Below are 230686 nucleotides of genomic sequence, written 5' to 3'. Positions count from 1 at the left end.
CAAATACAACAATTTCAACGTCGGCACGCCGGGCGTTATTCTCAACAACTACAATGGTGAGATCGGTACGTCGAAGCTGGGTGCCGCGACACCTGGCAATCCAAACCTTCAAGGCAGGGGTGCTGCCACGGTCATCCTCAATGAGGTGACGTCGCAAAATCGCAGTTCTCTCGTCGGGCCGACCGAAGTGTTCGGCGGCCGCGCCGACGTCATTATCGCCAATCCGAACGGAATCACCTGCGACGGCTGCGGTTTCATCAACACGCCACGCGCCACGCTGACGACGGGTGTGCCTGACATCGGCGCTGATGGACGTCTCAATGGCTTCACGGTCAATAGCGGAGACGTCACGTTTGGTCCGAAGGGCGCGAATTTTGCGACAGGGGACGGGAGAGTCGATCTGTTCGATATCGTATCCCGCACCATCCATATTGACGGTACGATTTATGGCGAGGATTTGCGCCTGACGGCCGGCAAGAGCAAGTTCGATTATGCCACGGGGGATGCAACTCCACTTGATGCGACCTCCGGAACACCTGAATACGCAATCGACGGTTCAGCACTCGGGGCCATGCAGGCCGGCCGTATCAAGATGGTCGTCACGGAAAAGGGCGCTGGCGTTCGCATGCGCGGAGACATGGCCGCCAATGCCGGGGAGCTCTCGCTGTCGGCCGACGGCAAAATCTCGATCGGCAATGCCTCTGGCAATAACGGTGTGAACATTTCCTCTAAGGGAAGTGTTTCAACTGGTCGTCTGACCTCGAAAAAGTCGGTGTCGGTTAAGGCGGGCAAGGACACCAAGGTCGCTTCGATCGGTGCTGAAGAGGATATTCTGATCAATGGTGGGGCCGGCTTCATAGATGTCGCCGGTACTCTCGGGACCAGTGGTGCAGTCAACCTTCTGGCAGATGGGCGTATTGCCTTGGCCGACGCGTCGGCTACCGGACCCGTTTCGCTGTGGTCCGGGGCTGGCTCCATTGCCATCAGCGGCACGGCCCAGTCTGGCACGGCGATGTCGCTAACGGCGGCTTCAGGCGCGATCACAGCGGGCTCGCTGCTTTCGAAAGGCGATTTGGCGCTGCTTTCCGGCCTTCATCTCGGGATTTCCGGGCTCGTGCTTGCAGAAGGGAATTTGCAGGCTTCGGCTGGCAGCGACATCCGCTATGACAGTCTGGAGGCAAACGGAGACGTTTTGCTGTCTTCGACAAATGGTGTCATCAGCTTCGATAAACGCACGGCCGCCGGGGGCGACATCAGGATCAGGCAGCAAAATGCCGACCTTTCCAATAACAGGAGCAGACTTGCCACATCCGGCACGCTCTACATCGATGCCAATAATATTAATCTCACCAACAGCACGCTAACGTCAGGTGGCATTGATCTCACCTCATCTGGAACGACAGATCTGACGGGTGCGCGGCTCAATGCTGTCACCGCGAGCAGCACAGCTCGTTCCGTTCAGGGGTCAGGTGACATCGCGATCCAAGCGGGTAGCCTCACTGCAAATGACGTCACCAATATTCTTGCGGCCCATAATCTGACGCTGTCGCTTTCGCAACTTGCCAACGCCGGTCAGTTGGCTGCTGGCAATGATCTTACCCTCAATATCGCTGGCAACCTCACCAACACCGCCACGGGGCTCATCTATGCCGGTAACGACGCGGCACTTTTCGTGGGCGGCGTGCTTGCCAATGATCAGGGGGCGATTGTCGCAGGTCGTGACCTCACAATTGCTGGAAGTGCTTCTGGCGCGCGCAACGCTGCTACGGTCAACAGTTCAGGTCTAATTTCCGCTAGTCGCAATATCTCGATCCTGACGGCAAATCTGCGTAACGAGAAAAGCGTGGCTCCGACCTATACGAGCCAGCAAATCTCAAACGCACTCGTGTCGGCTTATGACACCTATTATGCACGCGAATGTGGAGATTGTTCATCTCCCGTCTCTTTTGCTGGCAAGCAGTTCGTCATTGGTGCGCCCATTCGCCATGTCTATCGTGATGTGACTGAAGACCGTCTCACATCGGCTGGTAGCCCCGCAGCGACAATCGAGGCGGGCAATACGCTTTTTGTCGATACCGTCGATCTTACCAATGCCTATAGCAACATCGAAGCCGGCTCCGGCATGACACTTGTTGGCTCCGGCACGCTGAACAATCTCGGTTTGCAATTGCAGCGTACCACTTCGCTCAATTGCAACCAACAAGGCGGCTGCCAGTATTTTCCCGATGTCATCTATGAGTGGCAGGAAACGAAGACAACGGGCGATACTGGAGGCCACGAGAGCTCATGGCAGGTCTCTATGCCTGGTCCCAGTCCCTTTGGAACGGGGGATGCGTCAAAGGATATCGGGCCGGGACGGACCGTGGAAAGTGTCGAGGCGATCGGCGGTGTTCCCGCGGAGATCCGCTCTGGCGGAGCGCTGAGCATTACCGGTTTTGGTGCCGTTAACAATACCGCCGCAGCAGGTACGATCGCCGACCATGTCGCTGTGGCAGCGCCTGCGCCTTCGAGCGATCCCACCGGATTGCTCGCTGGCATGACCGCAAGCGGTGCGCTGTTCACACTCGGCTCCGTTGCAACCCCGCAGTCCGGTGGCTTTGGCGGCACCATTCCCGGTCAGACGTTCCTCTATGAAACGCGTGCCGCCTTCCTCGATGTCTCGAAATTCTATGGATCGAGCTATTTCCTTGGCCGCATCGGCTACCAGCCGGACCGGCAGATCCAGTTCCTTGGGGACGCCTATTTCGAGAACCAATATATTGAGCAGCAGCTCAGACTGGCGACGGGTTCCGGCTTTACCGGGCAGGATTCGATCGCTCAGATAAAGCAGCTCCTTGATAACGGCGCTGCCTATCTGGGAGCGCAGCAGCGCCCGCTTGGCGAACCGCTGTCGGCTGAGGAGATCGCCAGCCTCACCGAATCCGTCGTCGTATATGAGTGGCAGACGGTGCACGGTACGACCGTTCTTGCGCCGGTACTACATCTCGCCGCCAATGACAGGGAAAGATTGAATTCTGCGGGCGCGCTGATCGCCGGCAATCAGGTGACAATCGATACTGGCCTGCTTGCAACATCAGGCATGATTGCATCGGCTGGTGATCTGACTGTTTCCGGTTCGTCGATCGCGGCGATCGGCGGCACCTTCACGGCGGGTGGCAATGCCTCGCTGAAGGGGAACGAGAGCATTCTGCTGGCCAATGCGAAGGTGAATGCAGGTGGCAATCTCGGCCTGACGTCGAATGGAGACATCAATATCTCCGTGACTGAAAGGTCGACAACCAGCACATTGCGCGACAAGCGGAGTTCGACGACGGTTGTCAGAACCACCAGCCAGGGTTCCGAGATCACCGCGGGCGGTTCGGTCTCAGCCAATGCAGGCGGCAACCTCAACGTCATCGGCAGCACGATTGCCGCCGATGGAACCGTTGGCTTGAAAGCGACCGGTGATGTGACGATCGCCGAAGCTGTCGACACTACCACGATTGACTACGCCTATAAGAAAAAGGGCGGTCTGTTCGGCGGAAGCAAACAGACGACGAGCCACACGGAAACGCAGACCGTCGTCGGATCATCGGTCAGCGGCGGGAAGGGCGTGGCCATTACTTCGGGTGGAGATACCGTCCTCTCGGCCTCGACGGTGACTGCCGGCGATGAGACCAACAAAGCCGATATTAACGTCAGCGCAGGTGGAGATCTGCTGATCGCGTCGGGCAAGAATACGGCGGAGTTCGAGCAGAGTTCATCAGCCAAGGGTTTCCTCTCCAAGAAAAGCTCCACGCAGTACAACTACGACGAAGCGACAGTCGGCTCCGAGCTTTCCGCGTCTGGCAACATCAAACTGGATGCTGGCGGCAACGCTGTCATCGCCGGCTCGAACATAACGGCAGGCGATGCGATCAGCGTCGCGGGTGACAGCGTCGCCGTGATCGGGGCCGAGGAGCAGCATGCGCTGGAAAGCAGCAGCAAGAAATCCGGTCTGTTTGCGGGGTCTGGCGGTGGCTTCCTTTCGCTCTGGGGCAAGGAGCAGAAAGAAAAGAGCCAGTCGTCTACCCTCAACGTTGGCTCCGCGCTCAGCGCTGGAACCGATGTCACGCTCACGGCACGCGAGAACGACGTGAATGTCATCGGCTCGTCCACCATGGCAGGGCGTGACATTGCGCTGGAGGCTGCCCGTGATGTCAATATCACTCCCGGGGCAGAAAGTGCCTCGTCACAGGAGAAGGAAAAACGCTCGGGCTTCGGTATCAGCGTCTCCTCCGGCGGTGGCGGCTTCTCGGTGGGTCTCGGAGTACAGAAGACCAAAGACAGTAAGGAGCAGCAGACCAACACGAACGCGGTCTCTGTTCTCACTGCCGGTCGTGACCTCCTTGTTTCCGCAGGAAACAACGTCAATCTGCAGGCGGCAACAGCCTCCGTCGGACGTGACGTCGACCTCTTTGCCGGGAATGACATCAATCTCCTCTCGGCCAAAGACCGCACCAATTATCAGGAGATGCACGAGAAAACCTTTGCCGGAGTTACGGTTTCCGTGTCCAGCCAGGTTGGCAAGGCCGCCCAGAGCATCATGAGCTCGGCCGAACGGCTGTCGGACGGCGGTGGGGTCAACGCCATCACAAATACCGCCATTGCCGGCCTTGGTTTCTATCAGGCCTATAAGGATCTGCAGGGCGTCTCGTCAGACCTTTCCGCGGGCAAGGGCCTGTCCTTCAACGTGGGTATCAATGCCGGCGTCAGCCACCAGGAGAATAGCGCTTCTTCTTCATTCTCCACGCCTGTCGTCACCGATATTCGTGCTGGTCGCTCCATCAACATCGAGGCAGAAAACGGTAATATAACAAGCGAGGGAGCACAGATCCTCGCCGGCTACGGGAAGGACGGCCTGCCGGTCATCTCTTCCGATGAGCTGACCGGCGACATCTTCCTGTCCGCAGAGAATGGTGACATCAATCTCAACGCGGCCAAAAGCACATCTGACGCGGCAAGTTCAAACAAGTCCTGGAGTGCAAGCGCCGGCATCAATATGGGCTGCACGACGTCGGGCGGCTGCAATGCCAGTGTCGGTGTCAACGGTTCTTACGGCAAGGGCGGTTCCACCACCTCCGCAACCAGCCATACCAATACACATGTCAACGGCACTGGCGATGTGACCATTGTCACCAATGATCTGGCGCTCAAGGGCGCGACCGTCGCCGGCAACTCGGTCACCGCCGAGGTCAGAAACCTGACGATCGAAAGCCAGGTGAATACGGCCACGGCAAAGGCGGATCAGCTCAATGCGTCTGGCCAGATCGGCTTTGGAAACACTGGCGTCTCCGGCTCCACGCAGAAGGCCAAAGGCGATGCGGCGGTCGTTACCGAGCAATCCGGCATCCGCGCCGGAACGGGTGGCATCGATCTTAACATTGAGCAGCACACTTCCCTTGTCGGTGGAGTAATTACCAGCGAGGCTGGCTCCGGACGCAACAACCTCTCTACTGGCACTCTTGACGCCACCGACATCGATACGCATTCAAGCTGGAAAGCCGAAACCTATGGCGGCTCGATTGGTACTGGCGGCCTCTCCATCGCACCGCCGGTCAAGGCTGGCGAGAGCGAGACCGGCAAGGCCTATTCGGCGATCGGCGGCAACATCCCGATCACCATTACCGATCAGGACAACCAGAAGCAGGACATTGGCACGATCCGGCGCGATACCGCCAATACCAACACCTCACTACCCGGTTTGCCAGATCTCGAACACATTCTGCGTCAGCAATACAAAACGCAGGCCGATCTCCAGGAAGCGCAGAAGACAATGGCTGGTTTGGCCGGCGATATTGCTTCCAGTTTCTACAACAACGCGACGACTCAGGCCGAACGTGATCTTTGGGATGAAGGTGGTGCAGGTCGAGCCCTACTTCACGCCATCGGAGGCGGTATCCTTGGCGGCGTCAATGGATGGGAAGGGGCGCTCAGGGGTGCGCTTGGCGGTACCGCATCGGCGCTCATGGCGCCAGCCATTGCGGACCTAGTCAAGGGCATGCTCAAGGACAGCAGTATGTCCGATCAGGACAAGCAGATACTTGCCACGTTGATCGGCGCAAGTTTGAGCGCCGGGGTCGGCGCGGCAGTGGGCGGCGGAGAAGGCGCGGCATACGGAGCTGCGGAATATCAGTACAATTATCTATATCACAATGAACAACTGGCCCGGGAAAAAGCGAAGGAGCAGCTTGCAAAATGCGAGGCGGCAAACACCTGTACAGACACCCAAATCGCAGCGCTGCAGGAGCAGATTGGATATTGGGATCAGCTTGATACGCACCGCGATACGGTTCTTGCGGATTCCTGTAATGCTAACCGGACAAGTCCGGCCTGCGTTGCCACCATCACCGATGCGCTGAAAGCTGTCGAGTATCTGCGTGACCCTGCCAACCCCATGGACCCTTCATCCATGGTTCCGGGCGGCTATGCCGACATGGAAAGGCGGCTGGTCAATGGAGGCTTCGGTGGCTTGTCGAGTCAGGATCTCGCCGCAGCCGTCTACGCCGAACGTCTTCAGACCATCGAGTTGCTGGCGCAATATCCGGATTCCGTCCAGGCGGCTCTCAAGGGTTTTGTTAATCAGTCAATTGTCAACGCAGCCATCGCTGTTCTCACATTTGGCATTGCTGAAAAGCTTGGAGCTACGGGGCCGAAGGGCAACGCTGGTCAAATCTCTGGTGAGGCTACAAATAACCAAAACGGCACGACATCAGGTACATCCGCTGCAAGCAACGCAAATGCCCAGGCTGCGCTGAAGGCTAAATTGTCAGGCTTGCAGAAAGCACAACAGTCAGCTGTCGTCACAAAAACGCTGCCTGATGGTAGAGTTCGTTACTATACGCAGGAAGTTCAAGCGCGAACTGACGGCCCCACGCGCGGTGCATCGTTTGTCACGGAGTATAATCCCTCCACAGGCTCAACAAGGCAGTGGATGGAAAGCTACGATCATTCAGGGAAAGTCATTCGAGTTCATCCCAAGAGCATTGATGGGAGACCGGTAAACGCACAACATTATCCTCCAACGGGGGCAGAACTGGAAGGATGGAAATGACACTGGCACCTGGCGAATTAGCTGTAATGTTTGAGAGGGAACTGCTTGGTGGTTTCAATCCGACGAGAGTTTCGAGACTAGCAACCCGCATTTATCAGCAACATGGCTTGGAACTTACACCGAAAATGGACGGCATAATCCTCACATTAATGGCAATGGAGGAGGGGCCAGAGTTTGAACTAAGTGAAACCGAATTTTTAAGCCTAATCAAAGAGGTTAAATCATTGTAGTAAAAACCATCGGAGATTTCGTCCCATTTCAACCAACACGGAAACACTTGGGCCGAGGAGCAGGAAGTCGACCTCCGTGCAGTCGGCTCGTGCCAGCGTGATTAATTACGACGGCACGCGAAAACGGTGTGGAATCATTTCTAGAAACCCAATCGGAAAACTGAGCGAATGAAATCGATCGGTAGCGCAGTTGAAGAACGGTGTAAAACGGAGCTTCAGGAAGGGGCTCGTTATCTTCTGGAAGACGGAGGCGATCCCGGAGTGCTGGATTTGCTTCGTCGAGAAATCGGAGCCGTTAAAAGCGCTTATTATTTGAGTGGTTACGAGCTTCAAGACTATCGCACCTGTAATTTGCAGGTGAACGGCATGACTGTTTGCCATATAGAAATTTCTGGAAAACAGATCGACGTCTTTGATAAGATAAGTATTTCTGAATACAAAATGGGTCTGAAAAGCAATGCCAAATTAAATTGCAAGTCTCGCTAAATATGGCTGCATCCCGATGAGTTTTTGTCAGTTAAATTATCTAATAGCATACGGAACAGCATTAAAATTTCCTTGGTAGTCCGCCATATTCAGTTGAAAAATGGTGAAGTAATATGCGAGCTAACTTTTTTCGACTGTAATGGCCCCATAAATATCCGGACACGATCTCCCACTTAACAAGTGTGCGAGGTAATGTGCCCATTATGACCAGTCACAGTCCTAAGATAGAAGTCCTGTCCGGCCCTGAGCGCCGCCGTCGCTGGTCGACGGCAGAGAAGCTCGCCATTATTCAGGAAACATATGAGCCGGACGCAACCGTGAGCATCGTTGCTCGGCGTTACGGTATCCAGCCGAACCAGTTATTCACTTGGCGTAAGCTTGCCACCCAAGGAGCTCTGACGGCAACTGCTGCCGAGGAAGATGTCGTTCCAGCATCCGAATATCGCGCCCTTCAAAACCAGGTCAAAGAACTACAGCGTCTGCTCGGCAAGAAGACGATGGAAGGCGAGATTCTCAAAGAGGCGCTTGATATCGCCACCGGCCCAAAAAAACACCTGTTGCGCTCGCTGTCATTGCCGAAGGGAAGTTCCCGATGACGGCCGTGTGCGAGACTTTTGGTGTTGCCCGGTCAAACATGGCGGAGCGGGTGAGACAGCGTCCTTCCAAAGCCCGTGGTCGGCCGCCGTTTGCGGATGATGATCTCGTCGATGAAATCAAAGCGATCATCTCCGAGATGCCACCCTATGGATACCGCCGGGTTCATGCGCTTCTACGCCGTAAAGCCCGTTGGGAAAGCCGCTCATGGCCGAACGTCAAACGCGTTTATCGGGTGATGAAGGTGCATGGCCTGCTTCTCGAACGCCATACTGGAGCCATTGATAGCCGTCGCCACGATGGTCGTGTCGCTGTCGCTCAATCGAATTTGCGTTGGTGCTCGGACGGTTTCGAAATCGGCTGCGATAACAAAGAAAAGGTCCGCGTTGCCTTTGCGCTCGACTGCTGTGATCGCGAGGCAATTGCCCATGTCGCCACTACTGAAGGCATCAAAAGCGAAGACGTTCAGGACCTTGTCATCACGGCCGTCGAAAACCGCTTCGGCCGCATCAATATCCTTCCTAAGCCCATCGAATGGCTGACTGATAATGGATCGTGCTTCATTGCGTCAGACACGAAATCGCTGCTGCTGGATATCGGGATGGAGCCTCGCACGACGCCGGTCCGCAGCCCACAGTCCAACGGAATGGCTGAAGCCTTCGTAAAGACGTTCAAGCGCGATTACGTCTCGGTCAATTCCATTCCGGACGCCAAAACCGTCATCGCCCAACTGCCATTGTGGTTCGAGCATTACAACACGCTTCACCCGCACAAAGCTTTGGGATATCGCTCACCGCGCGAGTTCTTAAACCGTCAAACAGAAATCTGATCCTGTCCGGTTTTTATGGGGCAACTCCAGGTAACTTTTTTCGACTCGAAGCGAGGCGGTTGTTGGAAATGGAACGTCTGATACTAGCAGAATTTCCACCTAGCATGAGATGCTATTACGAAATGACCGCGCTGGAACCACCGTTCGGCTTTTGAGGCGAAAGTGGCGTTTGCCCCACCAATGTTGTGCGTATTTAGGTAGGATACCGCGAGATGGCAGACAATCTGCGAGATATATCAGTTTGGTGCCAGAAATTCGTTCCGGCGCACGACTTGCCGAAAGGTTGGGAGCTCGCCCGGAGGCGCGACTGGGACAAACAGGAGAGGGCGCAGTCGACGCGTCGGAAGGTTTTGCCTGGGGCGTTTGTACTGGGGCAGTTGCAGCGGGAGGATCCATGTAGTGATCGTGCCCGTGTAACGTTAACCGCTCGGTTCAGATCAGAGCCGGTTGCCCCCAGGATCGAATGTGCATCGTCGAAGACGGCAGGCATTTGCTTGGTGGCTACCAAAAATCGGAGTTTCAAAGAACTTTGCAATGGCCCATACAGGATACCGTCCAGAAACGGAGCAGACATGAAGACCAGCCTTGAACATTTGCCAGAACGAAAGCAACGCGAGCTCGCGCGCGTCGTCGGAATTATTCAGGAAGAGTTTGCTGATCTGGTGGAGCGCTCGAAGTCGGACGCCAAGAAGGATGGACGGATTTTCAAAATCATTCTGTTCGGTTCTTACGCGCGCGGCACCTGGGTGGATGAACCGCATACGTCGAAAGGCTATCGCTCGGATTTCGATATCCTCGTCATCGTCAGCAACAAGGAACTTGCCGATCCCAAATACTGGGACAAGACAACAGACCGGCTGATGTGGGACAAGGAGATCGAGACGCCCGTGAGCCTCATTGTCCATGGTGCTCGGGAGATCAGCAATTTCCTGCAGGAAGGGCAATATTTCTTCAGCGATATCCGACGTGATGGCATTGCTCTCTACGAACTCGACGATAGGGAACTCGCCGAGCCGAAAAGCCTCACGGGGCAACAGGCATATGAGGTTGCCANTATCCTCGTCATCGTCAGCAACAAGGAACTTGCCGATCCCAAATACTGGGACAAGACAACAGACCGGCTGATGTGGGACAAGGAGATCGAGACGCCCGTGGGCCTCATCGTGCACGGCGCTCGCGAAATCAGTAATTTCCTAAATGATGGCCAATACTTCTTCGTTGATCTCGCCCGCGAAGGTGTTGTTCTTTACGAATTCGACGATCGGCCGCTCGCAGAGGCGAAACAACTCAGCCCTGCCGATGCACTCAGGGTGGCAGAAGATCATTTTTTGCGGCACTTCCCGGATGCGCGAGATTTCGCTGATGTGGCAAAATATCTCGTTGCGAAAGGTAACCTGCACCTAGCGGCCTTCAATCTCCATCAGGCAGTGGAGAGCGCCTACAACTGCTACCTGCTGACACTGACAAACTATTCGCCTGCGTCGCACAATCTCAAATTCCTGCGTGGACTTTCCGAAGGTCGTGATCACCGTTTGATTGACATCTGGCCGCGCGATCGTCAGCGATTTACCACATGGTACAACATCCTGAATGAGGCCTACGTCAAGGCACGCTATTCGAAGCGTTTCGAGGTTTCCGAAGAGGCGCTCACCTGGCTTCAGGAGCGGACCGCGGAACTTCACAAGCTGGTTGAGACGCTCTGCCGCGAGCACATCGAAAAGCTCGAACAGGCCGCGAACGCCAGCGACTGAGCTTCACCCGTAGCACAAACTCGTTTGAGCTCAGGTCGCAGCCACCGCAGGGTGATGAACCACAGGGTACAACCTATTCTTTCAATCCTGTTCATCGTCTCGTTTTGGTCGGCATGGGTGGCCGTCATTTCCTCGAGCAAACAGGTTTCGGTCGCGGCTCGCTTGTCTACATCACCCAGGTTTCTTAACGCTGCTGGCGCTTGCCGCGATAAGCGTCCGCAGACGCGCTGTAGACTGGTAACCCAGTGGTGCCGACGCCACTCGTATAGTGAAGATGAACCGAAATGAAGTCCACGGGATGCGGCTTATGGACCTGCCTCGGTTCGAAACAAGACCTTTGGCGTCGATGACATAGGCCGTCATGATCCTTATGCGCCCAGGCGCGCTTTTTCGGGGAGGCGGATCGAAGTCGCTGATAAGATTAGCATTCCCGTAAGCAAGGCCAAATGAAAATTCGAGTCGCGCTAGATATGGTTGCGTCCCGATGAGTTTTGCAGCCAATCTGGCTTCATATTTGGTGGGGCAGATGTTGCGGTGAATGTTGGCTAGATTTGGCCAACTGAGCTTGTTGACCTAGAGGTATTCGATCTTCCCGGATTTGCGACGTATCGTTTTTGACCGCGAGGTTGGAGCAACGGCGTAATGACCTTGACAGAGCACCCTAGGAGTCTAGAGGGGGTCTCATGTTCATTTTGGGAGTGTAGACATGAAATCGCTGGCAGCCGTTTCGGCTTTTGTGGGCAAAACCTTTGCGGTCTGGGTCATCTTGTTTGCCGTGCTCGGCTTTTATTTTCCAGATACGTTCAAGCAGATTGGGCCGTGGATCGTCACGCTTTTGTCGATCATCATGTTCGGCATGGGGCTCACACTTTCGGTCGACGATTTTCGTGAAGTCGTAAAGCGCCCGGTCGATGTCACCATCGGGGTGCTCGGCCAGTTCCTCATCATGCCGCTGCTTGCGGTCCTGCTGACCCGGATCATTCCCATGCCGCCGGAAGTGGCAGCAGGCGTGATCCTAGTTGGCTGCTGCCCGGGAGGGACATCCTCCAATGTCATGACATATTTGTCGAAGGGCGACGTCGCCCTCTCCGTCGCCTGCACGTCAGTGACGACGCTTGCTGCTCCTCTGGTGACGCCCTTCCTCGTTTGGTTGTTTGCCAGCCAGTTCCTGCCGATCGATGGTTGGGCAATGTTCCTGAGCATCGTCAAGGTCGTGCTGGTTCCCTTGGCCCTTGGTGCTGCCTTGCAGAAGCTTTTGCCAGGTGTCGTCAAGGCGGCCGTGCCGGCTTTGCCGCTCGTGAGCGTCATCGGTATCGTTTTGATCGTCTCGGCGGTTGTCGGCGCATCGAAGGGCGCGATCGTGCAGTCCGGCCTGATGATCTTTGCGGTCGTGGTTCTTCATAATGGGCTCGGTTATCTGCTCGGCTATTTCGCGGCAAAGGCGACCGGCCTCTCACTCACCAAGCGCAAGGCAATCGCCATCGAGGTGGGCATGCAGAACTCCGGTCTCGGTGCCGCTCTTGCGACAGCGTATTTCTCGCCTCTCGCAGCTGTGCCCAGCGCCATCTTCAGCGTCTGGCACAATATCTCCGGCGCGTTGCTGGCCAACTGGTTTTCGGGCCGCGTGGACACGACGGCGACGACGAAAGCCGGATAGGATCGCCGGACGAAGATTGGCCGACGGGATATGAAGCAGCCCGAAAGGGGTTCTTCGAAACATGACGCCTTAGATCCGTAACGTCTCGACCAAAATCGTCATCGACGCGGAAGCACTATTCGCGTCGATGGCCGAAGGCGACGATCAAGAGCATGAAAGTGTGAAAGCCCCGACCGCTTTCATATCGATATAGGTTTCGGCGGCAAGGTCGCTTGTTATCGCACCACAAAGACTGCCGGTGGTGACGATCTGTCCGCGCTTCAGCGTTCCATTCCTATTGAGCTTGGAATTGGCGAAAGCGACGAGCGGGGCGAGCGGATCGATATTTGGGTGTTTCACCACCGCATCGAAACGAAGCTCTGTACCTTCGGTCACCGTCAGATGCGGCAGATCCCCGGTATTTTCGGCTAAGGTATTAATGATTGCCGCGTCGATTTCCGGCCCGAGAACAAACCCGCGATTGGCAAGGCGATCCGCCAGAAAGAGCGGGAAGGGGACCTGGTTCTTTTCCACCAACCGGTAGCCGAGCAGCTCGACGCCGAGGTGAACGGCGTCGATATGTGTCAATATATCGGCCCTGCTTAGCGGGGTTGCGGTTGCCGCGGGTATATCGGAGGCGAGGGTGAAACAGATTTCCACCTCGATGCCTTCAACGTCTCTTCCCGTAAAAGACGCGACGTTATCCTCATCGACGCCATAACAATCGACCATCGGCGCAGCGACCGCGTTCCCGTCCGGCCGGATCGCCAGCTTCCAGCCTCCCACTGTTTTACCGGAAACTTCAACGAAAGCTCGTTGAACGGCAATGGCTTCCTCAAGGCCGTCTGGAACGAGGCCATCCGCCTGGATTGTCGCCAGCGCAATTTTGCTGCTGTTCAAGCCTGCTTTCACAAGGCCCTGGGCCAGTTTTTCGATCGCCGTCATTCCAGTCATCATCCCTCATTCTGTCTATTGGCCGAATGCTGTCACGATTTGGCGCTGCTTGCCAAGGCCATCAATGCCAAGTTCGACGACATCTCCGGCTTTCAGGAAGACCGGCGGCCTCATTCCAAGGCCGACGCCCGGTGGTGTGCCGGTCGTGACCACGTCACCTGGCATGAGGCGCATGAAACGGCTGATATAGGAGACGAGAGTGGCGATAGGAAAGATCATCTTCTCGGTCGATCCGGTCTGCATGCGCTGGCCGTTGACATCGAGCCAGAGTCCGAGGTTTTGCACATCGTCGACTTCGTCCGGGGTGACGAGCCATGGGCCGAGCGGGCCGAAGCCAGGGCCACTTTTTCCCTTTGTCCATTGGCCGCCGCGCTCGATCTGGAAGGCGCGCTCCGAAACGTCGTGACAGACGCAATAACCGGCGACGACGGAAAGCGCGTCCTTTTCGCTGACATTGTAGGCGGGCTCGCCGATTACGAAGGCGATTTCCACTTCCCAGTCGGTTTTTTCCGAATCCTTCAGCAGCACGATCGGATCATTCGGCCCGGAAATGCAGGAGGTGTGTTTGTTGAACAGCACCGGCTCCTCCGGGATCGGCGTGTTGGTTTCGAGTGCGTGGTCGCTGTAATTCAGGCCGACTGCCACGAAATTTCCGACTGCGCCGACACAGGCGCCGATCCTGACATCTGGTGACACGATGGGAAGTGATGAGAGGTCGATTTTGCCAAGGTCAGCCAGAGAACGGCGCGAAAGCGTCTGACCGGTGATGTCGGTGATAACGGAAGAGAGATCGCGGATATTTCCATCGGCATCGATTGCTGCCGGCCTTTCATGACCGGATGGGCCACAACGGAGAAGTTTCATGCTGTTTTCCTTATGCTGCCGATTGCTGAAGGGCGTTTTCGCCCAGCGAAAATTCGAGCCGGTAAAGCCCGCTTTCCACCGACCCCGTCAGCTCCTGTTTCGACAGTTTATGTGCCAACGCGTCGCTGGCATTCGTTACGGAAAGGGCGGAGCCGCCTTCGATGAGGATGATCCAGTTGGGCACGCCCACCTGCCGACCCTTTCGCTCTGCTGTCGCAAGGCTGCTTGCGCCATTGTCCGCAATGCACAGGTGCACGCCGCTGACGCCGTTCAGTTTGCCGATCTCGGTCAGCGCTTGTGATAGCGCATATCGCAACGCTGCCTTCCGCCCATCGGCGGCATCAAACCGGAAGGTGGCGATAAAGCCGCCGTCACCACATGCATGGGAGTATTCGGTGTTGCACACGCCGCGCGTCGTGTTGCGAAAGTCGGCGGTCGATTTTTTAGTCCAGGGCGTGGGGCTGTTCAGCCGCTCCAGGTAGGGCTGGCCAACCAGCACCTGTGCGTCCGCCGCTTCGTAGAGCGTGAAATATTCCGGCGTGCCCTGTTCGGCGACATAGCGGCGTCCGCGCAGGAAGCCGGGGATCGCCACGCGTTCCGGAATATGCTCGCGATTATGCCATTCGATGAAGTTTTCGCGGCCTTCCGGCAAGATGTCGTTCCAGATGGCGACGACGGCTTTTCCCAAAAGAGACATAGGTTACCTCAATATGTTGCACGACCGCCGGACAGGTCAAAAACCGCGCCGGTCGAAAAACTGCATTCGGAAGAAGAGAGCCAGGCCACCATACTGGCGACCTCGGCGGGTTCGAGAAATCGGCGCATCGGGATGCGCGAGAGAATATCGTCCAGCCGTTCCTTCGGCGCGTCGATGCTCATCGCCGTCAAGGAAGCGGCGGGTGTGATGGCGTTGACAAGGATGTCCGATGTCGCCAGTTCCTTGCCGAGGCTTTTCGTCAGCGCCACCAACCCCGCCTTGGCGGCGCTGTAGGCGGCGGCCTGATGCATGCCCTCTTTTGCCTGGATCGAAGCGACATTGACGATGCGGCCGGCGCGGCTCCTCTTCGCCGTCTCGATCATCAGCGGTACGAGGGCACGGCAGACAAGAAACGAACCGATGAGATTGACGTCGATGATCCGACGGAATTCCTCCACCGGGATTTTCCAAAGCGGCGCGACATTGCCGACAATGCCGGCATTGTTGACAAGAATATCGAGCCTGCCGAGTTGGCTGCGCAACTCGGCGGTAGCCACGTCGATGCTTTTAGGTTCGGTAATGTCGACACCGGATGACGGAAGGCCGGCAAACTGGTGTTGTTTTACGCAGGCTGGCAGGTCCCAATGGACGACCGTCGCTCCGCAGTCGCGAAGGCGCTGGCTGATGGCGGTGCCAAAGCCGCCCGCAGCGCCGGTAACAACCGCCACCTTGCCCTCTAAATCATAATATGTGGACATGTTTTAAACCATTGTTCCGCGTGCCAGCCCGGCGGCATCCGCCGGACTGGGAGCATCCGTGCTTATTTGGCGATCAGGCCGTTGGTGAAGAAGGCGTTTGCCGGCATATCGGTCTTGATGTCCTGATATTCCTTCATCAGGTCGAGTGTCTGCTGCCAGTCGGCAACAGCCATTTCTCCGAGCGGTGCGAAGGGGGCCGTGGGCGACGGCAGAAGCTTGAGCGAGATTTCAAGCTGCTCTTTGAGGAGTTTCGGATCGCCGGTAGGCTTTTCCTTGACCGCTGCCGCAACCGCCGCATCAGGATCGGCCTTGGCCGCTTCGATGGATTTCAGCGATGCCGCGACGAAACGTTTGACGAGGTCCCCATTGTTGTCGATGAGCTTCGTGTTGGTGACGATGGTCAGGCCCTGCGTGTTCACACCGAGTTCCGCAAAGGAAAACACCTTCTGTTGCAGGCCTTTGGAATTCAGAACCACCACCTGGTTTTCAAGCCCGCCGAGGATGCCTGCTGCGCGATCCTGCATGATGGCGATGATCTTGCCGGGGCCATCCACATTCAGAATGTTGACCTTGGAGGAGTCGACGCCGTTTTTCTTCCAGATGGCTGGCAAGAGGGCGAGAGATGCTTCGCCGGCACTGGCGGCGACCGTCTTTCCTTCCACGTCCTTTATGGAGTTCACGCCGGAATCCGCCCGGAACGTCATCGCATAAGGCGAGGTATTGAGCAGGCCAAGCACGGATTTGACAGGCGCGCCTTTCGAAGCGCCGGCAATCACGCTGCCGCCATCGGCAATGCCGAACATATCGCCGCCGGTTGCGACGGATTGCACGGTGCGTGCCGAACCCTGACCTTCGCCGATTTGCAGATCAATGCCGGCATCCTTGTAGAAGCCTTTTTCCGCGCCGTAATAAAAGATCGTGTGGACGCCACTCAAAAGGAAATTGAGGCGGAGCGTCACCTTGTCTTCGGCTGCGGCCGATTGCACACCCGCCAGGCCGACGGTAAGGGCAAGCACGCCGCCCGCCAGTGTTTTCTTCATTGTATTAAACATTTTATCCTCCCTTTTTAATTAAAGTCCTGGTTCAGGTCGTGCTCTTGCCCACGGTGAAATCATCTCGGCGCTGGGAAACATGCCAGGGGATGGCAAAGCGCTCGATCAATTCCACAATCCCGTAGAGAAGCAGGCCAAGCAGGCTCAGCACGATGATGACGGCGAAGGTCATGCTGGTGTTCATGTTGCCGTTGTAATTTAGAAGCAGATATCCGAGCCCGTTATCGGAGGCGACGAACTCCGCCACCACGGCTGCAGTGGCCGAAAGTGCGGCAGCGACCTTAAATCCCGCAAAAAGGGAGGGCAGGGCGCCCGGCAGTTCCACTTTCCAGAAAATCGTCAGGCGTCCGGCCCGATAGCTTTTGGCGAGATCGTAGACCTCCGGCTCGATGGATTTGAAGGCCACGATGGAGTTGACGACGATCGGGAAAAAGGAAAGCAGGAAGACCAGCAGGATTTTGGACGGCAGGCCGAAGCCGACCCAGATGATGAAAAGCGGTGCGATGGCGATCTTCGGGATGATTTGCAGGATCACCAGCAGCGGGTAAAATATCGCCTCGAAGGCACGCGAATAGACCACCAGAAGCGCAAGAAGCGTTCCCATGACCACCGCCACCAGAAAGCCCAGCACCATCGGTTGTAGCGTATAAAGCGATGCCGTGAACACGATCGGTATATTGTTAAAAAGGTCCGCAAACACTCTGCTCGGGGCCGGCAGAATATATTCCGGCACCTTGAGCGCTCTCACCGCAATCTCCCACACGACCCCTGCGCCCACGAGACTGGCCATCGTGTGGACTTGGCCTTTGACGGCCCCCATGACTTTCGAAAACATGTTTCCTCCCGAAATTGCCCGGCCGTTCACCGCGCAATTTTAATATTGGAACAATGTTCCATATGGACTGATGTTTCGTCAAGTGGTAATTCAGGCCGGACAAGAGGATTGGAATGCAGCGGGAGGAGTGCATGTTGCAGAAGAAAACCGAAAGGAAGACCTATGAGCAGGGCGTCTTGCTGGAGGGTGTCAGTAAATATTTCGGGCACCCGGATGCGCCGGTCGTGGCGCTGGAAAAGCTCGACCTGACGATTGGCGACGGGGAGTTCGTGGCAATTGTCGGCCCTTCCGGCTGCGGCAAATCAACGATGATGCGGCTGATCTCACGGCTTTCGCGCGCCAGCACCGGCCAGATTTCCGTTTTTGGCGATGTTTCAAATAACCCGCCGCCCGGCATGAGCATCGTTTTCCAGAATCACGTGCTTCTGGCTTGGAGAACGATTATCGATAATGTTCTGTTCCCGGCCGAAATGACCGGCAGAAACCGTGAGGAACTGAGACCCCACGCATTGGCGCTTCTTCAATCCGTTGGCCTGAAAGACTTTGCCAATCGATATCCGCACGAACTATCCGGCGGCATGAAACAGCGCGCATCCATTGCGCGTGCGCTTCTGCTTCAGCCCAGGCTTTTGCTGATGGATGAGCCTTTCGGTGCGTTGGATGCGCTGACGCGCGAACAGATGCGTATCGACCTTGAAGCTCTCTGGCTGAAAAATCGTATGACGGTGGTGTTCATCACCCATTCCATCGACGAGGCGGTTCTTCTGGCGGACCGCGTCATAGTCATGACGCCGCGGCCGGGCCGAATTGAAAAAGTGCTGGAGATCGACATGCCGCGTCCGCGTGGACTGGCGGCACGGCGCGAGCCGGAATTTATCGAAAAATCCGAGGAGATCACCGAGATATTCCTATCGCGCGGCATTCTGCAGCGCCATGCCTGAACCGGCGGCGTCTCCTGGTTTTCGTTGAAGCCAAAGACGCCGCAACAGCCTATTTTCGCATCGCCTTGGGGTTCCCTCCCGATAGTGGCCGTGCACGTCGACCGGAGAGTGAGATGGAAAAGACGATCAATGTACCAAGCGGCGGTGTCGAGCGGACGATCGCCATGCTGGAGCTCCTTGCCTTGGCCGAGGAGCCGCTGAAGCTTTCCGATGTCGCACACCAACTCGATATTCCCAAAAGCGCTTGCCACCGTATCCTGACATCGCTCATCGACAACGGCTGGGCGTGGCAGAGCCAGGAAAGCGATTGTTATGCGTTGACCATGCGCATGGCGCTGGTGGGTCAGAAACAGCTGGCGCGCCTGCAGGTATCGGATCTGCGCCAGCCGATCCTCGACGATCTTGCGGAGCGCACCCGTGAACTCGTTCGCCTGACCGCCGTGCAGAACAACACTCTCGTGTGGGTCGGCTCGGCGCGCGGCCGCCGTTCCGGTCTGGTATTCGAGCCCGATATGAGCGCCGGCATCGTTCCCTACGCTACGGCGAACGGCAAGATATGGCTGGCCAGCCTCGAAAGGGAGCGGGCGCTCAGGATTGCGCTCGAGGCCGGACTTGGCCAACCCGGCCAGCAGGCTGCCAACGCCATCAACACGATTGAAGCGCTCAACAAGGAACTGGACGCTGTTTCTCGCCTCGGTTACGGCCGTGCGGTTGGCGAAGCCGAGGAAGGGGTAGGGGCAATCGCAGTTGCCATCCGTCAGGATAAGGGAGTTGTGGGCACCATGAGCGTTGCCGCGCCGCTCACGCGGTTGACCGATGAGCGTGTGGCGGAAATTCTGCCGCTTCTGGTGAGGGCAGCGAGCGATATGGAAATCACCTGGTAATCGGCGTCAACCGGCCGAAAGCACGTGATATCACGGGGATGTTCAATAAGGATCGGGCGGCAATGCCGCCCGATAAATGGTTGACTTAGGCTACGTCCGCATCGAACTGGATGCTGTGCAGGCGCTTATAGAGACCATCCGTTGCGAGCAGCTCGCGACGGCTTCCTTGCTCGACAACCTGACCATTATCCATCACGACAATCTTGTCGGCGCGGTTAATCGTGGAGAGCCGGTGGGCAATGACAATCGAGGTCTTGTTGAACGTCAACCGTTCAAGCGCGTCCCGAACAAGCGCTTCGGATTCCGAATCGAGCGCGCTCGTTGCTTCGTCGAGGATCAATATGTCCGCATCTCTCAGCATGGCGCGGGCGATGGCAACACGCTGACGCTGGCCACCGGACAGGCCGGAGCCGTTTTCGCCAAGCTTGCTGTCATAACCATTAGGCATGTTCATGATGAAATCATGCGCATTGGCCGCCTTGGCCGCAGCAATGATTTCCTCATCGGTAGCGTTGTCGCGACCAACAGAAATGTTGTGCTTCACCGTTCCCGAGAAGAGGAAGGTTTCCTGGCCCACGTAAGAAACATGCTCGCGCAGGCTGGCAAAGGACACATCGCGCAAATCCATTCCGTTGATCTCGACGGAACCGCTTTGCGGATCATAAAGACGCATTATAAGGTTGATGATCGTCGACTTGCCGCTGCCGGAAGGCCCGACCAGCGCAGTCATCTTGCCACCCTCGAAGAGGACGCTGATGTCCTTCAGAACCGGCTGGTTGGCAACATACTCGAAGCTGACGTTCTTAAGTTCTACGTTTCCACTTGCCTTGGGGAGCGGCTGCGCATCTTTTTTCTCGGCAAGTGTCAACGGAGCGTCCAGAACCTCGAACATCATACGCACACCGATCATTCCGCCTTCGATCTGGACGCGCATGCGGGCCAGACGCTTGGCCGGCTCATAGGCGAGAAGCAGGGCAGTAATGAAGGCCATCAGGTCACCCGGCGAACCGCCTTTTTCAAGAACGGTGTAACCGGATACGGCGATGACGACTGCAATGGCGAGGCCAGACAGTGTCTCCATGATCGGGCTGGTTGCCGCTTCAAGTTTCGCAATGCCATTAGCGCGTTGCTCGACATCAGATACCGCCTTGTTCATGCGCTGGCGCATCAGCTTTTCAAGAGAGAATGCCTTGATAACGCGCACGCCGATGCTAGTTTCCTGTACGACGTTGACGATCTCGCCGAGCGAAGCAAGCTCGGCCTCCATGATGTGGCGCACGCGCCGCAAAACCAGGCGAACACTGAAGATCGCCAACGGGCCTATGATCATCGAGATCGCGCTCAGGAGGAAATTCTGGGCGAACATAACGATGATCAAGCCAAGGAGCGAAAGCAGATCGCGGATAAAGGATGTGACAATGGTATCGATGACGCTACGGGCAGCCTGCGCGTTATAGGTAACGCGAACCAGCAATTCAGATGATGGCAGGTTCTGAAAGAACGAAACGCCCTGCTTTAAAAGCCTGTCATAGATTTTGCGCTGCTGTTCAGCTACGATACTGTTACCTGCCTTGCTGAGATAGTAGCTCTGTACGAAGGTGGCGAGACCCTTGACAATGAAGATTGCAGCCACTGCAAACGCAATCTCCAGAACAACGTCAAAACCCTGTTTCAGATAAACACTGTTGACGATATCGCGCATGATCCATGCGCTGAGAGAGGTTGTGCCGGCAACGACAACCATCGCCGCAATTGCTGCACTGTACCAACCAACATGTTTTTTGAAGTTCTCTTTGAAAAGCCGCACCAGCAACTTCTTGTCGTTTGGCGACAAAAACGATCCGATCACAGAAATATCCTTATTTGGTGTCGACGCCCACACAGATTCCAAATTGCACATTCAGCTGCATGTTATTCATGCGGGATGGCTTTCTCAGTTTCCACTCGCTGCCGTGCCAAGCTCGATAATCTCTCTCGCGCCGAGCAAAACTGCGCGAAAGGCTCTGGTAGGTAAAGAGCCCGACTGATTTGAGATCACGCCAATAAGCCTAGCGATCTAAAGTGTCAACATTGAGCGTTGATGCGGCCATGAAAAGGCGTGATCGGAACACAAGGAAGAACGAGCAAATATCGTTACTCAGAGCAATAGATTGGGAGCGACTGCGTCTGGCGAAACCGAAATTTACGTCTACAAGGCTAAGGACGGCATTTTTTCCAGTTGTAATGTGGCTCCGGGCGTTTGACTGGCTGCGCGATTGACAAGCTGGCTCGCTAAAATCTATATCGACGCAAAGTCGCGAAAGCTCTCACCTGAAACGTTCTGGCTTATTGGTGAACGGTGCATTATCCCATTCACTGATTGCAGGAGAATTTTTGGTTGCATCCCCGATGACCGTCGTCGGGCCAGTTAAAAGCAGGCAGGTCAGTGAATGTCCGATGTATTTTTTGATTTATCAGAACTGTATTTGAATTCCGGTGTGAAATTCAAATATTACGGTATAGCGCGAACCGTCATGGAAGTTGCATACGAGCTTACAAAGCTTGATGCGTCCATTCGATACGTCATATACTCACCGTTGCATCGGCGTTTCTTTGAGGTGTTTCCACGCGTAGGCGATGCGTCTCCAACGGGCGTTCTTGATCCGAATATTCCTTCTTCGGCAACGCCTTTGCGCCTTCGTCAAAATTTATATGATAAAAACGTCGTTAAAAACGCGCTTTACCGGATTCTCCACAAGATCGTTCAGCATCGCAACAAGAAGCGCTGGGCTACCGTTCCCGTTGGGGCGGTTAAGGATGTAGACCTCGACGGGCAAATCTTGATTGCGCTTGGGCGTCCGAAGATAATGTCAGACTATCTGATGGCTCTCGCTGAAAATGGCACCAAGCCGATTTTCATCCCGCTTCTTCACGACATGATCCCCTTGCATGATTTCACCCATCGAAATCAGTTTTCGTTCCCGAGAAACTTTATTTATGACAATCAGGTGGCGATCACGGCTGCGTCTATGGTTCTGACCAACTCGGAGTTTACCGCGTCAGAAGTCCGGCATTTTTCGGAAGCCGGGATTTTGCCGGCCGTGTCATCTGTTGTTGCCGTTCCCTTATGTCATGAATTGCGCCCGACTAACGAGCCGGTTGATAAACATGGCCCGGAAAAGCCATATCTCTTATGCGTGGGTATCTACAACGGAAGGAAAAACCTTGAGTGCGTCGTTGAAGCGATGCTCTCCTTGCATCAACGGGGCATTCAGGTGCCTGAACTTGTCTTGGCGGGTGCGCGCCGTAAAAGAGTGGAAAAATTTCTTAAGAAAGAGAAATTTGCGCCGCTATCCGGAAAGTTTAACTTCGTTTTCAATCCTAACCAGGCGGAATTGCACGCGCTGTATGAAAAGGCTTACGCGCTTCTTTTGCCCAGTCGAATGGAAGGCTGGGGCCTGCCGGTAAGTGAAGCATTGTGGTGTGGAACGCCTGCTCTGGCTGCAGATGTTCCTGCACTTCGAGAGGCAGGAGGAGATTTGGCGCGCTATTTCGATCCAGAAAGACCGGAAGAGTTAGCGGGTCAGCTCCAGAAGCTTCTGGAAAATCCTGCGGAATATTCGGAGTGGAAAAAAACCATCGCGCTTTCTCGTCCACAAATGCGGACCTGGAAAGATGTTGCGCAAGGAATTCTTGAGTCAATTAAACCCGTAAAATCTTGATGCATGCAAATAATGTTCAAGAACTGTCTGAGCCGTCTGAATGAAATGCTGGCAGAAGAAAATGTTCTTCAAGGCATATAGTCGATCGTTTTTCGATGTTCCTGATGGTTTTTAGACGTGATGGCTAAGTTGGTTGGCCTTTTGCTTTTGTAAATTTTGATTTACGACAGACAAAAGTTCGATTCATGGAGTTGTAGGGTCGCCGTAAAAATTTTGATAATCATGCCCTTTTAAATGTCTTAAGCGCAATTGGGGCACATTGGGCAGCTAATTCGATTCAGTTGAATCGTCTTGGGGGCGATGGCAGTTCTGCAATTTGCAGAGCAGTTGAATTGGGCATTCCGTTTTGCGTGTGTTGTGGCTCACGTGTAGGACAGCGACAGGATGAATAACTGGTGATGTTGGACTATTTGAGATTTTCTGAAGTTAAGGTTCTCTGCATTGGCGATGTAATGCTGGACTGCTTTATTTCCGGCGATGTCGGCCGCATTTCCCCGGAAGGCCCGGTCCCGGTTATGTGCGCGCGATCAGAGGAATATTTTGCCGGTGGCGCAGCTAACGTTGCGCGCAACATATCTTCTCTTGGAGCAAGTTGTACATTGCTGGGAGCGGTGGGCAAAGACAACAATGGCAGCAAACTGCTTGAGTTGCTGAACAATGTTCATGGCGTTTCGGCGCCCTTCGTGACATTGGATGAGCGCCCGACAACTATCAAGACGCGGTTCCTCGGTCACGGCCAGCAAATGTTGCGCGTTGATTTTGAGGATGCCACTCCGATTTCCCACGAGGAAGAGGATCGTGTCATCTCCACTGCGCTTTCCTTGATCGCATCTCACAGCGTTGTCATTTTGTCGGACTATGCCAAAGGTCTGTTAAGCGAAAGGGTTGTGAAAGCAATTATTGCTGCGTGCCGGACTGAGGGAAAACCGGTCATTATCGATCCAAAAACGTCTGATTTTACCCGCTATGCAGGTTCCGCGATTGTAACACCCAATCAAAAGGAAACGCAGGCCGTAACGGGTGTATGGCCGGATACCGATGAGGAAGCTGAATTGGCTGGCGAGTTGATCCTGTCGCGCTTTGACATCGAGGCGGTCCTCATTACGCGAGCGGAAAAAGGGATGACCCTTGTTGAGCGAGGCCATCCACCTTTCCATATTCGCACGGAAGCTAAAGAAGTGTTCGATGTCGTTGGTGCCGGCGACACGGTAATTGCGACGCTCGCCGTTGGCCTGGGCTCCCAAACTTCACGTGCCGATGCAGCACGGATTGCAAATGCAGCTGCTGGCATCGTGGTTGGGAAAAAAGGCACGGCAACTGTTTCTGCTGCCGAACTCCGAGATGCCTTGTCTCACGACACCTCGTCGGGGGAAGTCAGCCCTTCGGACAAGCTTTTTGACAGGCAAGATGTCCAGGCGCTGGCAGAGGATTGGCGGGGCGATAATCTGAAGGTCGGCTTTACGAACGGTTGCTTCGATATCCTGCACGTTGGCCACATCAGGCTTCTGCAGTTTGCGAGGGATAATTGTGATCGTCTGATCGTTGGCGTTAATGCAGATAGCTCGGTAAAGCGGCTTAAAGGTCCATCGAGACCGATAAATACCGAACTGGATCGCGCCGAACTTCTGGGCGCATTGGCTTTCGTCGACGCGGTGGTGGTGTTTGACGAAGACACGCCGCTTGAACTCATTAAGACGATACGCCCCAATGTGCTGGTTAAGGGGGCGGACTATACAATCGACAACATTGTTGGTGCGGATGTCGTGATGGCGGATGGCGGCAAGGTCGTTACATTCGAAATAGTGCCCGGAAAAAGCACGACGGCGACGATTGCGCGCAGCAAAAAAGAGGCAGTTTGATGTATATTGTAACCGGAGCTGCTGGATTTATCGGGTCCAACATTGTCGCTGATTTGGAGGCGGCGGGTCTGGGGCCGATTACCGTCGTTGACTGGTTTGGCCGTGGCGATAAGTGGCGCAATCTCGCAAAGCGTAACATCGCAGCTTATGTGTCACCCGAAGGACTGCCCGACTATCTTCGCAGCATTAAAGTGGATGTGAAAGCCGTCATACATATGGGCGCGATTTCCGCCACCACGGAAGCTGATGTAGACAGACTGATCGAGCTGAACATCAACTATTCTGTAATGTTGTGGGACTGGTGTGCTGAGCATGGCGTTCCTTTCATTTACGCGTCTTCCGCTGCGACCTATGGTGGCATCGAGGAGGGGTTTGATGACGACGAGGCTGCATCGGCACGCGCCTCTCTTGCACCGCTGAATGCCTATGGCTGGAGCAAAAAGACGACCGATGATATTTTCATCGACCGTGTTGCGCGTGGTGAGAATGCCCCTCCGCAGTGGGCTGGCCTAAAATTTTTCAATGTTTACGGGCCAAATGAATATCATAAGGATGATATGCGCAGTGTCGCCTGCAAACTCTTTGACGTCGTGCAGGCCACCAACGAGGTATCCCTGTTCAAGTCTTATCGACCTGATATCGAACATGGAGAACAGCGTCGGGATTTCGTATATGTGAAAGATTGCACATCGTTCATCTTGTGGCTTTTGAACAATCAGAAATATAGCGGGATCTTTAATTGTGGATCTGGCAAGGCACGATCTTTTGCAGACATCGTTCATGTCATGGGCGATCTTCTCGGCAAGAAGCTGAATATTAATTTCATTGAAATGCCGGAGGCGATCCGCGGTAAATATCAGTACTTTACCGAGGCAAATATGTCGAAAGTCGCGTCAATCGGATATAACGGTCCCCAATCATCGCTCGAAGAAGGGCTTGACGATTACATCAATTCGTATCTAAGCCGCGAAGACAGATATCGCTAGCAGTAGACATAATTGATGCGAAAAGACTGTATGCGCTCAGATGAAGCTGGATTGAACACCCTCAAAATCGCAACCGCTGAATGGCGTCCTTCGAAAACGGATTTGGATAGCTATCACTCATGTCAGCCAAACCAGTCTGGTTAAGGATAATTATTGATGACACAGCCGGGCTTCGAATCCGCTCAGAATGAGTATCTGAAACTCAAAAAATGGCTTTTCGAAGCGGCGCTTCCACTATGGTCCTCGGTTGGGCGAGATGATGTGAGTGGTGGCTTTTTCGAAAAAATCGATAGAAGCGGTGCTGCAGTTGAAGCGGCGAGAAGAACGCGGGTCGTTTGCCGTCAGATCTATAGCTTTTCTGCGGCTAAGAGAATGGGTTGGGCCGGCGATGCTGAAGGGGTGGTTCAGCACGGATGGGACTTTCTTCAACAGCACTGTTTTAATGCGGACGGTTCCCTGATTACTACGGTCGATTTGGCGAGTGGGGTCAGGAATACTTCATTCGATCTATATGACCATGCCTTTGCGTTGTTCGGTCTGAGCTATGCTGCTGACACGCTTGAAAACGAGGACGCCATTGCCGAAGCCGCGCTGCATTGTCTCGAGGCGATGATCGCAGGTTGGAAGCATCCGGCCTCAGGTTTTGAAGAGGCCGCGCCGCCTATCGTGCCTCTGCGTTCCAATCCGCATATGCATCTCTTTGAGGCGTTTCTTGCATGGATGGAAAATCCTTCGGTAAAAAAGCCTGAACGCTGGCTGTCGTGCCTCAATGAAATAGGCGAATTGTGCCTGTCGGCATTTGTCTCGCCTGAAAACGGGGCTCTTCGTGAATATTATAATCACGACTGGTCGGTAATGCAGCATCACACCCTGGCGCCAATCGAGCCGGGGCACCAATTCGAATGGGCATGGTTGCTCACGCGATGGGGTAAGATGGTAGGGCGGAAAGACGCTCTTATCGCTGCGCGCAAACTCGTGGAGATTGGCGAGAAAGGTGTCGATGAGTCCCGTGGTCTGGCTCGCAACGGTCTGAATTTTGATCTGACGCTCAACGACAAAGCATTTCGTCTGTGGCCGCAAACGGAGCGGATCAAAGCTTGGCTTATGATGGCCGAGACGGCGATAACTCTCGAAGATAGAGAAGTGGCATACGCAAAGGTTGCTGAGGCGGCCGGTGCCTTGCAGGGTTTTTTCAAGGGAGTTCTACCCGGCCTTTGGGTGGATCGTTTTCACGAAGATGGTACCCCAGTCGAGGAGCATGCGCCCGCGTCGTCTCTTTATCATATCGTCTGTGCTGTCGAAGAAATGCACAGATTGCTGCAGCCTTATACCGAAAGCGTACCCGCGCTTTTTTTAGATCGAGACGGTGTGATTATCGAAGACACGGGATATCCTGGTAAGATTGAGGACGTCCGACTTATCCCTGGGGCAGCGGAAGTTATAAGTTCTTTCAGAGATCGGGGATATCGGGTATTTGTCGTAACAAACCAGTCTGGCATCGGTCGCGGTTATTACGATGATCTCGACTATATCATCTTGCGGGCTCATATTGGGAAGTTGCTTCATGAACAAGGCGCATCTATTGACGATGAACGCCTCTGTCCTTTCCACGAGAATGCCACGGTCGAAAAATACCGGGGTGATCACTATTGGAGAAAACCGTCTCCAGGAATGATAGAAGATATCATCATGCGATGGAACGTGAATCGGGAGCGCAGCGTTCTCATTGGGGACAAAGTGTCAGACGTTGAGGCTGCTGGCGCAGCTTGGATCGACGGTCGTCTTTTCACTGGATCGAATTTGATGATTTTCGTCGCAGAGCAAGATATTCTGTGAAAATAAGTTCATCAAGTCATCAGCTTATGGGAAATTCAGGGCATGAGTGAAGGCGTTTCCTATGAAGCTTTCGAAGCCTATTTGTCGCAATCGCGTTATCCTAAATATAACGGTCTGAAGACATATGAGGCAGTCATCAGTACAATTGCCTCGGAGTCATCGGAGCCATTGGCCATTGTGTTGGTCGGAGCGTGGTCAGATGACGAAATTAAATGGGTCCAAGCCCAGGGATGGGAGGCGACGACCAATGAAAACTATCAATCGCTGACGGGAGATAGTGACAATCCTAAAATTCCGACTGCTACGCTCGTAATCTGTCGCCTCCCGGATCAACACGTTGGTTCCAAAGCGGCTTATCAGATTGTGTCCGGTATAAAACGCCGCCTTTCACAAGGTGGCGTATTTATTCTTGAGGTGGCTGGAACGGTGTTAGACGGTCCGACCGCATTGGAATCGAAGTCTGCATCGGCAGGGAAAAACACGGCGGAATTCCTTCTCGCAGGTGCTGCAGAATATTTGGGTTTCGCACCTGTCGAGACCCGGTATTTTCCGAAGCGTTCCACTTGGAAAACGGAACCGTCATTTGTGGTCGCGATTATTTCGCAGAAGTCTTTCAGTGATCTGGGGCGCGTGGCATCGACCACCGGCTATGCAATTAGGTCGATTGCCGGATACCGCTTTGACAATTCTGGTTTAGAGACAGGTGTCCAACCCGAAGGTATCTTGTCCGTCGATTCTAAAGAAGTGATGTCTGCAATACGTGATTGGCGCAGCCAGTCGAAGATGAGCGCAGACGTTATTGCTGATCTTTCAAGCGCGGCGCTTGAAGCAGGGAGTGTTTCCCATCGCCTCTCGAAAGCGGAGCGTCGTATACGTAGGTTAACTTGGCAGGGTGCTATATTTTTGCCGGTTACGTATCCAATGTCTATGGTGATCGCCGGAGTAGCCGGGATGTTGGCGCGCTTCAAGGAAAAAAAACGAGCTGGCCGTTTCGACACAAAAAAAAAACTCCCGCCTGACCGGCCTAAGACTGACGTACAGCCGGTTGTAACGACAACGCAACAAGGCGCGGGCCTTGCTGCCAATATTATTAGACCCAAAATACTCATTGTAAAACTGGATCATATTGGCGATTTTATTCTTTCTCTGCCCGCCGTTCGTCTTCTTCGGGAAGCATGGCCAGATGGTCACTACACTATAGTATGTTCATCAACCAATTCCGGTTTAGCGAAAGGCTGTGGTTACTTCGATGAAGTAAGGGAATATAATTTCTTCGCTCAGCTTTCGCAGGATGTTAAGAAAGCCGACATGTCGATGTTTTCCAACATCAGGGACATCGTTGGGGAAGAGTATGATATCGCCATCGATTTGCGGCACGATCAGGATACCCGACCTGTTCTGGCCTTTATCGACGCAAAAATAAAGGCAGGGTATCAGACCCATGGGAAACAATTCGTTCCGCTTGATGTTTCGCTGCCGCCCATCCCCGAGCGATCCGGACTTCACAAAAGCCCCCACAATATCCGCAGGTTGATGCTGCTTTGCAGTCACGTCGTCAATTCGGTGAAACCGTTGGACTTCGACGCGGGGCCGGCTCTTGTTTCATCTGGCCAATTTGAATTTCCTTGGGGTGGACAAAAATACGCTATATTAGCTCCGGGCGGAGGAACACTCGCAAAAAAGTGGTCGGCTGAGAAGTTTTCGGAACTGGCAATGCGTTTGGCGCGATATCACGACCTGAAAATTGTCGTCCTTGGGGGAGGTCAGGAAAAGGAGTATGGCGAGGCGATTTCCAAGGCTCTTCCTCAGGGGAGCGTGTTTGACCTGACCGGCAGCTTATCACTCATAGATATGGCGGCGGTTTCCTCAGGTGCGGCGGTTTTTGTGGGTAGCGATACCGGCGCAACGCAGCTCGCGGCTCTTCTCGGTACACCAACAGTCGCAGTTTTCAGTGGCGTTGCTGATGTGAACCTATGGCAGCCTGTAGGCGTTAAAGTCGAGGTTGTGAGAAGGCCAATTCCTTGTTCGCCGTGCTACATCGCCAAAATAGAAAATTGCGTTCAGGGACACGCTTGTATGAACGATATTCAGGTCGATCATGTCTACAAAGCTGTGGAAAGTTTGATGTCTGCGGAAAACTGAAGCTTTAAGTGATTTTGCCGAAGTTGGGTCTCGTAAGAAAGTAGAGAGTGTGGTGGCAGTTTTCAAAACTATCGAGCAAAAGCTCAGGCGAGCATATAAACGCCGTAAATTGGCGTCGGCAGGGATAGTCCAGAATGATGATGGCGCGATCCTGATAACGGGCGGCTTCGGGGATCTCATCGTCGTCGCCCGTTTCTTACGCGATTTGTCGATGCATTTGGGCGGCGGAAAGTTCTCTATTTTTTACAACTCACCTGCGGTGGCTGAAATAGTATTTAAGAGTGTGCCTGGTTTTAAGGGCGCATATCCATCGCATTTTTTCAAGTATGCCAAAGACATCTGTCTATACGGGCTCAAAATCAACCAATTTATCTACGTCGAAAAGTGGCCGGCCCACCGTGCACTAGCGAATGGTGACAAGAAGATATTTGAGCTTGTTCGAATACTGGAAGCTCACGAGAAAAAGATTGAGCCGCTTGATCTCATGCGTTCTCATCATCCCTATCTTGACGGAACGCTAGGTCGATACGCCGCCATTAAGGGGCGGAGCAGAAATGATTTCCTCCATTATGCAGCAGGTATAGCGTACGGAGGAGATGCGCTATCCTTGAGCAAAGACGAAACGGTTTTAGATCGGCATGGCCTTGTGGCAGGCAAGTATATCACGCTTCACAATGGTTATGATGAAGCTATGCAAAGTCTTCCCGGGCAACGCGCGACCAAAGCCTACCCGGGATGGGCAAATGTTGTCTCGGACTTGAGAGTACGCTTCGGAGATGACGTTAAATTTGTACAAATCGGTACGGCGAAAACGAGTGAGCCTATCGCCGGTGTCCACCTGAATCTGATTGGCAAAACCTCACTAATCGAGGCCCTAGGCCTCCTCGAGCATACGGCTTTTCATATGGACAACGAGGGAGGATTTGTGCACGCAGCCGCTGCGTTCGGGAAAAAAAGTTGTGTCGTCTTCGGGCCTACGTCGGTTGATTATTTTGGTTATCCGTCGAATTTGAATTTTGCACCTCTGCAATGTGGAGATTGCTGGTGGAGTGAAAAGACTTGGATGATGATGTGTCCAAAAGGGGATTCTGTTCCGTCCTGTATGGCTGCTTACGATCCGGGAATTTTAGCGCGAGACATCTACGATTGGTGGCGAATTCAAAATGTTTCGCATGAGTTGTAATGATTAACATCAAGGGTTGTTTTGATGATGGAAGATAAAATTGGGGGAACGTTGGAAGATTCGTCAAGTGTTTTTCACGTTCGGAATTGTATTTCTCTCAAAGCATTCTCTGCTTTGACGCGTATTATTCGATACTCTGGCTACAGTGGTGATTTCCCAGCCACTCAGGAATCGTTTTGGATTCTTCACAGAGATATCCAGGAGGCATTGCGTAATAACAGGCCCGAATGGATTTATAATGATGAGCTTGGTGTTGAAATTAATGGAGTTCGAAAAGCCGTCACCGTGGATATGCGCAATACCCAATTTATCGGCGCTGATTTAGATGTTGCACATTTTCGTAATGGCTATGAACCTGATATCTTGTTTTGTATCGACCAATTTGTTCCCAACGATGGAGTCTACATAGATATCGGTGCAAATTGGGGATATTTCCCGGTGTATTTGTCTGCGCGGCCCGGATTTTCCGGTCATTGTTTAGCTATAGAGCCCGCTCCGCGAGCAAGCCGTGACCTAGAGCAAGTCGTAGCCTCATTAGACCTAGGCGAAATGATCACGGTTCATCCCGTAGCAATGTCCGATCATGCGGGCAAAGTCCGAATATCAGATGAGTTGTGGACCGGGAACAACATTATATTTACGGTCGAAAATGAGGCTTCTTCTGAAGCAGATGAAGTAGAGTGCATTGCGCTTGACGATTTGCTCGAGAGTGACACCTTTTCAAGGGTAAATTTGATAAAAATCGATGTTGAGGGTGCTGAAGATGCTGTCTTGCGAGGCGCCGAGAATACAATAAGGAAATTCAATCCTGTGATCATATTTGAAAACTGGGTTGATCAATCAGAGGAAAAAACACTTGCGCCGTTCCAAGAATTACTCCGGTTGTCCCTTGGATACGAGTTTTTCATCATGGAACTGCGCGAGACGAGCCAATTCACATTTTCATACCGCCTGATAAAGCTCGATCTCGGTCGGAGAAAATCATATGATGATCGGATAAACGTAATAGCTCTGCCGCCAGAAAAATTAGAATTGAAGCTGCCTGCGAACGCCTGATTTTATTGGCCGTACCCCGATCCTGACTATAACCCAGATCGGGGTGCGTTCAGCACAAAAAATAGTTTAGCAGATATTGACCTGCCAATGAAATTTCATCCGGCTGTGATTAGAGCCTCGGCGTTTGGGAGCGGCTCGTGCACCAGTAAACCTTAACAAAAAATGGTCTAGTTTGAAGGGGTGTAGGTCACAATTGGCCGGCCTCTAAGCCATTCTGGAGGATATTCTCAGTGGCAGGACATTTGGAGCGGGGTGCGAAAGCTGGCGAAGCTTAATCAGACCAAGGTTGAAGCTGGGCTCTGGATGCTTGATCAACAAAAATGAGATTACCTGAAGTGGCAAAATGAACGTAGTATCCTGCCCGTTTCATTAGCAGGAATATTTCGTCTTTTTGCTCGTCAGCTCCAGCAAAAACGACTTCTACACACACAACTACAGGCCTGTATCTGTTGAAGTCGATACTTTTCAATATTGTGTAGTCGAGCCCTTCTACGTCGATCGACATAAAGGACGGACATTTCCCATTATAATATTTCTCAAGAATGTCCGGCACCGTTGTGACGGGAATTTTTCGAATATCAGTTATGGAAAATTTCGGATGATCTTGAACAAAACGCTCTGCTACCTCTCGTGAAAAAGAATTACGTCCCGAGCGCTCGTCAATCATATAAAAATCGAGTTCACCGCTCACGTCACTTACCCCAATATTCAGGTTTATGTCGTTGGGTCGTACTCGTGTAAATTCTTCGGAGAGAATTGGATTGGCCTCGATGTTGATGCCTCTTGATCCGAGTTTGTGCAATAAAGCAGTGTTGCTTATATTGATTGGGTGGTGAGCTCCGATGTCGATATAGTCAGGATTTTTTATGCCGAGATGGTGAAATATACTTAGTACTATTAAGTCTTCCCCGTGTTGGCTGAAAGTCAATCCCCCAAATTGTTGGTCCGGATGCCCTCCCCATAATATCTCTTTATGTTCTTGCGACTCCTCCCGTTCACGTTCGATTTTCTGCTCGCGCATGACGGCATCGATTTTTTCTTCAATGTGAATCAGGCGTTCCCTGACGTCTGTTGAGTCGCGCCTTAGCGATTTGATCAATTTCATGATCATAAAGTGTAATTCCCCCTCCGGACATGGATTCAATCATTGATTGCAAACGTAAGCAGTATAAAGAAGGGTTATATAAACCGGTTTTCGGAGTCAGTATGAGGTTTCTCCACAGTGGATGTGCTGCATTTCCATACATAATTATATGCAGGAGACGGTTATCATGACGACGCTTTGCGGTGACCTTTGTCAATGGCGCGTAGATGTGATTCTCTGTCGCAAGCGCGCTCCTGCGTTTCTTGCATGGCTGCGCTGCATTAAAGCCTATTTAATATGCGGCAAAACCGGGTATCTTGTTTTCATCGAAGCGATGCACCTCCTCCCGCAAAGCTTCGGATTGAGATGACCCTATCCTCCTCCCAAGGGTTGTCCTGTGGACAATGGCACTCCTCCTCCCAGCCGTTGTTCGAAATTTCGGAAAGCCTGCCGCACCTCCTCCCGCGGCGGGCTTTTTCGTTTTCGGGACAGGGGCATCACAGGGCAAGCGCGAGCTGCGCTTCCTCTTCACTCTCTTCGGTGCTCAGCGAGGAAAGGGTAATCCCCAGCAGCCTTACCGGACGTTTGAATGGAAAGACGGAGGCAAGCAGGGTCTCTGACATCTCCTGAATCGTTGCGAGGTCAGACACGGCTCCCGACACTGTTTTGCTGCGTGTCGCCTGGCTGAAATCCGAATATTTGATTTTCACGGTCACCGTCTTTCCCGTGATGTCGTGGGCCTCGCAATAACGCCAGACTTTCTGAGCCAAAGGGCCAAGCTCCGCCTTCGCTAAGTCGAGATCGTCGATATCCTCGACGAATGTGTCCTCGGCGCCGACAGATTTGCGGATGCGATCGGGCTTGACCTGCCGTTCATCGATACCGCGGGCGATGTTGTAGAAATAAGGGCCGGACTTCCCGAAATGCTGTTGCAGAAAACCGAGTGATTTCGACTTGAGATCGAGCCCTGTTTCGATGCCGTGCCGTTTCATCCGCTCGGCCGTGGCGGGTCCTACGCCATGAAATTTCTTGACGGCCAGGGCTTCAACAAAGCCAGGCCCATTCTTCGGCGTAATGACGGCCTGGCCATTCGGTTTGTTCAGGTCGCTTGCCATCTTGGCCAGAAACTTGTTGTAGGAGATGCCGGCAGATGCATTGAGGCTGGTGACCGCCTTGATCTTTGCGCGGATCTCCAGCGCAATTTCGGTGGCGATCTCCATGCCTTTCAGGTTTTCGGTGACATCGAGATAGGCTTCGTCGAGCGATAGCGGCTCGATCAGCGGGGTATATTCGGCAAATATCTCCCGTATCTGTTGCGACACCTGCCGGTATACCTCGAAGCGTGGCGGTACGAAGATCAGATCCGGGCATTTCCGTTTGGCAGTGACGGACGGCATGGCGGAATGGACGCCGAAGGTTCTCGCCTCGTAACTTGCCGCAGCCACCACGCCTCGTGCGGCCGATCCGCCGACGGCGACCGGCAGGCCGCGAAGTGCGGGGTTGTCGCGTTGCTCCACCGATGCATAAAAGGCATCCATGTCGATATGGATGATCTTTCGAACAGCCGTGTTATCCATCGTTCCAGCCTGTACGATCTTCCCTATTTCCACATCGCCCGCATCCGCGCGCCTACATCGATGCGGATCTGCTGCGCGCTGCGCTCGGAGGCTGCGGCCGAAACCAGGGGCCAGGTGGCGGTTTCAAAGAACTGCAGCAAAGTTGCCGGTATGAAGCGGGTTCTAGCGGCATAGACATGCCGGTCGCCCTGCGCGTTCTGGCCATGGGTGAAGAACCGTTGCGGGGTTATCAGTGACAGGCTGTCCTTGGCGCGCGTCATGGCGACATAGAGCAGCCGGCGTTCCTCCTCGACTTCATGCGTGGAGCCGACACCCAGATCGGAGGGTATGCAGCCATCGACCACGTTCAGGATAAAGACGGAACGCCATTCCTGGCCTTTTGCCGAATGAATGGTTGAAAGCGTCAGATAATCCTCATCGAGCAGCGGCACGCCTGCCTGATCGCTGGTGGCATCCGGCGGATCGAGCGTCAGTTCGGTGAGGAAGCGTTCGCGGGAAGGATAGCCGCCGGCAATCTGCTCGAGTTGCAGCAAATCGGCCTTCCGCGTCTCGGCATCCTCATGGATGCGTTCGAGGTGGGGCTCGTACCAGAGCCGCGCCTGCTCGATATCTGATGGCCAGCCGCCGTGCGATTTTCGCATGTTCGCCAGCAACTGCACGAAGGATACCCAGTCATCACCGGTTTTGGGTGGCGGCGGAATTTCGGCAAGGGCGAGCAGAGGTTCAGGATCTGCCGCAATCGTATCGAGAATATTGCCGGCTTTCTTTGGCCCGATACCCGGCAGCATCTGAAGTAGCCTGAAACCGGCGACGCGGTCGCGCGGGTTTTGCGCGAAACGCAATACCGCCAGCATGTCCTTTACATGGGCACTGTCGAGAAACTTCAGGCCGCCAAATTTGACGAAGGGAATGTTGCGGCGTGTAAGTTCAACTTCAAGCGGCCCGCTATGACTGGAGGTGCGAAACAGCACGGCCTGTTGCTTCAGCGTCACGCCGGTCTCACGATTGGCCAGCACCTGGTCGATAATGAAGTTCGCCTGCTCGGTTTCGTTTTTTACTGTCACGAGCTTCGGCCGCTCGAGTGACTGTCGTTCGGTCCAGAGGTTTTTCGTGAACCGCTCACGGGCAAGGTCGATGACACCATTGGCGGCAGCCAGTATCGGCTGTGTCGAGCGATAGTTGCGATCAAGGGTGATAATATCGGCAGCCGGGCTGAAAGATGCCGGAAAATCAAGGATATTGCGCACCGTTGCTGCCCGGAACGAATAGATCGACTGGGCATCGTCACCCACCACGGTCAACCCGCGACCGCCCGGCTTCAGTGCCATCAGCACCGCGGCCTGCAGCCGGTTGGTATCCTGATATTCGTCGACCATCACGTGGTCGAAACGATTGCCGATATCGCCTGCAAGGTCGGGATCGCTGACCATCTGGGCCCAGTAGAGCAGAAGATCGTCGTAATCGAGAACGTTCTGGGCCTGCTTGGCCTCGACATAGGCGGCGAATAATTGCTTGAGCTCTTCTTCCCAACTGGACACCCATGGATAGTGCTGGCGCAGGATTTCTTTCAGCGGCGTTTGTGAATTGACGGCGCGCGAATAGATCGCAAGGCAGGTGCCCTTTGTCGGAAAACGGCTCTCGGTCTTGGAAAAACCCAGCTCGTGTCGGGCAAGGTTCATCAGATCAGCGCTGTCTTCGCGGTCGTGGATCGTGAAATCCACGTCCAGTCCAATCTGTTCCGCATAGATTCGCAAGAGGCGCGCGCCGATCCCGTGAAACGTGCCGGACCAGGCCATCGCATCCGTGAGGGCTCCGGCGTTGGCGCCGATGACCTGCTTGCAGATACGCTCGACACGACGCGACATTTCGGAAGCGGCACGCCGTGAAAACGTCATCAGCAGGATGCGGCGAGGATCGGCGCCATTGACGATCAGATGCGCCACCCGGTGCGCCAGCGTATTGGTCTTGCCGGAACCGGCACCGGCGATAATCAGCAACGGTCCCGCCGTGTGTCCGCCTGAAGGCCCAACGCCATGTTCCACGGCCTTGCGTTGCTGCTCGTTCAGTTTGTCCAGATAGGCAACCGCCATGCCTGCATCCTTGATATTTGCCTATCCGCACGACGACGGCATTTTTCAAAAGCACTCTTGTTGCAATGATTAGCAAAAACTCAAACAGCAGGCCAGAACAAATAATGAACGCATGTCTCTGTCCTACACACTGCGGTGGACAAACCTGGCTGATCGATATTCGCAGCCTCAATCGGGTTCCGCATGGCGTGTTGACCGGCATGCTTTTCAAACCACTGAACCAACCCGGCGGCTGATGAGTTCACCAGTCGCGTCTTGGAAGACGTGTTTGTTGGGAGGACAAAAGCATGAAGCATCTGAAACTATGCCTGATCGCTGTTGCGGCACTGGCCACATCGACATTTGCGTTTGCCGAGCAGAAGGCCATGAGGTCTGACGCCACGATCGCGTCGGATATCAATTATCTGCTTTATACGCCCAAAGACTATGCCGGTTCGGACAAAACCTATCCTCTCGTGGTCTGGCTGCATGGCGGCGATCAGGGCGGGAGCGACGTCGAAAAGCTGCGCCGCAGCGGTCTGCCAAAATTGATCGAAGGGGGCCGTGATTCTCCTTTCATGGTGTTTTCGCCACAAAATCCGAGTGAGGAACTGCTTTATCCGATCGAGCGCGTCGAAAGCGTCCTGGCTTCCGTTGTGGCGGATCATCGGGTGGACCGCAGCCGTATCTATCTGATTGGATATAGCCGGGGAGGGTTCGGCGCCTGGTCAATGGCCGAGCAGTTTCCACAAACTTTTGCTGCGGTCGTCCCAATTGCCGGTGGCGGCATCCGCCATTACCTCAACCGCACCAATGAAAAGACAGCCTTCTGGGCCTTTCACGGCTCAAGGGACGAGGTGATCCCTTTGTCCGATACTGTTGTCCTCGTTCAGCGTCTCCAGGAACTGAAACGTAATGTGCGGCTGACGGTTTTTGAAGATACGAACCATGAAGAGGTGGAAGCAAAAGTGCTCGGCGATGAGGCGATGTGGACCTGGCTTCTCCAGCAAAAGCTTGCAGACGCAAAGACGCCTTCGGCACCCTGAACCCCCAGCGGGCACCATTTACCGATGGTATGAAAGCCCATAACCCAGCGCGGCCGTCATAAGGCCGGGCTGGCCACGTTATAAGCCTTCGTCAAAACATCTCTCCGCAAGCGTGTGTTTCCCCTCTTGACACCGAGTAGGGCGGTCGTGCTAATACGCATTAACAGCTAATACGTATTAGCAATCAACGAATGTCGGGGAGGGCATTGCGTGACCAGCCATAAACGCCTTACTCAGAACGATATTGCGAAGCTTGCCGGCGTCAGTCAGGCAACAGTATCGCTTGTTCTGAACGGCGCGCCGACCGCGATTGCACGTATCCCGGCAGAAACACGCGAACGCGTACAGGCGGTCATTCGCAAGACGGGTTATGTCGCGGACCCGATCGCGCGCCGCATGGCCAAGGGGCTTAATCGCATCCTCGGCGTCTTCACCTACGAGCCTGCTTTTCCAAGCGGACAGGCGGACTTCTTTACGCCGTTCCTGTTGGGCATCGAGGAAGAGGCGCAGCAGCAGGCATACGATCTTCTGCTGCTGACCAGTGCCGGCGTCGGCAACAACCGCAAGATTTTTTCCGAGGGCAACAGGCTCCGGATCGCCGATGGCTGCCTGGTCCTGGGCCGTGAATTTGACCGCAAGGAGCTTACCCGGCTGGTCTCGGAAGATTATCCATTCGTGGCGATCGGCCGACGCGACGATGCTGGCGGGCCCGTGCCCTATGTTGGCGGCGACTATGCCGCGGGCACACGGCAGCTTGTTGAAGATGCCATGATGCTCGGGCATTCCAAGCTCGCCTATATCGGCCCTGCGGGTCCGGCGGAATCGATTGCCGACCGCTGGCGAGGTTTCAGTGATGCGCTCGGCACAGCGGCGACGCTTGCATTGCACATAAAGGCGGTAAACCGGCCTGCCGAAAAGATCCTCGACGCGATCATCGAAAGGGGCGCGACGGTGGCATTTTTCATAGAACTGGCGGATGCGGTGCGCGTCGAGACTTTGGCACGGGAGCGCGGAATTGGGGTGCCCGACGTGTTTTCGATGGTCGTGCTTGGCAGCCATATTCGTGCCGGCCGCAGCCCGGTGCGTTTCACATCCTATGAAATTCCACGTGAAGAGATGGGCCGGCAGGCGACTGCAATGCTGGTGAACCGCATCGAGACCGGCAGCCCGGGAAGTCAAATTCTACTCAAGTGCCAACCCGTCAAGGGTGAAACATTGGGGCCGGCTCCAGTGGCCTCCCCAGATAAGTCCCCAGTCAACGAAACGGATGAGACGACGTGAAAGAGATGCAAGCAGACATTCTTGTGGTCGGTGGTGGCCTTGGCGGCGTGGCGGCGGCGCTCGGTGCCGCACGTGCCGGAAAGCGCGTGATCATGACCGAGGAATATGACTGGATCGGCGGTCAGTTGACCAGCCAGGCCGTTCCATCGGACGAACATAGCTGGGTCGAGCAGTTCGGCATCACCCGCTCTTATCGCGCACTACGCAACGGCGTGCGCCGATATTACCGCGACCATTATCCGTTGAGGGAAGGCGCCCGCTCCTGGATTGACCTCAATCCGGGTGGCGGCTGGGTCAGCCGCATCTGCGCCGAGCCGCGCGTCAGCCTTGCGGTGATGGAAAGCATGCTTATGCCCTATATCGGCGCCGACCGGCTGACGGTGCTCAAGCCCTATCGGCCGGTTGCTGCCGATGTGGATGGCGACCGGGTGCGCGCGATCACCGTGCGGCATCGCGACAGCGGAGCCGAGATCGTCATTTCCGCCGACTACATTCTTGATGCCACCGAGCTTGGCGATCTGTTGCCGATGACGGGCACGGAATATGCCAAGGGGTTCGAGGCGCAATCGGACACGGGTGAGCCCAGTGCGCCGGCCAGCGCCCAGCCTGATAATGTGCAGGCCGTGTCGATCTGCTTTGCAATCGATCATGTCGACGGCGATCAGACGATCGACAAGCCTGATAATTACGACTACTGGCGCAAGTACCAGCCGCATTTCTGGGGTGGGCCGATGCTCGGTTTCACCGCGCCGCATCCGCGCACGCTGGAACACACGACCCGCTCCTTCACGCCCAATCCGGACGACGATCCGCTGCTGGTTGATGCCGACCAGCGCAAGGGCGGTGGCGATGAAAACCTCTGGATTTTCCGTCGCATCGCGGCACGCAAGAACTTTGCGCCAGGTTTTTATAAATCCGACATCTGCCTCGTGAACTGGCCGATGATCGACTATATGGACGGCACCATCATCGATGTGTCGGAAGAAGAAAAGGCGCGGCATCTGAAGGCGGCGGCCGAACTTTCCTATTCGGTGTTTTACTGGTTGCAGACCGAAGCGCCGCGCCTTGATGGCGGACAGGGTTTTCGCGGCCTGCGTCTCAGAGGCGATATTACCGGCACCGAACACGGCCTTGCCATGGCGCCCTATATCCGGGAAAGCCGCCGCATCAAGCCCGTCACGCGCATCGTCGAACAGGATCTTTCCTACACGGTTCGCGGTGACAGGGGGGCTGTCCGCTATCGCGACAGCATCGGCATCGGCATGTACCGCATCGATCTGCACCCATCGACCGGTGGCGACAACTATATCGATGTGCCTTCCTGCCCGTTCGAGATTCCGCTTGGCGCACTCATACCCGAGCGCGTGAAGAACCTTATTCCGGCGGGCAAGAACATCGGCACGACGCATATCACCAATGGCTGCTACCGCCTGCATCCAGTCGAATGGAATATCGGCGAAGTGGCCGGAATGCTGGCGGCCTATTGCCTGGAAAAAGGTCTCACACCGCATCAGGTGCAGGAAGACGATGACCATCTTCATGCCTTCCAGACGGCACTGACCCGCGAAGGCATTGAAATACGCTGGCCGGATATCGCGGCCTATTAGGACGGCGGACTGTCGTTCGATCGAACCCATCTTTGGAGGAGGACTGGGAATGAATAGTCATTGGAAAATGCAAACCACGGCCTGCGCGCTGGCCCTTATCGGCTCGTTTGCGCTGGCAGGGGCAGCGGCGGCACAGGATGCGGTCAAGCTGCGCATGACGATCTGGAGTGCCAACGAGGCGCATCTAAAGCTGTTCAACGACATCGCAGCCGGCTTCAAAAAGGACCATCCGAATGTCAGCGTGACCTATGAGTCCCTGCCTTTCGACACCTACACCACTGCGCTCACGACCCAGATTGCGGGCGGCAATGCGCCTGACATGGCCTGGATTTTTGAGACCTCGGCCTATGATTTCGTCAAATCAGGCGCGCTCTACCCGCTTACCGACACGCTGAAGGCCGCGCAGGGTTACAATCTCGACGAAGTCAGCGCCGGGGCCACGGAACGCTGGTCGCAGAACGGAAAGCTCTTCGCCTATCCGTTCTCGACCTCGCCCTTTGCGGTCTTCGTCAACAATGATCTCATCAAGGCCGCAGGTGCAAAGACGCCGGCGGAGATGATCGCTGCCGGCGAATGGACCTGGGAAAACGCCATCGCCACCGCCTCGGCGGTCGCAAAATCCGGCAAGGGCGGGCTTGTCGTCCGCGACTTCAATTACCAGAGCTGGCAATATCTGACCTCCGTGTGGAACGGCTGGGGCGCATCGCCCTGGAGCGCGGATGGCGCAACCTGCACCATGGCGGAAAAGCCGATGGCGGATGCTGTATCGTTCATCCATGATGCCATCTTCAGCAAGAAGGCCATGCCCGGCCCCGGCGAGACGGTCGATTTCTTCGCCGGTAATGCCGCGATGACCATTACCCAGATCAGCCGGGCCTCGCTTTTGCCGAAGGACAAGCCTTTCGGCTGGGACCTCGTGCCGCTGCCAAAGGGACCTGCCGGTGAATACGCGCTGATCGGACAGGCCGGCATCGGCGTCATGCAGTCCGGAAAGAATGCGCAGACGGCGGCCGAATTCGTTGCTTACATGACCAATCCGGAAAATTCGGCAAAGCTCAGCCAGTTCTTCCCCTCGGCGCGCAAGTCGCTTTTGAATGCGGAGGTGTTGAAAAAAACCAATCCGCTACTCAGCCAGGAACAGATCGAAAAGGTCGTCATATCAGGCATCGCCACGGGCAAGGTCATGCCCGGCCACACCGGCTTTGCCCAGATCCAGCAGATCGTGCGCTCAAACCTCGATGCGGTCTGGCGGCCGGAGGCCGATGTCGCGGGAGCGCTTCAAAAAATCTGCGGCCAGATCGCGCCGCTCCTGAAGCGCTGAGGAGAAAGCCATGGCTGTCGTGCAGGAGATTACCCGTCCCCAGCATCGCCCGGTATCGGCGTTCTGGACCATCGCGCGGCGCGACAGTCTTGCTGGCTTTCTGTTCATCGCCCCGCAGCTGATCGGGATCATCATCTTCGTGCTGATCCCGCTGGGGCTGGTGTTCTGGTATTCGCTGCACGAGTGGAACGTGCTCGCCAATACCTTCACCTATACCGGTGCGCAGAACTACCGGATGCTCATCGAAGACGGCAATCTTCTGGAGGTGCTGGGCGCGACCGGGATATTCTCAGCCGGCCTCGTCGTGTTCAACCTGTCGCTGGCGCTGCTGCTTGCCGTGCTGCTCAACCAGAAGCTTGCCGGCATTGCGATATTCAGAACGCTGTTCTTCTCGCCCGTCGTCGTGTCTCTGGTTGCCTGGACGATCGTCTGGGGTTTCCTGCTGCAGAAGAACGGCGGCATCAACGGCATGTTGCTGATGGTCGGCATCGAAGGCCCCAACTGGCTGCGCGAGGAGACGACAGCGATGATTTCGGTCATCGTCGTGCAGGTCTTCAAAAATGTCGGGCTCAACATGATCCTGTTTCTGGCGGCACTTCAGGGCGTGCCGAAGGAACTCTACGAGGCCGCCCGCATCGACGGTGCGCCAGCCTTCAAACAGTTCCGTCGCATCACCCTGCCGCTGATCAGCCCGACGATCCTGTTGACCTCCATCATCACCATTGTCGGCTCGTTACAGGTTTTTGCTCAGATCGCGGTTCTGACCCAGGGCGGGCCGGGTCTGTCGACCACGGTGCTGGTCTACTACCTCTATCAGCAGGCCTTCCAGTTCCATTTCTTCGGTTACGGCTCGACGCTGTCCATCCTGCTGTTTCTGATTGTTGCAGTGCTGACCTTTGCCCAGTGGCAGATGCGCAAGAGGATCGTCTTTTATGAAAGCTGACCTTTCCCCCCGCATGCAGGTGGCGCTTTACGGGCTGTTGTGCGTGCTGTTGATCCCGTTCGTCTTTCCGACCTGGTGGATGGTTACCTCCTCCATCAAGCCCATAAGCGACATCTTCGCCTTCCCACCGCAGCTCATCCCGCAGAGCCACGACTGGACGACCTATGCGAAGGTGTTCGAGTTGCAGCCCTTCGTGCGGCAATATTGGAACTCCGCCTACATTGCCGCTGTCGTGACGATTGGCACGATGATCATCTCCTCAATGGCAGGCTATGCCTTCGCACGGATCCGGTTTCCGGGCGCCAATGTGATCTTCATGATCGTGCTGCTTGGCCTGCTGATCCCGTCCGAAGTGACGATCGTGCCGCTCTTCCAGATGTTCCTGAAGGCAGGCATGGTCAACACCCACTGGCCGCTGATCCTCGTGCCGATTTTCGGGGCGCCAAGTGTGTTTGCCACCTTCGTCATGCGGCAGTTTTTTGTGACGCTGCCAGGAGAGCTGGAGGAGGCCGCACGCGTCGACGGTCTTGGACGCTTCAAGATATTTCGCAAGATTGCCTTGCCCTTGGCAAAGCCGGCGCTTGCTTCGGTCGCGATCTTTACGTTCCTGCATTCCTGGAACCTGTTCCTCGAACCCATCGTCTTTCTCTCCAGCGCCGAGATGTTCACGCTGCCGCAGGCGCTGACGCAATATACCGACGCCTATGGCGGGCCGATGTGGAACATCCAGCTTGCCGCAGCGACGCTGACTGCGCTGCCCGTGCTCATCGTCTTCGTGATTGCCCAGAAGCAGTTTGTCGAAGGCCTCGCCCATACCGGCCTCAAGGGCTGAAGAACCGGAAACCGATTGATGGCTCACGTTACTCTCTCCGACATCCGCAAAAGCTATGGCGCGGTGAAAACCATTCACGGCATCGATCTCGCCATTAAGGACGGCGAGTTTGTTGTGCTTGTCGGGCCTTCCGGCTGCGGCAAGTCGACCCTTTTGCGGATGATAGCCGGTCTCGAAACGATTACCGGCGGTGAGCTCAGGATTGGCGAACGGGTCGTCAACGATCTCGATCCCAAGGACCGCGATATTGCCATGGTGTTCCAGTCCTATGCCCTATATCCGCATATGACGGTGGCCAGCAATATGGGCTTTTCGCTGGAGCATCGGGGCTCGAGCAAGCAGGAAATTGCTGAAAAGGTGAACTGGGCAGCGGATATTCTTGGCCTTGCGCAGCTGCTCGACCGTTATCCCCGCCAGCTCTCCGGCGGCCAGCGCCAGCGCGTCGCGATGGGCCGGGCCATTGTTCGCAATCCGCAGGTGTTCCTGTTCGATGAGCCCCTGTCAAACCTTGATGCGAAGTTGCGCGTCGTCATGCGCGGCGAGATCAAGGCGCTGCATCAGAAGCTGAAAACCACCACGATCTATGTGACGCACGACCAGGTCGAGGCGATGACGATGGCCGACAGGGTCGTGGTTCTCAATGGCGGCAGGGTCGAGCAGATCGGCACGCCGCTCGAACTTTACGACCGCCCGGCAAATCAGTTCGTTGCGGGCTTCATCGGTTCGCCATCGATGAACTTCCTGACCGGCACGATAACTGAAAGAGGTTTTGAAACCGCAGGTATCGTGTTGCCCTTGCCAGTTTCCGCGGCCGGCTTTGCCGGCAAACAGGCCGTTTACGGCATCCGCCCGGAACACTTCCTGCTTGATGCCGGCGGCGTGCCTGCCGAGATAATGCTGGTTGAACCATTAGGATCGGAAACGCAGGTCACCATGAAACTCGGCGATACCAAGGTGCTCGGCGTCTTTCGGGAACGCATAGGGCAGGCAGTCGGCGACAGCATCATGGTCTCGCCGACGCTTAACAGCGTCCATCTGTTTTCGAGTGAAGACGGAGCACGGCTGAACTGATCACGGGGCCATCTGCCTCTTGCGCGGCCCGACGGCCTGATCGACTACTGGACTGCCAGGGAAAACCTCGCAGTCCAGCTGTTCCCATGGCTCACCCCATGACGGCTTTCAAAGGAAGCTGCTCTCGAAGAGTTCGCCTGAATAGGCCGCGTGGGTGATGCCCGCTTCAAGATCGGCCTTGGTCAACTCATCGACAAAAACACCATTCTGCATGACCAGAACGCGGTCGCACATATGGGCTATAACCGACAGGTCGTGGCTGACGAGAACGAAGGTGAGGTTCTGCTCGTCGCGCTGATCGGCCAGCAGGTTCAGGATTTCCGCCTGAATGGAGACGTCGAGAGCGGATGTCGGCTCGTCGAGAAGCAGGATCGGCGGCTCGAGGATAAGCGCGCGGGCGATCGCAACACGCTGACGCTGGCCTCCGGACAGTTCGTGCGGGAAGCGCTCGGCAAAATGCGCGGGCAGGCCAACCTGCTGCAGCGCGGCCGGAACCTTCGACCAGCCGTCACCAAGCCCCATGGAGCGGATCGGTTCGGCAAGAGCCCGGCCGATGCGGTGGCGTGGGTGCAGGGAACCATAGGGGTCCTGGAACACCATCTGCGCCAGCTTCAGCTCGTCGCGGCTACGGACTTTGCCCACAGGCTTGCCTTCGAAAGAGATCGATCCGGTCCAGCCGGATTCCAGGCCGGCAAGCGACCGCAGCAATGTCGACTTGCCGCAACCGCTTTCGCCAACGATGCCGAGTGTCTCGCCTCGGTTGACCCGAAAGCTGACGTCGCGCACGACATGATTGCGGTTTTCCTTCGTGCCGTAGACGACATCAAGCTTGTCTACCGTGATCATCGCATCACCTCCGCATCGATTGCCTGGCGATCCAGCACCTTGAGGCGCCGGACCGGATTGCGGGGATCGGGCATGGCCGCGATCAGGCCCCGTGTATAGGGGTGTTGCGCATCTTCGAGCTTGGAAAGCGTCTCCACGACGCGTCCGCCATACATGACCAGCACACGTTCGCAAAAGGCCGCGACCATGCGGATATCGTGACTGATGAGGATGAGGCCTGAATTGTTTTCGCGCACCATCTCGTCCAGAAGCAGAAGGACATCCTTGCGGACGCTGACATCGAGTGCTGAGGTCGGTTCGTCGGCGATGACCAGCTTGGGTTTGGCAAGCAGCATCATGGCGATCATCACGCGCTGTCCCATGCCGCCTGAAATCTGGTGGGGATAAAGCCCCATCACGCGGTCAGGATCGTTGATGCGCACGCGCAGCAGCATGTCGCGCGCGGCATTTCTGGCGGCCTTGCCCTTGAGGGCCAGATGCAGCTCGGCCGCTTCCGCCACCTGCTTTCCGATCGGCAGGACCGGATTGAGGGAATAACGCGGGTCCTGCATGATGAGCGCCATCTCGCTGCCGCGGATCGCACCCATCTGGCGCTCGGATTTTTCAAGCAGGGGTTCGGAGAGGAAATCCATCCGTTCTGCCGTCACCGTGGCACTCTTGGGCAGAAGGCGCATGGCGGCACGACCGGTCGTGGACTTTCCGGACCCGGATTCGCCGACGATACCGACACGCTCGCGCCCGACGTCGAAGTTGACATTGGAGACGGCGGGGATGGCGTTGCGGCCAAAGCGAACGTTAAGATCGCGGACCGAAAGAATGGGAGAGCTATCAGGAACGGGCATGACGCGGATCCAGTAGGTCGCGCAGCGTATCGCCAGCGATGTTGAAGGCAAGGCTCGTCAAAAGGATCGCGATGCCGGGCATGACGGCGACCCACCAGTAATCGAGCATGAATTTACGGCCGCTGGAAATCATCGCCCCCCATTCAGGAAGTGGCGGCTGAGCGCCAAGACCGAGGAAGCCAAGCGAGGCGGCCGTCAGGATGATACCGGCCATATTCAATGTCAGTCTGACGATGACCGAAGGAATGCACATCGGAGCGATATAAAGAAACAGGATGCGCATCGGCGAGGCCCCGTAGAGGCGTGCGGCCGCAACATAGTCGGTGTTGCGCACGACCAGCGCTTCGGCACGCGCCAGACGCGCGATGGGCGGCCAGGCGGTCAGCGAGATCGCGATGATTGCGGTGCCGAGACCGGCTCCCATTGCAGCAGCAAAGGCAAGTGCCAGAACGAGCGAAGGGAAGGAAAGGACAATATCGGTCGCGCGCATCAGAATGGCGTCGGTTCTGCCGCCGAAGAAACCGGCCATGACACCGATTGCAAGGCCGATAGGGCCGACGATGACCGAGACCGACAAGACGGTCTGGATCGTGATGCGGGTGCCATAGACGAGGCGGCTGAAAATGTCGCGGCCAAATTCGTCGGTTCCCGCCAGATGCGCCCAGCTGGGAGGCTGAAGCGCATTGTCGAGCACCTGGCGCACCGGATCATATGGCGCAATCAGGGGAGCGAAAATGGCAACCACGACCAGAATGGCGAGAATGGCAAAGCCGAACATTCCAAGCGGCTCGTCGCCAAGCTTCCGCAGCGTCCGCGCCGTCGTTGTGGATATCCGAGACAATGCGCTGCGGCTCCGCACCGGAGTGTTCTGAGTTATATCGGTCATCGAGCGACCTCCCGTGTCCGCGGGTCAAGCGTGGTGTAGGCCACGTCTGCGAGGAAGTTGAGCATCATAAAGATGAAGCCGATGACGATCGTGGCTGCGAGGATCGCATTCATGTCACCGATAAGCAGTGCATTCGTCATGTATTGTCCGATGCCGGGCCAGGAAAAGACGATTTCGGTCACAACGGCGCCTTCCAGCAGGTTGCCATAGGAGATGGCGAGAACGGTGATCAGCTGCACCGCGATATTCGGCAGTACATGGCGGGTTACGGTGCGCGCCGGGCTGACGCCTTTCGCACGCGCCGCAATCACATAATCCTGGCTGAGCTGTTCGAGGGTGAAGGCGCGGGTCATGCGGGTAATGTAGGCCATTGCCATATAGGCAAGGATGATCGCCGGCAGCATGATATGCGCGAGCGCATTCCAGAAAATCTCTGTCTCACCTGCGAGAAGAGTGTCGACCAGCATCAGCCCTGTTCTCGGCTCCACGAGGCCTTCGTAAAAGACGTCCACGCGACCGGGCCCGGCGACAAGGTTGAGATTCGCATAAAAAATCACGAGCCCGACGATACCGAACCAGAATACGGGTATCGAATGCCCCACCAGCGCAAAGACACGTGCGAACTTGTCGATAAACGTGTCGCGAAACAGGGCCGCGGCGAGACCGAGCGGGACGCCGATGACGGTGGAGATGATGATTGCCAGCGTTGCAAGCTCAAGCGTCGCCGGGAAGGCTTGCGCCAGGTCCCGCGTTACCGGGTTTCCGGTCAGGATAGCTATACCGAAATCGCCGTGCAGCAGGCCGCGGAGATAGATGAAAAACTGCTGGTAGAGAGGGAGATCAAGCCCAAGCCGAGCCCGCATGGCTTCATAGGCTTTGGGATCTGCAAGCTCACCGACGATTGCCCCGACCGGATCGGTCGGCATCACCCGGCCAATGATGAAGGTGATGCAGAGCAGGATGAAGAGGCTGACGACAAGTTGCAGGAAGCGATGTCCAAGCCCGCGCAATGAAATTTCAGTCATCGCAAATCGCACTTCCACGAGAAAACGCTGTCAGCGATGCCACTTTTTGAACGGCTCGCCGCAGACGAGCAATTCTACCCTGCAAAAACTTTTGATGGTACTTCATCCCAACTCCTCCCTGAGCTAACATGAAAACATATGACGTAACGCCACGTCATCATATGAGTAACGAAGGGATTCGTTTTCTGCAAGAGGGAAGAGTGGCATGATGGGCGATAGGGAAAAGCCGCGGGAGCGGCGGGCACAACAGATCATCGATAATCTCAGTGCAGAAATTCGCAGTGGAAAACTGAAGAACGGCGATCAGCTTCCCACGGAACCGCAGCTTGAGCGCACCTACGGCGTGAGCCGCACAGTGGTTCGCGAGGCGATCGCGGATCTGCGCTCTTCCGGCTATGTCATTCCCATCCACGGCAAGGGCGTGTTCGTCAGCAATGTCAGCGAGTGGGCCGGTGTGAAGCTGACGCAATCCGAAGTTGGCACAATTGCAGAAACGCTGGAAATGCTTGAGTTTCGGCTCGCAACCGAAGGCGAAGCAGCGGCAATTGCCGCCTATCGCCGCACAGCCCAGCAGGAAGCGGCGATTTCCGCAGCCCATCGGAAAATGGGCCGGGCCATCGATGCGGGCGAAAGCACCGTCAGTGCCGATTACGAGTTTCACACGGCAATTGCGATAGCGACCAACAACCGGTTCTATCTCGAGGCACTGCGCCAGTTCGGGTCACGCTCGATACCGCGCGGTCAGTTTCCAACCCTGCCGGAGACGGGCGACGCGGATTATCTGCGCAAAGTGCAGGCCGAGCATGAGGCAATCCTGCGCGCCATCGTAGAGCAGGATCCGGATGCTGCGCGGAAAGCCATGCGCGATCATATGCTTGCGAGCCAGCGTCGATACAGGTTGCTTTCCGAGGCGCAATAGCATCTCGACACTCATCTTATTTCGTGCGATGTCATATGATGACTAGCATGGAGTGAGGAGAGAATCGATGTATGTCGGCACCCAGGTGACAGCGCGCGATGACGAGGATTTCAAGGTTTGGGCGCAGCTTGGCGTCAATAATATCAACGCCGATCCGCCTGGTGCACCCGCAAGCTGGACCTTTGAGGATTTTGAGCGTCACCGTGACAAGGTCGAGAGCTTTGGCCTCGTGCTCGACATGGTGCAATTGCCGTTGCCATCAAGGCCGATCGAACAGGCATCGTTTCCCGATATCCTGCTTGCCGGGCCAGAGCGCGACCGGCAGATCGATGCCGTCTGCAGAATGATTGAGGATATCGCCAGGGCCGGCATCCCGGCGGCGAAATACAACCTCAATCTCATCGGCATCCCGCGCACTGAAATGGAGCGCGGGCGCGGTGGTTCGCTCAATGAAGCCTGGCGATGGGACAAGGCGGACCATGATGCGGCTCCGGGCCTTGCCGGTGTTCTATCCGAGGACGAAAATTGGGAACGCATCGACTATTTCCTCGAACGCGTGGTGCCGGTTGCCGAAAGCAACAAGGTCCGGCTCGCCTGCCATCCGCATGACCCCTACACCCCGCCCGGCTACAAGGGTGTCACCCGGGTGCTCGGCACCGTCGAGGGCCTGAAGAAATTCGTGCAGATGCGGGAAAGCCCCTATCACGGCCTGAATTTCTGCCAGGGATCGATCGGCGAGATGCTCGACAATCCGCGCGAGGAGATCGACGAGATCATCCGCTGGTTTGGCAGCCGCGACAAGATATTCAATGTCCATTTCCGCAACATCAGCGGCGGCAAGCTGTCGTTCATGGAAACGTTTCCCGACGAGGGTGACATGGACATGGTCCGTTCGCTGAAGCTCTACCATGAACTCGGCTATCGCTACATGATCATGCCCGATCATGTGCCGACGATTGCGGGCCGCGATCCCGTCGGTGTCGCCTTTGCGTTTTGCTACGGCTACATCGCCGCGCTCATTGAGGCGCTTAATAACAACCATCTTTGACTGTTTCAGGCCGGTTTGCGCACGTGGCGCTGCCGGCTTGCAATTACCGATCTGTAGGAGGAGCAGGTATGAAAAAATCAATGATCCGTCTCGCATTCACCACCGTTCTGGGCGCCATGTTGGTGCAGGCGTCGCCGGTGGCGGCCAAGACCCCCAACGACCAGCTCGTCGTCGGGACATCGCTTGCCCAGGTGCTGTCGCTAGACCCGCATCAGGCCACCGAAGCGAAAGCCAACGAAATCATGGCCAATCTTTACGATCGGCTGATCTCGGTCGATGGCTCGGGGAAGGTTTCGCCGCAGCTGGCAGAGCGCTGGGAGACAGATGACAAGGGCATCACGTTTCATCTTCGCGCCGCCAACTTTGCCTCGGGCAATCCCGTTACCTCCGCAGATGTGGTATATTCGTTCAGCCGCCTTTTGAAGATGAATCAGGCGGCGGCCGCCAACCTCAAGCGCGTTGGTTACAACGCGGAAAATGTCGACAAGCTGGTGAGCGCCCCGGACGAAAAGACCGTCCGCATCGAACTGTCGGGGCAAACGACATCCGAACTGCTGCTCTATCGTCTGGCGATGGTCATTGCCAGCGTTGTCGACAGCAAGGAGCTCAAGTCCCATGAAGTTGACGGCGACTGGGGCAACGCGTGGCTGAGAACAAATTCCGCCGGTTCAGGCCCCTTCACCCTCAATCGCTGGTCGCCGAACGAAATCATTATTCTTGAGGCCAACAAGGACTATGTGGCTGGCAGCCCGAAAATGCGTCGCGTGATCGTGCGGCATGTACCCGAAAGTCAGGTGGAGCGCCTGATGCTGGAGCGAGGCGACATCGACATTGCCAGCGCGCTGACGGCATCCGACCTTGCGACCTTCAACAACAAGGAAGGTTTTCAGATCCAGCGCGTGCCGACGGGTGGTTTCTACGTCCTGTCCATGAATGCCGGCAAGGAGCCTCTTTCCAACCCCAAGGTTCGCGAAGCGATTGCTTACGGCATCGACTACAAGGGAATGGAAAAGACCATCATGGGCCCCTATGGTAGGGCGCGCACGGTGCCGGTTCCGGAGAATTTCGAATATGCCATTCCAAGCCCCGACTGGAAGCTTGATGTCGAGAAAGCGAAATCTCTCCTGAAGGAAGCCGGTTATGAGAATGGCTTCACGCTTAATCTGAAGACAATTGCCCAAACGCCGCGTATCGATCTTGCTACGGCCATCCAGGCATCGCTCAGCCAGGTCGGTATCAAGGTGAACATTCAGCAGGGTAACGGTTCGGATGTGATTGCCGCTCACCGTGCGCGAGACTTCGATCTGCTCATTCCGCAGACGGGCGCCTATATGCCCAACGTCCTCGGCTCGATGGAGCAGTTCTCCAGTAACCCCGACAACTCGCTTGCTGCCAACAATGCCGGCAATTTCGTCTGGCGCTCTGCCTGGGACATTCCGGAACTGACGGCTCTGACCGCAAAGGCTTCCCTTGAGCCCGATGCCAAGAAACGTGGGGAAATCTACACCCAGATGCAGGAAATGTTCGTCGCGCAGAAGCCAGCCGTTCTGCCTCTCTTCGAGAGATACGAGCCGATCGTTTTGACGTCGCGCGTCAAGGATTATGTCGGTCACCCCAGCCAGACGACGCGACTGGAAAACGTGACGAAGCAGTGACTGCAAACCACTAGACGGAAAACATGTGACGGGCGGTGACTTTACCGCCCGTTTTTTTGTGGGTCCCTCGACTGCTTGCTGGCCAATTAAGACAGGGCCGCCGTGCGAACTATTACGTCCGCATCCTTGAATTCTTAGGGTTTTCGCGATGGCTCTAGCGGGTTAGACCGTGCAGCGATCGACTCTTTCCCAGAGCGGGATTCCCAAACCCCGCTCGCTCACATTCCATTAAATGCGTTGGCACCATGAGCTTCCCACAGATAAAACTTCCCGCAAGGCCGCTCAGTTTGAAGCGCGGTGTCATTTCGGTACCGGCGGCCTATTATTTCTCCATTCCCGTGCTGCTGGTGATTACAGTCGTCCTGCTCGTGGCCGAAGGCCCGGGTGTGTTGCGCGACTATCAGATCAGCCGCGACCCGCTGGAGATCGAAAGCGGCGATATCAACGGCAGTTGCAAGACCCGCAAGGCGATCTTCACGAATTGCGAAGCTGAGCTTTCCTACGAGCATGGCGGTGTGAGCTACAAGAAGGATGTCGAGGTCATGTTCGTCGATTTCCATTCCGGCGACTATGAAACCGGTCTGGTCATTTCGGCGAAGAATCCCGAACTTGCAACGATTTCACTTGGCCTCGATATGCTCTGGAACCGGATCATAACCCTGGGCGTGTTCGTTGCCCTGCTCGGTTTCGGCTGTTTCGCACTGCTGCTTGCACTTATCCGCACCTTGCGGGCTCGTCTGGGTCTGCGGCACCCGGCGCCATTGACTGTTATTCCGGTGGCGCTGACGGCGGTCGCCGAAAAACGCAGCCGTCTCTTCGTGACCTATGCCGATACGGTCAGGGAAGGGAAGACGAAGAGGCAATCCTTTACCTACCTAGAGAGAGGGCGAATCCCGGTCGTCGTTGGCCACACAGGCAAACACGATGTCGCACTGGCGGTCTGGCACGGTGAAACCCCGCTGCCCGTTCTGCTTGACGATCGGCTGGAGCGAATTGACCTATCGGAACAGGAAAGAGCGGAAGCACTTGCCTCGCTCGAACCGGTGCTTGCGAACCGTGGGCAGGAGGGCGTATCCGCCCCCGGCGCGGCGGTGACAAAGGCCCCAAGCCTTGCGCGACGGCTGGCAACGTTCGTTGCAATTGTCGCCTTTATCGTCGTTGCAACCTTGGGGTACTGGCTGTGGTACGTCACCAGCGCGCCTTCGCAATTCAACTCTCCGGGCATGGACCTCAACAACATGATGCCCGCGGCGCTCAACGAGTGGGGCTGCGCGCGTCTGCAGGAGCGTTTTGCTGATGGTCCGGCACCTTTCGGTTGTGCCGGGGACGATTTTAGAAGCTGGAAATAAAGGCTTTCTCTCTTGGCGTTTATCGGGCCGGTCGCAAGAGCTTGATGGGCTGGCGCGTCGGCCCGGCGTCTGCTGGCTCTTTGTCGATGAGATCGATCAATTATCCAAAGTTGCATTAGAGATTTATAAATAAACCAACTCCATAGTGCGATCGTGGGCGGTTCTCGAGGCTGGGAGAGTGCATCATGTTCACGGTTCTGGAATGCGTTGCGGTACAACACGATCATGCGATCGTACTGCTTGCAGCGGTTATTTGCCTGCTTGGCATGCATGCTTTTTTCCATTTGTTGTTGCGTGCGGAAGAAAGCCCGGCTGGCCGCAAGCCTTATTGGGTGCTGGTTGCCGCCTTTGCAGCGGGGCTCAGCGTCTGGGCCACGCATTTCGTTGCCATGCTTGCTTATAAGGGTTCAGTCCCGATCGGCTTTGATTTCCAGTTCACGGCGCTGTCGGCGGTTCTGGCCGTTCTGGGGTTCTGGCTGGCGCTCAGGGCGCGCTCGCAGGAGAGCTACAGTCCCGTTATCGTCGGAACGCTGGTTACCCTTTCTGTTGCCGTCATGCATTTCGTCGGAATGGCGGGCATGGATGTGGCCGCTACGATCAGCTATCGCTGGGGCCCCGTTTTGGGTGGCTTTGCCGTTGCCTGGGTATCTTTTCTGCTGGCCTTTTTCCTGTTCCTTCGTTCCGCCGCATGGAAACGCATCGTCATTCCGGCCGGATGTTCGATCGTGGCAATCTGCGCTTTGCATTTCACCGCCATGTCGGCCACGATCCTGTCGCCGGATCCGTCCGTCGCTGGCCCGGATCCCGACAATCTCGCCAGAGTGATCATGATTGCTGCCGTTTCGGGCGTGACTTTCCTGGTCCTCGCAGCCACTGCCACCGCCGCTCTCGTTGACCGTTACCTTGTCGATCTCAAGGGGCTTGTGGATGCGACGCTGGATGGTCTTGCCGTGGTCCGTGATGGCCGCATTGTTGAGCTGAATACCCGTTTTGCCGGGCTTGTCGGCAGCGATGAGGCATCGCTGATGGGTAAAAATCCAGATGATCTCTTCAAGGCCATGGACGGACAGCCCACCTATCTGCCGCGCCTCGCGCCGGTTGAGGCAATCCGAGAACGCACCGACCGGCCGCAGGTGTTCGAGCTTGCCGTGCGCACCATCGAGTATCGCGGCCATCCTTGCGAAGTGCTGGCCATTCGCGACCTGACGGAAAAGCGGGAGGCGCAAAGGGAGATCGAATATCTGGCCCGCCACGATGTGCTGACCGGCCTTTCGAACCGCACCATGTTCCAGACGCGGCTGCACCAGCAGATCGAACATTGCGACGCGGAGGATGAGTTTGCCTTGCTGGCGCTCGATCTCGACCGGTTCAAGGCGGTCAACGACATTTTCGGCCATGCCGAGGGCGACCGGGTGCTGAAAAAAGTTGCGACCATCCTCGATGAATGCGCAAGGCCGGGAGATATCGTCGCCCGTCTCGGGGGCGACGAATTCGTTATCCTGACTGCCCGGCACACCAAATCGGAGGAGGCACGTCTGCTTGCCGAGACAATCCTTGCCATGTTCGGGTTGAAAATGAATGCGGCCAACGACCCGACCGCTGTCGGCGTCAGCATCGGCATCGCCGTCTTTCCGCGGGACGGGAACAGCAACGAAAGCATCTTGCACGCCGCTGATCTGGCGCTTTACCGCGCCAAGATGGGTGGGCGCGGAATATTGTCCTTTTATGATCCCCTGATGGATCAGGAGGCCCGCGAGCGTCGCCAGCTCGAAACTGATCTGCGACTCGCCATCAACCGCAACGAATTGGTGTTGAACTATCAACCTGTCCTTTCCGTCGAATGTGGTCAGGTCGTCGGTTATGAAGCGCTGGTACGCTGGCAGCATCCGACAAGGGGTGTCGTACCTCCGGATGTCTTCATTCCGATTGCAGAGGAAAGCGGGATCATCATCTCGCTCGGCGAATGGGTGCTGCGCGAGGCCTGCCGCCAGGCGAGCACCTGGGCGCCGCACTTGAAAATCGCTGTCAATGTTTCACCATTGCAGTTTTCGCTCGCAAATCTCGGCCATGTGGTCTGCACGGTTCTCATGCAGTCCGGCCTTTCGCCGAACCGGCTGGAACTCGAGATCACCGAAGCCGCGTTGCTGAAGGACCGCAAGGCGACGCTGATCATCCTCAACCAGTTGAAGGCGCTGGGTGTGGCCATCGTCATGGATGATTTCGGCACCGGTTATTCCTCGCTCAGCAACTTGCAGAGCTTCCCCTTCGACAAGATCAAGATCGACCGCAGCTTCATCGCCGCCATGAGCGAAGATGATAATGCCCGCGCCATCGTGCGCGCGGTGATCGGCCTCGGTCGCAGCCTCGATCTGCCAGTGACGGCAGAGGGTATCGAAACCGACGCGCAATATCGCATGGTTGTCGATGAAGGTTGCGCGCAGGCGCAGGGCTATCTCTTCGGCAGGCCGGATGTGGCTCCTGCCGCGGCGGCAAGTACCGGCAAGCGGAAGAAACATTCCGTCTGAAAGAGGAGTGCGGCGGCGTGATGCCGTCGTAACTCCATTCTCCTACGCCTATGGAACGAGAGCGAACGCAGATCGTTAGGATTGTGTGTGGTGCGTCCGTGTCGCCACCGCCGCAGCCGGCGGCAGACGACAGCCCTGACCTTCCGATGATGAATTCGCTGGTCATGAGACGCACCAAGGATGGAATTCTATCTCTGGGAGAAACCAATGACAGACCGCCTTGAGCCGCAGGACCCGCGCAACCAGTATCCGCGCCCGCCCTTTTCAACGCCGACTCAGGAAATGCCGGGGCTGGTCACGAACATGATGCCTTTCCCTGATCATGGTGAAAAGACCTATCGCGGCAGCGGCAAGCTTGCCGGGCGCAAGGCGCTTATAACCGGCGGTGATTCCGGCATCGGTCGCGCCGTGGCAATTGCCTTTGCGCGAGAAGGTGCAGATATCGCGATATCCTATCTGCCGGAGGAAGAATCGGACGCCGAAGAGGTGGTAGCACTTATCGAAGCGGAAGGCCGCGTGGCGGTCGCCTTACCCGGAGATATTACCGATGAGGCATGGTGCCGCGAACTGGTTGAAAAAGCGGTAGGTGATCTCAACGGCCTCGATATTCTGGTGATCAATGCCGCAAGACAACAATATCGCGAGGGTATCGCCGAGCTGTCGACTGAAGATTTCGACCGGACGATGAAGACCAATCTCTACGCGCTGCACTGGATTGCGCAGGCCGCCGTTCCTTATCTAGAGCCCGGATCGTCGGTGATTACCACCGCATCCATACAGGCCTATGAGCCGTCTCCCATTCTTCTTGATTATGCCACTACGAAAGCCGGCATCGTTGCCTATACGAAAGCGCTCGCCAAACAGCTTATCGAAAAAGGCGTGCGGGCAAATGTCGTCGCGCCTGGTCCTTTCTGGACGGTTTTGCAGCCAAGCGGCGGGCAGCCGGACGAAAAGGTCGGGAATTTCGGTAAGGACAGCGATTTTGGCCGTCCAGGCCAGCCTGTGGAACTGGCACCGGTCTATGTGCTGCTGGCTTCGCAGGATGGCAGCTTCATCAATGGCGAGGTCTATGGTGTGACCGGAGGCCGGGGCGTTGCCTGATCGGCTTTGAGGACTTGACATGAAACGACAGACAGAACGTTCAGACAGAGATGTGAAGCCCTTCGATGTCCGCGACCGGCTGATACTGGCGCTTTATGCGCAGCTGAAGGCCGAGCGGCAAACGCGCGAGGCCATGGAATGGGTCATCCGCAATGGCGGGCTTTCGCCAGAGGTGCTGGAGGCGATGGCATCCGACCCTGTTCCGGTGCTGGCGGATGGGGACGTTCCCGCTATCGAGCGCATCCTTGCTGCGGACCGGGGCAGAGGCCAATCCTCTCAAGACGACCATGGGCGGCCATCATGAACCGGAGAGCGAGCTGGAAGGGTCATCTGACATTCGGCGATTTCACCTGTGAAATCGGTCTCTATTCCGCGCTCACTTCATCGGAAAAGATCTCCTTCAACATCGTCAACCGAAAGACCGGCCATCGCGTCGAAAGGCAATATGTCGATAGCGATACCGGGGACGCTGTCGACCGCGAGGATCAGGTCAAGGGATATGAACTCGACAATGGCGACCATATTGTCATTGAGGGAGATGAGATCGCAACGCTGATGCCGGAAAACGACAAGGTCATCCGCATCAAGCATTTTCTGAGCCACGACGAGATCGACAAGCTCTATTTCGATAAATCCTATTATCTGGCGCCGACGCAGGAGGGTGGCGAAGAGGCTTTGACGCTGCTGGCAAAAGCCATGGACGACGAGAAGGTCTCGGCACTTGGCGAAGCGGTACTCTTTCGCCGAAACCGCGTGCTGTTGATCCGTCCAAGCGGCAAGGCGCTCGTGGCGACGACCTTGAATTTCGGCTACGAGGTTCGCTCGCAAACCACCGTTTTCAAGTCCATTCCAGATATTCAGTTCGATGAAGAGATGCTTGAACTCGCCGGTCACATCATCGGGAAACGGGCAGGCACATTCGATCCGGCGGAATATACCGATCGTTACAATGATGCGCTGGCGGAACTGGTGAAGGCGAAGATCGAGGGCAGGGAAATCAGCAAACAGCCGCCGCGCAAGCAAGATAACATCATCGACTTGAAGGAGGCTTTGCGCCGCAGCGCCGGTGACGGCGACAGCGGAAAATCTACCGCTGGTGCGGGGCGCAAATCCTCCCGGAAAGCGAGCTGATCCATGGGTTTGCAGAGCTATAACGCCAAGCGCAGTTTCGACAAGACGCCGGAGCCGAAGGGCGACAAGGTCGACGCGCAGGGATCGAGTTTCGTCATACAGAAGCACGATGCCCGCCGACTGCATTACGATTTCCGGCTGGAGATGGACGGCGTCCTTAAAAGCTGGGCGGTTACCCGCGGGCCGAGCCTTGACCCGGAGGACAAGCGCCTTGCGGTCCACGTCGAGGACCACCCTCTAAGCTACGGCGACTTCGAAGGCGTAATCCCGAAAGGTCAATATGGCGGCGGCACCGTCATTCTTTGGGATCGTGGTGTCTGGCGCCCGATTGGCGACGCGAAGAAAGGCTACCGCAAAGGCCATCTCGACTTTGAACTGGAGGGCGAAAAGCTTAAAGGCCGCTGGCATCTTGTACGTATGCATGGAAAGCCCGGTGAAAGCCGTGAAAACTGGCTGCTGATCAAGGGCGACGACGAAGAGGCAAGGCATGATGGCGGCGCCGATATTCTGGAGGAGCGGCCGGAATCCGTGAAGACTGGCCGAAGTGTTGAAGAAGTTGCCGCCAAGCCGAAGGACACCTGGAATTCGAAGCCCGTATCGAAAAAGACCGTTAGTTCTTCCTCGGGCAAAAAACAGGCGCATGCCCTGCCGAAAGGTGCCCGCAAACAGGCGCTGCCATCCTTCGTGCCGCCGGCACTTGCGACGCTGAAACCCAAGCCACCGGAAGGCTCCCGCTGGCTGCATGAGATCAAGTTCGACGGCTATCGCCTGCAGGTCCGTATCGACCACGGCAAACTCCAGCTTCTGACCCGTAGCGGACTGGACTGGACCGAAAAGTTCGGCGATGCCGTGGCGGGAGCGCTCAAGTCGCTGCCAGGCGAAACGCTGATGATCGACGGCGAAATCGTGGTGGAACGGGACAGCGGCGCCTCGGATTTCTCAGCCTTGCAGCAGGACTTGAGCGAAGGGCGCAGCGACCGCTTTGTTTTTTATGCGTTCGATCTCCTATATCTGGATGGCACGGATTTGCGCGGGGCGGCGCTGACGGATCGCAAGGCGCTACTGGAAAAGCTGCTGCCCGCCAGCAACCCGCATCTTCGCTACAGCGAACATTTCGAGGAAAGTGGCGGGCTTGTTCTCGATCATGCCTGCCGCCTCAGCCTCGAAGGCGTTATCTCCAAGGTCAAGGACAGCAAATACGTCTCGGGCCGCAAGGGTAACTGGGTGAAATCCAAGTGCTCGATGCGGCAGGAATTCGTTATCGGCGGCTATACGCTTTCCTCCGCGTCGGACCATGCCATCGGCTCACTGGCGCTCGGCGTTTATGAGGAAGGCAAGCTGCGTCATGTCGGCCGCGTCGGCACCGGCTATACCGCTGACATTGCCGAAATGCTGCTTGGCCGCCTGAAACCGCTGGGCATCGATGATAGCCCGTACGGCGAAAAGCTCACGGCACTTGCGCGCCGCGACCTGCATTACGTCAAGCCGGAACTGGTTGCAGAAGTGGAGTTTCGTGCCTGGTCCGGAGATGGCAATCTGCGCCATGCATCATTCCGCGGCTTGCGGGAAGACAAGCCGGTGGGTGAAATCGAACGCGAGGATAAAGCAGTGTCGGAACAAGGGACGCCGCAGTCAAAGATCAAGTTCACCCATCCGGAACGGCTTTATTGGCCGGACGATGGCGTGACCAAGGAAGGGCTTGCCGATTATTACACCCAGGTCTGGCGCTATATGGCCCCCTTTGTCGTTAACCGGCCTCTGGCGCTGCTGCGTTGTCCTGAAGGGATCGATGGTCAGCGCTTCTTCCAGAAACACGCCTGGCGCGGTGTGAACAAGGCGATAGAACAGATCAAGGATCCGAAGGACAAGGGCGGCGAACCGCTTATCAGGATTACGGATTTCGATGGCATGATGGCCTTGGTCCAGTCCGCTGCGCTTGAAATTCACCCATGGGGGGCGACAACCGCGAACTGGGAAAAGCCTGACATGATCACCATGGATATAGACCCCGGCGAGGACGTGTCATGGCAGGAGGTAATCGACGCGGCACTGGAACTGAAGCGGCGTTTCGAAGATGCCGGTCTGGCCGCTTTCGTGAAAACCTCCGGCGGCAAGGGGTTGCATGTCGTGGCACCCTTAAAACCGGAAGCGGGATGGCCGGCCTTGAAGGCCTTTGCAAAGACCATGGCGGATGACATGGCCAAGGCGGAGCCGGAGAAATATCTTGCGGTGGCAACCAAAGCGAAACGCCAGGGCCGCATCTTCCTCGACTATCTGCGTAATGGCAGGGGCAATACGGCTGTTGCGCCCTATTCGACACGTGCACGACCCGGAGCCGCCATTTCAGCGCCAATCGAATGGACGGAACTCTCAGATGAGATAGGTCCGGCACACTTCACGGTCAGCAATATCGGCGCGCGCCTTACTGCCCTGAAGAAGGATCCATGGGACGGCTTTTTCGCTGCCGCGCGACCCCTGCCGAAAAAGGCCCGATGAGCGTCAGCCTTTCTTGTCCGAGGCAAGGCTTTTCTTCAACGCATCCATGATGTTGATGACATTGCCGCCGGTCCGGGTTTTCGTGCCGGTCTTCTTTTCCGGGGAAGATACGGTCTTGCTCTTGGTTTTTAGCAAAGCGCTGATCTTTTTCTGGATCGGATCCTGCACCAGCGCCGGTTTCCATCCCGTCATCTGTTTGCCGATGCGTTTTTCCATCGCGTCCAGCAGCGGCTTTTCGATTTTCATCTTCGGGTCCAGCGCGTCGATGCTTTCGCGCACTTCCTCGCCATAGTGCAGGGTCCACAGAATGATGCCCTTGCCTGACGGTTCCAGCAGAACCGCTCTTTCGCGGCGATAGAGAACAAGCCGCGCAATGCCGACAACGCCGTTTGCCCGCATGGCTTCCCGTATCACGCTGAAGGCTTCCGTGCCGATCTTGTCTTCCGGTCGCAGGAAGTGCGGCCGGTCGTACCATATCCAGTCGATAGAGCCTGTGGGCACGAAGGTCTGGATGTCGATGGTGCGGGTGCTTTCGAGAGCGACCGCATCGATCTCGTCATCCTCCAGCAACACATAATCGTCTTCGGCGCGGGGAAAACCCTTCACCTGGTTCTTTGCGGCCACCGGCTTGTGGGTAACGCTGTCGACATAGCGGCTTTCGACGCGATTGCCGGTTTTGCGGTTGAGAACGTGGAAGCGGTATTTGTTGCTTTCGGTTGTGGCAGGCGTCAGCGAAACTCCGGCCGTCACCAGCGACAGCTTCAGATAGCCCTTCCAGAAAACCTGCCGTGCCATGATCCGCGATCCGCCTTGTCGCCTGTTGTCTCCCGGATCAACAACCACAGGGTGGCTTTTGTTCCGGGAGCTTTGGCAGAGAGGGCGGGACTCTGTCTCAGCCGAACAGCGATGTAAGACCATAGACAGATGCGGATATCAGGGCAGCGGCCGGCATGGTTACGACCCAGGCAATCACGATATTGCCCGCGAGGCCCCAACGCACCGCCGAGACGCGACGCGCGGCACCGACGCCGATGATGGCGCCGGTGATCGTATGGGTGGTGGACACCGGAATGCCGAGCCACGTCGCGCCGAAAAGTGTCAGCGCACCGCCGGTTTCGGCGCAGAACCCCTGCATCGGGTTCAGCCTGGTGATTTTCGACCCCATGGTGTGCACGATGCGCCAGCCGCCGAACAGTGTGCCGAGCGCCATGGCCGACTGGCACGAGATCACCACCCAGAACGGCACGTAGAAGCTCTCTCCAAGATGCCCCTGGCTGAAGAGCAGCACAGCGATGATGCCCATGGTCTTCTGTGCGTCATTGCCGCCGTGGCCGAGCGAATAGAGCGAGGCGGAAATGAATTGCATGATGCGGAAGGTGCGATCCACGGCGAAGGGCGTCTGGCGGACGAACAGCCAGGAGACGGCAAGCACCAGCAGCAGTGCAAGGAAAAAGCCGATGGCCGGCGACATGAAGATCGCGCCCACGGTTTTCAGAAGACCCGACCAGACGATGGAATTGAAACCGACCTTCGCAAAGCCCGCACCGACGAGACCGCCGATCAAGGCATGTGACGAGCTGGAGGGAATGCCGAAAATCCAGGTGACGATGTTCCAGACGATGGCGCCCATCAATGCCGCAAAGATGACCTGCGGGGAAACGATGGCCGGATCGATGATGCCGGTGCCGAGCGTTTCGGCCACATGCAGGCCGAAGAACAGGAAGGCGATGAAATTGAAGAAGGCCGCCCATGCCACCGCATATTGCGGGCGCAATACACGGGTGGAAACGATGGTGGCGATGGAATTTGCGGCGTCGTGGAGACCGTTCAGAAAATCAAAGAACAGCGCGATGGCGATAAGGCCGACAAGCAGTGGCAGTGCAAGCGCGACATCCATCAGACGTTCTCGATAACGATGCCGCTGATCTCGTTCGCCACGTCCTCGAAGCGGTCGACGACCTTTTCGAGTTCGCCGTAGATCTCGCTGCCGATCATATAGGCCATGGCATTGCCGGTCGCACCATGGCGCCGGAAGAGGTCCTTCAGGCCCTGGTCATGAAGCTCGTCGGAGCGCCCTTCGACGCGGGTAACCTCTTCGGCAATCACCGACAGGCGCTGGGCATTGGTGCCGACCTTTTCCAGAAGCGGGATGGCTTCGGCGACGAGGCTTGCCGCACGCACGATCTCGTGGCCCATCTCGCGCATCAGCGGGTCGAATTCGGTCTGCTCGAACAGCCGGATCGTCTTGACGGTCTTGTGCATCATGTCGATGGCGTCATCCATGGACTGGATGAGGTCCTTGATATCGCCACGATCAAAGGGCGTTATGAAGCTGCGGCGCACCGCAAGCAGAACGTCGCGGGTAATATCATCCGCCTGGTCTTCGAGGGCGACGATAAGGTCGCAGTTTTTCTCGACGTCGACGCCGCTGAGAAGGTGGTCCAGAGCTGCGGCGGCTTTGACGACCGTTTCCGAATGTTTGCTAAACATGTCGAAGAAACGGTCCTCGCGCGGCATCAGCTTGCGAAAAATGCTCATCATGCGAATTGGCCCTCAATGGCGCTTTATTAGTTGTGGGGGGTGATTGTCATAAAACTGTCATAAATGCACGCGGGGCATTGATGCAACCCGGAAAATCGGCAGTATCAACGGATATGAAATCCATGAAGAAAAGTCGGAAAGCCCGTCCGGCGCGTTCCCTGACATTGCTTCAGCAACTTGCTGCTGTTCCTGAAAAGCTGTTCACCGGCTCTTTCCGGCAGCAATATGCCGCCTTATGCTTCCGTTATACCGGAAGCGGCGAAGAGATCGAAATCCTCGTCGTCACCTCCCGCACCAGCGCACGCTGGATCATTCCGCGCGGCTGGCCGATGAAACGCAAGAAGCCGCATGAGGCTGCCGCGATCGAGGCGTGGGAGGAAGCGGGCGTTCGTGGCCGCGTGAGGAAGGACGCCGTTGGCCGCTACACCTATCTCAAGATGCTCGACAATGGCGATGTCGTTCCCTGCGTTGTCGATGTCTTCCAGATCGAGATCACCGGGGAGGAAACGAGTTTCAAGGAGCGCGGCGAACGCCTTCTGGAATGGGTTCGCCCGGACGAGGCAGCAAGGCGCGTCCGGGAAATCGAACTGAAATCGCTTCTGGTCGACTTCCGCCCGAGGGGGAAGAGGAAACGCCTGACCGAAGAAAAGTCCTAACGGCAAACGTCACCGGCGAACCTAGGATGGTGAAGATGGACGTTCGGTCGATCCCGTCTCCCCCATCTCGTCCGGTGCCTTCGGTAGCAGGCGGGCGAAACGCCGGGTGATGCTGTCGATGTAAGACAGGATTGTCGGCACGACGATCAGGGTGAGCAGGGTGGAGCTGATGAGGCCGCCGATTACTGCGTGCGCCATCGGCGCGCGCTGTGCCCCGCCACCGCCAACAGCCAGCCCGAGCGGAATCATGCCGAAAATCATCGCAAGCGTCGTCATGATGATCGGGCGGAAGCGGATGATGCCGGCGCTCGCCAGCGCTTCGTTGAGCGAAAGTCCACGCTTCCTTTCGCGGTTGGCGAAATCGACAAGCAGGATGCCGTTCTTTGTAACGAGGCCCATCAGCATGATGAAGCCGATCAGCGAGAACATGTTGATCGTGCTGCCGGCAACCAAGAGCCCGACGAGGACGCCGATGAGAGATAGCGGCAGGGACGCCATGATGGCGAGCGGTTGCAGGAAGCTGCCGAATTGCGAGGCGAGCACGATGTAGATGAAGATGACCGCCATTGCGAGCGCGGTTACCATGTGGCCAACCGTCTCCTCCATGGTTTCGGCGTCGCCGCCGAAGCGGATACGGTAGCCGTCCGGCAGGTCGCGGGCGGCGGTAAGGGTTTTCAAAACGTCTGTCACTTCGCCAAGCGCTCGTCCGGATATGTTGGCCGAAACCAGCACCTCGCGGCGATTGTCGATGCGGCGGATTTCGGCGGGTGCTTCCACGGTGGTGATATCGGCGACCTGATCCAGACGTACCAACAGGGGCGAGCCGTTGGATGCCGTGCGGCTGGTGGCGATCATCAACTCGCTGATCCTCGTCGTGTCGGCACGCCGCTCGCCGGGCAGGCGCACGACGATGTCGTAGCTGTTACCGCCCGCATCCGTCCATTTCGACACGTCCTCACCGGCGATGAGCGGCGAGAGCGCTGCGGCAAGATCGGATCGGGAAATGCCGAGATCGCTTGCCGCCTCGCGTTTCAGGCGTACCGAAAGGATGGAGGTCACGTCGCGGGTGCTTGAGGTCACATCCACGAGGCCGGGGATTTTTTTCATGTCTTCCATCAGACCGTCGGCGATCTTTTCGAGGATTGTCCGGTCGTCGCCAAGAATGCTGAGCTGGACGGGGCTTTCGCCACCGCCGAGGCCGTTTTGCAGGATCGCGACCTCTATGCCCGATATGGCCGACAGGCGTTTGCGGATCGGATCGGCCAGCGTGACCGGAGTTCGGGTGCGCATCTCGAGCGGCACCAGTCCCACCAGAACGGCGGCGCGATGTTTACCGACGGTGCCGCCGGTATTGACGGTGGAATAGAGCATCTCGACTTCCGGGAATTCCTGGAGTGCCTTCTCGACCTGCCGCACCTTCGCCGTGGTGTAATCCAGCGAGGAGCCGACCGGTGCCGTGACGTTGATCTGGAAGCGGCCTTCATCCGTATTCGGGACGAATTCCGCACCGACCAACGGCACCATCAGCAGGCTGCCGACAAAAATGCCTGATGTGACGAGCAGGGTGACGAGCCGGTGGTGCAATGTCCAGCCGATCACGTGCCGATATTGATCGGCGAGCCATTCGAAGCCGTGATCGAAACGGGCGATCAGCCGACCCACCGGCCCGCGCGGGGCGTTGGGTTGCGCATCCGGATCGTACCAGACGCTCGACAGCATCGGATCGAGCGTGAAGGCGACGAAAAGCGAGATCAGCACGGCAGCTGAAACGGTGATGCCGAATTCATAGAAGAACCGACCGACGATGCCGTCCATGAAAGCGACGGGCAGGAAAACCGCCACGATTGTCGCCGTTGTCGCGATAACCGCAAGTCCGATTTCGTTCGTGCCGTCGAGTGCTGCGCGGATATGGGATTTCCCCATGTGAAGGTGACGGGTGATGTTTTCGCGCACGACGATGGCGTCATCCACCAGAATGCCGATGGAAAGCGTCAGCGCCAGGAGGCTCAGTGTATTGAGCGTGAAGCCCATAACATCAATGACCGCCAGCGTGCCGATGATCGCAATCGGCAGCGTCAGTCCGGTGATGACGGTGCTGCGCCAGGAATTGAGGAACAGGAAGACGATGGCTACGGCAAGTGCCGCCCCTTCTATCAACGTCGTCTGCACCTGCGTGACGGATTCCCGGATGGGAATGGATGTGTCCGTAATGACCCGCAATTGCACGTTTTGCGGAACAAGGTCGGCATTGAGGGCGTCCAGGCGCTTTCTCACATCCGCGACAACCTGAACCGTGTTGGCATCCTGAACCTTGACGATGTCGATCGCCAGCGCAGTCTGGCCATTATAGACGGCACGGTTTTCGGCGTCGGCAGCCCCTTCGGAGAGTGCGGCGATGTCGCGAAGATAAATGGCTGCGCCACCGCGCCGGGCGACGACCATGTCCAGCAGCGCCTGCGGTTCGGGGATGCGGCCCTGCACCTGGATCGTGCGTTCGGAAACGGTATCGACAAGGCTTCCAGCCGGGCTGTTGCTATTGCCGGTGCGTAGCGCGCTCACCACCTCGTTGATGCCGATCCCAAGCGCGCGCATGCGGGTGTCGTCGATCACAATGTCGATCTGCCGCTTGCGGGCGCCAACCAGCGTTGCCTGCCCCACGCCGGGAACAGTCGTCAGTTGCCGCAGCACCTTCTGGTCGGCAAGGGCGGTGAGTGCGGATATGTCGAGCGACGTCGAGCTTATCGCCACCGACAGGATAGGCTCGGCGGCGGGATCGAACCGGGATATGACCGGCTTTTTGGCCTCTTGCGGGAAATTCGCGTCGATGGCGGCGATCTTGTCGCGCACCTCCTGTGCCGCGGTCGCGCTCTTAACCTCGAGCTTGAATTTTGCGACGACGACAGAGCGTCCCTCGTAGGAGGTTGACGTGATCTCGTCCAGACCGCCGATGGCGTTCAGCGCATCCTCGACCGGGCGCGTCAATTCTGTCTCCACCGTTTCAGGTGTGGCGCCCGGATAAGCTGTGGACACCACAACGACCGGAACGTCGACATTGGGGTAGAGGTCGAGCCCCAGCCGCTGCAACGAGAAAAGACCCATGACCAGAAGCGCCACCATCATCATGGTGGCGAAAACGGGGTGGGAGACGGATATGCGGGTCAGAAACATCTCAGCCTGCCTTGTCGACCGTAACAGCCATGTCGGGCTGCAATTCGGGAAGCGGTGCGGTCAGGATCGTCTCACCGTCCTGTAGACCGGCGCCGATCTCGATCAGGCTGCCATCGTTCCAGCGCGATCCCACCGCCACCGTCTGGCGGCGAAGATGGCCGTTCAGGACTTTAAGGACATGGTAGCCGGTTTCGTCTTTGCGAAGCGCGATTGCAGGAACGACAAGCGCATCGTTTTTTTCGCGCACGAGGATGGACCCGCTGGCGAACATTCCTCCCCACAGCCGACCGTCGCGGTTGGCAAGCCGCAGATAGACGGCGACAAAGCGCGTCCCGTCTTCGGCAACCGGGCTGATGCGCTCAACGGTGCTTCTGAGAGGCTGGCCGCCGATGCCGTCAATATCGAGTTCGGCGGTCTGGCCAACGGCGACACGTGGGATGTCGCGCGTGGCAACGAGAACCTTCGCCTCAAGCATGCTTGTATCGACCAGCGTCATGAGTTCACCATCGGCACTGACGCGGGAGCCGGCTTCTGCCTGCCGGCGGGTAATGGTACCTTCAAAAGGCGCGCGGATTTCGGCATTGCGAAGGGCAAGGCGGGCGATATCCACCTGCGCCGAAAGGCTCTGCAGCCTTGCCGTTTTCACAACGACATCGCTCTTCGCCTTGTCGAGCTGTTCAGCCGATGCGATGTTTTTTGACGCTAGCTGTTCGGTTCGGGTGAGTGCCTGCATCGCCAGTGTCAGTTCGGCCTCGGCCGCATCCCGGTCGCTCTGCCGCAGCAGGAGAGTCGATTGCAGTTCCTCGGTTTCGAACCGTACCAGCAGGTCGCCCGCCCGCACCGCCTGTCCGTCCCGGACATTCATATCCAGAATTTTTCCGGCCTCGCGGGCGCGGATCACGACACGGCTGACCGGCTGAAGTTCGCCACTGATGCTGAGCCGCTCCGCCATCGCTCGTGTGCCGATCCTTGCGATTTCCGCAGCCGTCAGTTCGAACGGGATACCGGCCGGGCTCATCGAGGTTGACGCCACGATTTCCTTCACGCGCTCGTTCGCATCGACGCTTCCGCGCGCCGGATCAAGAGCCGTGACGACGAGAGCGCAGCCCGCAAGCGCGATCCCCGCCTTGATCGTTCTTTTCACCCACATAACATAATCCTTCCAGGCAAAACTCATCCTGTGACCGCCGATCGAGCGGTCATGTCGCCTGTCTTCCAGGCTGATGGCTTCTGGATAAGTGTTGATAATTGCAGCAGCATTACCCGCCCGCATCTTCTGCGACGCAATACTGCCGCAACCTTTCTGGCAGACAAGGAGGGGGCGAAGGGACGGTGGCAAATGAGACTTCTGTTGATTGAGGACGAAAAGGAAATGGCGGATGCGCTGTCGACGACGCTCGGCAAGCAGGGGATCGTCATCGACCATACGATGCGGCTCGGCGATGCGATGGAGCTGGCGCGCCAGCATGTCTATGATGCCATTCTGCTTGACCGTCGTCTGCCGGACGGGGAGGGGCTTACCTTCATTCCAAAGCTGCGCCGCGCCGGTATCGATACGCCGATCATCTTATTGACGGCGATGAACGAACCGGAGGAGCGGATCGAGGGGCTGAATGGCGGCGCCGACGACTATCTCGGCAAGCCGTTTCTCGTCGGCGAACTGCTGGCGCGGCTGCGCGCGGTTTTGAGAAGGCCGGCAAGCATCGCCCCGTCGCAAATCGCTGCAGGCCGCATCGTGATCGATCCGCTTCATCTCAGCGTCACGATCAACTCGCTTCCCTTTGATCTGCCAAGGCGCGAGCTGATGGTCCTCATCACGCTGGCGAAACGAAAGGGCAAATCCGTGCTGCGCTCGACGCTTGAGGCCGCCGTCTACAATTACGAGGAGGAAATCCAGTCCAATGCGCTCGATGCGCATATATCGCGACTGCGCAAACGCCTGCTCGACGCTTCTGCCGGGGTCAGCGTGCATAATATTCGCGGCATCGGTTATCTGCTCAGGGAAGACACATGAAGGCGCAGGGCAAGTCCAATCCGTCCCTGTGGTGGCAATTGAGCTGGCAGCTCAGCATTGTCGTCTCCTCCATGATCGCTGTCGTCATCGTCGGGCTCTGCGTTTACGGGGTGATGAAGCTCTCGCCCAATATCGGGCTCTGGAACGATTTGTCGGCGACACTTGACGAGTCGCTTTCGCTTGATCCGCAAAAGGGTCTGGTCATTACCGAGGGGCCGGCATTACGCGCCTTGAAGGCGAAGAATGAAACGTTGTGGTTCGTGGTCTCGACACCTGACGGTCACGCGGCGACGTTCGGAACCGTACCGGCTGTTTATGCCGAACTGGCGCGCTACGTTCATCTGATGACGGACGCCGATATTCGCGGCGGCAGCGGCATATCCGAGGTTGCTTCGGCTGAAAGTATCGAGACGACGTCGGGACCCGTCAGGATCATGTTCGGCGGAACCTCTAATGCACGAGCGTCGTTTCTGACGCTTCTTGCCGGCACCTATCCGATTTATGTCCCCCTGCTGGCGGTTCTTTTGCCTGCGGTGTTTTTCTCCGTGCCACACATTGTGCGCCGGGCGCTTGCCGGCCTAAGTTCCGTCGTCAAAAAAGCACCGGAGATCGACCCGCGACGACCGGGTTCGAAGCTTCCCGTCGAAGATGTGCCGCGCGAAGTCGTTCCGTTGATCGTTTCCTTCAACAGCGTTCTCGAGCGGCTCGAAGAGCAGTTCCAGGCGCGGCAACGTTTTCTGATCGATGCCGCGCACGAATTGAGGACGCCGATTGCAATCATGCAGACCCGGATAGAGGGCCTGCCCGGACCGGACCAGCAGCGCCTGATGGGGGATGTAGCGCGGCTCGGTGAAACCGCCGAACAGCTTCTGGCCTTTGAGCGAAACGATCAGGTGAACGACCGGCGCGAGGTGGTGGACCTGGTCGATATCGCCCGCACGGTGGTGGCAGAGCTCGCGCCGCTTGCGCTTTCGGCAGGTTACGACATCTCCTTCGAAACGCAGATCGAAAAATACGACATGCAAGGCAACCCCTTCGCCCTGCCGCGCGCCATCAGCAATATCGTGCGCAACGCCATCGACCATGGTGGAAACAAGGGGCTGATCCATGTCTCGGTTCTCACAAACGGCGAAATCGCGATTTCCGACGAGGGGCAGGGCATACCCGAGGACCAGCAGGAGCGGATATTCGAACCTTTCTATCGGGTCACGCCGAAAAGCACGGGTGCCGGACTTGGCCTCAGCCTCGTCAAGAAGATCGTCGCCAATCATAACGGCCGTATCGTGCTGGAAAGCAACCCCTCTGGAAGCACGTTCCGGGTTCGATTCTGATTGCGCTTTGCGCGCTGTAGACCGGTCGCGGCGATTGTAATGCTGCCGCAACGTTCGCGGTCATAATGTGTGGGCACGGGATCAACCGTGCCAACCGGAGTACTCACAGTGACGCACCCACCGGATCGTTTTCTTCCGGATTGCCGGCGAGAAGACGGCGCGTAGAAAGCGCGTCGCCGGCCCGGAACCTCGCGCAATGCCGTAGCGTCAATGATCGCAGCAGAGCACCAATCCGATTTCATATTCGGTTCATCCTGGGCGCGCACAGTCCCGATCAAATCACTCCACGCCCCAGTCCAAACAGTCATACTCCCCGGAATTTTACGATGTCGCATACTGAAATCGCCGCATTCGCTGCGGAAAAAAACTCGGCGAAACCCGAGCCGGTCATCGCTGCGCAAACGATGACTGGCGATGGGCTGGAACTCCTCCGTTTTCCCCTGGCCTGGAGCGTTGCGACCTTCGCTATGCGCGCCCACTGGAAACGGGGCTTCCTTTTCTGGATGCGTTTTTTGGCTCATCCGCTTGTAACCCTGCGGTGGTGGCGGTTTCTGTCCCGATTCTCAGCGACGCAAAAACTGCCACCGCCGCATGACGAGCTTCTTCAGAAACCCCTGTCGAAATTCCTCGTCGGCAAAATCTCCTATGGAAGACGGTTGGATTTTCTCATGAAGAATTTCGTCATCGCCGGCGGTTGTTTTTCCAGAGAGGTTATGGCTGCGCTCTGGAGTGGAAAAACGATCGAAATCGGCACCATAGGCGGTCGTGCTGACGAATATCGCTGCACGCTTGCTCTTGCGGATTTATGTGGCGGCCGCCACGAAGGCGCTCTCGCGGTTCGGCTGATCAGAACCCGTGACGACGTCACCTTGTGGACGACGAAGTTTATCTTCGTGACGCAGGATGGGGGCGGGTACAGGACGATTGCCGTTGGCGGCATGCAGGGGCCACGCGCTGCAAAGCAGGAGATGGTGGCAGTAACGCGCGACCTTGCGGGTCTTCGCCCGAAGGATGCCGTTTTGATGCTGCTGCAAGGTCTAATAGAGACGGAAGCGGGTTCCTATTTCGCAGTCTCCCACGCCCGACATCCGATCAATTATCGTCGCGCGCGGCGGCAGAAAATGTTGCTTTCCGACATAGACGCATTCTGGCGGGAACGTTCCGCCGAGCCGGACGACGTGTTCGGTTTTCAGGTGCCGGTTTCAAGCCTCGAGGGCGCGGACAAACGCAGCAAGATGAAGCTTGCCTTCTTTGCCATGGCCGGCCGGCTTTGCGAGGGTAAAGCTGGGAGTGCTGCGAAGAGTTGAGGCCGCAGATCCGAGTTGGCCCTCGACACCGTCATGCCGCTGCATCGGCAACACGGCCGAGTTTTTGCAGGCCGCATTCGCGGACGATCTCGGCAATGTGGGTAAACTGCGCCGAGAGCGGATTGCTCTTGCGCCACACCATGCCGATGGTGCGGGATGGTCTTGGCTCTGCCAGCCGAAATACCGAGACGGTGGATTGCCGCGTTTCCATATCGACAGCCATCTGCGGAATGAGCGTGACGCCGATGCCGGCGCCGACCATCTGGACCAGTGTCGAGAGCGAACTGCCCTCCATCAGCACGCGCGGCGGCGCGTTCGTGGTACTACAGAAAGACAGTGCTTGATTGCGGAAACAATGGCCTTCCTCGAGCAGCAGCAGGCGCATCTCACCGAGCTTGCCAGCGCTTGGCACCGGCATCCCGGCATCCTCCATCGGCCGCACCAGAATGAATTCCTCGGAAAACAGCGGAACCTCTTCCAGCGACGCTTCAGACACCGGAAGCGCGACGATTGCCATGTCCAGCCGGGCTTCCAGGAGGTCCTCGATCAGTTTCTGTGTCACCGCCTCGCGCGGACGCGTTTCCAATCCCGGATAATGCCGGGTGAGCGTCTTGATGACCTGCGGTAAAAGATAGGGCGCGACCGTTGGAATGACGCCGATGCGCAGGCGGCCGCTGAGCGGGCCGTGCCTTGCCCTCGCCAAATCCTGCAATTCATCCACCGAACGCAGGATCAGGCGGGTGCGTTCGGCGAATTCATCGCCGAGAGCGGTCAGCCTGATCTGGCGGCTGCCCCGTTCGACGAGCGGCGCGCCAATCAGCTCTTCCAGTTCCCTGATCTGTAGCGAAAGTGCTGGCTGGGAAATGGCGCATGCCTCCGCCGCCCGCCCGAAATGGCCGATCTTCGCCAAGGCGTCGAAATAACGCAGGTGTTTCATCGATAGTCCAATCATAAGCTGAGCATATCGCAGCCTTTAGAATATACAATTGGAAATTATGGAACCCGGCTGTTAGTCATCGTCATGACAGAAAGAGGATGTAGCTGTTCGGTATCACCAGCGTCACTGCGCGGTTTCCGTAAGAATGACCTGCTGTGGGCTGTGGTTCCAACATGCTGCGCATGTCGAATTGACTATGTCGTTTAATTACTAAACCCATCGGAGGGCGAAATGGACGCAACTTCAAAACCGGCTGGCAAGTGTCCCGTCATGCATGGAGGCAATACGGCCTCCGGTAAATCGGTTACCGAATGGTGGCCGAACGCGCTGAACCTCGATATCCTGCATCAGCACGACACCAAGACCAATCCGCTCGGCACCTCCTTCAATTACCGCGAAGCGCTAAAGACGCTCGACGTGGAAGCCCTGAAGGCTGATCTGCGCGCCCTGATGACGGAAAGCCAGGACTGGTGGCCGGCCGACTGGGGCAGCTATGTGGGCATGATGGCCCGCGTGACCTGGCATGCAGCCGGTTCCTACCGCGTGACGGACGGACGCGGCGGTGCCAACACCGGCAACCAGCGCTTTGCACCGCTCAATTCCTGGCCTGATAATGTGAACACCGATAAGGGCCGCCGCCTGCTGTGGCCGATCAAGAAGAAATACGGCAACAAGATTTCCTGGGCCGATCTCATCGCGCTTGCCGGAACGATCGCTTATGATGTCGCGGGTCTGAAGACGTTCGGTTTCGCCTTCGGCCGCGAGGATATCTGGGCTCCCGAAAAAGACACCTATTGGGGTGACGAAAAGGAATGGCTGGCACCGAGCGATGGTCGTTACGGTGACGTGACCAAGCCCGAGACGCTGGAAAATCCGCTTGCCGCCGTGCAGATGGGTCTCATCTACGTCAATCCGGAAGGCGTCAACGGCAAGTCCGATCCGCTTGCGACAGCCGCGCAGATGCGCGAAACCTTTGCCCGCATGGGCATGGATGACGAAGAAACCGTTGCGCTCACCGCAGGCGGCCACACCATCGGCAAGTCGCACGGCAATGGCAGCGCCGCCAACCTCAGCCCCGATCCGGAAGCAGCAGGCCCCGAATTTCAGGGCCTCGGCTGGATCAACACCAAGGGTCGCGGCATCGGCCGTGACACCGTTGTGTCCGGTATTGAAGGTGCCTGGACAAGCGAACCGACCAAGTGGGACAACGGCTTCTTCGACATGCTGTTCAAGCATGAGTGGACATTGACGCACAGCCCGGCTGGCGCGTCCCAGTGGGCGCCGATCACCATTGCCGAAGAGGACAAGCCTGTTGACGTCGAGGATCCCTCGATCCGCACCATCCCGATGATGACCGATGCCGACATGGCCCTGAAGGTCGATCCGATCTACCGCGAGATTTCGCTGAAGTTCAAGGATGACCAGGACCACTTCTCCGAGGTCTTTGCCCGCGCATGGTTCAAGCTGACCCACCGCGACATGGGCCCGAAGTCCCGCTACTTCGGCCCGGATGTTCCCGCAGAAGACCTGATCTGGCAGGATCCCATCCCGGCAGGTTCCACGAGCTACGATGTCGCTGCCGTAAAGGCAAAGATCGCCGCTTCCGGTCTGGCGGTCGCCGATCTGGTCTCGACCGCATGGGACAGCGCCCGTACCTTCCGTGGCTCGGACAAGCGCGGCGGCGCCAATGGTGCGCGCATCCGCCTTGCCCCGCAGAAGGACTGGGAAGGCAACGAGCCCGCCCGTTTGGCCCATGTGCTTTCGGTGCTGGAGCCGATTGCCCGTGAAACCGGCGCCAGCATCGCTGATGTCATTGTTCTCGCCGGCAACCACGGTGTTGAGCAGGCGGCGAAATCAGCCGGCTTCGATGTCGCCGTGCCTTTTGCACCCGGTCGTGGCGATGCCTCAGCCGAGCAGACTGATGCAGACAGCTTTGCCCCGCTCGAGCCGCTGGCGGATGGTTTCCGCAACTGGGTGAAGAAGGACTATGTCGTCAGCCCTGAAGAACTGCTGCTGGACCGCGCTCAGCTTCTGGGCCTCACGGCGCCGGAACTGACAGTTCTCATCGGTGGCCTGCGCGTCATTGGCGCCAATTACGGCGGCGCAGCGCATGGTGTGTTCACGCAGACCCCAGGTGCTCTCACCACCGATTTCTTCACAACGCTGACGGATATGGCCTTTTCCTGGGTTCCGACCGGCGGCAATCTCTATGAGATTCGCGATCGCAAGTCCGGAGCAACCCGATATACGGCGACCCGCGTGGACCTCGTTATCGGCTCCAACTCCATCCTGCGTGCCTATGCGGAAGTTTACGCGCAGGACGACAACAAGGAAAAGTTCGTGCGTGATTTCGTCGCCGCCTGGACGAAGGTCATGAACGCCGACCGTTTTGACCTTGTCTGATAAGGCTGACTAGTCCAAAAAGCCCCTCCCTGAGCGATCAGGGAGGGGCAATTTTCTATCTGCGGTCTGAGGATGGAACCGGTTTTCCGGGTGATGGCTTTTCGCCACTATCCCCCGGCGCCTTGCCGCCCTTTTCATTCTCATGCGCATCCGGCCCAGCGACGATGACGCCGCGGCCCTGCTCTTCGCGCTTCTTGTCGGCGAAATCGCCGGGTTCCTTTTTGTCGTTCATAGTGATCTCCCTTCGTGATTTCATTTGTCTGGAGATCAAACGGCTGGTCGGGGCAGAGGTTCCAAGGCTCACATTGGAGCGGGATCGTCTGCCAGCACAGCAATGTTTTGCATTACAACCATCTTTGCTATTAACATGAATTGATAAGTCATGTTATTGCGGCCTCATATGGTGGAGCGTGCGGCGCCGTTATCGTGACGCGCATGTCTTACATGGCTTCAACCTCGGCTCGACAACTGAACGGTACCCGCATTGAGTTTCTGGCACTCCATGACCTGGCACACGGAAGGGATCAGCGTCACTGCGCCGGTCAAATGGCGCCAGCTGGACGGGCTCGTCAGCGCTTTCTGGGAGGCAGAGAGCCAGATGGGCGCGAAGGGTTATTACCTGGCCGCCGATCCACGTATCATGATATTTTTCAACGATGTCTCGTCGCGCATCAGCATTTCCAACCGCGACGGCGAGTTCACGCAGCATTCCCGCCCCATGACGCGGGCGGTCTATGTTCCGGCCGGTGTTCCGATGTGGACGAGCAGCAATGCTACGCACCGGTTTTCGCACCTCAATCTGCATATCCACAAGGACCGCCTGCTGCGTTTCCTGTCGCCATCGGTCGGCAGTTCGGCGGCGATGACAGCCTTGCGCCGCCCGGTCGAGATACAGGATATCGGTTCGGTCGAAACACTGGCTGGACTGCTTGTCGATGAACTCGCCGAGCCTTCGAAACATGCGGTCTATGCGGAAAGCCTTGTTGGCAGCATCGTTGCCGGTCTTCTCGATATTCCCGGATCTTCGCCGGAACAGGTAAATGGCAGGCTGACGCAGGCGCAGATGAACAAGCTGCTTGCCCGTGTCGAAAGCCGCGGTGACGACCGCATGACGGTTGCAGAAATGGCCGACATCGTCGGGCTTTCGGAAAGCTGGTTCGCAACCGTGTTCCGCCAGACAACAGGCCAGACGCCGCTGCAATGGCAACTGGAGCGGCGGATAAGCCTTGCCCAGAAACTGTTGCTCGAAGGCGATCTCACGGTGGCCGATATCGCCGCCCAGCTAGGCTTTTCCGATCAGGCCCATTTGACCAAAGCCTTCCGCCAGTCCGTGGGCAATACGCCAGCCGCCTGGCGGCGCATGCACAGGCTGCTTTGAATGGTCGCCTTGCCGTGCGCGCGGAGCGGGTTCGGCGCATGCCTTGAGCTTCGTTCCACGTCACCCCAGGGGATGACGTGGAACGTTAGGATGGTTACGTAGTATGTTGAAAAGTAGAGATATACTTACCCTCACCACGTCTTGCGCAGCGTAGCTGAGAACGCTCGGCCGGGGTTGTAGAAGTCTGCGCCGAAACCGCCATAAGAGACGTGCTTCTCGTTGAAGAGGTTGGAAACATTCACCTCCAGCGAGGTGGTTTCCTGGATTTTGTAGCTGAACGCTGCGTCCATGGTCACGCTGCTGCCGGTCGAAACCTTGTTCGCGTCATCAAAATAATACGAGCCGGTGAAGCGTCCGCCGAGCCCGAAGGTCATGTCGCCGCGTTTGTCGTTGCCGGCCAGCGTGTAGTTTACCCAAAGCGAGGCCTGATGTTCAGGCACGAATTGCGGGCGGTTGCCGACATTGCCAGCGATGCCGTTTTCGGTGATTTCCGCGTTGAGATAGGAATAGGCCGCCGTCAGGCTCAGCTCGTCGGTAACCTCCGCCTTGGCCTCGAGGTCGAGACCGCGCACGCGCACCTCGCCGATGGTGGTGGGCAGGCTGGTGATCGGGCTGGTGACGGTAATATTGTTTTTCTTGAGGTCGTAGATCGATGCCGTGAACAGGGCAGGGAAGGCATCCGGGCGATACTTCACGCCAAGCTCGATCTGCTCGCCGCGTTCGGGCTCCACGGTCAGGCCCGAGGCCGGCACCACGGATTCGGCGTAGCTGATATAGGGCGCGATCTCGTTCGTGACCTTGTAAGACAGGCCGATGCGCTTTGTCAGTTCGCTGATGTCGCCGCTTGCCGTCGTGCCGTTCAGCCTGTTGGTCTGGTCGGTGTCGATCCAGTCATTGCGCAGACCGGCGCTGACGGTAAGCCTGTCGAAGAAAGTCAGGTCCTGCTGGAGGTAGAGTGCCCTTGTCTTTTGATCGGTCAGCGAGCTGGCGTAGAGCGGCACTGAGGCTGGTGCACCGGTATAGACCGGGTTCAGCCAGTTGATGCCTGGCGCAGAACCGAAGTAGCTTTTGCTGCCGGACGAGTAGTCGTTATAAAAAACGCCGACAAGGCTGCGGCTTTCGACGCTTTCGAACGTCGCGTCATATTGCAGCCGGGTGTCGATCAGGAAATTCTCGGTTTCGGTCTCGTTGCCGAAATAGGAACGGTTGGCGATGGTCGAGCCATTGGTCGGTGTGGACGAGATATACGCATAACCGAAATCGGTATTTGCCTTGCTGTAGCGCGCGTTCGAACTCAGCGTCAGGCCAGAGCCGAAATCATGGTCGAACATAACGCTCAGCGAATTGCGGTTGGTGCCGCGGTAATTATAGTCCGGTTCACCGAAGAAACGGCTTCTGTCGAAATGCGAGCCGACCGGATGGCCGCCGCCGCCGGGAACGCCGTCCTTGTTGAGATGATCGTAAACGACGGTGAGGCTGGTGGCATCGGTGGGCCGCCATGTCAGGCCGCCCATGAAGAATTTTTCATCATCGCGGGAATAGTCATATTCCGCGTCGGCATTTCTGAGCTTGCCGGTCAGTCGGTATGACAGGGTGTCGTCGCTGGTGATGTTGTCGCCGAAATCGAAGCCGGTTTCTGCGCGGCTATAGGAGCCGCCAGTCACATAGGCCTCACCAAAGCGGCTGCGTTTGGGAACCTTGGTCGAGTAGTTCACCGAACCGCCGGGATCGGATACGCCAAAGGTCGTGGAATTGCCGCCCTTCAGGACTTCCACGCGTTCATAGGCATAGGTCTCTTCGCGCAGCGCGCCGAAGGGACGGCCGAGCGTCAGCCCGTCGCGATAAGTGTAGGCGTCGAAACCGCGAATCTTGAAATAGTCGAAACGGTCGTCCGAGCCGTAGAAATCCGTGGTCACACCTGCCGTGTATTGCAAGGCTTCTTCCACGGTCTGCACGCCACGCTGCTGCATTTCCTTGGCGGTGATGACGGAAACGGCGGCCGGCGTATCGAGAATGTCGGTTGCCATCTTGCTGCCGCTTGTCGTGCGGGTTGCGACGATCGACTTCTGGTCATTGTCACCGCTGTCGATGGTGATGCGCTCGAGAACCGTGCTTCCGCCCGTATTGGCGGCCTCCTGCGCCAGCGAACGAGCGGGCAGTACCGTCACAAGCGCCGTGCAGGCAAGAAGGGTTGCCTGCCCGTAGCGCAGTCGCGCGGTCCTGCCGTTGACGCCATTCATTTCAGTGTTCATTGCTAAATTCCAGAAGTTGATGCCCCAATCGCCGCTTCCACGGCCCGCTCTCGAAGCGCCCAATAACTTGAGAAAGTTTGTCCGGTATTGTAACTTTTTGCGGTTTTGTACAAAACCCCGGAAATTTCACCACTGTTGTGGCGGCATTTCCTCACCGGGGTTGACGGGGGCATGTGAAGCTGAGAGTTCAAGTCCACTTTTGAACCGTTGAGAGCTTCGCCCATGCTTTTCCTGTTTCGCTGCCTCGCGCCGGCATTCGTGTTTTTCCTGTCTATGATCGCGCCGACCATTGCCTCGGCGGAAGAGGCGACGCGCTATCCCGTCGTCATCAAACACGCTTTCGGTACGACCACGATTGCGAGGAAGCCTCAGCGTGTCGCGACCGTCGCCTGGGCAAACCACGAGGTGCCGCTGGCGCTCGGCATCGTGCCCGTCGGTTTTGCCGCTGCCAATTTCGGCGATGATGACGGTGATGGATTGCTGCCGTGGGTAGCGAAGCAGCTTTCTGAAATGGGTGCTGCAAAGCCTGTTCTGTTCGATGAGGGGGATGGTATCGATTTCGAGGCCGTGGCGGCAACGCAGCCTGATGTCATCCTCGCCGCCTATTCCGGCCTCAGCCAGTCCGATCACGATACGCTGAGCCAGATCGCACCGGTCGTTGCCTATCCCGTGTCACCGTGGGCAACCGACTGGCGCGAGATGATCCGGCTGAACAGTGCCGGGCTTGGCATGGCGCCGGAAGGTGAGGCGCTGATCAAACGCATCGAGGGTGAGATCGCGCAGGTGGCTGCCGGCCATCCGCAGCTGAAGGGCAAGTCGGCGATGTTCGTCACCCACCTCGATGCCACCAATCTCAGTGTCGTCAATTTTTATACCGCCAATGACAGCCGGGTGAAATTTTTCACCGATCTTGGGCTGACCTCGCCGAAGAGCGTCGCGGAGGCGACGAAACCGGGGCAATTCGCCGCCGGCGTCAGCGCAGAGCACGTCGATGCCTTTGACGATGTCGATATCGTCGTGACCTATGGCAGCCAGCCATTGCTCAAGGCGATGCGGGCCGACCCGCTGCTTGCCCGCATGCCCGCCGTTGCCCATGACGCCATCGTCATGCTGGGGCGTGATCCGCTCGGCACCGCATCCAATCCCACACCGCTTTCGATTTCCTGGGTTATGAAGGATTACGCCGATCTTCTGGCGAAAGCAGCGGATAAGTCCTCTGGTAAAGCGAAATGACAATGGAAGGGCCTGCCAAAGGTCCGGCCGTGCTGCCGAGCGGCCGCTCCAACCGCATGCGGACCGCATGGCTCAGCGCCGTGCTGGCGCTTCTGGCGCTGCTATGTGCGCTTTCCGTGGCGATTGGCACCCGTGACGTCACGTTAGTTGACATCACGGCAGCGCTTGCCGGTCGCGTGGAGACGGTGGCGGAAGCGGCTGTTGCGGTTCGCCTGCCGCGAACGCTGCTTGCCCTGCTGTCCGGGGCAGCGCTCGGGCTCGCTGGCGCCATCATGCAGGGCGTTACGCGCAATCCGCTTGCCGATCCCGGTATTCTTGGCGTCAATATGGGCGCATCACTTGCCGTCGTTATCGCCATCGTCTGGTTCGGCATTGCCTCGGCGCAGGCCTTTATCATCACGGCGATTGTCGGGGCAGGTGCGGCTTCAGTTTTCGTTTATGTCGTCGGCTCGCTCGGACGAGGTGGGGCAACGCCGCTGAAACTCGCTCTGGCCGGTGCCGCCACCTCTGTCGCCTTCTCCTCACTCGTTATTGCCGTCGTGCTGCCGCGCAGCGATATTGCCGGTGGCATTCGTTCCTGGCAGATCGGCGGTGTCGGTGGTGCGACCTTTGACCGGATTGAGACCGTGCTGCCGTTTCTCGCCGCCGGTTTTGCCATCAGCCTTCTTTCGGCACGCAAGCTGAATTCGCTGGCGCTTGGTGATGAGTTGGCCGCTGGTCTTGGCGAGAATGTCGTGGTCGCGAGAGCCATCGCATCCTTTGGAGCTATCCTCCTCTGCGGTGCGGCGACTGCCATCTGTGGGCCAATCGGTTTCGTTGGGCTGGTCGTTCCGCATCTCTGCCGCCTGCTCGTTGGCGTCGACAATCGCTGGCTTCTGCCATTTTCCGCGCTCGGCGGCGCCTGTCTGCTGCTTGCGGCCGATATTGTCGGGCGCATCGTGGCGCGGCCATCCGAACTCGATGTCGGTATCGTCACCGCCCTTGTCGGCGCACCTTTCTTCATCTGGATCGTCAGACGTCAGCGGGTACGCGAACTGTGAACATGCACACGTCCGTCATGGAAACATTGGTTTCCAATCGTCACGACCGCCAGCGCCGGCGTCGCCTTGTCATTGCAGCCCTTTCAGCTCTTTTGATCGCGGTTTTCGCATTGACGCTGATGCTGGGACAATCCTTCACGCCGCCTGGCGACGTCCTGCGGGTGCTGCTCGGAGAGGACATTGCCGGGGTCACTTTCACGGTCGGGCAGTTGCGCCTGCCACGCGCGCTGCTCTCCGTTCTCGCGGGTCTGAGCTTCGGGCTGGGTGGTGTCACCTTCCAGATCATGCTGCGCAACCCGCTTGCGAGCCCTGACATTATCGGCATCAGTTCCGGCGCAAGCGTGGCAGCGGTGTTTGCCATCGTTGTCCTGCATCTGAGTGGACCGCTCGTTTCGGTGTTCGCCGTCGTCGCCGGGCTTGGCGTCGCATTGCTGGTCTATCTGCTGTCCTTCCGCAACGGCGTTGCCGGAACGCGGCTGATCCTTGTCGGCATCGGCGTTTCGGCCATGCTCGAAAGTTTCATCGCCTATATCCTGTCCGTTGCACCGGCTTGGACGCTGCAGGAGGCGATGCGCTGGCTGACGGGCAGCGTCAACGGCGCAAAACTTGCCCAGACGCTGCCGCTCTTCGTCGCGCTCATCCTCTTTGGCGGCCTGCTGCTCAGTCGCGCGCGCGATCTCGAGGCATTGAGGCTTGGCGATCATACGGCCGCGGCGCTTGGGGTCCAGGTGGGGAGAACGCGCATCACCGTGATTATCGCCGCCGTCGGCATGATCGCCTTTGCCACGGCAGTGTCGGGGCCGATTGCTTTCGTCGCCTTTCTGTCCGGGCCGATTGCCGCGCGTATCGTTGGCAGCAATGGGTCGCTGCTCATTCCGGCCGCGCTGGTTGGGGCAGCCCTGGTGCTGGTGGGCGATTATTGCGGCCAGTTCCTGCTGCCGGGCCGTTACCCGGTCGGCGTCGTCACCGGCGCGCTCGGCGCGCCCTATCTGATCTACCTTATCGTGCGGGTGAACCGCAGCGGAGGCTCGTTATGACCAGCCACTCCCTTTCCGTGAACCGTCTTTCGGCCGGATACGGTGAAAGCCTCATCATCGAAGGGCTGGATCTTGTCGTTCCGCGCGGCCAGATAACCGTCATCGTCGGCGCCAATGCCTGTGGCAAGTCCACGCTTCTTCGCAGCATGTCGAGGCTTATCTCTCCCCGCGCCGGTCAGGTCCTGCTCGACGGAAAGTCGATCCACCGTCTTCCCTCGCGCGAACTTGCAAGACGGATGGGTCTTTTGCCGCAGTCACCGATTGCGCCCGAGGGCATTGTCGTTGCCGATCTGGTCAGCCGCGGCCGGCACCCGCATCACGGCCTTTTCGCGCGTTGGTCGCGCCAGGATGATGAGGCCGTGGCTGCAGCCCTCGTCGCCACCGATACGGTCGAACTTGCCGAGCGGCCGGTGGACGAACTCTCCGGCGGGCAACGGCAACGCGTATGGATCGCCATGGCGCTCGCCCAGGAGACCGAGATATTGCTGCTCGACGAACCCACCACCTTCCTCGACATCAGCCATCAGGTGGAAGTGCTGGATCTTCTGACGGACCTCAACCATGCCCGTCAGACCACCATCGTCATGGTGCTGCACGATCTCAATCTCGCGGCGCGCTACGCTGATCATCTGGTCGCCATGACCGGTGGAAAGCTGCATATCTGCGGCACGCCGGAGGAGGTGCTGACGGAAGAAAACGTGCGGCACGTCTTCGGCATAGAAAGCCGTGTCATCGAAGACCCGACGTCGGGCAAACCAATGATGCTGCCGATCGGGCGGCACAGGACGGCGGCGCAACGGCCGCAATAATCCATCTATTTTTGCGGTGACCGTCTGCGTCCACGGGTGGTGGTTTTAACCGGAACGCTCGCGCCGTACTCGTTCCACCATGCCATCAATGCCTCCATGGTCGGGCCAAGTCCTTTCGCCTTTGCCGTAATTTCATATTCCACGCGTGGCGGAACTTCTGCAAAGACGGTGCGAGAGACCAGTCCATCGGCCTCAAGCTCACGCAATTGGGAGGTCAGCATGTGCTGTGTGATGCCGGGAATGGCTTTGCGCAGCTCGTTGAAACGATAGATCCGCTGGTTGAGAAGCCACATGATTTCGAGCTTCCACTTGCCGGAAAGCAGCGCGAAAGCGCGACGCATTTCCTCGTGCATATTAATGGTATCACCGCCATTAGTCTGGTTTTCCATACTTACCACGCCAAATTCATCCTACTTGCGCATATTCATTCAATAGCACATTTTCCATGTGAACGCCGGATCATGATCCCCAAGCTGTTCCGGAACAACGAAAATATTGAACAAATCAAGCTGCCGAAGACATTCGGCGGCAATGGATATCCCATGTCTTCATTCTATATCTACTGGGTCGCAACAACCCTTCTCGTCCTGCTCTATCTGGCGTCGGCAGTCACCTACGTCGTCAAATCCGACTGGGTGAGGGAGACGATAACCGGCTTCGGTTACCCTGCCTACCTTGTGCCTCTTCTAACGGCGGTGAAGATCGCCGCCGTCATCGCCATCCTTGCGCGGTTCAACGTCGCCATCAGCGATCTGGCGTATGCGGGGGTACTGTTTCACCTGCTGCTGTCCGGCCTTGCACATATCGGCGTCCGCAAACCTGCCGGCGCACTGCCTGCCGCCATCGGCCTCGGGCTGCTCGTCGTTTCCTTCGCCATGCAGAACGCTGCACGCGAAGTCCCATCCCCCTATGCCCTTACACGGCAGCTCTGACGCATTCATCACGAAAGGAAATCAAAATGGGAAAACTGACCGGAAAAGTAGCCATCGTGGCGGGCGCAGGCAGAGGGATTGGCCGTGCGACGGCAGAACTCTTTGCAAGGGAGGGCGCCAAGGTCGTGGTATTGTCCTTGACGCCTGCAAATGTGAACGCGGTCGTCAGTCAGATACAATCCAGTGGTGGCACCGCGCTCGGCATCGTCTGTGATCTTGGCGATGGCCAACAGATCACCCGGGCTGTGGCTGAGGCAGCGAATGCATTTGGCGGCATCGACATTCTCGTGAACGTCGCGTTCGACCCGACTGTCGTGCACTCCCCGATCCTCGAGCTGACAGTCGAGCAATTGCAACGAAACCTCGATATGGGGCCGATCGCCTATCTTCGCACAATGCAGGCTTGTTATCCGTACTTGAAGGCCAGTGGCGAGGGCCGGATCATTAATTTCGCGTCGCTGGCCGGTATTCTCGGCATGTCGCCGTATGGACCTTACAACCTTGCCAAGGAGGCCGTCCGCGCCCTGACGAGATCTGCTGCGCGCGAATGGGGTCCTGACAATATCACCGTGAACAACCTGCTTCCCGTTGCCGACACCTGGGGTGCGGGCGTCGACGCTCCTGCTCCCACGAATGCCCTTGGTCGTTACGGTTCCCCTGAAGAGGATGTCGCTCCGGTGGCTCTCTTCCTCGCAAGCAGCGATTCGAGGTTCATTACAGGCTCGAGCCTGACCCCCGACGGCGGCCAGATTATCGACAGCGCCCGCTAACGCCCCGTTGGAGTGCCGGGCAAACAGGCCGGCACTTCGCTCCATTGTCTCTTCTGCCGCTCCTGATTTGCACCTGCCGGGCAGAACTCAAGGCCATGCGGCATAGGACGGCGGTGCTACGTTCTGTATGCGCACCGCCATTCGCCGGAAACGGCCGGGAGACGTGCCTTCATTGCGGCTGAAGAAGCGGTTGAAATACCCAGGATCCTGAAATCCCAATCGAAACGCAATTTCAGCGACTTGCAGTGAAGAGTTAAGAAGAAGGTCACGCGCTTCGGAAAGCAGTTCGCGGTGAATATAGGCCTGTGGTGAAAGCCCCGTTGCCTTGCGCACCACAAATCCAAGACGTTCACGGTTGACGCCGAGTTGACCCGCATAGTCTTCCACGCCCCATTGGTCGCGTTTGTGCTGACTGACAAGTAGCACAAACCGCTCGGTAAGGCTGCCTGCGGTGGAAGCCGCGCCCGCGACGTCGGCCATGGCATGCTGGCAGATGCGGATAAGGGTGACGGATAACAGGCTGGCGATGATCGTATCCGACGCTGTCGATGACCGGAAATTCTCATCCGCGATGGTGTCGAGATAACCCGCCAGTTCCTGGCTGTCCTTTTCAGCCAACGTCCGGGTCAGAACGCGCTGCAATGTGCTGCGCACCATGATTGCGCTCGTTCCGGTTGGCATGGCATGCGCAAGGCCGATTTCGGTCGTTTTCAGCAGTGATCCGCGGCTTCCGGCATTCAGCCGCAGGCGGCCGACGGGGCCGGAGGCAGGCAGCCAGGCCAGCCCCGGCGCGGTAACCACAAGTGTCTTTTCGCCCTGAATGATCTCCGCTTCACCGGCTGAGACGAGGACAAGATGGGCTGCGCCCTGTTCCAGCTTGAACTCCGACACGCGCAGGGACGAAGTCAGCATGCGCGCCGTCGTTTCGATCCTGTTAGCAGCTATCTGGCCGTGACGCGGCATTCACCCTCCAAAAGTACAATAATGCACTACATTAGTGGATTTTATATGCGCCTGTCGTTGCTAAACTTCCATCAGCGCAGGGAAGCCTTGAGGAGAATGGCAATCCCGCTACTGCGCCGTTGGAGGAAAATCATGAATGGTATGAAGCGCAGAACGCTGTCCTGCCTTGCGCTGGCGCAACAGGGTGTTCGCGGAAGCTTTGCCCTTGTCGATCGCGATTATCTGCTGGAAGCCGGAAGGATCGCAGGGGCGGGGACGGCAGCAGCCCTTTCCTCCCGTCCCACCTTGCAACGGGCGTTTTTCGGCGGTGCCGCCGCCACCATTTTCTGAATTCAGGAGGAAGACCATGCAGACTGTCAATCTTTTCATCGGTGGCGACCATTGCCCAGGCGCAAACGGCAAGCGTTTCGAGCGCAACAATCCGATTACCGGGGACCTGGCAACCAGTGCGGCGGCGGCAACGCCTGAGGATGCCACACGTGCGGCCGATGCCGCAGCCGCAGCCTTTCCCGTCTGGTCGGCAACGCCGCCCGGCGAACGCCGTCGCCTGCTTCTTGCCGCGGCGCAGGCGCTCCGCGATGCCGGGCCGCAGATTACGCTGGCGATGAAAGAGGAGATTGGCGCGACGGATGCCTGGGCCGGTTTCAACGTGATGCTGGCCAGCGACATGCTGGTCGAGGCGGCCAGCCTGACGACCCAGATAAAGGGCGAAATCATTCCCTCCAACCGCCCGGGAACCACGGCGATGGCACTTCGCCAGCCGGCAGGCGTGGTTCTGTCCATCGCGCCATGGAATGCACCGGTCATTCTCGGCGTACGCTCCATCGCCACGCCACTTGCCTGTGGCAACACCGTGGTGATGAAGACCTCGGAGCTTTGCCCGCGCACCCATGCGCTGATCATCGAGGCCGTCGCTTCGGCAGGTCTGCCGAAAGGGGTGCTGAACGCCGTCTCCAATGCGCCGGAAGATGCGGCGAAAATCGTTGAAACACTGATCGCCCATCCCGCTGTCAGAAGGGTGAATTTCACCGGTTCGACCCGCGTCGGTCGTGTCATCGCGGAAACGGCGGGCCGTTACCTGAAGCCAGCGCTTCTGGAGCTTGGCGGCAAGGCACCTTTCATCGTGCTTGATGATGCCGATATCGATGCGGCAGTGGCTGCGGCCGCCTTTGGCGCTTACATGAACCAGGGCCAGATCTGCATGTCGACGGAACGCATCATCGTACTCGACAGCGTTGCCGACACCTTTGTCGAGGCCTTTGCCAAAAAAGCGGCAAGCCTGAAGGCTGGAGACCCTCGCGAGGGAAAAATGCCGCTTGGCTCCTTGGTCAGCGCCGAGGCCGCGTCCCGCATCCGGGCGCTGGTGGATGACGCGGTTTCTAAAGGCGCACGCCTTGTGGCCGGCGGAGGCGGCAATGGCACCATGCTGGATGCGCTTGCCGTCGATGGCGTGACCTCTGCGATGCGGCTCTATTCCGAAGAAAGCTTCGGCCCGGTCGTTTCCATCATTCGCGCCGGCAGCGTCGATGAGGCAGTCAGTATCGCCAACGAAACCGAGTTTGGTCTTTCCGCTGCTGTTTTCGGCAGGGATCAGGCAAAAGCACTCGCGGTAGCCGGACGCATCGAAAGCGGCATTTGCCACATCAACGGACCCACCGTTCACGACGAGGCGCAGATGCCGTTCGGTGGGGTGAAGGCCTCCGGTTACGGCCGTTTCGGCGGCACGGCGGGCATTGCGGAATTCACCGAACTGCGATGGGTCACGCTGCAGGACGGACCGTTGCATTACCCGATTTAAGCCGGAAGCATCACCGGCTGGCTGGTCACGTCAACGCTTCTCGTCGATCAGCCAGCCGGTGAGTTTTCTGACCGCACTGTCGCTGCTTTTCGGCCTCAGCAACCAGTAGCCGCGACCCGGCGCATCCAGACTCGGGCCTGCGGTCACCAGCACGCCTGCCTCGACCAGCGGATCGACCAGTCCCGCCCAGCCGAGGGCAAAACCCTGTTCGCCGATCGTTGCCTGAACCACCATGGTGTAATTGTTGAAGCTGATGTCTCCGCTTTCGTTTTCCGCGCCTCTCAGCACGCCGAAATGCTTGAAATAGGACGCCCAGTCGAACCAGTGCGCCTGTGAGGTATTTTCGAGGTGGATGAGTTTCAGCCGCGAAAAATCAGCCACGGTTTCGGGTGCCGGCTGCTCCGCCAAAAGCGCCGGCGAGCAGACGGGCGTGACCTTCTCCGAAAGCAGCAGCACCGCGCCGTCGCCGGCATCCTGCCGCGTGCCGAAGATGATCATCACGTCGCTGTCGTGTTTGCCCTGTCCGAGCGGATCCTGCGTGGCGACGATCTGGATGTTGATGTCAGGATTGAGCGCGCGAAAACCATGCATGCGTGGGATGAGCCAGAGAGAGGAGAAGGCATAGTCCGTGTGCAGGCGGATTGTCTGCCGCTCCTCCGTTCGGCGAAGTTGCTGGGCCAGAAGGTCGATGGCATCTACATTGCGTGAGACAATCTCGAACAGCTTTAGCCCCTCGGCCGTCAACTCGATGCCGCGATGTTTACGCCGCACCAGTGCAACGCCCAGATCGTCTTCCAGCCGGCGGATCTGATAGCTGACAGCTGGCTGGGTCAGCCGCAGGGACGCCGCCGCTGCCGTCAGGCTGCCGCGCCGGGCGACCTCGGTAAAAATGCGCATCCATCCAAGATCGAGCGGCCGCTCTGTCATAGAAATTCCTTATATCAGTCATCGAAAAATACCCGCTTCACAGGCAAAAACAATGTGGTGTTCAATAAACTGGACTAATAAAAGGGGAGCCGCAATGAAAACCGTTTCTCGCATGCACCGCATCGCCGCCGGACTGTTTTTGTCCGTGGCGGCCTTCTCCACCCCGCTTTATGCCGCCGATGATGCGGCCTGCAAGACCATCCGCCTCAGCGATCCCGGCTGGACCGACATCACCGCCACCAATGGCGTCGCCTCGGTTCTGCTCGATGCTTTGGGGTATGAGGCTGACGTCAAGACGCTGTCGGTGCCGATCGGCTATCAGGCCATGAAAAACGGCGAGATCGACGTTTTTCTCGGCAACTGGATGCCCGCCCAGAAATCCTTCGTTGACGACCTCAATGCCGCCAAGGCGGCCGACGTGATGACGAAAAACCTCGAAGGCGCCAAGTTCACCCTGGCAGTGCCTTCCTATATGGCCGAAAAGGGCGTGAAGGATTTTTCGGATCTTGCCAAACACGCTGACGAATTTGAAAGCAAGATTTACGGCATCGAGCCGGGCGCACCCGCCAACCAGAACATTCAGAAGATTATCGATGCCAATGATTTCGGCCTGAAGGGCTGGCAGCTTGTCGAATCCGGCGAGCAGGCGATGCTGGCGCAGGTGGAACGGGCCGGAAAAGACAAAAAGGCGGTCGTCTTCCTAGCATGGGCGCCGCACCCGATGAACGAGAAGATCGATATCGCCTATCTCTCCGGCGGTGACGCCTATTTCGGCCCGAATTTCGGTGGCGCCGAGGTCTATACGCTTGCCCGTACCGGCTGGCCGCAGAAATGCCCGAATGCGGCGACGCTTTTCAAGAACCTCAAATTCGATATCGGCATGGAAAATGCCCTGATGGGTTCCATTCTTGGTGGCGAGGATTCCAAGGCGGCGGCGGCGACGTGGCTGAAGGCCAATCCGACATCGCTGGATGGCTGGCTGCAGGGCGTTACCACGCTGGATGGCAAGCCGGGTGCGGATGCCGTCAAAGGCAAGCTTGGCCTCTGAAACTGTAGGGTGAAATGCCGCGTCCCAATATCCTGATCCTGATGGCCGACCAGTTCAACGGGACGTTTTTTCCCGATGGCCCGGCCGATTTTCTCCACGCGCCACATCTGAAAGCGTTGGCGGAGCGGTCTGTCCGTTTCGCCAATACCTATACGGCAAGCCCGCTTTGCGCGCCGGCCCGGGCTTCGTTCATGTCCGGTCAATTGCCCAGCCGGACGCGGGTTTACGATAATGCCGCCGAATTCGCGTCGGATATTCCGACCTATGCGCATCACCTGCGGGCAGCTGGTTATTACACCGGCCTTTCCGGAAAGATGCATTTTGTCGGACCGGACCAGCTGCACGGCTTCGAAGAGCGTCTGACGACGGATATTTATCCGGCGGATTTCGGCTGGACGCCTGATTATACCAAGCCGGGCGAGCGGATCGACTGGTGGTATCACAATCTCGGTTCGGTCACCGGCGCGGGCGTTGCCGAAATCACCAATCAGATGGAATATGACGATGAGGTTGCCTATCACGCAACCCGCAAGCTCTACGATCTGTCGCGCCGGCTCGATGACCGCCCATGGTGCCTGACCGTCAGCTTCACCCATCCGCATGACCCGTATGTGGCACGGCGGAAATTCTGGGATCTCTATGAGGATTGCCCGGCGCTCGATCCGCAGATAGGGGCGCTTCCCTTCGAGCAGCAGGATCCGCATTCAAAACGGTTGCTGGAAGCCTGTGATCATCAGGCCTTCGATATTTCACCCGACGAGATACGCCGGGCGCGGCGCGGTTATTTCGCCAATATCTCCTATATCGATGAGAAGGTCGGCGAAATTCTCGACGTATTGAAGGCGACGCGGATGGAGGAGGACACGATCATCCTGTTCCTCTCCGACCATGGCGATATGCTGGGTGAGCGCGGCCTGTGGTTCAAGATGTGCTTTTTCGAGGGCTCGGCCCGTGTGCCCTTGATGATCGCAGCACCCGGCTGGAAACCGGCGCTTATCGACGCGCCGGTTTCGACGCTGGATGTCACACCGACGCTATGCGGTCTGGCAGGCCTCGATATTACCTCACTGAAACGCTGGACGGATGGCGAAGACCTCGCGGCTTTGGCTGCGGGAACAGGCGAGCGCGGGCCGGTGCCGATGGAATATGCCGCCGAAGGTTCGATCGCGCCACTGGTCGCTATCAGGGATGGCCGTTACAAGCTCTCGGTCTGCGAAGCGGATCCGCCGTTGCTCTACGACCTCGAGACGGATCCTGAAGAGCAGATAAACCTTGCCGGCAATCCTGAATTCGCTGATGTGCTGTCATCGCTTTCGGCTGAAATCGGCCGACGCTGGCAGCTGCCCGTTTTCGACGCATCGGTGCGGGAAAGTCAGGCGCGGCGCTGGGTGGTCTACAAGGCGCTGCGAAACGGCGCCTATTTCCCGTGGGATTATCAGCCGTTGCAGAAAGCCTCGGAACGCTACATGCGCAACCACATGGACTTGAACGTGCTGGAGGAAAACCAGCGTTTTCCACGCGGGGAATAACGCTGGCAAGGATTATGCGGCGGCGGTCGTTCTCGGCGCGCCGCCCGTGGCCTGCACGGCAAGGCTACCCGCAGCGACGCCTGCCTCAAGGCATAGCTTCTCGTCCGCCCGCCGAAGCCACGCATCGATGAAACCGGCATTGAAGGCATCACCCGCGCCCGTCGTGTCGACGACGGGTACCTTCTTCGCCGCCGCATGGTGCAGGCCGGTTTGCGAGGACACCCAGGCGCCCTCTGCGCCGCCTTTCAGGGCGACAACGGGAAACGACCCGGACAAGGCCTTGGCCGCCGACTCAGGGTCAGAATGGCCTGTGATCGCCTCAGCTTCTTCGAGGTTGGGCAAGAATACGTCGACGCCATCGCACGCCTTGAGCAGGCCCTTGTCGTAAATCAGCGAGGCATCCCAGCTGGGATCGAGCGAGACGGACAGTCCGCTGTCCCTGGCGCGGGCGACGAGATCGGGGATTTCGTGCAGCGTGGCGAATTCCGCGATGTGCAGATGGCAGGCCCCGTTCCACGAAAAGGCGGCATCAAGGGTCGATGGCCGGGCGATACCGGCGCGCCGTGTCAAAAACGCCCTGTCATGGCCAACCACCGTCGCGACAGTGACCTGCGGGCCCGCATCTGCCGAGTGTTCCAGAAATTGCAGGTCTACCCCGCTTTGCTGCATTTTCTCGCCGATGGCGCGTGAGAAGGTGTCGGTGCCGAGCCTTGCCAGCAGCGTGGCCGTGCGGCCGATATGGGCGAAATGCGCAGCCGCAATGAAAGCCCCGCCACCGGCGGCGATTTCCATGTCGCTGGCAAACAGCTCCCGGCCGAGCACCGGCAATTCGTCAAGCCCGGTGAAAATGAGGTCGCAATAGATCCGGCCGATACTGATGACCGCTGACTTTTCCGTGTCTGTCGTCATCATGCGCGGCCCAGAAGCTTTTCCGTCTTGGCATCGAAAAGATAGAGCGCGCCTGCCTGCGCCTCGCATTGCAAGCGGCTACCCACCTGGGGAATGGCCTTGCCCCTTGCTGTCGCGATGACCGAGGTCGTGGGCGTGTCCATATGAACCAGCGTTTCCGGGCCGAGCGGCTCCACGGCTGTCACCGTTCCCTCCAGCGAGAAGGACCCTTGAGTTGTCTCGCCTTCTCCAACCAGCAGATCATGGGGGCGAATGCCAATCAGCAGATCCCCATCGGCAGACTGTGTAACGCTGTTCGTCGTTCTTTTGCCCCGCAGCAGGTTCATCGACGGGCTGCCGATGAAACGCGCAGTGAAGACGTCCACCGGCGTCTCGTAAAGTTCCGAGGGCGTGCCGACCTGAAGGATATGGCCGTCCTTCATCACGACAATCCGGTCGGCCATGGTCATCGCTTCCACCTGATCGTGAGTGACGTAGACGGTGGTTGTCTTAAGACGTTGGTGCAAGCGCTTGATTTCAATGCGCATCTGCGATCTCAACTGGGCGTCGAGATTGGACAGCGGCTCATCGAAAAGGAAGGCTGAGGGATCGCGCACCATGGCGCGGCCGATGGCGACGCGCTGCCTCTGCCCGCCCGACAAAGCCGCGGGCCGACGGTCTAGCAATGCCTCAAGTCCGAGCACCCGACCGGCCTCTTCGATACGCCGGTTCTTTTCCGCCTTGTCGAGCTTTGAGGTATAGAGCCCGAAGCCGATGTTCTGGCGAACCGTCATATGCGGGTAGATCGCATAGTTCTGGAAGACCATGGCGATGTTGCGCTGTTTCGGTTCTTTCTCGTTGACGACGTTTCCGGCAATTTTCAGCGTTCCGCCTGAAATCTCTTCCAGACCCGCGATCATTCTGAGTGTCGTGGATTTGCCGCAGCCGGAAGGGCCGATGAATACGACGAATTCGCCGTCTTCAATGGCAAGGTCGATGCCTTTGACTGCCTCCACCTTGCCGTAGCGCTTTACGAGTTGATTGAGTTCGATTGTCGCCATTATCGCGCTCCCGTCAGGGCGGTAAATTTCTCTGCAAGCTCAGCAGCTTTTGCCGCTTCGTAGTCGGTGGATCGCTGTGCTTCTGCTTCAAACGCAGCAAGTTTGTCGCGATAGGCCGCAATCGCCTCGCGCATCGGCTCCGGGGCAGGGCCGCCGAAGCGGCTGCGCACGGCGACAAAGTGCTCAGGCGAGACGATCTGCCTGAACTTTTCCTCATCGACACTGGTCTCGCGTCCTGCCAGTTCCTCGAACGCCCTGCGGAACGGCTGGTAACCGTCGTTCGGCAGGTCGCCCTTCAGCGCGACAACGCTTTTGGCGACGGTTGCGGCAATTTCATGGGCCTGGCGGAATGACAGGTCTTCGATGCGGACAAGAGAATCTGCCAGTTCCGTGATGGTGATGCAGGAACGGCGAATATTCTGGTCGACCCTTTCCGGATCGATACTGATCTTGCCGACGAGGCTGGCAAGGAGATCGAGCACCCGGCCGGCAGAGGCGAAGGCTTCGTAACCCATGCCCTGGGTTTCGCCCTCGCTGTCGTTCATGTCGGTGAAGGGCGTGTTGTGCATCACGTCGAGCATGGTCCGTGCCCGCCCGAATGTCTGGCTTGCGAGGTGGCGCAGATGTTCGATCGGGACCGGGTTTCGTTTCTGCGGCATGATCGACGAAATCTGCACCAGCGAATTCGGTACGTAGATCTGCCCGACTTCGAAACTCGTCCAGAACTGGAAGTCCTGAATGAGCCTGCCGAGATGCAGGAACATCAATTCGATGGCGCCATAGGTCGCTGTCGTATAGTCGACGGCGGCGATGCAGGAATAGGAATTGCGCAAGGGTGCCGCAAAGCCGAGAAGTTCGGCGACACGTGCCCGGTCGATGGGAAAGCCGGACGTGGTGATGGCCGCAGCGCCCATGGGTGAGAGATCGACGATGCGCCGGGCCTCAGTGAAGCGGTCAATATCCCGGATCAGCACTTCGATGGCGGCGGAAAGATAGTGGCCGAAGGTGGTGGGCTGGGCCGGTTGTCCGTGCGTATAGGCGACGATCAACGTCTTCTCATTGCGCTCGGCGGCGTCGATCAGGGCGGCCAGCAGAAGCCGCGCCTTGGCAGTGAGCGTGTCGATCTTGTCTTTCAGGCCGATTTTGAAAAGCGTGTGATCGATGTCGTTGCGCGAGCGTGCCGTGTGCAGGCGGCCTGCCACATCGACACCGATGCGGGCTTTCAGCTCCTTTTCGATCAGGAAGAAGAAATCCTCGACCTCGCCGGTATAGACCAGCTCCGACGGATTGATGGTCCTGTCGATGTCATCAAGCGCTCCGGCGATTTTTGCTGCCGTGTCCGCATCGAGAATGCCGGTCTCGCGCAGCATGACCAGATGGGCGCGGTCGATGCGGCGGAAACCGTCGACATGGTGGTTCTTGGCGCCATCGAAAAGCGGACGCAGCACGGTTTCCTTGTAAACTGGGTCGGGAAACTTGCTGGTATCCGACAGGCGCGGGTTCATATCGGCCATGATGTTATCCTTTCAGGCCTGCCAGCATCACACCGCGAACGATGTAGCGTTGCAGGACGATGAAGACGATAAGGGTTGGGATGGTCGCAATGGCAGCGCCGGTCATGATCATTTCCCACTGGATCTGCTGTTCCACCGCAAAGCTCGATAGGCCGACGGGCAGCGTGTACAGCTCCTTGCTGGTAGTCACGATCAGGGGCCAGAAGAATGCTGTCCAGTTGCCGAGGAAGGTGAAGATTGCAAGCGCCGAAAGGGCAGGCGTCACCAGCGGCAGGGCTACCTTCCACCAGATCTGGAATTCGTTCAGCCCGTCGACACGCGCTGCCTCCAGGAAGTCGTTCGGAACCGTCTCAAAGAACTGCTTCATCAGGAAGGTGCCGAAGGCCGTCATCATTCCCGGGAACATGATGCCCCAGTAGCTGTCGAGCCAGCCAAGCTGGCTGGACATCAGATACCAGGGGATAACAAGCATTTCGGTCGGAATCATCAGCGTGGAAAGGATCGCGAGGAAGATGAAGTAGCGACCGCGAAACTCGAATTTGGCCAGCGTATAACCGACCAGACTGTCGAAGAAGCAGTTGGAGACGGTGACGATGACCGCAACGAACATCGAGTTGAAGAACCAGCGGAGAAAACGGCCGTCGGCCAAGACAGTCATGTAATTCGCAAGCGTCGGTGCTGCGGGAATGAGCCTGAGATCGTAGACCTGATCCGCGGTCTTGAACGAGGTCGAAAACATGAAGAGCAGCGGCGAAATCATGATCAGGCCGCCGATGAACAGCAGCGTCCAGGCAAGGATGCGGCCGGGGCGGACGCGGGCGTGGGAGAGTGGCAACGCTTCGCTCATTTCTTTTCCCTCAGAACCCAGAGCTGGACCAGCGACACGACAAGAAGAATGGTGAACAGGACAACCGTCTGCGCGGCGGCATAACCCATCGCATAGGAATTGAACGCAGTCTGGTAGATCATCAGCACCAGCGGTTTGGTTGAGCCGAGCGGTCCGCCCGGATCGTTGGTGGTCATGTTGTAGACCTGATCGAAAATGCGCAGGAACCCGATTGAGGAGAAGACGACCAGGAAAACGGTGGTTGGTTTCAGGAGCGGCAGCGTGATCTTTCGAAGGATCGCCCATTCGCCAAGTCCGTCGATGCGCGCGGCCTCATAAAATGTCGTCGGAATGGAGCGCAGGCCCGCCATAAAGATGATGATCTGGAAACCAAGCCCGGCCCAGATGGACGTCACCATGACCGAATAAAGCGCCTGATCGGTGGAACGGATGAATGGCTGCTGCGGAATTCCGATCATGCCAAGCACGTCGTTGATGATGCCGATCGGCGGCGGCTGATAGAACCAGCGCCAGACCCATGCCATTGCCGTTGCCGTCGTCAGATAGGGCAGGAAATAAAGCGCGCGGATGAAACCGTGCAAGATCCGCACCCGATCCAGATAAAAGGCGATGACGAAAGCCAGAACCAGACTGATGGGCGTGCCGACGATGAGATAGGTGAAGGTGTTCTTGAAAACCTTCCAGAATTGCGGATCCTTGAACAGCTTGACGTAATTGGCAACGCCGATGAACTTTGCCGGGCGCAGCAGGTCCCAGTTGGTGAAGGACAACCAGAAGGCCTGCAACGTCGGGTAAAAACGGATGATGCTGTAAAACAGGATCGGGATAGCCAGAAAGCTCCAGATCCATACAAGCCGTTTCGTGCGCATGGAAAAGCGATCCCCGAAGGAGCCGCCGGGGCGGCCGGATGCCGCCCCCTGTTGATCGATCGCTGTCATGATTGGACCTGCGGTTTTACGGTTTGGCCGCGTCGATGATTTCCTGCTCGGCGCTGGCGGCCTGCTTGATGGACTCCTCGACGGATTGACCCTCGAGCAAAATCCGGTTCGTCATGTCGATGGCGTTCTGCCGCTGGGCCGCCTCATCCATGAACCGTGTCGTATGGGCGTATTCGAGACCCTTCAGGAACGGTGCATAGATCGGGTCTTTCAGGTTCTCCTCGGTCAACGCCGCAGATCGCCGCGCCGGCAACTCGCCAACCGTCTTCAGCCAGATCGCCATGGCTTCCGGTGAGGAGATGTAAGCGAGGAATTTCTTCGACGCTTCCAGTTCTTCACCGGTTGTCTTGGCGCTGATGCCATTGGCGAAATAGCTGGCATAGTTGGAGCGGATATTCTTGTCGTTGGTGGGAAGCTCGGTCACGCCCCACTCAAAGTCCTTGATGGTTCTGAAAGATCCAAGCCTGAACGTGCCGTCGATGGTCATTCCTGCCTTGCCCGCACGGAAGGCAGCCTGGCCTTCGTCCATAAAGCCTACCTGACCGATCTTCTTTTCAAGCTGCAGGCTCGTATAAAACTTCAGCGCCTGGATGCCCGCCTCGCTGTCATAGGTGACTTTTTGGTCGTTGTCGGTGTAGGGCTCGCCGCCATATTGGCGGATAAGAACTTCGCGCCACCATTGGTGGTCCTGACCGCCCATATCGAGCGTGGAGCCTGCAACGGTCAGGTTTCCGGCGGCATCGTGCTTGGCGATCTTTTCCGCCGCGGCAACAAATTCGTCCAGCGTCTTCGGCGGATTGGCGGCGTCAAGACCGGCTTCCGTGAAGAGCTTCTTGTTGTAGAAAAGTGCGAGCGAGCGAACCGCCGTCGGCAGGCCGTAATAATCGTCGCCGCGCTTCATGGCGCCGACGATGGGGAAAAATTCGCTTTCGATCTTGTCATGCGGGAAAGCGTCGGTCGGCAGCGGCTGCAAGATACCGCCGGCTGCAAACTTGTCGAGCCAGCCGTAGAAGAGCTGCATCACGTCAGGGCCTTTACCGGACATGTTGGCGGCAATCACTCGCGTCTGGTAGTCGGCATAAGGGAAGGTCACCTGTTTGACGGTGATATCCGGATTGGCCTTCTGAAACTCGGCGATAAGCTCGTCCATCGCTTTGACGCGTGTGTCGAAGACATATTGCCAATATTCGATTTCAACCGCCTGCGCGGCGTTGAATGCAAATGTGCTGAAACCGGCGACCAAGCCGGCGAACAAAGTTGCCCTGCGCATGTAAGCCTCCATTTTCTCCGCCCGGTCTTCCGGATGCGGAGTGATCGTTCCCTTTATCCGCGCTTTCGCGCGCGCTCATCGATTTGCCGGCAGCGGGATTTTTAGGCGTTCCGCCCCTTGCAATTCTGACCCCCGGTCGCTCTCTACGGTTCTCTGAAGGCGAGCATTTGTCAATAACATAATTTACTTGAATTATTATATTGCGCTTATCCTCACTTCGACGCTATGAATTTTCTAACGGACGGGAAGTTGAAGAGATGACGGTGCACACGGTGGATACCTATCCCGTAGCAATCGGAAAAAATCCTGAGCGCAGCCGCGAACACAACAGGCGAGTCGTCCTCGACATCGTCAGGCGGCACGGCTCGCTCGGTCGCGCCCAGTTAGCCAAGATCACGCATCTCACACCCCAGGCGGTCGCCAATATCGTCGATGAGCTGGTGGGCGAGGGGCTCCTGAAAGAGCTTGGTCGCCGGCGCACCGGCAGGGGCCAGCCGCCGATACAGTTTGCTGTCAACCCGGATGGTGGCGCAACGATCGGGGTGGAGATTGCCGCAGACCATATGGTCACCGTCGGTCTTGATCTGGCCGGCGTGTTGCGCACGCAGCGCGTTACCCCGCTCAAGGACACCACGCCGGACGCCATACTCAAAACCTTTGCGGCGGAGCATGCAGCGGTTGCGAAGAATGTCGGGTGCAGGCTGCTTGGCACCGGCGTCGTCATGCCCGGACCTTTCGAGATTGACGGCATGACCTCTGTCGGTCCGACGACGCTTTCTGGCTGGGTGGGTATCGATGCCCGCCAGATGCTGAGCGATGCCTGCGGCCAACAGGTCGTGGTGGAAAACGATGCGACGGCCGCTGCCGTCGGCGAGCGCCTGTTCGGCGCAGGGCTGGCTATCCCGAATTTCTGCATGATCTATTTCGGCGTCGGCATTGGTCTCGGCATCATCCAGGATGGTTCGCCCTATCGCGGCGCTTTCGGCAACGCCGGCGAAATCGGCCATGTGACGGTCTCGCCCAAGGGAAGGCCTTGCCCGTCTTGCGGGCAAAGAGGTTGTCTGGAGGCCTATGCTTCCGTCTATGTGCTCAAGGAAAAGCTCGTCTGCGCCGGTGTTGCGGACACGGAGCTTGATGATCTTGAAGCCCTGTTCAGCGCGGGCAATCCGGTCGTGATGGAATGGATCGACGAGGCAGCCGTCCATCTGGCGCCCATGGTGGCGATGCTCGAGAACATTCTCGATCCGCAGACGGTCATTCTCGGCGGTGCGCTGCCTGAAAACATCATCAGCGAGATCATTGCGCGGATGGGGCATCTGCCGACTTCGGTTGCAAGCCGGCGGCAAAGAGAGTTGCCGCGCGTCATCCACGGCAAGTCCGGACAGTTGACGGCGGCGCTTGGTGCTGCCGCCTTGCCGCTGTTCGACATTGTCACACCAAAACTTGAGACGTCCCTGGGCGCCGCAGCGCAGGTGCCCGGCTGAATATTGGAGGAGACCGCCCATGCTTAACCCCCGGGAGCGCATCGAACGGCAGATGGCCGATCCATGGCTCGTGCGTCTGCACCGTAAACTGAGCGCACTGAAATCCACTGTCACCGTCATGCACACCGGTGCGCATCCGGACGACGAGCAGAACGGGCTTCTCGCCTATTTCCGGATGGAACTGGGCATGCGGACCATCGTCGCCTGTTCGACGCGCGGTGAAGGCGGGCAGAATGCGCTTGGGCCGGAGCGGCTGGGCGCGCTTGGCGTCATCCGGTCGCGGGAGCTGGAGGAGGCGGCCCGCATCATCGATGCGGACATAAGCTGGCTCGGCCATGGGCCGGCGGATATCATCCACGACTTCGGCTTCTCCAAGGATGGCGACCAGACCTTCGGTCGATGGGGGCAGCAGCGCATCGTCGAGAGGCTGGTGCGCGCCTATCGCAAGGAACGGCCCGATATCGTCATTCCGACATTTCTCGATGTGCCGGGACAACACGGGCATCACCGCGCCATGACGCGCGCGGCGAAAAGCGCAATCGCGCTGGCGGCTGATCCTGCCGCCTATCCCGAGCATTTCTCCGAGGGGCTGAAGCCGTGGAAGGTGGCCAAATATTATCTTCCCGCATGGTCTGGTGGTGGTGACACCTATGATGACGAAGTGCCTCCGCCGGAAACGACGCTGACAGTCAACGCGGTGGGCAAGGAGCGGGCAACCGGCGCGCAATATGACCGCATCGGCGAGTGGTCGCGTTACTATCATGCCTCACAGGGAATGGGGCATTGGCCGAAGCGGGCGCAGGAAGCATGGCCACTGCATCTGGAACTCTCCAACGTCGCAGTCGGTGAGGAAAGCTCGATCCTCGACAGCCTGCCGTCATCGCTGGCTGATCTCTCGGCTTTTCCGGGTCTTACCGCCGATTTGGCAAAGGCGCTGGTTGCAGCCGAACAGGCAATCACTGACGCAATCGATGCCTTTCCCGACACGCAGCGGATCACGGCCTCACTTCTGACGGCGGCAACCCTTTTGCAAGAGGTCGACGAGGCCGCAGCGCAGGACTTCAGGGAGTTGCATGGGCACCGGATCGCGCGCAAACGGGCGCAGGTCGATGCCGCTATCCTGACGGCACTCGATCTTTTCGAGCGGGCCTATGCCGAGCCAGCCGAGATCGTTCCAGGTGGGACGTCATCTCTCTATGTGGAACTCGCGGGAAAGGCGGCTGAATTTGACGTCGAGGTTACCCCGGTCCTTCCGGCTGGCGTATCGTCTTCAGTTCAGTCGCGTGGCCAGACAATGGTCTTCTCGCTTGCCGCCGATCAGGACGCGGCCGTTTCCGGGCTTTACCAGCCCGACTGGAAAGCCTCAGGCGGCAATGGTCATGCCTCGGTGCGCCTGTCCGTAAGGATTGGAGGCAGGGAGGTTTCGGCCGCTTTCGATCTGGAGGAGCCGTTTTTCGTGACGCCGGCGCAGTCGCTGACGATTTCGCCCGATGCGCTTCTGGTTCCACTTGGACAGGGGCAGGATTCCCATGTTTTTCAGGCACACATAAAGGGTGCCGATGCACCGCTGTCTTTCAGGAGTACGGGTGGCTGGAACCTGCGCAAGACCGGCAATGACTGGATTGCCGAGCGCACCGGTGAGGCAGCGGTTGGCCTTGCCCAGATCGAAGCGCTTGTCGGTTCACAACCTGCCTTCCAGATCACGCCCATCGCATATCCGCATATCGGCCGGGCGCGGTTTCTGGCACCCTCCGCTCTGAAAATCCTCTCGCTCGATCTCAAGCTGCCCGAGGGCGCGCGCGTCGGTTATGTCGGCGGCGGTGCCGACCGGGTCGGGTCATGGCTTTCGCGCATGGGTCTTGATGTCACCGAACTCGATGCGCAGGCGCTTGGCGGTGATCTCTCGTCCTTCACGACAATCGTTGTCGGCATCTTCGCCTTCGGCATTCGCAAGGATCTGGCTGCGGCAACCGAAAGGCTTCACCGCTTCGTCGAAGAAGGCGGCCATCTTGTCACGCTCTATCACCGTCCAACCGACGGATGGAATCCCGAGACGACGCCCATCAGGCGGCTTGAGATCGGTAAGCCTTCCCTGCGTTGGCGGGTGACGGACCCAAATGCGGAGGTGACGGTGCTATTGCCCGATCATCCATTGCTTGTCGGGCCCAACACGATCGGTGCTGCCGACTGGACGGGCTGGGACAAGGAGAGAGGGCTCTATTTCGCTGCGCGCTGGGATGATGCTTATGAACCCCTGCTCGCCATGCACGATGTCGATGAACAGCCTCTGAAAGGGGCGCTGGTCTCGGCGGCCATTGGCAAGGGCCGGCATACGCATACAAGCCTCGTGCTGCACCACCAGATGGACAAGCTGGTGCCGGGGGCCTTTCGCCTCATGGCCAACCTTGTGCAACCCGCGTGAATGGCCAGGACCAGAGTGAAAAACAGGAAAACCCGCGCGAAAACGATGCTCGCGCGGGCATCGGCTGGCTGCTCATGGATATGGCCCTCGTTTCGGGTGGAATGACAGCCCTCGTCAAGGCGCAGGGTGTGACCTATCCGGCATTCCAGCTCGTCTTCATAAGAGCGATGATCGGCCTGATCTTCATCCTGCCGCTTATCTGGCGACACCGGGGGGAAATGGCGCGCGTCAAATATCCCTGGCGCAACCTTTTCCGAATCTGCTGCAACGCCATTGCACTCACCAGCAACTTCGTCGCCATCACCCTCTTGCCGCTCGCCACCGTCAATGCTGTCGGCTTCTCACGCCCGCTGGTGACGATGGCCATGGCGGTTGTCTTTCTCGGTGAAAAGGTAAGCCGATATCGCTGGGTCGGCGCTTGCCTCGCATTTGTTGGCGTTCTTGTAGTCATCGGGCCGGGCGGCGCGGAGATTAACGCAGGCGTGCTCGTCGTCCTCGTCTCCGTCGTGTTCGGCGCGCTTGCGGTGATCCAGACCCGGGCGCTGCGGCAGGAAAACACCACTGTCATGATGGTGTTCTACACGGTGGGTCTTGCCGTCATTACCGCCGTTCCGGCGATCTGGACGTGGAAACCGGTCATGCCGCTCGACTGGGTGGCGCTGCTCGCCATCGGACTGCTTGCGCAAATGGGGCAATATTGCTTCCTGCGGGCCTATCGCATCGCTGACGCCAGTGTTCTGGCGCCCGTTGGATATTTGTCGATTTTGTTCGTGATCGCTGTGGGATACTTCCTGTTTGACGAGGTGCCTGAAGCCCGTGTTGTTCTTGGCATTGCCATCATTCTCGTCTCCTTGCAGGCAACCGCCTTTGCGGAATATCTTTTGAGGAAGTTGCGCGGCCGGCGGTGAAAGGTGCCGCTTTTATCTTTGACGCGCCAGAACGCTCAGCCGGATCCAGCCCAGTGTCGCGCGCTTGAAGCGATCGTAAAACGAACGGGCAAAGCGCACATATCGCATGATCCATGCGAACCAGGCGTAGGTGAGGAGCTTCTCCCGACCGGCGTGGTAAATGCGCTCGACAATCAGGAATGTGGCGAGGTGAGCGAGGATCGTCAGCGCAATTCCCGTTTTGACGGTGCCGTGCGCGATGAGGAGCAGGCCGATGATTTTCATCGGTTCGGCGATGGCAAATGGCACCGCCAGCAAAAGAAGAATGGCAAGACGCGGCAATCCGCCAATCCGGCTTTCCAGTTTCCTGATGAATGTCAGTCTGGATATCGCCTTGATGATCGGCCGATAAAGCGGGCGAAAAATGCCGTCGAGGATCAGGGCTAACACGATGATTGCCCGAAGCGGAAAGATGAGGATCTTCCTGATTTTGTTGTTCACCTCATTCGGTCTCCAAAAGGGGCTGTATGGCCAATTCTTAATCGCCTGAAACGTGGCAAAACGAAGTTGTTTTTTACGATCTGCTCTGCTGAACGCTCGCATACATGCCGGTGGTGCGGAATTCGCTTGGATTGATGCCATATAGCCTGCGGAAGACCTTCGAGAAATAGTTCGGGTCTTCGAAGCCGCATAGCACGGATACCTCCTTGATGGGGATGTTTTCGGCTGTGGTGAGAAGCTTGGCTGCCCGCCTCAACCGTCGCTGCAATACAAATTCGGCCGGTGGCAGGCCTTCGCTTGCCGTGAAGATGCGGGAAAAATGCGCACGGCTGAGGCCGGCGACGGCGGCAAGATCGCTGACGGAAAGACGCTCTCCGAGATGCCCGTCTATATAGCTCAGCACCTGCTGCATGGTGCGATATTCACCGCCAAAGGAGGGATGCGAGCCGAACACGTCGTCATAAAGCGTCATCGCCGCTTCATAGGCGACGGCGGAGGCCGCCCCTGGTGTTTCCGCGCCGTTGACGAGGCGCGAGCAACAATGGGCGAGATGATCGACGGTTTCCTGTTGCAGCTTGAGGATAGGCCCGGTGACGGCAAGAATATTGCGGTGAATGCGCAAGGCCTCCTCGCCATTCATGGAGATCCAGAAGAACTCCCATTGCTTTCCCGCTTCCAGCCAGTAGCGATGATTGTGCGGGATGAGCAACAGGAGGGTTTCGCCTGGCTTCACCACGTAATGACGGTTCTCGTAACGAAGGTTTCCCTGTCCGCCAATGCAATATTGCAGCACAGTGAATGGTGTCTGTCCGCGCTTTCGTCCGTCCCAGTCATAATTGCCACTGCTGCGGATTTCATAGCCGCTGCTGGTGGGCATTGTGTGCAGGGTCTGGCGGCCGCGGGGCAGCGAGACGGTCCGCATCCCCGGCCCCTGATCGATCAAATCGCGCAGCACAAAATTACCCATGAAAGCATAATCCTTCTCTGGTTCCGCTCGTCATTATACGCATAATCCCGAACCGAGGAGACAGCCAGCGCGATATTGTTGCGGAGAATTTTTCAGGAGTGCCGGTTTTCCGGGGTTCTTACAGGTATATTCTCGCATCGCCTTATCATGATCGTTTGGCCCGTTTCACCCGTTCGATTTGCAACAGAGGTGGCGTTATGAGTTTCAAAATCGCTATAATCGGCGCCGGAAGCGTCGGATTCACGAAAAAACTGTTCACCGATCTTTTGTGCGTGCCGGAGTTTCGCGACATCGAGGTCGCGCTGACGGATATCAGCCAGCACAATCTGGATATGATCAGGGCGATCCTCGACAAGGTCGTGGAAGCCAACGGTTTTCCGGTGAAAGTGACGGCGCATACCGACCGCCGTCGCGCGCTTGAGGGTGCGAAATACATCATAAGCTGTGTGCGGGTCGGCGGTCTGGAAGCCTATGCGGACGACATCCGTATTCCGCTGAAATACGGGATCGACCAGTGCGTCGGTGACACCATCTGCGCCGGCGGCATTCTCTATGGCCAGCGTAACATTCCGGTCATTCTGGATTTCTGCAAGGATATCCGCGAGGTTGCCGCACCCGGTGCCAAGTTCCTGAATTACGCCAACCCCATGGCCATGAATACATGGGCAGCCATCGAATACGGCAAGGTGGATACGGTTGGTCTTTGCCACGGTGTGCAGCACGGTGCGGAGCAGATCGCTGAAATTCTCGGCGCAAAATCCCCGTCCGAACTTGATTACATCTGCTCGGGCATCAACCACCAGACATGGTTCATCGATCTAAGGCTGAATGGCCGCAAGATCGGCAAAGAAGAGCTGGTCGCCGCTTTCGAGGCGCATCCGGTTTTCTCACAGCAGGAAAAGCTGCGCATCGACGTGCTTAAGCGCTTCGGTGTCTATTCGACGGAGAGCAACGGCCATCTGTCCGAATATCTGCCGTGGTACCGCAAGCGCCCGGATGAAATCGCCCGCTGGATCGATATGTCGGACTGGATTCACGGCGAAACCGGCGGTTATCTGCGCCACTCCACCGAGACGCGGAACTGGTTCGAAACGGAATTCCCGCAGTTCCTGGCGTCAGCCGCCAAGCCCATCGAACCGGAGAAGCGCTCCAACGAACATGCGAGCCACATTCTGGAAGCGCTTGAAACCGGGCGTGTCTATCGCGGCCACTTCAACGTCAAGAACAATGGCGTCATAACCAACCTTCCTTCTGATGCGATCATTGAGTCGCCCGGTTTCGTGGATCGTTTCGGCATCAACATGGTCTCGGGTATCACGCTGCCGGAAGCCTGCGCGGCGACCTGCATGGCGTCTATCAACGTGCAGCGCATGTCGGTACATGCGGCGGTCAGCGGCGATATCGATCTTCTGAAGCTTGCCGTGCTGCATGACCCGCTAGTCGGCGCCGTCGCCACTCCGGAGGAGGTCTGGCAGATGGTGGACGAGATGGTCGTCGCACAGGCGCGCTGGCTGCCGCAATATGCGGATGCCGTGCCTGATGCCAAGGAGCGGCTTGCGAAATCCACCGTCAAGACCCGCGACTGGGCGGGTGCGGCGCGCCGCAATGTGCGCTCAATCGAGGAACTACGGGCCGAGAAATCGGCGCTGAAAAAGGCCGTTTGAAGGAAAAGGCATGGGAACAGGCCGGTGGTGAAAAGGGAGTTCGCCGCCGTGGCTATCGCGACAACAGAGGGTGGGCGGTCGAAGAGCTGCCATTTGGGAGGAATGACGATGCAACTTCAACGCAAGATCGGTATCATCTCGGCATTGGGTCTTGGGGTTTCGATGATCGCACTCAGTGCGAACGCCTTCGAAACCACGACGCCGCCGGAGCCGCCGCAGTTTCCGGCGGAAGGCAAGATCAATTATGTGGCGCGCGACTCGATCCTCGAATTCAAGGCCCTGCCTGATTACAGCGAGCCAGACTGGATCACCGAAAAATTCGAGAAGACCGGCAAGCTGCCGCCCTTGAAGGAACGCTTGCCTGAGGAGCCGCTGGTCTACAAGACCGGCAACATGGTTGATGGCATCGGCGTTTATGGCGATACGATGCGCCATGTGATCGGCGGACGGCCCGAGGGCTGGAACTACATTGCCGGCCAGAGCCAGGGCTGGGGCGGCATCGATATTGCGCTTTCCGAATGCCTGACGCGCACAGCGCCGCTGTTTCAGGTGAATGCCAAGGACACCGAACCGCTGCCCAATCTCGCCAAAGGCTGGGAATGGTCGCAGGATGGCCACAAGCTAACGATGCATCTGGTCAAGGGTGCCAAATGGTCTGACGGTGTGCCGTTCAACGCCGATGACGTCATGTTCTACTGGGAAGACGCGGTTCTCGATCCCAACGTGTCGCCGCTCGGCGGCGGCGCGTCGCCTGAAGCCTTCGGCGAAGGCACCACGCTCAAAAAGATCGATGACTATACGGTGGAGTGGACTTTCAAGACCGCTTTCCCGAAGCAATATCTCTATACCATGGCTTATCCGAGCTTCTGCCCCGGACCGGCGCATATTCTGAAACCACAGCACCCGAAATATTCCAAGAACACGTATAACCAGTTCAAGAACGCCTTTCCGCCGGAATATATGAACATGCCTGTCATGGGTGGTTGGGTGCCGGTGGAATATCGCCCCGACGACATCATCGTGCTCAGGCGCAATCCATACTACTGGAAGGTCGACGAGAAGGCCCAGCAGCTGCCTTATCTCAACGAGCTTCATTACAAGCTCTCCACCTGGGCCGATCGCGATGTGCAGGCTGTGGCGGGATCGGGCGATTTCTCCAATCTCGAGCAGCCGGAGAATTTCGTCGCTTCGCTGAAACGCGCAGCTGACCCGAATGCGCCGGCTCGCCTTGCCTTCGGGCCACGCCTGATCGGCTATAATCTGCAGATGAACTTTTCCGCCAATGGCTGGGGCAATCCGGACGAGCGCGGGCAGGCCATTCGCGAGCTGAACCGCAACGAGGTGTTCCGTCAGGCGGTGACCTCGGCCCTCGATCGCAAGGCAATCGGCGACTCCCTCGTCAAGGGCCCGTTCACGGCGATCTATCCGGGTGGCATTTCCTCGGGCACCGGTTTTTACGATCGCAATTCCACGGTCTATTACCCCTTCAACCTTAAGGAAGCGAAAGCCGCCCTTGCATCAATCGGCCTGAAGGACACCGATGGCGACGGCTTCTTGAACTTCCCGAAGGAGACACTGGGCGGACGAAACGTCGAGATCATTCTTCTGGTCAATAACGGCTACACAACGGACAAGAGCATCGCGGAAGGCCTTGTCGGGCAAATGGCGAAACTTGGCCTTCGCCTCGTCATCAACAGCCTTGATTCCAACCAGCGCGATGCGGCCCATTATGGCGGTCAGTTCGACTGGCTGGTGCGCCGCAACTCCACCGAGCTTTCGTCCGTGGTGCAGAATACCGAGCAGTTGGCACCCGTTGGCCCGCGCACCAGCTGGAACCATCGCGCACCTGAAGGCAAGGAACTGGATCTGATGCCGTTCGAAAAGGAGATGGCCGATATCGTGCGCAAATTCATCTCCTCGCAGGACAATGCCGAGCGGGCGGAACTGATGAAGCAATATCAGAAGGTCTACACGCAGAACCTCTACACGATCGGGCTTACCGAATATCCCGGCGCGCTCATCGTCAACAAGCGGTTCTCGAATCTGCCGCAGGGTACGCCGATCTTCATGTTCAACTGGGCTGAAGACGCCATCATCCGCGAACGCCTTTGGGTCGCGGCCGACAAGCAGGGCAAATACGAGCTTTTCCCCGAGCAGCTTCCCGGCAAGCCGGGTGAGGGCGGCCCGATCAACTAGAACTCCTCCCGGAGAAAACCCGGTACCGGTCGCGCGTGAAGCGCGGCCGGAGACACACGGACTAGCCAAGCGGAGGATACCCGTTCGATGCTGAGATTCCTGACGATACGCATAGGCTCCGCCATTCCGGTGCTGCTTATCCTGAGCGTGGTGACATTCGCCATCATTCAGGCGCCACCCGGCGACTATGCTGACTACATCCGCTCGCAATTGATGAACCAGGGCGGCGCGTCCTTCGAACAGGCGGAAGCGCAGGCGCAGGCCTACCGCATCGAACACGGTCTCGATAAGCCGATCGTCGTGCAATATTTCAACTGGATCGGCGGCATCATCACACGCGGCGATTTCGGCTACAGCTTCTATTACAACAAGCCGGTTGCCGATGTGGTCGGCGAACGCCTGCCGCGCACCATCGCACTCGCCCTTGTCTGCCACATTCTTTCATCGCTTCTCGGCATCGGTTTCGGCATCTGGGCTGCCACCAGACAATATTCCTGGATCGATAATCTGCTTTCGACCGTCGCCTTCCTCGGCATGACCATTCCGCGCTTCCTGATGGCGCTGATCCTCGTCTACCTGATGGTGTTTCATTTCGACGTGTCGGAAATCGGCAGCTTCTTTTCGCCGCAATATGGCGGTGCGCCATGGTCATGGGGGAAGTTCGTCGATCTCGTCAGCCATGTCTGGCCGGTGGTTGCCATCGCCGTTTTCGGTGGACTTGCCTATAATATGCGGGTGATGCGCGGCAATCTGCTGGATACGCTGAACGCCCAATATGTGGAGACGGCGCGCGCAAAGGGTCTTTCGGAAGGTGCGGTCATCATGCGCCACGCCGTGCCGAACGCCGTGCATCCGCTCATTATGTATCAGGGCGTCGTGCTGCCCTACATGCTGAGCGGCGAAATCGAAACTGCGATCATCTTTGCGCTGCCGACCGTCGGTCCCGCCATCGTCGGGTCCATGGCGGTCGGCGATGTCTATGTCACCGCAACCTTCATGATGGTGCTGGCCGCCACGCTCATCATCGGCAACATCATCGCCGACATGCTGCTCGCCATGCTCGACCCGCGTGTGCGCGAATTCGGGAGGGCTTGAGATGGTGGCCGTTGACGAACTCAAGAATGAATCGGCTGCCGCAGCGAAGCCCGAGCGGGGTGTTCAGGGTAACGAGACCTATCTCGCTCTGGTGTGGCGGCGCCTCAGACGCTCTTTCACCGGCATGGTGGGGCTGGTGCTGGTGGTGCTGTTGATCACGATCTCAGTCTTCGCCGATTTCTTCGCGCCGATGAACCCGCTTGAAACCAATGACAGTTTCTCCCCGCCGCAGGTGGTGCGGTTCTCCGACAAGGACGGCAATATCAGCCTGTTCCCTCGGGTCTATGCCACCGCTGAAACGGACGAGCTCGATCCGGTGACCTTCCAGCCTATCGTCGGCCCGGATTACGACAATCCGCTTTATCTCGGCTTTTTCGTGAAAGGCGCGGAATATCGGCTGTTCGGCCTCATCCCGGCAAACCGGCACTTCTTCGGCACCACGGACGGGCAGCCGGTGCATTTTCTCGGAACCGACAAGTTCGGACGCGATGTGCTGTCACGCGCCATTTATGGCTCGCGCATCTCGCTTGCCATCGCGCTCAGTGTCGTCACCATCGTTACCGTCATCGGCACCAGCGTCGGGTTGATCTCAGGATATTTCGGCGGGCCGCTGGATGCCTGGGTGCAGCGTTTCGTGGAAGTGGTTCTGGCCTTTCCACAATTGCCGCTCTATCTCGCCTTGACGTCGCTCATCCCGGTCACTGCCCCGACGACTGTTTTCCTCCTCTTCGTAGTCGGCGTCATGTCGGCGCTCGGCTGGGCGCAGATGTCTCGCGAGGTGCGCGGCAAGACGCTGGCGCTGGCGCGTATCGATTATGTCCGCGCCGCGATCGCTGTCGGCGCCACCGACCGGCGCATTATCTTCCAGCACATCCTGCCGAATGTGATGAGCCATGTGATCGTTGCCGTCACGCTGCATATTCCAAGCGTCGTGCTGCTCGAATCCTTCCTTGGCTTTCTCGGTTTCGCGGTCAAGCCGCCGCTGATCTCCTGGGGGCTGATGCTTCAGGATACGGCCACCTATTCCGTCATTGGTTCCTATCCATGGATCCTTGCGCCGGTCGGCTTTGTGCTGGTCACCGTTTTTGCCTTCAACGCGCTGGGCGATGGCCTTCGCGATGCTGTCGATCCCTATTGAGAGGAGCGTAACATGGTTGCTGCACAGAACACCTACGCCCCTGCCATCCGCTTCGATGCTGATAATCGAAACGACCAGGCCATCATCGATGCACGCAATATTGCCGTGACTTTCAAGGTTGAGCACGGCACGGTGGAGGCAGTGAAGGACATTTCCTTCCAGCTTTACCGTGGGGAGACGATCGCCATCGTTGGCGAATCCGGTTCGGGAAAATCGGTGACCGCCCGCACCATCATGGGGCTTTTGACGAAGCGGGCCTCGGTTTCGAAAACCGCGACCGTGCGCTTCAACGGCGACGACATCCTGAAATTTTCAAGCCGCCAGCGGCGGGCGTTGCGCGGCAACCGTATCTCGATGATCTTTCAGGAGCCGATGAGTTCGCTGAACCCGATCTATACAATCGGCAGTCAGATCGTCGAGGCGATCCGCGTCCACTCGAAGCTGAGCAGGAAGCAGGCCGAGGCGAGGGCGCTCGATCTTTTGCGGCAGGTGCAGATTCCAGAACCCGAGGCGCGGCTGAAGCAATATCCGCACCAGCTTTCCGGCGGTCAACGGCAGCGTGTCATGATCGCCATGGCGCTCTCCAACGATCCGGATGTGCTGATCGCCGACGAACCCACCACTGCACTGGATGTGACAGTTCAGGCGCAGATCCTCAACCTCATACGCGATCTGCAGAAGAAGCGCGGCATGGCCGTGGTGCTCATCACCCATGACCTGACGATCGTGAAGCAGTTTTCCGATTACGTCTACGTCATGCAGCATGGCGAGATGCGTGAGCACAACACCACTGAGCGGCTGTTTGCAGCGCCGAAGCACCCCTATACCCGAAAGCTGCTTGCTTCCGAGCCGCATGGCACCGCCAAACCACTACCGGAAAATTCCGGCGTGCTGCTGACGGCGAATGGCGTGCGGGTGTCGTTCATGATGCGCTACGGTGGCCTGTTCAAGCCGGAATTGAAGGAGCTTGTTGCCGTCGACGATCTTGGTCTAGCCCTCAAGCGCCATGAAACGCTGGGAATTGTCGGCGAATCCGGGTCCGGCAAAACGACCTTTGGCCAATCCCTGTTGCGGCTGAACGAGCCGGTGGCCGGAGAGGTGATTTTCGATGGCGAGAGGGTCGACGGCCGGTCCCGGTCTCAAATGCGGCCTCTGCGCTCTCGCATGCAGGTCGTCTTTCAGGACCCTTTCGCCTCGCTCAATCCACGCATGACCATCGGCCAGATCATCGAGGAAGGGCTGGTTATCAACGGGCTTGGTAAAACAAAGGCCGAAAGGCTGGAGCGGGTGCGCGACGCGCTGGAGGCGGCAGGCATGCCCGGCAACATCCTCTCGCGTTTCCCGCACGAGTTCTCCGGCGGCCAGCGCCAGCGCATCGCCATTGCGCGTGCAGTCGCGCTGGAGCCAGAATTCATCCTGCTCGATGAGCCAACCTCGGCGCTCGACCTTTCCGTTCAGGCGCAGATCATAGACCTGCTTCGCAAGCTGCAGGACGAGCGCGGCTTGAGTTACCTGTTCATCTCGCACGACCTGAAGGTCGTTCGCGCTCTCTGCCATCGCGTCATCGTCATGCAGCGCGGCAGGATCGTGGAGGAAGGCCCCGTCGAGGAGGTGCTGAACCGCCCGAAAACCGAATACACCCAGCGGCTCGTCCGGGCCGCCTTTGAAATCGCATAGTTCAAGATGCCGGAGGCAAATATGGCACGAGATCCCAAGATCACATTTATCGGCGCAGGTTCCACGGTGTTCATGAAGAACATCATCGGCGACGTGCTGCAACGTCCGGCCCTTTCAGGAGCAACGATCGCGCTGATGGACATCAACCGGGAAAGGCTGGAAGAAAGCGCCATCGTCGTCAACAAGCTGATTTCGACGCTCGGGGCAAAGGCGAAAGCCGAGACTTTTACAGACCAGAAAAAGGCGCTCGCCGGTGCCGATTTCGTCGTCGTCGCCTTCCAGATCGGCGGATACGAGCCCTGCACAGTCACCGACTTCGAGGTGCCGCGCAAATATGGCCTGCGCCAGACCATTGCCGATACGCTTGGTGTCGGCGGCATCATGCGAGGCCTGCGCACCGTGCCGCATCTGTGGAAGATTTGCGAGGATATGCTCGCCGTCTGCCCCAATGCGATCATGCTGCAATATGTCAACCCGATGGCGATCAACACCTGGGCGATTGCGGAGAAATATCCGACCATCCGGCAGGTCGGCCTTTGCCATTCGGTGCAGGGCACGGCCATGGAACTCGCCCATGACCTCGATATTCCCTATGAGGAAATCCGCTATCGTTCGGCCGGCATCAACCACATGGCGTTTTTCCTGGAATTCGAGCACCGCCAGCCTGATGGCAGCTACAAGAACCTCTATCCCGATCTCGTGCGCGGCTATCGCGAAGGCCGTGCGCCGAAGCCCGGCTGGAACCCGCGCTGCCCCAACAAGGTGCGGTACGAGATGCTGACGCGTCTCGGCTACTTCGTCACCGAAAGCTCCGAGCATTTTGCCGAATACACACCCTATTTCATCAAGGAGGGGCGCGAGGATCTGATCGAGAAATTCGGTATTCCGCTCGATGAATATCCCAAGCGCTGCATCGAGCAGATCGAGCGTTGGAAGGGGCAGGCGGCTGCCTATCGCTCAGCCGAGAAGATCGAGGTCAAGCAATCCAAGGAATATGCCTCCTCCATCATCAACTCGGTCTGGACCGGCGAACCGTCTGTCATCTACGGCAACCAGCGCAACAATGGCTGCATCACCTCGCTGCCATCAGATTGCGCTGCGGAAGTGCCCTGCCTTGTCGATCATAACGGCGTGCAACCAACCTTCATCGGAGAATTGCCGCCGCAGCTGACCGCGCTGATGCGCACAAACATCAATGTGCAGGAGCTGACGGTGCGGGCGCTGATGAGCGAAAACCGCGAGCATATCTTCCACGCGGCGATGATGGACCCGCATACGGCAGCGGAACTCGATCTCGACCAGATCTGGTCGCTGGTGGATGATCTGCTTGTCGCGCACCGGGACTGGTTGCCGGAATGGACGCAGGTGGAGGTGAAGCGCGCTCGCGCGGTGTAAGCTCGCTTCGCCGAACCGCTGAATGCAAAAGGCCGTGGGTTTCATCCACGGCCTTTTTCTGTTTCACCTATGCCCCCACGACGGCAACGGAGGACGGCTTTTCTCGCCCATTTTCGAATGTGTTAAATTAATTGTGTTCGGTAAGGGTATGTTCGCCTTACGTGAATACCCTTATGAGAGCGGATAAAAGCGGCCATGTTCAGGAGTAGCAAAATGAATATCGCACCAAGTCTGTCACTGGCAGCCATGATTGCCCTGGTCGCGACACCGTCTCTTTCTTCGGAGGACATGGGCTCGGAGACAAGCGAAGCGATATTCGGTTTTGGCGGCGCCCTCACCACGGAAGACATGCTGAAAAGCGCAGCAGTCATTCCGGTCGACTATGAGAAGAACGCCATTCTGGGTGGCGGTTATCAGTTCTATCCCTATCGCATCGGCAATGTGAAGCTGGGCGGTGAAATCGGCGTTGCCGTCAGGTTTGGCAAGGGTTTCACTGGTGAAGTCTGGGCGGGGCCGGTCGCGCGATATGACAAGATCAGGCTCGGGGAACGGTTGTTCGTTTCGCCGAGTTTCACGGCGGGTCTGAGCCTTGTGTCGGATGCGCAGCCGGGGCGGGAGAGGCAAGAAGAAATCAAGGACAACGGCAACGCAAATGTCCTGTTTTACCTCGGCCCGGAAATCAACGTTTCCTTCAGCGAAGAATCCTCGACGGAGTTCTTCTGGCGGCTTCACCACCGTTCCGGCGGCGGCAAGACGCTGGGCAATATGAAGGGCGCGACGAATGCCAATGTGTTTGGCGTTCGCTACAAGTTCTGACGACGTGGTGCCGGTAGCGGCCCCCGATATGACTGATTTTACGCCATACTTCTGTTTTTCCGCGCCCCTCGGAGGATGACCCTTGCATTCAGCGCATGGGTGGCCTGCCTTATTCTGTCTGTTCTTTGGTCCCGACAAGGCGCATATAAGGGACATCAAAGGACGCCGGAACGAAACGTTACTGACGTCGCCAACACCTTGAAAGGGTAATGTCATGAACGTAGCACGCAGCTTTAATAACTGGCGCAAGTATCGTCAGACCGTCAACGAACTGGGCCGCATGAGCAGCCGCGAACTGCACGATCTCGGTATCGACCGTAGCCAGATCAACAGCGTCGCCCGCGCCGCCGTCGGCAAGTAATCAGGCAGCTATTGCCGCTTTTGAATGACTAAACGCCCGCTTCGCGGGCGTTTTTGTTTTTGGCGAACCGTCGACGCTTGTGTCTCCCACGGGGCATGGTGTGCAAAGGCGCAAATCAAGCTGTTGCATCGATGTTTCGCGTTGGAAAAATCGCCATGCGTTTGATGCATGTCTGAGGTGCAAGCTTGTGTCTGTGAAATGCAGAAAAAAATGATATCTTCAAATCATCGAAACGGATGTACCTCCTCCCACATCCTTTCGGTAATGCGGGTGATCCTACTCCTCCTCCCAAGGATTGCCCCGGGGACAGCGGTTTCCTCCTCCCATATCGCTGTTCAATCTTTCAAGAAGCCTGCCGCACCTCCTCCCGCGGCAGGCTTTTTTGTTTTCAGCGCCGGGCGCCGTTTTCAGGCAACCCGCTTTTTATCTCCACAAGAATGGTTCAGTCGAAAGCCATCATGCCGATGGGCGTAATGGCACGCGTGCCCGCGCGCTTGGCAAGTGCGTAGGAAAGGCACTGTTCCACGGCGTCCTGCGGCACAGGTTTTACGATAACGCCTGCGCCGATACCGAGATTGACCACCACTTCCGGATTTGCCGTCATGAAGATCACCACGACGCCGTGATCCTGCGAAAGCCGCCTCCCGATCTCCGGGCCGGTCTGGCCGTCGGCGAGATTGACGTCTACAAAGGCAATATCTGCGCGGCTGCCGAGTGCCACGGCCTGATCCAGCCGGTTGGCGATGCCGATGACGTCAGCTTCCTCTTCCGCCTGCATAATGGAATCTTCGATATCCATGGCGATGAGAAATTCGTCCTCCACGATCAGCACACGCGGTTGTTCCGTGCGGAAACCCGGTTCGTTTTGCAGGATGTATGCGGACATATGACTGCCTCCATTCCATGCGCTTTAGCGCGGTCGGAAGGCAAACACCTGCCGAAGCAACTCGTTCCAAAGTGAGATAAACATGGTGAATACAGTGTAAACGGACCGGCTTTTCGGCTATCACCTCTAGATAGCGAAGCAGTTGATTCGGTTTGGTTTTCATCCGGGGAAGGGGTCGGAGACAGTCGCCGTAGCGCATCTTTCGCCCCTGGAGCACAAGCCTTTAGCCGCAAGCGGGGCAAAGGCTTGCATGCAAATTCAAAGCGTTACAGCGTCCTTCACGCGCCAGGAAGGAAATGCAGGAACGTTGCCGATCATTCGCGTGCCGCGGTTAAAAAACGGCGCGAGACCCTATCAGTTTAGAAAGAGAATAAGACGATGACCCAGTCTCCGCGCGCTCCAATCGCCCGCAATACGCCCAATATCGCTGTTATCGGCGTCGGTGGCGGCGGCGGAAACGCGATCAACAACATGATCGACGAGGGCATCGGCGGCGTTGATTTCATCGCCGCCAACACGGATGCGCAGGCGCTGAAGAAAACCAACGCGCCAAGGCTCGTGCAACTCAGCTCCGAACTTACAGGCGGGCTGGGTGCCGGGGCTGATCCGGAGGTTGGCCGGCAGGCGGCAATCGATTCGCTTGACGAGATCATGGATCACCTCAACGGTTACGACATGTGCTTCATCACCGCCGGTATGGGCGGCGGTACCGGCACCGGTGCTGCGCCCGTCATCGCGGAAGCGTGCCGTGCGAAGAATATCTTGACCGTCGGTGTCGTCACCCTGCCGTTCAGCTTCGAGGGCGCGCGCCGCATGCGTGCTGCCGAATATGGTTTCGCCAATCTGCTTAATACCGCCGATACCGTCATCGTCATTCCAAACCAGAACCTGCTGCGTATTGCGGATGCCGGCACGACCTTTGAAAGTGCCCTGAAGACGGCGGACAAGGTCCTGTCCCTCGGCGTGCGCTGCATTACCGATCTCATCCTGCGCGAAGGCCTGGTCAATCTCGACTTCGCCGATGTGCGTTACGTCATGAAGAATGGCGGACGCGCGCTTATGGGCACGGCGCAGGCCAAGGGTCCAAAACGCGCTTCGGAAGCGGCAGCAGCCGCCATCGCCAACCCGCTGCTCGGCGAACCGTCGCTGAAGGAGGCACGCGGCGCACTTGTGTCGATTTCTGGCGGCAACGACCTGACGCTTTACGAGATCGACGAGGCGATGACGCTTGTACGCGAGGCAGTCAGCGAAGAGACCGATGTGGTGATGGGCGCGTCCTTCGATCCGACGCTGGACGGCGCTTTCAAGATTTCCGTCGTGGCCACCGGCCTGCGTAACTGAGGTCCCTACCTCGAAGCGGCGCTTTGTAAAAAAGCAGCGATGTCACAAATTGAATTATTGAAGCCGTCGCGGGTAATTTTCGTGACGGCTTTTTGTTGTTTTTGAACAATTATTCCGCCATTCGAGGGGCAGGTGCTGCAACGCGGCGTTGATATGGAAAAAATATAATAGTACTCTTTATGTCGACAAGAGGGATTTGGTTATGACGGATATAATTGCTTCTGCCGAGCGTAAGCGTGGCTCCGGCGTGAAGATGGTCTACGATCTGCTGCGCGACGAGATTCTCGATCTGGTTCTGCCGCCGGGTAGTCCAATCGATGAGGTGCAGCTTGCCGAGCGGTTCAAGATGTCGCGCACGCCCATTCGCGAAGCGCTGGTCCGGCTCTCGGGCGAGGGGCTGATCGATACGCTGCCGAACCGTTCGACCATGGTGTCGAACATCGATTTCCTCAATATGCATACCTATTTCGATGCGCTGGTGCTGATGTACCGGGTGACGACCCAGCTTGCTGCCCAATATCACCGTCCGGAAGATCTGGCCGGCATCCGCGCCCATAATGCGGAATTTGCCATTGCGGTTGAAGAGCAGGATGCGCTGGCGATGATTTCCACCAATGCCGCCCTGCACCTTTCCATCGCCGAAGCCGGACGCAACCCCTATTTCACCAGTCTGTTCAAGCGTCTGCTGGATGAGGGACGGCGCATCTTGCGGCTGTATTACCAGTCCTATGATGATCGCCTGCCGAAACGTTTCGTCGACGATCACGATGCGATCATCGCGGCGATCGCCGCGCGCGACACCGTTCTGTCCGAGAAACTGGCCCGCGAGCATGCCGAACAGATCGTGCAGCAGGTGCAGAAACTACTGGTGCGCAATGAGCGGCTGGAAATAAATCTGTAGCTTGTCGATTTCTTGTCGACAAATAAAATACAAGATTGTAATGTCCTTGTTGAAAGGGTGGCGCGGAGGTGCGTCCATTCCCGAAAAACTGTCCCTTAGGAGCTAGTAATGACGGCCAGCATTTTTTCCGGCGTGATTCCCGCCTTGATGACCCCCTGCAAAGATGATCGCACCCCCGATTTCGACGCGCTTGTCCGCAAGGGCAAAGAGCTGATCGCCGATGGCATGTCTGCCGTCGTGTATTGCGGTTCCATGGGCGACTGGCCGCTTCTTTCCGATGAGCAGCGCATGGAAGGTGTGGAACGTCTGGTAAAAGCCGGCATTCCGGTCATCGTCGGCACCGGCGCGGTCAACACGGCATCTGCCGTTGCGCACGCCGCCCATGCCCAGAAGGTTGGCGCAAAGGGCCTGATGGTCATTCCGCGTGTTCTTTCGCGCGGCTCGGTCATCGCTGCCCAGAAGGCGCATTTCAAGGCCATCCTTGCGGCCGCTCCCGAAACGCCCGCTGTCATCTACAACAGCCCCTATTACGGTTTCGCCACCCGCGCCGATCTCTTCTTCGCGCTGCGTGCGGAACACAAGAACCTCGTGGGCTTCAAGGAATTCGGTGGTCCGGCGGATATGCGTTACGCCGCTGAAAACATCACCAGCCGCGATGATGAAGTCACCCTGATGATCGGCGTCGATACTGCCGTTGTCCACGGCTTCGTCAATTGCGGCGCAACCGGCGCGATCACGGGCATCGGCAATGTCCTGCCGAAGGAAGTCATTCATCTCTGCAAGCTGTCGCAGGCCGCCGCCAAGGGCGATGCGGACGCCCGCGCGCGCGCGCTGGAACTGGAGCAGGCGCTCGCCGTCCTCTCCTCCTTCGATGAAGGCCCGGATCTGGTTCTCTACTTCAAGCACATGATGGTGCTGAAGGGCGACAAGGAATATACGCTGCACTTCAACGAGACAGATGCCCTCAGCGACAGCCAGCGCGGTTATGTCGAGGCGCAGTTCAAGCTGTTCAACAGCTGGTACGCCGACTGGAGCAAGCTTCCGGGTGCGGTTCAGGCCTGCAAGGCTGCCTGATTACTTTCTGCATTGAAAAAGGCCCGCATTTGCGGGCCTTTTTTCGTTTTATGAGGTTCGATAGATATCCTTCGTCATGCCTGATTGGCTTCGGCATGACGAAGGACTGATGTCAGGAGACGGCGTCCATCCCCCGTTCCAGCAGCCGGTCGAGTCCGGCGATTTCGGCGGCGGTCAAGGTAATACCTTCGCTTTCCGATTTGGCGCGTGCAGTGAAGCGGCGGCCGGAGGGCAGGCGGGCTCCCTGTCCGATAATGGCGTCGAACAGGATTTCCGCCCGCTGGAAAGGATCGCCCGGACGGCCCTTGGCAAAGGCTTCCGGGGAAAAGGCGACGATCAGCTCGCCATGGAACGGCGCAAGCGTTGTGGTGCCGAGATACTCCAGTACTTCAGGGCTGGTCAGGTCACCGATCATGATACCCGCTAGAAGCTCGATCATGGTGCCGATCGCCGAACCCTTGTGGCCGCCGAACGGAAGCATGGCGCCGGCAAGCGCAGCCTCCGGGTCGGTCGTCGGGTTTCCGTCGGCATCCACGGCCCAGCCTTCGGGCAAAGATTTTCCCGCGCGACGGTGCAGTTCTATCTCGCCGCGCGCCGCAACAGATGTCGCGAAATCAAAGACATAGGGTGAAGTGTTCTTACGGGGCCAGCCGAAGGCGAAGGGGTTGGTGCCGAGCAGCGGCTTGGTTCCGCCAGTGGGGGCGACGGTGGAATAGCTCGGGCACATGACCAGACCCGCTAGACCGTTCGCTGTCAGCCCCTCGACTTCCGGCCAGAGCGCCGAGAAATGCGTGCAATCATTGATGACGAGCGCGGCGATGCCGGTGCGTTTCGCCCGCTCCACCAGAACAGGCAGGCCAAGCTCGAAAGCGGGGTTGGCAAAACCGCCATTGGCGCTGACTTTCACGATCGATGTGCCGTCGTCTGCGGCCACCTCCGGCATCGCATCGGGTTTAACCTTGCCTGCCTTGACGGTGCGCAGGGCGCCTTCGATGCGGTAGATGCCGTGCGATTTGCAGGCGTCGCGCTCACCGGCAACAATAACTCGCGCAAGCGCTCCCGCCTGCACGGCATTGAGCCCCGCCTTGCGGAAAATAGCTTCGACCCGCTGAAAAAGCCCGTCGATGGTTAATGTGGTGTTGTCGCTCATCATAATCCTCCGATATTGGGCTCGCACATTTTGAATACATAAAGTATACAACGGGCATTCTATTGCAACTCGTCTTTTCGGCATTCTGCGTCCGGTGCCCATTCCTGCCACAGGCGCCGGGGTGAGAGTAGGGCAGACTTGCCCAACCAGGGCGTCATTTTCACGTGCTCTTCGTTCCCGAATTGCAAGCTCGCTGCCGTAGCACTGTTCGCTGCTGCAAAAATTCTTTTTGTATACTCATTGTATTTTTATGTTGATTTATCGCCTCCATGGGGAAATAGTGACCTCGCCTTCAATGGCAGAGCAATTCTGGGAGCAAATCAACAATGAAAAAATCGGTCATCGTCGCCGGCCTGCTGGCCGCCACTTTCGCTATTACTCCGGCCAAGGCCGACAAGCTTGACGACATCATTTCGTCCGGTACGCTGCGCTGTGCGGTCGTGCTCGACTTCCCGCCCATGGGCGCGCGTGATGACGCCAACAACCCGATCGGCTTCGATGTCGATTATTGCAACGATCTCGCAAAGGCGCTCGGCGTCACGGCTGAAATCGTCGAGACACCTTTCCCGGAACGTATTCCGGCGCTGATGTCCGGCCGCGTCGATGTTGGCGTTGCCTCCACGTCCGATACGCTTGAGCGCGCCAAGACGGTTGGCATGACCGTGCCTTACTTCGCCTTCGAAATGGCTGTCACCGCCAATGACAAGTCCGGCGTCAAGTCCTTTGAGGACATGAAGGGCAAGACCGTCGGCGCGACTGCCGGTACGTTCGAAGCCATTGCGCTCGAAAAGACCGTCAAGGAATGGGGCGTAGGCGAGTTCCGTCCTTACCAGACGCAGGCCGATGTGTTCCTCGCGCTCAGCCAGGGCCAGATCGACGCCACCGTTTCGACCTCGACCGTTGCACAGGCCAACGTCAAGACCGGCAAATTTGCCGGCATCTCGGTGGTCGGCAAGGCACCCTATGACATCGATTACGTCGCTCTCTTCACCAACCGCGATGAATATGGCTTCATCAACTACCTGAACCTGTTCATCAACCAGCAGGTTCGCACCGGCCGTTACGCCGAACTCTACGGAAAATGGGTTGGCGGCGAAGTTCCTTCGCTCACCGTCAACGGCGTCTATCGCTGATCGGAACTTTTCCCAAACGGCGCGGTCGGATCGATCGCGCCGTTGATCGTTTCTGAAAAGGTGAGACGGTTATGTTCAATTATACATTCCACTGGAATCAGGCGCTGAAGGCTTTGCCGCAGCTGCTGGACGGTGCGGTGGTGACGCTGCAGATCGCGATCCTGTCAATGGTGATCGGTCTTTCCTGCGCCATCGTGCTGACCCTGTTCCGGCTTTCCGGTAACCGGATGTTGGGTGCCATTGCCGCCGTCTGGGTGGAAATCGCCCGCAACACGCCGGCGCTGTTCCAGATTTACATGGCACATTTCGGCCTTGGCAATTTCGGCATTCATCTCAGCCCCTATACGGCGCTTCTGGCCGGCATCGCCTTCAACAATGCGGGCTATCTTGCGGAGAACTTCCGTGGTGCGCTGAAAGCGATACCGGATACGCAAACGCGCTCCGGCCGTTCGCTCGGCATGACGTCGATGCAGACCTTCCGCCTCATCATCATGCCGCAGATGCTGCGCGTCGCCTTCCTGCCTGCCACCAACCAGATGGTCTGGGCAATCCTGATGACCTCGCTCGGTGTCACCGTCGGCATGAATACGGATCTTGCCGGTGTCACGCAGGCCTTGAACGCCCGTTCGTTCCGCACCTTCGAATTCTTCGCGCTTGCCGCGGTCATCTATTACGTGATCGCCAAGATCGTCACGCTTGCCGCCAGATTGCTGGCCGCTCGTCTGTTTCGTTATTGAGAGAGGTGCGCCATGTTTGAAACCGCTCTCACCTGGAGTGATCTTGCCTTCCTTGCCAAGGGCGCGGGGATGACGCTTGCCGTCACCGCCGTTGCCGTGACGGCTGGCACCCTCATGGGTATCATCTTCGGTGTCATCCGCTTCCAGCTCGGGGCCTATTGGTCGCTGCCCCTGACCTTCGTGCTGGATGTTTTCCGCTCCGTGCCGCTCCTCATCCAGCTGGTCCTTGGCAATGCCTTCCAGTCGATCGCCAAGCTCGGCTGGCCGCCATTCACCACCTCATGCGTGGTTCTGTCGCTTTATACGGCGGCCTATTGCACCGAGATCGTGCGTGGCGGCATCGAAGCGGTGCCGTCGAACACGCGCCGTGCCTGCCGTTCACTCGGCATGACCTGGTCGCAGGACATGCGCTACATCGTGCTGCCGCTTGCAACTCGCGTGTCGTTGCCCGCCTGGATCGGCCTGACACTCGGCGTCATGAAGGATTCGGCGCTCGTGCTGTGGCTCGGACTTATCGAGCTTCTGCGTGCCTCGCAGATCCTAGTCACGCGCCTGCAGGAACCGCTGACCATTCTCATGATCTGCGGCGCCATCTATTTCCTTATCAGCTTCCCCATCGCCCGTTTCGGCGGGTATCTCGAAAGACGGTGGTCCCCCAATGATTGAGATCGAAAACGTCCGCAAATCCTTCGGCCCGCTGGAGGTTCTGAAAGGGATCAACCTGACCGTCAACAACGGCGAGGTCGTCACTATCATCGGTGGTTCCGGCTCCGGCAAGTCGACGCTGCTGACCTGCATCAACGGCCTGGAGCCGATCGATAGCGGCAAGATCGTCATCGACGGCACCGAGGTGCATGCCAAATCGACCGACCTCAACAAGCTGCGTCGCAAGGTCGGCATCGTCTTCCAGCAATGGAATGCCTTTCCGCATCTGACGGTGCTCGAAAACGTCATGCTGGCGCCGCGCAAGGTGCTTGGCATTTCGAAAGAGCAGGCCGAGGAAATCGCGGTCAAGCAACTGACCCATGTCGGTCTTGCCGAAAAGCTGAAGGTCTATCCGAACCGCATGTCTGGCGGTCAGCAGCAGCGTATGGCGATTGCCCGCGCTCTTGCCATGTCGCCGGAATATATGCTGTTCGACGAAGTCACCTCAGCGCTCGATCCGATGCTGGTGGGCGAAGTGCTCGATACGCTGAAGATGCTGGCCGACGAGGGCATGACGATGATCTGCGTCACCCATGAAATGGCCTTCGCCCGCGATGTGTCGAACCGTGTCGCCTTTTTCCATCAGGGCGTGATGGCGGAAATCGGCACGCCGGATCAGCTTTTCGGCGCGCCGCAGCACCCCGAGACGCAGAAATTCCTGTCGAGCGTGCGGTAATGTCTGCAAACAATGTCATCGTCATAGGGGCCGGCGTTGTCGGCCTCTCGGCAGCTATTGCCGCGCAGGGACGCGGCCTTTCGGTCACGGTTATCGATCGCGAAGGCCCGGCGGCCGGCGCTTCCGCCGGTAACGCCGGTGCCTTCGCCTTCACCGATATCCTGCCGCTCGCATCCCCCGGCATTCTCTGGAAAGCGCCGAAGTGGCTTCTCGACCCGCTCGGGCCTCTCAGCGTCCCGCCTGCCTATGCGCTGAAGATTGCACCATGGATGTTCCGGTTCTGGCGCGCCTGTGCCGCCTCGAAGGTTGAACATTCCACCACCGCCCAGACGGCGCTGATGGACCTGTCGAAATCTGAACTTGAGCCGTTTCTCAGGAGAACCGACACGATTGCCATGCTGCGCAAGGAGGGCAATCTCCAGGTCTATGAAAGCGAAGCCGAATTCGAAGGCTCGCTTGCCGGCTGGAAGGCGCGCGAGCGTCATGGCATCGAGTTCCGGCACGTCAATGCCGAGCAGATGGCCGAGATACAGCCCGGCATCGCACCGCGTTTCACCTGCGGCACCTTCACGCCCGGCTGGCATTCCATCGCCGACCCGAAGCTTTATACGCTGGCTCTTGCCGAGCATTTCCGCAGCATCGGCGGTCGTATCGAACGTCTCGACATCGCAGCGCTCAGGCCGCTGGAAGACGGTGTGGAAGTGGTGAGCCATGACGGGCGCACCCGCAAGGCCGGCAAGGTGGTGCTGGCGGCTGGCGCATTTTCGCATCGCATTGCCCGTTCGCTTGGGGAAAAAATTCCGCTGGAAACGGAACGGGGGTATAATACCACCCTGCCTTCAGGCGCCTTCGATCTGCGCACGCAGGTGACCTTCGGCGGTCATGGTTTCGTTGTCACGCGGCTTTCGACCGGCATTCGCGTCGGCGGTGCAGTGGAGCTGGGCGGGCTCGAGCTTCCGGCCAATTTCGCCCGCTCCGAGGCGCTTCTCGCCAAGGCGGCAAGTTTTCTGCCAGGCCTGAAAACCGAAGGCGGCAAACAATGGATGGGTTTTCGCCCCTCGCTGCCCGACAGCCTGCCGGCGATTGGTGCGGCGCGCCACACGGCGCGGGTGGTCTATGCTTTCGGTCACGGCCATCTGGGGCTGACGCAATCGTCCGGCACGGCCCGCATCGTCGCCGATCTACTGACGGGGCAAAAACCCGCCATCGATACAAGGGCATTTTCGCCACAACGTTTCTAGAGAATTTTGGCTTTTCTCCGAAACGCAAAAATTCTCTAGTTTTTTTTACGCATTTTCCAGACGTAAAACCGCTACGCACTTTTACTGGAAATGCTTTTGGGGAGATTTTCGATGTCTTCTTCCGGTTCGACAACAGCCGTTCCTCAGGCGCGCAGCATCCTGCCGGGCGCGGCTGAAGGCGTGGTGATCGCCACGACTGAGGCGCTGAGTTTCTGGGGCGGTGTCGATCCCGCCACAGGCAAGGTGATTGACGTGCACCACCCGCTGCACGGCGTCTGTCTCACCGGCGGTGTGCTGTTCATGCCGTCAAGCCGTGGCTCCTGCACCGGTTCTGGCGTTTTGCTCGATCTCATCCTGACGGGCCGCGCACCCTCAGCGCTTGTCTTCTGCGAGGCCGAAGACGTGCTAACGCTAGGCGCACTGATCGCTTCGGAAATGTTTTGCAAGCCCATGCCGGTGCTGCGCCTGGACGCGGAGAATTTCGCGCGGTTCTCCCAAGCCTCTCATGTGCGTATCGATGAAAATACCATTGAGGCTGATGGCGTTTCCCTCGCGATCGCGCCGCCTGCGACGACGCATCTCGATCTCAAGAATGACGACAGGGCAATGGTCGAGGGCCGCGATGGCATTGCCGTGCAGCAGGCCATGCGCATCATTGTCGCCATGGCCGCCCAGCAGGGGGCGTCAGCGCTCGTCGATGTCACGCAGGGTCATATTGACGGCTGCATTTATGCCAGCCCCGCCAATCTCACCTTTGCAGAGAAGATGGCGGAGATGGGCGCAAGCGTGCGCGTGCCGACGACCATGAACGCCATCTCGGTGGACAAGGCGCATTGGCGCGCGCAGGGCGTGCCGGAGGATTTCGGCGATCCCGCCGCAAGGCTGGCAGATGCCTATGTACGCATGGGCTGTCGCCCCACCTTCACCTGTTCGCCATATCTGCTCGACAGCGCGCCGCAGGCCGGCGACATGATCGCCTGGGCCGAATCGAATGCCGTGATTTTCGTAAATACGGTTCTCGGCGCACGCACGGCCAAACATCCGGATTTTCTCGATCTCTGCATTGCCTTGACGGGCAGGGCGCCATTGTCCGGCGTCTATCTTGAGGAAAACCGCCGACCGCAACGCATTGTCGATGTCGCTTTGCCTGAGGATATCAATGACGCCTTCTGGCCGCTCATCGGTTATCTCGCTGGCAAGGCAGCCCCCGATTGCATTCCGCTTCTGCGCGGTCTTGGCGCAGCAAAGCCTTCGCGGGATGATCTGAAGGCGCTCTGCGCCGCTTTCGGCACCACGTCTGCGGCTCCCATGCTGCATATCGAGGGCGTCACCCCGGAAGCGCGACTGGAGCCGGTCGAGACGGCGGAAACCGTCACGGTTTCGCTTGCTGATATGGCCGCAGGCTGGTCGCTTCTGAATGAGGGACCAGAGGATGTGCAACTGGTTGCAATCGGCAGCCCGCATGCCTCGCTGGAGGAATGCCGCGCGCTGGCGTCCGCCTTCAACGGACGCAGGCGTCATGCAAATGTTGCCGTCATCGTCACTGCCGGACAGCAGGTCATCGACGCAGCAGAACGGGACGGCACCCTGCAAAGCCTGCATGACAGTGGCGTCCAGGTACTGCCTGATCTGTGCTGGTGCTCGATTTCCGAACCGGTCTTTCCGACCAGGACGCGCGCGCTGATGACCAATTCGGGCAAGTACGCCCACTACGGCCCTGGACTCAGCGGTCGCGCGGTGCGTTTCGGCAGCCTTGCCGACTGTGTCGAAAGCGCACTGACCGGCCGTGCTATTTCCCGTCTTCCATCCTGGCTTTCCTGAGGAGCACTAAATGCGCAGTATCAAGACAGTTCACGTCATCTCCGCCCATGCGGAAGGCGAGGTAGGTGATGTGATCGTGGGCGGCGTCAGGCCGCCGCCGGGCGAGACGATCTGGGAACAGAGCCGTTTCATCGCCAGCGATGAGACCCTGCGCAATTTCGTGCTCAACGAGCCGCGCGGTGGCGTGTTCCGCCACGTCAATCTTCTGGTGCCGCCAAAACATCCTGACGCGGATGCTGCCTTCATCATCATGGAGCCGGAAGATACCCCGCCCATGTCGGGCTCCAACTCCATCTGCGTTTCCACCGTGCTTCTGGATGGCGGTATCGTGCCAATGCAGGAGCCGGAAACCCATATGCTGCTTGAAGCGCCGGGCGGGCTTGTGAAGGTGCGTGCCGAATGCCGCAATGGCAAGGCCGAACGCATTTTCGTGCAGAACCTGCCAAGCTTTGCCGCGAAGCTCGATGTAGAGCTTGAGGTCGAGGGTCTCGGTACGTTGAAGGTGGATACGGCCTATGGCGGCGACAGTTTCGTCATCGTCGACGCCGAGGCGATGGGCTTCAGCCTGAAGCCGGATGAAGCGCACGAGATTGCCCGTCTCGGCGTGCGCATCACCAATGCCGCCAACAAGGCTCTGGGTTTCGAGCATCCCGAAAACCCCGATTGGCGTCATTTTTCCTTCTGCCTGTTTGCGGGCAAGGTGGAGCGCACCGCTGAGGGCCTGCGGGCGGGTGCCGCCGTCGCCATCCAGCCTGGCAAGGTGGATCGCTCACCGACCGGTACGGCGCTTTCGGCCCGAATGGCGGTGCTGCATGCACGCGGTGAGATGAAAGAAGGCCAGACGCTGACGGCCGTGTCGCTCATCGGCTCCACCTTTACCGGTCGCATTCTGGGAACGACAACGGTGGGCGACCGCCCGGCCATCCTGCCGGAAATTTCCGGCCGCGGCTGGATCACCGGCATTCACCAGCACATGCTCGATCCTTCCGATCCATGGCCGGAAGGATATCGTCTGACGGACACCTGGGGCGCTCGATAAGGACGATACACTGTACTTACCTCATCCCTGTGACCAGCACAGGGATGAGGTAGGGAGCGCCTCACCCGCCCACCCGCTTCGTTGTCTCCCTGACGATCAACTCGAACCCGACATCCACCCGCGCACCTTCGGGAACGGCAGCGCCTTTTTCCGCTTCCAATATGGAAAGCAGCAATTCGCCCGCTTTGCGGCCGATCATCTGGGCGTCTACACGGATCGTTGAAATCGCCGGATAACATTGCCGGCCGATATCGAAATCGCCGAAGCCCAGGATGGAAATCTGTTCGGGCACATGAATGCCGCGACGATGACACTCCATCAGTGCGCCGACGGCGGAAATATCGGAGACCGCGAAAATACCTTCGACATCCGGCGCCTTCGCCAGCAATGAGCCGAGCGTTTTGGCCCCATGGTCGTAGGAGACTGGGGCGCTGCCCTCGCGGATGATGAGGTCGTCGGCAATGCCGGCTTCGCGAAGTGCAGCACCAAAACCGAGCAGACGGCTTTCGCCGCGCCAGTCCTTTACATCGCCATCCGCACGCGATCCCAGTGCGCCAATTCTCTTAAATCCAAGCGATATTAGATATTTGGCGGCGTTTCTTCCCACTTCGTAGTTGGAAAAGCCTACCGCATGGTCGATGGGATGTTCGGGAACGTCCCAGATTTCGACAATCGGGATGCCGGCGCGCATCAAAACTTCGCTCGCCATCTTGGTATGCACCGTTCCGGCAACGACTATGGCGTCGGGCCGGCGCTCCATCATGGTGCGGATGACGCGCTCCTCCTCCTGGAGATCGTACATGGTATAGCCGATCAGCAGTTGATAGTCGGCGGCGCGCAGAGCATTGGCGAGCCCCTGTGCGCTGTCGGCGAAGTTGGAGTTGGTGAGCGTCGGCAGGATGGCGGTGATGAAATTGGTGCGCCGGGAAGACAGCGAACCGGCGATCCGGTCAGGCACATAGCCAAGCTTCTCGATGGCCTTCATCACCTTCTGGCGCGTGTCCTCAGACACCAGCGCCGGATCGGCCAGCACCCGCGAAACGGTCATCTTGGAGACGCCCGCGAGTTTTGAGACGTCGCTCATGGTTGCTTTTTTTGACGTGACTAACGCTGCGGCCAAGGGCGTGCGCTCCACCAAAGCATGTCTCCCTGAATTAGAACCGGTTCAGGACAAGACATACACGAAGATATCAAGGGAAAGCACGCCGCATGATTGCAGATCGGTGCGGCGTGCACCGGATTTATGCGATGCGGCGGTAGACGAGGTGATAGAAACGCCCGTCGCACATGCTCATCATCTCGTCCGTCAGCACCCGGCCTTCCAGTCTAACCGGCGAAACCAGCGCTTCTTCCACAGCCTCAATCGACGGATAGTCGATTTCCTGCACCATAATGATGGCCGCCGCGTCCGGGTCCGTACGCTCGGTGCGCATGACGCGCACCGCCTGCGCGTTCGGCATGCGTTTCCAGACCGGCAGAAGCTTTTCCTCGACGATGCGGAAAAACTCCTCCTCCCGACCGGCGTGGATCTTGCCTTCAAAAATTGCCGAGCGTGTATACATGGTTCCCTCCCGAATGAATGCCCGATGCAACAGTTCTGTAGATCGGACTTGCAATGATACCGATAACATGCATTATTGATCCTGCCAAGAACGCGAAATGTTGTCGACCAGAGGAAAATCGATAACCAGCCAAAATCATTGAATTTCATGGGGAATTCTAACAGTTTTGGATATTCGCGTCTTCTTGGGAGGAGTTTTTTGCAAATCGGGTTGAAATGTTATCGAGAACATTTTTCGGTTTGCGCAAAGGCCGCTGTTCCCGTGCGGACGGCAAATAAAGGGTTGGAGGAGAAACCATGAGCATTTCCAGATTTTTGAAGAACATGACCGTCGCAGTCGGTGTTGCCGCAGCAACGCTAGCCACCACCACCTCGGCCCATGCCGTCTCGCTCAGCGAGATCACCGCGCGCGGCAAGGTCAAGATCGGCGTTCTCACCGGCGCGCCGCCGATGGGTATGGTGGACGAGAAGGGCAATCCTTCCGGATACGACGTTGATGTCGCCAATCTGATCGGCTCTTACCTGTCGCTGCCGGTCGAACTGGTGCCGCTGACGCCGCCGGCCCGTATTCCGGCGCTCCAGACCGGCAAGGTCGATTTCCTTGTCGCGACGCTCGCTCCGACCGGTGAACGCGCCAAGACCGTCATGTTCACGCAGCCCTACAGCGCCTTCAACATGGACATCATCTCCGGCAAGGACCAGAAATTCGAAAATCTCGATAGCCTCAAGGGCAAGCGTGTTTCGGTCAATCGCGGTTCCTCGCAGGAAACCGCGCTGCGCAAGGCCAATGTCGAAGGTCTCGAAATCGTCGTCTACGAAGACGATTCCACCAGCGCCCAGGCTCTGCTTGCCGGTCAGGTGGATGCCGTCGCCCTGCCGTCTACTGTTGGTGAGGCGATCATCAAGCAGCGTCCGGAAGCCGGTCTGCAGGTCGGTTTCACCTTCTTCCAGCAGGGCAATTCCATGGCGACGAAGATTGAGGATTTCGAGCTGCGTCAGTGGCTGAACACCTCCATCTATCTCATGAAGATGTCGGGCGATCTCGACCGCATCTCGGTGAAGTGGACCGGCCGTCCGCTGCCGCAACTGCCAAGCTTCTGATTGAGCCATTCAACGCGCCCGCCGGGAGAAATTCCGGCGGGCCGGGAAATGTCCACGGAGTGACGCATGTCCTATACATTTCAATTCGGCGCACTTGCCCAATATCAGAACGAATTGTTGAGCGGCATATGGCTGACGATCAAGCTATCGGTCCTCTCCATCGTGCTCGGTTGCGCTTTCGGCATTCTTTTAGCCTCGCTGCGTTCCATCAATGGCGGTATCGTCCGCATCATCGTGGACGGCTATGTTGAGGTGATCCGCAACACGCCATTTCTTGTGCAGCTTTTCATCGTCTATTTCGGTCTGCCGGGGCTCGGCTTTCGCGTTGGAGCCGATACGGCAGCTCTGATCGGCATGACGATCAATCTTGCCGCCTATTCCACGGAAATCATCCGCGCCGGCATCGAGGCGGTTCACAAGTCGCAGATCGAGGCGGGCGAGGCTCTGGGCTTCACCAAATATCAGATCTATCGTCACGTCATCATCGTGCCTGCCATCGCCAAGGTCTATCCTTCGCTGTGCAGCCAGTTCGTGCTGATGATGCTGGCATCGAGCATATGTTCGGCCATCTCCACCCATGAGCTTGCGGCCGCCGCTGCCTTCGTGGAATCGCAGACCTATCGCTCCTTCGAGGTCTATATCGTCGTCACGCTCATCTATCTTGCGCTGGCGCTCAGCCTGCGGCTCATCCTTGCCCTTGTCGGCATGTGGCTGTTCGGCCGCCGCGTGGCGCGCAAGACGATGACCGCCTTGCCGGAGGTGCAGTCATGACACTCAGAACTTTCGGCTGGAACGAATTCGGCTTCCTGCTCACCGCCCTGCAATGGACCGTGCTTCTGACGATCATTGCGCTCATCGGCGGCGGCCTCGTCGGTTTCTTCGTGGCGCTTGCCCGCACCTCGGATCTGAAGGCGCTGCGTATCGCTGCCGGCACCTATATCCAGGTCATCCAGGGCATTCCGGTGCTGATGATCCTGTTCCTGTCCTATTACGGCCTAAGCCTTGCCGGACTTGAACTGCCGCCACTGATTGCTGCCGGCGCATCGATGACGATCTATACGTCGGGTTATCTCGCCGAAATCTGGCGCGGCTGCATCCAGGCGGTGCCGAAGCAGCAATGGGAAGCGTCCGAGTCGCTGGCTCTCACCCGCGCCCAGCAATATCGCTACGTCATCCTGCCGCAGGCGATCCGCATTTCCCTGCCGCCGACCGTCGGTTTTGCCGTTCAGGTCGTCAAGAATACGTCCATCGCATCAATCATCGGTTTCGTCGAACTGGCGAGAGCGGGGCAGCTTATCAACAATGCCACGTTCCAGCCGTTCCGCGTTTTCGTCGCGGTGGCCGTGCTTTATTTCATCGTCTGCTACCCGTTGTCCCAGCTGTCTCGTTGGCTGGAAAGGAGGCTTCATGCCGGAAGTAATCGTTGAAAACGTTCACAAGAGCTTTGGCGCTCTGGAAGTCCTTAAAGGCGTGTCGCTGACGGTCGGCCGTGGTGAAGTTTTCGCCCTCATCGGCCGCTCCGGCTCCGGCAAGAGCACGCTGCTGCGCTGCATGAACGGGTTGGAGAAGATCAATTCGGGCCGCATCGAAATTGCCGGCCATGCGCTGGGCGGAGATGCCACAGCGCTGCGCAAGCTGCGCACCGATGTCGGCATCGTGTTCCAGAGCTACAATCTTTTCCCGCATCTGACGGTCGGCGATAACATCATGCTCGCTCCGCGTATCGTCAAGGACGTGGCAAAGTCGGAAACGAAGGACATTGCCCGCGAGGTTCTGCAACTCGTCGGCCTGTCGGAGAAATTCGATTCCTATCCCGACCAGCTTTCCGGCGGCCAGCAGCAGCGCGTGGCGATTGCCCGTTCGCTTGCCATGCGGCCGAAGGTGATGCTGTTCGACGAGGTGACCTCTGCACTCGATCCCGAACTGACGGAGGAAGTGCTGACGGTCATGGAAAACCTCGCCAAGGGTGGCATGACCATGATCCTTGTTACCCATGAAATGGCCTTTGCACGCCGTGTGGCGACCGAAACCATCTTCATGCACAAGGGTAAGATCTGGGAACAGGGCCGCTCGGCAGAACTCTTCGCCAATCCGCAAACACCGGAACTCCGGCAATTCGTCAAGGCCGATGTGAAATAGCGCCTGATCCACAAGGACATATCCATGACTACTGAAATCGTACAACTGTGCCCGCTGATCCCGGCACTGGAACAAGAACTCGCGCAGCGCTTCACTGTTCATCGCCTGTTTGAGGCGGCAGAAAAGGCGGCGTTCCTTTCTGAAAAGGGTGCTGCAATCCGCGGCGTCGTCACCGGTGGCCATATCGGCCTGCCGGCGGATATCGGCGCCGCACTCCCCAATCTCGAGATCGTCGCCATCAACGGCGTCGGTTTCGACAAGGTGGATCTGGCGGAAGCCAAGCGACGCGGTTTCCGCGTTTCCAACACACCGGATGTTCTGACGGCGGATGTCGCTGACCTCGCGCTCGGTCTTGTTCTGGCGCAGGCGCGTAAGCTGCCGCAGGCTGACCAGCATGTGCGCACGGGGCAGTGGCTGAAGGGTGATATGGGTCTTTCCACCCGTGTGGCCGGCCGCCGCTACGGCATTTTTGGCCTTGGCCGCATCGGTCAGGCGATCGCCAAAAGACTGGAAGGCTTTGATGCGCGCATTTCCTACACCGCCAGAAACCGTCGCGATGTTCCCTATGATTATCACGACAGCATCGAAGCGCTGGCCGCCAATTGCGACGTGCTGATCATCGCCGCCGCCGCCACCGCCGAAACGCGTCATATCGTCAATGCGGATGTGCTGAAGGCTCTCGGTCCCCAGGGTGTGCTCGTTAACGTGGCGCGTGGTTCGCTTGTGGATGAAAAGGCACTGGTCGAGGCGCTCTCGAGTGGCACGATCGGTGGCGCAGCGCTTGACGTCTTTGAAGATGAGCCACGTGTGCCGGAGGCGCTTTTCACCTTCGAAAACGTCACGCTCGCGCCGCATATCGGCAGCGGCACGCACCAGACCCGGCGCGCCATGGCCGATCTGGTTCTCGCCAATCTCGACGCGCATTTTGCCGGTAAAGAGCTCCCCACACCTGTCGTGTGATGGATAAGCAATTGACGGTTGCAGTCAAACGCTGCAGCCGTTGCAGCTCATGAGATTGGCTACGAAGTCCTGCAGCTCACGGTTCAGTGCTATGAAGTATTGAATGGGAAAAGCTTGTTTCACGGCGCAGATGCGCCGTGGCTCAATGCCGGCTCAAGGCCGGTATGTTGCAGGAGAGGTTTTGCCTTTGCCGACAATCTGATCGCGCGGTATTTGTCGCGCCATTTCGCTTCAATCCCCCGCCGCCGTTCATATTTATATAATATGTATAATCCTACTATTCTGCTTCCTTATACAGTAACGAGGCGGATAGTTGCGTTCCAAAGGCCCGAAGTCACGCTTGCAGAACCGGCCGCCGCGGACGAAGTCCGATGCGCCGCCATCCGACCGGCATGCGCTGCTTGAAGCGATGATCGATCATGTGCCGGATTTCATCTATGCCAAGGACCTGGAAGGCCGCTTTCTCTTCGCCAACCGTGCCATCGTCACCGAAAACGGCTTTGACACAGTCGAGGAACTGATCGGTCTTACCGATTACGATATTAACGGCGATGCGGCGCAGCGTGCCGGCATTCCAGAGACCGAGGCGCGGGTGATGCGCACGGGAGAGCCGGATCTCGGTTTTGAGGAACGCGCAATGCGCGGCGATATCGACCGCTGGCTGATGATGTCTCGCGTGCCGCTTAAGGACAAGAACGGCGCGATCATCGGTGTGGTCGGTGCATCCAGGGATATTACCCAGAAGAAGGCCTCGGAGCGACTGCTTCAGGCGCAGGCGCATATTCTCGAAATGATTGTTGGGGCGGCGCGTATCGAGGATTTTCTCGAAGAATTCGTGAAAGCCATCGAAAACCTCGCTACGGGTCTTGCGTGCGCTGTTCGCGTATTCGATGCCGCGGCCGGCGAACCCTCGGTCTATGCCTCACCGGCGCTTTCACAGCATGCGGGGGTGTCAGCACTCATCTCCAGCGTCAGCGATCCCGAAAGCCTGACCTATCCCGCCGGTAATGTGGCCTTCAGTTTCGATATTCCCGCCAGCGAAGGCAATGCGCACGGTTTCGTCTGGTGCATGTTGGCGGGCCGCAAACCGGATGCGGGGCTTCTGGAGTTCATCGCCGCCGCCGCGCGCATGGCGGGTCTTGCGATCGATCGCAAACGGGCGGCGGAACATATCGCGTTTCTTGCCGATCACGACATGCTGACACGGCTGCCCAATCGCCGCTTTCTGGATACGAGACTGCCGGAAATACTGGCAGCATCGGCAAAAGCGAAGCGGCATGTCGGCATCGGCTTTCTCGATCTCGATAATTTCAAGCAGATCAACGATACGCTCGGCCACAGCGTTGGCGATGCTTTGTTGTCAAAAACGGCTGAGCGCATCTCGCGCAGTCTCGGTCGAAACGATCTGGTGCTACGGGTGGGCGGGGATGAGTTCGTCATCATTCTGCATAAGCACAAGGACGATTTCGAAAGCCGCCTGCAACATATCCGGGCTGCGGTCTCGCAGCCGCTGCGCCTCGGCAACTACGATATCAAGGTCACATGCAGCATTGGCATGGCATTTTTCCCGGAGCACGGGGAAACCACGGCGGAAATTGTCGCTGCGGCCGATCTTGCTATGTATGAGGCCAAGCATAGCGGGCGAGATGGCATTGCAACCTTTACGCCGCGCATGTCGGATGATCTGAGGAAGAAGTTCACCCGCATCGAGGAATTGCGCAAGGCGGTGGAAAGGGACGAATTCGTTCTACACTATCAGCCGCAGGTGGACCTTCTGACCGGTCGCATCAGCGGCGTGGAGGCGCTGGTGCGCTGGCAGCACCCGGTGGAAGGTCTGCTCGGCCCCGCGGAATTCATCGGCCTTGCGGAAGAAACCGGCCTCATCGTGGAACTTGGGGAAAGCGTTCTGAAGAAAGCCTGCCTTCAGGCGCAGGCATGGTGCAATGCCGGGCTGCCGCCCGTCAAAATGGCGGTCAATATTTCACCCAGGCAATTTCAGGGCGGCCTTGTGGAGCAGATCAGGTCTGCGCTCACGCAATCCGGCCTTGCGCCGTCTCTATTGGAAATCGAGATCACCGAAACCCTCATCATTCAGGATGTGGAAACATCCGTGCGGATCATGCGCGTCATCAAGGAGATGGGTGTCAGCCTGGCACTGGATGATTTCGGCATCGGTTATTCCTGTCTCGGCATGCTCAAGACCTTCCCCCTGTCGTGCATGAAGATAGATCGGTCGTTCCTCACCCATCTGCCGGAAAAAACCAAGGACAGCGCCATCGTCTCCATCATGATCCAGCTTGCGGGGTCTCTGGGCATCGATGTCATTGCCGAGGGCGTCGAGACCGGCGAGCAGGCAGCGTTTCTGCGCGCTGCCGGCTGCCCCTATGGGCAGGGTTATTACTTCAGCCGCCCGGTGCAGGCGGATGCGATCGAGGCAATGTTGGGGAATATGATGACTTTCCCCGCTGGTCTATCGAACGACATGCAATAATTCCCACCTCGGTGGCCTGCCTCTAACCGAATTCGCCGGGCGCGAATAGGCGGAAGGCACGTTGTGCTGTCTTTGCCGCGTAGTGGCGTCGGGAGGGAGTGCGGCTATATCACCCTTCTTGCGACCCCACGCGGCATCAAAAGCCCGCATCCCCTCATCTTCATTCATGAAACTTGATGCCTTTCCCAAGCGATTGCGGGATTGGGCGCAAGTTTGTTCTAGTATTATAATTCAAGAATATTAGAACTAATTTGCGCTATAACTAAGTAATAAATATCGAAATCACCAAATAAACCATTTATGTATTATATATTAATCTGTTAATTTGTTGTAATTTTACTACGTGATTTGAATGTATTCTATAAGTGTATTTGTATTCTTTAGATTTGAATTGCGAGTCTCCCGTAATTTCTGCCATTTGCTGAATCGGCGCAGAGAAGCGGGCGGCAGGGAAAAGACCAGCCCTCGGTTTTGCGCATTCGTTGAAAAATTTTTGACTGGAGATTAAAAATGAACATCAAGAGCCTYCTCATCGGCTCCGCTGCSGCTCTCGCAGCAGTATCCGGCGCACAGGCCGCTGACGCTATCGTCGCTGCCGAACCCGAGCCCATGGAATATGTTCGCGTCTGCGACGCCTTCGGCACCGGCTTCTTCTACATCCCCGGCACCGAAACCTGCCTGAAGTTCCAGGGCTACGTTCGCTTCCAGACCGACTTCGGCCGTGACAAGGCTGGCAAGTCTGATTGGGACGCATTCACGCGCGCCCAGTTCGAAGTTGACACCCGTACCGACACTGAACTCGGCGCTCTGCGTGGCTTCATCGGCCTGCGTGGTGATGCTGATACCGGTTCTGCCGCTGCTTCCACCACTTCAGGTTCCAGCGACAAGGGATCCGCAGTTTTCGTTCATCAGGCCTTTATCGAAATCGCCGGCCTGAAGGTCGGTAAGTTCCTGAGCTGGTGGGATGATGGTCTCTCCGGTGAAACGGACGATGTGGCGACCAACGCTTTGTTCAATTCCGTTCGTTACACCTATGAAGCGGGTTCTTTCTGGGCTGGTGTCTCGGTTGACGAACTCGAAGGTATCGCGGTCGGCACGTTCAACAAGAACAACAACACAAGTAACAATGTCGGCGTCGTTGTTGGCGCTGGCGCGAAGATCGATAGCGTCTCTCTTCAGCTCATCGGTGGTTATGACACTGACCGCGAAAACGGCTCTGTTCGCCTGATCGCAACAGCTGGTGTTGGTCCTGGCACGTTTGGCCTGTCTGGTGTTTGGGCTTCCGGCGCAAACGCTTACTACAATGCTTCCGAGTGGGCTGTTGCTGCCGAATACGCCATCAACGCAACCGACAAGCTGAAGATCACCCCCGGCTTCCAGTACTACAGTGGCTACGGCCTCGTCTCGTTCGACAAATTCTCGAACAACGACGCCTGGAAGGCTGGCCTGACGGTTGACTACAAGATCACGGACGGCCTCTCGGCAAAGGTTGCTGCAAACTACCTCGACGTCGACACCAAGCCTGAAGCCTGGACCGGTTTCGTTCGCCTGCAGCGCGCATTCTAATAGCCATAAGAAAAAAGCCTAAACCGGATTAGATGACTCAGATCCACCCCGCTCTTGAGCGGGTGAGTGCTAGCTCCAGTCAAAGTTCCTGACATGATGTCAGGTTTGCTCCCCGGACCCCTCCAGGCCGGGGAGATTTTGTTTTGAGGAAAGTTCCGGCAGATTTTTGTCAACAATGTCGTTGCGGGCATTTGCGGGCGGGTCGCTGGGTTGGCGGGTTGCCGGTCCTGGAGATCAGGTTGCGCTATCGCTCGCCAGGCATTGGTACCGGCGGCTGGGGAGGGTGCACTGGCTCTTCGAAGGTTCGCAGCAAACGGCCCCAGCCCGGATCATGCATATGCGCTTCAAGACCCGCGCGGGCGGCAAGCGCCAGTGCCTCTTCCTGTCCAAAGGAGAGAGCCGCATCGACGTCAGTCGTCAGAACAAGGCCGTTTTCCATCAGCATCTTGCCATCGACGAAAACGGTATCGACGTCGCTTCCCAGAACCTGATGCACGAGACGGTGCACCGGCATCCACATCGGCATCAGATGTGGCTTGCGCATGTCGATGACGACGACATCGGCCTTTTTGCCAATTTCGAGCGAGCCGATTTCATCTTCCATGCCGATGGCGTGGGCGGCGTCGATGGTAATCATTTCGAATATCTTGCCCGGCGGCAAAAGGTAGCGATCGTGATTGTGCAGCAGGTGCTGCGTGAATTGCGCCAGACGGGCGGTCTGGAGCATATCGAAGTGACGGCTGGGTGCCGCGCCGTCGGTGGTGATGGCTACTCGAATCCCCTTGGACATCATTTCCATGATCGGCGTTGAGCGGCCCGGCGGGGCGTGGGTCACGCGCGTGCCGGTTTCCGCCAGAATGTCGATTTCTTCATGCGAGATGCCCCAGCAGTGCTGGAGGTGGATATCCGGGCCGAGAAGCGCATTTTCCTTATCCTGAAACGCCATGCGGATTTGTCCCGCAAATGCATCCGAATGTAGCCTGACGCCCATTTTCCGGGCCGTCTCGCGTATTCGGCGTGCCTGCATGCGGTCGTTTTCCGTCAGTTTCACCGCCTGGTCGGGGCTTGAAGCGTTGGAGGGTTCCACCGAGGGAACGATGGTAAAGGGTGTCAGAAAAACACTGATGCGTCCGTCTGCCGTTCCGTTCAGGGCGTCGATCGTGGCTTCGCTGCCCTCAATCATTTCCTCGAAGCTTACATTTCGGCGCTCCGGAGAGCCGCTTTCCCATCGGGTCACCGGGTGCGGCCAGGGCAGGCCGGAAGGTCCAACGCAGATGATTTCACGAAGCCCGATCTCGTCATAAGCGCGGGCGTGGTTGATGGCAAAGACGGGGTCGTCGGCGCGTGGCATCGAGGTGATGATGCTGGCACCTGTCGTCACGCCGGCGCGAAGCCGCTCGATGCCGGAGACCAGGCCGTCCGCATACCAGTAATCGCGTGTGACGTAGTGATAGTAGGTCGGCGTCACGACCTTCATCCACATGGCGTTGGTGTCGGCCGCAATGCTGCGGATCAGCGCGTGCCCTGCATGGCCATGGGCGTCAATGAGGCCGGGAATGATGAGTTTTCCCCGGCAATCTATGATCTGCTTGTCGGTGTGACGTGGCGCCAGCTGCGCTGCTGTACCGATGTCGACAATACGGTCGCCCTGAATGGCAAGGCCACAATCCTCGATGATGCGTCTTTCGCGATCTACCGTCACCATCGTGCCGTGCAGCAGCAGAAAATTCCCCATTTCGTCCTCTCCCTCATTGAAGTGCAGCTTGTATCCAGAACCTCGCGATTTTGGATACGATAATTGTCAACAATATTATTGACAATACGCCTGTGCGAAACAATACTCCGCCTTGTCCGGCCGGTAGGTCTGCCGGCTATCCAATGATTTATAAAAAGGGGGGATCAAATGTCCCGAATTAGAAGTTTCGTTCTGGCCGCCATGGCTGCCGCCGCCATTGCCGTTCCCGCACACGCAGAAACCTTGCGTTGGGGCGGTCGTGCGGATCTTTACTCGCTTGATCCGTATTCGGTGCCCTCCACCTCCAACCTCGCCTTTCTCAATCATATCTATGAAGGGTTGGTGCGTTACGGGCCGGACTTCAAGATTGAGCCGGCGCTTGCGACGGAGTGGAAACTTGTTGATGAAAAAACATGGCGTTTCACCCTGCGCAAAGGTGTGAAGTTCCACGACGGTGCTGAGTTTACTGCTGACGATGTCGTTGCATCTTTCACGCGCGCTTCGGATGCCACCTCGCCATTGCGCGGCAATATTCCGGTTTTCGCCGGCGTGAAGAAGGTCGATGACTACACCGTCGATCTGAACGTCACCGCGCCCACCTCGCTTTTCCTCAACGACATCACCAATATCTTCATCTTCAATGCCAAGTGGTTGAAAGATAACAACAGCGAAAAGCCGACCGACTTCGCTTCCAAGGTCGATGGCTACACGACGATGCACACCAACGGCACCGGCCCGTTCAAGCTTGAGAGCCGCGTTCCCGATAGCAAGACGGTTCTTGTCGCCAACGATGCCTGGTGGGATCAGAAAAAACACAATCTCGACCGCATCGAATTCGTGCCGATTGCCTCTGCCGCAACCCGCGTTGCAGCTTTGCTCTCCGGCGAAATCGACCTGATCGATTCCGCGCCGATCCAGGATCTGCCGCGTCTGGAATCCTCGCCGAACATCACGGTGAAGAAGCGCACCGAGCTGCGCACGCTGTTCATCGGCTTCAATCGCCGCGAAAAGCTGGAAGACGGCAAGCCTAACCCGTTCAACGATCTTCGCGTTCGCCAGGCATTCGAGGCGTCGATCGATCGTGATCTCATCAACAAGAAGGTCATGCGCGATCTTGCAAGACCGTCCGGCTCGCTTATTGCGCCTGAGATTGCGGGTTACGCCAAGTCGCTTGATACCTACCAGCCTGCCGATCCGGCAAAGGCGCAGAAGCTGCTTGCCGATGCAGGTATGAAGAACCTTGCATTCACCTATACCTGCATGAATGACGAAAGCATCAACGAGGAAGACATCTGCTCCGGCGTTGCCAACATGCTCAAACGCGGCGGCTTCCAGCCGACAATCGACATCGCCCCGCGTTCGGTACAGTCTCCCAAGCGCAATGGTGGCAAGGCCGATGTCTTCAACCTTAGCTGGGCGAACGAGCCGACGCTTGATGCCTTCTCGTTCCTGTCGCAGATCCTGTCGACCCGCAAGGGCGCGATGGGCGTATCCAACTATGGCGGCTGGTCTAACCCCGAGATCGACAAGCTGGTGGATCAGGCAGCACACGAGCAGGACAATACCAAGCGTCTCGCGCTTGAAGAAGCTGCATTGAAAATCGCCAAGGACGAGACGATGCTTGTTCCGCTGCACCAGCAGCCCATCGCCTGGGCCATGCTCGGAAAGGTCAAGAGCGTTGATTTCCGCGCCGACAACAAGCCGCGCCACTGGCTGACGCAGGTCGGCAAGTAATCCGGAATATCAGGGAGGCATTGGGCATTTCGCTGAACGCCTCCCTGAATGCTCCGCTGCCGGTGCAATTGTTGACAATGTTACGGGCGCATGCGGCCCGTACCCCGTCTCTTGCAAAAATGGGCAAACCTGCCTGCCTTTTGGCCACGGGTTTGCATCCGAGAGGTTACAATGCTGGTTTTCATCATCAAGCGTATGGGAAATGCCATTCTGGTCATGCTTTCCGTCGCGCTTATTGCATTTCTCATTTTCAGGCTTGCCGGAGACCCCGTCGAGCTGATGGTGGGGGAGCAGACGTCGCAGGAAGATCGCGCCGCCTTGCGTGAGCGTCTCGGTCTTAACGACAGTCTGCCAACGCAATATCTGCGGTTTGTCAAAGATGCCGCCCAGGGCAATTTCGGCGTTTCCTATCGCAACGGCCAGCAGGTGCTGCCGCTGATCGCGGAGCGGTTTCCGGCCACGCTGGAACTGGTTCTGGTGGCCACGATCATATCGCTTGTCGTCGGCCTGCCGCTCGGGGTGCTGACGGCGATCAGGCGCGGAAAATGGTATACGGAGGGCCTGCAATTCCTGTCGATTGTCGGCGTCTCGCTGCCAAGCTTCGTTGTCGGCATTCTGCTTATTCTCGTCTTTTCGGTCAGCCTCGGCTGGGCGCCGGCCTTTGGTCGCGGTGATGTCGTGCAGCTCGGCTGGTGGTCCACCGGCCTGCTCACCTCATCGGGGCGTGCCGCACTCATTCTGCCTGCCATCGCGCTCTCGCTTTACCAGATCACGCTCGTCATGCGTCTGGTCCGCGCCGAGATGCTGGAGGTGCTGCGGTCCGATTTCGTGAAGTTCGCCCGTGCACGCGGCATTCCCCGCTGGCGCATTTATTTCCGCCATGCGCTGCGCAACTGTCTTATGCCTGTTGTGACGCTGACGACGATGAATGTCGGTTCGCTCATCGCTTTTGCGCTCATCACCGAGACGGTGTTTCAGTGGCCGGGCATGGGCATGCTGTTCATACAGGCGGTGACGTTTCTCGATATCCCCGTCATGGCGGCCTATCTCTGCATCATTTCCTTCATCTTCGTTGTCCTCAACACGTTCGTCGACATTGCCTATGCGGTGATCGATCCGCGTCTGCGCACTGCGCGCTAACCGAAGGGAGCCGGTTTCATGGCCACAGACCTTCCGCAAACGGCAAAAGCTGCCCGCCCGTCGCTCATCAAGCGCATACGCAACAGCGATCTCTACTGGTCGTTCAGCCACAGCAGATCGGCCAAGATGAGCGCGCTGATCCTTGCAGTCCTCATCCTCGCCGCCGTTTTCGCGCCCCTGATCGCACCGCAGAACCCTTATGACGGCGCTTCGCTCGACATGTGGAAGGCCGAACTGCCGCCGGTGTGGCAGGAGGGCGGCGAATGGCCCTTTCTGCTCGGCACGGATACGCAAGGGCGCGACATGCTCTCCGCTATCCTCTACGGCACGCGCATATCGATCGTCATTGGTGTCGCCTCGGTGGCGCTTTCCCTGGTCATCGGCATGACTGCCGGGCTTGTGGCCGGTTATTTTGGCGGTTTTGCCGATAATCTCTTGATGCGCATCGGCGATATCACGCTCTCCATTCCGACAATTCTGGTGGCAATTCTCGTCTCCACGGTCGTCAGACAGATGCTTCCGGACAATCTTCGCGAGGTCGGCGCATCTGCCGTGCTCATTCTCGCCATCGCGCTTTCCGCCTGGGTGCAATATGCGCGCACCGTGCGTGCCCAGGCGATTGTCGAAACCGGCAAGGACTATGTGCAGGCGGCGAAGCTGATCGGCGTTCCCGCGCGCCGCATCATGGCAAACCATATTCTGCCCAATACGCTGACGCCGATCATGGTTGCCGCCACGCTCAACTTCGGCATGGCGATCCTGACTGAAGCGACGTTGTCGTTCCTCGGCATCGGCATGCCACCCAGCCAGCCGTCGCTCGGAACGCTGATCCGCATCGGCAACCAGTTCCTGTTTTCCGGTTCCTGGTGGATCGTGTTGTTTCCCGTTTTCCAGCTCTGCCTGCTCGTCGTCACCGTCAACCTTCTGGGTGACTGGCTGCGCGATGCGCTCAATCCGAAACTGAGGTGAGTTCCATGTACGATCTTCTGCTCCGCAACGTCAGGCCCATGGCGGGCGACACCTGCGATATTCTGGTAAGACAGGGAAAGATTGCCGGTTTTGGAAAGTTCGAGGCCGAACCCGGCATGGCGGTCGAGGATGGCAACGGTGCAATCGTCGCGCCCGGTCTCATCGATGCACACACCCATCTCGACAAGACGACATGGGGCATGCCCTGGCATGAGAACAACCGTGCCGCCATCCTGCGCGGACGGATCGATTTCGAGCGCGAGAACCGCACCCAGATCGGTATCGATCCGCACCGCCAGTCCATGCGCCACGCCATCGGCCTTGCTGCAAACGGCGGCACGCATATCCGCAGCCATGTGGATATCGATCCGACCCACGGCCTGAAGCTTGTCGAAGGCATATGGGAAACACGTGAGAAGCTGAAAGGCATCATCGACATCGAGGTCGTTGCCTTCCCGCAGTCCGGCGTCATGGTCACGCCCGGCACGGTGGAGTTGCTGGACGAGGCCCTGAAACAGGGATGCGAAGTCCTTGGCGGCATCGATCCCTGCGGCATCGATCGCGATCCCAAAGGTCAGCTCGATATCCTCTTTCAACTCGCGGTCAGGCACGGCGTGCCGATCGACATTCACCTGCATGAGGCTGCCGATCTCGGCGCCTTCACGATGGAGCTGATCTTCGAGCGTATTCGTGCCAATGGCATGGAAGGCAAGGTCGCAATCAGCCACGCCTTTGCGCTGGGCATGAATGATTACATCAGGGTCGGCAAGCTGATCGATGAAATCGCCCGGCTCGATGTGGCGATCCTGACGACGGGCGCGCCCTCGGCAACCGTGCCGTCGATCATGCGGCTGAAGGAAGCCGGCGTTCGCGTTGGCGGCGGTTGTGACGGCATTCGCGATACCTGGGGACCCTGGGGTCAGCCGGATATGCTCGACCGGGCCAAGATCATCGGCATGAAGAACGGCTTGCGCTCGGATATCGAGCTTGCGCATGTCCTCCATGTCGTCTCGCAGGGCGGTGCCGATGTCATGGGCCTCAAGGATTACGGTCTTGAGGTTGGCTGTGACGCAGACTTCACGCTGCTGACCGGCGAAACATTGGCCCATGCCGTTGTCGATGTCGCGCCGCGGCCGCTGGTCGTAAAGGGCGGACGCGTGACCGCCAGAGGCGGCAAGGCGGTGGTGGAGGCACCATGATGAACAATCCGATACAGTCTATCGCTCTCGGTGAACGGCCCTCCGGTCGCACGCTGCTCACCGCAAGCTGGGTGGTCGGTCATAAGGACGGGTCTCACCGGCTGTTGAAAAACGGCGAAGTGGTTTTCGAGAACGGCGAAATCCTTTTTGTCGGCCATGGCTTTCCGGGCGAGGTCGCGCGCCGCGTCGATTTCGGCAATGCCCTGATCAGCCCCGGCCTGATCGACCTCGATGCGCTTTCCGATTTCGATACGACTATTTTGGGGATCGACAATCACCCCGGCTGGGCGAAGGGCCGTGTATGGCCGCGCTCCTATGTCGAGGCCGGTCCTTACGAGATGTATTCCGAGGAGGAGCTTGCCTTCCAGAAACGTTTCGCCTTTGGCCAGCTTCTCCTCAACGGCATCACCACGGCGGCACCCATTGCCTCGCTGTTTTATCGTGAATGGGGAGAAACGGTCGCTGAATTCGAGGCTGCGGCCGATGCTGCCGGCGAACTTGGTCTCCGGGTCTATCTCAGCCCCGCCTTCCGCTCCGGCGGCATGGTGCTGGAAGAGCCGGGGCGCATGGTGCCCGTGTTCGATGAGGAACGAGGTCTTCAGGGGCTGAAGGAAGCCGTGTCGTTCATCGAACGGCAGACCGGAAGACACGGCGACCTCGTCCGCGGCCTTCTCGCACCTGATAGGGTTGAAACATCGACGCTCACCCTGCTGGAAAGAACCGATGCGGCCGCCCGTGATCTCGGCTGCAAATTCCGGCTGCACATGGCGCAGGGTACCATGGAGGTCGACACGGTTCGCAAGCTGCATGGCTCGACTGCACCGGTGTGGCTCGCCAAGGCAGGCCTGCTTAGCGACCGCCTTATCGCGCCGCACGCCACCAATGCGACGCAGGAAGATCTGGCGCTCTATGCGGAAAATGGCGTGTCCATCGTCCACTGTCCGCTGGTGTCGGCCAGAAGCGGCAGTACGCTGTCGTCCTTCTCCGCGTGCCGGCAGCTTGGAATAAACATTGCGATGGGCACCGATACGGCGCCCGCCGACATGTTGATGAACCTGCTTGTCGGTCTCATAACCTGCCGCATCAATGACGGTGCTCCCGATAAGGTCCGCTCAGCCGATCTGTTCGACGCCGCCACGCTCGGCGGCGCTCGGGCGCTGGGTCGCTCCGATCTCGGGCATCTTTCCAAGGGTGCGCGCGCCGATATCGCGGTCTTCGATCTGGATGACACGGTCATGGCACCGAGCCTCGATCCGATCACGACGATTGTCACTGGCGGTTCGGGCAAAATCACGCGCGCCGTGTTTGTCGATGGCCGTCTCTCCATGCGGGAAAGAAAGGTCGCGAACATCGACATGGCGAGCGCCCGCGTTCAGGCGCAGGCACAGTTCGATGGGCTGATCGCGAAATATCCCGAGCGAAGCTGGGCCAATCCGCCCGTTTCGGAAATCTTCCCCCCGAGCTACCCGGTGGAGGTGAATACCAATGGATGACATGAACCAGTCGGTTATCGATGTCCGCAATTTGAAAGTCGAGTTCCCTGGCCGCCGGGGAACGGTGACGGCACTTTCGGATATCAGCCTTTCCATCCGCCCCGGCGAAATCCTCGGTGTGGTCGGGGAGTCCGGTGCCGGAAAATCCATGACCGGCCTTGCGATACAGGGCCTGCTCGAAAAACCAGGCCGCATCGCGGATGGCGAAATATGGCTTGGGTCGCGTCGTATCGATCAACTCGATGACAGGGCGATGGAAAGCATCCGTGGCCGGGAAATCGGCGCGATCTTTCAGGATCCGCTCACCTCACTCAATCCGCTGTTCACGGTTGGCGCGCAGCTCGTGGAGACGATCCGCCAGCATCTGCCGCTTTCGAAAAGGGATGCAAAGGCACGCGCAGTCCAGCTTTTGCGTGATGTCGGTATTCCATCTCCGGAAGAGCGCGTCGATCACCATCCGCATCAATTCTCCGGTGGTATGCGCCAGCGCGTCGTCATAGCGCTCGCACTTGCGGCGTCGCCGAAACTGATCATCGCCGATGAACCGACGACGGCGCTTGACGTGTCGATCCAGGCGCAGATCATCTCGCTGCTGCGCAAGCTCTGCAAGGAAAAGCAGACGGCTGTCATGCTGGTCACCCATGATATGGGCGTCATCGCCGAAGCGGCCGATCGCGTTGCCGTGCTTTATGCTGGCAGGTTGATAGAGGTGGGGCCGGTCGAACAGGTTCTCCATGCGCCGAGGCACCCCTATACGCAGGGCCTGATGGCCTCCATTCCTTCGCTCGGCGCGCGAGTGGAACGGCTCAACCAGATCGACGGTGCCATGCCGCGTCTCGACGCCATCCCGCCCGGATGCGCCTTCAATCCGCGCTGCGGGTTCTCAGGACCGCGTTGTCTTCGCGAGCGGCCGGAACTGGAAGCGGTGGGTGATGGCGCCAGCGCTTGCTGGATGAATGCAGGAGGTACAGCATGAACACGCCCGTTCAAAGAACACCCGCATTGACGGTCAAGGGCCTCACCAAGACCTTCGATGTCTCTGCCCCATGGCTCAACCGGATCATTGAGCGCAAGCCCCGGCAATTCGTCCAGGCCGTAAACGACATCGATTTTACGGTTCCGGCGGGCGGCTGTCTCAGCATCGTAGGGGAAAGCGGCTGCGGCAAGTCCACGGTTGCCCGTCTGGTGACCGGGCTGTTCCGGCCAAGCGCGGGTGATTTCCACTTCGCCAAGGGTCGCAAGGATACACCGCTTTCGGCGCAGATGATCTTTCAGGATCCCTATGCCTCGCTCAATCCGCGCTGGCGGGTGAAGAATATCATTGCCGAACCCATCCGCGAACTGAAACTTCGTGCGACCCGGGCCGAGACCATGGAACGGGTGGAGGAACTGTTGCTGACGGTTGGTCTGTCTGCTTCGGACGGCGAAAAGTTTCCGCATGAATTTTCGGGCGGCCAGCGTCAGCGCATCTCCATTGCCCGCGCTTTGGCAAGTGAGCCCGAGTTTCTGGTCTGTGACGAGCCGACATCGGCACTCGATGTATCGGTGCAGGCGCAGGTACTGAACCTGATGCGACGCCTTCAGGACGAGTTGGGGCTGACCTATCTGTTCATCAGCCATGACATGAGCGTGGTTCGCCACATGTCGGATCGCATCGCGGTCATGTATCTTGGCCGCATTGTGGAGGAGGGCGACACGGAGGAGCTGTTCGCCCGCCCGCGTCACCCCTATACCCAGCTTCTGCTGCAGACCATTCCCAATATCGATGCGCCGCGCCGTGATCGGGAACTGGTTGCCGGCGAAGTTCCAAGCCCGCTCAAACCGCCATCGGGATGCACGTTTCATCCGCGTTGCCCGCTTGCAACGGCGCGCTGTTCGGCGGAGGTGCCAAAGGTGCGCACGCTTGTCGGCGGCACACGTGTCGCCTGCCATCTGGTGGCGGACGAAGAAGAGCGGGTTGTGAAGGAAAGAGAACTCGTCTGACCGTCGAGTCAGGCGAGTGCGGCGCGCAGATCGTGGGAAAGGTCGCGGATTTCGCTGAGATCGAGTTCCGCTTCCACATGTTCCAGATGGTGGGTCATCAGATGCGTGGCTTTCGCCGGGTCGTTATTGGCAATCGCATCGACGATTTCCGCATGCTCGTCCGGTCCGCAATTGAAGCGGTCGGTGTTGCGGTAAACGGCGGTGATGAGGGAGGAACGTGAAATGAGGTCGCGCATGGTGGTGAACAGGAAATCGGAACCGGCCGTTTCCGCAAGCAGCAGATGGAACCCGCCGGAGAGCTTGATGATATCGGTGGTGATGTTGTGAGCATTGGCCACGCGCTCCTTGGCAACATGGTCGCGAAGCCGTTTCAGATCGGCCTTGGTTGCCGATTTGCACAGACGTTCAACGACACATTGCTCCACGGTGCGACGCACGAAGAACACGTCTCTGGCTTCTTCGACCGATGGTTTCGAAACGAAGGCGCCGCGATTGGGAACGATGGTGACGAGACCGTCGCGCTCCAGAACGGACAGGGCCTGACGGATACGTGCACGGCTGACACTGAAAATTGTCGCCAGTTGTTCTTCCTTCAGCTGCACGCCGGGACGCAGCCGCCGCTCAGCGATGGACAGCCAGACTTTCTCGACAATTTGCTGTGTGGACTGGCCGTTCTGCTCGGTCATTTTGTTCGCTCTCCATTAGGGTTAGAAAAGCGTGATGCCGCCGAAAAAGTCAACTGTTTCAACAGGGTTTTGGTTGCATAATTGTCAACAATATGAAACAATATTGTATACTATAAACGGGACAACGTCATGGAATTCGACTTCACCACGCTTGAGCCACAGAGCCGCTATCGGTTGCTGACGAATTTTATTGGTCCGCGGCCGATAGCGCTTGTCACGACCCGCTCGGAAGCGGGCCACAACAATGCAGCGCCGATGAGCTTTTTCAACGTCTTCTCCCATGATCCGCCCATCGTTGTTCTCGGAATCCAGCCGCGTCTGAATGGCGAGGAGAAGGACACGATGGCCAATATTCGCCGCACCGGCGAGTTTGTCGTCAACATGGTCGATATGACTATCTCCGAACATATGCTTGTCTGCGGTCTCGGTTTCGACAGCGAGGTCGACGAACTTTCCATGGCGCAGCTGACGCCGGCGCCCTGCAACAAGATCGATGCGAGCTTTGCAGCGGAATCGCCCTGCGCCTTCGAGTGCCGGGTGGAGCGTCTGATCGATTATCCGCGGCGGACGCTGGTGCTGGGGGAGGTCGTGCACATGCATGTCCACAGGGACTGCCTCGACAAGGAGGGGCATTATGTCGATCCGGATCGATACCAGCCGATCGCACGCCTCCATGCCGACAATTACATTACCTCGGATCGCCAGTTCGTCTTGAAGGCGCCACCCATTACCGACTTCATCAAGCCAGATGGCAAGTGACAGTCCCGAAAGGCTGACCTGAATGCATATTCGTCTGATCAACCCGAACTCAACCGCCTCGATGACGGCGCAGGCGCTCGAGAGCGCCTTGCGCGTCAGGCAGGCGGATACGAAGATTTCCGCTGCAAATCCTGTCGATACGCCGGTCAGTATCGAAGGCGGGGCCGATGAGGCGCTGGCTGTTCCCGGCATGCTGGAGGAAATCCGCAAGGGCGAGCGGCTGGGCGTCGATGCCTATGTCATTGCCTGCTTTGATGATCCGGGCCTGCATGCGGCGCGCGAAGTCGCGCGTGGTCCCGTGATCGGCATCTGCCAGGCCGGTATTCAGGTGGCGATGACGATCAGCCGCCGCTTTTCCATCATCACAACGCTGCCGCGCTCCATCCCCATTATCGAAGATCTCGTCGATAGCTACGGTGCACAGCGGCATTGCCGCAGGGTTCGTGCCATCAATCTGCCGGTGCTGGGTCTTGAAGAGGATCCGCTTGCAGCCGAGGCGATGTTGATCCGCGAAATCGAAGCGGCCAAGAAAGAAGATGCGGCAGAAGCCATCATCCTCGGTTGCGCCGGCATGTCCGCACTGTGCGACAGGCTGCGCGAGGCAACCGGCGTCCCTGTCATCGATGGTGTCACAGCCGCCGTCAAGCTGGCCGAAGCCCTAGTGGGCGCGGGTTACGTGACATCCAAGGTCAATGCCTATGATTATCCGCGGGTGAAGGAAACCAAGCTCGTCGCCTGACCGGGAAAGGCGGGTGCGGCAAAGCGCCTCCACGGCGTTTGCGACAAAGCCCGCCTCGCTCTAGTGTCTGCTTTCGCGCCGGTCCGCAGAATGGCCGCGCGGGATGGGAGGCAGGATGATCGACAAGCTGGAGTTTTTCATTGCACTTGCGCGCGCGGAGCATTTCGGGCGGGCCGCAGAGGAGTGCGGCATCTCGCAGCCGACGCTGTCTGCGGCCATCCGGCAACTGGAAGATCAGCTCGGTGTCGTGCTCGTCGTACGTGCGGCGCGATATCAGGGCCTGACGCCGGAGGGGCAGCGGGTTCTCGAATGGGCAAGGCGCATCGTTGCCGATACACGTACCATGCGGGAGGAAATGCGCGCTGCGCGTAAAGGTCTCGCCGGCCATATCCGGCTGGCCGTCATCCCCACCGCTCTCGCCATGGTGCCCAGGCTCACCGAACCCTTTCAGGCGCGTCACCCGGCAGTCACGTTTTCCGTCACCTCCCGCACGTCGTTGCAGGTTCTCAGCCAGATCGAAAATCTCGAAATCGACGCGGGAATCACCTATCTCGACAACGAACCTCTGGGCCGGGTAACGACGGTTCCGCTTTACTCGGAGCGATATCACCTGATTGCGGCTGCAGGCACGCCCCTTGCCGATCAAGAGAGCGTGACCTGGAAGCAGGTTTCGGGTCTTCGGCTTTGCCTATTGACTTCCGACATGCAAAACCGCCGCATTATCAACAAGCACATGGCCGAAGCGGGTGTTGAAGCAAAACCCACGCTCGAATCCAATTCGATGATTGTACTGTTTTCCCATATCCGAACCGGACAATGGGCTTCAATTATGCCGCGTAACATCGCGGAATCGTTTGGTTTTCCAAAACAAATTCGAATGATCCCGATTGTCGAGCCCGATGCCGAGCATCTTGTCGGCCTCATCGCCACCTATCGTGAACCCCATACGCCACTTGTTTCCGCACTGCTGCATGAGGCGCGATTGCGCGTCGCGGCCTCCGCTTTTGATAGAAATTTCCTATCGACTGACGGAAAGACGATATTGACCTGATCTTGCTCCGCTCGCCATTCTTTCGCCATCAGGCAGCGCGGCGCGCCGGACAAGGATGTGGAGGTCCTCCGGTTCAAACGCCCGCCACCTGTCAGTTTGGGAGGACTGGCTCATGAATATTCGTGCTGTCGCCGCAGATGAGGCGACGCGTGTGCAGGCTATCATTGACGACTGTCTGCATATGGAAGGGCCAATGCTGCCCATCCTGCACAGGGTGCAGGAAGAATTCGGCTATGTGCCTGATAGCGTCAAACAGGTGATCGCCCTGGCCCTCAACGTATCGCGTGCCGAAGTGCATGGTGTTGTGAGCTTCTATCCCGATTTTCGCGACCATCCCGGCGGGCGCCACGTGCTGAAGCTCTGTCGGGCCGAGGCTTGCCAGTCGATGGGCTGCGAGTCTCTTGCCGACACCATCAAGGGGAAACTTGGTCTCGACTGGCACCAGACGGCAAAGGATGGCTCGGTCACACTCGAGCCGGTCTTCTGTCTCGGGCTCTGCGCCCAGGCACCCGCGCTGATGCTGGATGGCGAGGTTCATGCCAGAGTGGATGAGCACTGTCTTGGCGACATTCTGGCGGAGGTGCGTCGATGAGCGTGACCGTTTTCGTGCCTTGCGATTCCGCAGCACTCGCCGTTGGTGCCGACCGCGTTGCCGATGCAATCCAGAGTGAGGCCGCGGCCCGCAATCTTGATATTCGCCTTGTCCGCAACGGTTCGCGCGGCCTGCTCTGGCTTGAAGTGCTGGTAGAGGTCGACACCCATCATGGCCGCGTTGCTTATGGTCCGGTCAAAGCTTCTGATGTTTCCGGGCTGTTCGATGCGGATTTTCTTGATGGCGGCGATCATGCGCTCTGTCTTGGGCTGACCGAAGAAATCCCTTTCCTGAAGAATCAGACGCGCCTGACGTTTGCGCGCTGCGGCGTGACCGATCCGCTTTCGCTGGAAGACTACCGTGCCAACAAGGGCATGAAGGGGCTGGAGAGGGCCGTTGCACTCACCCCCGCGGAGATCGTCAAACAGGTCACCGATAGCGGCCTTCGCGGACGGGGTGGCGCCGGTTTTCCGACCGGTATCAAGTGGAAAACCGTGGCGGATGCCACCGCCGATCAGAAATACATTGTCTGCAATGCGGATGAGGGCGACAGCGGCACCTTTGCCGACCGCATGATCATGGAAGGCGATCCCTTTGTCCTTATTGAGGGCATGGCCATTGCCGGCCTCGCGGTTGGTGCAACGAAGGGCTACATCTACACCCGCTCCGAATATCCCCATGCCGTTAGGACGATGGAAAAAGCCATCGACATTGCCCTGCGAGAAGGGGTGATCGGCGCGTCTGTGCTGGGTTCGGGTCGCGCGTTCGATCTCGAGGTGCGCATGGGCGCCGGAGCCTATGTATGCGGTGAGGAAACCTCGCTGCTCAACAGTCTCGAAGGCAAGCGCGGCACGGTGCGCGCCAAGCCGCCACTTCCCGCCCTGCAGGGGCTGTTCGGCAAACCGACGGTAGTCAACAATGTCATTTCTCTTTCTTCGATCCCTGTGATCATGGATCGCGGCGCGGCGTTCTACCGGGATTTCGGCATTGGTCGTTCGCACGGCACGATCCCGATCCAGCTTGCCGGAAACATCAGACATGGCGGGCTTTACGAGACCGCTTTCGGTCTGCCGCTCGGGCAATTGGTCAACGAGATCGGTGGCGGCACCATTACTGGCCGGCCGGTCAAGGCGGTTCAGGTCGGCGGCCCATTGGGCGCTTATTTCCCAGTGTCGCTGTTTGATACGCTGTTCGACTACGAGGCATTTACCACTGCAGGCGGCCTGATCGGTCACGCCGGCATCGTCGTCTTTGACGACACCGCCGATATGCTGCGCCAGGCGCGTTTTGCCCTGGAATTCTGTGCCGTCGAAAGTTGCGGAAAGTGTACGCCATGCCGGATCGGTTCGACACGCGGTGTCGAGACGGTGGACAAGATTTCCCTTGGAATAGAAGCAGAGCGAAATACGGCGCTGCTTGAGGATCTCTGCGAAACCATGAAGTTCGGTTCGCTCTGCGCGCTAGGCGGTTTCACGCCTTATCCCGTGATGAGCGCGCTCAGGCACTTCCCGCAGGATTTTGCACCCATCCCACGTGTCGAAGCGGCGGAGTAAGACCATGGCCCTTATATCTGAAATCGACTACGGAACACCAAAATCCACCTCGACAGAGATGGTCACGCTAACGATAGACGGCCGCGAGATCACCGTGCCGGCGGGAACGTCCATCATGCGTGCTTCGAGAGAAGCGGGCATCGATGTTCCCAAACTCTGCGCCACCGATATGGTCGATGCCTTCGGTTCCTGTCGCCTCTGTCTCATCGAGGTGGAGGGCCGCAATGGCACCCCCGCCTCCTGCACCACGCCAGTGGCGGCCGGTCTTGTCGTCCACACCCAGACGGAACGCCTGAAGCAGATCCGCAAGGGTGTGATGGAGCTTTATATCTCCGACCACCCGCTCGACTGTCTCACCTGCGCCGCAAATGGCGACTGTGAATTGCAGGATATGGCTGGCGCCGTCGGCCTGCGTGACGTGCGTTACGGCTATGATGGTGACAACCATGTGAAGGCCCGTGCCGGCGATGGCGACCTCAACGCCAACTGGATGCCCAAGGACGAGAGCAACCCGTATTTCACCTACGATCCGTCGAAGTGCATCGTATGTTCCCGCTGCGTGCGCGCCTGTGAGGAAGTGCAGGGAACGTTCGCATTGACGATCGAAGGGCGCGGCTTTGAAAGCCGTGTTTCGCCCGGCGCGCACGAGGCATTTCTTGATTCCGAATGCGTTTCCTGCGGCGCCTGCGTGCAGGCCTGTCCGACGGCGACGCTGACTGAAAAATCGGTGATCGCCATTGGCCAGCCGGAACATTCGCTGGTCACCACCTGCGCTTATTGCGGTGTCGGCTGCTCGTTCAAGGCGGAGATGCGTGGCGAAGAGCTGGTTCGCATGGTGCCGTGGAAGGACGGTCAGGCAAACCGTGGCCATTCCTGCGTCAAGGGTCGCTTTGCTTATGGTTATGCCAGCCACCGCGACCGTATTCTCAACCCGATGGTCCGCGAAAAGATCAGCGACCCGTGGCGCGAAGTGACGTGGGACGAGGCATTTGCCCATGTCGCCTCCGAATTCCAGCGCATTCAGGGAACCTATGGCCGCGAATCCATCGGCGGCATCACCTCGTCTCGTTGCACCAATGAAGAGACCTTTCTGGTCCAGAAGCTCATCCGTGCCGGTTTCGGCAACAACAATGTCGATACCTGCGCCCGCGTCTGTCATTCGCCGACGGGGTACGGGTTGGGGCAGGCGTTCGGCACCTCTGCCGGAACGCAGAATTTCGATTCCGTCGAACATTCGGATGTTGTCCTCGTCATCGGCGCCAACCCGACGGACGGGCACCCGGTGTTCGGCTCACGCCTGAAGAAGCGCCTGCGCCAAGGCGCAAAGCTGATCGTCATCGATCCGCGCCGCATCGATCTCGTTCGCACGCCGCATGTGGAGGCGTCGTTCCATTTGCCGCTGAAGCCCGGAACGAATGTTGCGGTGCTGACAGCCCTTGCCCACGTCATCGTTACCGAAGGTTTGTTCGACGAGGCCTTCATCCGCGAGCGTTGCGACTGGTCGGAATTTGAGGACTGGGCCGCCTTCGTGGCCGAACCGCAGCATGGCCCGGAGGAAACCGAAAGCTTTACCGGCGTTCCCGCCGAGGAGCTGCGCGGTGCCGCCAGGCTGTTTGCCAAGGGCGGCAATGGCGCAATCTATTACGGGCTTGGCGTTACCGAACACAGCCAGGGTTCCACGACCGTCATGGCGATTGCCAATCTTGCCATGGCGACCGGCAACATTGGTCGCCCCGGTGTCGGCGTCAATCCGTTGCGCGGCCAGAACAATGTGCAGGGTTCCTGCGACATGGGTTCCTTCCCGCATGAGCTTCCCGGTTATCGTCATATATCCGACGATGCCACCCGCGAAATATTCGAAAAGCTCTGGGGTGTTACCCTCAACAACGAGCCGGGGCTGCGCATCCCCAACATGCTGGATGCAGCCGTTGATGGCAGTTTCAAGGGCATCTACATTCAGGGCGAAGACATCCTCCAGTCGGACCCGGACACCAAGCATGTTTCAGCCGGTCTTGCCGCGATGGAATGTGTTGTCGTGCACGACCTGTTCCTGAACGAGACGGCGAACTACGCGCATGTCTTCCTGCCGGGTTCCACCTTCCTCGAAAAGGATGGCACGTTCACCAATGCCGAACGCCGCATCAATCGTGTGCGCAAGGTCATGTCGCCGAAAAACGGCTATTCGGATTGGGAGGTCACCCAGAAGCTGGCTCAGGCCATGGGGCTGAACTGGAACTATACGCACCCGTCGCAGATCATGGATGAAATCGCGGCGACAACGCCGAGCTTTGCCGGCGTTTCCTATGACTATCTGGAGAGCAGAGGCTCGGTGCAGTGGCCGTGTAACGAAAAATTCCCGGAAGGCTCGCCGATCATGCATGTGGACGGGTTCGTGCGCGGCAAGGGCAAGTTCATCCGCACCGAATATGTGGCGACGGACGAGCATACCGGCCCGCGCTTTCCGCTGCTGCTCACCACCGGCCGCATTCTGTCGCAGTACAATGTCGGCGCGCAGACACGGCGCACCGAAAACGTCGTCTGGCATGAGGAGGATCGTCTCGAAATCCATCCGCATGATGCCGAACAGCGTGGCGTCAAGGATGGTGACTGGATCAAGCTCGCCAGCCGTTCGGGCGATACGACGCTACGGGCGCTGATCACCGATCGTGTCGCGCCGGGGGTGGTCTATACCACCTTCCACCATCCGGGCACGCAGGCAAACGTCATTACCACCGACTACTCGGACTGGGCGACGAACTGTCCGGAATACAAGGTCACCGCGGTTCAGGTCTCGCCCTCGAACGGGCCGACCGAATGGCAGGAAGGATATGACGCGCTCAGCCGCCGTTCGCGGCGGATCGCTGGCAAGCTCGAGGCGGCCGAATAATCGGGGCCGGGGCAATCCCGGCCTTTCGAAAACGTGAACGTCGTCCGTCAGGCGGCGCGGGGAAAACAGCCATGTTGCTTAATCACACCGACGAAAAACTGGTGAGAATGGCGAACCAGATCGCGACTTTTTTCCTTTCCCAGCCGGAGGATATCCGCGTTGAGGGTGTCGCCACCCACATTAACAAATTCTGGGAACCCCGTATGCGCAAACGGTTTTTCGAGATGGTTGATGCCGGTGCCGGGGAGTTTTTGCCGCTGGTGCTCGCAGCAGCGCTCAAGATCAAGAGGCCCGGGGTGCCCGCCGCCGATACGGTCGGGCTTGGCAAGGATGCCACGGGAACGCCGGAGGGCAAGGGCGTTGCTGCGGGCGAGTCCTTGTCCGAACCGAGCATTCCCGAAACCACGTAAAGCCAGGCGGTAACACGCCGCAAACAGGTGTTGCCGGATGGGGGACATCCGGCGATCTCGGTAACGCCCGGTCGATGCGGCCAATGCGGGCGTATCATGGTTGTCCAGACATTCACGAGGGAGGTAGTGTCGATGGCAGTAGCAGGCGTATCTGCGGGAGGGCCGGCGCAAGCCGGGGTTCTAGACCGCGAACGGATCATAGCAAAACCCGGCTTCAACCGCTGGCTGGTACCGCCGGCGGCTTTGGCCATTCACTTGTGTATCGGCATGGCCTACGGCTTCAGCGTCTTCTGGCTGCCGCTGTCGAAGGCATTGCCGGCAACGGACCCCAGTTGCTCCAGCCTTACCCTTGTCGGGGCACTGTTCACCACGGAGTGCAACTGGCGTGTGGCCGATCTTGGCTGGATCTATACGCTCTTCTTCGTCTTGCTCGGATGCTCGGCGGCGATCTGGGGCGGTTGGTTGGAAAGGGTCGGGCCGCGCAAGGCCGGCTTCGTTTCCGCCTGCTGCTGGTGCGGCGGCATTCTGGTTGCAGCGCTTGGCGTGATGACGCACCAGCTCTGGCTGATGTGGGTCGGGGCAGGTGTCATCGGCGGCGTTGGTCTTGGTCTCGGTTACATCTCGCCGGTCTCGACATTGATCAAATGGTTTCCGGACCGGCGCGGCATGGCAACCGGCATGGCCATCATGGGCTTCGGCGGCGGTGCTATGATCGGCGCACCGCTTGCCAATCTGCTCATGAATACCTTCAAGACGGATACTTCAGTCGGTGTCTGGCAAACGTTCGTCGTCATGGCATTGATCTATTTCGTCTTCATGATGGCGGGTGCCTTCGGTTACCGCATTCCACCGGCGGGCTGGCGTCCGGAAGGCTGGACGGCCCCGGCGGCCAAAAGTGCCATGATCACCAATCGTCACGTTCATCTGCGTGATGCGCACAAGACGAAGCAGTTCTGGCTCATCTGGGCGGTTCTGTGCCTCAACGTGTCGGCGGGTATCGGCGTGATCGGCATGGCATCGCCAATGTTGCAGGAGATTTTCGCGGGGTCGTTGATCGGTCTGCCCGGCGTTGGCTTTGCTGACCTCAATATCGAGCAGAAAGCATCGATCGCCGCCATCGCGGCCGGGTTCACCGGCCTGCTGTCGCTGTTTAACATCGGCGGCCGCTTCTTCTGGGCTTCCATGTCCGACAAAATCGGCCGCAAGAACACTTACTTCTGCTTCTTCGTGCTTGGCATCATTCTTTATGCGCTGGCCCCGACGCTGGCAACGATGGGTTCCAAGGCGTTCTTCGTTCTTGCCCTCGGCATCATCCTGTCGATGTATGGCGGCGGCTTTGCAACCATTCCCGCCTATCTTGCCGACATCTTCGGCACGCAGTTCGTCGGCGCTATCCATGGCCGTCTGCTGACGGCATGGGCAACGGCCGGTATCGCCGGGCCTGTTGTCGTCAACTACATCCGCGAAGCACAGATCGCGGCCGGTGTCGCGCCGGGTCCCGCACTCTATACCAGCACCATGTACATCCTGGCGGGGATGCTCGCGATCGGCCTCATCGCCAACGCGTTTGTCCGGCCGTTGCCGGAGAAATGGTTCATGTCGGATGCGGAGGTTGCGACACTTCAGGCCAAGACTGCAGCCGCCAATGCAGGGCCCACCGGTTCCTTCGGTATCGGCAGGGGTGGCTTGGACGCCAAGGCCGCACTCGCCTGGGCAGCCGTCGGCATACCACTTCTCTGGGGCGTGTGGGTCACGGTCAAAAGCAGCCTTGTGCTGTTTGGCTGATTGCGACAAGCATTAGATCGTCCGGGCAGCCCTGTGGCTGCCCGGATTTGTTTTCAGGCCTTGAGTGACAGGCGGGCATTCTCGAAGGGCAGGCCGTCATCGTCAGTCGACCTGCGCGAGACTTCAAGGAAGCCGAGCGAACGGTAAAACCGCATCGCCTGCTCATTGGCGGTATAGACCTCAAGCGACAATTCACCCTTGAGATCAAGCGCGTGGGCGATGAGCCTGCGCCCGATACCCTTGCCCTGTTGTGCCGGTGCGACGAACAGGCCTCCGATGAAACTGTCGAGCAGGCTGATGAAGCCGACAGGGTCGCCGGCCTGCGCCGCGACGAAAGTCTCCGATAGCGGCAGATAGGTATCTTCGATCAGTCTTTGCTGCTCGCGCAAACGCTGCGTGCCGATAAAGGGATGTGCCAGCAGCGAGGCATCGAGCCAGATGCGTGACAGGATTTGCGTATCCGCTGCCGTGTCAAACGGCCGGATGTCGATAGATTTGATATTCATGGAAATTCCGCAGAATTAGACATGCCAAAGGGTCAGCTCCGTTTTCAGAGCCGGCTGAAACCGCGATGGGCGGTCAGATTTTCAACCTCTGCGCATAAATCTCCCTGCTTCGAAACCTGTATTTACCGCTGCCGCGCAACAGCGTCAACAAAGGGAAAGGCGGGCTTTCCTCAAGATCCTGCCGGCAGGGTCAGCGAACAGGTAAGCCCGCCATTTTCGCCGCGCTCCAGCCTGATGCTGCCGCCATGAAGCTCCACAAGTTCCTTGACGATGGTAAGACCGAAGCCGTCACCCGGAACGGCCTCGTCCATGCGTCTACCCGGCTGGAAAGCCTCCGAAATACGGTTGTCCTCGATGCCAGGTCCATTGTCCGAGATCACGATCCAGACGTCGCGTCCGGTCTTTTTCGCGGAAATACGAACCGCGCTTTTTGCCCATTTGAATGCGTTGTCGATGATATTGCCAACGATCTCGTCCAGATCCTCAGGGGTGACCTGCAATAGCAACTCGGGGTCCACATCGACTGTAGCGACAATCCCCCGGTCGGCATGAATACGCGACATGATATCAACGATATCGTTGATCCTCGGTTTGAGCGCGGTCACCGTGGCCGTGCCGCCTGCTGCGGTCTTGCGGGCTCTTGCCAGATGGTGGCGGATGCGCTGGTCGATCCTGTCCACCAGCGCACGCATTTCACGATCCGGGTCGTTGGTTTCGTTGAGCGCAAGGTAGAGGCTTGTCACGGGGGTTTTCAGACCATGGGCGAGATTTGCAAAGTGCAGACGTGTTTCCGCAAGCCTCTCGCTATTCTGCTCCACGAGGCGGTTGATTTCGCTCGAGGCGGGACGCAGTTCCTCGACATCCGCCTCCGGCAACCTGTCGAGTGTGCCTGCCGAAATCGAGGAAATATCGGCGGTGAGTTGCCGCAGTGGTCGCAGACCATATCTGACCTGCAGGAAAATACCGCCGACGAGGCTCGCGCCCAAGAGGGTCATGGCAGGTATCAACCACAGAAGCGCGCTGCGGGCGGGTGCAACGAGCGCGAATTGCGGCGCCGTGGCAGTGATTTCGACGAGGCGCTGTCCGACCATTGTTTGAATGGATCTGAGATAGAGCTCCTCGCCGTGAAAATCGGCATTCGCGCCGGGACGAGGGCCGTGGCCCATCATTTTGCGCCATTCGAACGGGGAGGGCGGGTTGGTTATGGTTTGCCCCGCGAGCGACCGAGAGACGATAGCTACACCCTCGCCGGTGATCTGCCAGTACCAGCCGGAGCCGCGCCTGTCGAATGGCGGGCCGTCCAGCGCGGCGTTGAGTGTCACGCCGCCGCTTGCGCTGCCGGAGAGTGCGCTCCGCAATCCCTCTATCTGCGTGTCGAGCCGTTGGTCGATCTGTTCACGCACCACGCCGGCAACGATGAGATAGAGTATGATCGAGGCGACGATCACGGTCGCGGTGACGAAAACCACGGAAAAAACCGTGAGTCGGCGCGAGATCGACGAACCCGGAATGGCCGAAAACTCCCTCATGGCTCTGCCTTCAGCATGTAACCGCGCCCGCGAACGGTCTCTATATGCCCGGCACCGATCTTGCGCCGCAGGCGGGCAATGATCACTTCGATGGAATTGGAATCCACTTCCGCATCGCCCTCATAGACCCGTTCGATGAGTTCGCGGCGGTCGACCACCACTTCCTTGCGCAGGATGAGGCAGGAGAGGACCCGCCACTCCAGCGCGGTCAGCTTCAACGGCAAGCCGTCCTGTTCGAAGGTTCCGAGCTGCGCATCGAAGATGAGCGAACCGCAGGTGATGGCGGAGGCGGCGTGGCCGGTGGCGCGGCGAACGAGTGCACGCAGCCGCAGCACCAGTTCTTCTACCTTGAACGGCTTGGTGAGAAAATCGTCTGCTCCCGCCTTGAAACTTGCCACCTTGTCCGGCCATCCGTCACGCGCGGTCAAAACGAGCACGGGAAGGTTCCGCTGCGCCGCCCGCCATGATTTCAGAACCGATACGCCATCGATTTTCGGTAATCCCAGATCGAGAACGGCCACGTCGTAAAGTTCGGTAAGTCCGGCATGTTCGGCATCCTCGCCATTCTGCGCGATGTCGACGACAAAATTTTCCGCCCGCAGGCTGGTTGCGATGCGCCGGGAAAGATCGGTATCGTCTTCAACGAGAAGTATGCGCATGGTCCTGCCGTTTCGGTTTCGTGGGCGGTGTTTTAACTAGGCCCGGAAGGCTTAACTCAACCTGAACCACAAGGTTCAGGCTGCTGGTGGTGCCAGGCAGGTAAAAAGGCCCTGTCAATCAAACAGGAGACCACCATGTCCCACTCTGAAGAGAATAACGAAATGGCAGCACCGAAGGCCACTTCTGACACTCCCGTGCCGCCGCACCGGAAACATCGCCGTAAAACCGCAGCTTTCGCCTTTGCGGCCGTTGCCATGCTGGCCGTTGGGGCAGCTGCCGGAGCCGGTGCGGTGAAGCTGACACGCCCGACACCTGAGATGGCGCCGATGACGCCCGTTGCCATTTCCACCGTCAAGGAAGGGAATCTCGTGACCCTGAAGGGCAAGGTCGCCGAGATTTTCGGCAACAAGTTCATCGTTCAGGATGATAGCGGCCGCGCACTCATCGATACCGGCCCCGAGGGCGACAATGGGAAGGTCGTGACTGTCGATGAAGCGGTCAGCGTTCAGGGCCGTTTCGACAGGGGTGTCCTGCGGGCAAGCTATGTCGTCCGTCAGGATGGCAGTATCGAGGCACTCGGACCGGCAGGCCGTCCGCCGCATCATGGTCCTAAAGAGGATATGATGCGCGGGCCAAAAGGCGACGGCCCGATGGGCGAGATGATGCCTCACCCCAAACCCTGATATTGGGGCCTGATCTGCGCCAGACGGCGCGGGCTCGAAGACGATAACCGTCCCGAGCCCGCGCCGCCGGTTTTTTTAAGGTTTAGCCCGCACGCTTCAACTGCAGACGCGAGACACCCGCAGCGATGTTAACGCCGGTGCCGACTTCGGCGCTGAGCGGCTGAAGCGCGAAGTTCTTGGCATTGCCGCCGATCAGTGCATTGGCGCCCAAGCCCACGCCGACCGATGCGGCGGCGGAGGCACCAACATAGTTGCCGCTCAACGCACCGTCACCCACGCGGCTGGCTGCGGTGTTCAGCACGATCCAGCTCATATAGGTCTTGCCGGTTACGCCGATATCGAGACCGAGCTTGCCGATCGTGCCGGTATAACGCTCGGTCTTGCCGGAGCGCTGGCGAAACTCGCAGGCCACGCTCTTGCTGGAGCCGACCACAAGGCCGATGCCGCCGGCAATTTCGCACGACAGGGTGCCGACGCGTTCCTTCTGCGCGGTTTCCATGGGGCGCTTTGCATTGTGCTTCGTTTCGGCTGAAGCAATCGGGGCAAGGGCCAGGGTTGCAATCGCGGTTGCGAGAACGAATGTCTTCATTGTTTTTCACTCCTGTTGTTATTCGCTAGATGGATGCGCTTGGACGGCGTCTCCAGATAGGTGCAAGGCCGCTGCCGTATCGCCAGATCGGCGATGATGGGCCGCGACGCGAAACATTCTGCGATGATGACCGCATGTTCGAAGGCAGAGAGTGTTTCCACCTCTCCGGAGAGCACGATACGGCCCTCCACGGAGGTGATGGAGATCGAGCTTTTTTCCTGCCCGTCCGCATAGGCGATCACGGCTTGCAACGCGGCGCACAGGCTGATCTCCTGGGGATCGCAGCTTGACACCTGGTTTGCATCGCACGAGAGCATCATCGTGAAACCTCCTGCCTTGAACATAGATGGTTCACTTGAGAACTTTGTTGACGGCGTCCTTTGCCTGTCCGAGCTTCTCCTGCGCCTGGCCAGCCAGTTTCTCGGCCTTGCCTTCTGCCTGAAGCTTGTCGTTGCCAGTGATCTTGCCGGCTGCTTCCTTGATTGTGCCCTTGGCTTGACGGGCGATACCTTCGATACGGTTATTGTCCATGACGAACTCCTTCCATCGTTAGAGGGTGCCGCTGTTGGTAACGGCATGATGGTAAGGTAGTTCGGGAAAATCACAGTTTGCAGAGCAATAGCTACTAGTTGAACTGGTACAAACTGACCTATTTTCGCGTTCGGCTGCGCTTATTTTTCCCTATGGCCGGTAAAACCGCGCTCGCGTGCCCAGATCACGGCGGCGGTGCGGCGGTTGACGCCGATCTTGCCGTAGAGTGAGGCGATATGGTTGCGGATCGTATGCTTGGACAGGTTCAGCCTGTCGCTCATTTCCTTGTCGCTGCATCCATCGCAGATCAGTGACAGGATTTGCTCCTCGCGCTCGGTGAGATCCTTGAGGGAGGCTGAAGACGTTGTGCCGCGGGAGTTCTGTCGCAGCCCCGCCAGCCGCTCGACAACCGTCCGGCTGAACCAGGATGTATCGGTCATGACGCTTTCGATCGCTTCAATCAGTTCGTTCTCGGTTCTACGCCGCTCAGTCACGTCCTGTATCGCCCAGATGACACAGAGCTGATCGTTGATCTCGGCGCGTTCGGCGGAAACGATGCATTCGGCCAAACCGCCACCGGAAAGATTCATGCGCATGTTCTCATCGCGGATGGGGATGTTGTCCTTCAGCCGCTTTTCGAGATCGCGGCGCGCGCCCGCGTCCTCCCAGAGCCGCAATTCGCTGGCCGTCTTGCCCACGACTTCGGCCTCGTTGCGTCCGCACAGGACCAGAAACGCGTCATTGACTTCCATCAGCACGAAGTCGTCCAGCCTCGAAATCGCTGCCGGGACAGGCGACAGGCGAAAGGACTTGAAGAAGCGCTCCTCGCTCTGTCGCAGAGCGTTCTGGGCTTTGCGGCGGCCGTCCAGATCGGCGAAGGTGAACAGCATGCAGGGTTCTTCGGCAACGGCGATCGTTTCGCCGGCCACGATGACCAGCCTGTCGCCGCCGGGGATGGGAATGAGCGCCTCGCGCTGACGGATGAGCCGGCCATCCTCTAGCTTTTTCAGGGCGTCCTCGCCTGTATCGCACTCGGAAAACAGTCCGAGTTCCTCGACACTTATGCCGATGATCTCTTCACGGCTGAACCCGGTCATCTCAAGAAAACCCTGATTGACGCGGATGAAACGCTTGTCCTCCAGCCGGCATATCAGCCCCGGCGCCGGATTTGCATTGAAGGCGCTCTCGAAGCGCGCCTCCGCCTCAAAACGCGGCGTTTCGTCCCTGATGATCAAGACCAGAATATCCGGTTTTGCGCCAGCATCTTCAAGAACGAGCCCGCGCACCGTGTGGACCCAGCATTCCGCTTCATCGCCGCTTGGCGATATCTCTACCGTCACATCTTCGAAGGTCTCGCCCGCCAGAAGCCGTTCAAGCGGATATTGCCCCTCGTCGAGCAGGTGGTTGTTGCGGTATCGAAGCGTGAAATTTCGCCGATAGGCAGCGGCATCCTCCCCAAGCTCAGGCATCGCTTCTATACGGTGCATCTGAAGGGCGGCCTTGTTGGCCCAGGCTATCGTTCCGTCGTTTTCGAGCAGGATCAATCCGTCGCTGAGGCCAGCTATAAGGTTTTGCAACACGAGCCGGTTGATCTTGGGAATGTTAACGCTGTCGTCCATGTTGCCCCCGGTATTTCAATGCTTTGTGCCCGCTATAACGCGCGGTTCCGCCAAGCGTTGCAGGGCAGACGTGTCGCGTGGCCTTCCCGCATGGTTTGCGATGCCGGTTGCTTGCTCTCAAGTCCATTTGAGCTACTATGCGCTGATGGCGGGGAGGCCATTCTACAGGAGGGTTCATGAATTACCGGTCTTTGAAACGGCGTATGGTGTTGAAACTTGCGGCTACGGCTGCTTCTTTTTGCATGATGGGACTGACGGCGAGCGCGCAGGGTTTTCCTGATCGAACGATTACGCTGGTCGTTCCCTTCGCGGCAGGTGGCTCAACCGACGTGGTTGCGCGCGTCATCGCACAGAAAATGGGTGATGAGCTTGGTCACCAGATCGTCGTTGAAAATGTTGCCGGTGCAGGCGGTAATCTCGGTGCCGACCGTGTCGCACGCGCAGACCCTGACGGTTACACGATCCTGATGGGCACCGTTGCGACCCATGCCTTGAACCCGCTCATTCTCAAGACAAAGCCTTACGATCCGCAAAAGGATTTCGCCCCGGTCTCGCTTCTGGTCGTGGTTCCCAATGTGCTTGTTGTCAATCCGAAGCTGAACGTCAACAGCGTCGCGGAATTGATCGCGCTTCTGAAAGCCGAACCCGACAAATATGCCTATGCCTCGTCCGGCAATGGCACGCCGCTGCATCTTTCAGGGGAATTGTTCAAGAGCATGACCGGTGTGAGCATGCAGCACGTTCCCTATAAAGGTGCCGGCCCCGCGCTCAACGATCTTCTCGGCAACCAGATTTCGATCATGTTCGACAATCTGCCGTCGTCGTCCGGCCACATCAAATCCGGCACATTGCGGGCGCTTGGCGTAACGACCGCCGAGCGGGCGTCATCATTCCCGGATCTGCCGACCATTGCCGAAACCGTACCCGGTTATGAAACCTACACGTGGAACGCGCTGTTTGCGCCTGCCGGCACGCCGGCCGATGTGGTGGACACACTGAATGCGGCGGCCAAGAAAGCGCTTGCCGATCCGGGTGTGGCGGCCCGCATGGCCGAATTCAGCGCCAAGATCGTCGGCTCTTCGCCCGATGAGCTGAAAAGCCACGTTGCAGCCGAAATCGCCAAATGGGAACCGGTCGTCAAGAACGCAAACGTCCAGATGGATTGACCAGATATGTTCTCGCCGCGCACCGGAGCCTGGGTGCGGCGGGAAGCGCCACCACGCAAAAACCGTGGCCGAAGCTTTCATTGGCATCGGCCACGTTCGTTGCCGTCACACCAGCTGATGTGTCGTTTTCGCATCACTTGCCATAAGGTTGCAATTACCCGGTTGGCAACGGCGAACAGCTCAGGTACAAATTTCTCACCGCGTCAGATCGAACATAGGGAGGCGTTGCATGACATCATCATTCATCAAGTTCCTCCCGCGTGGAATGAACCGACACTAGGTCATTTCCATTCGTGGCCCGCCCCGAGCGCGCCCCACATGCGGTTTTGTTTTCCTTCATAGCCCGATTGATCTGACGGGATCATTTTTGTTTTCCGCCCGGGCTGTGCCATCCAACTTCCGTTTTTGAGGACCGGTTGCCGAACGCATGGCGCCGTGCTGGTTAAAATGTCTCGCAAGAAGCTCGATTTCCGCGCCGATGCCTATCGCCATGTGCTCGGCTTTGTTTTCCACCATTGGACCCACCGGCGGGCATTGGTGGGCTTTATTGTTGTGCTGGTGATTGCCAGCACGCTGGCCGAAGTCATGGTGCCGGTTTTCTCCGGCCAGATCGTCGATGCCATTGCCGGCGGCAACGGGGCTGACCGGGCGCTGCGCGCTTTTGTCGTCGTCGTGGCGCTGGGCTTGACCAGCGTAGTCCTGCGCTGGTTCGTGTTTAACGGCATCATCAGGCTGACGCTGAAAACCATGGCGGATGTGGCGAATAACGGTTTCTACCGGGTGCAGCGGTTCTCAACCGACTGGCACGCCAACAGCTTTGCCGGTTCCACGGTTCGCAAGATCACGCGTGGCATGTGGGCGCTTGATTCACTCAATGACGTGCTTCTTATCGCCCTGTTGCCCTCCATCGTCATGCTGGTGGGCGCAACCGTCGTGCTGGGTAGTTACTGGCCGATCATGGGCTTGATCGTGGGCACGGGGTCGCTGATCTATGTCGGCGTCACCGTGTTGCTCTCCATGGGCTTCGTATCGCCGGCGGCAAGACTTGCAAACGCCTGGGATACCAAGCTTGGTGGCGCGCTGGCAGATGCCGTCAGCTGCAATTCGGTGGTCAAGGCTTTTGGCGCAGAGACCCGCGAAGAGGCGCGGTTGCGCCATGTGCTGGCCAAATGGGACAACCGTACGCGAAGGACATGGAAACGCGGCACGCTGAACGGCACGATCCAGGGCTTCATGATGGTGTCCATGCAGGCCGGTATTCTGGGAACAGGCCTTGTCATGTGGCAGCAGGGACTGGCGACGCCGGGCGACATCACCTTCGTGCTGGCGATGTTCTTCGTCCTGCAGGGCTATCTGCGTGATGTCGGTCAACACATCCGTAATCTGCAACGTGCCGTCAACGACATGGAAGAGTTGGTGTTGCTCGACAAGATGCCTTTGGGTGTCGAAGACAGGCCGGATGCCAGGCCGATCAGGATAGAGAAGGGCGAAATCGTTTTTGACAACGTCACTTTTCAATACGGCGCGCATCCCAGCCCGCTCTATCAGGACTTTTCAGTCACCATCAGGTCGGGTGAGCGTGTGGGGCTGGTCGGGCATTCGGGGTCGGGAAAGACGACATTCGTCAAGCTTATCCAGCGGCTTTACGACGTGAATTCCGGCTCGATCCGCATTGACGGCCAGGACATAGCCAAGGCAAAGCAGGCAGACCTGCGCAGCCAGATCGCCATCGTGCAGCAGGAACCCATCCTGTTCCACCGCACGCTGGCGGAAAACATCGCCTATGGCCGGCCGAGCGCCTCGCGGCGTGAGATCGAGCAGGCGGCGAGGCAGGCAAGCGCCCATGACTTCATCATGTCCCTTCCCAAGGGCTATGAGACGATGGTAGGTGAGCGCGGCGTGAAATTGTCTGGCGGGGAGCGGCAGCGTGTCGCCATCGCCCGTGCCTTCCTCGCGGATGCGCCGGTGCTGATTCTGGACGAGGCGACATCGAGCCTCGACAGCGAAAGCGAAGTGCAGATCCAGGAGGCCATGGAACGCCTGATGGATGGCCGCACCACGCTGGTCATTGCGCACCGGCTTTCCACCGTGCGGGCGCTTGACCGTCTGCTGGTGTTTGACAAGGGCAAGATTGTCGAAGAGGGCGACCACCAGGCGCTGATCCGTCTGAACGACGGCATCTATCGCCGGCTCTTCGAGCGGCAGGCGCTGGAACTAACCAAGGGTCTGGTGGCTTAAAAAATGAAACGCCGGGGCAATGCTCCGGCGTTTTTCTTTTTCGCGGCGGCCAACAAATGCTCACGGCCGAACACTTAGCTAATCGACGAAGTTTTCCTTGCGTTAGAGCCGTGCTGCATGATAGTTAGCATTATGACTAAGCATTCGCCCGAACTATCGCTGATCTTTCAGGCTCTGGCCGATCCGACACGCCGGTCTATTCTAACGAAGCTCGCGCAAGGGCCTGCCCGCGTCATGGAATTATCCGCTCCCACGGGGCTGCGTCTGCCGACCGTGATGCGGCATCTGTCGGTACTGGAGGAGGCGGGGCTTATCCGCACCTCCAAGGATGGGCGGGTGCGCACCTGCACTATCGTGCCCGAGGCTCTGGAGCCGGTGCGGACATGGCTTGATGAACAGCGCGCCATTTGGGAGAGCCGGCTCGACCGGTTGGAGGCATTTGCAATGCAGGCTGCGAAGGAGCGCACGGAATGATGTCGAAACTCAATCAGGACGGCACCCGTGCTGAACCCCATCTTGGCGATGGCCGCTTTGCAACACTGAGCTTCGAAAGGGTGGTCGCTGTTCCATTGTCGGTCCTCTGGCAAGTGTGGACGTCGCCTGCCGCGCGGGCTGTCTGGGCAGCGCCCACGCCCGCCGTGACCGTGGAGTTTCTGGAAGCCGATACCAGAGTTGGCGGACGCGAAGTTTCGCTCTGCAAGGTCGATGGGCAGCCGGATATTCGCTGCGAATGCGGGTGGCTGGAATTGCAGCCAGCCTTGCGCAGCGTCAATTACGAGGTGGTGTCGTCCGGTGACGTGACGCAGTCTGCGGCGCTGGTGACCGCTGATTTTTCGGCGACGGAGCAGGGCAGTCGCGTTGTCGTAACCGTGCAGCTTTCCTCATTGGCTGCGGATATGCAGGCGGGTTACCGGCAGGGCTTCGGTGCCGGTCTTAACAATCTGGCCGAGGTGGCCAGACGAACAATGGTGCTGGAGCGAACGATAAGGGCGCCGCGCAACATCGTCTGGAAGGCCTGGATGAATTCCGAGACGCTGCCGCAATGGTGGGGACCGGAAGGGTTTTCGTGTCGCACGAAGAGGATCGATCTGCGAACCGGCGGCGAGTGGGTGTTCGACATGATCGGACCTGACGGCACTGTCTTCCCGAACCATCATCGATATATCGAGGTCAGGCCTGAGGAGAGGATCGGCTACACGCTGCTCTGGGGCGAAAACGGGCCGAAACATGCCGACGCCTGGGCTTCGTTCGAGGATCAGGACGGCGCGACGAAGGTCGTGCTCGGCATGGTGTTCAGCACGGAAGCCGAGTTCCAGGACGCGAAGGGTTTTGGGGCTATCGAACTGGGTCAGCAGACGCTCGGCAAACTTGAACGCTTTGTTTTCGCATCGTAATCGCACCGGGACTGAACTTCGACAGGGCGTGATACCCTCCCGGGGTAACTGGATTATCGGCCCCGCGTTCCTGCCGTCACGGTGATGTTCAGATTGCGTTGACGGCAGAAATCATAATTTGCATCACCCGGTTTTCACCGTTCCGCACACAGCAAAAATTAAGGAGATTGCGACACTGATGTCTCGACTACCTTTTGGAGAGTGATGATGCAGTCACGACGTTGGCGTGTGATAGCCGTGGGGATATTTCTGGCCATAGTTGGCGCCGCGCTGCCCATTGCCGCCATGGCCTGGACGTCCTGGCGTGTCGCCATTCAAAAAGAACTCTTCATTCTCGACCTCGTCGCCGAAAGATCGCTTGTTCGTGCCGGAAATACATTCAGGCAAGCGCAAGGGGCATTGGAAGCAATTGAAACGGCGCACCCTCCCGCATGTTCGGATCAGCATATTGCACAAATGCGGATGGTGACGATCAACGTCCCCTCAATCGAGGAGATTGGCTATTTCGAAAACGGCTTCATAAAATGCACCTCCTGGGGCCGCGCCGCTGGCGACGTAGCCAAATCCCATGTCGACTACGTCACACCGGACGGCCTTGAAGTGACGTTGCGTATCCAACCCGGCATCAGCCACGGCGACCAGATGACGAGCCTGCATCTCGGCCACCACAACGCGCTCGTCGCACCTTCGAGATTTGCTGATATTGTGCTGCGGGACGGGATGTCTCTCGCGATCCTCAACGATAAAGCTGCGGTCATCAGCACGCAGAACCTTCCCGATACAGGGGTTCTGGCCACGTTGCCGACAAAAGAGGGACAGGGCACGACGGACGCATGGCTTTATTCGGTGGTAAAGGAGAATGCGCTGACGGCGGTGGTTCTCGAGCCAAGGGCGGCGTTGCGAACGAGGCTGGTGCGGGAGTTGACTATCCTTTTGCCCATTGGCGCATTCATTGCGCTCTTTATCGTCGGCATCGTCATCTGGATGTCGCGCAAGCGGTTGTCGCCGGAAACGGAACTGGAAATCGCAGTCCAGAACCGTGAATTCATCGTCCACTATCAACCAATCATCGAACTCAAGACCAATATATGCGTGGGCGCCGAAGCGCTTGTCCGCTGGCGGCGGCCTGATGGCACGCTGGTGAGGCCAGACCTCTTCATTCCGCTGGCGGAAGAAACAGGGCTGATAGAGCCCATCACCGATCAGGTCGTTGAAGCCATTATTGCAGATCTTGGTACCATGCTCGTTGGGGATCGCAGCGCACATATCGCCATCAATCTCTGCGCCGAAGATGTAAAATCAGGCCGGATACTAGACTTCATCGATCAACGCCTTGTCCGCGCGGATATACGCAAGGAGCAGATATGGCTTGAAGCGACCGAGCGCGGTTTCATCGACATTGACGCGGCGCGCTTCACGCTGGACAGAGCTCGCAAGGCCGGGCATTCCGTGGCAATTGACGATTTCGGAACCGGCTATTCCAGCCTTCAGTATTTGCAGGGACTGCCGTTGGACGCCCTGAAAATCGATAAATCCTTCGTTGATACGATCGGCAGGAACACGGCAACCAGCACCGTGACGCTCCATATTATCGAGATGGCGCGCGAGCTTGGACTGTTTTCGGTTGCGGAAGGTATCGAGAGGCCGGAGCAGGCGGCCTATCTGCGGGAACATGGTGTGGATTTTGGTCAGGGCTGGCTGTTTTCCAAGCCGCTTCCAGCCGATGAATTCATCGCCTTTCACCGTAAGAACAAATCGACATACGGCTCCGCTCCCGAGGTCATTCAGGTCGCGTCGGTCTAGGTTGAGCGAGACCTGAGCGTCTTGACGCTACCCGTCGCTATCCGGCCAGTTCTTCCGTAATGACTTCGAACCGCTTCAGGATAGCCGGCCCGAAGGCGGTGGACAGGGCGACGTCCGTCGCATCTCGTCCTGTCGCCATCAAGATGCGTCCGATGCGGGGCCTGTTGTGACGGGCATCGACCGTATACCAGCGGCCGCTGAGATAGACTTCGAACCAGGCGCTGAAATCCATCGGATTGGGGTCTTTCGGCACGCCGATATCACCGAGATAGCCCGTGCAATAGCGAGCGGGGATATTCATGCAACGGCAGAGGGTGATCGCAAGATGTGCGAAATCGCGGCAAACCCCGGTCCGGTCGATGAAGCCGCCATATGCTGTCCTGAGCGGATCGGCTTTCTCGTAGTCGAAGACAATATGGGAATGCACAAAATCGAGGATCGCCTGCACACGGGGCCAGCCGAGCGGTGTTGCCGAGAAGTTTTTCCAGGCGAAGTCCGCCAGGCGGTCGGTATCGCAGTAACGGCTGCCTAGCAGGAACACTAGAACATCGTCTGGTAAATCCTTGATATCGTGCTGGAAAGCGTTTTCAGGAACGGGATCTGGCAGGCCGCCGTCATATATGTCGAACCGCGTCGAGATCGTCGTCACGCCTGGCGGTGCGGTTATGCGGCTGCAGGCGTTCCCGAAGATATCCATATAACCCCAGGCCTCGATCGGCCTGTCGAAGGTCAGCACCTGTTCGGTGAGCAGATCTGCGCGCCGGCTGGGGTGGAGATTGAGAACAAGCAGCATTGCCGTCTCATTCTCGCATTCATAAGCAATATCGAACCCGGCGCGAATCTTCATTCAGTACATCCTTCATGAGCCATCTTGATGTTGTTCACGCTGAAACGTTTTCACGCCCTCGGGCGGGCGATCGTGCGTCATCAAGGCGCGGCATTGTAGCCGCGCCCGCCTGTGATTTCACTTTACCGGCGGTGACGCCTTGCCGAGTTTTACGGAAGGTTCCCGTCCCCAGACACGCAGCTTGCCAAGGTTCGACACGAAGCCAGCGAGGCCTTCCTCACCTGGGAGGATAATCGTGCCCTCGTCAAGATCGCTTGCGATACCGGCCTTTTCCAGCAATGGCAGCGCCGACTGGTCGTAACCGATGAACTTGCAGTGCTGGAAAGCATCGGCCACGAAGTCACGCGCCGTCGCCTCGTTGACCAGATCGTCTATCCCCTCGGCAGAAGTCAACAGTGCAACTGCATCGAAGAGAACCGATGGCCCGCCGTCGATCATGTGATGGGCCTCAATCCAGCTCCCGTCTGAGGCGGTGACGCCACCGACCTTCGGGGCTATCAATTCGCAGACGGCTTTTTCCTTGGTAATCGCCGACGTCAGGCCGTTCAGCAATTTGGCGTCGACACCATCGGTGACGAGTATACCAAGCTTGCGGCCTTCGAAGCGTTTCGGACCACGCGCAACGATGCTGAGCGCCGGCGAGGGTTCCAGATCCTGACGTGTCGGCATGGCCGCATCCGCCGGCTTCGGCATGGACTTGAAACCCAGCTTCTGCGCGACGGTGTTTGCCAGCGTCTCGTCGATGTTCATGAGATGCGACACCATGCGTTCGCGGATCACGGCTGTTTCCACCTTGCTCAGTTCAAATGTCAGGGCTGCCGCGATATGACGCTGTTCTGGCGGGGTCTGGCTGATGTAGAATTGCCGTGCCTGGCTGTAGTGGTCGGCAAAGCTCTCGGGGCGCAGCCGCGCCTTGATCCCCTGTTCTTCTGCCGGAAAATGACGATACCCCCGGCTCGGCGACTCTCTCGGGCCTTCACCGAACGAGTTCGGCTGGTAATTCACCCTGCCAACAGGATTGCGCATGGCCATGTGGCCATCCTGCTGGAAATGCGCGAAGGGACACTTCGGTGCATTGATCGGCAGATGGGTGAAGTTTGGCCCACCAAGGCGTTTCAGCTGGGTGTCGAGATAGGAAAAGTTGCGACCCTGCAACAGCGGATCATTGCTGAAGTCGATACCCGGCGGCACGTTCTGCGTCATGAACGCAACTTGCTCGGTCTCGGCAAAGAAGTTGTCGGGCATACGGTCGAGTACCAGTCGTCCGACCGGCTGCGGCTTCAGGATTTCCTCGGGGATGATCTTTGTCGGATCGAGCACGTCGAAATCGAAGCTGTCGGCAAACTCCTGATCGAAGAGCTGCACCTGCAATTCCCATTCCGGGAAGTTGCCGGACTGGATCGCCTGCCACAGATCGCGGCGATGGAAATCGGGATCGGCGCCATTGATCTTGACCGCCTCGTTCCAGGCGACCGATTGAAGCCCGAGCTTCGGCTTCCAGTGGAACTTGACGAAGGTCGATTGATCCTTTGCATTCACCAGGCGGAAGGTATGAACGCCGAAACCCTCCATGAAGCGGAAAGACCGCGGTATGGTACGATCCGACATGGCCCACATGACCATGTGCATGCTTTCCGGCGTCAGGCTGATGAAGTCCCAGAAATTGTCATGGGCCGTCTGCGCCTGCGGAAAAGCCCGGTCAGGTTCCTGCTTGGCGGCGTGGATCAGGTCGGGAAACTTGATTGCGTCCTGAATGAAGAAGACAGGAATATTATTGCCGACGAGATCCCAGTTGCCTTCCTGTGTATAGAGCTTCACTGCGAAACCGCGCACGTCGCGCGCAAGGTCGGCTGAGCCCTTGTTGCCCGCAACCGTCGAGAAACGGACGAAGGCTGGTGTCTTTTCGCCGGCGCGCTGCAGGAAATCCGCCTTTGTGTATGCGGAGAAGGACTCGTAGGTCTCGAAGAAGCCATGCGCGCCGTAGCCGCGCGCATGCACGACGCGCTCGGGAATGCGCTCATGGTCGAAATGGAAGATCTTTTCGCGGAAATGGAAATCATCAACGACGAGCGGCCCGCGCGGCCCGACCCTTAGAGAATTCTGGTCGTCCGCGACCGGCCCCCCTTGAGCGGTCGTCAGCACCGGCGCGTCGTTTTCGGCTGTCTGATGCAGCTCGCCGCCAGCACCGCGCTCCAGCTTCTGGTCATGGATCGTCACGGTTTCGGTCTTGTCGCTTGGTGATGTTGATGTGGTCTTGGCCATGGTGTGACTCCTGAAATTGGAAGGGGCCTATCCGACCCGGAAATGAAAAAGCCGCCCCAAAAGGCGGCCTAAGCTTGGAAGGGTCCCCGCACGGTCTTCGGCAGAGCCTTCAGCACTTGTTGTTCGGCGAGACAGATGTCCTTGAGCGTATCGAGGAACAGGTCATGCAATGTAGTTTCCGCAGGCATGTGGGAATCCGATCAACTTTGAATGATGTACTTGGACAACCCCTGAGTGGAGACGATGTTCCTGCTCCCGGAAAAGAATTCACATTCCGGTCCGCGGTGGCATCACAGCGATGCCAGTAACCGGTTGAATAGGCGGACGTTCCTCATCCGGCAGAGATAGTTCGGTTGCGTTTCGACGATGATGGAACGGCAAGGCCTGCAAATTCTATTTTCAGATTGGCGGAACCATGAGGCCCGACATGTTGTTTCCCTGTCGAGCCTGCACTGAAGGCTACAACGAGGAAAAATCATGAAAAAGCTTCTTTTAGCCGCCGCGCTTCTCGGCGCGTCGACCCTTGGCGCCTTCGCTCAGACGTCCACCGCTCCAGCCACCGATGGCAGCAAGCCTGCCGTCGCTACGCCAGACACCAAGAATGCGACTGCGCCTGTGGAAGGCGCAAACAGCTTTACAGAGGAACAGGCGAATAAACGCCTTATGGACGCCGGATATGCCGAAGTGACCGGTCTTACGCTCGACGACAAGGGCGTGTGGCAAGCCAAGGCCTCGAAAGACGGCAAGTCCGTAAACGTGGCGCTCGACTATCAGGGCAATATTGTCGCTAACTAATTCAATCTTTGGGAGAATCCTATGAAGACCGTTACCGGACTTTTCGACGACTACTCCGATGCCAGCGCCGCCGTTACTGCACTGGAACAACGCGGCGTGCCGTCTAAAGATATCAGCATTGTTTCCAACAATGCAGACGAACGCCATGGCAATGATACAAAAGCTGCCGAAGGCGCTGGCACGGGTGCCGGCATCGGCGCTGCCGTCGGTGGTGTCGGCGGCCTGTTGACAGGCCTTGGCATCATGGCAATTCCCGGCGTCGGACCGGTGGTTGCGGCAGGCTGGCTTGCTGCGACGGCTGCAGGCGCTGTTGCCGGTGCCGTTGCAGGCGGTGCCGCCGGCGGCCTTATCGGCGCGCTGACGGACGCAGGCGTTTCCGAAGACCACGCCCATGTTTACGCAGAAGGCGTTCGCCGGGGTGGCACGCTCGTGACCGCGAAGGTCGAGGACAGCCTTTACACGGACGCCGAAGAAGTCCTGCGCCAGTCCAACTGGGTTGATCCGGACAAGCGGCGCGCGGCCTATGCCGAAGACGGTTGGTCACGGTTTGACGACACGCTCGACCCTTATGAGCCCACTGAAATCGAACAGGAACGTCTGCGTTACAGACGCTAAGCGTTAGAAACAGGGAAGGTCGGCATGTGCCGGCCTTCTCTTTGATAGCCTAGGGGCAGGTGAAAGTGCCGGTAATTGCAACAGCTGGATGGTCGATCCCCAAGACTGTGGCGCACCGTTTTCCCGAAACGGGAAGTGGGCTAAACCGATATGCTGCCGTGTTCAACGGCGTCGAGATCAACTCCACCTTTTATCGCCACCACCGGCCAACGACGTTCGAGCGTTGGGCAAATTCGGTGCCCGATGACTTCCGCTTCGCCGTGAAGCTGCCGCGCGAGATCACGCATGAGCGCCGGTTGCGGGAAATCGGACAAGTCTTCAAGGCATTCGTTGGGGAACTTGCGGCGCTGGATGGCAAGCTTGGACCCTTATTGTGCCAGTTGCCACCCAATCTCATATTTGATGCCTCCGACGCGGAGGTCGCGTTTGATGCTGTGCGTCAGACCTTTCCCGGCATGCTGGTACTCGAACCGCGTCACACAAGTTGGGCTACGCATTCAGCGCAAGAGGTTCTGCAACGCTATGCCATTGATCGTGTGCTGGCCGATCCTGCACCGGTCTGGCCGGCGAGTGATTTTTCCGAGCCGCCCAAATATGTCCGGCTCCACGGCGCTCCCCGGATTTATTATTCCGAATACAGCGCCGCCGAAATCCTCTCGTTTAGAAAAAGCCTTTCCGCCGAATCCTGGTGCGTTTTCGACAATACCGCCTCCGGTGCCGCAATAAAGAACGCGCTGGCAATGCTCGATGATTGCGCAACCACTAAACGGTGCGCAGACTGAAATCATGTTTCAGCAGTTGGCAAAAGCGCATGAAGGCGTGACGTTTAAAGCTGCCTTCGTGCAGTGCCGATCGCGATTACAGGTCCGGTTGCCTGACCAGTTGGTGATCCACCGAAGGGTTCCACGCTGATCGCGAAGGTCGTGCCTTCCGAAATATTGTTACGCATATCCGCCGGGATAATGAGATCGCCATTCGTTCCGGGCTGGAAGACACCGAGCGAGCGGGTCTTGCCGCCATCCATCACAAGCCACAGTTCCAGTGATTTCTCATCGGCCTTGCCGGTCGCAACCGGTATAATGTGCATCCTGCCGGTCTCTGCATCATAGGATGCAAGCAGGTTGACCTGACTGTCCGTTGTCGAAAGTTCGGCTACCAGCGGAGCTGTGCCCTGCCATTTTTCGGGAAATGCGGCGTAAACGATTGCCGCAACGGCAGTCGCGCTCGTGACGACCGATATCCATCGCCAGAAGGATGCGGAACTCCACAGGCTGCCATTGGCGTTGCTGGTCTTGCTGCCGAACAGGCGTTCTTCAATGCGGGCGAGAATGGCCGCACTCGGCGCCTGTTCTTCATAATCCACGTTGAAGTCTGAAAATTCGCTTTCCCAACGGTGGACCAGCTGCGCGAAGACCCTGTCGTCCTGCATGCGCCGCTCGACCTCACGACGCTTTTCAAACGGCAGCACGCCGAGCACATATTCGCCAGCGAGGATTTCGTCGCGCGAATGCATGCCCTCGCTGTTTTCGCTCGTGGTCATCGCTGCATGCACTCTCTGAGTTTGAGAAGGCTTCGCCGCAGCCAGGTTCTGACCGTGTTGAGTGGCACCCGCAATTCTTTGGCGAGTTCGATATAGCTCAGCCCTTCGATATAGGCACGACGCACCGCCTGCGCATGAACCGTTTCAAGTTCCTGCATGCAATTGTCGATCCTGCGACCCTCATCGGCCAGAACGACCTGCTGCTCCGGATTGCGGATGCTGTCATCGGCAAGGTCATAGGCTTCGTCAATGTCGTCGCCCACGGGTTTGCGCGCCCTGATCGTATCGATCGCATGGTTGCGGGCGATTGCGGCGAGCCACGTCGACGGTGTGCCGGCGCTTGCTGCAAATGTGAGGGCTCTTTGCCAGATCTTGATATAGACTTCCTGAAGCGCTTCTTCGGCTTCGGTCCTGTCACGCAGGATTTTCAGGCAGATCGCATAAAGCTTCGGGCTGGTGGCTTGATAGAGGGAAACGAATGCCGAGCGGTCGCCCATGCCGACGCGGTTTATGAGCGTTGCTATCTCTGTACCCTGCATTCGAACATCCCTTCTTGCGCCTCCTATATAGGGTTGTCCTTTGTGGGAAGGCAAGGCATGCGCGAAATGAAGTTCACGTCTTCCCGGCCAAAAATTGGCCGGGTGGAAGCAGGCGGCAGGGATGGTCGCTGTCATAACACACCTGCCGGATTTTGCAGTGGACCGACCAGCCGTACGGTGACGATGTAACCGATGATGGCAGCGGCTGCGGACACGAAGGTGCCCCACAGAAGATCTGCGATGGTCAATGTCGTGGACCAGCTTTTCAACGTTGCCTGATTGGTGAGATCATATGTGGCATAGGCCATGAAGCCGACGGCTGCACCATAAACCAACGCGGTCGTCCACTGGCCTGATATGAGGGCCGGACGAACCGCAAGAAAGGTCAGTCCTGCCGCGTAGATGAGATAAAAGATGATCGCCGGGGCCAGCCGGAAGTTCTCAGCCAGAAGATCGCCGATCGCCGGGCGATAAAGTCGCGACGCCATGGTGCTTAGCCAGATGAAGTCGATCACCAGAAAGGCGATGAGGGTGAAGAAGTAGGCTGAGATATAGGTCTTCATCGGTTTGTCCTTTCCAGAGTCTAGTTGATGCGGGCCCAGGTAATGCCCTTGCACAGGAGACCAGCGACGATGCAGCCCTTGGTGGTCATGCTGTTGCCATCAACCGTCACGGTTATCTTGTAGGATTTGTCGCGTTGCGGATCGAAGGCAGTGCCCGAATAGACGCCTGTTTCATCTGGCTTTATGGTCATGATCAGCCGGTCACCGGTCTTTTCCTCGGGCGTGCCCGGTTTGATCCAGGTATTGGTGGCGCATATATTGTCGCCGCAGGGTGCGATTAGCACTTTCGCGTTGCCGTCGCCGCGCGCCCAGTTTCCGTCGATGTCGGCTGCTCCGGCACCAGAGGCCGCAAGCATCGGACCCAGGACAGATGCGATTATCAAGGGATTGATTTTCATCGTCTTTCTCCGCAGTTGTTGCCCCGCCTTATTTGTGCTCGATCGTGTAGAAGCCAACATTGATGGTTCCCTCGGTAAAGCCGGCTTCGCAGTAGCAGAGGTAATAATCCCAGAGCCGCCTGAAGCGGTCATCGAAACCCAGCAGCGAGATTGTCTGCCAGCGCGCATGGAAACGCTGGCGCCATTCCGCCAGCGTGCGGGCATAGGACTGGCCGAAAAGCTCGGTATCGGCGAGGCTCAGACCCGCCCTGCCGATTGCTCTTTCAAGGGCTTCGTCAGATGGCAGGAAGCCGCCCGGAAAGATGTATTTCTGGATGAAGTCCGCGTTTCGCCGGTAATTATCGAACCGGGCAGGTTCAATGGAGATGATTTGCAGCACCGCGCGCCCGCCGGGTTTCAGGCAGCGTTTCAGTGTTTCGAAATAGCTCGGCCAATAGGCCTCACCGACCGCTTCGAACATCTCGACGGAAACGATGCGGTCGAACTTGCCTTCGACATCGCGGTAGTCCTCGAGCCTGAGATCGATATGCTCAGCCTTGTCGGTTTTCTCCGCTGCCGCCTTTGCCCAATTCAACTGAGATGGCGAAAGGGTAAGGCCGGTAACGTTGGCATCCGCCTGGGTCGCGAGGTGGATTGCAAGCGCGCCCCAGCCGCAGCCAATCTCCAATACGCTCTCACCGCCGCTCAATTGCAGCTTGTCGACGATGCGGTTGAGTTTTTTGAGTTGGGCCGCCTCAAGCGTTGGCGTCGTATCGTCGAAAATCGCCGACGAATAGAGCATCGAGGAATCGAGCCATTGCCGGTAGAATTCGTTGCCGAGATCGTAATGGGCCTCGATGTTGCGGCGGCTGCCGCGCTTTGTATTGGCGTTCAGGCGGTGGCCAAGGCGATTGATGAGGCGCATGGGCAGGCTACCGCGCGTCGATCCCCCGAAAGCGTCGTTGTTCTGTGCCGCAAAACGGATCAGGGCGGTCAGATCCGGTGTGGACCAGTCGTCTTCGATGTAACCCTCGGCAAAACCGATGTCGCCATTGAGGATGAGCCGCCGTAGCGCGCGCCAGCGATGGAGAACAAGCGTCGCCTCGGTGCCCTCATGTTCCCCGGATTTCTCAATCACGCCGCCACCGGGCAGCATGACGCGCAGTCTGCCTTTGGAGACGTTGTTCAAGAGCTTGGCCATGAGCCAGCCTTCGGGACCGGTGCGTTGCCGCATCTGCGTGTTTTCCAGCGATAGTTCGTTGAGATTGTCAAACGGGGTCATGAAGTTTGGCCTCGATTTGCGATGGTGATGGGTGAATGAAGGAGACAGGGGCAGAAGGTGGACGCGGTCGTTTTCTTAACCGCACACCCTTGAGCCATATTTTAAGTGCTTCCCAATGGATGCCGGCAACAACCTTGAGGGTAAGAAAGGGGATGGTGACAAAAGCCTTCAGCAGCGCGCCATCGGTCAGCTCGACACGCCGCGCCAGATGCCTTGCAGTCAGGACTGGCCCCTCGTCGTCAAATGTATCGATAACGATCTTCAGCTTGTCGCCGGGTGGTATGACCCGGAATACATAACGGAGATCCATGTCCATGAAGGGCGAGACATAGAAGGCCTTGTCGCAGCGCTGGACGATCTCGGCCGCACCTTCTGTCTCCACCGGGATCAGATAGGAATGCCGCTCGCCGAACGTGTTGTCGACTTCCCAGAGAATGGCTTTGAGAGACCCGTTCCGGCCGTGGCAGAAAAACACGCTGAGTGGATTGAAGGCCCAGCCAAGGATGCGCGGCATGGTGAGCAGACGGATCGGACCACCATCGACGGTCATGCCTGCGGCCGTCATGGCGTTTTCGATCTGGTTGCGCAATTCCATCTTGCTCCCGTCGCCGCGGTCCCGGCGGTGAAAGGAAAACAGGTTGAAACGATCGACGGAGAACAGCCGCAGCTTACGGTCAAGCGCATCGAGTTCATCAAGGTCGAGAAGCAGCGAGTAAATGCGATAGGCGAGCCGGTGCGCTTTCGGCTTGAAGCGCGCATGCATGACATGTCCGGGAAAAAGCGCGGAGGAGAAATGAGACGTCATGGGATCGCCTCAACGAGTTTGATCGTTCTTTTCCGCGAAGCCAAATTCAGACGGACGATCCGGCCGCTATCATCGGTAACCTTCCAGGGCCTCGACAGGCCGCCCAGATCCTCGGCGACGGCAAGCCCTGCCTGAATGCCGTCTTCATGAAAACCCGAGCCAAAATAGGCGCCGCAGAACCAGGTGTTTCTCAAACCCTGCAAGGCCCACAGTTCCTGCCTCATCTGCTCGGTGCCGGCATCGAAAACAGGATGGTGGTAAGTTTCCTCGGTGATGATTTTTCCCTTTTCCGGTTCGCGTGTCGGGTTCAGCGTTACGAAGGTGTCAGGGATTGCACCCAGAGGCTGAAGCTTGTTCATCCAGTAGGTGATGCTCGGCTGCCCCGTTTCAATGCGTGTATCGGCCACATAGTTCCAGCTTGACCAGGCGGTGCGCCTGCGGGGCATGAAACTGCTGTCCGTGTGCAGTACCGCCCTGTTTTTCGTATAGCCAAACGCGCCGAGAATGCGCCGTTCGGCTTGCGTCGCGTCCGTCAGCATCTCCAGCGCCTGATCTGCGTGTGTGGCAATCACCACATCGTCGAACCGTTCGAATTCGCCGTTAGTGTTGGCGATCTCGACCCCGTCCGCCAGGCGGTGGATGCGCGTCACAGGTGTCGAGAGCCGAATGCGATCGGCGAATGGCGCAGTGAGTCGTTTCACATATTCCCGGCTGCCGCCGACAACGGTGCGCCAGACGGGCCGGTTGCGGAGCAACAGCAGGCCGTGATTGCTGCAGAACTTCACGAAATGTGCTGCCGGGTAACGGCCGACTTCCATGGCCGGGGTAGACCAGATGGCTGCTGCCATCGGGTAAAGATGATCGTTGCGAAAGGCGTCGCCATAGTTGTTTTGAGAAAGATACTCATCGAGCGACATGTCGCCCATCATCGGCAGATCGCGCGGGGCATTGCGATAAAAGCGCAAGAGGTCGGCAAGCATTGCCCAGAAGCGCGGTCTAACGGCATTTCTCTTTTGCGCCAAAAGGCCAAAGCCAGAGCCGCCGGAATATTCGAAACCGCCATCATCCAGTGAAACGGCAAAGGACATGTCGGATGCCGCGGTCGTCACTCCCAGCGTTTTGAAAAGTGCCGTCAGATTGGGATACGTCACCTCATTATAGACGATGAACCCCGTATCGACAGACACCACACCCTGTTCAGTTTTGAACGTCACGGTGTTGCTGTGGCCGCCGACGCGGTCCGCAGCCTCGAAAACCGTGACATCATGCCGTTTCGACAAAAGCCAGGCCGCAGACAGACCGGAAATGCCTGTTCCGATCACGGCGATGTTTCGCCGGCTGTCTTTTCTTTTGGCTTCGGTATCGAACATGGTTCCTCGCTATTGCATTCACAATTCAGTTTTACGGCCTGCGACAGATACGAAGGAGCGGATCGATAAGTTTCAGCGGCGCGCAAATTTTTCAGAATTTTGTCAGGCGCTTGAAACTCTTTTGCCGTCTCGCCCGTAGTTGCCACTGGAAACTTGGTCTGAAGTCCTTCGAATACAGTGAGCGGAATGGTGATGATGTCTGTTGTGGTGGCCCTTGCCGTGCTGATGTCGCTTCTGATGGCGGCAGCCTGGGCGTTGCAGCGTTACACAGGATCGAGTGGCTGGATCGACACCGTCTGGTCTGCGAGTGTCGGGGTCGGCGGCGTGGTTGCCGTCTTGTTTTCCGATGGAGATAGCTGGCGCCGGGGAGCGGTTCTCTTTCTCGTATTGGTGTGGTCGCTGCGGCTCGCGGGACACATCGGCATGCGGACGAGGGGAGGTGGCGAAGATCCACGTTACGCGAAGCTTATAGAAGAATGGGGCAGCAATGCCTCGTTGCGGCTATTCGCCTTTCTTCAGATTCAGGCCGTTGCCGCCTTTGTGCTGGTTCTCGCCGTCTATCTTGCCGCCAGCAATCCTCTGCCACTTCCAAGCATTATCGATGTGATAGCGTTGATCGTCGCGGCTGGTGCGCTTGTTGGAGAAGCGACCTCCGATGCACAGCTTTCACAGTTCAGAAAAACCCCGGAGGCCAAAACCGGCGTCTGCGAGACTGGTCTGTGGCGTTATTCGCGTCATCCCAACTACTTTTTCGAGTGGCTTTTCTGGTGCGGCTTTCCGTTGTTGGCCATCCATGCGCAGCCGTGGTCATGGTTGTCGCTTGCTGCGCCAGCCATGATGTACTGGCTGCTCGTCCACGTCTCCGGCATTCCCCCGCTCGAAGAACACATGCTGAAATCACGCGGAGAGAAATTCCGCGCCCTGCAAAACCGCGTCAACGCCTTCTTTCCGGGGCCACGCAAGAATGAGGACACGCCATGAACATGCTCGCATTCGCCATCAATGCTGCCGAACGCGCACCGCTGAGTGACAATATGACGCTTGCCGGCATCGACATGCTCTGCGCGCGCACCAAACGGCGACTTGCTGGCGTTCCGGCGGCGGAAGAAAACGCTTTTGTGACTGATATGGCGAAATTTCCCGTCGCCACGCACACCGACGAGGCGAACAGGCAGCACTACGAGGTGCCGGCTGAATTCTTTGCAATCGTCCTTGGCGCGCAAAGAAAATATTCCTGCTGCTTTTATCCCAATGCTCAGACAACTCTGGATGAGGCTGAAACATTGGCGCTGGAAGAGACCGTTTCCCATGCCCGATTGCAGGACGGGATGAATATTCTCGAACTCGGCTGTGGCTGGGGTTCGCTCTCCCTTTATATGGCCGGCCGGTTTCCCAATGCGCGGATTACGTCCGTTTCAAATTCGGCTTCGCAGCGCGAATATATAATCGAACGTGCAAATGAGCGTGGGCTGTCGAACCTCTCGGTGGTGACGGCCGATATGAATGATTTCACAACTGATGAGCGTTTCGACCGTGTCGTATCGGTGGAAATGTTCGAGCACATGTCGAACTGGCAGGCATTGTTCGAACGCGTCCGCTCCTGGCTGACGCCCGAGGGCAAGTTCTTCCTTCACGTCTTCAATCACCGGGATCGATCCTATCGTTTCGACCATGGCAACCGGGCAGACTGGATCGCGCAGCATTTCTTCACCGGCGGCATTATGCCTGCCTTCGATCTTCCTCACCGTTTCCCGGCGCAGTTCACCGTGGAACAGGAGTGGCGCTGGTCGGGATCACATTATCGCCGGACGGCCCTCGACTGGCTTGGAAATTTCGACCGGGAGATCGACCGTATCCGACCGATCCTGCAGAGAGTCTATGGCAACGATGCGCGCTTGTGGGAACGGCGTTGGAGACTGTTCTTCCTCGCGACGGCAGGTCTTTTCGGGCACGAAGACGGTAAGGTCTGGGGCGTTGGACACTACCTCATGGCGCGCGTCTAGATCGCTGCAAACACGCGCATGCGAACCCAATCCGGCGCCGCTTCGCCCTTCGTCGCGATGCGGCGAAGGTGTCTCCTCGGTTGGCGCAGGCCGCTGAGGCCGGCGAAGCGGGAAAAATGGATATGCGATTGATTGTGCATGATTTGATCGTGCAAAATTTGTGTATTTCATTCCTGTTTGCTTAACCCCGTTTTTTGAAATCTGCGAAGTTCGGCGACCTCGTCTAGCTTCCGTTCGGCTTTTGCATCAAGGAGCGGGCTCGCCCCGTAGTCCAAGCCAAGGGTCAGCATGCCTTTTCAGAAAACAAAAGACCGAGAGGAATATTCGCAGCATCTTCTTCTCCTGTGTCGAGTTGCAGCCTGGATGGGCGTGGCGCTGGCGACTGGCTGGTTCGTGTTTTTCATGCTCACGGAAAGATGGGGCATTGCGCTCAGCCTCCTCATTCTAGGGGTTGCGATCGTGCCGTGCTGGCTGACTTGCCTGATGGGCCACTTTTCCCTCGGACTCATTCTGGCACAGAGCGCCTGCATCCTGTTCGTCTGCTGGTATTCCGTCGCTATCGATGTCTCAGACGATACCATACCGAGGACGACGCATCTCTACCTGCTCGTCATCATCTTCGTCGGCTACATGAATTTTCAACGCCAGCGTTCCGCCGCCCAGTTTCTGGTCATCGCGGCAAGTCTCGTGGCTTTTGTTTATTTCTGCGCGTCGGCCGCGCGGTTTTCGTTCAGTACTCCCATGCCGCAGGATGTGCGCAGCATCAGCGCCTGGTTCAACAGCGTTTTCGCAGCGTTGATGCTGTGTGGGGGTGTCGCCGCCATGCAGGCGCAGTTTCGCAGTCATACGAAAAAAGCCCTGGAACTGCGTTCCGCGCTTTCGAATGGCCAGTTTGAACTTTTCTATCAAGCGCAGGTCCGCGCGGATGGCACGCTGCTTGGCGCAGAGGCGCTGTTGCGGTGGAACCACCCGAAACGGGGATACATCCCGCCAGCCGATTTCATCGCGCTTGCGCAGCAAACCGGTTTCATGCCGACAATCGGCGCTTGGGTCATTGCGGAAGCCTGCAAGACACTTGCGAGATGGCAAGAGGACCCGGCAACCCAGAATCTCACCTTGTCGATCAACATCACTGCCGATCATTTCGTCGACGCGGGATTTTCCGGGCAGCTTCTTGATGCCGCCTCGTCTCAGGGCATCAAGCCACAGCTTCTAAAGCTGGAGCTGACCGAGAGCGTTTTCCTATTCGACATAGAGGCAGCGATCGCGAAAATGAAGCTCCTTGATCGTTCCGGCTTTACGATTTCACTCGACGATTTCGGCACTGGCTACTCCTCACTGAGCTACCTGCGGCAATTGCCGCTCAAACAGATCAAGATTGATCGCAGCTTCGTGACGGGGGTGACCGAAAGCGGGCGTATGGCGACAATCACGCGAAACATCGTCCAGATGGGGCACGACCTTTCACTGGAAGTTCTGGCCGAAGGCGTGGAGACCGAGGCGGAGCTGCGGATGATGCTGTCCTACGGCTGCCGATTGTTTCAGGGCTATCTTTTTGCGAGGCCGACGAGCCTCGTCGAATTCGAGCAATATGCCGCCCGTCCATCGTCCTGACCGGACGTTTTGCGACAGGCTGAGGCAGCCGGATCGAATTCAGTGGCGTGCCGGCCGGCAGATCAGGCCGTTGAACAATGCACCATTCGTCGGGTAGAGCTATCTTGCCTGTCAGGATCGCTACCGATCCGCATCATTTCGTTGGTTCGCATGATCCCAGTAGCACTACCCTCCGTCGAAACGCTGCTTTTGCTTGCCTTCCTTCTTGCCACGACACTGGTCTGGGGTATCTGGACAGTGGTGTTGGTTGCACGATACGCAGGAGGCCGCTGGGCGCGCCCGATGATGCTGCCCTATGGTCTGGCGACCGCCATTGCGATTTTTACACTTTGGCAGTTCGGTAATTTCTATCTCCAGATGCGTGCCTATGACAGGGAAATGGCGTCTAGCTATCGCCCGGAGCTTGGGGAGCCGGTGCGCCTTGGCCAGATCGACATGCCCAAAGGCACGAAACTTGAACTGGCCGTGGCCGACACCAGGGAATCCTTCAACCGCGCGGTCTTCCCCCATCCCGTGCGGGTCGCGAATGTCGATGCCGTCGAGATCGCCCGCTATATCGCGATAAAAACCAACGGAAATTATGAGACCGTCGGCTTTGTTCCAGAGACGATGCGGGTGACGGGCACAGGCGTGACCCTGCAGAGCGGCTGGCGCTGCGATGCGGCACAACCGGTGGAGTTCGACCTGAAGGCTGACGGGGATGTATCAGTATTCAGCCGATGTGTCCTTGCCGACGGGAACATCGTCGACGGCATTGTCTTGCCGAAGGGCACATTTCTGCGTGCCTCCACCGGCAATGTCTATACCGACGGTTTCATCGATTCCGACAGGTGGGTTCTCGACACGCCCACGGGCCAGGTTATCCGCATTGATGATTTCGCTCTTGAGGATGTCACGCTCGCCCTCGATGGAGAAAGAAAACTCTATGAAATCCGAAGTGCGGTTTTGTCGAAGGAAGCAACGGCGGGCGCGCTCCACTTCGCAGCCGGCACTGGAATTCGCCTCAATCCCCGGCACATCCGGACTGATTATCCCGGTGCATGGTTGATAACACCATCACCTGCGTCCACCGGTTCTGAACCGGTGTCGCCTCGGTCAAGCGTGCTGAACAGAGGCGGAAAGCTTCTGGCCACCCTTTCCGACTAGCGCATTGGTGGACCAGATACTCTGAACGATCTCGATTGAGGGCTCTCTTGCGATCAGGTGCACGCGACCCCAGATATCGCGCATTATTGAAAGTGCGCATAAATGAACCCTGAGAACTACCTACCGATAAAGACCGACCGGCTGATCCTTCGTAAATTCCAGGCCGCTGATCTCGCATCATACGCCGATTACCACACACGCGATGACGTCTACCGTTTCCTCTATGCCGCACCGCCTTCGGATGATGCGGTGAAAACGCAGTTCGCAGCGCTGCTCGAGGCTCCGTTCGAAGAGGACGGCGATACGTTGCGACTCGCCGTTACGCGCAGCGACGATGACACGTTGATCGGCGAAGTCCTGCTTAAAATTGCGAGCAAGGCAGCTTTGCAGGCGGAAGTCGGTTATGTCTTCAATCCTGATTTTTCAGGTAAGGGATATGCGACGGAAGCCGTCCGGGCCATGATAAGCCTCGGCTTCGAGACGCTCGGATATCACCGGATTTTCGCGCGGCTGGATGCCCTGAACCACGGATCGATCGGCGTTGTTGAACGCCTAGGCCTGCGGAAAGAAGCGCATTTGATCCAGAATGACCGGTTTGGCGGCACCTGGGGGGATGAATTCATCTATGCCACCCTGAAGAGGGAGTGGGCGTCTAGCCCGTGATCTTGCGCAGGTGATAATTATGTCGGGTTTGAAGGAAATTGTCGGTGTCTCAACTGGTCTTGATCCTCGGCGATCAATTATCTCCCTCCCTATCTTCGCTGGATGGTGTCGACAAGACGCGCGACACGATCCTGCTTTGCGAGGTAATGGCGGAGGCTACCTATGTCGGCCATCACAAAAAGAAGATCGCCTTCATCTTTTCCGCCATGCGCCACTTCGCCGAGGAACTGCGTGGCGAAGGATACCGGGTTCGCTACACGCGGATTGATGATCCCGACAATGCGGGCTCCTTCTCGGGTGAGGTGCAGCGGGCGTTAAACGACCTGACCCCTTCCAGGATTTGCGTCACCGAGGCTGGAGAATGGCGCGTCAAGTCAGAGATCGAGCGCTTCGCCAGTGCCTTCAATATCGAGGTCGATATCCGCCCTGATCGGCGCTTTCTTGCCAGCCATGAGGAGTTCGAGCGCTGGGCGGCCGGGCGCAAAAGCCTGACGATGGAATATTTCTACCGGGAAATGCGTCGCAAGACTGGCCTGTTGATGAATGGCGAAGAGCCGGTCGGTGGACGCTGGAATTTTGACTCGGAAAACCGCAGTCCCGCCAAGCCGGACCTGCTGAGGCCAAGACACCCGGTCTTCGCACCGGACAGGATAACAAGGGATGTCATCGACACCGTCGAGCGGCTGTTTCCCGACAATTTCGGCAAGCTTGAGAACTTTGGGTTCGCCGTCACCCGCGCCGATGCCGAGCGGGCGCTCAGTGCCTTCATAAACGATTTCCTGATGAATTTCGGCGCCACGCAAGATGCCATGCTGCAGGATGACCCGTATCTCAACCACTCGCTTCTGTCTTTTTACATCAATTGCGGGCTGCTGGATGCGCTGGAGGTCTGCAGGGTGGCGGAGCGCGCCTACTACGAGGGCGCGGCACCGCTCAATGCCGTCGAGGGTTTCATTCGCCAGATCATCGGCTGGCGGGAATATATGCGCGGCATCTACTGGTTTGCCGGGCCTGACTATGTCGACAGCAATTTCTTCCAAAACGACAGGCCGCTGCCGGGCTTTTACTGGACGGGCAAAACCCACATGAACTGCATGGCGACCGTAATTACGGAAACCATCGAAAATGCCTATGCTCACCATATCCAGCGACTGATGATCACGGGAAACTTTGCCCTTCTTGCCGGCATTGATCCGAAGGCCGTTCATCAATGGTATCTCGAGGTCTATGCGGATGCCTATGAATGGGTTGAGCTGCCGAATGTGATCGGCATGAGCCAGTTCACCGATGGCGGCTTTCTCGGAACAAAGCCCTATGCCGCAAGTGGCAACTACATCAATCGCATGTCGGACTATTGCAGTAATTGCCGCTATGACCCCAAGGAGCGTCTCGGTGACAAGGCCTGCCCATTCAACGCGCTATACTGGGATTTTCTGGCCCGCAACCGTGAAAGGCTGAAATCCAACCATCGGCTGGCGCAGCCCTACGCCACATGGTCCCGGATGAGCGAAGACGTCCGCCATGATATCAGAGCAAAGGCGGCTCTGTTTTTGAACCGTCTGAGCTGACGCGGCTCTTTCTCTGTTTTTGCCGACGGCGGGATACCCGATCAGAGCTGTCCTGCGCATATCTCCGTCATGACGCGGCTCGTAAAACCAGCTCCGCGTGGTACCGACAGCGCCGCCGGTCCATGCGGCAATGGCGCCAATGATGAGAGCGGCGAAGGCGAGCTATCGGAAACGACGTGAAGCCTGCCGCGTTTCTCAGCTTACTTTAAACTATCACTTACCAGCCGTAGCTGAATGTCAGGCCGCTGCCGTTGTCTCCGTTCTGCTCCACGTTGGTTTCGGTGTTCCGCCCATACTGGAAAATGCCATAGGCATTGTTATTGCCGTTTTGCTGCAGCGTTGCGGAATGGCCGTTGCCCCGCTGCCGGATAAAGCCGAGATTGCCGCGACCGTTCTGGGCGATGCCTGCCGCATTTCCCCGGCCCAGTTGCCGGATGTCTGCGTCTTTCAGATCGCGATAAAGCGAGTAGGCGCGCAGACCGGTTGAGAACAGATCCTCATCCCCGGAATTGCCAGGCGCGAGGTCAAAGGAAATGCGGCCACCGGCATGGGCGGGAGCCGTAAATCCGAGCGGCGCGAGGCCTCCAACAAGCAGAGTAACGGTGAGAAGTTTCAACACGTTGCGGGTCATTCTGATCTCCATTCTGTCAGTGCCCTTGCCGATGATCCAATCTCGCATCCTGCAACTGAACCCGAACGGAATTGCCCATTCACATGTCGTTCAGTCGCTGCACGAGGATCAAAGAAAAGGGCGCTCAACCGGCGCCCTCTCTGGTGGAAATGTATAGTTGAGGTCAGCCTAGTCGCCGCCAACCTGCTTCGTGCAGCTGAAGCGCCTGCCATCGATTTCGAGATCTAGCACTGCCTTGTACTGCGCTCCCTTCGCGCCAAGCGTTACCGAACTCAGAAGTTGCGAACGCCCGGCAGCGGCATCAAAGCCGCCGCCCTGGTTGATGACGGAACTCCCGCTGCCTCCTGAATTTTCGACGTGAAAGGCATAGGTACCTCCAGCACCGGTGTTACCCTTTGCGAAGGCCTCCAACCTGACCATGCCCGCCTGCGGTGTTGCCTTGATCTCGCAAAGCTTGCCTTCGCTCAGGTCATTTGCGGTCGACATGGCTGCAATGGCGCCGAAGGGAAGCAGTGCAACGGCAAGGATAGCCGCCAGGCGGCGTGGATGTGTGACGCTGTAGGGCATGGCTAGTCTCCTTGATGATCTGTTGACTTGATCTCGACCAGTTGCACGTCAAGGCCTGCGGCGGCTTACGGGCAGGCCTGCACGAAGGCCGCGACATTATCATTACCGCCCTGGTTCACATTGGCGCTGCAGCCACGGCCAACCTGAACGCCGGCCGCGATGTTGCCGTTGCCGTCCTGGGTCAGGATGGTGGTGTGGTTGGAGCCGAACTGGCCGATGCCCGCCACGTTGCGGCTGCCGTTCTGATAGGTGGAGCCGTAATTGTCATGCCCCTCCTGACCCACAGCCGAAAGGTTGTGACGACCATATTGATGGCCGACGATCCGGTTATAGCCGCCGTTCTGGTAGGTGCGGATCCGGTTGCCATAACCTTCCTGTGCGCCACCGGCAGAGTTCGACCAGCCATATTGTTCGATGCGCACATCGTTGGCCATGGCGGGGGCCGTGGCGGTGAAGCCAACGAGAGCGGAGAGTGCAATTGCTACGAAAGACGTACGGATCATGACTGTCTCCTCAGGCGGATAAGACCGCGGTTGAACGTCTTTGTTGTAGACGGTCTCGTTGGAACGGAAGCTGAAGAGATTATTCAGTCGTGGTTCATTGGCGGGGTATGGTCCCAGCGTCGCAACAATGGTGACGAACATGATGACAAAGTTTTCTTGGCAGGATGAAACCAAATTGGCTCGCCTTTCGTACATGGCTTGCGCCTTCAATGTTCAGGCGAAAAGGGAGACGAATCTGGGTCCGATGGAGCTTCAAAGCCACGCTAGCCAGCCCGCAAATGCAGGGTCTGCTGCAAGAGATGATCTGACACGAGCAACCATAACCGTTGCCTGGGTCATCATCCTCAACAAGCCATTTTATCCGCTTTACGTGTGGTATCTGGTCGATGACGGAGCCATGGCATCGCTTGTCACCCTATTGTCGGTGCCATTCTTTCTCGCGATACCATTCCTGGCGAAAAAATCCCCTTTGGCCGCGCGCCTCGCTCTCCCTTTGGTGGGAACAATCGACACGCTGTTTGAAACCAAACTATTCGGCCAGGCTTCTGGCACCGAATTTTTCTTCGCAGCCTGCATCATGCTTGCAGCCATGTCGTTCCGCGCAGACGAGAAGCTCTGGCAATATGCGACGGCAATCCTCGTCTTCATCGCTTTCTTTTTCTCGCGGACGTTTCTCGGCGCGCCGCTGCAATCCTGGTCGGCAGATGATCTTGCAACGCTTCTCAATCTGAATGCGTTCTCTGCCGCCAGCCTCATGGTCTTTATCGCCCTTAGATATGCCGGCATTTCACGGCGAACCGAAATCTGAACAAGAGCCGTGCCATCGACAGGAGGAGTTTATGCTTAGACATTGTAACCGCGTGATTGGTGCCCTGACATTTTCGCTGGTTCTGTTTGCCGGTTTTGCGGTTTCCGCAGCCCCCAAACCAGTTGCCGTCGGTCTCGATCATTACCGCGGTACCTGGCTTGAAATCGGCCGTACACCCATGTTGCTGACAGACGGATGTGTTGCAGGATATTCCACCTATCGGCAGGGAGCATCGGCGGATGAAGTGCTGATAGAAGATGGCTGTCGAGCAGGAAATCCGAAGGGTCGCCTCAAGACGGTGAACGGCGTCGGCAAGATCGAGGATTTCGGATCAACCAATGCGAAGATGCGCGTTCGCTACCCTCTTTTCATCACATTCAATTATTGGGTTTTCTACAAATCGCCTGATAAGTCCTGGTTCATCAGCGCCAACCCGTCGACCGGCGATGTGTGGATCTACGCCCGCAACATCCCGTCCAAAACGAAGCTCAATAAAATGATCACGAAAGCACGTGAGCTTGGCTACGACGTCAGCAAGCTCGAGTTTCCGGTCCAGAAATAACAGCTGATGGAGCGCATGGATGATGCAGTCGCTTGAAAATGGCTACAGGGCGATCGTCTTGGGCGCATCCGGCGGCATTGGTGGAGCCCTGTTGTCGCACTTCGAGGCCGACCCTCGTTGCGCGTTCGCCTTGCCGCTCTCGCGAAGCGTCGATGGTCTCGATATAACGAACGAAACCAGAGTGCGCGAAGTTGCCGCCCGTCTGGAGGCTCAGCGCGGCTCCTTCGACCTGATATTCAATGCAACCGGTGCCTTGACGGTCGATGGTGCCGGTCCCGAAAAATCGATAAGGGCGATCGACGAAGTTCAAATGGCGAGGCAGTTTGCGGTCAATGCCATAGGCCCTGCTTTGCTGCTCAAGTATTTCACCCCGCTTCTGCGCAGAGACGGGCGAAGCATTTTCGCCTCCCTGTCCGCGCGCGTTGGCTCGATTGGCGACAACAGATTGGGCGGATGGATCTCCTACAGAGCATCCAAGGCCGCTCAAAATCAGATCATCCGAACCGCAGCCATCGAAATCGCCCGCACAAACCCACAGGCCATCATCGTGGCGCTTCATCCCGGAACAGTCGAAACAGAGCTGTCCAAGCAATTTTCGAAGGGCAAAGACTTGTTCACCCCGCAGCAGTCTGCCGCGCGCCTGATGGAAACAATCGATGGTCTCACACCGGCACAAACAGGGCAGTTTTTTGCCTATGACGGTTCAAGGATCGAATGGTGAGTGCCATCGTCTGCAAGGGATTATCCGACGATTGTGATGGTGACGAAGCCCCTGGTCTAAAACTTTTTGCTGACACCCACTCTTGCGCCAGCCGAGGTTTCCCCATCGCCTTCAATGTTAAAAAGGAGGCCGGCGTCAATGGACCAGTTTTCCGCAGTCTCAACTGTTACTCCCGTGCTGAGGGAGCCAAAGGCGCCTTCTCCATCCAGCCCCGAAACACCAACTGTTCCGCCGAATTTCGGTGTCATGATGGAACCGTTTTCAAGGGAAATCTGGCGCGCAATCTCGGCGCCGAGGCTGACACGCAGTTGCTCTTCCTTAAAACCGCGCAGCTCGATCAGGTCACCAACGTCATTGCCGACTGTATAGTTTTCGATAGTCTCGGATAGATAAACACCTCGAAATCTGGGCGTGAAGGTCGTGACGTCATTGATGTCCCAGCGTCCCGAGATCGACGTGTCGAAAAGCCAACGGCTGGTATCGAAGGATCCGTCCCAGAAGGGTGTATCGATGTCGTTCGCAGAGCCGCCATACAGCAGGCTGCTGTCCCAGAAAACGCTTCTGGCGATTTCAAACGAGGCATAGGGGCCAAGGAGCCAGCCGTTACCGGTCAACTCGTTGTCACCGTTCGTCGGATCCGTCATGCGGTCGAAATGGAAGGAAAAACCAAGCATTGCCTTGTCGGAAAGCAAATAGTCCACACCTGCTGAAACCATGGCGAAGCTGCCCCATTTGCTTCCCGATTCATCCCGGTTGTGGACGAGGAACGAGCCGTCAAGCCAGATGTTGAAAAGCGGCATTTCCGTTCTCGTCACGCCATCGGCGTTGTTTCGGGCAGCTTCGATCTGCGCAAGGCTGGTGGCGAAACTCAGAACCATGCCCTCTCCGGAAGGCATTGCACGTGAAGTGACGGCACTGGTGGCGTTGACCATCTGTCGCCGTTCAAGAAGGCCCGGCACCTTGATCGTTGACGCGATGATGTTCTGTCTGGCGCGTACAAATCCATGCACGAGATCATTTATCTCGTCTGCCACCTGTGCAGCATCGTAACCGAGATTATAGGTGACGGTCCCCTCGTTGGAGGCACCCAGTGCACTGACGAGACGAAAACCCACCCGGGCTTGACCCGAGAATGCGGGATTGGGGATGAATTTGAGGTACAATCCCGTCGCCTGCGTACCGCCGGCCTGAGCGAATTCGCCGTTCACGATGCTTGCCCGACCGGCGTTGGCAGGACTGACAAAGGTGAGATCGGCGCCGGTGAAGGGACCGCCCGTGGCGCCTGTGGCGAGATTGATATTCGGCGGTGTTGCGCCCGGCGCTACGCTGATCTCCCGGTTGGCGACGTTGATTTCGCGGGTCTTCACTTTCAGCGTATAGGCTGCTGCAGCGGTTGCCCCTCGAGCGTCCCGCACCTGAACGGTAAAGCTATAGTCACCCTCGGTTTCGGTCTCCAGCGGACCTGTGAGTTCACCGGTTGAAAGATTGAGGATCATACCTTTTGGCAATGTACCGCCGGCAAGGCTGTAGAGCAGCGGGTTGGTGCCGCCGGAAGCCGTGATGGACTGGCTGTAAGCTTCTCCTGCCATCGCTTCCGTCAAAGCTCCGCCTGCGGGTGAAAGGGCGAGGGCGCCCGCTGGCGGTGTAACTGTGATCGTGACCGTGGCGGACGAATTGCCCGAAGAGTTTCTCGCCGAATAGGTAAAGCTGTCGGTGCCGGAATAGCCGCTGTTCGGCGTGTAGGTAACACTGGTGCCGATCACGCTGACGGTTCCGTGTGATGGGCCGGTGATAACAGCGATTGTGTCCAGCCTGCCTCCCGATATGCCGAGAGGTACGGGATTGCCGGTACTATCTGCGACGACGGTTACTGTGCTGTCGCTTGCGACAGGCGCGGCAACCAGGACAGCTATGGTGTAGGCAGCAGAAGCGGTAACGCCGTTGGTGTCGCGTGCGGTGATATTGAAGCTCGCATTTCCTTCCGTCGTCGGATTGCCCGTGATCTCTCCGGTGGCGGAATTCAGGTTGAGGCCATCGGGCAGCGCGCCGCTGCTCGTATATTGATAGGGTGCATTGCCGCCTGATACTGTGACGGTCTGGCTATAGGGCATATCGACGAATGCATCCGTCAGCCGTCCTGCGGAGGGAGAGAAGACGAGTGTCGTCGCCGTGACCAAAACTGTGACGGTTGCAGGCGCAGACACACCGCTGACATTCGTTGCCGTATAGGTGAAACTGTCCTGACCCGTATATGCCGGTCTTGGCGTATAGGTGATCATGGTTCCGGTTGCTGTCGCGTTGCCATTGGACGGAGCCGTGGCGATGGCGACGCTGGCCGGGTCTCCACCCGTCACATTGAGAGCGATGACGTTGTCGGACGAATCAGGTGCGACACTGACCGAGACCGCGTTGGCCACAGGTGCCTGTGGATTGACGGTGAACGAGCGCGTGATCTGGCTCGCAGGAAGATAATCGCTGTCGCCGGGCTGATCCGCATTGATCGTACATGTGCCTGTAGAAACAAAGGTCAGAAGGCCACTGCTTGTAATTGTGCAGGTGCCGGTCGTGACGGAAGTAAAAATCGGAGTCAATCCGGAATCGCTGCTAGCCGTCAGCGTGGGCGTCGTTCCAAACGTCTGCGGCCCCGGATTGTTGAACGTGAGCGTCTGTGACGCTTTCGGAGTGACGCTGTTTGATTGAACGGAGGCGACACTCTGACCGGCAGCATTTTCGGCGGTAACCGTGAACGTGTAGCTTTGGCCGTTGGTTAGGCCTGTGACAACGATGGGGCTGTTCCCCCCTGCTACCGGCGCCACATCTGCGGGGGTCGCTGTCACGATATAACCCGTGATCGCCACACCACCATTGCGTGGCGGCGGCTGGAAGGACACGGCCGCCTGGGTGTCACCAGCGGTTGCCATCAGACCCACCGGCGCATCGGGCAGAGTGAATGCGACACTAATGGAATAAGCGCGGCTGCCCGTCTGGCCATTTACATCGGATGCGGTGACTGTGAAGTTATAGGTGCCCGACAAGATCGGCGTGCCGGAAAGCTCGCCGGAGCCAGCCAATGAAAGGCCCGGCGGCAGCGAGCCCGTGCTCACTGAGAAGCTGTGTGGTGATGCACCGCCCGAGGCTGTTAGGGTCTGGTTGTAAGCTATGTCATACGTCGCATTGGGGATGGAAGTGGGACTTATATCTATCACGGGTGCCGCGATGGAAACGGAATAGGATTGTTCTCCTGTCGCACCGTCAGAGTCGGTTGCCGTCACGGTAAAACTGAAATTGCCGGTCTGAGTTGGAATGCCGGTCAGCTCACCGTTGCTGGAAAGAGAAAGCCCGCCGGGCAGCGTGCCTGCTGAGACCGCAAAGCTGTGAGGCGCACTACCGCCGCTCGCGGTCAGGCCCACCGGACCATAGACCTGTTGATAGGCTGGATCGGCAATCGCGACAGGGGTGATTTTGACCGGGTCGTATGAGACCGAATTGTCCGAACTCGTCGACGCCTCGTTTGCGAGGCCGGCCGGTGTCGTGACACTTCCGGCTGGGATCGTTGCAACAACGGTTCCGGCCCGGTTCATGCCCGACACCGCCACCTGATAGGTGGGACCGGAACCAGAAATCGTGGCCGTGGTGGCGCCGGCCGTGCCGGACAGCTGCACATCGGCGCCGGAAAAACCAACAATGGGTTTGTCGAAAGCGACGTCGAACAGGATCGGCGACCGAGACGTCGGGTCCGCTTGCGCTGTTGCCTGATTGATCGTCACAGTCGGTTTGGTTTCGACCGTGTGATTGGAGCCGCTTGCGGAAGATGTGCTGCAGCCACTGCCTCCTGTGTAGGAAGCGCTTACTGGATATGTTCCGGATGACAGGCTCGTCGTCCGGAAGGTGGCGGAAGATGCCGGGCTCACCGGCCCGGTCGGCGCCAGACCGAGATTGGCCGATTGGGAACCGATGGAAATGCTGACGCTCCCCGGAGGCGACTGGCCGGCATTGCAGCCCATGGAGGAGACGGTTGCCGTGACTTCCACCTCTTGGCCGGGCAAGGATGGGTTGGGCGAAGACGTTACCGACAGGACGACAGGCCCGCCTGCTACGGCGCGTACGACGAGCGTATTGCTGGTAAAGCTGAAAGAATGTCCGCCCACCCGGGTGCCGGAGAAACTGGCGAAATCCGAAAACTGCCCGGCCATGACATCCAATTCGTCGACGCGGTAAGCCGCAGTACATGTCAGCTTGTTGGGCCATTCAAGGCCGCTGCCCACGCTGGGACAGGATACTACTGCACCCTTGATGGACGTGGTTGTGGGATTGATGCTGGTGATGGTGTAGGAGCCGGGATCAATAACGTAATCGAAACGGATGTTATCGCCAAGGCCATTGAACGTCGCAGGCACGGCCGAAACCGTGACGGACTGGGCAAGCGCCTGTGTCGCTAGGACAAGGAGAAGCGAAAGAGCGATGGCGCCCGTTCTGGATATCGTATGAAGACAGGACACCGCACGACCTGCAGCGTCTTTCCACGAGCTCAACCTGCCACCCATCATGCCCCCCAGCATTAGAATATGCGCATAAACTTTTACTAGCAGGTATTTAAATAGATTACATGGAGTCAACCATTAGGTGAAAAATAACTCGAGTTAGACACGCATTTTGAACAGGGTGTGCCGTATTTGTGTTTGCCTATGGAAAGATAGCGAAGACGATGTGGTGCGCGATACGGCAGGACTGAGGGAGCTGGTAAGGTGTCGCGGGGACTTATCGGTTCTTTGACGGCGGTGGGTGTATGTGTCAGTGTTATCAATATTTTCGTTGGCTTACGCTCGATCGTTAACGGACGACTGTCATACACCCCAACAATAAGATCTGTTTCCGAATATCTGATCGTCAACATTACCGATTAAATAAAAGAGGCCGGCCCGCACAACCGGACCAGCCCTTTCTGACAACTAAAATCCCCAGTCTACGACCCCCAATCACATCGCGGGAAGAATAGTGATGTCGCGCAAGCCGTTGTCTGCGCCTGTGATCCCGCCGATTTCGGTGGCAGCGCCGGTTTCGAGGTTGACGGTGTAAAGCGTGTTGCCGGCGGCCAGGTATGCGGTGTTCTTGCCGCCTTCCTCGCCGTGGATATCGAATGCGTAGGTTGCCGGCATGTCCTTGAGGCCGAGCTTGCCGATTGCCTTCAGTGTGCCGTCATTCGGCTTCGTCTGCTGAACCAGGGCGCCGATGGTCGCGTCGATATTGTACATGGCCGTCTTTTCCGGCTTGCCGATCGAGTTGGTATAGGCGGCGGCAACGATGTTTGGCGCTTCTCCCTTGTGCATGTCGCCATCTTCGAAAGCCAGTGTTCCATCAACCGTTACAGCGCCGGTGTCGGGATGCACGCGGTGATTGGTCGTGCCGGTCATGAAACGAAGACGATCCGCTGCTGGGTTGAAATCGACCACAACAGGCGCTTCGGTCATGGTCAGCATCTTGTCCATCTTGGCCACATCGGTTGCAGCACCTGTCTCAAGGTTGATGGAGACGATGCGGTGGTCCGGCGTTACACCGATGACAGTCTTGTTACCGGGGCGAAAATCGATGCCAATGAGCTTGTCGACGCCGGTGACATCCATTGTCTTTGTAACGGCAGGCTTGTCAGTGTCGAACATGACGAGCGTCTTGTCGCCGGTCAGCCCGAGGACCGGTGCTGAAACCGCGATGCTTGCCGATGCTGCGAAAGCGGCGGAGGCGATCAGAGTGGAGCGGATGATATTCATGGTGTTTCTCCCGTGCGTTGAACCGTTCGGAAGGCGTCCAGCGGTTGGTTTTCGACGCTTCCACAGTTCAAGACACCGGGCAGGGTGCATTTGGATGCAGACAGCGAAAAAATATTTGCGAGATGCATCCATATGCCGCCACGATGGGTATTATGCCCAAGTCGACCATGCTGGCGATCAGACGTTGAAAGGTTTCAAATGCAGATGGGCTCCGTGCCGGACGATCTACACAGGGCGCTCACAGCCTGCGCAAAAGGGGACAAAAACGCATTGCGTGCGATTTTCGATCGCGAGGCAGGCCGGCTGATTGCAGTGGCAGAGCGCATCGTCAAGCGCAGGGAACTGGCGGAAGAGGTGGTACAGGAGAGCTTCGTGCGCATCTGGACCCATGCGCACCAATACCGGGCAGATCAGGGGTCGGCGCGCGGCTGGATTTACGCGATCGTCAGAAACCGGGCGCTTAATCTTCTGCGCGACAGCAGGCGTGAACTCCCCGTGGAGGATGTTGAAACGCTCCGCGATGGCGCGCAGGCAGATGAAGTAATGGCCGCATGGCAGAAGCTTGATCGGAATTCACGCCTTTATGAATGTCTCGGCGGTCTTGAGGAGACAAAGAGACAGGGCATCCTGATGGCCTACGTGGCCGGATATTCCCACGGCGAAATCGCTGGCCGGTTGCGCATTCCGCTTGGAACGACGAAATCCTGGATCAGGCGCGGCCTTTCGGCGCTTCGGGAGTGCATGGCATGATGATGGAGCGCAAAGATATTCCCGCGATCGCCGATGACTATGTATTGGGCTTGCTGGAGACCTCCGAAGCCACGGCTGTTGAGGCGGCAATGGAAACGGATGGCGAATTGCGGGCGGCAATCGCGGCCAGCCGTGAGCGTTTTCTGCCGCTCGATACCACCGTTGAGCCGGCATCCATCAAGGGCGAATTGTGGAGCAACATCGAATCCCGCCTGCCGCTTCAGTCGACATCCGCATCCCTTAAGCCCACCCACACGGCAAACGACAACAGCACAAACCGCTGGCGCGCCGTTGCCGTGTCTGCCATTGCCGCAACCGTTGTGCTCGCCGCCGGCCTTACGTTTAGCCTGACACGGACAACGGAGCCGCTGGTGATCGCAGTCCTCGTCAACGAGACGGGTGAGGTTCAGGCCGTTGTTGAGGATTTCGGCAACGAAAGAGCAACCGTGCGGATGCTGGCCGATTTTGCAGTGCCTGGAGACAAGACGATCCAGGTATGGACATTGCCGTCCAAGGATGTTGGCCCGGTCTCGCTCGGCCTGATCGATGGCGTCCGTTCAGCGCGTCTCGATGGACCGGCTTTACCGACCCCGAGAAGCGACCAGCTCTACGAGATCACGCTTGAACAGGCAGGCGGATCACCAACAGGCAGGCCAACCGGCCCAATCTTGGCAAAGGGCTTCGCCCGAATGCCGCGATAGATCACCCAAAGGCAAAACCGATAAGATCGCGGCGAAATTTCCTTCGCCGAATTCTATTCGCCGGTTTCGGGAGCAACACCATCGTGCTGTCCCGAAACCGGCCGCAAACAATCAGGCAATCTGCTTATCAGGCGCCAAATGCGCCATCGATCGTGTGCATCGCGCCCGTCACAAAACCGGCTTCAGGCCCGGAAAGCCAGGCCACCATGCCGGCCACTTCCTCCGGCCGTCCATGGCGCTTGAGTGCCATGAAGCTGTGCATCAGGTCTTTCATCGGCCCGTTTTCCGGATTCGCGTCGGTGTCGATCGGGCCGGGCTGCACAACGTTGATGGTGATGCCGCGTGGCCCGAAGTCGCGTGCCAAACCGCGCGCCAGCCCCTGCAAGGCCGATTTGGAAACGGCATAAGAGGCCATGCCCGGCACCGGCATCCGGTCTCCATTGACCGAGCCGATAACGATAATCCTGCCACCGTCAGGCATCCGCCGCGCCGCCTCCACAGAGGCGTGATAGGGCGTCTGGATGTTGATCTGAAACAGACGGTCGATGGCATTAGGGTCCTGCTCGAGAGCATCGCCAAAAATGGCAATCCCGGAGTTCACGATCAATATGTCCAGAGGACCACTGTCACGCACTACGCGGATGACTTCGTCGCGGTTAGCACTGTCCGCCCGTATGGCAGTGCTGCCCGTCTCCTTCGCCAGCTCTTCCGCCGCACCTTGGGACGCGCCATAGGTGAACGTTACCTTTGCACCTTCGTCTGCAAACCGCCGCACGATGGCTGCGCCTATGCCTCGGCTGCCGCCGAGAACCAGAACGGATTTTCCTTGAAACACGAGCACTCTCCATGACCTTGAAAATTAATTTAATGATCGATACATAAATACCGAATAACTCACTCGTCAAGATATTATGTAATGACCGATACAAAAAACATTCGCTCCCGCGGCCGTCCGCGCCGTTTTGATCCTGATCAGGCTGTGGCCACGGCCAAGCAGCTTTTCCACGCGCGTGGCTTTGATGCTGTGGGCGTCGCGGAGATTACCTCGGTGTTAGGCATCAACCCGCCAAGCTTTTATGCCGCTTTTGGCAGCAAGATGGGCCTCTACAAGAGGGTTCTTGATCTCTATGCCGGAACGGAAGCAATTCCTCTTGCCGATATTCTGCGGCCGGATCGTGAGGTTGGCGAGTGCCTTGCATCGTTGCTCGAAGATGCGGCAAGACGCTATGCAGCTCATTCCGCAGCCCCTGGTTGCCTCGTTCTGGAAGGCACGCGCTGCGACGATGAAGAGGCGCGTGCCGCAGCCCGCGTTTTTCACACGGCGGCAGAGGGCGTGATCCGCTCCTATATTGCCGCGCGCCATCCGGAAGAGGCTGAGCGTCTGGCGGATTTCGTGAGTTCGACCATGGTCGGTCTCTCCGCCATGGCGCGGATTGGCCGCGACATAGAGCGACTCCTGAGTATTGCGCGCGTTGCGGGGGGAGCGGTGAAGCAGGAGCTTTCCGAGGCTTGAATCTCGGAGCAGTCTCAATACTTCTTATTAGTGATGGAAGCTGGCAGGTGTCGAAAACCCGGCTCATTCTCACCAGAGATCGATCAGGCCACCTGATGCTCCGTGCACGGGGTCGGTCGTCGGCTTTGGCAAAGACTTTATCTGTGCAAGCATCGCACTGGTTGGTGCAGACGTCTGAACATCGGCCTCCTGGCCGGGTGGATAAGCGCCGACAACCTGAAAATCCGCAGAGGATTTCAGCTTCATGTGGCCTGTGCCGGCTGGCAAGACCAGACAGTCACCTTGCGTAACGTGCAAGGTTTGCCCATCCGGCCCGCCAATCTGCAACGTCGCTTCACCGCCCCCCACGCCCAGAACTTCATGCGCGCCGCTGTGGTAATGGTGATAGGCAAACACACCATTGCGCCAGATGCCGCGCCATCCGTTTCGTGCGAACAGTGCCTCGAAAGCAGCGGAATCGAATTGCGAGCCGTCGTGTCGATAGATGATGACAGGGAAGGTCTGGTTGTTGGGAACCTGATCGCCTGGATTTAAAGTGATTTTTTCAACTTTCATGTGAATGCTCCTGGCCATCTGTCGGGCCTGCCAAACCGTGTCTGGTTTGCTGCGCAGCCAGTGCTGGCGACCAGCCAATCTTCGTCCGCACTTCGGCGGAACTGGAGTGGCACCGGCAGATTTCCGCCACCGACACTCCTTCATGACCCTGCTTCAGAATGAACGTCTTCTGTGCGTCCGAAAACTGCGATGCTTTCATCGTCTTCCGTTCCTTTCCCAGCCAGGAAAATGCACCGGAACACTCTAACCAAAAACGGTCCAGTATGAAGGGTTCAGATCAACAGAGTGCCGTGTCCGTATCGAGGGGACCGGGAGGCGAAGGGCCGAAGGCGGTTCCTCTCGCCATAATCGACGCTAATCGTGCTACACGTCAGCGCCCTCTCTCCTATCACGCCACCTGTCTTGCTGACACCATCATCATATCGATATGGATATGCTCGAACGGGCAACTTAATGCACCGCGCTCGTCCTTCTCAATCAGTCCCAGCTCGACTAGCACCGCAGCATCTTCATGGACGCGCTTGACGTCCCGGTTCAGTCTGCGCGCAAGCTCTCGCACGCCAACCGTTCCACTTCCCAGAAGGACGTTCAGTAGTTCCCAACGACGCTCGGTGAGACGCGAAAAGAATGTGCCGGGTGTCTCAAAGTTTAGCGTTTCACCCTGATACTCACCGCTTTCGAGGCCAATAGCAGCGCGCTTACCTGCTACGCGTAATGCCGATTTCCAGTCGGCATTTGTCGTGATGGTCAAAGTTCTCATGACTGCCTCCGTTTTTCGACCTCAAATAAAAAGTCCTCAATCAGTTGGTGGATTGTTGTGAACCGGTAAGGAAACTCATGGCCGTCCAGATGTATGTGATCGCCTTTACCCCGCTCATTGTCGAAGCCCACAACCCTAATGCCGTTCTGGGCATAGACCATTCGATATTTGAACCCATGTTCGGTTGGGGGAACAGGCGTTGGAACTTTCCAAATAACGAACTGGATAATGCTGCCGTCGGCACCAACACTTTTGTGTTCTGTTATCGTGAGAGCCTTCTTGTTGTCTATAATGCCAACATCTTACGGTGTTGTCAATCTCGCCAACACTTGATTAATGAGCAAATCCAGCCGCAGCGGCGAGACGTTGCGGCGCGACGGCTATTTTGCTCAGCCGCCTCGGGGAACTGCTTCAGGTCGCCTCCGGTGTGACCACCCTATTCAGCATCATCGAGCACATCTGCTACCTCGTCGTCGCTGTGGTCATGGCTGTTTCCTGGTCGTGTGAGAGTGCGGTTACCGCAGAACGGATGACAGGAACTCGCGGGTCCGATCTTCCTTTGGTGCGCCGAAGATTTCTTCTGGCGTTCCTTGCTCACAAATACGCCCTTTGTCGAAGAAGCAGACCCGGTCCGACACTTCCCGAGCGAAACGCATCTCGTGGGTAACAAGTAACATGGTCAAATCGTGCTCGTGGGCCAGGCCACGGATGACGGAAAGCACTTCGCCGACCAGCTGGGGGTCTAGGGCGGAGGTTGGTTCGTCAAAAAGCAGGACACGCGGGCGCATGGCAAGAGAGCGGGCAATGGCGACACGCTGCTGCTGGCCGCCAGAAAGCTGCACTGGATAGTGATCCTTCTTGTCGGCCAGGCCGACCATCTTCAGGAGTTCGATTGCCCGTGTTTCTGCCTCCGGCCGGGCAATGCCCAGTACACGCACCGGCGCCTCCACGATGTTGCGCAGCACCGTCATATGAGGGAAGAGGTTGAAGCTCTGAAAAACCATGCCGACGTGGTTACGGATCTGGCGCAGGTGTTTTTCCGAGGCTTGGAAGGGGCCTTTGCCGCCGGCCTGATGGTAGGAAATGTCCGCCAGCGTCAGCTTTCCCTCCTGGAACGGTTCCAGCGTCATGAGAATGCGCAGAACCGTCGACTTACCGGAGCCGGAAGGACCGATAAGAGTGACTTTTTCACCTTTTGCCACGCTGAAATTGAACTGGTCGAGGACCGTCAAAATGCCGAACCGCTTTGTGACATCGGAAAATTCGATCAGCGGCTGATTGGTGTTGTTTGTCATCGCAAGGGTATTCCTGCTTTTGGAAGCGCCCTTTGCAGGCGGCTGAGGCCTGCTGAGCAGATTATGGTCAGAAGAAGGAAGATCAGGCCGACAAGCGTCAGCGGCACCAGATATTCGAAGGTGCGCTCGCCGATCATGTTTGCCAGCCCCATCATCTCTAGAACCGTGACGACGGAAAGCACCGGCGTTTCCTTGATCATGGCGACAAGATAGTTGCCCATGGCCGGAACTATGCGCGGGATCGCCTGCGGGATGATGATATCCCGATACGTCTGCATGCGCGTCAGATTAAGCGCAGTCGCGGCTTCCCACTGGCCATGATGCACCGCCTCCATGCCGCCGCGATAGACCTCAGACGTATAGGCGGCATATTGAAGGCCCAGCGCCAGCGCGCCGGTGAGAAACGCCGGCAGAACGATGCCGAATTCCGGAAGAACGTAATAGAGGAAGAAAAGCTGCACCAGAAGCGGAGTGTCGCGAAGGAATTCGACAACAACTGCGGTCGGCCAGGAAATCAATTTCACCCGACTGCGGCGCAGCAGCGCAAAAACCAGCCCCAGAATAAGCGCGATGGCAAAGCCGGCGGCGGCTGCTTTCAGCGTTACCGTCAGGCCGATCAAAATGATGGGCAGGATCGAGGTCGTGTAGGTGATCCAGGTGGTCGTGTCCCATTCGTAACCATACATCATGACTGAATATCCTTACGAATGGCGAGTGCGCGGAAACACATTGCCGCGCCGCACGACATGTTCGATCACCCGGATGATGGCCATCAGGATCAGCGACATCGCGAAATAACAGAGGAGTGTGATCGAATAGATGCTGGTGCTATCCAGCGTCAGGTTGCGGATAGACTGTGCCGCGAAGGTGAGGTCGGTAATCGAGATCAGCGATACGAGTGAGGAAAGCTTCAGCGTTTCGATGGCCAGATTGCCGAAGGACGGCATCATCTCGACGATCGCCTGCGGCAAGGAAATGCGAAACAGCGTCTGCATCCGCGTGAAGTTTAGCGCTCGTGCGGCTTCCAGCTGCTGCACCGAAACGGAAGATAACGCGCCGCGAACGATCTCGGCGCCATACCCACCCGCATGGGCGGCGAGCACCATGACGCCGGTGGTGACCGGATCGAAACTCAGACCGACGAGCGGCAGCGCGTAATAGAACCAGAAAAGCTGGACCAGCAGCGAGGTGCCGCGAAACACCTCAGTGTAGCACAATGCGACAGTCGAGAGGATTGGTCCACCCTCGACGCGAAGAATGCCGAAGCAAAAGGCGAGTACCGTGCCGACAACAAGGGCTGCGAGCGTCATCGTCATCGTGACGACGGCGCCTTGCCACAACATCGGCAGGTAGGCGGTCATGTCCATCTGGAGTGTTCCCGAGTTCATGGTAATCGGCGCCCGGTAACGCACGGGCGCCGGCTGGCGTCATTTTCCGGCGCAGAGATCGGCGACCTTCTTTTCGGCCGCTGCCGCGATACTCTGTTCGGAGAGGCCGTATTTTGCGAGGATTTTCTTGTAGTCGTCGGTCTTGCGGAATTCGACGAGCGCGGCGTTGAAGGCGTCACGCAATTCTTTGTCCTCCGGCCGGAAAGCGAAACCGCCGTAGTTGCGCACAGGCGCATCCTTCACGACAGGATCAACGAAGGGCTTCACCTGCTCGACATTGGCTTGGCCCTTGGCCAGTTCTGACACTGTCAGTTCCGTGGCGGCATAGGCATCGGCGCGGCTCTGGACAGTGGGGATGGCATCTGCATTGGCAGGGATGAAGACGATCTGATCTTCCTTGACGCCGACGGCGCGCAGGAAGTCTACATTGTTGGCGCCAGATACGACGGCGACCTTCAATGCAGGATCCTTGGCAATATCGGCATAGGTGGTCAGCTTTTTAGGATTGCCTTTCTTCACCAGCAGGCCTTCGCCATAGGACGAGTTCGGTTCGGTGAAGGCCACTTGCTTGCAGCGCTCGGGCGAAATGTTCTGTTCGGCGGCTGCGAAATCGAAGCGACGCGCCTTCAGCCCGGGGATCAGCGTGCCGAATGGGGTCACCGTCCAGTTGACCTCCTCGATGCCCATCGATTTCAGAACTGCATTCGCGACATCGGGGCCGATGCCGGCAGAGGTGCCGTCGGGCTGCATGTATGAATAGGGCACTTCATTGGCAGTCGCTGCGCGAATGTAGCCTTGCTTCTTCACCTCCTCAAGGGTGAGTGCGCTGACCGCTGTCACGCTGATGGAAAGAGCAAGGGCGGAAAGCCCGGCGAGTTTTGTCATATTCATGTTCTAACTCCTCTGGTTGGGTTGCGTGGTCCGTTTTCGGATCTCACTTCATTCTTCGGACTAGGTATTCTCCGTGACCGTGGCGATGACGGAAAGGCAGTCGCCGGCCTTGATGAGGCCGGGAACGTGGCGCGCTGCGAGCACGCCACTGATAGAGGCGCGGTATTCGACCGGCGCAAGACCTGTTTTTCCAACAGGGTAGACCCTAGCGATGGTTTCACCTGCCTTGACCGTGTCGCCGAGATCGCGGACGAAGACGACGAGCCCGTCATCTTCGGCAAAGGTGAAGCAGTCGCTGGAGGGCATATCCAGCCAGCGGCTCGGCGCCGGCACCGCGGCGCCGGTCAGGATGCCTGCATGGCGCAGCAGGTTGATGGTGCCTTTGCGGGCGATGTCGATCGATTTTGCGCTGGCCGTGCCCGCGCCGCCAAGCTCGGTGGTGACAAAGACCCTTCCCAGTTCCTCGGCCGTTGTGTCCAGCATGCCGACGGCGTCAATCTCCAGCATCTTCATCGAATAGGGGGCAGCAAAAGCTGCCACCGCCTCAAAGCACCGGGCTTCCTGTATCTTGTCGGGTAATTCGTGAGCGGCAGCGTAAGGCAGGAAATCAAGCGTCCTGCCGCCTGAATGAAAATCAAGAACGATATCCGCAAGCGGTAACAGATGGCGGGTCACGTAATCGGCGATCTTCTCCGTCACGGAACCGTCCGGACGACCGGGAAAGCTGCGATTGAGGTTCCCGCGGTCGATCGGCGAGGTGCGTGTTCCCGCGCGAAAGGCCGGATAGTTGAGTGCTGGCACGATGATGATACGCCCGCTGACGTCATCTGGATCGAGTGTGTGGGCAAGTTCGAAAAGTGCGGCCGGCCCCTCATATTCGTCGCCGTGATTGGCGCCGGTCAAAAGGGCTGTCGGCCCCTCGCCGTTGGCGATCACGCAGATCGGGATCATTACCGACCCCCATGCACTGTCATCGCGGCTGTATGGTAGCCGCAGATGACCGTGCTGCACGCCTTTCCTGTCAAAATCGACCGACGACGTGATAGGTGAGGGGCGTAGCGCGGTGCTTAACATCTCTCAGCCTTTCACGAACAGTTGCCGCGGCACATTGGAGAGGCATTCGACACCCGTTTCGGTAATGGCGATACTCTCGGTGATTTCGAGCCCCATGTCGTCCAGCCACAAACCGGTCATGAAATGGAACGTCATACCGGGCTTCAGCTCCGTGCGGTCGCCGGGGCGCAGGCTCATGGTGCGCTCGCCCCAGTCCGGCGGATAAGAGAGGCCGATGGGATAACCGGTTCGGTTGTCCTTGATGATGCCGTATTTTTTCAGCACCGCGAAAAACCCATTGGCGATATCTTCGCAGGTATTGCCGGGTTTGGCAGCCGCAAGACCGGCCTCCATGCCCTCAAGCGTGGCCTTCTCCGCATCAAGGAACGCCTTCGTCGGCTTGCCGAGAAAGACAGTGCGAGAGAGCGGGCAATGATAACGGCGATAAGCGCCGGCGATTTCAAAGAAAGTGCCTTCGCCCAAGCGCATCGGCTTGTCGTCCCATGTCAGATGCGGCGCAGAAGCATCGGCACCCGACGGGAGCAACGGTACGATCGCGGGATAATCCCCGCCGAATTCCGCAGTGCCACGAATGCCGGCATCGTAGATCTCGGCGACGAGATCGCATTTGCGCATGCCCGGCTCGACTACGTCAACGATACGTTTGTGCATCAGCTCGACGATCTTGCCGGCCTTGCGCATATAGTCGAGTTCGGTCGGGCTTTTGACCGCGCGCTGCCAGTTTACAAGACCGGCGGCATCCTTGAAGCGGGCGTTCGGCAGATGTTTCCGCAAGGATGCAAAGGCAGCAGCCGAGAAATAGTAATTGTCCATCTCGACGCCGATCGACAGGCCTGACCAGCCCCGGTCATCGAAGATCTTCGACAACAGATCCATCGGATGCCGTTCGGTCGATTGAACGTAGTGGTCAGGATAACCGATGATGTTGTCCCGGGCGAGGTAGGCGGTGCGCTTGGCGCCATTGGCATCCTGCTTGCGGCCATACCAGATCGGCTCGCCTTGCGGCGGCACCAACACGCATTGGTGGACATAGAAGGACCAGCCGTCATAGCCCGTCAGCCAATGCATGTTGGATGGGTCGGTGACGACAAGCAGGTCGATGCCTGCCTTTTCCATGGCGTCGCGGGTTTTGGACAGGCGCGCGGCATATTCCTCGCGCGTAAAGTTCAGCGTTACGCTCACGCTGCGTCTCCCATTTTCACACTGTTTTCGATGATTTGGCCGCTGCCGCCGTCTTTTGCGCGGGTAAACGCGAGATTGGCGATGGCGGTGTCCTGCACTCCGGTGCCGGTCAGATCGGCAAAGGTGATGTCGCCCCTCGATACGCGACCGCGTGCCTTGCCAGCGATGACAGCACCGAGCTCGGCGAATTCTTGATCCAGCGTGACAGGCCCCGCGGCGATAGCGTGGTGCAATTCACCGAGGATTCGGGTCTGCGAAAGCCGGTCTGCGATATAGCGCGCCCTGGAAAATACGGCCGGATCGATCTCGTTCTTGTGTTCGGCGTCCGATCCCATGGCCGTCAGATGCTGGCCTTCTTCAAGCCAGCCGGCAAACAGTATCGGCTTTTCGGCTGGCGTCGTGGTCACGACGATGTCGGCGCCCCGGACAGCGGTCTGCGGATCGGCCGCGGCGATGACCTCTATTCCGTGTTCGCGTGCCAGATCGCCTGCGAGCACCTCGGCCTTTTGATGGTCACGAGCCCAGATGCGTGCGGATTGAATGGGTCGCACCAGTTTCAGCGCATCGAACTGCAGACGGGCTTGCATGCCCGCTCCGAAAATTGCTGCGACGGAAGCGTCTTCGCGGGCGAGATGCCGTGCTGCGACCGCCCCGGCTGCGGCGGTACGCACATCTGTGAGATAGCCGTTATCGAGAAGAAGGGCCTCCACCAGTCCGGTCCTTGCGCTGAAGAGGATCATCAGCCCGTTGAGGCTCGGCAGACCGAGTTTGGGATTGTCGAAAAAGCCGGGGCTGACCTTGATGGCGAAACCGTCAAAACCCGGCACATAAGCCGTCTTTACATCCACCTCGCCACGAAACTCTGGTATATCGAGCCGCAAGATCGGCGGCATGGCGACCGCTTCGGTTGCGAGCGCTGCAAAGGCCTGCTCCACGCACTCGACTGCCGACAGGTCGAGCTTCACGACAGCGCGCAGATCTTTTTCGGTTAGGATGGTGATTTGGCTCATGCGGCAGGCCCTTCGATGATCGTCTTGTGAACCGCCGGATCGATATTTCCACCCGACACGATGATCGCGGTTGGGCCGGTGATGTCCACCTTGCCGAAGAGGATCGCCGCGAAACCGACTGCGCCGGCACCCTCGACCGTCAGACCTTCTTCATGCGTCGCATGGCGGATGCCGGCTGCGATCTCTTCCTCGGATACCAGCACGATCTCGTCGAGAAGAGATTGGCAGAGCGCAAATGTGATCCGGTTTTTCAATCCAATCCCCCCTCCCAGCGAATCCGCCAGCGTTTCTTCTTCCTGGATGGTGACGGGCCGCCCGGCAGTGACTGACGCATGCATGGCCGCGCCCCGCTGCATGGAAACGCCGATGACACGTGCCTCCGGCTTCAGCGCCTTCACCGCAACGGCGATACCGCCCGCAAGGCCACCGCCCGATAGAGGAACGAGAATTGTCTCCAGTTCAGGCATGTTTTCGACGACCTCGAGGCCGATAGTGCCCTGGCCAGCCACGACGTCGGCGTGATCGAAAGGCGGGATAGCGGTCAAGCCTCTGCTTTTGGTCAGGCGCTCCACTTCCTCCTGCGCATCATCCTGTGATCTGCCGACAATCCGGATTTCCGCGCCGAGCGCGCGGATCGCCTCCACCTTGTTTGCCGGCACCAGCGCCGACATGCAGATTGTGGCGGGGATGCCGAGTTTGTCTGCGGCATAGGCCACCGCCCGGCCATGATTGCCCGTCGAGGCGGTGACGAGGCCACGCTGGCGCGTCGTATCGTCCAGCGAGAGAATGGCGTTCATCGCGCCGCGCAGTTTGAAGGCGCCGATGGGCTGAAGGGTTTCAAGTTTGAGATGAACGGGATGACCACAGCGCTCAGAGAGAAAGTCCGAGCGAACCAGCGGTGTGCGCTCCACCTGTCCCGCAAGCCGCGCCGCTGCTCGCTTTATCGCGGCCAGTGAGACTGGAAGCAAGTTGTCGGCGGCGGATATGGACAGGTTTTCGCTCTTCATGATTGTCATGTTGAGAGCGAAATAAAATCATGTCAATTATTATATTGTAATGATTCAATGATTTTCGGCTGGCAACCTCAGCCGATTGACCCAATATCGTAGACCGGCGGCAGTTGCTCGAATGTCTGCCGCACAGTGGTCAAAGCCCTGGCGAGGCTTGCATGATTGAGGCGGCCGCCGAGGCATATGCGAATGCCGCCGCCATGGCTAGGACCGGCAATAAATGGTTCTGACGGAGTTACCGCGACGTTCTGGTTCGTGAGCGCGCGCACCAGGCCGTCCTCCGTCCAGCGCTGGGGAACCTTCAGCCAAGCGCAGAGGGAGAGGGGGTGGGTCGACCCTATATGGTGGCCCAGTATGTCCATGGCGATTTTCTGCCGCGCACGGGCCTCGGTGCGCTGGACATCCAGCAGCAGCCGTGCCGTTCCGTTTTCGACCCAACGGGTAGCGATCTCGGCCGTGAGATATGTCCCGCTCCAGCTCGACACACGCAGGATGGAGGCGGCGCGGATGGAATAGGCGGGTGGCACGACGAGATAACCGACGCGCAGCCCTGTCAACACTGTCTTGGTGAAGCTGGTGACGAAGAAGCCGAGATCAGGCAGCATTTCGGTGATGGATGGCAGATCATCCTCAATCATCGGACGGTAGACCTCGTCCTCGATGACAAAAATGCCGTACCGCTCGGCAATTGCGGCGATGGCCTGCCTTCGCGCTGCGCCCGACACATGCCCGGTCGGGTTGTTAAGCGTGGGAATGAGCACCAGAGCGCGGACACCTCCGGCTGCGCAGGCGGCCTCCAGCGCTTCGGGCAAAATGCCTTCTTCGTCGGTGGGTAAGCCCTTTAGGCTGAAGCCGAGGATATTAGACAGGCCGATAATGCCGTGGTCGGTCAGGTTTTCACAGAGCACCACGTCATTAGAGCGGATAATGCAGCTCAGAGCGAGAAAAATGCCGTGCGCCGCGCCATTGGTGACAAGAATGCGTTCCGGACCGGCGGTCACGCCCATCATGCCAAGCCATGTTCTGGCCGTTTCGCGATGGCTCTCGAGCCCCGCGACCGGCCGGCAGGGGCGCATGAAGCCAGAATTGTCACCATCGGCCATCTCGCGAAGAATGGCGCGCGAGGCATTTTCATGGTCATCGAGATAAACGCCGCGGATGATGGATAGATCGAGCACCTCGGTTGGGCTGTGATCAAGCATCATGCGACCTGCCCGCTCCGTCACCCGCGTCTTCACGAAGGTTCCACGGCCAATTTCGCCGCTGAGATAACCAAGCCGCTCCGCCTCCTTGTAGGAAAGGCTGACCGTCTGGACAGAAAGGCCGAGTTCGCGGGCCAGATCGCGGTGTGTCGGCATGCGGTCCATCGGCTTCAGAACGCCGGCGTCGATATCAGCAATGATGCGTTCCGTCAGTGCGGAATGTTTCGTTTCGCCTTTCTGCTTGGCTAGCGTCGGTCGCCATGCCACCGGTCTCGTTGGGGAAACTGGATCTGGGCTGGGTGAATTGGCTTGACGACGCATGAAATTGTCTCGTTTTCGACGAAGGTAATTTCATGACATTATGCATGCTTCTATGAAAAGATGAAGCCTTATGCAGCGCAGACAGCAACTGCGCTGCAAAGAGGCGCAGTTGCCGTCGAAATGAGCAGCATTTGCGACGTTGAAAACTGAAGCTGCCGATCAGATTTTCTCGCCGGCCTGGACAAGATCATCCATGACACTGCGGACAGCGGCTTCAGCAATGGCGATGATCTCGTCGACCTCCTCCCGGGTCGTAACGAGCGGCGGTGCAAAGCCCAGAATATCGCCATGCGGCATGGCGCGTGCTATGAGACCGCCGTTGCGCGCTGCCTTGGAAACGCGTGCACCCACCGTGAGTTGAGGGGCAAAACGCGTCTTTTTTTCTCGGTCCGCCACGAATTCGATAGCGCCCATCAGTCCCACACCGCGCACCTCGCCGACGATCGGAAGCTGAGCGAACTTCGCCTTCAGTTGTTCCTGGAAATAGCTCCCAACGGCTCGTGCATTGCCTGGCAGGTCTTCCTTTTCGACGATGTCGAGCACGGCGTTTGCAGCCGCCGCTCCGATAGGATGGCCGGAATAGGTGTAGCCGTGGGAGAAGGCGCCGACGCGATCCGCGCCTTCCTCCATCACCTTGTAGACTTTCTCCCCGACGATAGCGCCGGAAAGCGGGAAATAGGCGGAGGTCAGGCCCTTAGCGACGGTGATCAGATCTGGCTCGATGCCGTAATGCTGTGAACCAAACATCGAACCCGTGCGGCCGAAGCCGGTAATAACCTCATCGGCAATCAACAGGACATCGTATTTTTTGAGAACCTCCTGAATGGCCGGCCAGTAACCTTCCGGCGGCGGTGTGATACCGCCCGTTCCGAGCACCGGCTCGGCGATGAATGCACCAATCGTGTCCGGTCCTTCGCGCAGAATAAGTGCGTCCAGCTCTTCCGCGCGCCGCGTCGAAAATTCCAGCTCCGTCTCACCGGCTTCTGCGCCCCAATAGTGATGCGGAACGCCTGTATGCAGGATGCCGGCCCGTGGAAGGTCCATATGGTCGTGATAAAAACTCATGCCGGTCATTGAGCCGGAAACCACGCTGCAGCCGTGATATCCCCGTTCGCGGGAGATGATTTTTTTCTTGTGCGGCTTGCCGCGCAGATTGTTGTAATACCAAACGAGCTTGGCCTGTGTCTCGTTGGCGTCTGACCCTGACATGCCGTAGAAGACCTTGCTCATTTTGCCTGGTGCCATTCTGACGAGGCGATCGGAAAGGATGGCCAGCTCATCCGTCGTGTGGGCGGCATAGGAATGATAATAGGCAAGGCGGTAGGCCTGACGTGAAATCGCCTCAGCCACCTCGGTACGTCCATAACCGACATTAACGCAATAAAGACCGGCGAAACCGTCGATCAACTGCTTGCCGTGCGCGTCCTGAATGCGGATGCCCTTGCCGGTTTCGACAATGGTGGGCTCGCCGAGTTTGCCGCTGGCAAAATCCTTGAGCTGCGTGAAAGGGTGCAAAACGGCGTTTCGATCCATTTCCGCAATATTCTTGACGTCGATTGTCATAGGCGAGTTCCTTTTCACGCAGCTAAGTTGCCGAAGCAGACATATTTGGGTTCGAGATATTCCATGAGACCATGACGCGAGCCCTCACGACCAAGGCCGGACTGTTTCCAGCCGCCGAAGGGAACGGGCGCGCCGGTAAATTTCGGCGTGTTGACGGCTACCATGCCATATTCCAGTTGATGCGTCAGACGCATCGCCCGGCCGAGATCGTTGGTGTAGAGATAGGCCGCAAGCCCCATCTCCGTCGAGTTGGCGCGTCGCACGACCTCCCGCTCGTCATCGAATGGCAAGATCGCGGCCACCGGACCGAAGGTCTCCTCCCGCGCGATCAGCATGTCGTCTGTGACATCGGCCAGCACGGTCGGGGTGACAAAATTGCCGCCGAGCGGACTGTCCTGCCCGCCGCAGATGAGCTGTGCACCGGCAGAGAGGGCCTGCGCGATTTGCTTGCGGCACTTTTCAGCGACGGAGGGGCGTGTCATCGGCCCTATATCGATGCCAGCCTCGAAACCTTGGCCGACCTTGAGTTCGGCACTTGCCTTGCCGAACTGACTGACGAAGCGGTCATAAATACCTCGCTGGACGTAAATCCGGTTGGCAGCGAGGCAGTCCTGCCCAGATGTCGCGAATTTCGCCCCGATGCAACCTTTTACGGCTTTGGAGACATCGGCGTCGTCGAACAGGATGAAGGGCGCGTGACCTCCAAGTTCCAGCGAGGCTTTCTTGATGGTCGCCGCTGATTGGGCCAGCAAAATACGACCGATTTCAGTCGAGCCGGTAAAGGAAAATGCGCGCACATCGGTGTGTTGCAACAGGCGGTGCGCAAGTGGTGCTGCGTGACCGGTGATGACCTGGAATACGCCGGCGGGCATTTCAGCTTCCTCAGCGAGCTTTGCCAAAGCGAGCGCCGAGAGGGGTGTTTCAGGCGCCGGTTTGACGATCATTGTGCAGCCAGCGGCAAGCGCTGCGCCCGCTTTGCGGGTGATCATAGCAGAGGGAAAGTTCCACGGGGTGATGGCCACAGTGACGCCTAGCGGCTGCATCTGGACCGAGACACGACTGTCGGGCAAATGGCTCGGTATCGTCTCGCCGTAGGCGCGCTCGCCTTCGCCGGCAAACCAATCAAGGAAATTGGCAGCGTAAGCAATTTCACCAAGCGACTCCGAGAGCGGCTTGCCCTGTTCGGCCGTCATTATGACGGCGAGATCATGCGCGTTGTTGCGCATCAACTTGCCCCATTCACGCAAGATTTGCCCGCGTTCGGTTGGAAGCTTGTCGCGCCAATCTGGAAAGGCATTTTTCGCGGTACTGACGGCATCATCCGCATCCTCAAGCGAACATGCCGCCACACCGATGAGATCTTCTCCGGTCGCCGGATCAATGACACTGAGCGTTTCATCACGAGCAGCCCAACTGCCATGGAGAAATGCGCGTCGCTCGATCAAATCGGGCCGCCGCAGGTTTTTTAATGCAGTGCTTGCAATACTTCTCATATGGAGCTCCCGGTAGATTTACAGGGAGACTAATGAAGCGCATTGAGCGGTTGACTGCGTTAATTATATCGTTCAAGCCGGAATTTCGCTTATTTTAGGTTCCGTACGCAGGATTTGTGCATGCATACTCTCGACAGAGCGGACAAGGCGTTGCTTGAGGCCGTTCAAAAAAACAATCGCCTTACGTCGGAAGAGTTGGCGCAACTCGTCAATCTTTCACCGACCGCATGCCAGCGGCGCCTCAAACGTCTGCGCGAAGATGGCGTCATCGAAGCGGATGTCGCCATCGTGTCGCCGAAGGCCGTTGGGCGCGGCATTACCATGATCGTGCTCGTTTCACTGGAGCGCGAACGCGCCGATATTGTCGATCGCTTCAAGGCGGCCATCCGCGCGACCCGTGAAGTGATGATCGGATATTATGTGACGGGAGATGCCGACTTCATTCTGGTCATAACCGCCAAGGACATGGAGGACTATGAGGCCTTTACCCGGCGGTTCTTTTACGAAAACCACGATATCAAGGGCTTCAAGACCATGGTCGTCATGGACCGGGTAAAGGCCGGATTCTCCTTTCCGATCGAGGTTTGACGACTTGCGATTCACAGATCTCGCCACTAGACGTCTGGGGTGGTTGAAGAGGCTGATAAACGTTTCCTGAGACCTCTCTACCCATCCAGACCTCGCGGCTATGGCATGTCCAATGCCGCCAAGCGCGTTGAACGCGGCGGCGGGCAGTCGATGAGGATCGGTCAGGGCAGCGGTGCTTCCGAACAACTCAAGACGATAGAGGATATGAAAACCGCAAAGGACATATCGGACATCCCGACAGCGGGAGACCAGTATGATTCCGCTGAGAAAATTTACTGTTTTCTTGCTGCGCAACAGAACGGAATGAGCGCTCTCAATTTGTTTTGTATCAACGATCTGTATTACAACATGGGGTGGGTCTCAGGGGCTTCTGTTGATGCGGCAATAGGGGTCGGGACATATTATCTTGCCGACGCCCGCAATCTTTTCAAAAGGGCGGCGGCCCTCAATGTCAAAACCGAGGCCACCCTGGTTGGCGCGTCCTTGGGTTCCATGATGGGCTTTTGGCGAGTTAAAAAATGGTACTCGCTGTGGAACGAGTTGTCCCGGTCAAAATGCGAGGAATACCCATTCCAAGCCTACAACGTTCATCCATTTTTCCGTGAATGGAAGTCGGAAGAATATACCTATCAAAAGCAGTTTGATTGTATCGCGGAACAGGACCGTATCATCAACTCGATCACTAGGGATACGCAGGTCAATCCCACTAAATACGGTTTCCCTGATTCCGGCTATGCACTGCAGAGGTCGGTAGAAATGACCGAGAAATTCTATTCGGGTGCGCGTTCCCACGACAGTAACCCGTTCATGCCTTGGGTGCCTATGGACAAGCAACATATATTCTATGAGGGGAGGTGAGGCAGCATGTTATCAAAGCCAGTGAAATTTGACGACGGATCTACGCCGGCGGGAATTTGGCTAGAGCTCCATTCCACCGAGCGCCAGTGGAAAAATACTATGTACGCATGCTCAATGCGGGTGGCTCAAGCCGTGACATCGCGCTGAAAGCGATAAGAACCCAACATGAGCTGTTGGCAAATCTATTACAATTCTCGGCCGACAGATGGAGAATTCTGTGCGATGGCCAAGGCTGGACACCGGTGGGCTGCTCCCAAACCGGGCAAGGAGAAAGGTATCGAAACACAATACGGGCCGGGCCGCACGGGGGAACTGGAAGACGGCAGCAAGGTTACCGTCCGTCCGGGAAGCTCTGACGGTCGTCCGACGTTGCAGATACGTAGGCCAAACGGTCGTCAGACCGAGATACGCTATAATGACGGACCTGGGGTTTAATTATGGACTTCATTGGAAAAGATTGCACGCTGGATCATCAGGCCATTCGAAACAGAAATTTCGCGGCGAGGATTTATCCCGAATTTCCAAGCGAGGAGGAAGTCGCTCTTGTGGCCGCGCGTATCGGGAGTGACGAGATTGATTTTGCTGCTTACGAGTTCGGTCAGCTTCCGCGCCGTTTTGCACCGCGACCGGTCGGGTTGGTGCTTGATGCACTGTTTGAAAATTCGCCTTATGGCCTTCTGATCCATTTTTCAGGTCATGATCTCTGGATCTGGGCGCCGGAGGATCACGAATACCTCGTTGTTTTTGGTGATACCAATCTGGTCCAGACGATAGAACGAAGTGACATATTCTCATACAGCTTTGCTGAGTATCTGGGCAGTGGTGTTTTGTCGCAAGCGACGGTCACACATCTTCGCGGCGTAGCATCGAACTATACGATCGGGTAAGGGCGGACGAACCCACTGAGGGCTGATCACGGATGTGCGGGAAGGGTCTGGGAATTTTTTCGCTGGCCGGCACCAAGGTCATCTATACCAAGAGCGGAACGACCGCGATCACGAAGGTAAACGATTTGGACCTCGAGGTCAGCGTTTAGGCGCATCTTGCAGATTTGCGGAGCCAGAAGAAGCATTTGTATCCGCTTAACGTGAGGTGGCTTTGAACAGCCCGCGTGGCCACGCGCAATCGCAGTGCTATACGCAGGAACGTCGAATTTCGACCTCGGCCTAAACCGAATGACTAAGATCGCTAGTGCCTCCGACCGCTTGCCGAACAAAATAGCATTGTCTTGGCACCGGTGAGGCGCTGCAGGAGGCTTGCCGAACCAGTCTGGTCGACGAGCAATGCCAAGGGCAACCTAAGCCTGGCGCTTCAGTTAAAGCAAGGAGACTATCATCATAGCCCAAACAAAGACGAGCATCGCGATGCAAGCCGGGCGGAAGAGATAAAATCGCTGCCAGTTCGTGAGGCGGAGGTCGTTGTAGTGCATGGATCTGTCAAGTCTTACGTGATCCATGTTGCTGTCGACAGAAAAATCACCACCGTTCTTCTTGTAGAAATTATACTCCCGAACCTGCGCGATAGTCTGTTGTACAGCCAGAAGGCCAACCGCGATAAGAGCCGCAGAAAAAATGACGATCTCAAGTATCAGCAAGCGTTTCTCCTGTGCGATCGGTTGAAACGGCGACGTATCCGGGTTTGGATCAAATCGTGGGAGACGAAGTGTCAAATCGCTTCAATGGATGCAGTTGATGTTTAAAACTACGCAATGTCGATTTTTTCGTCCAGTATCTGACAATGGTGTTGCGCGGTATTTCGGAGAGGTGAGAGATGGAATTCCGCAAGCTCGATGCGGACACAGGGATAAACTGTCATGTGACGTCCTACATGACGGCATCAGATAGTGCCGGAAGAAAGTTGCTCAGGTGGCTGTAGAGAAAGGCAAGCAGACTGTAGATCCTTCTCGGAAGGCACTTGCACCGAGGCTGTATGTGATCCTGGCACGGTCAGCGAGAACAGGTGTCATATTTCGGCGCGGCCCGAGCCGGCTGGTGCAGCTCGTTCGCTGGGACTTGCGCACCGACACTTTTGAAAATGGTCAATGGTTGAAGGGACGGGTCTACGAGAGACGCTGCGATCTTTCTCCTTCCGGAGAACTTCTGGTCTACTTCGCGGCCACAAATCGCCCGCCCTACGGGAGCTGGACGGCCATATCGAAGCCGCCATTCTTCACCGCACTGACGCTTTGGCCAAAAGGAGACGCGTGGGGAGGAGGCGGTGTTTTCGAAGACGAGAACAAATTGCTTCTCAACCATCCGTTTGACGATAACCGCGTCTCGCTCGCTCCAGGTTTTCGATTGAAGCGAGGCATGCAAGTGGACCCGTGCGGTATATTGTCGGGACGTGGAGAGGACGAGCCCATCAGCGGCTACATACTTGCGCGTGACGGTTGGCGTGTGATCGACGCCGGTGAGGGGCAAACCAATGGCCTGAAGGCCTCGACCTTTTACAGCTTCAATAAGCCGCGTGTCCTGCAAAAACCGGGTGCAAACGGCCGGCGCCTTCAGATGGTTCTTCATTCGATCGGTCGCAGTCAAAAGGCGTGGTACGGACTGGACTACCGCGTGTATGACCGGGACGGAACATTGCTTGTCGACCTTCCGGAAACGGATTGGGCAGACTGGGATGGCGGCGATCTGGTGTTTGCACGCGGCGGGTGCCTCTATAGGCTGGCAAAAAGCGACTTCCGATCCGGTGATGTCATGCCTATTGAGTTTTCCTCGCGCCTGCATGACTTCAACGGCGCAGGTTTCACCGCCCTGGCACCTCCGCACGCCGCTCGTCACTACTGACCCACCCAGCCTCGCCGGGAGCTTTGATCTCAGGCATTACTCATCCACTTGTATCTTCGGGTCGTAACCGCCTTACGATGCCACCGGAAACGTGGAGCTGTGTGTCACCCACCCGGATCGAGTAGAGGCCGGCCAGCTCGACTTCGCCCGGTTCAATATCCTCAATGAGCAGCAGTCCTGTATCGGTCATCGCGTAAACATGTCGTGCGTCAACTGCGAATACACGGTTGAGGAAATGCAGAATGGCTGGATCGATTCCAGGAATCTTTTTGCGATAACTGCCTCCGAACAGCATCTCGCCGTTCGCATCAATCAGAAGCTGATCGTTGACACCACGCGCTGTGGCGGGATTGACCTTGCCGGGCCGGTTGATGGGCTTCCCGCGATAAAGCAGGGTATCGCCCATCCGTGCAAAGGAATAGCCGAGCGATTCCACCGCTGCGGGATTGTCGATGCCGCGCTTGCGCACACCTTCCACGATCAGCCCTTTTGCGTCACGAGCATAGGCGCCGCCCAAAACCTCGAAGCTCGCCATGTCGATTTTGACGACAGCAAGCTCTGGTAAAGGTGCTGTACTGTCGATGTAATAGGCCTGCTGCTTGTCTTTGAACCATGGGCCGTCGAGCTTTCCGAAGCTCGCGGGATCGGCTTTCTTAATGGGCTCCATCCCGTAATGTTCGAGGCCGGGCAAGAAGTAGCGCAGGCCGTGCCGATCCTGCCCGAACACATCAACGATGTGTCGGAAGCTGTCGTGGTCGAAATGATCGAGTGAGACCCATTCGGCTTCCTGCGGACGCTGTGGCCTAACCAGAATCCGGCGTCCATCGCTGTAATAGAGACCGCCGATCGGTACTGCCTCATTCCCCACAGACGCGCTTACCGCACGGCGTGCCTTCTCCCGGTGCCACCAGCTGTCGGCAATCTCGGGATGGTTCTCGAAATAGCCGCTCCAAGACTCAAATTCTGCCGAAACTGATTGAGGTTGCCCTGCATAGTACGGCCGCTCGCTGTCATAAGCGCGATACTGACCTGCTTCTGATGCGCAGGCAAAACTCTCTCGGTCCGCGTCGGGAATCAGGCTCTTCTCCCAATAGACATGCTTCCTGTCAGCGAAATATCTGCCTTCGTCGCCGATGGAATGGAAACTGGCCGGATCCGCGCCTTCAATCGCGACCCCGTAAGCATAGACTTTGCGACTGTCCTTTGCGTAGTGACTCTCTTCGATACGGATGCCCGGTTTCTGGCCGCTGCCGTAATAATAGCTGACGATCCCGAATGTACCCGGCTCCTCGGTGGGAAGGCGCAAGTTGGTAATGTAATAACCGGCGGCCTTGTCGACACCATAACGTTGGTTCAGAACGGTGAAGCTGTCCGGATCGGCGCCGCGCGCTGAGAACCAGAAAAGCTTCGTTGGTGTCTCGCCCTGGCCGTAGACATGTCTATCGTCGCAAAACCAGCGGTCACCAAGCTGTCGAAAGGTGAAGGGGTCGACCCCGGACAACGGGACGCCCTTGCGGTCGCGGATTGGTGCGCCGTCCACATAGACCTGATGGCCATTGTGGATATAGCGGATGGTCGGGAATCGTCTTTCTCCGATGTAATGCGCGACCCAGTCGACATTGGCGAAGGGGCCGATACGAGGATTAGCTTCGACTGCCCGCCGCAAAGCCGCAAGCTCTGTGCGCATGCTGAAGGGTTCTGTTACCGGTAGGCCGATGCCGTCATTCCCCGTCAGACGCTGGAAAAGCGCCCGATCCTGTTCGGGTTCGGGAAGTCCGTCCCGCCTGAACGCGGCCGTAACCCAACTTGTATTGGCGTAATGAAGTTGGCTGTAGCGCTCTCGGAACCGTTGCCAGCGCGCGGGATCTATGTTGAGACGCTCGAATATCTGTGACGCAGCATATCCGGCCTCGGCAAAAAGAGTGGCCGCATACCAATGGGCATAGGGTAGTGGGAAAAGTTCAATCAGCTTAGTTCCGCCCAAGTCCGCTCCGATCTGTGGTGTCAATGCCAGCCGTGGTTCCAAGCCAGTTTACCTGTCTATCTTGCGCCATTTTTTGCGGCTCAAAACACCAGAAGGAAACAGGCTTTTTTTACTTTAAGAAAATACCCTAGTTTGATGTTTTTATTCATTTTGTGCGCTTTGGTTTTTTATCTGCGCCGTACCTTATTGCTGCGTTGTTACCATGGCTTGTCGCACGATATCGTAGACAGTAAGAGCTGGAAGACGGGAAAAGAAGTTGCTGTTATCGGCGGCGGAGGGCCACGCTGACCAAAGGGTGAGTACATGCAGGCGCCCATTCCGCCATATGACTGTCGCATCTATATCGCCGCTGTCCTGACCTTTTTTGTCTGTTACTGAAAACCGGAAGGTGCGTGCGGGGATTCCCTGTTTTGCAAGCAGACTGTCTTCCTCACTCGATATCAGTGCGGGTGGCCGGGCATCAGGTGTCTGCCTGACAAAGTAATCCCTCACGATCGTGGCTCCGGCCATTTCCAGGTCCGGTTTTTCCTTCATGTCCTGAACGAGCAGCCATACCAGGCCAACATCTCTTCCGCCCTTGCGCCGGATCATGTGCAACTCGGCCGGCAAAGCGCCATGAAAATCGTTGATCGGTATTTCCCACTGGTCCGGGATGCGGAGTGCGATCCGCTCGTTGCCTATCCGAACAGGAACCGATTGCAGCTCCTCCCCAAAGCTTGATTCTTCTCCATTTTCCCATGAGAGGCTGTCAATGAACGCAACGGCATACTTGTCAGCCCGAACTACCAGATCATAAGCCGCGTCAGCATCCGCCGCGTTGCTGACATCTGCAACGAAATTTATGCCCAGCGCCTGCTTCCCGCGAGAGAAGCAATAGCTGATAAGGGCGCTATGTGGTTCGCCGCTCTGATCCTTGGTGCCCAGAAGCATAGCTTCTGTCAGGTCCGATGCAACTTTTGAGACGCGCGTTGTGTATCCAGCAGTGTCTGCCTGGTAAGTGCAGATCCGGAACGCTGCCGATGGCGCCTGCAGATTGTACCCGATAAAGGTCGTCTCGATTTTCGGACTGGACGAATCTGAAGTTATTTTTCCGATGACTTTCACATTACCGATTGTGCCAGGCTCCGTCGGACTCATTGGTACGGTTTCGACCGTAGCATTTGGGGAAAGCGTCCCTTCAAGATTGAGGGCTGGCGCTGAGAAATCGAATTTTCTCATCACCGGTACGGCATTTTGAACGGCACTATCGTTATCCTGTGCAAAACCGGTTCCGGCGAACATCGTAACGGCGACCGAAGTTGCGACAAGCACACATGCAAAAGACCGGCATTTCTCTCCGTGTACCATCCGCTCCCCGGTCAACATCAAAAATTATAATTCTGCCTAACCGTGCAATGAAAAGTACGGCGACACAACCTCTGAGTTTAGACTGGTGAAGACTCTCATGGAAACGTCATTGGAAAAAGCGTCAGACGGCCGAAATCGTGACAGCTCTCAAAAATCTCCGAGAACAGATGTCAAGGGAATGTGATGTTCGTGTGCGCGAACATGGCGGCTATGGCGTTGTCGTTGAACCGGCCGTGGCGTCTCCAAACTACGTGAAGGTGCAGTAAAGAATGTTTGGCGGCAAGCTAAGAGGTTGCACAAGAACGCTCATGACTTCGTCGTTAACGTCATCACCTGAAATAGTGACATCAATGGTGATGTTCCTATCCAGTGAATTGACGCGGCGTGCGAGTGATGTGACTGCTAGTTGATCGTCACGCGTTTGGCTCATCAAACTCGACCGGACCTCGGTTTCGCTTTCCGTGGTCGTGCGGACCTCAACCCTACGACGTTGTGACTCGACTGGGTGTTGTGGAACAAAGCGCTTGATGAGCAGAACAGCTCTGGGGGAGGTTATGTTGATCAGCAAGATCAGAAGCGTTGCCTCAGCAGCCTCGAAAATTTCTCCACAACCCGCGAGGACGCCGATCGCTCCCGTAGCCCATATTGTCGCCGACGTGCTCAACCCGCGAATGTTGAGGCCGTCGCGCATAATTAGTCCTGCGCCAAGGAAGCCTATCCCCGTCACCACCTGGCCGCCCGTGCGGATATCCTCGTTAACTTCGAGGATGGCGGGCAGGGCGCAGGCCGCTGGACTACTTGGGCTTCGTGTGACCCAATTTCGGGGGCCCTCTGTAGGCAGGCTGGAGTGTACCCCGTTTCGCCGGACAGCTCGGCTTGTTTGATTCAGTCCTGATGAACTGCTGAGGGAAGCCGTCTCGAGCGCTTAACGGGGATAGGTGCATCGGGACGCCTAGGAAATTTGGAAGGGCGGCTCACTTTTAGGGGTGACCGATTAAAAGACGCCAATGTTGTCGTCGGCGCATACTATCGGCTCAATCCAAGCCCCTGCGACCGGTTAAGCTGCCGTCCGAGTGCGTGGTCATGGCTAAGCTCGGCCATGCGCGTTCGGTTCACGATACGGGCGGTCATCTGAATGTGCTCGGCCTGCTTTGCGAGTTCCGGGCGTGCCGCTAGCTCTTCGGCGAACCTGCGAGGATCAGAACTACCAAACCGCCGCGTGAGCGCTTCGGCCACCAGCCTGGCCTCATCAAGCGCGGCTTGCCCCTCAGGTGACGATCGCAGTTCTGAGATAAACTGGCTCCGCTTCTCCAACGGCATTTTCTCCACCTTGGCGATGATCTCGGCGCTACGGGAGGTGAGGCCGGGAACCTCGATGACGTCACGCTGCTCACGCTGCCATTGTTCGCTCGCGCGTTCTTCGCCAAGCCGGCGCTGCCATGCCTCGGAGACATAGCCAATATGGGCCGACAGAGACCTGGCATATTGCAGCGCCTCTTTCCGCTCCTTGTTGTTTCCGAACAGACCTGACTTGCCGCGTAGCTCCCCGAACCGCTCGGGTTGCTCGGCCATGGCTTTCGCCATGATTTTTCCATTGCCTTCCTTCTCGGTCATCGCGGTGCGCAGTCTTGCGGCGACTTCGACCGGATCACGGAACACGTGCCGCGCGAGAGATTCCACCGTATCGAATCTGTGATCGATGACGGACATCGCTCTTTCCCGTGCTACCTGTTCGATGCTGCGGTCGTGACGGGTGATCGCTGGCACCAGCGGAATGGGCTTGCCGGGTTCCGTCGGCAATTGCTGGCTGACATCTTCTGTGGGGGCAGGGATGGCGCCGTCTTGCGACATGACGTCGGACCACCGAATGCGGCGATAGCCTTTGTTGTCCTCAGCCCTGTGCTGATCTTCGCGGTGAACAGGGCCGGCCAGATCGCCGGCACGTTCCTCGTAAACCTGCTGACGCTCCGATGGCCGGTCCTGCTGCTCCCGTTGCAGATGGGCCGAACGGGACAAGACCTCTTGACGCTCATCCTGGGCGGAAGCAAGTTCAATCTCGCTTCTCACCCCAAACTCTTGCCCGATCCATTGGCCGCTTGCGATCCATTGGTCGCTGGCGATCCCGCGCCGCTCGGCAAAGTCGCTGATGTAATCCAGCGTGGTTTCCTTCGCGCCGGAACGCGACAGACGGCTTGTCAGCTGCTCGTACGCCAACGCGTTACCCTTGACGACACGCCATGCATTGCGCTCGGCCTGGGTGCCATCCGGAAGCGTGACAGGCGTGGCGCCTTCATGCTGCAGGGAAATCCTGTCCCCGATCGCGGGAGATGCACCTCGCATGGCCCGCCTGAGATCGACGCCCCACACCGTGCGCCGCTCGCCCTTGTCGTTCTCCAGCGTCACAAAATAGTTTTCTCGCGCCTGGGGATTATGCTCGTAGGGCGCAACGCCGTGATCAACCAGCCGGCCCGCATTGGCGAACTCCTTGATGTCGGCATAGAGCTGCACGCCGTCGCGATGCCTTGTCATGGCAACATAGGTCAGATGCCGGTCCATGGTGCTCGACGCCAGCACAAAGGCGCGATCCACCGTCGCTCCCTGATTTTTATGGATCGTCGTCGCATAGCCGTGGTCGATTGCCTGATAGCTGTCTGTCGGAATGCTGACACTGTCGCCGCCTCGACCATCGAGCCGGGCGATGATCTTGCCCGGCTCCACATGCTCGACCGTGCCAAGCATGCCGTTTTTGACGCCGAGGTCGCGGTTGTTTTCGAGCCGTTATTGGTCTGGAAGGTGAGTTCGCGACCGGCCTCACCATCCCCACGGTCAACACCGTCGCTCAACTCTTGGCCGCGTTCGAGCTTTTGTCTGTTTTGAAGTTCAGAACGAATGGCGGCATTGAGGGCGCGCACATCAGCGCGGCGATGCGCCATGGCAACCCGGGTGCCATCGGCACGCTTCTCACTGTCGGCGACATAATCACGCACGATCTGCGCCATCGCCTCCTCGCGGCTTTCCGCAAAGAGGATGTCGCCGTGATCGCGATAGGCGGCCAGCCCCTCGGCCGTCTTGTGGGTCGCAAAGGCTACCGATGCCTGCCTCTGCCAATCATGGCGCTGGCGGCGTATCCCGGAAAGTTCGACATGACCAATGTGCTCGGCAATCGCCCTGAAGGATGCACCGGCTCCGATCGCCTGCAGCTGCTCATGGTCGCCGACAAGAACGATCTTTGCGCCGCGCTCTTCCGCTTCTCCGATAAAGCGGGCGAGCTGCCGGCTCCCGACCATGCCGGCCTCGTCAATGACAAACACGTCACTGCGACCGATCAGATCCCGGCCATGGTCCCAGCTGTAAGACCATGACGCCAGCGTGCGGCTCTCTATGCCAGAACTTTCCTCAAGACCCTCGGCAGCCTTTCCGGACAGCGCCGCTCCATGGACCTGATAGCCTTGAGCCTCCCACGCNCTCTCTATGCCAGAACTTTCCTCAAGACCCTCGGCAGCCTTTCCGGACAGCGCCGCTCCATGGACCTGATAGCCTTGAGCCTCCCACGCCTCGCGAGCCGCTGCCAGCATGGTGGACTTTCCAGCACCGGCAAACCCGACCACAGCAGCGATGCGTTCTGGCCCTGTAATATGCGCGATCGCATGACGCTGTTCGTCCGACAATCCCGCTGACGGATCGCTTGCAGCTAACATTCCGCCGGAGCTTCTCCGAAGAGAGCGATCCTGCCTCTCCATGGCGCGCTCGACATGGCAAGGATCGACGCCATGGGAATGCGCCTGATGCAACCGCTCCGCCGATCGCGCCATGCCAAGTTCCAGGTCGATCATGTCCTGCGTCGAATAGCGCGCATTGGACACTTCGCCTGTCTCGGCATCGATGCGCTCAGCCTGAAGCTCAACGAGCGCTGGTGAGGCGATGACAGATGCAAAGGCGTTCTGGAATGTTTGGGCGTCATCATTGATGTAGCGATGCAAGGTTTTGGCGATATCGTGGCGATCGAACACGCTCTTCTCATGGCTGATCAGCGTCAGAACCTGTTCCGGTTTTTGGCGGATCACTTCGGCATTTTGCCGTGCTGCCTCGTCATCCAGCCGCCCGCGCTCGACGGCCATTCCTTGCTGGCGCATCTGCGACGCATGCACGCCCATATGCTCGGTCGGCGACAACTCAAGGCCGCGCTCAATATGCGAGCGATGATCGATGCGAACATCCAGGCCTTCGCGTTGAAGCTGACGGTTGGCGATGCCTTCCNGCCCGCGCTCGACGGTCATTCCTTGCTGGCGCATCTGCGACGCATGCACGCCCATATGCTCGGTCGGCGACAACTCAAGGCCGCGCTCAATATGCGAGCGATGATCGATGCGAACATCCAGGCCTTCGCGTTGAAGCTGACGGTTGGCGATGCCTTCCCATGACTGCCGGATATCGCGAAGCTGCATGTCGGTTGTCGCCATGCCATTTGCCAGCAGCCGTGCGTTCTTGTGCTCAAGACAGGTCTTCTCGCCAAGGCCGGCTTCGCGAACCTGTCGCGTCGTCATCAGCACATGCGCATGGTAGTTCCTGATATCACCATGCTCACTTGGCGAATGGATTGCAAAATCCACGGCCGCGCCATAGCGGTTTGCCAGATCCTGAGCAAAGGCACGCGCAGCCTTCAGTCGCCCNATCACCATGCTCACTTGGCGAATGGATTGCAAAATCCACGGCCGCGCCATAGCGGTTTGCCAGATCCTGAGCAAAGGCACGCGCAGCCTTCAGTCGCCCCTCTGTCGAAAGCTCATGTGGAAGCGCGATTTCGAATTCACGGGCGACACGGGCATCCTTGCGCTTTTCTGCGAACTCGGCAGCATTCCATAAAGCCGAACGATCCAAAGCCCAATCGGCAGGCACGCCTTGCGGCAGCACGATCTCTTTATGCTCGACACCCTCTTTGCGGGTGAAGTCATGCACAAGGCCATCGCGACGATTGACGAGAAGAACCGCGCAACGGTAGGCGGCAGATGCCACAGCGCTGCGGCCAGATGACCGCGAGACAGGTTTGGTGCTGAGATGATAAATCGCCAAACGAAATCTCCGATACGCAAACGGGGAGACCAAACGCTCAAAGGCGCTGCAAGTCGTAAGTGCGCCCTTGTCTGTTTACCGGTGGCGACGCTAGCAACATCGAACAGCGATTTCGACTACTAAAAGTAGTAGTCGCCAAGTGGCAATTGCTCGTGTTTGAATAGGGACACAATCGCGTCAATCAGGGGAGGGCGATAGGCGCAGGCTGATCGCACGACTGATCAGGGACAGAGGACAAGGGACAAGCGAGCTGGAAGAGTGGAGGAAGATATTGCAGGCGCGGCTCGACAAACAGGAGAGGGCGCAGGTAACGCGCAGTGGATAGTCCCGTAAGACAGGCATTCGCTTGGTGGCTACCAAAAATCGGAGTTTCAAACAAGTTTACAATGGACCATACAGGATACCGTCCAGAAACGGAGCAGACATGAAGACCAGCCTTGAACATTTGCCGGAACGAAAGCAACGCGAGCTTGCGCGCGTCGTCGGAATTATTCAGGAAGAGTTTGCTGATCTGGTGGAGCGCTCCAAGTCTGACGCCAAGAAGGATGGGCGGATCTTCAAAATCATTCTGTTCGGTTCTTACGCGCGTGGCACCTGGGTGGATGAACCGCATACGTCGAAAGGCTATCGCTCGGATTTCGACATCCTTGTCATCGTCAGCAACAAGGAACTTGCCGACCCCAAATACTGGGACAAGACAACAGACCGGTTGATGTGGGACAAGGAGATCGAGACACCCGTGGGGCTTATCGTGCATGGCGCTCGCGAGATCAGCAATTTTTTGCATGATGGCCAGTACTTCTTCGTCGACCTCGCCCGCGAAGGTGTTGTTCTTTACGAACTCGATGACCGGCCGCTCGCCGAGGCGAAACAACTCAGCCCTGCCGATGCAATCAGGGTGGCCGAGGAGCATTTCGAAAAGCAGTTTAGGAACGCAGTCGATTTTCTGAAAGGTTCGAAATTCTTTGTGCAGGAAGAAAACATCAACCTCGCAACATTCAATCTCCACCAATCAGTTGAAACAGCCTACTCCTGCTATCTGCTGACGCACACAAATTACACGCCGGCCTCACATAACCTCAAATTCCTGCGTGGACTTTCAGAGGATAGGGATCGCCGTCTGATCGACATCTGGCCGCGCGACCGTCAGCGATTTACCACATGGTACAACATCCTGAATGAGGCCTACGTCAAGGCACGCTATTCGAAGCGTTTCGAGGTTTCCGAAGAGGCGCTCAGCTGGCTTCAGGAGCGGACCGCGGAACTTCACAAGCTGGTTGAGACGCTTTGCCGCGAGCACATCGAAAAGCTCGAACAGGCCGCGAACGCCAGCGACTGAGCTTCACTGGTAGCACAAAGTCTCCTGTACTCAGGTGACGGCGACCACAGCGTCATGAACCATATGGTCAAACCTACTCTCACAATCGCTATGTCGATCTCCTCATAGAAACTGGTCTGTCTTCCAGGAGCAAAGCCGCGGTCGTGGCAAGGAAAACAATCGAACAGCGCCTGGCTGAATTGGATGCGCAACGTTCCGCCCTCAAGGCCCGGCTCTCGAAAACCGAGCGCAACAACGATATGCGCCGCAAGGTCCTGATCGGGTCGCTCGTTCTGCATCAACTCGAGACCTCGGATGATCAGGAGTTCAACAAACAACTCGGTGACTGGCTGCGCCGCGAACTGCCGGGCTTTCTGACGCGCGACAATGACAAGGCGCTGTTTGACGATCTGATCGGACAAGGACTGCCGGGCACGGGAGAGGGTGGCGACAGCGGGCAGGGCGCTCCATGAACCGGTTGCGACTTTCTCGGGACGCATTCAAGAACATGATGCGAGCCGCCGCGCCCTGATGAGGTGCGCAATCTGCCGGCGCACGGACAGTTGCTGTTCCTGGCCGGGCAACGACCAGTTTTCGCTGAAAAGCTTGCCTACTTTGCCGATCCGGAATTCAGGGAGATGTTCGATCCAGTCTGACGGGAAGCGTGTCCAGAAGGCGGTTGGGCAACCCGTCACACCATTGTACGCGCGGCCCTCGTGCTACCTTGACCCTAGTGGGAAGTGGATATGGCTCGGCAAGCCCCGAGAACAGGCGCCCACTGCAACGGAATATGGTACGCGGTGATCCAGCCTGTCCTGACGCGAACGCGCTCCCCATAGTGCCGAAGTGAGCGGCAGGACGGGCGTGCGTCTTGCTGTGAAGGAATAAAAGTGGAGGCGTGCTGCGTGTTTTCAACGACAACGACCATGAATGCGTCCGCTGTATCGTTGGCGCGGCCCGGATCGGGATGGGCGAAACAGGCCGGAGCTATACCGGACTGCTCTATTCACGCTTCTGTCGTTCTAGGCGAGACAGCCGATAGTTTTAGGATCGCATATGATCCATAATCGATTAGTTCAAATTTAAAGAATTACTTATGATATCTTAAATCCGGAATAACGCGATTTTGGAACCGGAGCGGTGTGTTACGACATAGCGGGTTCTGGGTCGATTGCGTATCTCATTTACTATGCCGTAAGCTCCCACATGAGCTGTGGGGCTCCTCACGCTTGTGACACCCCGGGCATGACACTTTTTGGGCTGATAATCTATCTGGGTATACCTGCAAACAGGTGTTTTGACGCTTAAAATCTGGATCGACCTCCGCTCTACGAGGCGATAGCGACCTGGGACCCAATCGGAAAGGCGCACCGAACGGCTGGCGCACTGTCGTTGACGCCATGGGCGGAGGCTCACAGATTAAGCATATCCTTGAGAGCTAATTGACAAATTGAGTGAAAGTCTCGATTGATCTCCACGTTTAATGGGAACGAGCACCGTTTTTCTAGCTCAAATACTTTCCCGAATATTGGCTACTCGTATTCTATTTATTTCATCAAGCATGCCGCTTCCAGCTATCTGGAGCGGCTTTTGATAGAGGTAAGCCAATGCTCTCATTGGGAAAAATCTAATGTAGATCAATTGGCGCGGATGTTCTCACATAGTTCGCCCGTTGTTCCGCGACAGTTATGAGGCTGATAATTCGCCGGGGAGGCGCTGCAACTGCTTGCCGCTCTCGTCGCCTTCAGCCAGCAACGCAATGCGGGCTTGAGCGACGGACAGTAGGGCCTCGCTCAGTGCCCTTTGGTCTCGCAATCTTTCTTCGCCTGATCGTGATGCCACTTGATCGCATAATACATGCCTATGCCGAGCACTATGACCTTGGCCGGGAAAAAGACGAAAGGAAACCAATCTACCCAAGAACCATCAGACATTTCGAGCATTTCCATTCTGCTGTTTGGAATTGGCTATCCTCAAGGATAGCACTCACTCGAAATGTTTCGGCGATCAAGCTTGCACTCGTGGCGCAACCCAACCACCGCCGTAGTAGGCTTAAGACTCTGTATGGTGAAAGCGGACTACTAACAATGCCATCGTAATTCTGGAAATAACTGTCCAGACGACGTCGATGCCGCCAAAGTGTTGATTATTTTACGGAATTTTGGCGCCCGTTTTTTTTCCAAGGATTTTCTTTTTTGCCCATTGACGTAGGCGCAAACTGCTCTCTATAAGTCCGCTCACTGAACGAGGGCGGCGGCGCTGCTGGCGACGAAGTCTTTCGTTCTAAAGAAATCATGTTGATGAGCTGACTGCTTGTTGTTTTCCA

At 57.8% G+C, this 230686-nt stretch carries 200 protein-coding genes and 6 pseudogenes (1 of these 206 cut by a window edge); 120 read left to right on the top strand and 86 right to left on the bottom strand.

All coding sequences use genetic code 11. The features are described from left to right. From ASD46_RS21150 to ASD46_RS21115, 7 genes and pseudogenes are all read left to right on the top strand, one after another. Positions 1-7072: the 3' portion of a hemagglutinin repeat-containing protein gene (locus tag ASD46_RS21150; protein WP_060642632.1), read on the top strand. The gene continues 257 nt to the left of window position 1, outside the view; only the last 7072 of its 7329 coding nucleotides appear in the window; the start codon falls outside the window, past its left edge; it ends in the stop codon at positions 7070-7072. Then, positions 7069-7302, top strand: a complete 234-nt coding sequence (locus tag ASD46_RS21145; protein ID WP_060642631.1) for a hypothetical protein — start codon at positions 7069-7071, stop codon at positions 7300-7302. The genes ASD46_RS21150 and ASD46_RS21145 overlap by 4 nt, the downstream gene beginning before the upstream one ends. Positions 7303-7470: 168 nt before the next feature. Continuing rightward, the gene (locus ASD46_RS21140; protein ID WP_060642630.1) at positions 7471-7788 is read left to right on the top strand and encodes a hypothetical protein; all 318 of its coding nucleotides are present in this window, start codon (positions 7471-7473) and stop codon (positions 7786-7788) included. A 203-nt stretch (positions 7789-7991) separates the two neighbouring features. Beyond that, a protein-coding gene (locus ASD46_RS21130) for an IS3-like element IS1312 family transposase (protein ID WP_156390085.1) occupies positions 7992-9211 on the top strand; the annotation gives its coding sequence in 2 pieces (ribosomal slippage) (positions 7992-8334 and positions 8334-9211; 1221 coding nt in all). Between the two features lie 572 nt (positions 9212-9783). Then, a pseudogene (locus tag ASD46_RS27845) lies at positions 9784-10264 on the top strand (nucleotidyltransferase domain-containing protein); the annotation flags it as partial. Position 10265: 1 nt separating this feature from the next. Further along, positions 10266-10962: HEPN domain-containing protein (locus tag ASD46_RS27200; protein ID WP_156390099.1), on the top strand; the 697-nt coding region annotated here is incomplete at its 5' end. A gap of 706 nt (positions 10963-11668) precedes the next feature. Continuing rightward, positions 11669-12619: a bile acid:sodium symporter family protein gene (locus ASD46_RS21115; RefSeq protein WP_060642628.1), complete on the top strand. Its 951-nt coding sequence runs from the start codon at positions 11669-11671 to the stop codon at positions 12617-12619. Between the two features lie 144 nt (positions 12620-12763). Here ASD46_RS21115 and ASD46_RS21110 read toward each other — a convergent pair whose 3' ends face one another. The 6 genes from ASD46_RS21110 to ASD46_RS21085 form a co-directional block, all read right to left on the bottom strand. Next, complete coding sequence (locus ASD46_RS21110; RefSeq protein WP_060642627.1) at positions 12764-13543, bottom strand: hypothetical protein; 780 nt, start codon at positions 13541-13543, stop codon at positions 12764-12766. 24 nt (positions 13544-13567) lie between these two features. Further along, positions 13568-14416: a fumarylacetoacetate hydrolase family protein gene (locus ASD46_RS21105; protein ID WP_060642626.1), complete on the bottom strand. Its 849-nt coding sequence runs from the start codon at positions 14414-14416 to the stop codon at positions 13568-13570. Between the two features lie 10 nt (positions 14417-14426). After that, entirely contained in the window at positions 14427-15113 is a 687-nt protein-coding gene (locus tag ASD46_RS21100) for a DUF4286 family protein (protein WP_019566628.1), read from the bottom strand. Between the two features lie 8 nt (positions 15114-15121). Beyond that, complete coding sequence (locus ASD46_RS21095; protein ID WP_060642625.1) at positions 15122-15871, bottom strand: SDR family NAD(P)-dependent oxidoreductase; 750 nt, start codon at positions 15869-15871, stop codon at positions 15122-15124. A 62-nt stretch (positions 15872-15933) separates the two neighbouring features. Further along, complete coding sequence (locus ASD46_RS21090; protein ID WP_060642624.1) at positions 15934-16923, bottom strand: ABC transporter substrate-binding protein; 990 nt, start codon at positions 16921-16923, stop codon at positions 15934-15936. 31 nt (positions 16924-16954) lie between these two features. Next, complete coding sequence (locus ASD46_RS21085) at positions 16955-17758, bottom strand: ABC transporter permease (protein WP_060642623.1); 804 nt, start codon at positions 17756-17758, stop codon at positions 16955-16957. A gap of 131 nt (positions 17759-17889) precedes the next feature. Between ASD46_RS21085 and ASD46_RS21080 the strand changes: the two genes are divergently transcribed. Together ASD46_RS21080 and ASD46_RS21075 are read left to right on the top strand one after the other, a co-directional pair. Further along, the gene (locus ASD46_RS21080; protein ID WP_060642622.1) at positions 17890-18699 is read left to right on the top strand and encodes an ABC transporter ATP-binding protein; all 810 of its coding nucleotides are present in this window, start codon (positions 17890-17892) and stop codon (positions 18697-18699) included. Between the two features lie 113 nt (positions 18700-18812). Beyond that, a complete protein-coding gene (locus ASD46_RS21075) occupies positions 18813-19583 on the top strand; it encodes an IclR family transcriptional regulator (RefSeq protein WP_060642621.1) in 771 nt (256 codons plus the stop codon). Positions 19584-19668: 85 nt separating this feature from the next. On the opposite strand, the gene ASD46_RS21070 is transcribed toward ASD46_RS21075, so the two are convergent. Next, on the bottom strand, positions 19669-21285 hold the full coding sequence (locus ASD46_RS21070; RefSeq protein WP_323455140.1) for an ABC transporter ATP-binding protein: 1617 nt from the start codon (positions 21283-21285) through the stop codon (positions 19669-19671). Here ASD46_RS21070 and ASD46_RS27840 point away from each other — a divergent pair. The 8 genes from ASD46_RS27840 to ASD46_RS21035 all read left to right on the top strand — a co-directional run bounded on the left by ASD46_RS27840 (position 21284) and on the right by ASD46_RS21035 (position 32346). Next, positions 21284-21610 (top strand): hypothetical protein, encoded by a 327-nt coding sequence (locus ASD46_RS27840; protein WP_323455139.1) that lies wholly within the window; start codon positions 21284-21286, stop codon positions 21608-21610. The two genes, ASD46_RS21070 and ASD46_RS27840, sit on opposite strands and share 2 nt — an antisense overlap. Positions 21611-22012: 402 nt before the next feature. Next, positions 22013-23284, top strand: coding sequence for a glycosyltransferase family 4 protein (locus ASD46_RS21065; protein WP_060642620.1), 1272 nt, complete (start codon positions 22013-22015; stop codon positions 23282-23284). A 398-nt stretch (positions 23285-23682) separates the two neighbouring features. Further along, positions 23683-25143, top strand: coding sequence for a D-glycero-beta-D-manno-heptose-7-phosphate kinase (rfaE1, locus tag ASD46_RS21060; RefSeq protein ID WP_019566636.1), 1461 nt, complete (start codon positions 23683-23685; stop codon positions 25141-25143). After that, positions 25143-26129 (top strand): ADP-glyceromanno-heptose 6-epimerase, encoded by a 987-nt coding sequence (rfaD, locus tag ASD46_RS21055; RefSeq protein ID WP_060642619.1) that lies wholly within the window; start codon positions 25143-25145, stop codon positions 26127-26129. The genes rfaE1 and rfaD overlap by 1 nt, the downstream gene beginning before the upstream one ends. A gap of 156 nt (positions 26130-26285) precedes the next feature. Next, positions 26286-27965, top strand: coding sequence for an HAD-IIIA family hydrolase (locus tag ASD46_RS21050; protein ID WP_060642618.1), 1680 nt, complete (start codon positions 26286-26288; stop codon positions 27963-27965). Between the two features lie 42 nt (positions 27966-28007). Next, a complete protein-coding gene (locus ASD46_RS21045; protein ID WP_060642617.1) occupies positions 28008-30107 on the top strand; it encodes a glycosyltransferase family 9 protein in 2100 nt (699 codons plus the stop codon). Between the two features lie 52 nt (positions 30108-30159). Then, a complete protein-coding gene (locus ASD46_RS21040) occupies positions 30160-31290 on the top strand; it encodes a glycosyltransferase family 9 protein (RefSeq protein WP_156390083.1) in 1131 nt (376 codons plus the stop codon). A 24-nt stretch (positions 31291-31314) separates the two neighbouring features. Then, a complete protein-coding gene (locus ASD46_RS21035) occupies positions 31315-32346 on the top strand; it encodes an FkbM family methyltransferase (protein WP_060642615.1) in 1032 nt (343 codons plus the stop codon). A gap of 271 nt (positions 32347-32617) precedes the next feature. Here the strand turns inward: ASD46_RS21035 and ASD46_RS21030 are convergent, their stop codons facing one another. The 3 genes from ASD46_RS21030 to ASD46_RS21020 all read right to left on the bottom strand — a co-directional run bounded on the left by ASD46_RS21030 (position 32618) and on the right by ASD46_RS21020 (position 37097). Continuing rightward, a complete protein-coding gene (locus ASD46_RS21030; RefSeq protein ID WP_060642614.1) occupies positions 32618-33457 on the bottom strand; it encodes an FkbM family methyltransferase in 840 nt (279 codons plus the stop codon). A 470-nt stretch (positions 33458-33927) separates the two neighbouring features. Next, complete coding sequence (gene dinB / locus ASD46_RS21025; RefSeq protein WP_060642613.1) at positions 33928-35007, bottom strand: DNA polymerase IV; 1080 nt, start codon at positions 35005-35007, stop codon at positions 33928-33930. A gap of 23 nt (positions 35008-35030) precedes the next feature. Continuing rightward, positions 35031-37097 carry an ATP-dependent helicase gene (locus ASD46_RS21020; RefSeq protein WP_060642612.1) on the bottom strand — a complete coding sequence of 689 codons (2067 nt, stop codon included), beginning with the start codon at positions 37095-37097 and terminating at the stop codon, positions 35031-35033. A 287-nt stretch (positions 37098-37384) separates the two neighbouring features. Here ASD46_RS21020 and ASD46_RS21015 point away from each other — a divergent pair, with 287 nt between their 5' ends. From ASD46_RS21015 to ASD46_RS20985, 7 genes are all read left to right on the top strand, one after another. Further along, the gene (locus ASD46_RS21015; protein ID WP_060642611.1) at positions 37385-38122 is read left to right on the top strand and encodes a prolyl oligopeptidase family serine peptidase; all 738 of its coding nucleotides are present in this window, start codon (positions 37385-37387) and stop codon (positions 38120-38122) included. A 210-nt stretch (positions 38123-38332) separates the two neighbouring features. Next, on the top strand, positions 38333-39403 hold the full coding sequence (locus tag ASD46_RS21010) for a LacI family DNA-binding transcriptional regulator (protein ID WP_060642610.1): 1071 nt from the start codon (positions 38333-38335) through the stop codon (positions 39401-39403). A gap of 5 nt (positions 39404-39408) precedes the next feature. Next, entirely contained in the window at positions 39409-41010 is a 1602-nt protein-coding gene (locus tag ASD46_RS21005; protein WP_060642609.1) for an FAD-dependent oxidoreductase, read from the top strand. A 49-nt stretch (positions 41011-41059) separates the two neighbouring features. Continuing rightward, on the top strand, positions 41060-42331 hold the full coding sequence (locus ASD46_RS21000; protein WP_060642608.1) for an ABC transporter substrate-binding protein: 1272 nt from the start codon (positions 41060-41062) through the stop codon (positions 42329-42331). A gap of 10 nt (positions 42332-42341) precedes the next feature. Next, complete coding sequence (locus tag ASD46_RS20995) at positions 42342-43274, top strand: carbohydrate ABC transporter permease (protein ID WP_060642607.1); 933 nt, start codon at positions 42342-42344, stop codon at positions 43272-43274. Continuing rightward, positions 43264-44106: a carbohydrate ABC transporter permease gene (locus ASD46_RS20990; RefSeq protein ID WP_060642606.1), complete on the top strand. Its 843-nt coding sequence runs from the start codon at positions 43264-43266 to the stop codon at positions 44104-44106. Before ASD46_RS20995 ends, ASD46_RS20990 begins: the two co-directional genes overlap by 11 nt. An 18-nt stretch (positions 44107-44124) precedes the next feature. After that, positions 44125-45177 (top strand): ABC transporter ATP-binding protein, encoded by a 1053-nt coding sequence (locus tag ASD46_RS20985; protein WP_060642605.1) that lies wholly within the window; start codon positions 44125-44127, stop codon positions 45175-45177. 108 nt (positions 45178-45285) lie between these two features. On the opposite strand, the gene ASD46_RS20980 is transcribed toward ASD46_RS20985, so the two are convergent. From ASD46_RS20980 to ASD46_RS20965, 4 genes are read right to left on the bottom strand one after another with little or no spacing between them, the layout of a single operon-like run. Beyond that, entirely contained in the window at positions 45286-46023 is a 738-nt protein-coding gene (locus ASD46_RS20980; protein ID WP_025594968.1) for an ABC transporter ATP-binding protein, read from the bottom strand. Then, positions 46020-46865: an ABC transporter ATP-binding protein gene (locus ASD46_RS20975; RefSeq protein WP_025594967.1), complete on the bottom strand. Its 846-nt coding sequence runs from the start codon at positions 46863-46865 to the stop codon at positions 46020-46022. Before ASD46_RS20975 ends, ASD46_RS20980 begins: the two co-directional genes overlap by 4 nt. Then, entirely contained in the window at positions 46852-47751 is a 900-nt protein-coding gene (locus ASD46_RS20970) for an ABC transporter permease (protein ID WP_013761140.1), read from the bottom strand. Before ASD46_RS20970 ends, ASD46_RS20975 begins: the two co-directional genes overlap by 14 nt. Further along, positions 47748-48776: an ABC transporter permease gene (locus ASD46_RS20965; RefSeq protein ID WP_004431168.1), complete on the bottom strand. Its 1029-nt coding sequence runs from the start codon at positions 48774-48776 to the stop codon at positions 47748-47750. Before ASD46_RS20965 ends, ASD46_RS20970 begins: the two co-directional genes overlap by 4 nt. A gap of 205 nt (positions 48777-48981) precedes the next feature. Here ASD46_RS20965 and ASD46_RS20960 point away from each other — a divergent pair, with 205 nt between their 5' ends. The 9 genes from ASD46_RS20960 to ligD all read left to right on the top strand — a co-directional run bounded on the left by ASD46_RS20960 (position 48982) and on the right by ligD (position 61000). Then, a complete protein-coding gene (locus tag ASD46_RS20960; protein WP_004431172.1) occupies positions 48982-49695 on the top strand; it encodes a FadR/GntR family transcriptional regulator in 714 nt (237 codons plus the stop codon). Positions 49696-49762: 67 nt separating this feature from the next. Further along, positions 49763-50743, top strand: a complete 981-nt coding sequence (locus ASD46_RS20955) for a mannonate dehydratase (protein WP_060642604.1) — start codon at positions 49763-49765, stop codon at positions 50741-50743. 116 nt (positions 50744-50859) lie between these two features. After that, positions 50860-52398: an ABC transporter substrate-binding protein gene (locus ASD46_RS20950; protein WP_370953851.1), complete on the top strand. Its 1539-nt coding sequence runs from the start codon at positions 50860-50862 to the stop codon at positions 52396-52398. A gap of 245 nt (positions 52399-52643) precedes the next feature. Next, complete coding sequence (locus tag ASD46_RS20945) at positions 52644-53747, top strand: hypothetical protein (RefSeq protein WP_060642603.1); 1104 nt, start codon at positions 52644-52646, stop codon at positions 53745-53747. Between the two features lie 185 nt (positions 53748-53932). Continuing rightward, positions 53933-56272, top strand: a complete 2340-nt coding sequence (locus ASD46_RS20940) for an EAL domain-containing protein (protein ID WP_060642602.1) — start codon at positions 53933-53935, stop codon at positions 56270-56272. A 207-nt stretch (positions 56273-56479) separates the two neighbouring features. Beyond that, positions 56480-57373 (top strand): SDR family oxidoreductase, encoded by an 894-nt coding sequence (locus ASD46_RS20935; protein ID WP_060642785.1) that lies wholly within the window; start codon positions 56480-56482, stop codon positions 57371-57373. Positions 57374-57392: 19 nt separating this feature from the next. Then, on the top strand, positions 57393-57677 hold the full coding sequence (locus tag ASD46_RS20930) for a hypothetical protein (protein ID WP_013761133.1): 285 nt from the start codon (positions 57393-57395) through the stop codon (positions 57675-57677). Further along, on the top strand, positions 57674-58504 hold the full coding sequence (locus ASD46_RS20925) for a Ku protein (protein WP_013761132.1): 831 nt from the start codon (positions 57674-57676) through the stop codon (positions 58502-58504). Before ASD46_RS20930 ends, ASD46_RS20925 begins: the two co-directional genes overlap by 4 nt. A 3-nt stretch (positions 58505-58507) precedes the next feature. Further along, positions 58508-61000: a DNA ligase D gene (gene ligD, locus ASD46_RS20920; protein ID WP_013761131.1), complete on the top strand. Its 2493-nt coding sequence runs from the start codon at positions 58508-58510 to the stop codon at positions 60998-61000. A 3-nt stretch (positions 61001-61003) separates the two neighbouring features. Here ligD and ASD46_RS20915 read toward each other — a convergent pair whose 3' ends face one another. From ASD46_RS20915 to ASD46_RS20905, 3 genes are all read right to left on the bottom strand, one after another. Continuing rightward, the gene (locus ASD46_RS20915) at positions 61004-61795 is read right to left on the bottom strand and encodes a Ku protein (RefSeq protein WP_013761130.1); all 792 of its coding nucleotides are present in this window, start codon (positions 61793-61795) and stop codon (positions 61004-61006) included. 97 nt (positions 61796-61892) lie between these two features. Then, positions 61893-62897, bottom strand: coding sequence for an inorganic phosphate transporter (locus ASD46_RS20910; protein WP_004431194.1), 1005 nt, complete (start codon positions 62895-62897; stop codon positions 61893-61895). Continuing rightward, the gene (locus ASD46_RS20905) at positions 62897-63541 is read right to left on the bottom strand and encodes a DUF47 domain-containing protein (RefSeq protein WP_004431197.1); all 645 of its coding nucleotides are present in this window, start codon (positions 63539-63541) and stop codon (positions 62897-62899) included. The genes ASD46_RS20910 and ASD46_RS20905 overlap by 1 nt, the downstream gene beginning before the upstream one ends. A 113-nt stretch (positions 63542-63654) precedes the next feature. On the opposite strand from ASD46_RS20905, the gene ASD46_RS20900 reads away from it, so the two are divergent. Next, positions 63655-64197, top strand: a complete 543-nt coding sequence (locus tag ASD46_RS20900) for an NUDIX hydrolase (protein WP_019566666.1) — start codon at positions 63655-63657, stop codon at positions 64195-64197. 21 nt (positions 64198-64218) lie between these two features. On the opposite strand, the gene ASD46_RS20895 is transcribed toward ASD46_RS20900, so the two are convergent. Next, positions 64219-67365: an efflux RND transporter permease subunit gene (locus ASD46_RS20895; protein WP_060642601.1), complete on the bottom strand. Its 3147-nt coding sequence runs from the start codon at positions 67363-67365 to the stop codon at positions 64219-64221. Between the two features lies 1 nt (position 67366). Next, complete coding sequence (locus ASD46_RS20890) at positions 67367-68515, bottom strand: efflux RND transporter periplasmic adaptor subunit (RefSeq protein WP_013761126.1); 1149 nt, start codon at positions 68513-68515, stop codon at positions 67367-67369. Between the two features lie 189 nt (positions 68516-68704). Here ASD46_RS20890 and ASD46_RS20885 point away from each other — a divergent pair, with 189 nt between their 5' ends. From ASD46_RS20885 to ASD46_RS20875, 3 genes are all read left to right on the top strand, one after another. Beyond that, positions 68705-69379 carry a response regulator transcription factor gene (locus tag ASD46_RS20885; protein WP_004431205.1) on the top strand — a complete coding sequence of 225 codons (675 nt, stop codon included), beginning with the start codon at positions 68705-68707 and terminating at the stop codon, positions 69377-69379. Continuing rightward, positions 69376-70710 carry a sensor histidine kinase gene (locus ASD46_RS20880; RefSeq protein WP_060642600.1) on the top strand — a complete coding sequence of 445 codons (1335 nt, stop codon included), beginning with the start codon at positions 69376-69378 and terminating at the stop codon, positions 70708-70710. Before ASD46_RS20885 ends, ASD46_RS20880 begins: the two co-directional genes overlap by 4 nt. 326 nt (positions 70711-71036) lie before the next feature. Continuing rightward, complete coding sequence (locus tag ASD46_RS20875) at positions 71037-72017, top strand: DUF535 family protein (protein ID WP_041694588.1); 981 nt, start codon at positions 71037-71039, stop codon at positions 72015-72017. A 31-nt stretch (positions 72018-72048) separates the two neighbouring features. Here the strand turns inward: ASD46_RS20875 and ASD46_RS20870 are convergent, their stop codons facing one another. Beyond that, positions 72049-72969 carry a hydrogen peroxide-inducible genes activator gene (locus ASD46_RS20870; protein ID WP_013761123.1) on the bottom strand — a complete coding sequence of 307 codons (921 nt, stop codon included), beginning with the start codon at positions 72967-72969 and terminating at the stop codon, positions 72049-72051. 216 nt (positions 72970-73185) lie between these two features. On the opposite strand from ASD46_RS20870, the gene katG reads away from it, so the two are divergent. After that, positions 73186-75357, top strand: a complete 2172-nt coding sequence (gene katG, locus ASD46_RS20865) for a catalase/peroxidase HPI (protein WP_060642599.1) — start codon at positions 73186-73188, stop codon at positions 75355-75357. 55 nt (positions 75358-75412) lie between these two features. On the opposite strand, the gene ASD46_RS27515 is transcribed toward katG, so the two are convergent. Further along, entirely contained in the window at positions 75413-75589 is a 177-nt protein-coding gene (locus ASD46_RS27515; protein ID WP_004431216.1) for a hypothetical protein, read from the bottom strand. 252 nt (positions 75590-75841) lie between these two features. On the opposite strand from ASD46_RS27515, the gene ASD46_RS20855 reads away from it, so the two are divergent. Next, entirely contained in the window at positions 75842-76735 is an 894-nt protein-coding gene (locus ASD46_RS20855) for a helix-turn-helix domain-containing protein (RefSeq protein ID WP_200951526.1), read from the top strand. Between the two features lie 131 nt (positions 76736-76866). On the opposite strand, the gene ASD46_RS20850 is transcribed toward ASD46_RS20855, so the two are convergent. After that, a complete protein-coding gene (locus ASD46_RS20850) occupies positions 76867-78987 on the bottom strand; it encodes a TonB-dependent siderophore receptor (RefSeq protein ID WP_060642598.1) in 2121 nt (706 codons plus the stop codon). A 222-nt stretch (positions 78988-79209) separates the two neighbouring features. On the opposite strand from ASD46_RS20850, the gene ASD46_RS20845 reads away from it, so the two are divergent. Genes ASD46_RS20845 through ASD46_RS20830 form a run of 4 tightly spaced genes read left to right on the top strand, consistent with a single transcriptional unit; the run spans position 79210 to position 83106 of the window. After that, complete coding sequence (locus ASD46_RS20845; protein ID WP_013761119.1) at positions 79210-80220, top strand: iron-siderophore ABC transporter substrate-binding protein; 1011 nt, start codon at positions 79210-79212, stop codon at positions 80218-80220. Further along, positions 80217-81260: a FecCD family ABC transporter permease gene (locus ASD46_RS20840; RefSeq protein ID WP_013761118.1), complete on the top strand. Its 1044-nt coding sequence runs from the start codon at positions 80217-80219 to the stop codon at positions 81258-81260. Before ASD46_RS20845 ends, ASD46_RS20840 begins: the two co-directional genes overlap by 4 nt. A 2-nt stretch (positions 81261-81262) precedes the next feature. Next, entirely contained in the window at positions 81263-82297 is a 1035-nt protein-coding gene (locus ASD46_RS20835) for a FecCD family ABC transporter permease (protein WP_041694587.1), read from the top strand. Next, positions 82294-83106 carry an ABC transporter ATP-binding protein gene (locus ASD46_RS20830; RefSeq protein ID WP_013761116.1) on the top strand — a complete coding sequence of 271 codons (813 nt, stop codon included), beginning with the start codon at positions 82294-82296 and terminating at the stop codon, positions 83104-83106. Before ASD46_RS20835 ends, ASD46_RS20830 begins: the two co-directional genes overlap by 4 nt. A 5-nt stretch (positions 83107-83111) precedes the next feature. Here ASD46_RS20830 and ASD46_RS20825 read toward each other — a convergent pair whose 3' ends face one another. Then, positions 83112-83495, bottom strand: coding sequence for a winged helix-turn-helix transcriptional regulator (locus ASD46_RS20825; protein ID WP_041694586.1), 384 nt, complete (start codon positions 83493-83495; stop codon positions 83112-83114). A gap of 153 nt (positions 83496-83648) precedes the next feature. On the opposite strand from ASD46_RS20825, the gene ASD46_RS20820 reads away from it, so the two are divergent. Both ASD46_RS20820 and ASD46_RS20815 read left to right on the top strand, forming a co-directional pair. Next, positions 83649-84038 (top strand): DoxX family protein, encoded by a 390-nt coding sequence (locus ASD46_RS20820; protein ID WP_173994418.1) that lies wholly within the window; start codon positions 83649-83651, stop codon positions 84036-84038. 26 nt (positions 84039-84064) lie between these two features. Next, complete coding sequence (locus ASD46_RS20815; RefSeq protein ID WP_013761113.1) at positions 84065-84808, top strand: SDR family NAD(P)-dependent oxidoreductase; 744 nt, start codon at positions 84065-84067, stop codon at positions 84806-84808. An 87-nt stretch (positions 84809-84895) separates the two neighbouring features. Here the strand turns inward: ASD46_RS20815 and ASD46_RS20810 are convergent, their stop codons facing one another. After that, the gene (locus ASD46_RS20810) at positions 84896-85771 is read right to left on the bottom strand and encodes an AraC family transcriptional regulator (RefSeq protein WP_013761112.1); all 876 of its coding nucleotides are present in this window, start codon (positions 85769-85771) and stop codon (positions 84896-84898) included. Positions 85772-85903: 132 nt separating this feature from the next. On the opposite strand from ASD46_RS20810, the gene ASD46_RS20805 reads away from it, so the two are divergent. Both ASD46_RS20805 and ASD46_RS20800 read left to right on the top strand, forming a co-directional pair. Beyond that, positions 85904-86101, top strand: a complete 198-nt coding sequence (locus tag ASD46_RS20805; protein WP_041694585.1) for a hypothetical protein — start codon at positions 85904-85906, stop codon at positions 86099-86101. Positions 86102-86117: 16 nt separating this feature from the next. Continuing rightward, positions 86118-87569, top strand: a complete 1452-nt coding sequence (locus tag ASD46_RS20800; RefSeq protein WP_013761110.1) for an aldehyde dehydrogenase — start codon at positions 86118-86120, stop codon at positions 87567-87569. A 30-nt stretch (positions 87570-87599) separates the two neighbouring features. Here the strand turns inward: ASD46_RS20800 and ASD46_RS20795 are convergent, their stop codons facing one another. Continuing rightward, positions 87600-88496 (bottom strand): choline sulfate utilization transcriptional regulator, encoded by an 897-nt coding sequence (locus tag ASD46_RS20795; protein WP_013761109.1) that lies wholly within the window; start codon positions 88494-88496, stop codon positions 87600-87602. Positions 88497-88590: 94 nt separating this feature from the next. On the opposite strand from ASD46_RS20795, the gene choX reads away from it, so the two are divergent. Then, complete coding sequence (choX, locus tag ASD46_RS20790) at positions 88591-89544, top strand: choline ABC transporter substrate-binding protein (protein ID WP_013761108.1); 954 nt, start codon at positions 88591-88593, stop codon at positions 89542-89544. A gap of 14 nt (positions 89545-89558) precedes the next feature. After that, entirely contained in the window at positions 89559-91073 is a 1515-nt protein-coding gene (betC, locus tag ASD46_RS20785; RefSeq protein WP_013761107.1) for a choline-sulfatase, read from the top strand. A gap of 12 nt (positions 91074-91085) precedes the next feature. Here the strand turns inward: betC and ASD46_RS20780 are convergent, their stop codons facing one another. From ASD46_RS20780 to ASD46_RS20755, 6 genes are read right to left on the bottom strand one after another with little or no spacing between them, the layout of a single operon-like run. After that, positions 91086-91985, bottom strand: coding sequence for a carbohydrate kinase family protein (locus tag ASD46_RS20780; protein WP_041694584.1), 900 nt, complete (start codon positions 91983-91985; stop codon positions 91086-91088). Then, positions 91982-93022, bottom strand: coding sequence for an ABC transporter ATP-binding protein (locus ASD46_RS20775; RefSeq protein WP_060642597.1), 1041 nt, complete (start codon positions 93020-93022; stop codon positions 91982-91984). Before ASD46_RS20775 ends, ASD46_RS20780 begins: the two co-directional genes overlap by 4 nt. After that, positions 93022-94536: an argininosuccinate lyase gene (gene argH / locus ASD46_RS20770; RefSeq protein WP_013761104.1), complete on the bottom strand. Its 1515-nt coding sequence runs from the start codon at positions 94534-94536 to the stop codon at positions 93022-93024. The genes ASD46_RS20775 and argH overlap by 1 nt, the downstream gene beginning before the upstream one ends. Before the next feature lie 4 nt (positions 94537-94540). After that, positions 94541-95383 (bottom strand): carbohydrate ABC transporter permease, encoded by an 843-nt coding sequence (locus ASD46_RS20765; RefSeq protein ID WP_013761103.1) that lies wholly within the window; start codon positions 95381-95383, stop codon positions 94541-94543. Then, on the bottom strand, positions 95380-96321 hold the full coding sequence (locus ASD46_RS20760) for a carbohydrate ABC transporter permease (protein WP_060642596.1): 942 nt from the start codon (positions 96319-96321) through the stop codon (positions 95380-95382). The genes ASD46_RS20765 and ASD46_RS20760 overlap by 4 nt, the downstream gene beginning before the upstream one ends. Positions 96322-96337: 16 nt before the next feature. Further along, positions 96338-97603 (bottom strand): extracellular solute-binding protein, encoded by a 1266-nt coding sequence (locus tag ASD46_RS20755; protein WP_019566690.1) that lies wholly within the window; start codon positions 97601-97603, stop codon positions 96338-96340. A 245-nt stretch (positions 97604-97848) separates the two neighbouring features. On the opposite strand from ASD46_RS20755, the gene ASD46_RS20750 reads away from it, so the two are divergent. From ASD46_RS20750 to ASD46_RS20740, 3 genes are read left to right on the top strand one after another with little or no spacing between them, the layout of a single operon-like run. After that, the gene (locus ASD46_RS20750) at positions 97849-99075 is read left to right on the top strand and encodes an ROK family transcriptional regulator (RefSeq protein WP_013761100.1); all 1227 of its coding nucleotides are present in this window, start codon (positions 97849-97851) and stop codon (positions 99073-99075) included. Positions 99076-99094: 19 nt separating this feature from the next. Continuing rightward, positions 99095-101497 (top strand): PIG-L family deacetylase, encoded by a 2403-nt coding sequence (locus tag ASD46_RS20745; protein ID WP_013761099.1) that lies wholly within the window; start codon positions 99095-99097, stop codon positions 101495-101497. Continuing rightward, entirely contained in the window at positions 101494-102405 is a 912-nt protein-coding gene (locus ASD46_RS20740) for a DMT family transporter (RefSeq protein WP_013761098.1), read from the top strand. The genes ASD46_RS20745 and ASD46_RS20740 overlap by 4 nt, the downstream gene beginning before the upstream one ends. A 12-nt stretch (positions 102406-102417) precedes the next feature. Here the strand turns inward: ASD46_RS20740 and ASD46_RS20735 are convergent, their stop codons facing one another. Then, positions 102418-102885, bottom strand: a complete 468-nt coding sequence (locus tag ASD46_RS20735; RefSeq protein WP_013761097.1) for a hypothetical protein — start codon at positions 102883-102885, stop codon at positions 102418-102420. Between the two features lie 73 nt (positions 102886-102958). Next, on the bottom strand, positions 102959-103852 hold the full coding sequence (locus ASD46_RS20730) for an AraC family transcriptional regulator (protein ID WP_013761096.1): 894 nt from the start codon (positions 103850-103852) through the stop codon (positions 102959-102961). A 197-nt stretch (positions 103853-104049) separates the two neighbouring features. Here ASD46_RS20730 and ASD46_RS20725 point away from each other — a divergent pair, with 197 nt between their 5' ends. The 8 genes from ASD46_RS20725 (at position 104050) to ASD46_RS26700 (ending at position 114194) form a co-directional block, all read left to right on the top strand. After that, the gene (locus tag ASD46_RS20725; protein ID WP_013761095.1) at positions 104050-105516 is read left to right on the top strand and encodes an alpha-glucosidase/alpha-galactosidase; all 1467 of its coding nucleotides are present in this window, start codon (positions 104050-104052) and stop codon (positions 105514-105516) included. 108 nt (positions 105517-105624) lie between these two features. Continuing rightward, positions 105625-107712 carry an ABC transporter substrate-binding protein gene (locus ASD46_RS20720; protein WP_060642595.1) on the top strand — a complete coding sequence of 696 codons (2088 nt, stop codon included), beginning with the start codon at positions 105625-105627 and terminating at the stop codon, positions 107710-107712. An 87-nt stretch (positions 107713-107799) separates the two neighbouring features. Beyond that, positions 107800-108807, top strand: coding sequence for an ABC transporter permease (locus tag ASD46_RS20715; RefSeq protein ID WP_004431273.1), 1008 nt, complete (start codon positions 107800-107802; stop codon positions 108805-108807). 1 nt (position 108808) lies between these two features. Then, positions 108809-109945 (top strand): ABC transporter permease, encoded by a 1137-nt coding sequence (locus tag ASD46_RS20710; protein ID WP_013761093.1) that lies wholly within the window; start codon positions 108809-108811, stop codon positions 109943-109945. A 12-nt stretch (positions 109946-109957) separates the two neighbouring features. Then, the gene (locus ASD46_RS20705; RefSeq protein ID WP_013761092.1) at positions 109958-111622 is read left to right on the top strand and encodes an ABC transporter ATP-binding protein; all 1665 of its coding nucleotides are present in this window, start codon (positions 109958-109960) and stop codon (positions 111620-111622) included. A gap of 21 nt (positions 111623-111643) precedes the next feature. Continuing rightward, positions 111644-113017, top strand: coding sequence for an alpha-glucosidase/alpha-galactosidase (locus tag ASD46_RS20700; RefSeq protein WP_013761091.1), 1374 nt, complete (start codon positions 111644-111646; stop codon positions 113015-113017). Positions 113018-113230: 213 nt separating this feature from the next. Beyond that, a complete protein-coding gene (locus ASD46_RS20695) occupies positions 113231-113833 on the top strand; it encodes a hypothetical protein (RefSeq protein ID WP_013761090.1) in 603 nt (200 codons plus the stop codon). A 214-nt stretch (positions 113834-114047) separates the two neighbouring features. Continuing rightward, complete coding sequence (locus ASD46_RS26700) at positions 114048-114194, top strand: DUF1127 domain-containing protein (protein WP_004431290.1); 147 nt, start codon at positions 114048-114050, stop codon at positions 114192-114194. Between the two features lie 442 nt (positions 114195-114636). Here the strand turns inward: ASD46_RS26700 and ASD46_RS20690 are convergent, their stop codons facing one another. Next, on the bottom strand, positions 114637-115080 hold the full coding sequence (locus ASD46_RS20690) for a response regulator (RefSeq protein WP_013761089.1): 444 nt from the start codon (positions 115078-115080) through the stop codon (positions 114637-114639). A 378-nt stretch (positions 115081-115458) separates the two neighbouring features. Here ASD46_RS20690 and ftsZ point away from each other — a divergent pair, with 378 nt between their 5' ends. The 3 genes from ftsZ (at position 115459) to ASD46_RS20675 (ending at position 118396) form a co-directional block, all read left to right on the top strand. Further along, positions 115459-116421, top strand: coding sequence for a cell division protein FtsZ (gene ftsZ, locus ASD46_RS20685; protein WP_019566702.1), 963 nt, complete (start codon positions 115459-115461; stop codon positions 116419-116421). 202 nt (positions 116422-116623) lie between these two features. Next, entirely contained in the window at positions 116624-117322 is a 699-nt protein-coding gene (locus ASD46_RS20680) for a GntR family transcriptional regulator (protein ID WP_004431295.1), read from the top strand. 108 nt (positions 117323-117430) lie between these two features. After that, the gene (locus tag ASD46_RS20675) at positions 117431-118396 is read left to right on the top strand and encodes a dihydrodipicolinate synthase family protein (protein ID WP_013761087.1); all 966 of its coding nucleotides are present in this window, start codon (positions 117431-117433) and stop codon (positions 118394-118396) included. 112 nt (positions 118397-118508) lie between these two features. Here the strand turns inward: ASD46_RS20675 and ASD46_RS20670 are convergent, their stop codons facing one another. Then, a complete protein-coding gene (locus ASD46_RS20670) occupies positions 118509-119546 on the bottom strand; it encodes an Ldh family oxidoreductase (RefSeq protein ID WP_013761086.1) in 1038 nt (345 codons plus the stop codon). A gap of 326 nt (positions 119547-119872) precedes the next feature. On the opposite strand from ASD46_RS20670, the gene ASD46_RS20665 reads away from it, so the two are divergent. The 7 genes from ASD46_RS20665 to ASD46_RS20635 all read left to right on the top strand — a co-directional run bounded on the left by ASD46_RS20665 (position 119873) and on the right by ASD46_RS20635 (position 126898). Then, entirely contained in the window at positions 119873-120679 is an 807-nt protein-coding gene (locus ASD46_RS20665; protein WP_013761084.1) for a transporter substrate-binding domain-containing protein, read from the top strand. A gap of 71 nt (positions 120680-120750) precedes the next feature. Continuing rightward, positions 120751-121416 carry an amino acid ABC transporter permease gene (locus ASD46_RS20660; RefSeq protein ID WP_013761083.1) on the top strand — a complete coding sequence of 222 codons (666 nt, stop codon included), beginning with the start codon at positions 120751-120753 and terminating at the stop codon, positions 121414-121416. Positions 121417-121428: 12 nt separating this feature from the next. Further along, on the top strand, positions 121429-122082 hold the full coding sequence (locus ASD46_RS20655; protein WP_004431304.1) for an amino acid ABC transporter permease: 654 nt from the start codon (positions 121429-121431) through the stop codon (positions 122080-122082). Next, positions 122075-122797 (top strand): amino acid ABC transporter ATP-binding protein, encoded by a 723-nt coding sequence (locus tag ASD46_RS20650; RefSeq protein ID WP_004431309.1) that lies wholly within the window; start codon positions 122075-122077, stop codon positions 122795-122797. Before ASD46_RS20655 ends, ASD46_RS20650 begins: the two co-directional genes overlap by 8 nt. After that, a complete protein-coding gene (locus ASD46_RS20645) occupies positions 122797-124038 on the top strand; it encodes an NAD(P)/FAD-dependent oxidoreductase (protein ID WP_013761082.1) in 1242 nt (413 codons plus the stop codon). Before ASD46_RS20650 ends, ASD46_RS20645 begins: the two co-directional genes overlap by 1 nt. Before the next feature lie 111 nt (positions 124039-124149). Then, entirely contained in the window at positions 124150-125859 is a 1710-nt protein-coding gene (locus ASD46_RS20640) for an aconitase X (RefSeq protein ID WP_013761081.1), read from the top strand. 10 nt (positions 125860-125869) lie between these two features. After that, a complete protein-coding gene (locus ASD46_RS20635) occupies positions 125870-126898 on the top strand; it encodes a trans-3-hydroxy-L-proline dehydratase (protein WP_013761080.1) in 1029 nt (342 codons plus the stop codon). A 61-nt stretch (positions 126899-126959) separates the two neighbouring features. Here the strand turns inward: ASD46_RS20635 and ASD46_RS20630 are convergent, their stop codons facing one another. Continuing rightward, positions 126960-127982, bottom strand: a complete 1023-nt coding sequence (locus ASD46_RS20630) for a LacI family DNA-binding transcriptional regulator (protein ID WP_025594918.1) — start codon at positions 127980-127982, stop codon at positions 126960-126962. A 157-nt stretch (positions 127983-128139) separates the two neighbouring features. Further along, positions 128140-128460: a hypothetical protein gene (locus ASD46_RS20625; protein ID WP_004431319.1), complete on the bottom strand. Its 321-nt coding sequence runs from the start codon at positions 128458-128460 to the stop codon at positions 128140-128142. Positions 128461-128756: 296 nt separating this feature from the next. Here ASD46_RS20625 and ASD46_RS20620 point away from each other — a divergent pair, with 296 nt between their 5' ends. From ASD46_RS20620 to ASD46_RS20590, 7 genes are all read left to right on the top strand, one after another. Further along, a complete protein-coding gene (locus tag ASD46_RS20620) occupies positions 128757-129560 on the top strand; it encodes a transporter substrate-binding domain-containing protein (protein ID WP_013761078.1) in 804 nt (267 codons plus the stop codon). A 66-nt stretch (positions 129561-129626) separates the two neighbouring features. After that, positions 129627-130331 (top strand): amino acid ABC transporter permease, encoded by a 705-nt coding sequence (locus ASD46_RS20615; RefSeq protein WP_004431329.1) that lies wholly within the window; start codon positions 129627-129629, stop codon positions 130329-130331. After that, positions 130328-130987: an amino acid ABC transporter permease gene (locus ASD46_RS20610; protein WP_003505666.1), complete on the top strand. Its 660-nt coding sequence runs from the start codon at positions 130328-130330 to the stop codon at positions 130985-130987. Before ASD46_RS20615 ends, ASD46_RS20610 begins: the two co-directional genes overlap by 4 nt. After that, complete coding sequence (locus ASD46_RS20605) at positions 130968-131699, top strand: amino acid ABC transporter ATP-binding protein (protein ID WP_013761077.1); 732 nt, start codon at positions 130968-130970, stop codon at positions 131697-131699. The genes ASD46_RS20610 and ASD46_RS20605 overlap by 20 nt, the downstream gene beginning before the upstream one ends. Positions 131700-131723: 24 nt before the next feature. Further along, positions 131724-132659, top strand: coding sequence for a 2-hydroxyacid dehydrogenase (locus tag ASD46_RS20600; RefSeq protein WP_013761076.1), 936 nt, complete (start codon positions 131724-131726; stop codon positions 132657-132659). A gap of 340 nt (positions 132660-132999) precedes the next feature. Continuing rightward, entirely contained in the window at positions 133000-135150 is a 2151-nt protein-coding gene (locus ASD46_RS20595) for a putative bifunctional diguanylate cyclase/phosphodiesterase (protein WP_041694678.1), read from the top strand. 510 nt (positions 135151-135660) lie between these two features. Further along, a complete protein-coding gene (locus ASD46_RS20590; RefSeq protein ID WP_013761074.1) occupies positions 135661-136716 on the top strand; it encodes a porin in 1056 nt (351 codons plus the stop codon). A gap of 244 nt (positions 136717-136960) precedes the next feature. On the opposite strand, the gene ASD46_RS20585 is transcribed toward ASD46_RS20590, so the two are convergent. Then, positions 136961-138451 (bottom strand): amidohydrolase family protein, encoded by a 1491-nt coding sequence (locus tag ASD46_RS20585; RefSeq protein ID WP_013761073.1) that lies wholly within the window; start codon positions 138449-138451, stop codon positions 136961-136963. 168 nt (positions 138452-138619) lie between these two features. Here ASD46_RS20585 and ASD46_RS20580 point away from each other — a divergent pair, with 168 nt between their 5' ends. The 7 genes from ASD46_RS20580 (at position 138620) to ASD46_RS20550 (ending at position 146969) form a co-directional block, all read left to right on the top strand. Continuing rightward, a complete protein-coding gene (locus ASD46_RS20580) occupies positions 138620-140185 on the top strand; it encodes an ABC transporter substrate-binding protein (RefSeq protein ID WP_013761072.1) in 1566 nt (521 codons plus the stop codon). Between the two features lie 171 nt (positions 140186-140356). Beyond that, positions 140357-141325 carry an ABC transporter permease gene (locus tag ASD46_RS20575; protein WP_004431345.1) on the top strand — a complete coding sequence of 323 codons (969 nt, stop codon included), beginning with the start codon at positions 140357-140359 and terminating at the stop codon, positions 141323-141325. Between the two features lie 18 nt (positions 141326-141343). Then, a complete protein-coding gene (locus ASD46_RS20570; RefSeq protein WP_013761071.1) occupies positions 141344-142294 on the top strand; it encodes an ABC transporter permease in 951 nt (316 codons plus the stop codon). A 5-nt stretch (positions 142295-142299) separates the two neighbouring features. Further along, on the top strand, positions 142300-143493 hold the full coding sequence (locus ASD46_RS20565) for an amidohydrolase family protein (RefSeq protein WP_060642594.1): 1194 nt from the start codon (positions 142300-142302) through the stop codon (positions 143491-143493). Continuing rightward, positions 143493-144986, top strand: a complete 1494-nt coding sequence (locus ASD46_RS20560) for an amidohydrolase family protein (RefSeq protein WP_060642593.1) — start codon at positions 143493-143495, stop codon at positions 144984-144986. The genes ASD46_RS20565 and ASD46_RS20560 overlap by 1 nt, the downstream gene beginning before the upstream one ends. Continuing rightward, positions 144979-145962, top strand: a complete 984-nt coding sequence (locus ASD46_RS20555) for an ABC transporter ATP-binding protein (RefSeq protein ID WP_004431353.1) — start codon at positions 144979-144981, stop codon at positions 145960-145962. The genes ASD46_RS20560 and ASD46_RS20555 overlap by 8 nt, the downstream gene beginning before the upstream one ends. Then, entirely contained in the window at positions 145959-146969 is a 1011-nt protein-coding gene (locus tag ASD46_RS20550; RefSeq protein ID WP_013761068.1) for an ABC transporter ATP-binding protein, read from the top strand. The genes ASD46_RS20555 and ASD46_RS20550 overlap by 4 nt, the downstream gene beginning before the upstream one ends. 8 nt (positions 146970-146977) lie before the next feature. On the opposite strand, the gene ASD46_RS20545 is transcribed toward ASD46_RS20550, so the two are convergent. Further along, entirely contained in the window at positions 146978-147655 is a 678-nt protein-coding gene (locus ASD46_RS20545) for a GntR family transcriptional regulator (RefSeq protein ID WP_004431355.1), read from the bottom strand. A gap of 129 nt (positions 147656-147784) precedes the next feature. Here ASD46_RS20545 and ASD46_RS20540 point away from each other — a divergent pair, with 129 nt between their 5' ends. The 8 genes from ASD46_RS20540 (at position 147785) to ASD46_RS20505 (ending at position 157431) form a co-directional block, all read left to right on the top strand. Next, positions 147785-148414 carry a flavin reductase family protein gene (locus tag ASD46_RS20540; RefSeq protein ID WP_013761067.1) on the top strand — a complete coding sequence of 210 codons (630 nt, stop codon included), beginning with the start codon at positions 147785-147787 and terminating at the stop codon, positions 148412-148414. A gap of 22 nt (positions 148415-148436) precedes the next feature. Then, positions 148437-149153 carry an aspartate/glutamate racemase family protein gene (locus ASD46_RS20535; RefSeq protein WP_013761066.1) on the top strand — a complete coding sequence of 239 codons (717 nt, stop codon included), beginning with the start codon at positions 148437-148439 and terminating at the stop codon, positions 149151-149153. 115 nt (positions 149154-149268) lie between these two features. Continuing rightward, positions 149269-150204: a LysR family transcriptional regulator gene (locus ASD46_RS20530; protein ID WP_004431358.1), complete on the top strand. Its 936-nt coding sequence runs from the start codon at positions 149269-149271 to the stop codon at positions 150202-150204. Between the two features lie 112 nt (positions 150205-150316). Continuing rightward, positions 150317-150796: a formate dehydrogenase subunit gamma gene (locus tag ASD46_RS20525; RefSeq protein ID WP_004431359.1), complete on the top strand. Its 480-nt coding sequence runs from the start codon at positions 150317-150319 to the stop codon at positions 150794-150796. Next, a complete protein-coding gene (locus tag ASD46_RS20520; RefSeq protein WP_013761064.1) occupies positions 150793-152349 on the top strand; it encodes a formate dehydrogenase beta subunit in 1557 nt (518 codons plus the stop codon). Before ASD46_RS20525 ends, ASD46_RS20520 begins: the two co-directional genes overlap by 4 nt. A 4-nt stretch (positions 152350-152353) precedes the next feature. Continuing rightward, positions 152354-155236 carry a formate dehydrogenase subunit alpha gene (gene fdhF, locus ASD46_RS20515; RefSeq protein ID WP_013761063.1) on the top strand — a complete coding sequence of 961 codons (2883 nt, stop codon included), beginning with the start codon at positions 152354-152356 and terminating at the stop codon, positions 155234-155236. A gap of 71 nt (positions 155237-155307) precedes the next feature. Further along, on the top strand, positions 155308-155646 hold the full coding sequence (locus ASD46_RS20510) for a formate dehydrogenase subunit delta (RefSeq protein WP_013761062.1): 339 nt from the start codon (positions 155308-155310) through the stop codon (positions 155644-155646). 132 nt (positions 155647-155778) lie between these two features. Beyond that, positions 155779-157431 carry an OFA family MFS transporter gene (locus ASD46_RS20505; RefSeq protein ID WP_013761061.1) on the top strand — a complete coding sequence of 551 codons (1653 nt, stop codon included), beginning with the start codon at positions 155779-155781 and terminating at the stop codon, positions 157429-157431. A gap of 53 nt (positions 157432-157484) precedes the next feature. Here the strand turns inward: ASD46_RS20505 and ASD46_RS20500 are convergent, their stop codons facing one another. The 3 genes from ASD46_RS20500 to ASD46_RS20490 all read right to left on the bottom strand — a co-directional run bounded on the left by ASD46_RS20500 (position 157485) and on the right by ASD46_RS20490 (position 160125). Further along, complete coding sequence (locus ASD46_RS20500) at positions 157485-157937, bottom strand: GNAT family N-acetyltransferase (protein WP_013761060.1); 453 nt, start codon at positions 157935-157937, stop codon at positions 157485-157487. A 170-nt stretch (positions 157938-158107) separates the two neighbouring features. After that, entirely contained in the window at positions 158108-159466 is a 1359-nt protein-coding gene (locus tag ASD46_RS20495; protein WP_013761059.1) for a sensor histidine kinase, read from the bottom strand. Then, a complete protein-coding gene (locus tag ASD46_RS20490) occupies positions 159463-160125 on the bottom strand; it encodes a response regulator transcription factor (protein WP_013761058.1) in 663 nt (220 codons plus the stop codon). The genes ASD46_RS20495 and ASD46_RS20490 overlap by 4 nt, the downstream gene beginning before the upstream one ends. 135 nt (positions 160126-160260) lie before the next feature. Here ASD46_RS20490 and ASD46_RS20485 point away from each other — a divergent pair, with 135 nt between their 5' ends. Beyond that, positions 160261-160809 (top strand): hypothetical protein, encoded by a 549-nt coding sequence (locus ASD46_RS20485; protein ID WP_013761057.1) that lies wholly within the window; start codon positions 160261-160263, stop codon positions 160807-160809. Positions 160810-160891: 82 nt separating this feature from the next. Here the strand turns inward: ASD46_RS20485 and ASD46_RS20480 are convergent, their stop codons facing one another. The 4 genes from ASD46_RS20480 to ASD46_RS20465 form a co-directional block, all read right to left on the bottom strand. Continuing rightward, on the bottom strand, positions 160892-161398 hold the full coding sequence (locus ASD46_RS20480) for a DUF992 domain-containing protein (protein WP_013761056.1): 507 nt from the start codon (positions 161396-161398) through the stop codon (positions 160892-160894). Next, a complete protein-coding gene (locus ASD46_RS20475) occupies positions 161395-161742 on the bottom strand; it encodes a BON domain-containing protein (RefSeq protein WP_082546225.1) in 348 nt (115 codons plus the stop codon). Before ASD46_RS20475 ends, ASD46_RS20480 begins: the two co-directional genes overlap by 4 nt. 7 nt (positions 161743-161749) lie before the next feature. Next, a complete protein-coding gene (locus ASD46_RS20470; RefSeq protein WP_004431371.1) occupies positions 161750-161929 on the bottom strand; it encodes a CsbD family protein in 180 nt (59 codons plus the stop codon). A gap of 140 nt (positions 161930-162069) precedes the next feature. Next, on the bottom strand, positions 162070-163548 hold the full coding sequence (locus ASD46_RS20465; protein WP_013761054.1) for a PAS domain S-box protein: 1479 nt from the start codon (positions 163546-163548) through the stop codon (positions 162070-162072). Between the two features lie 176 nt (positions 163549-163724). On the opposite strand from ASD46_RS20465, the gene ASD46_RS20460 reads away from it, so the two are divergent. The 5 genes from ASD46_RS20460 (at position 163725) to ASD46_RS20440 (ending at position 170149) form a co-directional block, all read left to right on the top strand. Beyond that, a complete protein-coding gene (locus ASD46_RS20460; RefSeq protein ID WP_013761053.1) occupies positions 163725-164714 on the top strand; it encodes a Bug family tripartite tricarboxylate transporter substrate binding protein in 990 nt (329 codons plus the stop codon). A 447-nt stretch (positions 164715-165161) separates the two neighbouring features. After that, a complete protein-coding gene (locus ASD46_RS20455; protein WP_060642592.1) occupies positions 165162-166952 on the top strand; it encodes an ABC transporter ATP-binding protein in 1791 nt (596 codons plus the stop codon). Between the two features lie 132 nt (positions 166953-167084). Continuing rightward, positions 167085-167426 carry an ArsR/SmtB family transcription factor gene (locus ASD46_RS20450; RefSeq protein ID WP_041694677.1) on the top strand — a complete coding sequence of 114 codons (342 nt, stop codon included), beginning with the start codon at positions 167085-167087 and terminating at the stop codon, positions 167424-167426. Further along, positions 167423-168346, top strand: coding sequence for an SRPBCC family protein (locus ASD46_RS20445; protein WP_013761050.1), 924 nt, complete (start codon positions 167423-167425; stop codon positions 168344-168346). Before ASD46_RS20450 ends, ASD46_RS20445 begins: the two co-directional genes overlap by 4 nt. A 207-nt stretch (positions 168347-168553) precedes the next feature. After that, a complete protein-coding gene (locus ASD46_RS20440; protein ID WP_041694581.1) occupies positions 168554-170149 on the top strand; it encodes an EAL domain-containing protein in 1596 nt (531 codons plus the stop codon). A gap of 37 nt (positions 170150-170186) precedes the next feature. Here the strand turns inward: ASD46_RS20440 and ASD46_RS20435 are convergent, their stop codons facing one another. The 3 genes and pseudogenes from ASD46_RS20435 to ASD46_RS27195 all read right to left on the bottom strand — a co-directional run. Next, positions 170187-170996: a transglutaminase-like domain-containing protein gene (locus ASD46_RS20435; RefSeq protein WP_013761048.1), complete on the bottom strand. Its 810-nt coding sequence runs from the start codon at positions 170994-170996 to the stop codon at positions 170187-170189. Positions 170997-171113: 117 nt separating this feature from the next. Further along, the gene (gene catE / locus ASD46_RS20430) at positions 171114-173258 is read right to left on the bottom strand and encodes a catalase C (protein ID WP_060642591.1); all 2145 of its coding nucleotides are present in this window, start codon (positions 173256-173258) and stop codon (positions 171114-171116) included. 86 nt (positions 173259-173344) lie between these two features. After that, positions 173345-173446: pseudogene (locus tag ASD46_RS27195) on the bottom strand (DUF892 family protein); the annotation flags it as partial. Between the two features lie 289 nt (positions 173447-173735). On the opposite strand from ASD46_RS27195, the gene ASD46_RS20425 reads away from it, so the two are divergent. The 3 genes from ASD46_RS20425 to ASD46_RS20415 all read left to right on the top strand — a co-directional run bounded on the left by ASD46_RS20425 (position 173736) and on the right by ASD46_RS20415 (position 175450). Continuing rightward, complete coding sequence (locus tag ASD46_RS20425; protein WP_013761045.1) at positions 173736-174053, top strand: PepSY domain-containing protein; 318 nt, start codon at positions 173736-173738, stop codon at positions 174051-174053. Positions 174054-174074: 21 nt separating this feature from the next. Further along, a complete protein-coding gene (locus ASD46_RS20420; RefSeq protein WP_013761044.1) occupies positions 174075-174668 on the top strand; it encodes a general stress protein in 594 nt (197 codons plus the stop codon). 65 nt (positions 174669-174733) lie between these two features. Beyond that, positions 174734-175450, top strand: coding sequence for a DUF72 domain-containing protein (locus ASD46_RS20415; RefSeq protein ID WP_060642590.1), 717 nt, complete (start codon positions 174734-174736; stop codon positions 175448-175450). Between the two features lie 44 nt (positions 175451-175494). Here ASD46_RS20415 and ASD46_RS20410 read toward each other — a convergent pair whose 3' ends face one another. From ASD46_RS20410 to ASD46_RS20380, 7 genes are all read right to left on the bottom strand, one after another. Further along, positions 175495-176208 (bottom strand): anti-sigma factor domain-containing protein, encoded by a 714-nt coding sequence (locus tag ASD46_RS20410; protein WP_013761042.1) that lies wholly within the window; start codon positions 176206-176208, stop codon positions 175495-175497. Further along, positions 176205-176747, bottom strand: a complete 543-nt coding sequence (locus tag ASD46_RS20405; protein ID WP_004431393.1) for a sigma-70 family RNA polymerase sigma factor — start codon at positions 176745-176747, stop codon at positions 176205-176207. The genes ASD46_RS20410 and ASD46_RS20405 overlap by 4 nt, the downstream gene beginning before the upstream one ends. A 131-nt stretch (positions 176748-176878) precedes the next feature. Further along, positions 176879-177310 carry a DUF2177 family protein gene (locus tag ASD46_RS20400; RefSeq protein WP_013761040.1) on the bottom strand — a complete coding sequence of 144 codons (432 nt, stop codon included), beginning with the start codon at positions 177308-177310 and terminating at the stop codon, positions 176879-176881. A gap of 20 nt (positions 177311-177330) precedes the next feature. Continuing rightward, positions 177331-177708 carry a DUF2147 domain-containing protein gene (locus ASD46_RS20395; protein WP_019566744.1) on the bottom strand — a complete coding sequence of 126 codons (378 nt, stop codon included), beginning with the start codon at positions 177706-177708 and terminating at the stop codon, positions 177331-177333. A 28-nt stretch (positions 177709-177736) separates the two neighbouring features. Beyond that, positions 177737-178969: an SAM-dependent methyltransferase gene (locus ASD46_RS20390; RefSeq protein WP_019566745.1), complete on the bottom strand. Its 1233-nt coding sequence runs from the start codon at positions 178967-178969 to the stop codon at positions 177737-177739. After that, positions 178956-179774: a DUF1365 domain-containing protein gene (locus tag ASD46_RS20385; RefSeq protein WP_013761037.1), complete on the bottom strand. Its 819-nt coding sequence runs from the start codon at positions 179772-179774 to the stop codon at positions 178956-178958. The genes ASD46_RS20390 and ASD46_RS20385 overlap by 14 nt, the downstream gene beginning before the upstream one ends. Then, positions 179771-181144, bottom strand: a complete 1374-nt coding sequence (locus tag ASD46_RS20380; RefSeq protein ID WP_013761036.1) for an NAD(P)/FAD-dependent oxidoreductase — start codon at positions 181142-181144, stop codon at positions 179771-179773. The genes ASD46_RS20385 and ASD46_RS20380 overlap by 4 nt, the downstream gene beginning before the upstream one ends. 192 nt (positions 181145-181336) lie before the next feature. On the opposite strand from ASD46_RS20380, the gene ASD46_RS20375 reads away from it, so the two are divergent. The 6 genes from ASD46_RS20375 (at position 181337) to phrB (ending at position 188138) form a co-directional block, all read left to right on the top strand. Continuing rightward, positions 181337-182125 carry a DUF1295 domain-containing protein gene (locus tag ASD46_RS20375; RefSeq protein WP_038495952.1) on the top strand — a complete coding sequence of 263 codons (789 nt, stop codon included), beginning with the start codon at positions 181337-181339 and terminating at the stop codon, positions 182123-182125. Beyond that, positions 182122-183147, top strand: a complete 1026-nt coding sequence (locus ASD46_RS20370; RefSeq protein ID WP_013761034.1) for an SAM-dependent methyltransferase — start codon at positions 182122-182124, stop codon at positions 183145-183147. Before ASD46_RS20375 ends, ASD46_RS20370 begins: the two co-directional genes overlap by 4 nt. Before the next feature lie 288 nt (positions 183148-183435). Then, positions 183436-184761 carry a putative bifunctional diguanylate cyclase/phosphodiesterase gene (locus ASD46_RS20365; protein WP_013761032.1) on the top strand — a complete coding sequence of 442 codons (1326 nt, stop codon included), beginning with the start codon at positions 183436-183438 and terminating at the stop codon, positions 184759-184761. A 150-nt stretch (positions 184762-184911) separates the two neighbouring features. After that, complete coding sequence (locus ASD46_RS20360) at positions 184912-185907, top strand: hypothetical protein (protein ID WP_013761031.1); 996 nt, start codon at positions 184912-184914, stop codon at positions 185905-185907. Between the two features lie 102 nt (positions 185908-186009). Continuing rightward, complete coding sequence (locus ASD46_RS20355; RefSeq protein ID WP_013761030.1) at positions 186010-186570, top strand: GNAT family N-acetyltransferase; 561 nt, start codon at positions 186010-186012, stop codon at positions 186568-186570. Between the two features lie 44 nt (positions 186571-186614). After that, positions 186615-188138: a (6-4)DNA photolyase gene (phrB, locus tag ASD46_RS20350; RefSeq protein WP_082546224.1), complete on the top strand. Its 1524-nt coding sequence runs from the start codon at positions 186615-186617 to the stop codon at positions 188136-188138. Positions 188139-188355: 217 nt separating this feature from the next. Here the strand turns inward: phrB and ASD46_RS20345 are convergent, their stop codons facing one another. The 3 genes from ASD46_RS20345 to ASD46_RS20335 form a co-directional block, all read right to left on the bottom strand. After that, entirely contained in the window at positions 188356-188769 is a 414-nt protein-coding gene (locus tag ASD46_RS20345; RefSeq protein ID WP_038495499.1) for a curlin, read from the bottom strand. 168 nt (positions 188770-188937) lie between these two features. After that, complete coding sequence (csgH, locus tag ASD46_RS20340) at positions 188938-189336, bottom strand: curli-like amyloid fiber formation chaperone CsgH (RefSeq protein WP_013761026.1); 399 nt, start codon at positions 189334-189336, stop codon at positions 188938-188940. Between the two features lie 65 nt (positions 189337-189401). Further along, positions 189402-189839 carry a curlin gene (locus ASD46_RS20335; RefSeq protein ID WP_013761025.1) on the bottom strand — a complete coding sequence of 146 codons (438 nt, stop codon included), beginning with the start codon at positions 189837-189839 and terminating at the stop codon, positions 189402-189404. Positions 189840-189897: 58 nt separating this feature from the next. Between ASD46_RS20335 and ASD46_RS20330 the strand changes: the two genes are divergently transcribed. Genes ASD46_RS20330 through ASD46_RS20320 form a run of 3 tightly spaced genes read left to right on the top strand, consistent with a single transcriptional unit; the run spans position 189898 to position 191930 of the window. Continuing rightward, positions 189898-190647 carry a hypothetical protein gene (locus ASD46_RS20330; protein ID WP_236760428.1) on the top strand — a complete coding sequence of 250 codons (750 nt, stop codon included), beginning with the start codon at positions 189898-189900 and terminating at the stop codon, positions 190645-190647. Between the two features lie 31 nt (positions 190648-190678). Further along, positions 190679-191209 (top strand): lipocalin family protein, encoded by a 531-nt coding sequence (locus ASD46_RS20325; protein ID WP_038495503.1) that lies wholly within the window; start codon positions 190679-190681, stop codon positions 191207-191209. Positions 191210-191228: 19 nt separating this feature from the next. Further along, positions 191229-191930: an SDR family oxidoreductase gene (locus tag ASD46_RS20320; protein WP_013761022.1), complete on the top strand. Its 702-nt coding sequence runs from the start codon at positions 191229-191231 to the stop codon at positions 191928-191930. Positions 191931-191986: 56 nt separating this feature from the next. On the opposite strand, the gene ASD46_RS20315 is transcribed toward ASD46_RS20320, so the two are convergent. Then, on the bottom strand, positions 191987-196474 hold the full coding sequence (locus ASD46_RS20315) for a putative Ig domain-containing protein (protein WP_013761021.1): 4488 nt from the start codon (positions 196472-196474) through the stop codon (positions 191987-191989). Positions 196475-196906: 432 nt separating this feature from the next. After that, positions 196907-197695, bottom strand: coding sequence for a DUF4394 domain-containing protein (locus ASD46_RS20310; RefSeq protein ID WP_013761020.1), 789 nt, complete (start codon positions 197693-197695; stop codon positions 196907-196909). A 204-nt stretch (positions 197696-197899) separates the two neighbouring features. On the opposite strand from ASD46_RS20310, the gene ASD46_RS20305 reads away from it, so the two are divergent. Further along, entirely contained in the window at positions 197900-198445 is a 546-nt protein-coding gene (locus tag ASD46_RS20305; RefSeq protein WP_025594844.1) for a sigma-70 family RNA polymerase sigma factor, read from the top strand. Further along, complete coding sequence (locus tag ASD46_RS20300) at positions 198442-199146, top strand: anti-sigma factor domain-containing protein (RefSeq protein ID WP_013761019.1); 705 nt, start codon at positions 198442-198444, stop codon at positions 199144-199146. Before ASD46_RS20305 ends, ASD46_RS20300 begins: the two co-directional genes overlap by 4 nt. Positions 199147-199273: 127 nt before the next feature. Here the strand turns inward: ASD46_RS20300 and bdcA are convergent, their stop codons facing one another. Next, positions 199274-199981, bottom strand: a complete 708-nt coding sequence (gene bdcA, locus ASD46_RS20295) for an SDR family oxidoreductase (protein WP_013761018.1) — start codon at positions 199979-199981, stop codon at positions 199274-199276. Positions 199982-200062: 81 nt separating this feature from the next. Here bdcA and ASD46_RS20290 point away from each other — a divergent pair, with 81 nt between their 5' ends. Next, complete coding sequence (locus ASD46_RS20290) at positions 200063-200659, top strand: TetR/AcrR family transcriptional regulator (protein ID WP_013761017.1); 597 nt, start codon at positions 200063-200065, stop codon at positions 200657-200659. A gap of 69 nt (positions 200660-200728) precedes the next feature. Here ASD46_RS20290 and ASD46_RS20285 read toward each other — a convergent pair whose 3' ends face one another. The 14 genes from ASD46_RS20285 to ASD46_RS20215 form a co-directional block, all read right to left on the bottom strand. Continuing rightward, the gene (locus ASD46_RS20285; protein WP_060642588.1) at positions 200729-201214 is read right to left on the bottom strand and encodes a cupin; all 486 of its coding nucleotides are present in this window, start codon (positions 201212-201214) and stop codon (positions 200729-200731) included. 388 nt (positions 201215-201602) lie between these two features. Further along, entirely contained in the window at positions 201603-201974 is a 372-nt protein-coding gene (locus tag ASD46_RS20275) for a hypothetical protein (protein ID WP_013761014.1), read from the bottom strand. Then, complete coding sequence (locus ASD46_RS27835; protein ID WP_282097743.1) at positions 201971-202204, bottom strand: toxin-antitoxin system TumE family protein; 234 nt, start codon at positions 202202-202204, stop codon at positions 201971-201973. The genes ASD46_RS20275 and ASD46_RS27835 overlap by 4 nt, the downstream gene beginning before the upstream one ends. Before the next feature lie 285 nt (positions 202205-202489). Then, a complete protein-coding gene (ehuA, locus tag ASD46_RS20265; RefSeq protein WP_013761013.1) occupies positions 202490-203269 on the bottom strand; it encodes an ectoine/hydroxyectoine ABC transporter ATP-binding protein EhuA in 780 nt (259 codons plus the stop codon). After that, complete coding sequence (gene ehuD, locus ASD46_RS20260) at positions 203266-203958, bottom strand: ectoine/hydroxyectoine ABC transporter permease subunit EhuD (protein ID WP_004431448.1); 693 nt, start codon at positions 203956-203958, stop codon at positions 203266-203268. The genes ehuA and ehuD overlap by 4 nt, the downstream gene beginning before the upstream one ends. A gap of 12 nt (positions 203959-203970) precedes the next feature. After that, on the bottom strand, positions 203971-204636 hold the full coding sequence (ehuC, locus tag ASD46_RS20255) for an ectoine/hydroxyectoine ABC transporter permease subunit EhuC (protein WP_013761012.1): 666 nt from the start codon (positions 204634-204636) through the stop codon (positions 203971-203973). Positions 204637-204696: 60 nt separating this feature from the next. After that, positions 204697-205548: an ectoine/hydroxyectoine ABC transporter substrate-binding protein EhuB gene (gene ehuB / locus ASD46_RS20250; protein WP_004431450.1), complete on the bottom strand. Its 852-nt coding sequence runs from the start codon at positions 205546-205548 to the stop codon at positions 204697-204699. A gap of 60 nt (positions 205549-205608) precedes the next feature. Then, positions 205609-206622 (bottom strand): N(2)-acetyl-L-2,4-diaminobutanoate deacetylase DoeB, encoded by a 1014-nt coding sequence (doeB, locus tag ASD46_RS20245; RefSeq protein WP_013761011.1) that lies wholly within the window; start codon positions 206620-206622, stop codon positions 205609-205611. Positions 206623-206625: 3 nt separating this feature from the next. Next, positions 206626-207804 (bottom strand): ectoine hydrolase DoeA, encoded by a 1179-nt coding sequence (doeA, locus tag ASD46_RS20240; RefSeq protein WP_060642587.1) that lies wholly within the window; start codon positions 207802-207804, stop codon positions 206626-206628. Continuing rightward, positions 207801-208814 (bottom strand): ectoine utilization protein EutC, encoded by a 1014-nt coding sequence (eutC, locus tag ASD46_RS20235; protein WP_013761009.1) that lies wholly within the window; start codon positions 208812-208814, stop codon positions 207801-207803. Before eutC ends, doeA begins: the two co-directional genes overlap by 4 nt. Next, positions 208811-209830: a hydroxyectoine utilization dehydratase EutB gene (gene eutB, locus ASD46_RS20230; protein ID WP_060642586.1), complete on the bottom strand. Its 1020-nt coding sequence runs from the start codon at positions 209828-209830 to the stop codon at positions 208811-208813. Before eutB ends, eutC begins: the two co-directional genes overlap by 4 nt. A 68-nt stretch (positions 209831-209898) precedes the next feature. Further along, positions 209899-211347, bottom strand: coding sequence for a PLP-dependent aminotransferase family protein (locus tag ASD46_RS20225; protein ID WP_060642585.1), 1449 nt, complete (start codon positions 211345-211347; stop codon positions 209899-209901). Between the two features lie 159 nt (positions 211348-211506). Next, on the bottom strand, positions 211507-212910 hold the full coding sequence (locus ASD46_RS20220) for an aspartate aminotransferase family protein (protein WP_060642584.1): 1404 nt from the start codon (positions 212908-212910) through the stop codon (positions 211507-211509). Positions 212911-212924: 14 nt separating this feature from the next. Next, positions 212925-214403 (bottom strand): NAD-dependent succinate-semialdehyde dehydrogenase, encoded by a 1479-nt coding sequence (locus ASD46_RS20215; RefSeq protein WP_060642583.1) that lies wholly within the window; start codon positions 214401-214403, stop codon positions 212925-212927. Between the two features lie 120 nt (positions 214404-214523). Here ASD46_RS20215 and ASD46_RS20210 point away from each other — a divergent pair, with 120 nt between their 5' ends. The 3 genes from ASD46_RS20210 to ASD46_RS20195 all read left to right on the top strand — a co-directional run bounded on the left by ASD46_RS20210 (position 214524) and on the right by ASD46_RS20195 (position 216736). Continuing rightward, positions 214524-214991, top strand: coding sequence for an Lrp/AsnC family transcriptional regulator (locus ASD46_RS20210; protein WP_035200482.1), 468 nt, complete (start codon positions 214524-214526; stop codon positions 214989-214991). A 105-nt stretch (positions 214992-215096) separates the two neighbouring features. Continuing rightward, positions 215097-215849: a hypothetical protein gene (locus ASD46_RS20205; RefSeq protein ID WP_244878286.1), complete on the top strand. Its 753-nt coding sequence runs from the start codon at positions 215097-215099 to the stop codon at positions 215847-215849. A 437-nt stretch (positions 215850-216286) separates the two neighbouring features. Further along, complete coding sequence (locus ASD46_RS20195; RefSeq protein WP_035200484.1) at positions 216287-216736, top strand: hypothetical protein; 450 nt, start codon at positions 216287-216289, stop codon at positions 216734-216736. 428 nt (positions 216737-217164) lie between these two features. Here the strand turns inward: ASD46_RS20195 and ASD46_RS20190 are convergent, their stop codons facing one another. Continuing rightward, a complete protein-coding gene (locus ASD46_RS20190; protein ID WP_035200485.1) occupies positions 217165-217443 on the bottom strand; it encodes a hypothetical protein in 279 nt (92 codons plus the stop codon). A gap of 397 nt (positions 217444-217840) precedes the next feature. Here ASD46_RS20190 and ASD46_RS20185 point away from each other — a divergent pair, with 397 nt between their 5' ends. Further along, on the top strand, positions 217841-218641 hold the full coding sequence (locus ASD46_RS20185; RefSeq protein WP_323455138.1) for a hypothetical protein: 801 nt from the start codon (positions 217841-217843) through the stop codon (positions 218639-218641). A gap of 40 nt (positions 218642-218681) precedes the next feature. On the opposite strand, the gene ASD46_RS20180 is transcribed toward ASD46_RS20185, so the two are convergent. From ASD46_RS20180 to ASD46_RS26690, 7 genes and pseudogenes are all read right to left on the bottom strand, one after another. Next, positions 218682-220625, bottom strand: a complete 1944-nt coding sequence (locus ASD46_RS20180) for a DKNYY domain-containing protein (protein WP_323455137.1) — start codon at positions 220623-220625, stop codon at positions 218682-218684. A gap of 183 nt (positions 220626-220808) precedes the next feature. After that, on the bottom strand, positions 220809-221906 hold the full coding sequence (locus ASD46_RS20175) for a hypothetical protein (RefSeq protein WP_323455136.1): 1098 nt from the start codon (positions 221904-221906) through the stop codon (positions 220809-220811). Positions 221907-222219: 313 nt separating this feature from the next. Further along, positions 222220-222699, bottom strand: a complete 480-nt coding sequence (locus ASD46_RS20170; RefSeq protein WP_323455135.1) for an MgtC/SapB family protein — start codon at positions 222697-222699, stop codon at positions 222220-222222. 299 nt (positions 222700-222998) lie between these two features. Continuing rightward, positions 222999-225436 (bottom strand): annotated as a pseudogene (locus ASD46_RS27185) (AAA family ATPase); the annotation flags it as partial. Position 225437: 1 nt separating this feature from the next. Next, positions 225438-226229 (bottom strand): annotated as a pseudogene (locus ASD46_RS27830) (AAA family ATPase); the annotation flags it as partial. A 1-nt stretch (position 226230) separates the two neighbouring features. Continuing rightward, positions 226231-226642: pseudogene (locus ASD46_RS27605) on the bottom strand (MobA/MobL family protein); the annotation flags it as partial. A 1-nt stretch (position 226643) separates the two neighbouring features. After that, positions 226644-227042, bottom strand: a 399-nt coding sequence (locus ASD46_RS26690; protein WP_162248399.1) for a MobA/MobL family protein, incomplete at its 3' end; no start/stop codon positions are given. Between the two features lie 424 nt (positions 227043-227466). On the opposite strand from ASD46_RS26690, the gene ASD46_RS20160 reads away from it, so the two are divergent. The 3 genes and pseudogenes from ASD46_RS20160 to ASD46_RS27175 all read left to right on the top strand — a co-directional run. Next, a complete protein-coding gene (locus ASD46_RS20160; RefSeq protein WP_060642578.1) occupies positions 227467-228381 on the top strand; it encodes a nucleotidyltransferase and HEPN domain-containing protein in 915 nt (304 codons plus the stop codon). Between the two features lie 143 nt (positions 228382-228524). Continuing rightward, positions 228525-228833, top strand: coding sequence for a hypothetical protein (locus tag ASD46_RS20155; protein ID WP_060642577.1), 309 nt, complete (start codon positions 228525-228527; stop codon positions 228831-228833). 54 nt (positions 228834-228887) lie between these two features. Then, a pseudogene (locus tag ASD46_RS27175) lies at positions 228888-229016 on the top strand (type IV secretory system conjugative DNA transfer family protein); the annotation flags it as partial. Between the two features lie 1137 nt (positions 229017-230153). Here ASD46_RS27175 and ASD46_RS27510 read toward each other — a convergent pair. Beyond that, the gene (locus ASD46_RS27510) at positions 230154-230294 is read right to left on the bottom strand and encodes a hypothetical protein (RefSeq protein WP_192939893.1); all 141 of its coding nucleotides are present in this window, start codon (positions 230292-230294) and stop codon (positions 230154-230156) included. A gap of 212 nt (positions 230295-230506) precedes the next feature. After that, the coding region (locus ASD46_RS27600) for a hypothetical protein (protein WP_156390078.1) at positions 230507-230686 on the bottom strand (180 nt) is incomplete at its 5' end.

The organism is Rhizobium sp. Root491 (assembly GCF_001427205.1).
Classification (GTDB): Bacteria; Pseudomonadota; Alphaproteobacteria; order Rhizobiales; family Rhizobiaceae; genus Agrobacterium; species Agrobacterium tumefaciens.
This window is presented reverse-complemented; position numbering and strand designations above follow the sequence as displayed.

What these genes read in the sequence shown, in the direction of transcription:
- ASD46_RS20315 (WP_013761021.1), bottom strand. Translation starts at nt 196,474, where the DNA reads ATGGGTGGCAGGTTGAGCTCGTGGAAAGACGCTGCAGGTCGTGCGGTG.
- ASD46_RS20825 (WP_041694586.1), bottom strand. Translation starts at nt 83,495, where the DNA reads ATGGAAAACCAGACTAATGGCGGTGATACCATTAATATGCACGAGGAA.
- ASD46_RS20440 (WP_041694581.1), top strand. Translation starts at nt 168,554, where the DNA reads ATGCAGTCACGACGTTGGCGTGTGATAGCCGTGGGGATATTTCTGGCC.
- ASD46_RS21030 (WP_060642614.1), bottom strand. Translation starts at nt 33,457, where the DNA reads ATGATCATGAAATTGATCAAATCGCTAAGGCGCGACTCAACAGACGTC.
- ASD46_RS20535 (WP_013761066.1), top strand. Translation starts at nt 148,437, where the DNA reads ATGCATATTCGTCTGATCAACCCGAACTCAACCGCCTCGATGACGGCG.
- ASD46_RS20565 (WP_060642594.1), top strand. Translation starts at nt 142,300, where the DNA reads ATGTACGATCTTCTGCTCCGCAACGTCAGGCCCATGGCGGGCGACACC.
- ehuD (WP_004431448.1), bottom strand. Translation starts at nt 203,958, where the DNA reads ATGATGTATGGTTACGAATGGGACACGACCACCTGGATCACCTACACG.
- ASD46_RS20355 (WP_013761030.1), top strand. Translation starts at nt 186,010, where the DNA reads ATGAACCCTGAGAACTACCTACCGATAAAGACCGACCGGCTGATCCTT.
- ASD46_RS20725 (WP_013761095.1), top strand. Translation starts at nt 104,050, where the DNA reads ATGAGTTTCAAAATCGCTATAATCGGCGCCGGAAGCGTCGGATTCACG.
- ASD46_RS20465 (WP_013761054.1), bottom strand. Translation starts at nt 163,548, where the DNA reads ATGGACGACAGCGTTAACATTCCCAAGATCAACCGGCTCGTGTTGCAA.
- eutB (WP_060642586.1), bottom strand. Translation starts at nt 209,830, where the DNA reads ATGACAATCATGAAGAGCGAAAACCTGTCCATATCCGCCGCCGACAAC.
- ASD46_RS20215 (WP_060642583.1), bottom strand. Translation starts at nt 214,403, where the DNA reads ATGAGAAGTATTGCAAGCACTGCATTAAAAAACCTGCGGCGGCCCGAT.
- ASD46_RS20925 (WP_013761132.1), top strand. Translation starts at nt 57,674, where the DNA reads ATGAACCGGAGAGCGAGCTGGAAGGGTCATCTGACATTCGGCGATTTC.
- dinB (WP_060642613.1), bottom strand. Translation starts at nt 35,007, where the DNA reads ATGGATAACACGGCTGTTCGAAAGATCATCCATATCGACATGGATGCC.
- ASD46_RS20660 (WP_013761083.1), top strand. Translation starts at nt 120,751, where the DNA reads ATGTTCAATTATACATTCCACTGGAATCAGGCGCTGAAGGCTTTGCCG.
- ASD46_RS21000 (WP_060642608.1), top strand. Translation starts at nt 41,060, where the DNA reads ATGAATAGTCATTGGAAAATGCAAACCACGGCCTGCGCGCTGGCCCTT.
- ASD46_RS20970 (WP_013761140.1), bottom strand. Translation starts at nt 47,751, where the DNA reads ATGACCGATATAACTCAGAACACTCCGGTGCGGAGCCGCAGCGCATTG.
- ASD46_RS20225 (WP_060642585.1), bottom strand. Translation starts at nt 211,347, where the DNA reads ATGCGTCGTCAAGCCAATTCACCCAGCCCAGATCCAGTTTCCCCAACG.
- ASD46_RS20625 (WP_004431319.1), bottom strand. Translation starts at nt 128,460, where the DNA reads ATGTATACACGCTCGGCAATTTTTGAAGGCAAGATCCACGCCGGTCGG.
- ASD46_RS20395 (WP_019566744.1), bottom strand. Translation starts at nt 177,708, where the DNA reads ATGAAAATCAATCCCTTGATAATCGCATCTGTCCTGGGTCCGATGCTT.
- ASD46_RS20630 (WP_025594918.1), bottom strand. Translation starts at nt 127,982, where the DNA reads ATGAGCGACGTCTCAAAACTCGCGGGCGTCTCCAAGATGACCGTTTCG.
- rfaD (WP_060642619.1), top strand. Translation starts at nt 25,143, where the DNA reads ATGTATATTGTAACCGGAGCTGCTGGATTTATCGGGTCCAACATTGTC.
- ASD46_RS20710 (WP_013761093.1), top strand. Translation starts at nt 108,809, where the DNA reads ATGGTGGCCGTTGACGAACTCAAGAATGAATCGGCTGCCGCAGCGAAG.
- ASD46_RS20890 (WP_013761126.1), bottom strand. Translation starts at nt 68,515, where the DNA reads ATGTGGGTGAAAAGAACGATCAAGGCGGGGATCGCGCTTGCGGGCTGC.
- ASD46_RS20510 (WP_013761062.1), top strand. Translation starts at nt 155,308, where the DNA reads ATGTTGCTTAATCACACCGACGAAAAACTGGTGAGAATGGCGAACCAG.
- ASD46_RS27510 (WP_192939893.1), bottom strand. Translation starts at nt 230,294, where the DNA reads ATGTCTGATGGTTCTTGGGTAGATTGGTTTCCTTTCGTCTTTTTCCCG.
- ASD46_RS20390 (WP_019566745.1), bottom strand. Translation starts at nt 178,969, where the DNA reads ATGACCCCGTTTGACAATCTCAACGAACTATCGCTGGAAAACACGCAG.
- catE (WP_060642591.1), bottom strand. Translation starts at nt 173,258, where the DNA reads ATGGCCAAGACCACATCAACATCACCAAGCGACAAGACCGAAACCGTG.
- ASD46_RS20600 (WP_013761076.1), top strand. Translation starts at nt 131,724, where the DNA reads ATGACTACTGAAATCGTACAACTGTGCCCGCTGATCCCGGCACTGGAA.
- ASD46_RS20645 (WP_013761082.1), top strand. Translation starts at nt 122,797, where the DNA reads ATGTCTGCAAACAATGTCATCGTCATAGGGGCCGGCGTTGTCGGCCTC.
- ASD46_RS20820 (WP_173994418.1), top strand. Translation starts at nt 83,649, where the DNA reads ATGTCTTCATTCTATATCTACTGGGTCGCAACAACCCTTCTCGTCCTG.
- ASD46_RS20980 (WP_025594968.1), bottom strand. Translation starts at nt 46,023, where the DNA reads ATGATCACGGTAGACAAGCTTGATGTCGTCTACGGCACGAAGGAAAAC.
- ASD46_RS20730 (WP_013761096.1), bottom strand. Translation starts at nt 103,852, where the DNA reads ATGGGTAATTTTGTGCTGCGCGATTTGATCGATCAGGGGCCGGGGATG.
- ASD46_RS20570 (WP_013761071.1), top strand. Translation starts at nt 141,344, where the DNA reads ATGGCCACAGACCTTCCGCAAACGGCAAAAGCTGCCCGCCCGTCGCTC.
- ASD46_RS21050 (WP_060642618.1), top strand. Translation starts at nt 26,286, where the DNA reads ATGACACAGCCGGGCTTCGAATCCGCTCAGAATGAGTATCTGAAACTC.
- ASD46_RS21045 (WP_060642617.1), top strand. Translation starts at nt 28,008, where the DNA reads ATGAGTGAAGGCGTTTCCTATGAAGCTTTCGAAGCCTATTTGTCGCAA.
- doeB (WP_013761011.1), bottom strand. Translation starts at nt 206,622, where the DNA reads ATGTTAAGCACCGCGCTACGCCCCTCACCTATCACGTCGTCGGTCGAT.
- ASD46_RS20665 (WP_013761084.1), top strand. Translation starts at nt 119,873, where the DNA reads ATGAAAAAATCGGTCATCGTCGCCGGCCTGCTGGCCGCCACTTTCGCT.
- ASD46_RS20700 (WP_013761091.1), top strand. Translation starts at nt 111,644, where the DNA reads ATGGCACGAGATCCCAAGATCACATTTATCGGCGCAGGTTCCACGGTG.
- ASD46_RS20930 (WP_013761133.1), top strand. Translation starts at nt 57,393, where the DNA reads ATGAAACGACAGACAGAACGTTCAGACAGAGATGTGAAGCCCTTCGAT.
- ASD46_RS20650 (WP_004431309.1), top strand. Translation starts at nt 122,075, where the DNA reads ATGATTGAGATCGAAAACGTCCGCAAATCCTTCGGCCCGCTGGAGGTT.
- ASD46_RS20495 (WP_013761059.1), bottom strand. Translation starts at nt 159,466, where the DNA reads ATGAGGGAGTTTTCGGCCATTCCGGGTTCGTCGATCTCGCGCCGACTC.
- ASD46_RS20275 (WP_013761014.1), bottom strand. Translation starts at nt 201,974, where the DNA reads ATGAGAACTTTGACCATCACGACAAATGCCGACTGGAAATCGGCATTA.
- argH (WP_013761104.1), bottom strand. Translation starts at nt 94,536, where the DNA reads ATGGCCGATATGAACCCGCGCCTGTCGGATACCAGCAAGTTTCCCGAC.
- ASD46_RS20545 (WP_004431355.1), bottom strand. Translation starts at nt 147,655, where the DNA reads ATGACCGAGCAGAACGGCCAGTCCACACAGCAAATTGTCGAGAAAGTC.
- ASD46_RS20935 (WP_060642785.1), top strand. Translation starts at nt 56,480, where the DNA reads ATGACAGACCGCCTTGAGCCGCAGGACCCGCGCAACCAGTATCCGCGC.
- ASD46_RS20845 (WP_013761119.1), top strand. Translation starts at nt 79,210, where the DNA reads ATGCTTTTCCTGTTTCGCTGCCTCGCGCCGGCATTCGTGTTTTTCCTG.
- ASD46_RS20720 (WP_060642595.1), top strand. Translation starts at nt 105,625, where the DNA reads ATGCAACTTCAACGCAAGATCGGTATCATCTCGGCATTGGGTCTTGGG.
- ASD46_RS20995 (WP_060642607.1), top strand. Translation starts at nt 42,342, where the DNA reads ATGGCTGTCGTGCAGGAGATTACCCGTCCCCAGCATCGCCCGGTATCG.
- choX (WP_013761108.1), top strand. Translation starts at nt 88,591, where the DNA reads ATGAAAACCGTTTCTCGCATGCACCGCATCGCCGCCGGACTGTTTTTG.
- ASD46_RS20210 (WP_035200482.1), top strand. Translation starts at nt 214,524, where the DNA reads ATGCATACTCTCGACAGAGCGGACAAGGCGTTGCTTGAGGCCGTTCAA.
- ASD46_RS20875 (WP_041694588.1), top strand. Translation starts at nt 71,037, where the DNA reads ATGTCGCATACTGAAATCGCCGCATTCGCTGCGGAAAAAAACTCGGCG.
- ASD46_RS20705 (WP_013761092.1), top strand. Translation starts at nt 109,958, where the DNA reads ATGGTTGCTGCACAGAACACCTACGCCCCTGCCATCCGCTTCGATGCT.
- ASD46_RS21115 (WP_060642628.1), top strand. Translation starts at nt 11,669, where the DNA reads ATGAAATCGCTGGCAGCCGTTTCGGCTTTTGTGGGCAAAACCTTTGCG.
- ASD46_RS21080 (WP_060642622.1), top strand. Translation starts at nt 17,890, where the DNA reads ATGTTGCAGAAGAAAACCGAAAGGAAGACCTATGAGCAGGGCGTCTTG.
- ASD46_RS20680 (WP_004431295.1), top strand. Translation starts at nt 116,624, where the DNA reads ATGACGGATATAATTGCTTCTGCCGAGCGTAAGCGTGGCTCCGGCGTG.
- ASD46_RS20675 (WP_013761087.1), top strand. Translation starts at nt 117,431, where the DNA reads ATGACGGCCAGCATTTTTTCCGGCGTGATTCCCGCCTTGATGACCCCC.
- ASD46_RS20420 (WP_013761044.1), top strand. Translation starts at nt 174,075, where the DNA reads ATGAAGACCGTTACCGGACTTTTCGACGACTACTCCGATGCCAGCGCC.
- ASD46_RS20800 (WP_013761110.1), top strand. Translation starts at nt 86,118, where the DNA reads ATGCAGACTGTCAATCTTTTCATCGGTGGCGACCATTGCCCAGGCGCA.
- ASD46_RS21140 (WP_060642630.1), top strand. Translation starts at nt 7,471, where the DNA reads ATGAAATCGATCGGTAGCGCAGTTGAAGAACGGTGTAAAACGGAGCTT.
- ASD46_RS20500 (WP_013761060.1), bottom strand. Translation starts at nt 157,937, where the DNA reads ATGAATATCAAATCTATCGACATCCGGCCGTTTGACACGGCAGCGGAT.
- ASD46_RS20400 (WP_013761040.1), bottom strand. Translation starts at nt 177,310, where the DNA reads ATGAAGACCTATATCTCAGCCTACTTCTTCACCCTCATCGCCTTTCTG.
- ASD46_RS20655 (WP_004431304.1), top strand. Translation starts at nt 121,429, where the DNA reads ATGTTTGAAACCGCTCTCACCTGGAGTGATCTTGCCTTCCTTGCCAAG.
- ASD46_RS20205 (WP_244878286.1), top strand. Translation starts at nt 215,097, where the DNA reads ATGTCCAATGCCGCCAAGCGCGTTGAACGCGGCGGCGGGCAGTCGATG.
- ASD46_RS20370 (WP_013761034.1), top strand. Translation starts at nt 182,122, where the DNA reads ATGAACATGCTCGCATTCGCCATCAATGCTGCCGAACGCGCACCGCTG.
- csgH (WP_013761026.1), bottom strand. Translation starts at nt 189,336, where the DNA reads ATGCCCTACAGCGTCACACATCCACGCCGCCTGGCGGCTATCCTTGCC.
- ASD46_RS20455 (WP_060642592.1), top strand. Translation starts at nt 165,162, where the DNA reads ATGTCTCGCAAGAAGCTCGATTTCCGCGCCGATGCCTATCGCCATGTG.
- ASD46_RS21035 (WP_060642615.1), top strand. Translation starts at nt 31,315, where the DNA reads ATGATGGAAGATAAAATTGGGGGAACGTTGGAAGATTCGTCAAGTGTT.
- ASD46_RS20160 (WP_060642578.1), top strand. Translation starts at nt 227,467, where the DNA reads ATGAAGACCAGCCTTGAACATTTGCCGGAACGAAAGCAACGCGAGCTT.
- ASD46_RS20830 (WP_013761116.1), top strand. Translation starts at nt 82,294, where the DNA reads ATGACCAGCCACTCCCTTTCCGTGAACCGTCTTTCGGCCGGATACGGT.
- ASD46_RS20335 (WP_013761025.1), bottom strand. Translation starts at nt 189,839, where the DNA reads ATGATCCGTACGTCTTTCGTAGCAATTGCACTCTCCGCTCTCGTTGGC.
- ASD46_RS20410 (WP_013761042.1), bottom strand. Translation starts at nt 176,208, where the DNA reads ATGACCACGAGCGAAAACAGCGAGGGCATGCATTCGCGCGACGAAATC.
- ftsZ (WP_019566702.1), top strand. Translation starts at nt 115,459, where the DNA reads ATGACCCAGTCTCCGCGCGCTCCAATCGCCCGCAATACGCCCAATATC.
- ASD46_RS20365 (WP_013761032.1), top strand. Translation starts at nt 183,436, where the DNA reads ATGCCTTTTCAGAAAACAAAAGACCGAGAGGAATATTCGCAGCATCTT.
- ASD46_RS20480 (WP_013761056.1), bottom strand. Translation starts at nt 161,398, where the DNA reads ATGAAGACATTCGTTCTCGCAACCGCGATTGCAACCCTGGCCCTTGCC.
- ASD46_RS20690 (WP_013761089.1), bottom strand. Translation starts at nt 115,080, where the DNA reads ATGTCCGCATACATCCTGCAAAACGAACCGGGTTTCCGCACGGAACAA.
- ehuA (WP_013761013.1), bottom strand. Translation starts at nt 203,269, where the DNA reads ATGACAAACAACACCAATCAGCCGCTGATCGAATTTTCCGATGTCACA.
- ASD46_RS20620 (WP_013761078.1), top strand. Translation starts at nt 128,757, where the DNA reads ATGAGCATTTCCAGATTTTTGAAGAACATGACCGTCGCAGTCGGTGTT.
- ASD46_RS20835 (WP_041694587.1), top strand. Translation starts at nt 81,263, where the DNA reads ATGCACACGTCCGTCATGGAAACATTGGTTTCCAATCGTCACGACCGC.
- ASD46_RS20940 (WP_060642602.1), top strand. Translation starts at nt 53,933, where the DNA reads ATGTTCACGGTTCTGGAATGCGTTGCGGTACAACACGATCATGCGATC.
- ASD46_RS20810 (WP_013761112.1), bottom strand. Translation starts at nt 85,771, where the DNA reads ATGCCGCGTCACGGCCAGATAGCTGCTAACAGGATCGAAACGACGGCG.
- ASD46_RS20670 (WP_013761086.1), bottom strand. Translation starts at nt 119,546, where the DNA reads ATGAGCGACAACACCACATTAACCATCGACGGGCTTTTTCAGCGGGTC.
- ASD46_RS20780 (WP_041694584.1), bottom strand. Translation starts at nt 91,985, where the DNA reads ATGATGACGACAGACACGGAAAAGTCAGCGGTCATCAGTATCGGCCGG.
- ASD46_RS20765 (WP_013761103.1), bottom strand. Translation starts at nt 95,383, where the DNA reads ATGAGCGAAGCGTTGCCACTCTCCCACGCCCGCGTCCGCCCCGGCCGC.
- ASD46_RS20540 (WP_013761067.1), top strand. Translation starts at nt 147,785, where the DNA reads ATGGAATTCGACTTCACCACGCTTGAGCCACAGAGCCGCTATCGGTTG.
- ASD46_RS20490 (WP_013761058.1), bottom strand. Translation starts at nt 160,125, where the DNA reads ATGCGCATACTTCTCGTTGAAGACGATACCGATCTTTCCCGGCGCATC.
- ASD46_RS20795 (WP_013761109.1), bottom strand. Translation starts at nt 88,496, where the DNA reads ATGACAGAGCGGCCGCTCGATCTTGGATGGATGCGCATTTTTACCGAG.
- ASD46_RS20175 (WP_323455136.1), bottom strand. Translation starts at nt 221,906, where the DNA reads ATGTTCGCCGGAACCGGTTTTGCACAGGATAACGATAGTGCCGTTCAA.
- ASD46_RS20985 (WP_060642605.1), top strand. Translation starts at nt 44,125, where the DNA reads ATGGCTCACGTTACTCTCTCCGACATCCGCAAAAGCTATGGCGCGGTG.
- ASD46_RS21070 (WP_323455140.1), bottom strand. Translation starts at nt 21,285, where the DNA reads ATGCGCGATATCGTCAACAGTGTTTATCTGAAACAGGGTTTTGACGTT.
- ASD46_RS20885 (WP_004431205.1), top strand. Translation starts at nt 68,705, where the DNA reads ATGAGACTTCTGTTGATTGAGGACGAAAAGGAAATGGCGGATGCGCTG.
- rfaE1 (WP_019566636.1), top strand. Translation starts at nt 23,683, where the DNA reads ATGTTGGACTATTTGAGATTTTCTGAAGTTAAGGTTCTCTGCATTGGC.
- ASD46_RS21090 (WP_060642624.1), bottom strand. Translation starts at nt 16,923, where the DNA reads ATGTTTAATACAATGAAGAAAACACTGGCGGGCGGCGTGCTTGCCCTT.
- ASD46_RS20435 (WP_013761048.1), bottom strand. Translation starts at nt 170,996, where the DNA reads ATGAAGATTCGCGCCGGGTTCGATATTGCTTATGAATGCGAGAATGAG.
- ASD46_RS21075 (WP_060642621.1), top strand. Translation starts at nt 18,813, where the DNA reads ATGGAAAAGACGATCAATGTACCAAGCGGCGGTGTCGAGCGGACGATC.
- ASD46_RS20900 (WP_019566666.1), top strand. Translation starts at nt 63,655, where the DNA reads ATGAAATCCATGAAGAAAAGTCGGAAAGCCCGTCCGGCGCGTTCCCTG.
- ASD46_RS21085 (WP_060642623.1), bottom strand. Translation starts at nt 17,758, where the DNA reads ATGTTTTCGAAAGTCATGGGGGCCGTCAAAGGCCAAGTCCACACGATG.
- ASD46_RS21110 (WP_060642627.1), bottom strand. Translation starts at nt 13,543, where the DNA reads ATGACGGCGATCGAAAAACTGGCCCAGGGCCTTGTGAAAGCAGGCTTG.
- ASD46_RS20520 (WP_013761064.1), top strand. Translation starts at nt 150,793, where the DNA reads ATGAGCGTGACCGTTTTCGTGCCTTGCGATTCCGCAGCACTCGCCGTT.
- ASD46_RS20850 (WP_060642598.1), bottom strand. Translation starts at nt 78,987, where the DNA reads ATGAACACTGAAATGAATGGCGTCAACGGCAGGACCGCGCGACTGCGC.
- ASD46_RS20870 (WP_013761123.1), bottom strand. Translation starts at nt 72,969, where the DNA reads ATGATTGGACTATCGATGAAACACCTGCGTTATTTCGACGCCTTGGCG.
- ASD46_RS20840 (WP_013761118.1), top strand. Translation starts at nt 80,217, where the DNA reads ATGACAATGGAAGGGCCTGCCAAAGGTCCGGCCGTGCTGCCGAGCGGC.
- ASD46_RS20445 (WP_013761050.1), top strand. Translation starts at nt 167,423, where the DNA reads ATGATGTCGAAACTCAATCAGGACGGCACCCGTGCTGAACCCCATCTT.
- ASD46_RS20475 (WP_082546225.1), bottom strand. Translation starts at nt 161,742, where the DNA reads ATGTTCAAGGCAGGAGGTTTCACGATGATGCTCTCGTGCGATGCAAAC.
- ASD46_RS20380 (WP_013761036.1), bottom strand. Translation starts at nt 181,144, where the DNA reads ATGTTCGATACCGAAGCCAAAAGAAAAGACAGCCGGCGAAACATCGCC.
- ASD46_RS20375 (WP_038495952.1), top strand. Translation starts at nt 181,337, where the DNA reads ATGATGTCTGTTGTGGTGGCCCTTGCCGTGCTGATGTCGCTTCTGATG.
- ASD46_RS20950 (WP_370953851.1), top strand. Translation starts at nt 50,860, where the DNA reads ATGTTGGTGCAGGCGTCGCCGGTGGCGGCCAAGACCCCCAACGACCAG.
- ASD46_RS21105 (WP_060642626.1), bottom strand. Translation starts at nt 14,416, where the DNA reads ATGAAACTTCTCCGTTGTGGCCCATCCGGTCATGAAAGGCCGGCAGCA.
- ASD46_RS26700 (WP_004431290.1), top strand. Translation starts at nt 114,048, where the DNA reads ATGAACGTAGCACGCAGCTTTAATAACTGGCGCAAGTATCGTCAGACC.
- ASD46_RS20530 (WP_004431358.1), top strand. Translation starts at nt 149,269, where the DNA reads ATGATCGACAAGCTGGAGTTTTTCATTGCACTTGCGCGCGCGGAGCAT.
- ASD46_RS20325 (WP_038495503.1), top strand. Translation starts at nt 190,679, where the DNA reads ATGCTTAGACATTGTAACCGCGTGATTGGTGCCCTGACATTTTCGCTG.
- ASD46_RS20505 (WP_013761061.1), top strand. Translation starts at nt 155,779, where the DNA reads ATGGCAGTAGCAGGCGTATCTGCGGGAGGGCCGGCGCAAGCCGGGGTT.
- ASD46_RS20775 (WP_060642597.1), bottom strand. Translation starts at nt 93,022, where the DNA reads ATGGCGACAATCGAACTCAATCAACTCGTAAAGCGCTACGGCAAGGTG.
- ASD46_RS20750 (WP_013761100.1), top strand. Translation starts at nt 97,849, where the DNA reads ATGACGGTGCACACGGTGGATACCTATCCCGTAGCAATCGGAAAAAAT.
- eutC (WP_013761009.1), bottom strand. Translation starts at nt 208,814, where the DNA reads ATGAGCCAAATCACCATCCTAACCGAAAAAGATCTGCGCGCTGTCGTG.
- ASD46_RS20905 (WP_004431197.1), bottom strand. Translation starts at nt 63,541, where the DNA reads ATGATGAGCATTTTTCGCAAGCTGATGCCGCGCGAGGACCGTTTCTTC.
- ligD (WP_013761131.1), top strand. Translation starts at nt 58,508, where the DNA reads ATGGGTTTGCAGAGCTATAACGCCAAGCGCAGTTTCGACAAGACGCCG.
- ASD46_RS21065 (WP_060642620.1), top strand. Translation starts at nt 22,013, where the DNA reads ATGTCCGATGTATTTTTTGATTTATCAGAACTGTATTTGAATTCCGGT.
- ASD46_RS21100 (WP_019566628.1), bottom strand. Translation starts at nt 15,113, where the DNA reads ATGTCTCTTTTGGGAAAAGCCGTCGTCGCCATCTGGAACGACATCTTG.
- ASD46_RS20615 (WP_004431329.1), top strand. Translation starts at nt 129,627, where the DNA reads ATGTCCTATACATTTCAATTCGGCGCACTTGCCCAATATCAGAACGAA.
- ASD46_RS20300 (WP_013761019.1), top strand. Translation starts at nt 198,442, where the DNA reads ATGATGATGGAGCGCAAAGATATTCCCGCGATCGCCGATGACTATGTA.
- ASD46_RS20715 (WP_004431273.1), top strand. Translation starts at nt 107,800, where the DNA reads ATGCTGAGATTCCTGACGATACGCATAGGCTCCGCCATTCCGGTGCTG.
- ASD46_RS20460 (WP_013761053.1), top strand. Translation starts at nt 163,725, where the DNA reads ATGAATTACCGGTCTTTGAAACGGCGTATGGTGTTGAAACTTGCGGCT.
- ASD46_RS20195 (WP_035200484.1), top strand. Translation starts at nt 216,287, where the DNA reads ATGGACTTCATTGGAAAAGATTGCACGCTGGATCATCAGGCCATTCGA.
- ASD46_RS20975 (WP_025594967.1), bottom strand. Translation starts at nt 46,865, where the DNA reads ATGCCCGTTCCTGATAGCTCTCCCATTCTTTCGGTCCGCGATCTTAAC.
- ASD46_RS20470 (WP_004431371.1), bottom strand. Translation starts at nt 161,929, where the DNA reads ATGGACAATAACCGTATCGAAGGTATCGCCCGTCAAGCCAAGGGCACA.
- ASD46_RS20450 (WP_041694677.1), top strand. Translation starts at nt 167,085, where the DNA reads ATGACTAAGCATTCGCCCGAACTATCGCTGATCTTTCAGGCTCTGGCC.
- ASD46_RS20635 (WP_013761080.1), top strand. Translation starts at nt 125,870, where the DNA reads ATGCGCAGTATCAAGACAGTTCACGTCATCTCCGCCCATGCGGAAGGC.
- ASD46_RS20360 (WP_013761031.1), top strand. Translation starts at nt 184,912, where the DNA reads ATGATCCCAGTAGCACTACCCTCCGTCGAAACGCTGCTTTTGCTTGCC.
- ASD46_RS20805 (WP_041694585.1), top strand. Translation starts at nt 85,904, where the DNA reads ATGAATGGTATGAAGCGCAGAACGCTGTCCTGCCTTGCGCTGGCGCAA.
- ASD46_RS20290 (WP_013761017.1), top strand. Translation starts at nt 200,063, where the DNA reads ATGACCGATACAAAAAACATTCGCTCCCGCGGCCGTCCGCGCCGTTTT.
- ASD46_RS20605 (WP_013761077.1), top strand. Translation starts at nt 130,968, where the DNA reads ATGCCGGAAGTAATCGTTGAAAACGTTCACAAGAGCTTTGGCGCTCTG.
- ASD46_RS20585 (WP_013761073.1), bottom strand. Translation starts at nt 138,451, where the DNA reads ATGGGGAATTTTCTGCTGCTGCACGGCACGATGGTGACGGTAGATCGC.
- ASD46_RS20755 (WP_019566690.1), bottom strand. Translation starts at nt 97,603, where the DNA reads ATGGAGGCTTACATGCGCAGGGCAACTTTGTTCGCCGGCTTGGTCGCC.
- ASD46_RS20915 (WP_013761130.1), bottom strand. Translation starts at nt 61,795, where the DNA reads ATGGCACGGCAGGTTTTCTGGAAGGGCTATCTGAAGCTGTCGCTGGTG.
- ASD46_RS27515 (WP_004431216.1), bottom strand. Translation starts at nt 75,589, where the DNA reads ATGAACGACAAAAAGGAACCCGGCGATTTCGCCGACAAGAAGCGCGAA.
- ASD46_RS20220 (WP_060642584.1), bottom strand. Translation starts at nt 212,910, where the DNA reads ATGACAATCGACGTCAAGAATATTGCGGAAATGGATCGAAACGCCGTT.
- ASD46_RS20405 (WP_004431393.1), bottom strand. Translation starts at nt 176,747, where the DNA reads ATGCAGGGTACAGAGATAGCAACGCTCATAAACCGCGTCGGCATGGGC.
- ASD46_RS20550 (WP_013761068.1), top strand. Translation starts at nt 145,959, where the DNA reads ATGAACACGCCCGTTCAAAGAACACCCGCATTGACGGTCAAGGGCCTC.
- ASD46_RS20965 (WP_004431168.1), bottom strand. Translation starts at nt 48,776, where the DNA reads ATGACTGAAATTTCATTGCGCGGGCTTGGACATCGCTTCCTGCAACTT.
- ASD46_RS20305 (WP_025594844.1), top strand. Translation starts at nt 197,900, where the DNA reads ATGGGCTCCGTGCCGGACGATCTACACAGGGCGCTCACAGCCTGCGCA.
- ASD46_RS20485 (WP_013761057.1), top strand. Translation starts at nt 160,261, where the DNA reads ATGTCCCACTCTGAAGAGAATAACGAAATGGCAGCACCGAAGGCCACT.
- betC (WP_013761107.1), top strand. Translation starts at nt 89,559, where the DNA reads ATGCCGCGTCCCAATATCCTGATCCTGATGGCCGACCAGTTCAACGGG.
- ASD46_RS20910 (WP_004431194.1), bottom strand. Translation starts at nt 62,897, where the DNA reads ATGGATGTCGCGCTTGCACTGCCACTGCTTGTCGGCCTTATCGCCATC.
- ASD46_RS21005 (WP_060642609.1), top strand. Translation starts at nt 39,409, where the DNA reads ATGCAAGCAGACATTCTTGTGGTCGGTGGTGGCCTTGGCGGCGTGGCG.
- ASD46_RS20760 (WP_060642596.1), bottom strand. Translation starts at nt 96,321, where the DNA reads ATGACAGCGATCGATCAACAGGGGGCGGCATCCGGCCGCCCCGGCGGC.
- katG (WP_060642599.1), top strand. Translation starts at nt 73,186, where the DNA reads ATGGACGCAACTTCAAAACCGGCTGGCAAGTGTCCCGTCATGCATGGA.
- ASD46_RS20990 (WP_060642606.1), top strand. Translation starts at nt 43,264, where the DNA reads ATGAAAGCTGACCTTTCCCCCCGCATGCAGGTGGCGCTTTACGGGCTG.
- ASD46_RS20580 (WP_013761072.1), top strand. Translation starts at nt 138,620, where the DNA reads ATGTCCCGAATTAGAAGTTTCGTTCTGGCCGCCATGGCTGCCGCCGCC.
- ASD46_RS21095 (WP_060642625.1), bottom strand. Translation starts at nt 15,871, where the DNA reads ATGTCCACATATTATGATTTAGAGGGCAAGGTGGCGGTTGTTACCGGC.
- ehuB (WP_004431450.1), bottom strand. Translation starts at nt 205,548, where the DNA reads ATGAATATGACAAAACTCGCCGGGCTTTCCGCCCTTGCTCTTTCCATC.
- ASD46_RS20425 (WP_013761045.1), top strand. Translation starts at nt 173,736, where the DNA reads ATGAAAAAGCTTCTTTTAGCCGCCGCGCTTCTCGGCGCGTCGACCCTT.
- ASD46_RS20345 (WP_038495499.1), bottom strand. Translation starts at nt 188,769, where the DNA reads ATGACCCGCAACGTGTTGAAACTTCTCACCGTTACTCTGCTTGTTGGA.
- ASD46_RS20960 (WP_004431172.1), top strand. Translation starts at nt 48,982, where the DNA reads ATGATGGGCGATAGGGAAAAGCCGCGGGAGCGGCGGGCACAACAGATC.
- ASD46_RS20575 (WP_004431345.1), top strand. Translation starts at nt 140,357, where the DNA reads ATGCTGGTTTTCATCATCAAGCGTATGGGAAATGCCATTCTGGTCATG.
- ASD46_RS20815 (WP_013761113.1), top strand. Translation starts at nt 84,065, where the DNA reads ATGGGAAAACTGACCGGAAAAGTAGCCATCGTGGCGGGCGCAGGCAGA.
- ASD46_RS21020 (WP_060642612.1), bottom strand. Translation starts at nt 37,097, where the DNA reads ATGGCGGTTGCCTATCTGGACAAACTGAACGAGCAGCAACGCAAGGCC.
- ASD46_RS20955 (WP_060642604.1), top strand. Translation starts at nt 49,763, where the DNA reads ATGTATGTCGGCACCCAGGTGACAGCGCGCGATGACGAGGATTTCAAG.
- ASD46_RS20880 (WP_060642600.1), top strand. Translation starts at nt 69,376, where the DNA reads ATGAAGGCGCAGGGCAAGTCCAATCCGTCCCTGTGGTGGCAATTGAGC.
- ASD46_RS20695 (WP_013761090.1), top strand. Translation starts at nt 113,231, where the DNA reads ATGAATATCGCACCAAGTCTGTCACTGGCAGCCATGATTGCCCTGGTC.
- ASD46_RS20895 (WP_060642601.1), bottom strand. Translation starts at nt 67,365, where the DNA reads ATGTTTCTGACCCGCATATCCGTCTCCCACCCCGTTTTCGCCACCATG.
- ASD46_RS20745 (WP_013761099.1), top strand. Translation starts at nt 99,095, where the DNA reads ATGCTTAACCCCCGGGAGCGCATCGAACGGCAGATGGCCGATCCATGG.
- ASD46_RS20640 (WP_013761081.1), top strand. Translation starts at nt 124,150, where the DNA reads ATGTCTTCTTCCGGTTCGACAACAGCCGTTCCTCAGGCGCGCAGCATC.
- ASD46_RS20560 (WP_060642593.1), top strand. Translation starts at nt 143,493, where the DNA reads ATGAACAATCCGATACAGTCTATCGCTCTCGGTGAACGGCCCTCCGGT.
- ASD46_RS20285 (WP_060642588.1), bottom strand. Translation starts at nt 201,214, where the DNA reads ATGAAAGTTGAAAAAATCACTTTAAATCCAGGCGATCAGGTTCCCAAC.
- ASD46_RS20555 (WP_004431353.1), top strand. Translation starts at nt 144,979, where the DNA reads ATGGATGACATGAACCAGTCGGTTATCGATGTCCGCAATTTGAAAGTC.
- ASD46_RS20610 (WP_003505666.1), top strand. Translation starts at nt 130,328, where the DNA reads ATGACACTCAGAACTTTCGGCTGGAACGAATTCGGCTTCCTGCTCACC.
- ASD46_RS20525 (WP_004431359.1), top strand. Translation starts at nt 150,317, where the DNA reads ATGAATATTCGTGCTGTCGCCGCAGATGAGGCGACGCGTGTGCAGGCT.
- ASD46_RS27840 (WP_323455139.1), top strand. Translation starts at nt 21,284, where the DNA reads ATGATCCATGCGCTGAGAGAGGTTGTGCCGGCAACGACAACCATCGCC.
- ASD46_RS21145 (WP_060642631.1), top strand. Translation starts at nt 7,069, where the DNA reads ATGACACTGGCACCTGGCGAATTAGCTGTAATGTTTGAGAGGGAACTG.
- ASD46_RS20310 (WP_013761020.1), bottom strand. Translation starts at nt 197,695, where the DNA reads ATGAATATCATCCGCTCCACTCTGATCGCCTCCGCCGCTTTCGCAGCA.
- ASD46_RS21015 (WP_060642611.1), top strand. Translation starts at nt 37,385, where the DNA reads ATGAAGCATCTGAAACTATGCCTGATCGCTGTTGCGGCACTGGCCACA.
- ASD46_RS20320 (WP_013761022.1), top strand. Translation starts at nt 191,229, where the DNA reads ATGATGCAGTCGCTTGAAAATGGCTACAGGGCGATCGTCTTGGGCGCA.
- fdhF (WP_013761063.1), top strand. Translation starts at nt 152,354, where the DNA reads ATGGCCCTTATATCTGAAATCGACTACGGAACACCAAAATCCACCTCG.
- ASD46_RS20385 (WP_013761037.1), bottom strand. Translation starts at nt 179,774, where the DNA reads ATGACGTCTCATTTCTCCTCCGCGCTTTTTCCCGGACATGTCATGCAT.
- ehuC (WP_013761012.1), bottom strand. Translation starts at nt 204,636, where the DNA reads ATGGACATGACCGCCTACCTGCCGATGTTGTGGCAAGGCGCCGTCGTC.
- ASD46_RS20945 (WP_060642603.1), top strand. Translation starts at nt 52,644, where the DNA reads ATGAGCTTCCCACAGATAAAACTTCCCGCAAGGCCGCTCAGTTTGAAG.